This is a genomic window from Thauera butanivorans, from assembly GCF_048398245.1.
GTDB lineage: Bacteria > Pseudomonadota > Gammaproteobacteria > Burkholderiales > Rhodocyclaceae > Thauera > Thauera butanivorans.
On the sequence record NZ_CP183038.1, the window covers coordinates 3854406 to 4079460 of the forward strand.

At 66.4% G+C, this 225055-nt stretch carries 224 protein-coding genes, 1 tRNA gene, 1 other RNA gene and 1 pseudogene (2 of these 227 only partly in view); 111 read left to right on the top strand and 116 right to left on the bottom strand.

Annotated elements, in window-relative coordinates:
- Both ACNQFN_RS18630 and ACNQFN_RS18635 read left to right on the top strand, forming a co-directional pair.
- Positions 1-1140, top strand: the 3' portion of a protein-coding gene (locus ACNQFN_RS18630; protein ID WP_068639368.1) for an ATP-binding protein. 810 nt of this gene lie to the left of the window's left edge; only the last 1140 of its 1950 coding nucleotides appear in the window; its start codon lies beyond the left edge, outside the window; its stop codon occupies positions 1138-1140.
- Positions 1141-1221: 81 nt separating this feature from the next.
- A complete protein-coding gene (locus tag ACNQFN_RS18635) occupies positions 1222-1647 on the top strand; it encodes a PhaM family polyhydroxyalkanoate granule multifunctional regulatory protein (RefSeq protein ID WP_068639367.1) in 426 nt (141 codons plus the stop codon).
- An 89-nt stretch (positions 1648-1736) separates the two neighbouring features.
- Here ACNQFN_RS18635 and ACNQFN_RS18640 read toward each other — a convergent pair whose 3' ends face one another.
- The 39 genes from ACNQFN_RS18640 to ACNQFN_RS18830 all read right to left on the bottom strand — a co-directional run bounded on the left by ACNQFN_RS18640 (position 1737) and on the right by ACNQFN_RS18830 (position 31520).
- The gene (locus ACNQFN_RS18640; protein WP_088178907.1) at positions 1737-2927 is read right to left on the bottom strand and encodes a CaiB/BaiF CoA transferase family protein; all 1191 of its coding nucleotides are present in this window, start codon (positions 2925-2927) and stop codon (positions 1737-1739) included.
- A 62-nt stretch (positions 2928-2989) separates the two neighbouring features.
- On the bottom strand, positions 2990-4225 hold the full coding sequence (locus ACNQFN_RS18645; RefSeq protein ID WP_418647217.1) for a phenylacetate--CoA ligase family protein: 1236 nt from the start codon (positions 4223-4225) through the stop codon (positions 2990-2992).
- Positions 4226-4274: 49 nt separating this feature from the next.
- Complete coding sequence (locus ACNQFN_RS18650; protein WP_418648933.1) at positions 4275-5081, bottom strand: ABC transporter ATP-binding protein; 807 nt, start codon at positions 5079-5081, stop codon at positions 4275-4277.
- A 51-nt stretch (positions 5082-5132) separates the two neighbouring features.
- Positions 5133-5903, bottom strand: a complete 771-nt coding sequence (locus tag ACNQFN_RS18655; RefSeq protein WP_418647218.1) for a DNA adenine methylase — start codon at positions 5901-5903, stop codon at positions 5133-5135.
- Positions 5863-6066: a Com family DNA-binding transcriptional regulator gene (locus ACNQFN_RS18660; RefSeq protein ID WP_418648934.1), complete on the bottom strand. Its 204-nt coding sequence runs from the start codon at positions 6064-6066 to the stop codon at positions 5863-5865. Before ACNQFN_RS18660 ends, ACNQFN_RS18655 begins: the two co-directional genes overlap by 41 nt.
- A gap of 152 nt (positions 6067-6218) precedes the next feature.
- Positions 6219-8378, bottom strand: coding sequence for a phage tail protein (locus ACNQFN_RS18665; RefSeq protein ID WP_418647219.1), 2160 nt, complete (start codon positions 8376-8378; stop codon positions 6219-6221).
- Entirely contained in the window at positions 8371-8613 is a 243-nt protein-coding gene (locus tag ACNQFN_RS18670) for a hypothetical protein (protein ID WP_418647220.1), read from the bottom strand. The genes ACNQFN_RS18665 and ACNQFN_RS18670 overlap by 8 nt, the downstream gene beginning before the upstream one ends.
- Positions 8613-8840 carry a hypothetical protein gene (locus ACNQFN_RS18675; protein ID WP_418647221.1) on the bottom strand — a complete coding sequence of 76 codons (228 nt, stop codon included), beginning with the start codon at positions 8838-8840 and terminating at the stop codon, positions 8613-8615. Before ACNQFN_RS18675 ends, ACNQFN_RS18670 begins: the two co-directional genes overlap by 1 nt.
- Positions 8841-8851: 11 nt before the next feature.
- A complete protein-coding gene (locus ACNQFN_RS18680; RefSeq protein WP_418647222.1) occupies positions 8852-9670 on the bottom strand; it encodes a phage BR0599 family protein in 819 nt (272 codons plus the stop codon).
- A complete protein-coding gene (locus ACNQFN_RS18685; RefSeq protein WP_418647223.1) occupies positions 9660-11375 on the bottom strand; it encodes a hypothetical protein in 1716 nt (571 codons plus the stop codon). Before ACNQFN_RS18685 ends, ACNQFN_RS18680 begins: the two co-directional genes overlap by 11 nt.
- Complete coding sequence (locus tag ACNQFN_RS18690; RefSeq protein WP_418647224.1) at positions 11375-12253, bottom strand: hypothetical protein; 879 nt, start codon at positions 12251-12253, stop codon at positions 11375-11377. Before ACNQFN_RS18690 ends, ACNQFN_RS18685 begins: the two co-directional genes overlap by 1 nt.
- A complete protein-coding gene (locus ACNQFN_RS18695; protein ID WP_418647225.1) occupies positions 12253-13101 on the bottom strand; it encodes a hypothetical protein in 849 nt (282 codons plus the stop codon). Before ACNQFN_RS18695 ends, ACNQFN_RS18690 begins: the two co-directional genes overlap by 1 nt.
- A gap of 1 nt (position 13102) precedes the next feature.
- A complete protein-coding gene (locus ACNQFN_RS18700) occupies positions 13103-16228 on the bottom strand; it encodes a phage tail tape measure protein (RefSeq protein WP_418647226.1) in 3126 nt (1041 codons plus the stop codon).
- A 139-nt stretch (positions 16229-16367) separates the two neighbouring features.
- Positions 16368-16892 carry a DUF6631 family protein gene (locus ACNQFN_RS18705; RefSeq protein ID WP_418647227.1) on the bottom strand — a complete coding sequence of 175 codons (525 nt, stop codon included), beginning with the start codon at positions 16890-16892 and terminating at the stop codon, positions 16368-16370.
- A gap of 129 nt (positions 16893-17021) precedes the next feature.
- On the bottom strand, positions 17022-17789 hold the full coding sequence (locus ACNQFN_RS18710; protein WP_418647228.1) for a hypothetical protein: 768 nt from the start codon (positions 17787-17789) through the stop codon (positions 17022-17024).
- Positions 17790-17801: 12 nt separating this feature from the next.
- Positions 17802-18314: a phage tail terminator protein gene (locus ACNQFN_RS18715; RefSeq protein ID WP_418647229.1), complete on the bottom strand. Its 513-nt coding sequence runs from the start codon at positions 18312-18314 to the stop codon at positions 17802-17804.
- On the bottom strand, positions 18311-18805 hold the full coding sequence (locus ACNQFN_RS18720) for a gp436 family protein (RefSeq protein WP_418647230.1): 495 nt from the start codon (positions 18803-18805) through the stop codon (positions 18311-18313). The genes ACNQFN_RS18715 and ACNQFN_RS18720 overlap by 4 nt, the downstream gene beginning before the upstream one ends.
- Entirely contained in the window at positions 18802-19170 is a 369-nt protein-coding gene (locus ACNQFN_RS18725; RefSeq protein ID WP_418647231.1) for a DUF2190 domain-containing protein, read from the bottom strand. Before ACNQFN_RS18725 ends, ACNQFN_RS18720 begins: the two co-directional genes overlap by 4 nt.
- A gap of 17 nt (positions 19171-19187) precedes the next feature.
- Positions 19188-19589 (bottom strand): hypothetical protein, encoded by a 402-nt coding sequence (locus ACNQFN_RS18730; protein ID WP_418647232.1) that lies wholly within the window; start codon positions 19587-19589, stop codon positions 19188-19190.
- Between the two features lie 18 nt (positions 19590-19607).
- Entirely contained in the window at positions 19608-20570 is a 963-nt protein-coding gene (locus ACNQFN_RS18735) for a hypothetical protein (protein WP_418647233.1), read from the bottom strand.
- A gap of 16 nt (positions 20571-20586) precedes the next feature.
- A complete protein-coding gene (locus tag ACNQFN_RS18740) occupies positions 20587-21597 on the bottom strand; it encodes a hypothetical protein (protein ID WP_418647234.1) in 1011 nt (336 codons plus the stop codon).
- Between the two features lie 47 nt (positions 21598-21644).
- On the bottom strand, positions 21645-22025 hold the full coding sequence (locus ACNQFN_RS18745) for a hypothetical protein (RefSeq protein WP_418647235.1): 381 nt from the start codon (positions 22023-22025) through the stop codon (positions 21645-21647).
- The gene (locus ACNQFN_RS18750) at positions 22022-22453 is read right to left on the bottom strand and encodes a Mor transcription activator family protein (protein WP_418647236.1); all 432 of its coding nucleotides are present in this window, start codon (positions 22451-22453) and stop codon (positions 22022-22024) included. Before ACNQFN_RS18750 ends, ACNQFN_RS18745 begins: the two co-directional genes overlap by 4 nt.
- Entirely contained in the window at positions 22450-22884 is a 435-nt protein-coding gene (locus ACNQFN_RS18755) for a phage protein GemA/Gp16 family protein (RefSeq protein WP_418647237.1), read from the bottom strand. Before ACNQFN_RS18755 ends, ACNQFN_RS18750 begins: the two co-directional genes overlap by 4 nt.
- Before the next feature lie 2 nt (positions 22885-22886).
- Positions 22887-23138 (bottom strand): hypothetical protein, encoded by a 252-nt coding sequence (locus ACNQFN_RS18760; RefSeq protein ID WP_418647238.1) that lies wholly within the window; start codon positions 23136-23138, stop codon positions 22887-22889.
- Between the two features lie 272 nt (positions 23139-23410).
- Entirely contained in the window at positions 23411-24109 is a 699-nt protein-coding gene (locus ACNQFN_RS18765; RefSeq protein WP_418647239.1) for a DUF2786 domain-containing protein, read from the bottom strand.
- Positions 24109-24309: a hypothetical protein gene (locus ACNQFN_RS18770; protein WP_418647240.1), complete on the bottom strand. Its 201-nt coding sequence runs from the start codon at positions 24307-24309 to the stop codon at positions 24109-24111. Before ACNQFN_RS18770 ends, ACNQFN_RS18765 begins: the two co-directional genes overlap by 1 nt.
- Positions 24306-24683 carry a hypothetical protein gene (locus tag ACNQFN_RS18775; RefSeq protein WP_418647241.1) on the bottom strand — a complete coding sequence of 126 codons (378 nt, stop codon included), beginning with the start codon at positions 24681-24683 and terminating at the stop codon, positions 24306-24308. Before ACNQFN_RS18775 ends, ACNQFN_RS18770 begins: the two co-directional genes overlap by 4 nt.
- Positions 24683-25180 carry a host-nuclease inhibitor Gam family protein gene (locus ACNQFN_RS18780; protein WP_418647242.1) on the bottom strand — a complete coding sequence of 166 codons (498 nt, stop codon included), beginning with the start codon at positions 25178-25180 and terminating at the stop codon, positions 24683-24685. The genes ACNQFN_RS18775 and ACNQFN_RS18780 overlap by 1 nt, the downstream gene beginning before the upstream one ends.
- Before the next feature lies 1 nt (position 25181).
- Positions 25182-25424, bottom strand: coding sequence for a hypothetical protein (locus tag ACNQFN_RS18785; RefSeq protein ID WP_418647243.1), 243 nt, complete (start codon positions 25422-25424; stop codon positions 25182-25184).
- 2 nt (positions 25425-25426) lie between these two features.
- Complete coding sequence (locus ACNQFN_RS18790) at positions 25427-25780, bottom strand: hypothetical protein (protein WP_418647244.1); 354 nt, start codon at positions 25778-25780, stop codon at positions 25427-25429.
- Positions 25777-26136, bottom strand: coding sequence for a hypothetical protein (locus ACNQFN_RS18795; protein WP_418647245.1), 360 nt, complete (start codon positions 26134-26136; stop codon positions 25777-25779). Before ACNQFN_RS18795 ends, ACNQFN_RS18790 begins: the two co-directional genes overlap by 4 nt.
- On the bottom strand, positions 26133-26495 hold the full coding sequence (locus tag ACNQFN_RS18800) for a hypothetical protein (protein ID WP_418647246.1): 363 nt from the start codon (positions 26493-26495) through the stop codon (positions 26133-26135). The genes ACNQFN_RS18795 and ACNQFN_RS18800 overlap by 4 nt, the downstream gene beginning before the upstream one ends.
- Positions 26496-26497: 2 nt before the next feature.
- Positions 26498-27679: an AAA family ATPase gene (locus tag ACNQFN_RS18805; protein ID WP_418647247.1), complete on the bottom strand. Its 1182-nt coding sequence runs from the start codon at positions 27677-27679 to the stop codon at positions 26498-26500.
- Positions 27680-27694: 15 nt separating this feature from the next.
- Positions 27695-29437 (bottom strand): transposase, encoded by a 1743-nt coding sequence (locus tag ACNQFN_RS18810; RefSeq protein WP_418647248.1) that lies wholly within the window; start codon positions 29435-29437, stop codon positions 27695-27697.
- Position 29438: 1 nt separating this feature from the next.
- Positions 29439-30401: a hypothetical protein gene (locus tag ACNQFN_RS18815; protein ID WP_418647249.1), complete on the bottom strand. Its 963-nt coding sequence runs from the start codon at positions 30399-30401 to the stop codon at positions 29439-29441.
- A gap of 8 nt (positions 30402-30409) precedes the next feature.
- On the bottom strand, positions 30410-30727 hold the full coding sequence (locus ACNQFN_RS18820) for an IclR family transcriptional regulator (protein ID WP_418647250.1): 318 nt from the start codon (positions 30725-30727) through the stop codon (positions 30410-30412).
- Complete coding sequence (locus ACNQFN_RS18825; protein ID WP_418647251.1) at positions 30724-31056, bottom strand: hypothetical protein; 333 nt, start codon at positions 31054-31056, stop codon at positions 30724-30726. The genes ACNQFN_RS18820 and ACNQFN_RS18825 overlap by 4 nt, the downstream gene beginning before the upstream one ends.
- A gap of 2 nt (positions 31057-31058) precedes the next feature.
- A complete protein-coding gene (locus tag ACNQFN_RS18830) occupies positions 31059-31520 on the bottom strand; it encodes a hypothetical protein (protein WP_418647252.1) in 462 nt (153 codons plus the stop codon).
- A gap of 99 nt (positions 31521-31619) precedes the next feature.
- On the opposite strand from ACNQFN_RS18830, the gene ACNQFN_RS18835 reads away from it, so the two are divergent.
- Entirely contained in the window at positions 31620-32033 is a 414-nt protein-coding gene (locus ACNQFN_RS18835) for a hypothetical protein (protein ID WP_418647253.1), read from the top strand.
- 188 nt (positions 32034-32221) lie between these two features.
- Here the strand turns inward: ACNQFN_RS18835 and ACNQFN_RS18840 are convergent, their stop codons facing one another.
- Positions 32222-32416 carry a DNA-binding protein gene (locus ACNQFN_RS18840; RefSeq protein ID WP_418647254.1) on the bottom strand — a complete coding sequence of 65 codons (195 nt, stop codon included), beginning with the start codon at positions 32414-32416 and terminating at the stop codon, positions 32222-32224.
- Positions 32417-32518: 102 nt separating this feature from the next.
- Here ACNQFN_RS18840 and ACNQFN_RS18845 point away from each other — a divergent pair, with 102 nt between their 5' ends.
- The 20 genes from ACNQFN_RS18845 to ACNQFN_RS18940 all read left to right on the top strand — a co-directional run bounded on the left by ACNQFN_RS18845 (position 32519) and on the right by ACNQFN_RS18940 (position 44661).
- Entirely contained in the window at positions 32519-32890 is a 372-nt protein-coding gene (locus ACNQFN_RS18845; protein ID WP_418647255.1) for a hypothetical protein, read from the top strand.
- Positions 32866-33438: a hypothetical protein gene (locus ACNQFN_RS18850; RefSeq protein WP_418647256.1), complete on the top strand. Its 573-nt coding sequence runs from the start codon at positions 32866-32868 to the stop codon at positions 33436-33438. Before ACNQFN_RS18845 ends, ACNQFN_RS18850 begins: the two co-directional genes overlap by 25 nt.
- Positions 33435-33803, top strand: a complete 369-nt coding sequence (locus ACNQFN_RS18855) for a hypothetical protein (protein WP_418647257.1) — start codon at positions 33435-33437, stop codon at positions 33801-33803. The genes ACNQFN_RS18850 and ACNQFN_RS18855 overlap by 4 nt, the downstream gene beginning before the upstream one ends.
- An 86-nt stretch (positions 33804-33889) precedes the next feature.
- Positions 33890-34207, top strand: coding sequence for a hypothetical protein (locus ACNQFN_RS18860; RefSeq protein ID WP_418647258.1), 318 nt, complete (start codon positions 33890-33892; stop codon positions 34205-34207).
- On the top strand, positions 34204-34464 hold the full coding sequence (locus ACNQFN_RS18865; protein WP_418647259.1) for a hypothetical protein: 261 nt from the start codon (positions 34204-34206) through the stop codon (positions 34462-34464). The genes ACNQFN_RS18860 and ACNQFN_RS18865 overlap by 4 nt, the downstream gene beginning before the upstream one ends.
- A gap of 25 nt (positions 34465-34489) precedes the next feature.
- The gene (locus tag ACNQFN_RS18870) at positions 34490-34942 is read left to right on the top strand and encodes a hypothetical protein (RefSeq protein WP_418647260.1); all 453 of its coding nucleotides are present in this window, start codon (positions 34490-34492) and stop codon (positions 34940-34942) included.
- A 1-nt stretch (position 34943) separates the two neighbouring features.
- The gene (locus tag ACNQFN_RS18875; protein ID WP_418647261.1) at positions 34944-35417 is read left to right on the top strand and encodes a hypothetical protein; all 474 of its coding nucleotides are present in this window, start codon (positions 34944-34946) and stop codon (positions 35415-35417) included.
- Positions 35414-36025, top strand: a complete 612-nt coding sequence (locus ACNQFN_RS18880; protein WP_418647262.1) for a hypothetical protein — start codon at positions 35414-35416, stop codon at positions 36023-36025. Before ACNQFN_RS18875 ends, ACNQFN_RS18880 begins: the two co-directional genes overlap by 4 nt.
- Entirely contained in the window at positions 36018-36665 is a 648-nt protein-coding gene (locus tag ACNQFN_RS18885; protein WP_418647263.1) for a hypothetical protein, read from the top strand. The genes ACNQFN_RS18880 and ACNQFN_RS18885 overlap by 8 nt, the downstream gene beginning before the upstream one ends.
- A gap of 75 nt (positions 36666-36740) precedes the next feature.
- Positions 36741-37505, top strand: a complete 765-nt coding sequence (locus ACNQFN_RS18890) for a lysozyme (protein WP_418647264.1) — start codon at positions 36741-36743, stop codon at positions 37503-37505.
- Entirely contained in the window at positions 37502-37999 is a 498-nt protein-coding gene (locus ACNQFN_RS18895) for a hypothetical protein (protein ID WP_418647265.1), read from the top strand. Before ACNQFN_RS18890 ends, ACNQFN_RS18895 begins: the two co-directional genes overlap by 4 nt.
- Complete coding sequence (locus ACNQFN_RS18900) at positions 37996-38301, top strand: hypothetical protein (protein ID WP_418647266.1); 306 nt, start codon at positions 37996-37998, stop codon at positions 38299-38301. Before ACNQFN_RS18895 ends, ACNQFN_RS18900 begins: the two co-directional genes overlap by 4 nt.
- Positions 38298-38600 carry a DUF2730 family protein gene (locus ACNQFN_RS18905; protein ID WP_418647267.1) on the top strand — a complete coding sequence of 101 codons (303 nt, stop codon included), beginning with the start codon at positions 38298-38300 and terminating at the stop codon, positions 38598-38600. Before ACNQFN_RS18900 ends, ACNQFN_RS18905 begins: the two co-directional genes overlap by 4 nt.
- 7 nt (positions 38601-38607) lie before the next feature.
- Positions 38608-38898 (top strand): ArsR family transcriptional regulator, encoded by a 291-nt coding sequence (locus tag ACNQFN_RS18910; RefSeq protein WP_418647268.1) that lies wholly within the window; start codon positions 38608-38610, stop codon positions 38896-38898.
- A gap of 1 nt (position 38899) precedes the next feature.
- Positions 38900-39460, top strand: a complete 561-nt coding sequence (locus ACNQFN_RS18915) for a phage protein Gp27 family protein (protein WP_418647269.1) — start codon at positions 38900-38902, stop codon at positions 39458-39460.
- Entirely contained in the window at positions 39460-40881 is a 1422-nt protein-coding gene (locus tag ACNQFN_RS18920; RefSeq protein WP_418647270.1) for a terminase large subunit domain-containing protein, read from the top strand. Before ACNQFN_RS18915 ends, ACNQFN_RS18920 begins: the two co-directional genes overlap by 1 nt.
- The gene (locus tag ACNQFN_RS18925) at positions 40874-42394 is read left to right on the top strand and encodes a DUF935 domain-containing protein (protein WP_418647271.1); all 1521 of its coding nucleotides are present in this window, start codon (positions 40874-40876) and stop codon (positions 42392-42394) included. The genes ACNQFN_RS18920 and ACNQFN_RS18925 overlap by 8 nt, the downstream gene beginning before the upstream one ends.
- Positions 42391-42579: a hypothetical protein gene (locus ACNQFN_RS18930; RefSeq protein WP_418647272.1), complete on the top strand. Its 189-nt coding sequence runs from the start codon at positions 42391-42393 to the stop codon at positions 42577-42579. Before ACNQFN_RS18925 ends, ACNQFN_RS18930 begins: the two co-directional genes overlap by 4 nt.
- Positions 42570-43919 (top strand): phage minor head protein, encoded by a 1350-nt coding sequence (locus ACNQFN_RS18935; protein WP_418647273.1) that lies wholly within the window; start codon positions 42570-42572, stop codon positions 43917-43919. Before ACNQFN_RS18930 ends, ACNQFN_RS18935 begins: the two co-directional genes overlap by 10 nt.
- A gap of 109 nt (positions 43920-44028) precedes the next feature.
- Positions 44029-44661, top strand: a complete 633-nt coding sequence (locus ACNQFN_RS18940) for a phage virion morphogenesis protein (protein WP_418647274.1) — start codon at positions 44029-44031, stop codon at positions 44659-44661.
- Between the two features lie 301 nt (positions 44662-44962).
- On the opposite strand, the gene ACNQFN_RS18945 is transcribed toward ACNQFN_RS18940, so the two are convergent.
- The 5 genes from ACNQFN_RS18945 to ACNQFN_RS18965 all read right to left on the bottom strand — a co-directional run bounded on the left by ACNQFN_RS18945 (position 44963) and on the right by ACNQFN_RS18965 (position 51228).
- Positions 44963-46279: an ABC transporter substrate-binding protein gene (locus ACNQFN_RS18945; protein ID WP_068639363.1), complete on the bottom strand. Its 1317-nt coding sequence runs from the start codon at positions 46277-46279 to the stop codon at positions 44963-44965.
- Between the two features lie 100 nt (positions 46280-46379).
- Positions 46380-47444, bottom strand: coding sequence for a branched-chain amino acid ABC transporter permease (locus ACNQFN_RS18950; protein ID WP_068639362.1), 1065 nt, complete (start codon positions 47442-47444; stop codon positions 46380-46382).
- 30 nt (positions 47445-47474) lie between these two features.
- Positions 47475-48404 (bottom strand): branched-chain amino acid ABC transporter permease, encoded by a 930-nt coding sequence (locus ACNQFN_RS18955; RefSeq protein ID WP_068639361.1) that lies wholly within the window; start codon positions 48402-48404, stop codon positions 47475-47477.
- A gap of 14 nt (positions 48405-48418) precedes the next feature.
- A complete protein-coding gene (locus ACNQFN_RS18960; protein WP_418647275.1) occupies positions 48419-49249 on the bottom strand; it encodes an ABC transporter ATP-binding protein in 831 nt (276 codons plus the stop codon).
- An 11-nt stretch (positions 49250-49260) separates the two neighbouring features.
- Positions 49261-51228, bottom strand: coding sequence for an AMP-dependent synthetase/ligase (locus tag ACNQFN_RS18965; RefSeq protein WP_068639360.1), 1968 nt, complete (start codon positions 51226-51228; stop codon positions 49261-49263).
- A 353-nt stretch (positions 51229-51581) separates the two neighbouring features.
- Between ACNQFN_RS18965 and ACNQFN_RS18970 the strand changes: the two genes are divergently transcribed.
- On the top strand, positions 51582-52655 hold the full coding sequence (locus tag ACNQFN_RS18970; protein WP_068639359.1) for a MotA/TolQ/ExbB proton channel family protein: 1074 nt from the start codon (positions 51582-51584) through the stop codon (positions 52653-52655).
- A 3-nt stretch (positions 52656-52658) separates the two neighbouring features.
- Entirely contained in the window at positions 52659-53783 is a 1125-nt protein-coding gene (locus ACNQFN_RS18975) for a peptidoglycan -binding protein (protein WP_068639358.1), read from the top strand.
- A gap of 17 nt (positions 53784-53800) precedes the next feature.
- Here the strand turns inward: ACNQFN_RS18975 and ACNQFN_RS18980 are convergent, their stop codons facing one another.
- Entirely contained in the window at positions 53801-54217 is a 417-nt protein-coding gene (locus tag ACNQFN_RS18980) for a DUF2721 domain-containing protein (RefSeq protein ID WP_068639373.1), read from the bottom strand.
- A gap of 80 nt (positions 54218-54297) precedes the next feature.
- A complete protein-coding gene (locus ACNQFN_RS18985; RefSeq protein WP_068639357.1) occupies positions 54298-55932 on the bottom strand; it encodes a PAS domain-containing methyl-accepting chemotaxis protein in 1635 nt (544 codons plus the stop codon).
- A gap of 71 nt (positions 55933-56003) precedes the next feature.
- On the opposite strand from ACNQFN_RS18985, the gene ACNQFN_RS18990 reads away from it, so the two are divergent.
- A complete protein-coding gene (locus ACNQFN_RS18990; protein WP_418647276.1) occupies positions 56004-57173 on the top strand; it encodes a YcjF family protein in 1170 nt (389 codons plus the stop codon).
- A 176-nt stretch (positions 57174-57349) separates the two neighbouring features.
- Here the strand turns inward: ACNQFN_RS18990 and ltrA are convergent, their stop codons facing one another.
- Together ltrA and ACNQFN_RS19000 are read right to left on the bottom strand one after the other, a co-directional pair.
- Positions 57350-58720, bottom strand: coding sequence for a group II intron reverse transcriptase/maturase (gene ltrA / locus ACNQFN_RS18995; RefSeq protein ID WP_418646661.1), 1371 nt, complete (start codon positions 58718-58720; stop codon positions 57350-57352).
- A gap of 50 nt (positions 58721-58770) precedes the next feature.
- Positions 58771-59490 (bottom strand): group II intron maturase-specific domain-containing protein, encoded by a 720-nt coding sequence (locus ACNQFN_RS19000; RefSeq protein ID WP_418648935.1) that lies wholly within the window; start codon positions 59488-59490, stop codon positions 58771-58773.
- 124 nt (positions 59491-59614) lie between these two features.
- Here ACNQFN_RS19000 and ACNQFN_RS19005 point away from each other — a divergent pair, with 124 nt between their 5' ends.
- Positions 59615-60739 (top strand): hypothetical protein, encoded by a 1125-nt coding sequence (locus ACNQFN_RS19005; protein ID WP_418647277.1) that lies wholly within the window; start codon positions 59615-59617, stop codon positions 60737-60739.
- A 559-nt stretch (positions 60740-61298) separates the two neighbouring features.
- Here ACNQFN_RS19005 and ACNQFN_RS19010 read toward each other — a convergent pair.
- The 3 genes and pseudogenes from ACNQFN_RS19010 to ACNQFN_RS19020 all read right to left on the bottom strand — a co-directional run.
- Positions 61299-61463: pseudogene (locus ACNQFN_RS19010) on the bottom strand (LysR family transcriptional regulator); the annotation flags it as partial.
- Complete coding sequence (locus ACNQFN_RS19015) at positions 61464-61793, bottom strand: DUF3325 domain-containing protein (RefSeq protein WP_068639699.1); 330 nt, start codon at positions 61791-61793, stop codon at positions 61464-61466.
- Positions 61790-63394, bottom strand: coding sequence for a PepSY-associated TM helix domain-containing protein (locus tag ACNQFN_RS19020; protein WP_083953807.1), 1605 nt, complete (start codon positions 63392-63394; stop codon positions 61790-61792). The genes ACNQFN_RS19015 and ACNQFN_RS19020 overlap by 4 nt, the downstream gene beginning before the upstream one ends.
- Before the next feature lie 77 nt (positions 63395-63471).
- Between ACNQFN_RS19020 and ACNQFN_RS19025 the strand changes: the two genes are divergently transcribed.
- Both ACNQFN_RS19025 and ACNQFN_RS19030 read left to right on the top strand, forming a co-directional pair.
- Positions 63472-63723 (top strand): type II toxin-antitoxin system Phd/YefM family antitoxin, encoded by a 252-nt coding sequence (locus tag ACNQFN_RS19025; protein WP_068639700.1) that lies wholly within the window; start codon positions 63472-63474, stop codon positions 63721-63723.
- Positions 63713-64150: a putative toxin-antitoxin system toxin component, PIN family gene (locus ACNQFN_RS19030; RefSeq protein WP_068639701.1), complete on the top strand. Its 438-nt coding sequence runs from the start codon at positions 63713-63715 to the stop codon at positions 64148-64150. Before ACNQFN_RS19025 ends, ACNQFN_RS19030 begins: the two co-directional genes overlap by 11 nt.
- A 31-nt stretch (positions 64151-64181) precedes the next feature.
- Here ACNQFN_RS19030 and ACNQFN_RS19035 read toward each other — a convergent pair whose 3' ends face one another.
- The 6 genes from ACNQFN_RS19035 to ACNQFN_RS19060 all read right to left on the bottom strand — a co-directional run bounded on the left by ACNQFN_RS19035 (position 64182) and on the right by ACNQFN_RS19060 (position 69477).
- Positions 64182-64460 carry a DUF3649 domain-containing protein gene (locus ACNQFN_RS19035; protein WP_068639702.1) on the bottom strand — a complete coding sequence of 93 codons (279 nt, stop codon included), beginning with the start codon at positions 64458-64460 and terminating at the stop codon, positions 64182-64184.
- A gap of 2 nt (positions 64461-64462) precedes the next feature.
- On the bottom strand, positions 64463-67120 hold the full coding sequence (locus tag ACNQFN_RS19040) for a TonB-dependent siderophore receptor (RefSeq protein ID WP_418647278.1): 2658 nt from the start codon (positions 67118-67120) through the stop codon (positions 64463-64465).
- Between the two features lie 64 nt (positions 67121-67184).
- Positions 67185-67598, bottom strand: a complete 414-nt coding sequence (locus ACNQFN_RS19045; protein WP_068639450.1) for a type II toxin-antitoxin system VapC family toxin — start codon at positions 67596-67598, stop codon at positions 67185-67187.
- The gene (locus ACNQFN_RS19050; protein WP_068639449.1) at positions 67595-67846 is read right to left on the bottom strand and encodes a type II toxin-antitoxin system Phd/YefM family antitoxin; all 252 of its coding nucleotides are present in this window, start codon (positions 67844-67846) and stop codon (positions 67595-67597) included. Before ACNQFN_RS19050 ends, ACNQFN_RS19045 begins: the two co-directional genes overlap by 4 nt.
- Positions 67847-67978: 132 nt before the next feature.
- Positions 67979-68944, bottom strand: a complete 966-nt coding sequence (locus tag ACNQFN_RS19055) for a FecR domain-containing protein (protein WP_068639448.1) — start codon at positions 68942-68944, stop codon at positions 67979-67981.
- Between the two features lie 23 nt (positions 68945-68967).
- Positions 68968-69477 carry a sigma-70 family RNA polymerase sigma factor gene (locus ACNQFN_RS19060; protein WP_068639447.1) on the bottom strand — a complete coding sequence of 170 codons (510 nt, stop codon included), beginning with the start codon at positions 69475-69477 and terminating at the stop codon, positions 68968-68970.
- A 223-nt stretch (positions 69478-69700) separates the two neighbouring features.
- On the opposite strand from ACNQFN_RS19060, the gene ACNQFN_RS19065 reads away from it, so the two are divergent.
- Positions 69701-69859, top strand: coding sequence for a hypothetical protein (locus ACNQFN_RS19065; protein WP_418647279.1), 159 nt, complete (start codon positions 69701-69703; stop codon positions 69857-69859).
- A 15-nt stretch (positions 69860-69874) separates the two neighbouring features.
- Here ACNQFN_RS19065 and icmF read toward each other — a convergent pair whose 3' ends face one another.
- Positions 69875-73153: a fused isobutyryl-CoA mutase/GTPase IcmF gene (gene icmF, locus ACNQFN_RS19070; RefSeq protein ID WP_418648936.1), complete on the bottom strand. Its 3279-nt coding sequence runs from the start codon at positions 73151-73153 to the stop codon at positions 69875-69877.
- Positions 73154-73394: 241 nt separating this feature from the next.
- On the opposite strand from icmF, the gene ACNQFN_RS19075 reads away from it, so the two are divergent.
- The 4 genes from ACNQFN_RS19075 to ACNQFN_RS19090 all read left to right on the top strand — a co-directional run bounded on the left by ACNQFN_RS19075 (position 73395) and on the right by ACNQFN_RS19090 (position 77987).
- Positions 73395-74462: an AraC family transcriptional regulator gene (locus ACNQFN_RS19075; protein ID WP_088178911.1), complete on the top strand. Its 1068-nt coding sequence runs from the start codon at positions 73395-73397 to the stop codon at positions 74460-74462.
- Between the two features lie 130 nt (positions 74463-74592).
- Entirely contained in the window at positions 74593-76686 is a 2094-nt protein-coding gene (locus ACNQFN_RS19080; RefSeq protein WP_068639444.1) for a PAS-domain containing protein, read from the top strand.
- Positions 76683-77411 carry a response regulator transcription factor gene (locus ACNQFN_RS19085; RefSeq protein ID WP_068639443.1) on the top strand — a complete coding sequence of 243 codons (729 nt, stop codon included), beginning with the start codon at positions 76683-76685 and terminating at the stop codon, positions 77409-77411. The genes ACNQFN_RS19080 and ACNQFN_RS19085 overlap by 4 nt, the downstream gene beginning before the upstream one ends.
- A gap of 96 nt (positions 77412-77507) precedes the next feature.
- Entirely contained in the window at positions 77508-77987 is a 480-nt protein-coding gene (locus ACNQFN_RS19090) for a VOC family protein (RefSeq protein ID WP_068639442.1), read from the top strand.
- Between the two features lie 91 nt (positions 77988-78078).
- On the opposite strand, the gene ACNQFN_RS19095 is transcribed toward ACNQFN_RS19090, so the two are convergent.
- Complete coding sequence (locus ACNQFN_RS19095) at positions 78079-78939, bottom strand: neutral zinc metallopeptidase (RefSeq protein WP_068639441.1); 861 nt, start codon at positions 78937-78939, stop codon at positions 78079-78081.
- An 86-nt stretch (positions 78940-79025) separates the two neighbouring features.
- On the bottom strand, positions 79026-80432 hold the full coding sequence (locus tag ACNQFN_RS19100; protein ID WP_068639440.1) for a KamA family radical SAM protein: 1407 nt from the start codon (positions 80430-80432) through the stop codon (positions 79026-79028).
- Positions 80433-80864: 432 nt separating this feature from the next.
- On the opposite strand from ACNQFN_RS19100, the gene ACNQFN_RS19105 reads away from it, so the two are divergent.
- A complete protein-coding gene (locus ACNQFN_RS19105) occupies positions 80865-82745 on the top strand; it encodes a methyl-accepting chemotaxis protein (protein WP_418647280.1) in 1881 nt (626 codons plus the stop codon).
- A 122-nt stretch (positions 82746-82867) separates the two neighbouring features.
- On the opposite strand, the gene accC is transcribed toward ACNQFN_RS19105, so the two are convergent.
- The 4 genes from accC to scpA all read right to left on the bottom strand — a co-directional run bounded on the left by accC (position 82868) and on the right by scpA (position 89738).
- Complete coding sequence (accC, locus tag ACNQFN_RS19110; RefSeq protein WP_068635867.1) at positions 82868-84859, bottom strand: acetyl-CoA carboxylase biotin carboxylase subunit; 1992 nt, start codon at positions 84857-84859, stop codon at positions 82868-82870.
- 23 nt (positions 84860-84882) lie between these two features.
- Positions 84883-86415 carry an acyl-CoA carboxylase subunit beta gene (locus tag ACNQFN_RS19115; RefSeq protein WP_068635868.1) on the bottom strand — a complete coding sequence of 511 codons (1533 nt, stop codon included), beginning with the start codon at positions 86413-86415 and terminating at the stop codon, positions 84883-84885.
- Between the two features lie 58 nt (positions 86416-86473).
- On the bottom strand, positions 86474-87496 hold the full coding sequence (gene meaB / locus ACNQFN_RS19120; protein ID WP_418647281.1) for a methylmalonyl Co-A mutase-associated GTPase MeaB: 1023 nt from the start codon (positions 87494-87496) through the stop codon (positions 86474-86476).
- 76 nt (positions 87497-87572) lie between these two features.
- Positions 87573-89738 (bottom strand): methylmalonyl-CoA mutase, encoded by a 2166-nt coding sequence (scpA, locus tag ACNQFN_RS19125; protein ID WP_068635869.1) that lies wholly within the window; start codon positions 89736-89738, stop codon positions 87573-87575.
- A 331-nt stretch (positions 89739-90069) separates the two neighbouring features.
- Between scpA and ACNQFN_RS19130 the strand changes: the two genes are divergently transcribed.
- A complete protein-coding gene (locus ACNQFN_RS19130) occupies positions 90070-90765 on the top strand; it encodes a GntR family transcriptional regulator (protein WP_068635870.1) in 696 nt (231 codons plus the stop codon).
- A gap of 272 nt (positions 90766-91037) precedes the next feature.
- Positions 91038-91709, top strand: coding sequence for a choice-of-anchor E domain-containing protein (locus ACNQFN_RS19135; RefSeq protein ID WP_068635871.1), 672 nt, complete (start codon positions 91038-91040; stop codon positions 91707-91709).
- Positions 91710-91781: 72 nt separating this feature from the next.
- On the opposite strand, the gene ACNQFN_RS19140 is transcribed toward ACNQFN_RS19135, so the two are convergent.
- The 3 genes from ACNQFN_RS19140 to ACNQFN_RS19150 form a co-directional block, all read right to left on the bottom strand.
- Positions 91782-93074 carry a hemolysin family protein gene (locus tag ACNQFN_RS19140; RefSeq protein ID WP_418648937.1) on the bottom strand — a complete coding sequence of 431 codons (1293 nt, stop codon included), beginning with the start codon at positions 93072-93074 and terminating at the stop codon, positions 91782-91784.
- Between the two features lie 202 nt (positions 93075-93276).
- Entirely contained in the window at positions 93277-94953 is a 1677-nt protein-coding gene (locus tag ACNQFN_RS19145) for a cation acetate symporter (RefSeq protein ID WP_418648938.1), read from the bottom strand.
- On the bottom strand, positions 94953-95273 hold the full coding sequence (locus tag ACNQFN_RS19150) for a DUF485 domain-containing protein (RefSeq protein ID WP_068635873.1): 321 nt from the start codon (positions 95271-95273) through the stop codon (positions 94953-94955). Before ACNQFN_RS19150 ends, ACNQFN_RS19145 begins: the two co-directional genes overlap by 1 nt.
- 168 nt (positions 95274-95441) lie before the next feature.
- Here ACNQFN_RS19150 and ACNQFN_RS19155 point away from each other — a divergent pair, with 168 nt between their 5' ends.
- Entirely contained in the window at positions 95442-96224 is a 783-nt protein-coding gene (locus ACNQFN_RS19155) for an enoyl-CoA hydratase/isomerase family protein (RefSeq protein WP_418647282.1), read from the top strand.
- 34 nt (positions 96225-96258) lie between these two features.
- Here ACNQFN_RS19155 and ACNQFN_RS19160 read toward each other — a convergent pair whose 3' ends face one another.
- A complete protein-coding gene (locus tag ACNQFN_RS19160; RefSeq protein WP_068635875.1) occupies positions 96259-97698 on the bottom strand; it encodes a TolC family outer membrane protein in 1440 nt (479 codons plus the stop codon).
- Between the two features lie 278 nt (positions 97699-97976).
- Here ACNQFN_RS19160 and ACNQFN_RS19165 point away from each other — a divergent pair, with 278 nt between their 5' ends.
- The 8 genes from ACNQFN_RS19165 (at position 97977) to ACNQFN_RS19200 (ending at position 109877) form a co-directional block, all read left to right on the top strand.
- Positions 97977-98636, top strand: coding sequence for a transglutaminase-like cysteine peptidase (locus ACNQFN_RS19165; RefSeq protein ID WP_169802956.1), 660 nt, complete (start codon positions 97977-97979; stop codon positions 98634-98636).
- 28 nt (positions 98637-98664) lie between these two features.
- The gene (locus ACNQFN_RS19170; protein WP_068635876.1) at positions 98665-100599 is read left to right on the top strand and encodes a LapD/MoxY N-terminal periplasmic domain-containing protein; all 1935 of its coding nucleotides are present in this window, start codon (positions 98665-98667) and stop codon (positions 100597-100599) included.
- 218 nt (positions 100600-100817) lie between these two features.
- Positions 100818-102980, top strand: a complete 2163-nt coding sequence (locus ACNQFN_RS19175) for a type I secretion system permease/ATPase (protein ID WP_418647283.1) — start codon at positions 100818-100820, stop codon at positions 102978-102980.
- A complete protein-coding gene (locus ACNQFN_RS19180; RefSeq protein ID WP_418647284.1) occupies positions 102980-104395 on the top strand; it encodes an HlyD family type I secretion periplasmic adaptor subunit in 1416 nt (471 codons plus the stop codon). Before ACNQFN_RS19175 ends, ACNQFN_RS19180 begins: the two co-directional genes overlap by 1 nt.
- A complete protein-coding gene (locus ACNQFN_RS19185; protein WP_418647285.1) occupies positions 104392-105027 on the top strand; it encodes a LuxR C-terminal-related transcriptional regulator in 636 nt (211 codons plus the stop codon). The genes ACNQFN_RS19180 and ACNQFN_RS19185 overlap by 4 nt, the downstream gene beginning before the upstream one ends.
- 128 nt (positions 105028-105155) lie before the next feature.
- Positions 105156-108203: a retention module-containing protein gene (locus ACNQFN_RS19190; protein WP_418647286.1), complete on the top strand. Its 3048-nt coding sequence runs from the start codon at positions 105156-105158 to the stop codon at positions 108201-108203.
- A 75-nt stretch (positions 108204-108278) separates the two neighbouring features.
- Positions 108279-109505, top strand: a complete 1227-nt coding sequence (locus ACNQFN_RS19195; protein WP_418647287.1) for a glycosyltransferase — start codon at positions 108279-108281, stop codon at positions 109503-109505.
- 27 nt (positions 109506-109532) lie between these two features.
- Positions 109533-109877: a hypothetical protein gene (locus tag ACNQFN_RS19200; RefSeq protein WP_418647288.1), complete on the top strand. Its 345-nt coding sequence runs from the start codon at positions 109533-109535 to the stop codon at positions 109875-109877.
- A gap of 28 nt (positions 109878-109905) precedes the next feature.
- Here ACNQFN_RS19200 and ACNQFN_RS19205 read toward each other — a convergent pair whose 3' ends face one another.
- The 5 genes from ACNQFN_RS19205 to ACNQFN_RS19225 form a co-directional block, all read right to left on the bottom strand.
- Positions 109906-110718 carry an NF038132 family protein gene (locus ACNQFN_RS19205; protein WP_418647289.1) on the bottom strand — a complete coding sequence of 271 codons (813 nt, stop codon included), beginning with the start codon at positions 110716-110718 and terminating at the stop codon, positions 109906-109908.
- Between the two features lie 474 nt (positions 110719-111192).
- Positions 111193-111849, bottom strand: coding sequence for a DUF3299 domain-containing protein (locus tag ACNQFN_RS19210; protein WP_418647290.1), 657 nt, complete (start codon positions 111847-111849; stop codon positions 111193-111195).
- Between the two features lie 2 nt (positions 111850-111851).
- Positions 111852-113138: an ABC transporter permease gene (locus tag ACNQFN_RS19215; RefSeq protein WP_418647291.1), complete on the bottom strand. Its 1287-nt coding sequence runs from the start codon at positions 113136-113138 to the stop codon at positions 111852-111854.
- A complete protein-coding gene (locus tag ACNQFN_RS19220; protein ID WP_418647292.1) occupies positions 113135-113872 on the bottom strand; it encodes an ABC transporter ATP-binding protein in 738 nt (245 codons plus the stop codon). Before ACNQFN_RS19220 ends, ACNQFN_RS19215 begins: the two co-directional genes overlap by 4 nt.
- Complete coding sequence (locus ACNQFN_RS19225) at positions 113869-114441, bottom strand: DUF2796 domain-containing protein (RefSeq protein ID WP_418647293.1); 573 nt, start codon at positions 114439-114441, stop codon at positions 113869-113871. The genes ACNQFN_RS19220 and ACNQFN_RS19225 overlap by 4 nt, the downstream gene beginning before the upstream one ends.
- A gap of 175 nt (positions 114442-114616) precedes the next feature.
- On the opposite strand from ACNQFN_RS19225, the gene ACNQFN_RS19230 reads away from it, so the two are divergent.
- From ACNQFN_RS19230 to ACNQFN_RS19250, 5 genes are all read left to right on the top strand, one after another.
- A complete protein-coding gene (locus tag ACNQFN_RS19230; protein ID WP_068635888.1) occupies positions 114617-115075 on the top strand; it encodes a Fur family transcriptional regulator in 459 nt (152 codons plus the stop codon).
- Positions 115072-115269, top strand: coding sequence for a hypothetical protein (locus tag ACNQFN_RS19235; protein WP_068635889.1), 198 nt, complete (start codon positions 115072-115074; stop codon positions 115267-115269). Before ACNQFN_RS19230 ends, ACNQFN_RS19235 begins: the two co-directional genes overlap by 4 nt.
- A 4-nt stretch (positions 115270-115273) precedes the next feature.
- A complete protein-coding gene (locus ACNQFN_RS19240; protein WP_418647294.1) occupies positions 115274-116107 on the top strand; it encodes a metal ABC transporter ATP-binding protein in 834 nt (277 codons plus the stop codon).
- Positions 116108-116187: 80 nt separating this feature from the next.
- Entirely contained in the window at positions 116188-117012 is an 825-nt protein-coding gene (locus ACNQFN_RS19245; protein ID WP_418648939.1) for a metal ABC transporter permease, read from the top strand.
- A gap of 33 nt (positions 117013-117045) precedes the next feature.
- The gene (locus ACNQFN_RS19250; protein WP_418647295.1) at positions 117046-117990 is read left to right on the top strand and encodes a metal ABC transporter solute-binding protein, Zn/Mn family; all 945 of its coding nucleotides are present in this window, start codon (positions 117046-117048) and stop codon (positions 117988-117990) included.
- A 280-nt stretch (positions 117991-118270) separates the two neighbouring features.
- On the opposite strand, the gene ACNQFN_RS19255 is transcribed toward ACNQFN_RS19250, so the two are convergent.
- From ACNQFN_RS19255 to ilvD, 5 genes are all read right to left on the bottom strand, one after another.
- Entirely contained in the window at positions 118271-119077 is an 807-nt protein-coding gene (locus tag ACNQFN_RS19255) for a sulfite exporter TauE/SafE family protein (protein ID WP_418647296.1), read from the bottom strand.
- Between the two features lie 135 nt (positions 119078-119212).
- Positions 119213-119395, bottom strand: a non-coding RNA gene (ssrS, locus tag ACNQFN_RS19260) — 6S RNA.
- Positions 119396-119420: 25 nt separating this feature from the next.
- Positions 119421-119717 carry a cell division protein ZapA gene (locus ACNQFN_RS19265; RefSeq protein WP_068635893.1) on the bottom strand — a complete coding sequence of 99 codons (297 nt, stop codon included), beginning with the start codon at positions 119715-119717 and terminating at the stop codon, positions 119421-119423.
- 10 nt (positions 119718-119727) lie between these two features.
- Positions 119728-119922 (bottom strand): hypothetical protein, encoded by a 195-nt coding sequence (locus ACNQFN_RS19270; protein WP_068635894.1) that lies wholly within the window; start codon positions 119920-119922, stop codon positions 119728-119730.
- A 36-nt stretch (positions 119923-119958) separates the two neighbouring features.
- The gene (gene ilvD / locus ACNQFN_RS19275) at positions 119959-121809 is read right to left on the bottom strand and encodes a dihydroxy-acid dehydratase (protein ID WP_068635895.1); all 1851 of its coding nucleotides are present in this window, start codon (positions 121807-121809) and stop codon (positions 119959-119961) included.
- Positions 121810-121907: 98 nt separating this feature from the next.
- On the opposite strand from ilvD, the gene ACNQFN_RS19280 reads away from it, so the two are divergent.
- From ACNQFN_RS19280 to ACNQFN_RS19370, 19 genes are all read left to right on the top strand, one after another.
- Positions 121908-122609, top strand: a complete 702-nt coding sequence (locus ACNQFN_RS19280; protein WP_418647297.1) for a YceH family protein — start codon at positions 121908-121910, stop codon at positions 122607-122609.
- A gap of 48 nt (positions 122610-122657) precedes the next feature.
- Positions 122658-123446, top strand: coding sequence for a prolipoprotein diacylglyceryl transferase (gene lgt, locus ACNQFN_RS19285; protein ID WP_418647298.1), 789 nt, complete (start codon positions 122658-122660; stop codon positions 123444-123446).
- A 144-nt stretch (positions 123447-123590) separates the two neighbouring features.
- Complete coding sequence (locus ACNQFN_RS19290) at positions 123591-124973, top strand: malonyl-CoA decarboxylase (protein WP_068635898.1); 1383 nt, start codon at positions 123591-123593, stop codon at positions 124971-124973.
- 62 nt (positions 124974-125035) lie between these two features.
- Positions 125036-127480: an EAL domain-containing protein gene (locus ACNQFN_RS19295; RefSeq protein WP_418647299.1), complete on the top strand. Its 2445-nt coding sequence runs from the start codon at positions 125036-125038 to the stop codon at positions 127478-127480.
- The gene (locus ACNQFN_RS19300) at positions 127480-128688 is read left to right on the top strand and encodes a porin (protein ID WP_068635900.1); all 1209 of its coding nucleotides are present in this window, start codon (positions 127480-127482) and stop codon (positions 128686-128688) included. The genes ACNQFN_RS19295 and ACNQFN_RS19300 overlap by 1 nt, the downstream gene beginning before the upstream one ends.
- Positions 128675-129124: a hypothetical protein gene (locus ACNQFN_RS19305; protein ID WP_418647300.1), complete on the top strand. Its 450-nt coding sequence runs from the start codon at positions 128675-128677 to the stop codon at positions 129122-129124. Before ACNQFN_RS19300 ends, ACNQFN_RS19305 begins: the two co-directional genes overlap by 14 nt.
- 118 nt (positions 129125-129242) lie before the next feature.
- The gene (locus ACNQFN_RS19310) at positions 129243-130268 is read left to right on the top strand and encodes a methionine ABC transporter ATP-binding protein (RefSeq protein WP_418647301.1); all 1026 of its coding nucleotides are present in this window, start codon (positions 129243-129245) and stop codon (positions 130266-130268) included.
- Positions 130265-130942 carry a methionine ABC transporter permease gene (locus tag ACNQFN_RS19315; RefSeq protein ID WP_068635903.1) on the top strand — a complete coding sequence of 226 codons (678 nt, stop codon included), beginning with the start codon at positions 130265-130267 and terminating at the stop codon, positions 130940-130942. The genes ACNQFN_RS19310 and ACNQFN_RS19315 overlap by 4 nt, the downstream gene beginning before the upstream one ends.
- A 31-nt stretch (positions 130943-130973) precedes the next feature.
- The gene (locus ACNQFN_RS19320; protein ID WP_068635904.1) at positions 130974-131762 is read left to right on the top strand and encodes a MetQ/NlpA family ABC transporter substrate-binding protein; all 789 of its coding nucleotides are present in this window, start codon (positions 130974-130976) and stop codon (positions 131760-131762) included.
- 318 nt (positions 131763-132080) lie between these two features.
- On the top strand, positions 132081-132917 hold the full coding sequence (cysT, locus tag ACNQFN_RS19325; protein WP_068635905.1) for a sulfate ABC transporter permease subunit CysT: 837 nt from the start codon (positions 132081-132083) through the stop codon (positions 132915-132917).
- A complete protein-coding gene (gene cysW / locus ACNQFN_RS19330; RefSeq protein ID WP_068635906.1) occupies positions 132917-133816 on the top strand; it encodes a sulfate ABC transporter permease subunit CysW in 900 nt (299 codons plus the stop codon). The genes cysT and cysW overlap by 1 nt, the downstream gene beginning before the upstream one ends.
- A complete protein-coding gene (locus ACNQFN_RS19335; protein ID WP_068635907.1) occupies positions 133813-134916 on the top strand; it encodes a sulfate/molybdate ABC transporter ATP-binding protein in 1104 nt (367 codons plus the stop codon). The genes cysW and ACNQFN_RS19335 overlap by 4 nt, the downstream gene beginning before the upstream one ends.
- Entirely contained in the window at positions 134913-135842 is a 930-nt protein-coding gene (locus ACNQFN_RS19340) for a CysB family HTH-type transcriptional regulator (protein ID WP_068635908.1), read from the top strand. The genes ACNQFN_RS19335 and ACNQFN_RS19340 overlap by 4 nt, the downstream gene beginning before the upstream one ends.
- Positions 135843-136153: 311 nt before the next feature.
- Entirely contained in the window at positions 136154-136297 is a 144-nt protein-coding gene (locus ACNQFN_RS19345; RefSeq protein ID WP_245650865.1) for a hemin uptake protein HemP, read from the top strand.
- Positions 136298-136338: 41 nt separating this feature from the next.
- Positions 136339-136578, top strand: a complete 240-nt coding sequence (locus ACNQFN_RS19350; protein ID WP_068635909.1) for a (2Fe-2S)-binding protein — start codon at positions 136339-136341, stop codon at positions 136576-136578.
- A complete protein-coding gene (gene bfr, locus ACNQFN_RS19355; protein ID WP_068635910.1) occupies positions 136575-137054 on the top strand; it encodes a bacterioferritin in 480 nt (159 codons plus the stop codon). The genes ACNQFN_RS19350 and bfr overlap by 4 nt, the downstream gene beginning before the upstream one ends.
- A gap of 158 nt (positions 137055-137212) precedes the next feature.
- Positions 137213-137968, top strand: a complete 756-nt coding sequence (locus ACNQFN_RS19360) for an energy transducer TonB (RefSeq protein ID WP_418647302.1) — start codon at positions 137213-137215, stop codon at positions 137966-137968.
- Positions 137969-137972: 4 nt separating this feature from the next.
- Positions 137973-138740, top strand: a complete 768-nt coding sequence (locus tag ACNQFN_RS19365) for a MotA/TolQ/ExbB proton channel family protein (RefSeq protein ID WP_418647303.1) — start codon at positions 137973-137975, stop codon at positions 138738-138740.
- Complete coding sequence (locus ACNQFN_RS19370; RefSeq protein ID WP_068635913.1) at positions 138741-139169, top strand: ExbD/TolR family protein; 429 nt, start codon at positions 138741-138743, stop codon at positions 139167-139169.
- Positions 139170-139248: 79 nt separating this feature from the next.
- Here ACNQFN_RS19370 and ACNQFN_RS19375 read toward each other — a convergent pair whose 3' ends face one another.
- Both ACNQFN_RS19375 and ACNQFN_RS19380 read right to left on the bottom strand, forming a co-directional pair.
- Entirely contained in the window at positions 139249-139665 is a 417-nt protein-coding gene (locus tag ACNQFN_RS19375; protein WP_068635914.1) for a Fur family transcriptional regulator, read from the bottom strand.
- Between the two features lie 125 nt (positions 139666-139790).
- Positions 139791-140786 (bottom strand): cytochrome-c peroxidase, encoded by a 996-nt coding sequence (locus ACNQFN_RS19380; RefSeq protein ID WP_068635915.1) that lies wholly within the window; start codon positions 140784-140786, stop codon positions 139791-139793.
- Between the two features lie 287 nt (positions 140787-141073).
- On the opposite strand from ACNQFN_RS19380, the gene ACNQFN_RS19385 reads away from it, so the two are divergent.
- The 14 genes from ACNQFN_RS19385 to ACNQFN_RS19450 all read left to right on the top strand — a co-directional run bounded on the left by ACNQFN_RS19385 (position 141074) and on the right by ACNQFN_RS19450 (position 160369).
- On the top strand, positions 141074-142501 hold the full coding sequence (locus ACNQFN_RS19385; protein WP_418647304.1) for an efflux RND transporter periplasmic adaptor subunit: 1428 nt from the start codon (positions 141074-141076) through the stop codon (positions 142499-142501).
- Entirely contained in the window at positions 142498-144471 is a 1974-nt protein-coding gene (locus tag ACNQFN_RS19390) for a MacB family efflux pump subunit (protein ID WP_418647305.1), read from the top strand. The genes ACNQFN_RS19385 and ACNQFN_RS19390 overlap by 4 nt, the downstream gene beginning before the upstream one ends.
- A 37-nt stretch (positions 144472-144508) precedes the next feature.
- Positions 144509-145936: an efflux transporter outer membrane subunit gene (locus ACNQFN_RS19395; RefSeq protein ID WP_418647306.1), complete on the top strand. Its 1428-nt coding sequence runs from the start codon at positions 144509-144511 to the stop codon at positions 145934-145936.
- An 8-nt stretch (positions 145937-145944) separates the two neighbouring features.
- Entirely contained in the window at positions 145945-147039 is a 1095-nt protein-coding gene (locus tag ACNQFN_RS19400; protein ID WP_418647307.1) for an alpha-hydroxy acid oxidase, read from the top strand.
- 365 nt (positions 147040-147404) lie between these two features.
- Positions 147405-149801: a TonB-dependent receptor domain-containing protein gene (locus ACNQFN_RS19405; RefSeq protein ID WP_418647308.1), complete on the top strand. Its 2397-nt coding sequence runs from the start codon at positions 147405-147407 to the stop codon at positions 149799-149801.
- A 272-nt stretch (positions 149802-150073) separates the two neighbouring features.
- On the top strand, positions 150074-152236 hold the full coding sequence (locus ACNQFN_RS19410) for a TonB-dependent receptor domain-containing protein (RefSeq protein ID WP_068635921.1): 2163 nt from the start codon (positions 150074-150076) through the stop codon (positions 152234-152236).
- A gap of 310 nt (positions 152237-152546) precedes the next feature.
- Positions 152547-153254: a PepSY-associated TM helix domain-containing protein gene (locus ACNQFN_RS19415; RefSeq protein WP_418647309.1), complete on the top strand. Its 708-nt coding sequence runs from the start codon at positions 152547-152549 to the stop codon at positions 153252-153254.
- Between the two features lie 19 nt (positions 153255-153273).
- On the top strand, positions 153274-153786 hold the full coding sequence (locus ACNQFN_RS19420; protein ID WP_418647310.1) for a DUF2271 domain-containing protein: 513 nt from the start codon (positions 153274-153276) through the stop codon (positions 153784-153786).
- A gap of 34 nt (positions 153787-153820) precedes the next feature.
- Positions 153821-154624: a DUF4198 domain-containing protein gene (locus tag ACNQFN_RS19425; RefSeq protein ID WP_418647311.1), complete on the top strand. Its 804-nt coding sequence runs from the start codon at positions 153821-153823 to the stop codon at positions 154622-154624.
- 37 nt (positions 154625-154661) lie between these two features.
- The gene (locus ACNQFN_RS19430; protein ID WP_418647312.1) at positions 154662-156038 is read left to right on the top strand and encodes a flavodoxin domain-containing protein; all 1377 of its coding nucleotides are present in this window, start codon (positions 154662-154664) and stop codon (positions 156036-156038) included.
- A 65-nt stretch (positions 156039-156103) separates the two neighbouring features.
- Entirely contained in the window at positions 156104-156490 is a 387-nt protein-coding gene (locus tag ACNQFN_RS19435; RefSeq protein ID WP_068635980.1) for a DUF6746 family protein, read from the top strand.
- Between the two features lie 251 nt (positions 156491-156741).
- Positions 156742-159033, top strand: a complete 2292-nt coding sequence (locus tag ACNQFN_RS19440) for a catecholate siderophore receptor Fiu (protein ID WP_418647313.1) — start codon at positions 156742-156744, stop codon at positions 159031-159033.
- 70 nt (positions 159034-159103) lie between these two features.
- Positions 159104-159784 (top strand): Fe2+-dependent dioxygenase, encoded by a 681-nt coding sequence (locus ACNQFN_RS19445; protein ID WP_418647314.1) that lies wholly within the window; start codon positions 159104-159106, stop codon positions 159782-159784.
- Between the two features lie 153 nt (positions 159785-159937).
- Positions 159938-160369 carry an HMA2 domain-containing protein gene (locus tag ACNQFN_RS19450; RefSeq protein WP_068635926.1) on the top strand — a complete coding sequence of 144 codons (432 nt, stop codon included), beginning with the start codon at positions 159938-159940 and terminating at the stop codon, positions 160367-160369.
- A gap of 17 nt (positions 160370-160386) precedes the next feature.
- Here ACNQFN_RS19450 and ACNQFN_RS19455 read toward each other — a convergent pair whose 3' ends face one another.
- The 19 genes from ACNQFN_RS19455 to ACNQFN_RS19545 all read right to left on the bottom strand — a co-directional run bounded on the left by ACNQFN_RS19455 (position 160387) and on the right by ACNQFN_RS19545 (position 176597).
- On the bottom strand, positions 160387-161010 hold the full coding sequence (locus ACNQFN_RS19455) for a hypothetical protein (RefSeq protein ID WP_418647315.1): 624 nt from the start codon (positions 161008-161010) through the stop codon (positions 160387-160389).
- Positions 161011-161020: 10 nt separating this feature from the next.
- A complete protein-coding gene (locus ACNQFN_RS19460) occupies positions 161021-161302 on the bottom strand; it encodes a FeoC-like transcriptional regulator (protein ID WP_068635927.1) in 282 nt (93 codons plus the stop codon).
- Positions 161303-161312: 10 nt separating this feature from the next.
- Complete coding sequence (gene feoB, locus ACNQFN_RS19465) at positions 161313-163643, bottom strand: Fe(2+) transporter permease subunit FeoB (RefSeq protein ID WP_418647316.1); 2331 nt, start codon at positions 163641-163643, stop codon at positions 161313-161315.
- Positions 163643-163870 carry a FeoA family protein gene (locus tag ACNQFN_RS19470; protein WP_068635929.1) on the bottom strand — a complete coding sequence of 76 codons (228 nt, stop codon included), beginning with the start codon at positions 163868-163870 and terminating at the stop codon, positions 163643-163645. The genes feoB and ACNQFN_RS19470 overlap by 1 nt, the downstream gene beginning before the upstream one ends.
- A gap of 133 nt (positions 163871-164003) precedes the next feature.
- Positions 164004-164258 (bottom strand): FeoA family protein, encoded by a 255-nt coding sequence (locus tag ACNQFN_RS19475; RefSeq protein WP_068635930.1) that lies wholly within the window; start codon positions 164256-164258, stop codon positions 164004-164006.
- Positions 164255-166384 carry a heavy metal translocating P-type ATPase gene (locus tag ACNQFN_RS19480; protein WP_418647317.1) on the bottom strand — a complete coding sequence of 710 codons (2130 nt, stop codon included), beginning with the start codon at positions 166382-166384 and terminating at the stop codon, positions 164255-164257. The genes ACNQFN_RS19475 and ACNQFN_RS19480 overlap by 4 nt, the downstream gene beginning before the upstream one ends.
- Positions 166381-166884 (bottom strand): hypothetical protein, encoded by a 504-nt coding sequence (locus ACNQFN_RS19485; RefSeq protein ID WP_418647318.1) that lies wholly within the window; start codon positions 166882-166884, stop codon positions 166381-166383. The genes ACNQFN_RS19480 and ACNQFN_RS19485 overlap by 4 nt, the downstream gene beginning before the upstream one ends.
- On the bottom strand, positions 166877-167224 hold the full coding sequence (locus ACNQFN_RS19490; protein WP_174524514.1) for a hypothetical protein: 348 nt from the start codon (positions 167222-167224) through the stop codon (positions 166877-166879). The genes ACNQFN_RS19485 and ACNQFN_RS19490 overlap by 8 nt, the downstream gene beginning before the upstream one ends.
- Positions 167221-167655 (bottom strand): hypothetical protein, encoded by a 435-nt coding sequence (locus ACNQFN_RS19495; RefSeq protein WP_068635933.1) that lies wholly within the window; start codon positions 167653-167655, stop codon positions 167221-167223. The genes ACNQFN_RS19490 and ACNQFN_RS19495 overlap by 4 nt, the downstream gene beginning before the upstream one ends.
- A 1-nt stretch (position 167656) precedes the next feature.
- Entirely contained in the window at positions 167657-168352 is a 696-nt protein-coding gene (locus ACNQFN_RS19500) for a ferritin-like domain-containing protein (protein ID WP_418647319.1), read from the bottom strand.
- The gene (locus ACNQFN_RS19505) at positions 168339-168677 is read right to left on the bottom strand and encodes an HMA2 domain-containing protein (RefSeq protein ID WP_418647320.1); all 339 of its coding nucleotides are present in this window, start codon (positions 168675-168677) and stop codon (positions 168339-168341) included. Before ACNQFN_RS19505 ends, ACNQFN_RS19500 begins: the two co-directional genes overlap by 14 nt.
- A 293-nt stretch (positions 168678-168970) precedes the next feature.
- On the bottom strand, positions 168971-170266 hold the full coding sequence (locus ACNQFN_RS19510) for an NnrS family protein (protein WP_418647321.1): 1296 nt from the start codon (positions 170264-170266) through the stop codon (positions 168971-168973).
- 8 nt (positions 170267-170274) lie between these two features.
- Complete coding sequence (locus ACNQFN_RS19515; RefSeq protein WP_418647322.1) at positions 170275-171216, bottom strand: ABC transporter ATP-binding protein; 942 nt, start codon at positions 171214-171216, stop codon at positions 170275-170277.
- The gene (locus ACNQFN_RS19520) at positions 171213-172004 is read right to left on the bottom strand and encodes an ABC transporter permease (protein WP_418647323.1); all 792 of its coding nucleotides are present in this window, start codon (positions 172002-172004) and stop codon (positions 171213-171215) included. The genes ACNQFN_RS19515 and ACNQFN_RS19520 overlap by 4 nt, the downstream gene beginning before the upstream one ends.
- The gene (locus ACNQFN_RS19525; protein WP_418647324.1) at positions 172001-173035 is read right to left on the bottom strand and encodes an ABC transporter substrate-binding protein; all 1035 of its coding nucleotides are present in this window, start codon (positions 173033-173035) and stop codon (positions 172001-172003) included. The genes ACNQFN_RS19520 and ACNQFN_RS19525 overlap by 4 nt, the downstream gene beginning before the upstream one ends.
- 1 nt (position 173036) lies before the next feature.
- Positions 173037-175115 carry a TonB-dependent receptor gene (locus ACNQFN_RS19530; protein WP_418647325.1) on the bottom strand — a complete coding sequence of 693 codons (2079 nt, stop codon included), beginning with the start codon at positions 175113-175115 and terminating at the stop codon, positions 173037-173039.
- A 259-nt stretch (positions 175116-175374) separates the two neighbouring features.
- Complete coding sequence (locus ACNQFN_RS19535) at positions 175375-175680, bottom strand: hypothetical protein (RefSeq protein WP_418647326.1); 306 nt, start codon at positions 175678-175680, stop codon at positions 175375-175377.
- Complete coding sequence (gene rpsD, locus ACNQFN_RS19540; protein ID WP_418647327.1) at positions 175677-176288, bottom strand: 30S ribosomal protein S4; 612 nt, start codon at positions 176286-176288, stop codon at positions 175677-175679. Before rpsD ends, ACNQFN_RS19535 begins: the two co-directional genes overlap by 4 nt.
- Before the next feature lie 15 nt (positions 176289-176303).
- Complete coding sequence (locus tag ACNQFN_RS19545; protein ID WP_418647328.1) at positions 176304-176597, bottom strand: hypothetical protein; 294 nt, start codon at positions 176595-176597, stop codon at positions 176304-176306.
- Positions 176598-176781: 184 nt separating this feature from the next.
- Here ACNQFN_RS19545 and ACNQFN_RS19550 point away from each other — a divergent pair, with 184 nt between their 5' ends.
- The 5 genes from ACNQFN_RS19550 (at position 176782) to ACNQFN_RS19570 (ending at position 183551) form a co-directional block, all read left to right on the top strand.
- Complete coding sequence (locus tag ACNQFN_RS19550) at positions 176782-177930, top strand: imelysin family protein (protein ID WP_418647329.1); 1149 nt, start codon at positions 176782-176784, stop codon at positions 177928-177930.
- A 110-nt stretch (positions 177931-178040) separates the two neighbouring features.
- Positions 178041-179504 (top strand): di-heme oxidoredictase family protein, encoded by a 1464-nt coding sequence (locus tag ACNQFN_RS19555; protein ID WP_418647330.1) that lies wholly within the window; start codon positions 178041-178043, stop codon positions 179502-179504.
- Positions 179501-180538, top strand: a complete 1038-nt coding sequence (locus ACNQFN_RS19560; protein ID WP_418647331.1) for an imelysin family protein — start codon at positions 179501-179503, stop codon at positions 180536-180538. The genes ACNQFN_RS19555 and ACNQFN_RS19560 overlap by 4 nt, the downstream gene beginning before the upstream one ends.
- Entirely contained in the window at positions 180528-181643 is a 1116-nt protein-coding gene (locus ACNQFN_RS19565; protein ID WP_418647332.1) for a DUF1513 domain-containing protein, read from the top strand. Before ACNQFN_RS19560 ends, ACNQFN_RS19565 begins: the two co-directional genes overlap by 11 nt.
- A 270-nt stretch (positions 181644-181913) precedes the next feature.
- Entirely contained in the window at positions 181914-183551 is a 1638-nt protein-coding gene (locus ACNQFN_RS19570) for an acyl-CoA synthetase (RefSeq protein ID WP_068635946.1), read from the top strand.
- Positions 183552-183719: 168 nt separating this feature from the next.
- Here ACNQFN_RS19570 and ACNQFN_RS19575 read toward each other — a convergent pair whose 3' ends face one another.
- The 6 genes from ACNQFN_RS19575 to ACNQFN_RS19600 all read right to left on the bottom strand — a co-directional run bounded on the left by ACNQFN_RS19575 (position 183720) and on the right by ACNQFN_RS19600 (position 190839).
- Positions 183720-184046, bottom strand: a complete 327-nt coding sequence (locus ACNQFN_RS19575) for an AzlD domain-containing protein (protein WP_418647333.1) — start codon at positions 184044-184046, stop codon at positions 183720-183722.
- The gene (locus ACNQFN_RS19580; protein WP_418647334.1) at positions 184043-184747 is read right to left on the bottom strand and encodes an AzlC family ABC transporter permease; all 705 of its coding nucleotides are present in this window, start codon (positions 184745-184747) and stop codon (positions 184043-184045) included. Before ACNQFN_RS19580 ends, ACNQFN_RS19575 begins: the two co-directional genes overlap by 4 nt.
- A gap of 35 nt (positions 184748-184782) precedes the next feature.
- Entirely contained in the window at positions 184783-187104 is a 2322-nt protein-coding gene (locus tag ACNQFN_RS19585) for a putative bifunctional diguanylate cyclase/phosphodiesterase (protein ID WP_418647335.1), read from the bottom strand.
- A 221-nt stretch (positions 187105-187325) separates the two neighbouring features.
- Positions 187326-188240: an adenylate/guanylate cyclase domain-containing protein gene (locus ACNQFN_RS19590; RefSeq protein WP_418647336.1), complete on the bottom strand. Its 915-nt coding sequence runs from the start codon at positions 188238-188240 to the stop codon at positions 187326-187328.
- A 227-nt stretch (positions 188241-188467) separates the two neighbouring features.
- Positions 188468-189826 carry an IS1182 family transposase gene (locus ACNQFN_RS19595; protein ID WP_418647337.1) on the bottom strand — a complete coding sequence of 453 codons (1359 nt, stop codon included), beginning with the start codon at positions 189824-189826 and terminating at the stop codon, positions 188468-188470.
- A gap of 122 nt (positions 189827-189948) precedes the next feature.
- On the bottom strand, positions 189949-190839 hold the full coding sequence (locus ACNQFN_RS19600) for a ribose-phosphate diphosphokinase (protein WP_418647338.1): 891 nt from the start codon (positions 190837-190839) through the stop codon (positions 189949-189951).
- Between the two features lie 259 nt (positions 190840-191098).
- Between ACNQFN_RS19600 and ACNQFN_RS19605 the strand changes: the two genes are divergently transcribed.
- On the top strand, positions 191099-192187 hold the full coding sequence (locus ACNQFN_RS19605; protein ID WP_418647339.1) for a methyl-accepting chemotaxis protein: 1089 nt from the start codon (positions 191099-191101) through the stop codon (positions 192185-192187).
- Between the two features lie 32 nt (positions 192188-192219).
- The gene (locus tag ACNQFN_RS19610) at positions 192220-192876 is read left to right on the top strand and encodes an HAD family hydrolase (RefSeq protein WP_418647340.1); all 657 of its coding nucleotides are present in this window, start codon (positions 192220-192222) and stop codon (positions 192874-192876) included.
- 125 nt (positions 192877-193001) lie between these two features.
- On the opposite strand, the gene ACNQFN_RS19615 is transcribed toward ACNQFN_RS19610, so the two are convergent.
- From ACNQFN_RS19615 to ftsY, 7 genes are all read right to left on the bottom strand, one after another.
- A complete protein-coding gene (locus ACNQFN_RS19615) occupies positions 193002-194777 on the bottom strand; it encodes a diguanylate cyclase domain-containing protein (protein ID WP_418647341.1) in 1776 nt (591 codons plus the stop codon).
- A gap of 84 nt (positions 194778-194861) precedes the next feature.
- Complete coding sequence (locus ACNQFN_RS19620) at positions 194862-196745, bottom strand: ABC transporter ATP-binding protein (RefSeq protein WP_418647342.1); 1884 nt, start codon at positions 196743-196745, stop codon at positions 194862-194864.
- Positions 196746-196831: 86 nt separating this feature from the next.
- Positions 196832-198400: an alkyl hydroperoxide reductase subunit F gene (ahpF, locus tag ACNQFN_RS19625; RefSeq protein ID WP_068635985.1), complete on the bottom strand. Its 1569-nt coding sequence runs from the start codon at positions 198398-198400 to the stop codon at positions 196832-196834.
- Between the two features lie 128 nt (positions 198401-198528).
- Entirely contained in the window at positions 198529-199092 is a 564-nt protein-coding gene (gene ahpC / locus ACNQFN_RS19630; RefSeq protein WP_418647343.1) for an alkyl hydroperoxide reductase subunit C, read from the bottom strand.
- 227 nt (positions 199093-199319) lie between these two features.
- Complete coding sequence (gene ftsX, locus ACNQFN_RS19635; protein WP_418647344.1) at positions 199320-200216, bottom strand: permease-like cell division protein FtsX; 897 nt, start codon at positions 200214-200216, stop codon at positions 199320-199322.
- Positions 200217-200295: 79 nt separating this feature from the next.
- The gene (locus tag ACNQFN_RS19640) at positions 200296-201006 is read right to left on the bottom strand and encodes a cell division ATP-binding protein FtsE (RefSeq protein WP_418647345.1); all 711 of its coding nucleotides are present in this window, start codon (positions 201004-201006) and stop codon (positions 200296-200298) included.
- Positions 201003-202403 carry a signal recognition particle-docking protein FtsY gene (gene ftsY / locus ACNQFN_RS19645; protein WP_068635959.1) on the bottom strand — a complete coding sequence of 467 codons (1401 nt, stop codon included), beginning with the start codon at positions 202401-202403 and terminating at the stop codon, positions 201003-201005. Before ftsY ends, ACNQFN_RS19640 begins: the two co-directional genes overlap by 4 nt.
- A gap of 164 nt (positions 202404-202567) precedes the next feature.
- Here ftsY and ACNQFN_RS19650 point away from each other — a divergent pair, with 164 nt between their 5' ends.
- From ACNQFN_RS19650 to ACNQFN_RS19670, 5 genes are read left to right on the top strand one after another with little or no spacing between them, the layout of a single operon-like run.
- Positions 202568-203950, top strand: a complete 1383-nt coding sequence (locus tag ACNQFN_RS19650) for a M16 family metallopeptidase (protein WP_418647346.1) — start codon at positions 202568-202570, stop codon at positions 203948-203950.
- A 43-nt stretch (positions 203951-203993) separates the two neighbouring features.
- Positions 203994-205352 carry a M16 family metallopeptidase gene (locus ACNQFN_RS19655; protein ID WP_418647347.1) on the top strand — a complete coding sequence of 453 codons (1359 nt, stop codon included), beginning with the start codon at positions 203994-203996 and terminating at the stop codon, positions 205350-205352.
- A complete protein-coding gene (gene rsmD / locus ACNQFN_RS19660) occupies positions 205349-205888 on the top strand; it encodes a 16S rRNA (guanine(966)-N(2))-methyltransferase RsmD (RefSeq protein WP_068635961.1) in 540 nt (179 codons plus the stop codon). Before ACNQFN_RS19655 ends, rsmD begins: the two co-directional genes overlap by 4 nt.
- Entirely contained in the window at positions 205885-206376 is a 492-nt protein-coding gene (coaD, locus tag ACNQFN_RS19665; RefSeq protein WP_068635962.1) for a pantetheine-phosphate adenylyltransferase, read from the top strand. Before rsmD ends, coaD begins: the two co-directional genes overlap by 4 nt.
- Before the next feature lie 16 nt (positions 206377-206392).
- On the top strand, positions 206393-206641 hold the full coding sequence (locus tag ACNQFN_RS19670; RefSeq protein WP_068635963.1) for a YfhL family 4Fe-4S dicluster ferredoxin: 249 nt from the start codon (positions 206393-206395) through the stop codon (positions 206639-206641).
- A 79-nt stretch (positions 206642-206720) separates the two neighbouring features.
- On the opposite strand, the gene ACNQFN_RS19675 is transcribed toward ACNQFN_RS19670, so the two are convergent.
- Together ACNQFN_RS19675 and mutM are read right to left on the bottom strand one after the other, a co-directional pair.
- Positions 206721-208685, bottom strand: coding sequence for a dynamin family protein (locus tag ACNQFN_RS19675; protein WP_418647348.1), 1965 nt, complete (start codon positions 208683-208685; stop codon positions 206721-206723).
- Between the two features lie 133 nt (positions 208686-208818).
- Positions 208819-209637, bottom strand: a complete 819-nt coding sequence (gene mutM / locus ACNQFN_RS19680; protein ID WP_418647349.1) for a bifunctional DNA-formamidopyrimidine glycosylase/DNA-(apurinic or apyrimidinic site) lyase — start codon at positions 209635-209637, stop codon at positions 208819-208821.
- 242 nt (positions 209638-209879) lie between these two features.
- Between mutM and ACNQFN_RS19685 the strand changes: the two genes are divergently transcribed.
- The 7 genes from ACNQFN_RS19685 (at position 209880) to pth (ending at position 215582) form a co-directional block, all read left to right on the top strand.
- Positions 209880-211601 (top strand): tetratricopeptide repeat protein, encoded by a 1722-nt coding sequence (locus tag ACNQFN_RS19685; protein ID WP_068635987.1) that lies wholly within the window; start codon positions 209880-209882, stop codon positions 211599-211601.
- Positions 211598-212185 (top strand): lipoprotein insertase outer membrane protein LolB, encoded by a 588-nt coding sequence (lolB, locus tag ACNQFN_RS19690; RefSeq protein WP_068635966.1) that lies wholly within the window; start codon positions 211598-211600, stop codon positions 212183-212185. Before ACNQFN_RS19685 ends, lolB begins: the two co-directional genes overlap by 4 nt.
- Entirely contained in the window at positions 212167-213045 is an 879-nt protein-coding gene (gene ispE, locus ACNQFN_RS19695) for a 4-(cytidine 5'-diphospho)-2-C-methyl-D-erythritol kinase (protein WP_068635967.1), read from the top strand. Before lolB ends, ispE begins: the two co-directional genes overlap by 19 nt.
- A gap of 48 nt (positions 213046-213093) precedes the next feature.
- Positions 213094-213170 (top strand) — tRNA-Gln (locus ACNQFN_RS19700).
- Between the two features lie 90 nt (positions 213171-213260).
- On the top strand, positions 213261-214211 hold the full coding sequence (locus ACNQFN_RS19705) for a ribose-phosphate pyrophosphokinase (RefSeq protein ID WP_068635968.1): 951 nt from the start codon (positions 213261-213263) through the stop codon (positions 214209-214211).
- 86 nt (positions 214212-214297) lie between these two features.
- Complete coding sequence (locus ACNQFN_RS19710; protein WP_068635969.1) at positions 214298-214897, top strand: 50S ribosomal protein L25/general stress protein Ctc; 600 nt, start codon at positions 214298-214300, stop codon at positions 214895-214897.
- Between the two features lie 49 nt (positions 214898-214946).
- Positions 214947-215582, top strand: coding sequence for an aminoacyl-tRNA hydrolase (gene pth, locus ACNQFN_RS19715; protein WP_418647350.1), 636 nt, complete (start codon positions 214947-214949; stop codon positions 215580-215582).
- Positions 215583-215725: 143 nt separating this feature from the next.
- Here pth and ACNQFN_RS19720 read toward each other — a convergent pair whose 3' ends face one another.
- Positions 215726-216604, bottom strand: a complete 879-nt coding sequence (locus ACNQFN_RS19720) for an ATP adenylyltransferase family protein (protein ID WP_068635971.1) — start codon at positions 216602-216604, stop codon at positions 215726-215728.
- 189 nt (positions 216605-216793) lie between these two features.
- Here ACNQFN_RS19720 and ychF point away from each other — a divergent pair, with 189 nt between their 5' ends.
- From ychF to ACNQFN_RS19760, 8 genes are all read left to right on the top strand, one after another.
- Positions 216794-217885: a redox-regulated ATPase YchF gene (ychF, locus tag ACNQFN_RS19725; protein ID WP_418647351.1), complete on the top strand. Its 1092-nt coding sequence runs from the start codon at positions 216794-216796 to the stop codon at positions 217883-217885.
- 218 nt (positions 217886-218103) lie between these two features.
- The gene (locus ACNQFN_RS19730; RefSeq protein WP_418647352.1) at positions 218104-219276 is read left to right on the top strand and encodes a tyrosine-type recombinase/integrase; all 1173 of its coding nucleotides are present in this window, start codon (positions 218104-218106) and stop codon (positions 219274-219276) included.
- A complete protein-coding gene (locus tag ACNQFN_RS19735) occupies positions 219273-220061 on the top strand; it encodes a hypothetical protein (protein ID WP_009523632.1) in 789 nt (262 codons plus the stop codon). Before ACNQFN_RS19730 ends, ACNQFN_RS19735 begins: the two co-directional genes overlap by 4 nt.
- Before the next feature lie 136 nt (positions 220062-220197).
- Positions 220198-220419 carry a helix-turn-helix transcriptional regulator gene (locus ACNQFN_RS19740; RefSeq protein WP_272721508.1) on the top strand — a complete coding sequence of 74 codons (222 nt, stop codon included), beginning with the start codon at positions 220198-220200 and terminating at the stop codon, positions 220417-220419.
- On the top strand, positions 220416-221318 hold the full coding sequence (locus ACNQFN_RS19745) for a hypothetical protein (RefSeq protein ID WP_418647353.1): 903 nt from the start codon (positions 220416-220418) through the stop codon (positions 221316-221318). The genes ACNQFN_RS19740 and ACNQFN_RS19745 overlap by 4 nt, the downstream gene beginning before the upstream one ends.
- Entirely contained in the window at positions 221315-222376 is a 1062-nt protein-coding gene (locus tag ACNQFN_RS19750; RefSeq protein ID WP_418647354.1) for a hypothetical protein, read from the top strand. The genes ACNQFN_RS19745 and ACNQFN_RS19750 overlap by 4 nt, the downstream gene beginning before the upstream one ends.
- A gap of 66 nt (positions 222377-222442) precedes the next feature.
- Complete coding sequence (locus ACNQFN_RS19755; RefSeq protein ID WP_418647355.1) at positions 222443-222631, top strand: hypothetical protein; 189 nt, start codon at positions 222443-222445, stop codon at positions 222629-222631.
- 2 nt (positions 222632-222633) lie between these two features.
- Positions 222634-225055, top strand: the 5' portion of a protein-coding gene (locus tag ACNQFN_RS19760) for a DEAD/DEAH box helicase family protein (protein ID WP_418647356.1). It continues 134 nt past the right edge of the window; 2422 of the gene's 2556 nt are visible here — the first part of the coding sequence; it begins with the start codon at positions 222634-222636; its stop codon lies beyond the right edge, outside the window.

A 225055-nucleotide genomic window follows, 5' to 3' on the forward strand; every position in this document is an offset into this window, starting at 1 on the left:
GAACTGCGTGCCCGCACGGCCGAAGCCGAACATGCCAACGCGTCGAAATCGCATTTCCTCGCCGCCGCCAGCCACGATCTGCGCCAGCCGATGCATGCGCTCGGCCTGTTCATCTCGGAGCTGTCGCAGCAGGCGCTCGATGCACGCAGCCGGCAGATCGTCGATCGCATCGCCGCCTCGGCCAGCGCGATGGAGCAACTGCTCGACAGCCTGCTCGACATCTCGCGCCTGGATGCCGGCGTGCTGGTGCCGGTCGTCCGCAGCTTCGATCCCGCCCCCATTCTCGAGCGCATCCGCGACGAGCAGCGGCCCGCCGCCCGGGCACGCGGCATCCGGCTGTACCTGCGGCAGCCGGCGACGCAGCGGTACGTGCGCAGCGACCCGATGCTGTTCGAGCGGATCGTCGGCAACCTCGTCAGCAACGCCGTCCGCCATACGCGGGACGGCAGCATCCTGATCGCATGCCGCGGCCGCGGCGACGCCCTGCGCGTGGAAGTGCGCGACGACGGCCCCGGCATCCCGGCCGAATTCCAGCAGGCGATCTTTCAGGAGTTCGTGCAGCTCGGCAACCCCGAGCGCGCACGCGACAAAGGGCTCGGCCTCGGCCTGGCGATCGTGCGCCGCCTGGTCGACCTGCTCGGCCACCGCCTGGAGCTGCGCTCGGCCCCCGGACGGGGATCGGTGTTCGCCCTCGAGCTGCCCTTCGGCCCCCTCGAAGCCGAGACTGCCGCAAACGAGGAAGTCCGTGCTCTCGGCAGCCTCAGCGGTGTCCGCGTCGCCGTGGTGGAAGACGATCCGCTGGTGCGGGACGCCATGCTCGGTCTGCTCGCTTCCTGGGGCTGCGAACTGATCGTCGCCAACGACGCCGAGCACCTGCTCGAACAGCTCGAGGACGAAGCCGAGCCGATCGAAATCCTCATCTCCGACCTGCGCCTGGGCGGTGCGCTCGACGGCATCGAACTCGCACAGAAGCTGCGCCGGGAGCGCCAGGCGCCGCCATTGCACGCAGTGCTGATCAGTGGCGACACCGCGCCCGAGGCGCTCGCCCGCGCCCGCGCAGCCGGCCTGCCGCTGCTGCACAAGCCGCTGCGCCCGGCCAAACTGCGCGCACTGATGCACCGCATGCTCGGCGGCCATTGAGCTGCGCGAATGCGGATGCAGCAGCGAGACGATCCATCGGTTACTATTCGGTCATCACCACCACTTATCGGGAGCGTGTCAATGTCTCAAGATCACAACGCGCAGGATCCGCTCGAATTCGTTCGCGGCATGTGGAGCAGCATGGGCTTTTCGCTTCCCGGCATGGTCACGCCCACCCTCGACGTCGACGAGCTCGACAAGCGCATCACCGACATGAAGGCGGTCGAAGGCTGGCTGAAGATGAACCTGAACATGCTGCAGATGAGCATCCAGGGTCTGGAACTGCAGCGCGCCGCGCTCTCCGCGGTCAAGGCGATGAGCACGCGCTCCGACTCGGACGAGGCGGGGCCCGATATCAGCACCAATCCCTTTGCCGCAGCGGCGGCGATGTGGCCCTGGAACCTGATGAATCCGGCCGAACAACCGCAGGCCGACACCGCCGCGCCCGCGGCCGAAGCCAAGGCGAGCCCCCGCAGCACTCGGCGCAAGCCTGCCGGCGACAAGTAAGGCCAGGCGCAAGACCTGCACCCGGCGGGCACCGCCCGGCTCCGGCCTGAGGTGCCCGTTGTTTCGCTCTGCCCGCAGCCGGCCCCGCGTCAGATGACGCCCGCCTCGCGCAGGCGCGCGATGTCGGCCACGCTCAAGCCAGCCTCGCCCAGCACCGCGTCGCTGTCGGCGCCCGCCACTGCCGGCGCCGGCCGGAAGACCTGTTCCGGCATGCCCGACAGCTTCACCGGCGGGCCGAACTGGCGCACGCCATCCACCTCGACCACCATGCCGCGCGCTTGCAGTTGAGGGTTCTCCAGGCTTTCGTCCAGGCTCAGCACCGGCGTCACGCAGCAATCCACGCCATCGAACAGCGCCACCCACTCGGCCTGGCTGCGGCGGGCGAAAATGGCCGCGACCTCGGCCCTGGCCCGTTCTCCGGCTTCGCCGCTCGCCAGGTGGAAAGGCTTCAGGTCCGGCCGTTCGAGCGCATCGCAGACCATGTTCCAGAACTTCTCTTCCAACGCGCCGACCGCCATGTAGCGGCCGTCGGCGGTGCGATACACGCCGTAGCACGGCACCTGGCCGGTCAGCAGATCCTCGCCGCGCGGCCTCACTCGCCCGTTCGCCAGCACTTCGGCCAGCGGGAAGATGGCATGGGCCATCACGCCATCGGTCATCGACACATCGACCATCCTCCCCTTGCCGCTCGCGCGGGCATCGACCAGTGCCGCCAGGATGCCGAACAGGGCGGTCATGGTGCCGCCGAGCAAATCACCCAACTGCAGGTTGGAAAGCGCCGGCGCGCCGCCCGCGGCACCGATCTGGTCGAGCACGCCGGCATAGCCGATGTAGTTGATGTCGTGCCCGGCGCGCTGCGCATAGGGGCCGGTCTGGCCGTAGCCGGAGATGCTGCAGAACACCAGGCGCGGATTGATCCGCGCCAGCGCGGCGTAGCCGATGCCGAGCTTGTCCATCACCCCCGGCCGGAAGCCTTCGACCAGGATGTCGGCGTCCGCCACCAGCTTCTCGAACACCGCCCTGCCTTCCGGATGCTTGAGATCCAGGCGCAGGCTGCGCTTGTTGCGATTGACCACCTGGTAGAACCAGCTGGTGTCGCCGCCCATCGCACCCATGCCGCGCGCGTAGTCGCCGGCGCCGGTGTCCTCGATCTTGATGACGTCGGCACCGTAGTCGGCCAGATGCTGCGTCGCCAGCGGGCCGGGCAGCAAGCGTGTCAGATCGAGCACGCGCACGCCGGCCAGCGGCGCGCGTGCGGAATCACAGGGGGTTTCGGCCATGGGCATCCTCACACGAGAACGGCGCCCGCAGGCGCCGCACGGTAAAACGGAACGGACGCAGCTTACGCGTAGGTCCGCATGTCGTCGATCACCTTGCCGTCATTGGCGAGCGCCCCGCCCGGCAGGAAAGCGACCTCGCCACGCAGCTTGGTCAGCTCGCGCAGGCTGGCGGCGATCGCCGCCGCCAGCGTCTCGCCGCCGCCGCCGGCGACTTCGCACATCAGCGTCATGCGGTCGTTGAGGTCGGGGTTGTCCACCACCAGCCGCGCACGGGTGATCTCGGGATGGCGCTTGACGACCTGGGCGATCTGCCCCGGATGCACGAACATGCCCTTGACCTTGGTCGTCTGGTCGGCCCGGCCCATCCAGCCCTTGATGCGCAGATTGGTCCGCCCGCAGGGCGAGGCGCCGGGCAGCAGCGCCGACAGGTCGCCGGTGCCGAAGCGGATCAGCGGGTAGTCGGGATTGAACGTGGTCACGACCACTTCGCCCACTTCGCCGGGCGCGACCGGATCGCCGGTGCCCGGACGGACGATCTCGACCACGACGTCCTCGTCCACCACCAGCCCTTCGCGCGCCTCGGTCTCGTAGGCGATCAGGCCGATGTCGGCGGTGGCATAGGCCTGGAAGGCCTGGATGCCGCGCGCGGCGAAGGCGTCGCGCAGGCTGGGGGGAAAGGCTTCGCCGGAGACGAAGGCCTTGGTGAAGGACGGCCTGAGGCCGAACTCCTCCGCCTTGTCCAGCAGGATGCGCAGGAAGGACGGCGTGCCGACATAGGCATCGGGCCGCAGGTCGGCGATCGCCGCCAGCTGCTGCTCGGTCTGGCCGGTGCCGGCCGGAAAGACCGTGCAGCCCAGCGCATGGGCCGCCGTTTCCATCATCGAGCCGGCTGGCGTGAAATGGTAGGAGAAGGTGTTGTGCACCAGATCGCCGGCGCGGAAGCCGGCCGCAAACAGGGCGCGGGCGAGGCGATAGTAGTCGGCACGCGCGCCCTCGGGTTCGTACAGCGGCCCGGGCGAAGCGAACACCCGCCGGCAGGCCGCGCCCCAGCCGACGGCGGCAAAGCCGCCGAAGGGCCTCGCAGCCTTCTGCAGCTCCAGCAGTTCCGACTTGCGCGTGACCGGCAGCGCGGCAAGCGCGGCGCGGCTCGACACCGCAGCGGGGTCGACGTCCGCGAGCAGTCTGGCGAAGGCCGGCGCGTTCGCGCGCGCATGGGCGATCTGCGCCGGCAGGCGCGCCATCAGCTCGCGCTCGCGTTGATCTGGATCGCGGGTTTCCCGCTCATCGTAGAAATTCATGTCGGCATCCCTGTTCGCTGCGTTGTGGAATTCGCTGCGGCGCCCGTGCTCAGCTCAGCCAGCGCTTGCGGCGGCGGTAATGCTTGACCTCGCGGAAGCTCTTGCGCCCTTCGCCCGACAGGCCGAGGTAGAACTCCTTGACGTCCTCGTTGCTCGCCAGCTCCTGCGCCGCGCCTTCCATGACGATGCGGCCGTTCTCGACGATGTAGCCGAAATCCGCATAGCGCAGCGCCACCATGGTGTTCTGTTCGGCGAGCAGGAAGCTCACCTTTTCCTTGGCGTTGAGATCCTTGACGATCTCGAACACCTCTTCGACGATCTGCGGCGCCAGGCCCATCGAAGGCTCGTCCAGCAGCACCATGTTGGGGTTCGACATCAGCGCCCGGCCGATCGCGCACATCTGCTGCTCGCCGCCCGAGGTATAGGCCGCCTGGCTGGTGCGGCGCGTCTTCAGGCGCGGGAAATAGGTATAGACCTTGTCGAGATTGGCGGCGATCTCGCCCTTGTCGCTGCGGGTGTAGGCGCCGGCGAGCAGGTTTTCCTCGATCGTCAGGTGGGCGAAGCAGTGGCGCCCCTCCATCACCTGCACGACGCCGCGGCGCACCAGGTCGGACGGCGACAGCGCTTCGACGCGCTCGCCACGGTACTCGATCATGCCCTTGGTGACTTCGCCGCGCTCGCCCTTGAGCAGGTTCGAGATCGCCCGCAGCGTGGTGGTCTTGCCCGCGCCGTTGCCGCCCAGGATGGCGACGATGCGGCCTTCCGGCACCTGCAGCGATACCCCTTTCAGCACCAGCACCACGTGGTTGTAGATAAAGCCGCGCGCGATAAATGCCGCCCGTCCGGCGCGATAAATGGGGGGCGCACCGCTTTTGTGTGGGAAAACAAATTTAAGCGGTGCGAAACATCACCAGTTGCGGATCAGTAGCTCCTGTGTCGGTTTTGAGTCGGGGCGGTTGCCGCCTACGGTGTAGCGCAGAGCGACGGTTTGCATGGCGAGGCCGGTGAAGGCAGCACGCATCTCGGGGATGTCGTTCACGGAGATCAGCATCTTGCCTCTGATCGACCTGGCCAGGTCGGCCAGCCGGGTGTATTGCTCGAGGCCGAACGCCACGCCGTAGCCTTCGGTGCCCCAGTACGGCGGGTCGCAGTAGAAGAGCGTGTGGGGGCGGTCGTAGCGCTGGATACACTTGTGCCATTCGAGATGCTCGATGGTTGCCCTGGCCAGGCGCACGTGGGCGGCGGCGAGGTCTGCCTGTAGCCGCGCCAGCGTGAGGCGCGGGCCTGCGGTTGTCGCCGTGCCGAATGTCCTGCCCTCGACCTTGCCTCCGAAGCCCAGGCGCTGCAGGTAGTAGAAGCGCGCGGCGCGCTGGATGTCGGTGAGCGCGCCTGGCGCCTGGTCTCGTGCCCATTCGAACATCTGCCGGCTGGTCAGCGACCAACTGAACTGGCGGATGAACTCGTCCAGGTGATGCTGGACGACGCGGTACAGATTGACCAGGTCGCTGTTGATGTCGTTGAGCACCTCGGCCTTGACCGGCGCCTTCATGAAAAAGAGCGCGGCGGCGCCGGCAAAGGGTTCCACGTAGCAGGTGTGCTCGGGGAACAGGGGCAGGATGTGGCGGGCCAGGCGGCGCTTACCGCCGATCCAGGGGATGATGGGGCCGTGGGTGGGCATGGTCGAAGTCTCCGGAGTTCGGCGATCGTGTCGCACTAGAGGGAGGCTCGACGGCCTTCTGATTGTGAAAGAACAGGTTGATCGCACCGCAGCGCGGGCATTTGATCTCGACCTTCTGGTACTGCCCACGCCCCAGCAGGCGGCGGCAGCTGCTACATCTCATCTCGTTCAATTTGCAAGCCCTGTGCGTATTACGTAGGCTTGGCGCCGCTCTCGCGAGAGTGGCGGGCCTTGCCGGACTTGCTGGTTGCGTCAGCGGGAACGGGGTTCGTGGGGGCGCTGCAACGTCGCCACGGGTCGCCCGTCTTTTTCTCCCTAGCTCCTCCCCACCGTGATGTCGTGCGCCTGGCTGGAATACAGGCCATCACGCACTGAATCGAGCACGATGCGCAGCGGGTTGAAGGGGCCGCCGTCGGCGGTTTCGTGCTCGGTTGTGTAGGTCTGGCTGGTGCCGGTGATGCCGGCGTAGGTGCGCTTGAGCGTGGCGCCGCTGTAGAGGCGCAGGCGGTAGGTGGTGCCGGGCTCGGGGCCGATGCTGGTCTGTTCGGTGTCGATGACCTGGTCGGCCTGGAGCTTGCGGTCGCGGTGTGCCCAACTGACGGTAACGGCGCCGGTGACGGTTGCCGGGTAGGCGGCGCCGTTGATGCGCAGCCGGCCGGGCGGATAGGGACGATCGGCACGGCGGGCCATTGTGAGACTGTCTGTGCCGGCCAGGGCAGCAGCCAGGGTACCGGAGGAGGTTTGCGTAAGCAGGCGGGCCTGGACGGTGACGCTGGGGGCGTAGTCGGTGCCGTCGATGGCGATGCCGTCGGGCACGAGCCACATTCGCGCGCCGGCGGCATGCTCGGCGGGCACGGTGTCGACACAGCCGCGCGCGAGCGTGCCGGACTGCGTAGAGGCGTTCCAGGTGGCGACGCGCACCAGCTCTGTGCCGATTTGCGCTAGGGCGCCGACGCTCACGGCGTCGAGGTCGGCGCCGGCGGTGAGCGCGAAGGCGGTGGTGGTCCTGCCCAGGGCGCCGACGAGCAGGCCGCTGGCTACCCAGTCGCCCGTATCCTGCTCGGCCCAGGCGCCAGAGCCAACGCGGGTCTCGAGCACGTAGCCGAGCGACATGCTGGTGGGCCGCACGGCCAGCGCCGCGAGCCGGCAGGCCGTTGGGTCGATGATTTCCAGGTTGGCGGGATCGGTGGTCGCGGCCAGGTCGCGCCACGACAGTTCGACCAGGCGGCGATGCACGACGGCAGCCGGGGTCGAGTCGGGCGCTACCCAGTTCGGCGGCTGGGGCGCGGACATGGCCAGCGCAGGCAAGCCGAAAATGTCTTGCACGACCGAAATGGTGATGTTTGCGGACGTGAGCGTGCCATCCTCGATCCGGCCAGCGCGCACGACCATGTCGGCGATGCCGCGTTTCAGGCTGCGGATACGGAAGGCGTCACCCGGATTGATACGGTAGCCGCGGCGATCGAGCCGAACCTTGAAGCGCTTGACGCGACCGCCGCGTGTGCGCAGCTCGCGCATCGCCACGCGCCCGGCCAGCTCGGCGGTGGGGATGCCGGGGTAGCGCAGGGTCTGCGACAGGATCTGTCCGTCGGCATGCACGGCAGCCAGATTGCGCTCGCGCCACATACGATCCTGGTCGCTGACCGGGTCGTGGTACTGGACGATGATTTCGTTGGTGGCGCCGGAGGCTGCGGCGTTGTCGTCATCGTCGATGCTCAACAGGCCGGAATCTTCGTCGAACAGCGGCAGCGCCGACACGGTGTAGTCGTCGCGGACCAGGGTGAGGTGGAACAGACCGTCGAAGCGGCTTTGATACAGCGTGCCGCCGATGTGGTCGAGCACGGTCTGGATGAAGTTTGAGACCGACTCTTGCCGTGTCCAGCGCAGGCACAGGCCAAAGCCTTCGGTGTAGAGCCTGTCGGCCGCAGCGCGGAAGCTTGCATCGTTGATGCGATCGCGCGGCATGCCCCGCGACCACTGCCGGTTGGTGAGGCATTCGTAGACGATATGCGCGGGATTCATCGAATGGATCGACCCGGCAACCAGTTGGATCACGGCGCGTTCGGGATACCAGGCCGGGCCGTCCCAGCCCGCAGTACTGCGGCGGATGCGCATCTTCCACGGCTTGACGTACGGTGTCATGGCCGACACCAAGCCATCGAAGAAGAGCGTGCACATGCCACGGAAGCCGGGCACATCACCGCCGAGCATGGTAGCCAGCGGCGCCGGGGCGGTTTGCGCAGGCTCGCCCATCATGACGTGCAAGGTGCCGTCGACGCCGCCCTCTTTCTTGTCGCCGCCGAAGAGGCCGGGCTTGTTGATGCTGACGGTGCCGCTGGCGGTGACGCTGCCTTCCCAGGCGCGCTTGCCGCCGGCGTCGATGGCGACCAGGGCGTTGATCGGGCCGCGGCACAGGCCCATGTGGATACCCATGTAGTACTTGTAGCCGATGGTGACTTTCTTGCCGCTACCCATTGCCGCACTCCTGAGACCGGGCGTAGTCGACCAGCGCCGCGGCCATGGCATCGCCGGTGGCAATCAGCATCGACGCAGGAATGCCACCGGCCCGCACGATGGACTCCCAATCCAGCCCGTACTGGGCGCACCAGGTGCGCGCGCCGCGGTGGCAGAAGCCCGGCCGCGCGCCCCAGCCGGGAATGTTGTGCATGTGCTCGAAGGTGACGAACACATCGTCGGTTTCCGCGATCATCACTTGCCGCTCTTGGTCCTGACGGATTGCGTGCGCAGGTTGCCGTAGCTGAGCACCTGCCAATCACTTGTCCAGCAATCGCCGAAGATGACGCATTGCGGGGTGCCTTCGTCCGGCTGCGGCAGCTCGAATTCGTCCAGGGCGGCAGGTTTGGGCACCGCGGGCTTGGGCCGGGTGAGATAGCTGATCACGAGCGACGCGACCAGCATGATGACTTGAGTCCACATGGCGAACCCTCCTAGAAATGGTTGTTGCCGTCGAAGGGGCTGACGCCGGCCAGGTGCGGGATGCCGCCGAAGTTGGCCAGGTTGCCGAATGCCTTGCAGGCGGTCGTGGTCTGTGCGCAGCCGGGATAGACGCGCAGCGCGGCGCCGGGCGCAATGCCGGCAGTGCCGCCCAGTAGGTGGAGCGTGCCGTCGGCGTGGCGCTCGATGCCACGGCGTTCGGGCTCGCCGCCCGGCAGCGACCACTCGACATAGCCGCCCGTGAAATAGCCCGCCGGATATGCGGCCAGGCCGCCGTTGGTAACGCTTGCGCCGTCCATGGACTGCACGCTCGATGTCACCCGCCATGCGGCGGCGTCGACACCGCAGGCAACGGTGTAGAGCGCATGCGGGCAGGCGCGATCCCACGACAGGCGCAAGCCGGTCGATTCGAGACTGGCGGCCAGCGTGGCGCATGAGATGACGCAACGATCGATACGGGGCCACTTGACGCTGCGCACGCTGCCTGACCACAGCACGACATAGTCGGCCAGGCTCTCATGCAAGCCGAACACCGTCACCGACACGTCTGCGCTGGGCGGCAGGCTGCGGTAGAGCTGCGCGACATCGAGGTCGGCCGCGGCGGTGATCTGCAGCATATCGGCCTGGGCCTGGCCGGTCTGGCGGATACCATCGTCGGAGATGCCGCCGGCGATGGCCTTGTAGGTGCGCGCCAGGTGCGTGACGTCGCGGTCGCCGCTGGTGTAGCACCATGCTTGAACGCCACGCTGGAACAGGTACAGCCGGCGCGGGGCGCCGTCGGCGATCGAGCGCTCGAGGGTGTCAAAACTCATCGTCACGCACTCCGCGCAGAAGGATTTCGGATTGGGCAACGCCCTCGCTGTCGGTCAGGTGGTGGATCTCGACGCTGTCGCTGTCGAGCCGGCACAGCGACATGAAACTGATGCGCGCGACAGTGGCGGGCGACAGCACGACGCCATGAGCCGCATCGAGCACCATGCGCTCGACGGTGCCGGAGACCTCGGTGCTGCCGGTGATGCGACGGTGCAGCGCAGTACCATCGGCAAGCTCGATGCGGATGTCCCTGCGGCCGCTGTGCGCCTGGCCGAATCGGGTGTAACCCAGATAGGCCACATCGATCGTCGACGAGGTTTCTGGCGCGATGCCGATGAGGGTGAGATCGTCCGCATGGGTTGGTACCCAGAGCGCGCGCTGCCGGCCACGCAGCCAGTACAGCAGGCTGCGCCAGGCGGCGCGATCAGCCCGGCCACTGGCAACCCAACGGTGCAGCAGCACGGGCATGGTGCGGCCGGCAACATCGGTGACCAGGGGCGCAGCGGCGGTGCCATTGTCCAGTTCGGCAAGTAACCGGACGAATTCGTGCGTCAGTTCCTGGCTTTCGTCCGGGCGTGCAGCCAGCACCGGGCGGCCACGGTAGAGCAATGCCGGCGCCGCGGCCGGGAAGTCGCTCGGTTCGACGATGCGAAAGCCGACCTCGAAGCTGGACAACTTATCGGTGATGCGCGATAGCACCGGCGCCTCGCGCAACTGTGCACTACGGACCGGATACAGCCGCGTGCCAGCAGGCCAGGCGCGCTGTGTTGCGCGCTTGAGCATGAGCGATGTGCTGCCGATGGTATCGATCTCAACGACCTCCGCGTCGAACACATCACCAGCATCGTGGCTGCGCAGCATCGCCAATCCGCCAGCACGGAAATCGAGGTGCTCTGTGGTGCAGGGGATGACCAGCGCGCCGGCCGGCACGCCGATGGCGATCTGCTGGATGTCCGGGAATATCGGCAAGGCCCACATGCGTGCAGACCAACCGAACAGCAGCATGTCCAGGTACTGGCGTTCCCGGCCATCGGCATACACGGTGGCCTCGAATTCGCGTCGCGGCGCGGAGCGCAAGGCGCGGCGCTGCTCGACCATTGATTCGCTGCTCAGGATGTCGGTCGCCCAGGCCAGGCGCTCATTCACGCCCTCGGCCCAGTCTGGCACGAAGACCCAGCCGATGATGCGATTTGCGGTAACGCGCACCTGGGGCGCCGCGCCATGCGCGAACACCCATGTGATGTACGTATCAAGTACCGGCGTGCCATCAGGCGTGACCGACAGATCGTAGCTGCGCTCCTGCAGTGCGGCGAACAGCAATGGCGGCGCGGGCTGGCCGGATACAGTGATGCCTTCGTCCAGGCCATCGATGGCAGTGAGCGTGCGCGGCTCGAACCAGGCATTCCAAACCTGGACGGGTGTGGTCTGGATGCTAACGACGTTACCAAGATCGATACCCTCGAGCGACAGGTGTATGCGGTAATAGTAGTCATCGAGCCAAGCGGAACAGCGGGCGCCGGCAAGAGGCCGGCCATTGGCTTCGACCGGCCAATGCGCGATCAATACGCTGCCGCCAGGGCGCCTCATCCCGTCCGATTCGTACGGGATCTGCGTTGCTGTGTAGGCATGATGCGCCACGGTCAAGAGCGGGTTGACGATGCCCGCAAGCGTCTCGTGCGTCACTGCGCCAGCCAACGCAGCCATCACGGCCCCTCGTAGCGGATGGCCCAGCCCAGCGTGCCGCTGTGATATGGAGAACCGGTAATTCCGTTTCGGTTATCGGCGTCTTTCAGGTGCCACGGGAACACCTTCCAGCGAGTGCCGCCGATGTTCAGTATCTGCCCGGGTTCGTAGTTGTCTATCCGGGTAACCCGGGCATGCTCCAGATCCACTGCGAGGGAAACAAAACCTTCCGTGCGCCACAGATAGCAACGCAGAGGCAGGAGTACTGCCTCGCTATTCCACGCCGACGGAAGCCACCCGAGGAGGCCCATTGTGTCTTGGGAACCATACATCTTCCCCTCAACGACACTATTACCGGAATACTCCCACCCCGACGCCCCACCCATGCCTGAGTGGATATGATTATTTCTTGTTGCAGTACCCGAGAAGTTCGAAGTCCAGAATAAAGCTCCAGAGGCATTGCTCGTAGATGAGCTGGTCAAGTGACACGCGAGGCCAGCCGAAACGGATGAGCCTTGAGAGGCGCAGTACCACACCCCTGACCCGCCTATACCCGCGACAGTCGATTTACCCCATGCCATCCACTGGAACCGACCGGCTGCGTACTCCACGACCACATAGACTTCTTGCGGGAATGTGAAAACGTGCCACGTCAGCGGAAACACCAGTCCGGAGCCAGCGATCTGTGAGTAATTCGGGCCAGGATTGACGAGGGCTCCACTACTGAACCCTTCGCCGCCGAGAATCTGAAGCGTCTCGCCGACCGCCTGGATTCTCACTGGAATCCCGGCCTTGGTCAGGAAGTCCCCTGAGGCAGACCAGCCGTCATTGACGCATGAATCAAAGATCGCGGTTTGCAGCGCCGCCATGGAAACGGCCGAACCAGTTGTATAAGCCATTAGCTGTCCAGCCTCATTGCGTAGTAATCGCTGAAACCAACACGGAACGAATCCTGGATCACGACATACTGGTGTCCATCGATCGACAGCGTGTTTTCGGCCGCGTTGTTGAAGCCGCTAATGTAGTAAATACCGTCGAGCGCCCCCCAGAGGTTCGCGGTGTTGTCATGCAGTTCGATAGACAGGAGGTGATAAACACCACCGGAATCTCGGAGGCGCCACGAACCGCTACCGATGTTTGTTTCGCTCCACGGATAGCTGTACGCGTTCAGCCAACCGTCGTTGCTGCGCAACCCCAGCCGCACGCTGTTGCCCTTGTAGCCCATGCTGTGGCTGCTCGATGTATCACTGAAACGGGTCGCGGGAATGCCATTGAGCATGCCGCTGCACACAACCGGATACGGGTATTGGCTGGGCCGGCCGTAGGGCAGGCACTTGCCGATGTAGGCCGACTCATAAACGGGCGTGCCGACCTTGAGAGCAAAGGCAATGCGTTGAGGATTGAGGGTGAGCCAGTAGTCGATGCGGTTGTTGTGCGCGGGCAGCCCGACCAGTTTCGCGCCGGGCTGGGCATCGAAACCGTTGCCGGGCACGTAGCCGGTAAACACCGCGGCGGCGAGGTTGTAGTAGTCAGCGGCGGCGTTTTGATAGGTGCGCACGCCGACGAAGATCTCTTCCGTGCCGGTGTAGCCAGGGCCCCGGAGGATGAGTTCACGATTTTCGATTGAGTCGTCGTAGCGCAGCACCGTCCAGCCGTTTGCGGAGGCGAAGTCGCGCAGCTGGGTCAGGAACTTGTAATGGGCCAGCGTGCCGCCGCTGTTGTCGACGTAGCCGATCTGATGAGGCATATCAGGAGATCCCGAGAATTGAGCGGAAGCGTGCCGGGTCGCGCGAGAGCATCACGGTGATGGCCTCGGCGCCGGCCGGGCTGCTGAGCACGGACGCGATGCGCTCCGGGCTGTCGATGAGGTTGAACACTTGCTTGTTGTGCAGCGTGGCCGACAGCGCCTTGGCGGGTTCGGCCATGGATGCCGGCGTGGCGATGGTCGGCGCGCTGATGCCGGGACCGGTGACCAGGCCGCCATCGGCGTAACCGCGCCAGCCATACAGCGCGGCCATGCCGCGGCGGTTGAACGCTTCAAGGAAATCCAGCGCGCCCGGCTGGTGGGTGACCTCTTGCCGGGTCACGAACTCACCGGCGTGCACGATGCCGGCCGGCTGGTACTTGCCGCCAGGGCCGGTGTAGCCGCCGCCGGAAAAGCCGAACCAGCTCCTCGCCGCGCCCCAGATGCTGGACATCCAGCCGCTGCTGCCTGCGGCACCGGCCGCGCCTGCGGCGGCGTTGGCCGCCCCGGCGGTGCCGCTGGCTGCTGCGAGCGATGCAGCGGCGGCCTGGATGGCGGCGGCGCCGGTGACCAGCGTGCCGCCCGCGGCCGACAGCGCGGCGGCGCTGCCCGAGACGGCGGCAGCGCCTGCGGTGACATCCGCAGCACCGTCGCCGCCCATGCCGGGCAGCATGCTCATGATCGACTTGGCCGCGCCCTGGGCGAGCTGGTCGGCGGACATCTTGATCAGCGAATCCGCCACCGTGCTGGCCAGGGTGTGGATGGCCTCGCGCAGCGTGAGCGTGCCGTCTGCCAGGCCGGTGAGCGCTTCGCGCAGACCGTCGGTGAGGCCGGATTTCAGCGTGCTGGCAAATAGACTGGTGGTCGATTGCAGGCGCAGCACATGGGTTTCGAGCTGCTGCAGCGCGGCCGCGGCGGCCTCGCCCACCACGCCGGGCTGGCTGGCCAGGTCTTCGAGCAGCGGGCGCAGTTGATGGAGCTGATCGGCCGTTGCACGGTGGATGTCGAGCAGGCGTTCGCGGGCGGCGACTTCGGTGAGCAGGCCGGCTTCGCGCTGGGCGCCGAGCGACTGTTCGTCGCGCCCCTGGGCGGACAGCACCTTGTCGATCTGCTGCTGCACGTCGGCGAGCTTGGCCGAGGCGGCCTCGAGGCCGAGCAGTTGGTCCAGTCGCACGATGGCTGCGCCATCGTTGGCAGCAACCAGGTCTGCGCGCAGCTTTTTCCACTGCGTCTGCGCGCGGGCGATGGCGGCGCCGGCGGCATCGCCCTGGAGCTGTTGCAAGCGGTTGTCGACAGCAGACATGCCGTCGGCGATGCGGGCGTCGCGCTGCTGGGTTTCGGCCAGCGCGGCGGCGGCCTTGTTGGCAGCATCGGTTTGTTCGGCCAGCGCGCGCAGCGTGCCGATGCGTTGTTCATCGAGCTTGAGGGCGTTGCGGTTGACGGTGAGCCAGGCGTCGAGCCGGGTGATGGCGCGCTCTTCATTTGCCGCAACGCCATCCTGGGCGTTCTGCAGCCGCTGCTCGGCCTCGACGCGGGCGAGCGTGAGCGTTTGCAGCTGCGACAGGTAGGCGGTGTCGACCGGGTTGGTTTTTGCCGCCTGGGGCTTCTTGGTGTACTGCTCGCGCAGGGCCTGCTCGGCCTTGGCGATCTGTGCAGGGTCGAGCAACGCGCTGGCGGGGTTGGCCGCACGAATCTTCTCGATGTTGGCGCGGTATTCCTTGAGCTTTTGATCGAGCTTCTCCGCGCCGGTCAGCGCGGCTTCGTTGGCCTTGGCCACGGCAGCGGCAGCGGCGATGCCGGCCTGCTGGGTGCGGACACGTTCGCCCTCGGCCGCGGCGCGCTTGCGCTCGGCCTCGACGGCGGCTTCGAGCACCTTGACCTCGAGGTCGAGATCTTCCTGGCTGCGGAACCAGGTGGGCCGTGCCCCGGCAGCGCGTTCGCGCGCGACCTGGAGCTGCTGGCCGAGCGAATCCTCGCGGCCGATGTTGCGCATGGCGTCCCATGCGCTGGCGGCGCTTTGTTTGATCGCGGCCCAGGCACCTTCGATGGGGCCGAGGTTGCTGACGATTTCGGCTGCGCGCTGCGATGTGGCCTGCGCGTAGGCAGACATGGCCAGCTCTGCGGCTTCGGTCTGCCGGCCCTGCTCCTCGAGCGCGCGGATCTGTTCCCAGGTGGCGGCAGTGAGGTAGCGGTACTGCTCGTTGAGCTTGGCGCTGGCGGCGGCGGGCTCGGTGGCCAGGCGGGCGAACTCGGCGACGATGTCGGCCACGGCGCGGCCGGTGGCGTTGCTCATGGACACCGCCGCGGCGCCGACGTCGCGCATGCTGCTGGCGGCAATGTTGCCGTTAGCCGCGATCAGCGCCAGGGCCTCCGCGGCCTGGCCACGCGTGCCATCGATCTCGGCGATCGCGCGGGCCATGTCACTCATCTGGCCTGCGCTGGTGCCAGCCGCGTTGCCGGTATTGATCAGTTCAGTGGTGAAGCGGGAGCTTTCGTCGCTGCCTTGCTTGTAGGCCAGCGCCAATGCGCCAACGACGGCCGCGGCTCCGCCGATCGCGACCTTGGCGACGCTGACCATGCTGGCCATGGCACGCAGCGCCGGGCCGACGCCGCCGAAGCTGTCGCGGATCTGGCCACCTTGCTGCACCGCCACCAGCCAGATGGGCATGCCGCTGGCCAGACTGGTGGTGATGTCGGTGATCTGCATCGGCAACTGGCGCATGGCCATGGCCGTTTGCTTGGCCGACATGCCCACTTCGTTGAGCCGGCGCGCCGCGGCAGGGGCTACGGTGCCGGCCTGGCGCGTGGCGTTGGCCAGTTGCTGCTGTGACGCTGCGGCGGACTTGGCTGCTTCGGCGGCGGCACGGTCCGCCTGGGCCAGGGTATCGATGCGGGCGGCTTGCACACGCTGAACTGCGGCATCGAGCTGGTTGTGCGCGCCTGCGGCAACCTGGGCGGCATCAGCGGCACGGCGCGAGGACTGCGCCAGCGCATCGACACCGCCGGCGCCAACATTGGCGCCTGATTTTTCCAGCCGGCCCAGCGCGTTATCGATGCCATCCAGGCGCTTTTGCGCCTCGGCCACATCGGCCTGAATCTTGAGTGCGACGGTGAGATCGTTGCGGCTCATGATGCGTCATCTTCCATGGCGCGTAGTACCGCCAGGCGCTGGTCGGCAGGGTCGCCGCCGGCGAAGGCGGCGTTGACGTCGAGCAGGCGGGCAGCGCTCATTCTGGCCTCGCGGCGGATGGCTTCTCGGTAGAACAGGGTCAGTTGCCGGCTGGTGTAGCAGCGGACGTCGGCGAGGCGGTGACCGTGGAAAACGAGGGTGGCGTAGAGCTCGCCCCAGCCGACTGGGCGATCTGCGCTGCCACTTGCATCACCGCGACCGCGTTTGCGGCGCGGTGGAGAAAAAAACGGCCGTTGGCGCCCCACCAGTACAGCAACAGGTCGTCGAGCTCGTCTGGCGCCAGACCCTGGATGGTTTCGACGCTTTCATCGGTGGCGGCAGCGACCAGCGTCAGCACGGCATCCATGTTGTCGGCGAGCACGTCCAGGGCGGCTTCGTACACCACAGGCACGCCGGCGGCGAGCAGTGCGGCCAGGCTGTCGATGATCGGGCGGGCGACGGCGCGCAGGCGCATCCACTCGACGCCGCCGTATTCACGCACAACGATCTTTCCCCACGCGAAAGTCAGCGTGCGTTCGGGGTGCAGGATGTCGAGTTCGTCCGCCGCGCGCTGGGCTTCGGCTGTGGGCTGGGGGTGGCGGGTGTTGCCGATCTTGCGGGCCATGTCTGCATGCTCCATGTGGTTGTATCAAGCATGCCAAACCGACCCCTCAAAACATAAATGAAGGCGTTCAATCAATAAAAAGCCCGGCGCGTGGCCGGGCAAAGGGGAGGAAACAACGCAGGAAGACGGTCAGGCAGACAGCTCGCGGAAGCGCCCGAACTGCCCCAGCGGGCCAGCGGCGGGCTTGCTGGTGTCGAGCAGCACGCCCACGGCTTTGTTGATGCCGGTGACGGTGTTGGCGTTCTGGATCAGCGCCAGCTCCTGCAGCATGGCGCTCTCGCACTTGTACAGCTCGACGATGATCGGCGCGCCGTTCTCGGCGAGGTTGATGCCCTCGTAGCGCAGCTCGATGAACGGCGGCGTGGCATTCAGGAACGCGACCTGCGACTGCGTCGCATAGGTATAGCCGGCGGTGAGCGGCATGACAGGTGCCGGGCTGGTCGGCAGCGACAGGAATTCGATGCTGCCGAAGCGGGCATCGAGCACGTAGTGGCTGGCACCGATGGTGGCCGGCGTGCCGGTGCTGTCCTTGATCTCCAGCGCGCTGACGCCCATGTAGTCAAGCGCCAGGATGTCGCCTGCGGCGACTGAGCCGAGCGGCTCGGCGACGACCGAACCGCCGACGATTTCGGTGATGGTGCCGTGCAGATCCTGTGCGATCGATTCCTTGTCGAACTGATGCACGGTAACGTTGCCGGTCAGGCCCTTGGAGCGGTTGAAGCTGCGCGCCAGCGCATTGTTGCCGGAGAAGCTTTCGCGGTGCTCGACCTTTTCCTGCGCACCTTGCAGCGTGAACGCGGACACGTCGCCCCACCAGCGCCATTTTGCGCCGGGCGTGTTCCAGGGCCGGCTGAAGAACTTGCCCTGGCCGAATAGATACTTGTCGATGTTTGCCATGGTGGCCTCCGGTTATGGGTAGGGATACGGCACGGCCTGCACACGGCTGGCACGGGCCGTGGCTACGCCGCTGCGGGTGTTGTGGTGGGCGATGGTGGTGAAGGCCACCGGGAAGTATGCGAACCTGGCCGGGCTGTAGAACGGCCTGGGCGGTGTCGTGGGGATCATGGCTTCGATGCTGCCCACCGGCATGAAGCCGTGCAGCGCGCGGAACACGTCGCCGACGAAGGGGCCGGCCTCTTGCGTGCGGGGGGCTGAGTCGCGCCCCTGCACCGCGTTGGCCACCGCCACGACAACGAGCCAGCGGTGCATGATCGCTGCGCGCTGCGCGTCGGCATCCGCGACCACATAGCCGTCGTACACGACGTAGATGGCCGGGCAGTGCTGCATTTCTTCCGCAGTATCTGCCAGCGCGGCGCGGGTGCCGATGTCGCGCGCCCAGGCGCCGGGGCCGGCCTGGCAGTGCTGGCGCAACTGCTCGACGATGCTGGCCTCGGCAGCGTGGAAGTTCCAGTCGCAGCTCACGCGAAGCCTCGCAGAGTGTCGTCGGTGATGACGCGCGGGCTGAACGCGTGGTGCGTTTCGCCACCGCCGGACTGCGCGTCACCCGCCAATGGCACGCCGGGCGAACCGCCCCAGGGGCAGGCCAGCATGGCCTCGCCGCCGGCGATGGCTTCGAGCTCGCGCACCGCGGCCTTGTAGCGGCGGTAGACCTCGTTTTCCGGGGCCAGATCGTCATGCAGGTAGTAGCGCGCCAGGTCGCAGGTGATGCGTTCGAGCACCGGCGGCGGCACGTAGTCCACGCCACCGGCGCCGTCCGGCTTGGCGCAGCCGGCCAGCGGCAGTTGATACACCTGGCCGACGTAGCCGTCGACGAAAGCGCTGGCGTCCGCGATTTTGGTATCTACCAAATCGGCGTCGATGACGATGGGCGGGATGTTGTCCCGGTCGGTCAGTTGCACCAGCTCGCGCTCGCCGAAGCGGGCGACCAGGGCGGCGACGGTGGCGTAGATCACGGGTGCACGTGCTCGAGGATTTCGACTTCGATCAGCTGGCCGGCCGCGGTGGCTGCAGCCAGGGCGCGGCCGCAGTGGTCGGCCATGCTACCGGCCACGGCACGGCCGGAGCCGTCGGCCGCGGGCTTGACGAGAGCGTGCTTGGTGATGGGCGCCGAAGCTTCGACCAGGTAGGAGTAGCCGGTGACCACCGGAATGACGTCGCCGATGGCGGCCGCCATTTCCGAAACGCCCTGGGCGTCGGCCGCACCGCCGGCCGTGGCCGAGGCATGGGCGCCGCCGTAGCCGACGAAGCGGTTTGCAGCGATGACGGCAGTGGCCACGACCGTGGTGGCGTGGGTCCGTTCGAACTGGAGTCTGGACATGATTTGCTCCTACAGGATTACTTGCCAGCCACCTTGCTGCCGCGGCCCCCAGCTGGGGGGGCTTCCCCTTCGTCAGAGTGCGCGGGCGCTTCGGCTGACGTGATCGAGGACTCGGGGGCGGCCGTGGCCGCCCCGTCGCCCGACACGTCCGCATCAGTGCCCTCTTCGGCTGCGGATGTATTGGTGCCGGGGATATCCCCCCCGGCCGGGAGGGTCGCGGCGGGTGCCGCGACCAGTTGTTCCTTGAATGCGCCCAGGCGTCCCAGCTCGTCGCGCTCGGCGCGGGTGAGATCGTCCGGCAGCGGCTGGCCGGACTCGATGTTGATTCGCGTGCCCTTGGCCGCGTCGAACGGGTACTCGGGGTGCGGCCGGTACAGCGCGATGTTGACGGCGGCGATCAGGATCAGCTTCTTGCTCATGGATTCGTCCTCGGGTGCTTACAGCGGGTTCTGGAACAGGAAGCCGGCGGTGTCGTAGGCGACGTTGGGCTTGCGCTCGTAGGTGGCGCCGTAGACGTAGCTCTTGGACTGGGTCTCGTAGTACGGCTGCTCGGCGAAGGGGTGGCCTTCCAGCACGTTGGTGAAGCCGAAGGCGGGCTCGGCCAGGCTGATGTCGCCACCGCCGCCGCCGATCTTGGGCACGTAGGACAAAACGGCGTTGTTGCCCCAGACGTCCGCGCTGGCGTCGGCGTCGTCGATCCAGATGGCGTCGCCGACGTTGATCTGCTCGAGGTTCAGGATGTTCTTGAGCTGCTCGACGGTGGCCGGCCCTTGCTGGGTGCTGGGCAAGTAGGCCTTGACCTGCCCGTTGTGCCGCAGCGCGCGCCAGGCGTCGGCCGACAGCGTGAGGGTGTTGGGGCGCTTGCCGATCTTCTTGCGGATGGTCTCCGACGCGGTTTCGATGTCGGTGACCGGGACGCCGGTGGCAGCGCTCCACTTGGTGCCCGCGGCCAGCGCCAGTACATGACCGGCGGCGTATGTGGCAGGCGTGGTGGCCAGCGCGGCGGCTTCCAGCTCGTAGTCGAGCCCGAGGATGTCGTTGGCGGTGACCATGGCGATGCGGCTGACGTCCAGGTTGCTGCCCACGTTCATGATGCGGCGCGCGGCGTCGGATTCGCGGATCAGCTCGCGCGGCATGGGCACTTCGACGCTGTATTGCTCAACGGTGTAGACCTTGCCCTCGTACTTGATATTGACGCGCTTGGTTGCGCTGCCCGGCGCGCGGCGTAGGTTGTAGCGGCGGAAGCGCTCGTCGCCGAGCTTGGCGAGCGTGACGCCGGTGAGCGCCTGCGGCAGCCGCGGGAAGAGCTTTTCGGCAACATAGCTGCCCTGGCCCAGACCCAGCAGCAGGCTGCTGAGGATGGGGTTCTGGTTCAGCCGGATTTGTTCGGCATTCATCATGGTGAGTGGGCTCCGGTCAGGCGGTGAAGGTGGCGACCTTGCCGAGGGCCTCGGCATAGCTCACGTTGTGCTGGGCGGCGAAGGCGCGAGCGCGCTTGTCGATGTCGGCATCGGACATGCCGGGGGCAGCCCGCTCGACGGCCAGGGCGCCGCCGGCGAATTCGCCGAACTGGACAGCGGGCTGGGCGCTGCTGATCAGGCCCTTGAGCCATTCGACCGGCGCGAGCTTCTTGGTGGCGCCGGCTTCGGCGAATTCCACCGGGTGAGCATCGGCCAGCAGATCGAGCACGGCGATGGCCGGTTCTTTGTGCTGTGGCAGCAGCCGGCCGGCCTTCAGCTCGGCCTCGGCGAAAGCGACGTGACTGGCGTGCGTGGCAGCGCGCTGTTGTTCGGCGAATTGCGCGAGCTGCGCCGTGGCGGCCTGGGCGGCGGCCTCGGCCGTGGCGCGGGCCTCGGCAGCGGCCTTGGCTTCGGCTTCGGCTTTTTCGGCACGCGCGAGGGCGGCCTTTTCCTGTTCGGTCATGGCGGGGGGCTCCTGAGTGGATGGGCCGGGATCGGGATCGACGGTGCCGGCTTCGGAAAAGCAAACGAGGCCGGCGGCATCGTCCGCAAACTGGATGTCTTTCAGCCCGGCGATGGCCGGCGGCTGGGCGCCCAGAAAGGCGACGTGGCGCAGGTACCAGCGGCCGGGCGTGGGGTTGCTGGGATGGCCCGGCGGGTAGAAGGCGGCGCTGCGCTTGGGGAAGCGGCGGGCGGCGACCATCTCGGCGAACTGGGGCTCGGCGTCACGCGGCGAAATGGCGAGACGGCCCTCGGGCGTCACATGCACGCCATCCACCCAGCCGTAGGCCGGGCGGTCGTGCGCGGGGTGGCCGATGGTCAGCGGGGCTTCGCGCAGCGTGCGGTCGTAGCCTGCGGCGATGGCAGCCAGGTCGGCGGGCGTGAACTCACGCACCACGCCCTGGTCGTCGGTGTGCCGACCAGGGCGGAAGATTTCAATCGACGCGGGGAGTTGTGCGGTAGCCATGGCCCGCACTTTGCGTGCGGGGCGGGGGCGAGGCTAAATGAAGGGGTTCAATGATTGCATGGACGCGGGAAGTGCATCCGCACATACAGCGCGCAGACCAGAGTGCCCAGTGCGACCACAGATTCGGTGTAGGCATTCTGCTTTGTAATGCCCAGCTCGGCGCCCAGCTCTTCGAGCGTGCAGCAGGTATCGAGATGCCGGGACAGGATGGCGCCGACACGGTAGCGCGTGGTCCAGTTTGGCGCAACGCCCGGTCGCAGACGAAGGAAAAGCGGGCGCAGCGTGTCCAGATCGGGCAGCGGGCGCTTCGGTTCAGGGCGGGATGTGCGCCCTGCGCTTTTATAAAAGCCCTCGACGCCATTTTCTGCCCCATCGGCAGGCATCCGGGCCGCCTCGCTCGCCCGATCGGCACAGCGGGCCGATTTCATGATTCATCCTCAGAGTCATCGTCATCCGCCCCCAGCCCCGGCAGCTTGCCCTGTCGGCGCTCGAATTCTTCCCTGCCGCGGCGGGCGACGATGTCGTAGATGTGGCGATCGGTGACACCGAACTCGTGGGCCAGTGCGCGGTGGTTGCGGCCGTTGAATTTGGCCAGGATCTGCCGGTCGCGCAGGGTCATCTCGAATTCCTTCCCCTTTGCCAAATAGAGCTGGCTGCCGCCCAGCTCGGCGCGGACCAGCTCTGCCTGGTCGAGCGCCAGGCGGGCGTGGTCGGCCGGTTCGCCCGGCAGGCGGTCGCGCAGCACCAGGAACAAACACTCGGCGATGCGCGCGAGGGTTTCCGGATAAACGGGGTCGAGGATGGCGAGCAGCGGCGCCAGATCTTCGACCGTGGTGCGCGTGAGCCGGGTGCTCATCTTTCAGCCCAAGCCTTGAGGCTTTCGATGAGCGTGTGCTCCTGCGCCGGGGTGAGCCATTCCAGGCGTTGCACCTGGTTATCGGTCTGGCCGGCGATCCAGGCGAGCAGGCCGACCATGCGACGGTTGCGCACTTTGCCCTGGTCGGCCAGCGTCTGCCACAACGCCCACATCTTCTTTTGCCGTGGCGAAAGAGGCTTGCGGGCCTGGCCGCCGGGGCGCGGCCAGCCGGACTCGTGGAAGTGCTCGATGACGGCCTGCAGCTCGGCGATGCTGCATTCCTTGCTGCTGGTCTTGCCGGCAGCAAAGCGGGCGAGCGTGAGCCGGTAGGTATCGTCGTCCAGGCCCAGATCTCGTTTTGCGGTGTGGATCTGGCGAATGAGCTGGGTGTGCTGCGCGGCGCGGGCGGCGATGAGGGATGCGGAGACCATGGTCAGCCCTCCATTTCGTCGAACAGGTCGCTGATGGCCTGGCTCACCACGGCGGGCGTGGCCGGCGCGTATATGGGGATGGTGAGGCTCGACATGCAGCCGGAGGGCCATTGGATATCCATGTATGCATCCTTCTGTCCGGGGCGCCGGAGAATGCTGATCTGCGTTCCGGCCGGAATGAGGGTCGCGATGCATTTGATCGAGACCTGGATCATCAGGGCGAGGTCGGCGGATTTGAGGTTGGAGGCGTTCATTGATCGGTCTCCCCTGGAGGGTTTGCCGGTGATATCTCAAACATCCAGCGCTCGTGCCCGGGGGGCAGGCGGTCGTCGGGGATGCGGACGGGGTCGAGGGACACGCGTGACGATGACGCCCCAGCCATGCAACGGGCTACGCAGCGCTCGACCGCGGTCAGAGCGTCCATAGTCGAGCTGCCACGAGAGCGGCCGATGGAGGCGTTGTAGCTGCCGGCGCTGTAGCGGACCTTGACTTCGATGGTGACGCGGCTGAATACGAGTGGCATGGCTTAGCTCCCCAACATCCGCGGTTTGTTGGCACCCACGCCTTGGTGCAACTGCGCACCACGCCCGGCGCTGCGGCCCGCGTGGTATGCATCCTGGTCCCGCTCGGACCAGTTGCGCCCAGCGTTGCGATCGGTTGTCGCGAGCTGCCCCAGGCTCGGGTGCTTGAGCTGCATGTGTGCCTGGATGGCCTCGGCCGCGCCCTCCGGCGGCGTGAGCGCGCCGACCTGGGCGCATGCGGTGTGCACCCAGCCTGCGCTGAACAGATCCGCACGGCGCGTCTTGTTGGCCTTCTTCTTGGTGCGCTTGAGGGCGCTGTCGATGAACTCGCGGCGGGCCTTGAGCGCCTGCCTGAGCAGGACCTCGAGGGAGTACGCGGCGATCTCGTTCGCAGGCGGCAGGCCGACGAACACCCACCAGGCCTCGCCCCAGCCCCAACTAGGGGTGAAGATCAGTTTGCAGCCGAAGGCGGCGGCGATATGCGCGGCGAGGTCGCTTTCCCACGATGCCGGCCGTGCGACGGCGCCAGCCTTGGTTTTGGATTCGCGCACGCCCGCCGCGAGCATCTCGGCCTGGCTGATCTGGTACATCTCCATCAGCTTCTGCGCCTGCCTCAGCGCGGCGGCGGCTTCGTGCTCGCTGCCCGACTGCGCCATCGCCATGCACTTGCGGATCTTGTCGAGGATGTCGTCACGATTGTCCATTACTTCACCTCCGAACCAGGCAGCATCTTCCGCAGGCGGGCATGTATTGCGTTCTCGACGGTCTTTTGCAAATCGCGCACGCCAAGCGCTGCGTAGCACTGGTCCACGCTGAAGCTTCTGACCTTCCTGATGCGATCATCGGCGCCCGTCGTTTCGACCTCGATGCCGTCATACAGGCGGTAACGGAACGGGTTGTTCATCGCACGCCCTCCACGGTTTCCGGCTGGACGGCTGAGGTCCAAATGTCACGGCGCAGGCCGTCCAGCAGGATCGTCAGGCGCCCGAGCTGCGTGTCGTAGCCCCAGTCTCCGGGGGCGCCGAGGAAGCGCAGCAGCGACTTCAGGTTTTCGTCCAACCGGGCACGCTCCTCAGTGCTCAGTGCAGAACCGCACAGCGGCAGGTCTTTGAAAGCCTTGTTCTGCCTTTCGGCGACGCGGGCTGCTGCCGCCAATTGGTCGCGCTCTTCGAGCAGCGCGATGATCAACTGAGCGCGCGGGTTGATTCCCCCCTCACGCGCCGCCTCGGAAACAAGCTCGGGCAGGCTCTGGCGGAGAAACTGGTATTTGTCTTCCATCACACCACCTCCTGCAGCTGCTCGCGCTTGATCTCGTAGCCGAAGGCGTCTTCCTGCTTGAGGTTGGCGCCGACGGCATGCAGGGTTTCGAGCGGCAGGTTCTTCATGGCCTCCTTGTCGCACTCCTCCTTGATGCGGATGCAACTGGTGAGGCCGAAGTCCTTCAGGGCCTGCAGCGTGTTGCCGAGGTTCTTGATGACCACCTTCGACGACAGGCGAAAGCCCACGCTGCCGAAGGTCAGTTCCTTGGTCTTCGTCTTCACGAACTCGCCGCGGTTGGCTTCGGCGTACTGCTGGATGGCGAGCTCGAGGCCGGCCTTCTTGTTCTGCAGCGGTTCGGCGGCGGCTTTGGTGCTGGCCTTGATGGCGTCGATCTGTTCTTGCTGGGCGGCTTCGAGCAGGCCCAGTTCGCGGTCGACTTCGCCGATGGCCTTCAGGCAGGCGTCGACGTCGTTCCAGGAATCGAGCGTGGTGGCGGAAAGGCGTTTGCGGGCCATGTCAGTGAGCTCCTGTGTTTTTGCGGGCTGCGGTGTCGGTGATGCGCCAGCGGCTGACGTGCGGCTGGGCGGGATTCGGGGCGCCGATGCGGCGGGCGGTGTCGAGGTCGGTGGCGCCCCATAGTTGTTCGGCCAGGCGTTCGGCCGCGCGGGCGGGCGAATGGGTGGCTGCGCCGCGAATACCGAGCACGCGCTCGGTGCGGTACTGGCCATCGACGAAGACGACGGTGATGTCGAGGTGCATGCTCAGGCCTCCTTTGCCACGCTTTTGCGCGGCCTGCTGCGCGGTGCGCGCGCCTTTTTGAGTGCGATCGGGTCATGACGGACAAAGAGGAAGGACAGGCGCGGCCCGGTCCATGCGCCGGCCGACTGGGGCACGCCGGTGGGCCAAATGCCCAGCCAGGGCTCAGCGTCGAGCTTCGGGCGGAAGATCTTCGCGCCAGTGATCAGGGTGTCGCGCCACAGCTGCTCGACGACGGGCCAGAAGTCGGCATCGGCACCGCCGACGATCGCCAGCACGTCATCGGCGTTGGCCGGGCGCTTGCTGGTTGCGCTGGCGACGGCGGCCAGGATGCGGTCTGCGAGCGGGGTCGGTTTCATTGGGGTTCCTCCCAGATGATCCACACGCCCTCGAGCCGGCATGCGGCGGACTTGGTTGAGATGCCGTCGTGTGCGACGGTCACCCACTCGCGCGGGCCAGCCGCATTCAGGAACGCGGCGAAGCTGCGGTGGATGTCGCGCTCGATGCGGATGGACGGCTCGGCGACCGCGGGCCATTCACCGTCGAGGCGGCATTCCAGGACGCGCACGCCCAGGGTGCGCAGCGTGCGCGCGGCAGCGTTCATGCGCGCGAGGTTGCGGCGGGCGCGGTCGGTGAGCACATGTGCCGGGCGCTGCGCGGGGTTGTGCCCCCCGCGCGGGCCGTGCATGGGGTAGATAGTGGCGTTGGTGATCACAGCTCGTCCTCCAGTTGATCCAGACCGGGCATATCAACAGGCAGGCGGCAGTGGGCGGCGTAGCTCAGCGTGGCGATTGCGTTGCTGGCGGCCTCCAAAATGGCCTCTTCGGCAGCGGCGCGGTCGGTATCCGGGGCATGCTTGTTGCGGTAATCGGGGTCGTGCAGCATCAGGGCATGCAACAGCCCGGCTAGGTCGGCGAGCAGTTCAGGCGCCAGTGCGATGAGCGCGCCGAGCTCGGGGTGATCACCGACGACGATGGCCAGGCAGCAGCCATCCGAATCGGAGATGATGGGTTCCTGCGCATCCGCTGCGCTGCGCAGCCAGGGGGTGGGCGGGAGTGGGATTGCGTCAGCCATGGTCAGCACCCCGCAATCACGTCGGCGGTGACGCGCGGCATGGCGACCGCGGCGGCGGCGTTGATCGCGCGCACGACCAGGTTGTTCACAACCAGCGGATGGCACACGCTGAACTTGTCCGCTGCGCTGCCGCCGCGCGGAATGGCGACCAGGCGGGCGCGGATGGCGTCATACACGCCGTCGGCGAAGACCTGGTCGGCCTGCACGCCGATGCGGTTGAACTTGTGCTGCAGGTAGGCGGGCAGGTCATCGTCGAGCGGCGGCATGACGCGGCGTTCGCAGCGCTGGACGATCTCACGCACGTCCGGCGCAGTGGCCGAGAGCAGCCGGTCCAGCTCGGTTTGGCCGATCAGCACGACGCCCAGCAGCCGCCGCAGGCCATCCTTGAGTTCCATGTAGGACTTGAGCGCGCGCAGGGTGACCTTGGGCAGTTTGTGCGCCTCTTCGATGACCAGCAGGTTGTTGAGTCCGGCCTGCCGGCTGGCGCGCAATGCTTCATGCACCTGCCGGCTTCGGGCCTGGGCACCCTGCTTGATGGAATCGCCCGGCGCCAGCGTGTTGAGGATGGCCTCCGCGATCTGGCGCGGCTTGTAGATGCCGGCGCGGTCGCCCTTCTCGGCCTCGGCGACGTAGGGCGTGATGATGATGACGGGGCGGTTTTCCTTGCGGATACGCTCTTCCAGCTCTTCGCGCAGGGTGGATTTGCCCGAGCCGCTCTCGCCGACCAGAGCCATGAAGCCCTGGTTGAGGGCGCAGTCCATCAGCGCCGCGCGCTGCCGGCGGGTGGCCGAGGAGACGAACACGTCTTCCAGGCAGTTGATGTCGTCGACGAAGGGACTGCGCGGCAGGCCGAAGTGCTCGCGCGCCTCGGGTGTAAGGGATTCGTTCTGTAGTAGCATTTGTTCGTCCTCTTTCTGTGCTTCGGTGAGCGGGCAGGCTCGGGCCGCGTTGCCGCGCGGCTCGGGCCACTCTTCAAAAATCGTGTCCAGCACCGCCTCATCGGCGGCCCATGCGCGCAAGGCGCGGCGGATGCGGTCCTTCATTTCGTTTTGCGGCAGGCTCTTCGGCCAGAAGCCGTGATTGACGAGCTGTGCGACGGTGGCCGGCGAGTAGCCGATTTCCCGCGCCAGGTCGCTTTGCGATTTGCCGAGGCCGGCCAAGACGGCCTTGAGTCGTAGGCGCACGTTTCCTCCCCTGGGTTATTCGCCGCCGACCACGCGCAGGCCGGCGCGGACGGTGAGGCGATGCTTGAGTTGATCGATGTCGGCCTCCGGCACGCCGTCCGGGTACCACTCGGCGATGCGGGCGTGGGTTTTGGCGGTGAGCGTCAGACCGGCGCGCAGCAGTGCCTGGGCGGCCTGGAAGTGGGTGAACACTGTCGCGGGCACGGCGCTGGCCGTGGCGGTGTCGGGCGTCAGGGTGGTGGCGCGGCGCGGCAGCGGGACCACGTCCGGAACGTCGTCCAGGTGCTTGTAGGGGTCGATCTGGCCACCGAAGGGCAGCTTCTTCGCCTTGCGCGCGGCCTTGGCGGCATCATCCGTTTCGGCGCCGGTGGCGATGCGTTCGACCAGCTTGCGGTTGGTGTCCGCAATGGTGTCGGCCTGACTCTTGAACTCGCGGCCGATCAGTGCGGCGGCTTCCGAGAAGCCATGCTCGGCTTCGACGACTTCCGGGATCTCGGTGAGGCGCTCCCGACCGTCCTCATCGCGGTCGACCACAAAGGCCACGTCGCGGCGGAACGGGTTATAGGTGACGTCCAGCCACGCGCCGATCATGACGTTGGGCACAGCGCTGACGTCCCATTCGCGGCTGTCGAAATCCACGCGCAGGAATGGGCCGCTGACCTTGCGGCGCTCCGGCTCGTGTGTGAGCAGCTTGCGGGCGAGGTCGGCATCGACCACGCGCAGTTGCTCGGCGGTGATCTCCATCCACTTGGCGTAGCGCGTCATGCCATGGCGCGAGTGCACACGGGTGGAGTTGTACCAGCGCATCCACCGCGCGGCCTGGGCGTTGATCCAGGCGATGTTGGGCACGCGGGTGATCTTGAAGCCGCTCTCGAAATTGGTCTCGACGATGTTGTGGGCGTTCTCCACCTGGCCCTTCGCGCGCGGGTTGCCCACGGCGTTGACGATCAAGGTCACCAGCAGACGGCGCAGCAGGTTGCGGAAGGCGCCGGTATCGGCCGAGCCAGGGTCGACCACCAGGTGGAAGGGCACGCCGTACATCTGCTGGTGCGGGCGCTGGGCCACGCAGGCCAGGAAGGACTCGGCCAGGTTGGCGATGCTTTCGCCGCCGGCCACGTAGTGGACGAAGATGGCGCCGCTGGTGTGGTCGGTGACCACGTAGCGGGTGAGACGCTGGCGCTTGATCTTCTCGAAGTTGCCGGGCTTGTTCTTGTAGAACTCAGCCGGGCTCATGTCCGCCACGCCGCCCTCGGGCACATAAAACAATGTGCTGATCGAGGCGTCGATCATCCACACGTCGTTCGGATGCAGGCTGCGCAGCTCCTGTGCCGGCGCCGGTCGGCGCAGTTGAGCCGGGTGCAATGCGTAGCGGCGCAGTGCGCGGGTGATGGCGGACACCGACAGCGGGCGAATGACGCCATCCGCACCCACCGCCTCGGCCCGGATGCTGCCGTCCTTGCGCAGCACCGTGACAGCGTTTTCCACGCTCGCCAGCTTCTTGTTGTTGGCGCGGTACTGTTCCATCAGATAGGCGCTAACGATGCGCGCCTCGGCCAGCGTCAGCGTGACTGCGCCGGCATCCGCGCGGCGCTTGCGATCGGGCTTCATGACAACTTCCTTGAGTTTGCGATGCAGGGTGCCGACCGACATGCCCAGCCGCTGGGCGGCCTGTTGGTACACCGCGCACTTGCCGCCATGGCCGGCGGCGCTGGCGCGCTGGTGTATGTCGAGCAGCATTTCGATCAGCGCGGGGGACATGTCATGCCTCCGCTGCCGCGAGGTCGGCATCGTCAGCGGTGGCGCGCATCCATTCGGGGGTGCCGTCGCCGACGATGTCCGGCAGGTCGAACATCTCGCGCAGTTGGAGGATTGCCTGCTGCAGTTGGGCCACGTAGCCGCCCATGATCTGCAGTGAGTCCTGGCCGGCGATCGCATCGTGGTCGGCCAGCACGGCGAAGCTCTGCGTGACGGCGCCATTGAGCATGCCCAGCGCCGTGTTCACGTGCGTGGAGACTTCCTGGAGCAGCTCGGCGCGCCGTTCGTCCGGCGGCGGTGGGTTGATGAGCTTGCTCTTCGCCCGCATTTCGTCGAGGTCGGCGTTTTTCTCGGCGAGCAGCTCGGCCTGGGCCTTGTTCTCGGCCCGGGCGTCGCGCAGCTTGGCGCGCAGTTCCTTCACCGACATCGTGGCGACGTCGTCGAGGGAGAGTTCGCCGGTCTGGCCGGTCAGGGCCAAATCTTCGATTTGTTCGTCATCAAGAACGAGCATTTCCAACAACTTGGATTGCGTCCCGATGGCCTGAGTCAAATGTGCCGACATCGGCACATTTGAGAACTTCGTGGCAGCCTGAATAAACCGCGCCGCAACGTAACGGTCGAGTCCAAGGACTTCGAGCCGCGCAATGAACTGACCGTGCTGACATGCTTGCTTCAGCACCGTCAGCCCACGCCCCACTTCCAAACACGCTTCGACGCTGCGCCGCATGTTTGCGCTGATATCGCGCTGGATCAAATCCGGGTCCGTGCAGTCCGCCGGCAACTGGTAGCCGACCTGCGCGGCCACGGCCCGGACGGCGGCATCGTGCTGGCTGACGGCCAGCGCCTGGGCAGTGGCGTCCTGGCGCACGGCGGCCAGTGCCTGCGCGGTGTGCTGTTCGGCCGCGGCGTCGAGCACTTCGGGCTCGGCTGCGGGTGCGATGGTGGGTTTGCGTCCTCGTGTGGCCATGACGATCCTCAGTAGTCGTTATTGCGATGGATGGCGGCCTTGGTTTCGGCCAGGCGGGTTTCGGCGCGGCCCAGGGCCGCATAGACCTTGACGGCCTGCTGCGGCAGGCGCGGGGTCAGGCGCCAGCGGCCGTCGGTTTCGTCGAACTCGGCAATGCCGGCGGTACGCAGGTTGTCGAGGTCGCGCGTCATGACGGTGGCGCTGCAGCCGATGTCGCGGGCGAGCGCGCCGGGGGTGTAGCCGTTGACGATGTCGCCGAACATGAGCAGCACCAGGCGGATGAGGCGCTGCTGGGCGGCGTTGGTGTAGTCGGTTTGGCGGGTCATGCGGGCACCCGACTCGGTCCATTCAGCAGGCAAGTGATGCGCAGCTCTTCGCTCAGCGTATCGAGTTGCTCAATGGCCGCGTCGAAACGGGTTGCCAGCTCGGCGCGCAGTGCAGCGTGATCTTCCGTAGCCGCAATGAGCACGCTATCGAACACCCACTTGAGCGTGTGGAGCTCCGAGCTCCGCACAAAGATCCAGTCGTTTGCGGTTACCCAGTCAATGGTATTGGCGCGCAGGTGCTGCGCAGCTTGATTGGCAGCGCGCACAGCGTCATCGATCCGCACACTGGCGACGACCTTCAGGGATGCTGCATGGATGACGATATTCATGATCAGAACTCCAGTTCGGGCTGCTCGGTTTTTTCGATGTTGGCGCGATGCCAGGCGAGGCTTTCCAGACCGACGCCGACCTTGCCCAGCGTGGTGTCGCGGTCGAGCTGGCCGCGGCCGTGGTCGAGCAGCGCGCCGACGGCGCCGTTGAGGGTGGCCTGCAGCGCATGGATGTCGTCGGCGTCGATGACACGGCCGGCGGGGATGTCGATGACGACGGCGCTTTCGCGGCTGGCCAGGTAGCGCACGACGTGGGTGGCACCGGTCAGGTGCTGCCAGGCCACCAGCACGCGCACGGGCATGCTGTCGGTTTCCAGCCACTTGTAGAGGGTGGCGGGCGTGGTGCCGAGCAGTTCGGCCAGGCGCTCGATGCTGAGGCGGCGGCGCTTGAGCGCGTGCGCTTTGTCGGCCTCGAAAGCGGCGCGCAGGCTGGTCGGCACGGGGTTCGAATTACGTCTAGACATTGGAAATGACCCTGCGAACGTCGCTCGAAACAAAAAGGTTTCTGGAATGGCTGCAAGGGATTTGCAGCCGCCTAGAATTCGGCCCATCAACAACCGCTGATGGAGAACACCGTGGAAGTGCTATTCACCCTCAAACGCCAGATCGATCTTCAGAACGACGTTGATCTGCGCCGTGGTAACCGGCTGGCTGTCGACGGGCCGGATCGGGCTTACCTCCACTACCTGTACCGCGACCCGCAGGGGCGGGAGCGCGAAGAGGTGGCCGCGCTGTGGGTGCTGGACATCACCACCGCCGGGGTGCTTGCTGCCGGCCTCGGCGTGCCCGACCCCCAGGGCTGCGACATCAAGCCCTTCCGTGTGCTTTGGATCCGGGACGGCATCATTGCTACCCATAGCGCGCCGCTCGGCATCGACCGCGCCATGTGGCTGGCGGCCGCGCTGGCAGACCATGACGTGCTCGACCGCGACGCGCAGTTGTTCGGGGGTGAGGCGGTCGATTTCGGGGATGCGTAGCTGACGCAAGCCGGGGCGCGGGGCGCCAGGCTTGAGGTGCTCGCTAAGCAACGCTACTGCCTCGGCGTGAGAGAGCAACTGCTTGCCGTTCGAGCGAGTGCCTTCAGCCACCAGGCGCCCGACGATGGACGCATCAGTGCGAATGCCCTGTTCGTCGCGGGGTAGAATCGGGTCATTCATGACCGGCCTCACGCAGCGAGGCGCTGATCCGCGCCCTTGATGCCGGCGCGCGACAGGATTTCGTGGGCGCGGCCGTAGTGGCCCTTCTCCACGCCGTTCAGGGTGCGGTAGACGGCCTCTGGCCGGAAGTCGTTTTCTTCCGCCCACTGGCGGATGGTTTTGCCCTGGCGGCGTAGCAGGGCTTTGAATTGTGCGGCGGTCATTGGGTGTGGCCTCGCGTGTTGTTCATGGGGAACAGCAGCCGGGATACTTGGCGGTTGATTGGCGGCTGTTTGTGGGGTGAATGATGGTAGAAGATTTCTACGATGTCAACTGATTCGGTAGATTCAATCCACCTTCGCCTGCGCGAAGAAATTGACCGTGTCGGGCTGTCGCTGGCAGCCGCAGCAAGAGCTGCTGGGGAGTCCAGCCCTCAACGGATCAAGGACGTGGTTTCAGGGAAGCAGCGCTGCCCTAGCGATTTGCTGGCACGTTTGAACGGGACGGGCGTAGATATTTTCTACGTCCTCACCGGCCAGCGGTCAGATGAGGCGCCAGCCGCGCCTGCCAACCCACGGGAAAAGGCGCTGCTGGACAACTACCGGCACAGCCCCGATGCGGGCAAGGACGCCATCGAGCGCACAGCCTCTGCGCTGGCGCAATCGGCGGCGGGATGCGTGAAGAAGAAGGCGGGGTGAGGATGAAGGGCTTGACGGAAGAGCAGGAACGCCTATTCGAGACAGTCTTCCACTCGATACTCAAGGAGGACTTCCCGCACCACCGATGGGATGTGTCGCGTTTCTTGTATGCCGGCAAACAGGTCATCAGCGGGCGAGATGACCGGGAGTTCAAGCGGCAGGCTCGCTTGTTTTTCTCTGAAAACAGAATCCGATGGGTGCGTTACGAAGCGCACCTCGCATACTGGGGCGGGCCGGAGCCCGACCCATATGGTGACGACGAGGAAGAAAACCCTGAGCCGGATTACTGGGAGATGGCGGATTTGCTGACTCACCGTATCGTCATGGCCTACATGAACGCGGGGAAACGGCAGAAGTACGAACAGGAGGCCGATACTTTTCCTTTCTGGTGTCTCCGGGTCATCAACGACGGCCGCGCCTATCCGGACTGCATCGAAGAGTCCCAAACGGCCCGGCATTACACTGACCCTTATTGGCAGAGCAAGAAACTGCCTTGTGCACGCCTGTTCTGCCGCTGCTTCATAACCCGCCGGGAGAGACAAGAATGAAACCCTGGCGCAAGGCATGGTGCTGGCTGCTGGCGGTCGTTCTGCTACTCTGCACGCTTGCAGTGGCTGGCATCGTGAGCGGGCGCTTGGCCAGCACCCGGATACTGGAGGCCGCACAAGAGGCAGTCGGCCATGCTGGGGATGCGCGCTATGCCGCCTATATCAGCAGATGGGGCACTCGCAACCCGGAAGGCTACGCCTTGGCCTGCGTATTCGTGACCGACGCGGCACATGGGGGCGACTTCGGCGAATTCGTTGTCGTCGAAACAAAGGGGCCGTTCGACGAGATCACGGCAGTTCTCACCAGGCATGGCGACGAGGCCGGATACAACCATTTTTACAGCCTAGTCTGCCCGAGCCACTGACCGCCGCCTCTTTATTGATCCCCTTCATTTAGCCCCGCACCCCAGCGCCCTCCACCATGAGGGCGTTTTCATTTCTGGGGCGCGCAGTGAGCGGATACGAGCACAAGATCGGCGCCACGCTGGACCTGGTCGGCCGGCTTACGCTCGCGGGCCAGGCGCAGGACATGAGCGGTTGGACGGCGCGTTGCCAGATGCGCGGGCCGGCCGTGATCGAGCTCGACTGCATCTGGCTCGATGCCGCTGATGGCCTGCTTGCAGTGCGCGCCGTACCTGCGGCGCAGACGGACTGGCGACCGGGACGCTATGGCATCGACGTTGAGTTGACCTCGCCCAGCGGTGAGGTGCTGATATCGAGCAGCGAGCAGCTTGTGCTGCTGACGCCGATCACGAGGGGGCTGCCGTGATCGGCCCTGCGCTGACCCTGACGCTCGATGCCGCTGGTGGCTGCCTGCGGCTGGACTTTGCGCCGGTGCTGCGCGGCGACCCTGGGCCGCCTGGGCCGCCTGGGCCGCCTGGTGATGGCTCGGGCGGCACGCTGACGCCGGAGAGCATCGGCGCCCTTGCTGTTGCGCTGCGTTTGGCGGAATTCGACACAGAACCGGCGCGGGCGCAGGCGCGCGCAAATCTCGGCCTGCAAACCATCGACGGCGGCACGTTCTGACCGCGACTTTCAAGGAGCAAGAGCAATGGCAAGAATCCAGATGCGGCGCGGGGTTTATTCAAATCTGCCGGCCGCAGGCATGCTGGCGGGCGAGCCGCTGGTAACGACCGACCGCGGCACGCTGCACGTTGCCACGGCCGCAGACGAAAAGCTGCCGGTCGTGCCGGCGATCGATGCGTTGGGCGCAGCGGGGGCGATCAACGGCGAAACCGACCTGCTGATCGTCCACGACGCGGATGCGACCGGGCAGAAGGAGCGCAAAATCACGTTCAACGCGTTACGCGCGGCGCTGAACATCCCGTCCGGCAGCACCGATGAACTGGTGGCTGTCATTGCAGGGGGGACATCGGGCTATATCTGGGGTACGGACGGCACGGATGGCGTGCTGCGCATGGGGCCGAGCATGAGCTGGACCAAAGATGCCGGCAACGGCTTTGTGACGCTGGCCGTGGGCACCGTCGACGGCGGCACCTTCTGACATGGCGAAGATCCTGTGCAAACGGGGGACGCGCGCCCAGCTCGACAGTGCGGCCGCTGGAAACGGGCTGCAGGCCGGCGAGCCGTACTACATCACGGACGAGCAGCGCATAGCCGCAGGCACTGCGGCCGACAGCTACCGGGGCATGCTGCGCGAGGGCGAGCCGACGATTGCCCAACCCGAGACCAATCTGGGCAGTCTGGGCGCGGCAGCCACGCTGGATGCTGCAAATGGCAACAAGCAGCGGGCCACGCTCAACGCCAATTGCACCATCACGCTGGCCACGCCGGCCACGGCAGTCCACATCCGTCTGCGCCTGGTGAATAGCGGCGCCGGCCATGCGGTGACCTGGCCGGCCGGATTGCGTTGGATTGGTGGGTCTGCGCCCGATTTCAACGACGCTGCCGACGCCGAGAACGTGGTTGTGCTCGACTACGGTGCGTCTGGCTGGATTGGCGACGGAGGTGCGCTGTGAGTTGGTATTTGCGCCTGGCCGACCGGACGCTGACGCCGCAGCTGAAAGCCTTGCTGCCGCACATCAGCAATCCGGGCAATCTGACCGACGCCGAACTTGAAGCTGCGGGCGTCGTGCGCGCCGTGGTCGAGCAGCCCACGGTGAAGTGGTGGCAGCGCCGCGGCGAGCGTGTCGACGACATTGACCAACGGCCTGCGCATGTGACATGGCAGGTTGATGAGCTCGATCTCGAAGAAGCGCGAGCAGTGGCATGGGAGCGGGTGAAAGCCGAGCGTGAGACTCGGCAGATCGGCCCGATGCCCTACGTGTACCCGAGCGGGCAGACCCATCACAACACGATGACGGAGCGCGTCGTCCGCGATCTGACTGCATCCACAACGACGGCGGTGGCGTTACATGCGGCGGGCGGCGCTGAGCCGGTGATGGCGTGGACTGTCGATGAAAACGTCACGCACATGCTGACGCCGGCGGAAATGATCGCGTTCGGGTTGACAGCTACGCAGTGGCACAGCGCAATACATCTGCAGAGCCAGACGTTGCGCGCGGCAATTTACGCGGCCGAAACCGTCGAGGCGGTTGTCAGCGCCGCGCAGTGGTCGGATGGATGACATGGCAGTTATTGCGTCAGACGACTTTTCGGGTGAGTCAAACGAACTTCTGACCGACTACAACCCCGCTTGGTGGGAAGTTACCACTACTGCAGCCAGGAATTGGGCGCGTATCTCGGATGTCGGGCGCGCCCGTGGTGGGACTACGGTTGCCTGCTGGGCACATTCCGGAACTGCCGGCATCAAGCGGGCACTCTGCGACCTGTATCGAGTATCGGATACGCAGTATGCAGCCGCAGGATTGATGTTCACATATGCCTCCGGCTATCGCGCCGCATATACGGTGCGCGTGCGCTGGCGACCAATGGCCGCACAAAGTTTTGTCGAACTGTTCAAACCTACAACCGCTTCGGTCGTCAGTAATCCGCTTGCTCAAGTGCAATATCAACTTCCGCTAGAGACTGTGGTGCGCCTACGCCTGGAGCAGGATGGTGCTGACATCCGCGTCTATATTGATGATGAGCTGTTCATTGACTACACCGACAGCGATCCGAGGGCTATCACTGGCGGCGGTATCCTGCTGCACGGATACGTGTCGAACTCTGACACAGTGGGCGTTCATGTTGATAATTTTCAGGCCGAAGACTCTTTAGATGAGCCGACGGACAGAAGAACGCCGCTTCTGCTGGCACCCTGGTGATTAATGAACCTCTTCATTTAGCCCCTCGCCCCAGCGCCCTCGATCATGAGGGCGTTTTCATTTCCGGGGCGCTCCGTGAAAATTCTGCCGAACAAAAACCTGCCGTGGCCCATCGTCTGGTCCGGGGTGGTGGAGATCGCCAATAGCGAAGGCTGCCGCCTTCGCGCCTACCGCGACATCGCAGGGGTATGGACGATCGGCTGGGGCGAAACCGAGAACATCACACCCGGAGAGGTCTGGACCCAGCAATGGGCGGATGACATGCTGTGCGCACGGCTGACCGAGCTTGCAGCGGGCGTCTCGGGGCTGCTGACGCGCCCGGCGACGGCGCACCAGCTCGCCGCAATGGTCAGCCTGGCCTACAACATCGGCCTGGCCGGGTTTGCGCGCAGCAGCGTGCTGCGTGCTCACAACGCTGGCAATACACTTGCCGCCGCTCGGGCATTTGCACTGTGGAACAAGGCGCGCGTCGACGGCGTGCTGCGCGAGGTCAAGGGGCTGACTCGGCGCCGCGCGCGAGAATCGGCCCTGTATCTGACTGCCGCGCCCGAGGCTCGCCCGCCGCTGGATGCGGTACCGGCAGAGCACGCGGCCGGCATTGTCGAGATGCCCGACGCGGCACCTGAGTCCCGGTTGCACAGCAGCCCCATTGCCCAGTCGGGCGCGGTGTCCATCGCTACCGGCGGGCTGGCCGCAGCCAGCGCGGTATCGGACGACATCCAGTCCGTCGCCTGGGGTATGGGCATCGATCCGCTGCTGGTGCTGGCTGCTGTGGCCGTTACGGTGGGCGCGGTGATCCTCTGGCAGCGTCACAAGCAGCGCAAAGAGGGCTGGGCGTGATCTCGCCGACAACCTTGGTGATCGTCGGCGCCCTGGCTGGCGCCTTCGGCCTGGGTCATCTGCTGGCCAGCACTGCGGGCGATGCCCGCCTGGCCGAACTGCGCGGGCAAATGAGCCGCAGCCAGGCCGCCCAGGCCGAGCACGCAAGCCGCCGGTTGCTCGATGCCCAGACACACGGCGACACCTTGACCCGCCAACTTGCCGCCGCGACGCGCGCGGCGTCCCGACTACGAAAGGAGCGCGACGATGCGCTGCAGACTGCCACCACGGGCCGTGTGTGCCTGGACACTGCTGCTTTGCGGGTGCTCGACGGCGCCCCCGGCCTTGCCGTTGCACTGCCCACCGCCACCAGCGGCACTGCTGCAGCGGATGGAGCCGTTGCCACCGATACCGACGTCGCACGTTGGGCGCTCGGCGCCGGAGATCAGTACGAAGAGTGCCGGCGGCGCCTCGACGCCCTGATCGATTTCCATCCGTCCGAGGCGCAGCAATGATCCACATCGAGCACCTGACCAGCGTCGTGCGCGTGTATGCGTCCGGCTGTTCGTACGCAGGGGGCGACGAGCCGAAAGCCGTGGCAACCCTTTCTCGCACCGATGCGGGCGAGGTTGAAGTGATGGCCGCCATGGGGCGGCTGGGCCGTGCCGACATGCGGGAGCTTGCGCGCGCGCTGGCAGTAGAAGGCGTGCATACCCTGGTGGTCAAGAGGCGTACCGGCCACGGCGTTCCATTGGGCCGGCTGCGCAAGACGCACGGCCCGTTTTCCTACTACGAAGTGTCCCTTCACGCCCTATGAACATCGAACACCTCAATTTCGGCTTCGGGACGATGCAGTGGGTGGTGATCACCGTCATCGGCATCTATTCCTGGCTGATCGGCCGGCAATCGGCCAGCGCCAAGGAAATGCTGGAGCTGCGCACGCGCATCACGACCCTCGAAGCCGAGATGCGTCAGGTGCCGAGCCACCACCAGTTGAATGAGCTGATGGGCCGGCTGGAGCGGCTGGACGCCAAGCTGGAAGGCGTCACAGACAGCATGCAGCCGCTGACCCGCAGCCTGGACCGTATCAACGATTACCTGTTGGCGCACAAGTGAGCCGCTCATGAGCTATTCCGATTTTCTCCGCCGTGACATGCGCCTGGTGATCTTGCGCATCTTGTCCGAGCTGCCCAGTTACCGGGGCAACAGTTCGGTGATTGCAAACCTGCTGCACCAGCTCGGCCACACCTGGACACGCGACCAGGTGAAGGCCGAGCTGAGATGGCTGGCCGAGGTGGGCACGCTGACCGTGGACGAGGCCGGTTCGGTGCTCGTTGCGACGCTGGCCGAGCGCGGCCAGGACGCGGCCGAGGGGCGGGTGACGATCGACGGCATTGCGCGGCCGAGGGCGTGACGTGGGCCGCAAATCATCCGTCGACAGGCAGGCGCCCGGTGTGCGGGCGCACATCCTGAAGCGCCTGCGCGAGAACCGCCTGACGCTCGATGAGCTGATCGCGGATCTGCGCACGACCTTCCCGGATGCCGCTGCAAGCGGCGAACTGCCCAGCCGTAGCGCGCTGCACCGCTTCGGCCAGGGCGTGCGCGAGATCGTGGCGCACGAGCGCGAGATGGCCGCCGCGGCCGAGGCGCTGGTGGCCGAGCTGGGCGAGGAGTTCGACGCCAAGAGCGGCGCGCTGCTGGCACAGGCGGTGACGACGCTGGCGAGCAAGACGGCGATGAGCGCCATCCAGGCCGACGAGCCGCTGGAGATTGGCGACGTGCTCGACCTGGCGCGCGCGGCGAAGGCGGCGCAGGAGGTGCGATCGCTCAACCTGCGCGAGCGCCAGGCGGTGGCGAAGGCTGCACGCGAGAAGCTGCTGGAAGAGCAGAAGGCCAAGCTGGATGCAATGGACAGCAAGGGCGGCGTGACAGAAGACACCAAGCGGGAAATCCGCAAAGTGTTGGGGATCGAGTGATGGACGCCAATCGCAAAGGCCGTGCACGCATCATCCCGACCAACCCGGATGCGATCTTCCTGCCGTTCCAGTCCGCGTGGATCAAGGATACGTCGCGCCTGAAGCTGATGGAGAAGTCGCGCCAGATCGGCATCAGTTGGTCGACGGCCTACGCCTCGGGCGAGCGTACTGCCGCCCAGGGTGCCCGCTACGATGAGTGGGTGAGCAGCCGCGACGACATCCAGGCGCGGCTGTTCATCGAAGATTGCAAGCTGTGGGCCGGCATCATGAACATGGCGGCCAAGGATCTCGGCGAGCAGGTTGTCGACCCCGACAAGGGGCTGAGCGCCTACGTGCTGCAGTTCGCCAGCGGCCGGCGCATCCACAGCATGAGCAGCAACCCGGACGCCCAGGCCGGCAAGCGCGGCAGCCGCATCCTGGACGAATTCGCGCTGCACCGCGACCAGCGCAAGATGTGGGCGATCGCCTACCCCGGCATCACCTGGGGCGGCTGCATGGAACTGGTGAGCACGCACCGGGGCAGCAATTCCTTCTTCAACGGTCTGGTGCGCGAGGCCCGCGAAAAGGGCAACCCCAAGAAGATCAGCCTGCACCGCGTCACCCTGCAGGATGCGCTCGACCAGGGCTTTCTCTACAAGCTGCAGCAGGCGCTGCCGGCCGATGCCGAGCAGCAGGACATGACGGAGGCGGAATACTTCGACTTCGTGAAGTCCGGCGCGGCCGATGATGAGTCCTTCGACCAGGAATACATGTGCATCCCGGCCGACGACGACAGCAAGTTCATCGAATACGAGCTGATCACCGGCTGTGAATACATGGCCGGCATGCCGTGGGAGCGTGACTCGACCGACCGTTTCGCCGGGCAGGTGTTCTGCGGTGTGGATATCGGCCGCAAGAAGGATTTGACCGTGTTGTGGGTGCTGGAGCTGCTCGGCGACGTGCTTTACACGCGTGCGGTGATCCCGATGGAGCGCATGAGGAAGAGCGCGCAGGAGGCGATTCTGTACCCGTGGTTCGAGATCGCCGACCGCATCTGCATCGACGCCACCGGGCTGGGCATCGGCTGGGTCGACGACGCGCAGGACAAGTTCGGCGATGAGCGCGTGGAGGGCGTCACCTTCACTGGCCAGGTGAAGGAGGCGCTGGCGTATCCGCTGAAGGGCAAGATGGAAGACCGGGCGTTGCGCATTCCGGACGATCCGCAGATCCGCGCCGACCTGCGCAAGGTGCAGAAAGTAACCACCGCGGCCGGCAACATCCGCTTCGTCGCCGAAAGCACCCCGGACGGCCACGCCGACCGCTTCTGGGCATTGGCGCTGGCCATCCACGCCGCCAGCAATCCGGCCGCCCCCATCGAATTCATGAGCGACGGCGCCGGCGAGCGCTATCGCAACGACACCGCGGGATTCCTCTATGGCTAAGCCACGCAAGGGCGCGAAGCCCGCAACTCCACCACTGGACAGCGAGGTCGCCACGCGTGCGCGCGACCCGTTCGAGACGCTGTACATGGGCGTCATCCAGACCAACGATCCGCTGCTGCTCGAACGCGGCCAGGGGAGCGCCGAGCTGTACCGCGACCTGAAGCGCGACGGCAAGGTGTTCAGCTCGATGCAGAAGCTGGGGCTGGCGCTGATCGCCAAGCCGTGGCAGGTCGATCCGGTGGATGACACGCCGCAGGGTGCGGCGGATGCCGAGGTGGTGTCGGACATGCTGTCGGCGATCAACTTCGACCAGATCACGCTGCAGCTGCTCGACGCCATCATCGCCAGCCCAGGGATCGCCGAGGTGGTATGGACGGTGCGCGACAACCGGATTGCGCCCAAGGCGGTCAAGAAGCGCGCGACGCGGCGGTTCAAGTATGTGCAGGAGGATGATCAGCAGCCGCCCGAGCTGCGCATGCTGACGCGCGAGGCGATGCTGACCGGCGTGGAGCTGCCGCCGCGCAAGTTCATCGTGCATCGGGTGAATCCGGAAGACGATAACCCCTACGGCACGGGCCTCGGCCTGCAGCTCTACTGGGCGGTGTTCTTCAAGCGCGCGGGCATCGTGGCGTGGAACAAGCTGAATGACCGCTTCGGCACGCCGACGCCCTGGGGCAAATACCCGCGCAACGCTACACCGCGCGAGAAGGGGACGCTGTTCGATGCGCTGCGGGCGTTCAGCAACGACGGCGTGGTGATGACGCCGGAAGGCACGATGATCGAGCTGCTCGAAAGCAAGCTGAGCGGCAGCATCACGACACAGCAGGCGCTGGTGGAGTACATGGATGACTGGATCGCAGAAGTCATCCTCGGCACCGAACCGCGCACCAAGGGCGGCGGCGCCCTGGCCGCCGCCAGCAAAGAGCGGCAGGAGGTGCGCGAGGATCTGGTCAAGGCCCATGCAGATCTGCTGTCAGACACGCTCAACGCCACGTTGATCCGCTGGATCTGCGAGCTCAACGGCTTGGCGCCGTGCCTGGTCTATCGCGTGTTCCCGAAGAAGGAAGGCAGCAAGGAAGACAGCGAGCGCGACCGCAACGTGGCCGACCTGGGCTTCGAACTGAGCGAAGACGCCGTGAAGGCGCGATACGGCGACGGCTGGACGAAGAAGGAAGCACCGCCGACGCCACCGCCCGGCGCAGCGCCTGTTCCTGTTGTCGACAACAAGAATCCGGCCGACGGCACGCCGGCCAACTTCGCCGAGCCCGCCGCCGCCAACGGCCAGCAGGCCATCGACCAGGCCATCGCCGCGATTCCTGAATCCGCCCTGCAGGAGGCCATGTCCGACTTGCTGGAGCCACTGCTGGCCGCGATCGACGCGGCCGATACCTATGAGGACGCCCTAGCCGAGGCCGAGGCGGCATATCCGTCCATGGACAAGGCCCGGCTGCAGCACCTGCTGGCGCGGGCGATGTTCGGGGGCGAGGCGTATGGAAGGCAGGTGGAGCAGTGAGCAGCAAGCGCCGCATCCGCCGCAAGTCCTGCACCGGCAAGATTCGCCACACTACCGAGGCCGAAGCCCGCCAGCACATCGGCGCCCTGGTACATCGTAAGGGCTGGACCGGCCGCATGAATGCCTACCGCTGCCCCTTCTGCAACGGCTGGCACGTGGGCCATGGGGGCCGCAGATGGCAGTGATCGGCGCGCGCCTCGACCTGGAGCCGGCCGACGCCGTCCGCTACTTCGAGAGCAAGGGTGAGCAGCTCGCGTGGGACTACACCGACGTGTGGCGCGAGGCCAATGTGCACGCCTTCACGGTCGCCAAGGCCACGACCACCGACGTGCTGCGCACCATCCGCACCGAAGTGGCCAAGGCCATCGGCAAGGGGCAGACATTCGAGGAGTTCAAGCGCACGCTGCGCCCGCGCCTGCAGGATCTAGGCTGGTGGGGTACGCAGGAGGTGCTCGACGCCGACACCGGCGAGCTCACCCGCGCGCAGCTCGGCAGCAACCGGCGTCTGCGCACCATCTTCCAGACCAACGTCCAGACCTCGTACATGGCCGGGCGCTACAAGCGCTACCTGGCCAACGTCGCCGACCGGCCTTACTGGCGCTACGTGGCGATCATGGACAGCCGCACCCGGCCGGAGCATGCCGCCCTCAACGGCAAGGTGTTCCGCTGGGACGATCCGATCTGGGAAATCATCTGGCCGCCGAACGGCTGGGGATGCAGGTGCCGCGTGGTTGCGCTGACCGAAGCCGAATTCCGCGCGCTGGGCGTGCCGCTCGACAACGGCCGCGACCACATGGTGGAGCGCACCGTGGTGCTCAACAAGGCGGGCGACACCGCCACGGTGCAGGGCTTCCGCTACAAGGGCGCGGACGGCAAGGATGCGGTGTTCCTGCCCGACCCCGGCTGGGACTACAACCCCGGCGCCGAGTGGAGCCGCTTCGACCCGGCTGGCTTCAAGGGCGATGCGGTCGAGGCCACGCCCATCACGGCCAGGCCGGCCGGTGTGGTCAAGGCGGTGGATGGCCAGCCGACATGGCGGGATCTCGGCCGGCCGGATCTGCGCTCGCCGGACGTGCCGCGCCTGCCGGACCCCGGCGTGCTGCCCACGGCCGAGGGCGTGGATGCCGCAGTGGGCATGATGCGCAGCGTCTTGGTGCCCGACGGCACGGTCAATATCGTCCGCACGCCGATCGAGGACGTGGCCATCCGGCCCGAGCTGCTGCCGCACACGGTCGAAAAGCGCGCCGATGCCCGCGAGCGCTACGCCAACTACGCACTGGCCACGCTGCGCGACCCGTTCGAGGTGTGGCTGACCGCATACGACGACGGCAGCTACCGCAAGCGTTACATCGGCGTGTTCAAGGCCGACAGGGATCTGCTGGTGGTGCTGCGGGAGAACCGCGACGGCTCGCTGGTCTGGGATCTGTACAACCTGATGCAGCGCGACGCCAAAGGCCTCAACAGGCTGCGCGAGGGGCGTTTGCTGTACTGGTTGGGCCAGACGGCCGAGGAGAAAGGGGAATGAGCGCGGCTTTTCAACACTCTGGCTTGATCGGCTGCCTCGGCGTAGCTACCGTCGGTCACAGGGGCACGTCCCTACCGGTTTCGCGCCGCGCTCACCCGGAGCATAGGCCATGATCACCGTCGACATCAACGATGACGGCGCACGGAGGAAGATCGGCGACATCCTGGAGCGCCTGACCGACGGCCGCCCGATGTTCCAGCGCATCGCCGCAGCCCTCGAGGCCGAAACCGAGGCCAACTTCGCAGCACAGGGCCGTCCGCACTGGGTACCGCTTGCTGCCGCGACCATCGCAGCACGGCAGAAGCGTAACAACGGCGGTACCGTGCTCAAGATGTTGCAGGACCACGGCATCCTGGCCAGCAGCATCAGCTCCGACTACGGCGCGGACTTCGCCCTGATCGGTGCCGGCGGCGCCGCACGCGCCTACGCCGCCATCCACCAATTCGGCGGCACCATCGACCGCGCGCCATACTCCACCAGGGTCCGCCTGCGCACCGACGCCAAGGGCAACCTGATCCGCCAGGGCGACGAAGGCAGTGCGAGGGGCCGTGCCGTCTTCGCCAAGGACAAGCACAAGCGTGCCCGCGAGACCTGGGCGCAGGTCGATGCCTACCAGGTCACCATCCCTGCACGCCCGTACCTGCCTTTCACCGGATCATCGGTCAGCGCTACGCTGCAGCCCGAGGCCTCCCGTGCCGTTATGGACGTCCTGATCCGCTTCCTCAGCGAGCCCCTTTCCTGACCCGCCCGCCGGCTTTTCCCACAGGAAAGGTATTTACAGCCGGCCCTCCGATAAATCCCGTTTCCTTCCACTACATCCCGGATTTATCTCGCCGGAGCCTGGGGATTTATCTCACTCGTTCTTATGTAGATGACCTCGATGCCGTTCACGTTCAGGAGGATGTTGGACTCGGGAGCCGGAGGCGCATTCGTCGTGGAGGTGTTCATCGTCTCATCCGCTGTTGATGCGGGCGCCGCGTTCGGGCGGCGGCCCGTCCTGATTCATGGCAACCCCGGCCCCTTGCGGGACCGGGGCGCAAGGCTCAAGCCTTGCAGTCGTCGGCGCTGCGGCGCTGGATGCGCTTCTCGGCGGCGTAACGGTCGGCCGCTTCCTTGACCAGGGGATCGATCACGCTCTTGTCGCCCTCGTACCAGGTCTCGCCCATCACCCACTTGCCGCCGTCCCACTGATGGACGCGCGCCCACGACGATCCCATGTGGTCGTCGCACGAGGTCTTGATCGGACGCACCACGCCGGCCAGGCCCAGCTCTTCCAGGCGCTTGTCGTCGATGTCGAGGTTCTCGAAGCCCCAGCGCACCTGCTCGGGCGTCACCACCTTGCCCTGGCCGTACTGTTCCTGGGCGCGGCGGATGGCTTCCACCGTGAGCATGGAGATGAGCATGCCGCGGGTGTAGAGCACCGAGCCGACCTCGTCGCGCGGACCGGAGCCCTGGCCGGCGTCATGCACCTTCTTCAGGATGTCCTGGATCAGCGGGTAGCCGGTGCCGTTGGGGTTCAGCGCCAGCGCGTTGTAGCCCTTGGCGTTGGCGCCGACGTCCTTGACGTCCGGCTCGGCGCCGGCCCACCACACGCCGTACATCTTCTCGCGCGGGAAGCCGGTGGCCACCGCTTCCTTCAGCGCGGTGGAGTTCATCACCCCCCAGCCCCACAGCAGCACGTAGTCGGGACGGTCGCGGCGCACCTGCAGCCAGGTGGCCTTCTGTTCCACGCCCGGCGCCGTCACCGGCAGCAGGTTGAGCTGGAAGCCGTGCATCTCGGCGCGCTTCTGCAGCAGCGGGATCGGCTCCTTGCCGAACGGCGAGTCGTGATAGACCAGCGCGATCTTCTTGCCCTTGAGCTTGTCCAGCCCGCCTTCCTTCTCGCCCAGGTGCTGGATCAGGATGTCGGCCGCGGTCCAGTAGCTGCCCATCAGCGGGAAGTTCCACTTGAACACGCCGCCGTCCTGCGACGCCGCCAGGCCGTAGCCCAGCGTGATCAGCGGAATCTTGTCGATCGGCGCCTTGTCGGTCAACGCGAAGGTGATGCCGGTGGATTGCGGATCGAACGACGAGGCGCCGCGACCCTTCAGGCGCTCGTAGCACTCCACGCCCTTGTCGGTGGCATAGCCGGTTTCGCATTCCTCATAGGCGATCCTGACGCCGTTCACGCCGCCATTGGCGTTCACGTACTTCAGATAATCCTGCTTGCCATTGGCCCAGGGGATGCCGTTGGGCGCGTAGGCACCGGTGCGGTAGGACAGCAGCGGGATGTACTGCTCCTGCGCCACGGCGGGGGTGGCGAAGGATGCCGCACCCAGGGTGGCGAGCGTCGCTGCGAGAGCCAGAGGTTTGAATTTCATGGGTGTCTCCTCGTGTTTTTGGTGAGTGGTACGTACCGCGTACCCGGAAGCTGCAACGAAAGCCCGAACTCCGCATCGATTCGGGCACCGCACCGGAAAATCAGTGCGGGAAGGGCCATAGCCGCATCTTCTGCTTGCCCACGCTCCACAGCTTGGCCAGGCCGTGCGGCTCGACGATCAGGAAGAACACGATCAGCGCACCGAAGATCATGTGCACCAGATGGGAGACGGTGGCCGTGGAGATGGGAATGCCCAGCCAGTGCGGCAACTGGTCGAGCACCACCGGCAGCAGCACCATGAAGGCCGCGCCGAGGAAAGCACCGGAAATCGAGCCCAGCCCGCCGATGATGACCATGAACAGCAGCTGGAAGGAGCGGTCGATGGAGAAGGCCGCCGGCTCCCAGGCGCCCAGATACACGAAGGCCCACAGCACGCCGGCCACGCCGACGATGAAGGAGCTCACCGCGAAGGCCGTCAGCTTGGCGTACACCGGGCGGATGCCGATCACCGCCGCCGCCACGTCCATGTCGCGGATCGCCATCCACTGGCGGCCGATGGCGCTGCGCGTCAGGTTCTTGGCCATCAGCGCGAACACGCACACCACCACCAGGCAGAACAGGTACTTGCTGACCGGCGACTCGATCGGAATGCCGAACACGTTCAGGTTGGCCACGCTCACCGAACCCGAGGTCGAATGGTTGGTGAACCAGCCGATGCGCAGGAAGGCCCAGTCGGTGAAGAACTGCGCCGCCAGCGTCGCCACCGCCAGGTACAGGCCCTTGATGCGCAGCGACGGAATGCCGAACAGCACGCCGATCACGGTCGCCGCCAGCCCGCCGAGCAGCATCGCCACGATCAGCGGCATGCCGTCGATGCGGACCATGAAGTTGTAGGCGGCATAGGCGCCCACCGCCATGAAGGCACCGGTGCCGAGCGAGATCTGGCCGCAGTAGCCGACCAGGATGTTGAGCCCCAGCGCCGCCAGCGCCAGGATCAGGAAGGGAATCAGGATGGCGCGGAAGAAGTATTCCGAGCCCAGCAGCGGCATCGCCACGAAGGCGACCAGCAGCAGCAGGCCGATCGCCCAGCGGTCCTGCAGGATGGGAAAGATCTGTTGGTCGGCCGCGTAGCTCGTCTTGAACTGGCCGTTTTCTCTGTACAGCATGCGGATGTTCTCCCGGAGTGCGTGACGCGGTCAGACGCGGTCGATGATCTTTTCGCCGAACAGCCCTTGCGGCCGCACCAGCAGGAAACCCAGCGCCAGCACGTAGGCGAACCAGATTTCGATGCCGCCGCCGAGCATCGGCCCGATGTAGATTTCCGACAGCTTCTCGCCCACGCCGATGATCAGCCCGCCGATGATCGCCCCCGGCACCGAGGTCAGCCCGCCCAGGATCACCACCGGCAGGGCCTTCAGCGCCACCAGCGACAGCGTGAATTGCACGCCCAGCTTGGAGCCCCAGATGATGCCGGCGATCAGCGCGGCGAAGCCCGCCACCGACCAGACGATGACCCAGATCGTGTTCAGCGGGATGCCGATCGACTGGGCGGCCTGGTGGTCGTCCGCCACCGCACGCAGCGCGCGGCCGGTCTTGGTCTTCTGGAAGAACAGCGCCAGCACGATCACCAGCAGCGCGGCGATCACCGCGGCGACGAGGTCTTCCTTGCTGACCATCACGCCGCCCTCGAACATGCCTTCGAGGATGAAGGCCGGGTCCTTCGGCATGCCGACGTTGATGCTGTAGATGTCGCTGCCGAACAGGGTCTGGCCGAAGCCGTCGAGGAAGTAGGCGATGCCCAGCGTCGCCATCAGCAGCGTGATGCCTTCCTGGTTGACCAGCTTGGACAGGCACAGGCGCTCGATCGCCCAGGCCAGCACCACCATCATCGCCATCGCCGCGATGAAGGCCAGCAGGTTGGCCAGCAGCAGGCTCTCGAAGCCAAACCACTTCGGGAACCATTCGGCGAAGCGCGCCATCGCCAGCGCGGCGAACAGCACCATCGCCCCCTGGGCGAAATTGAACACGCCCGAGGCCTTGTAGATCAGCACGAAGCCGAGCGCGACCAGCGAATACAACATGCCGGCCATCAAGCCGCCGAACAAGGTTTCAAGAAAGAATCCCATGACTGTGTCCCCGCTCAGTGCGACGTGCCAAGGTAGGCACGGATGACGTCTTCGTTGCTGCGCACCTCGTCCGGCGCGCCGTCGCCGATCTTCTTGCCGTAGTCGAGCACCACGACACGATCGGAAATGTCCATCACCACCCCCATGTCGTGCTCGATCAGCACGATGGTGGTGCCGAACTGGTCATTGACGTCGAGGATGAAGCGGCACATGTCCTGCTTCTCCTCCACGTTCATGCCGGCCATCGGCTCGTCGAGCAGCAGCATCGACGGCTCCGCCGCCAGCGCGCGGCCCAGCTCGACGCGCTTCTGCAGGCCGTAGGGGAGCTGCCCCACCGGCGTCTTGCGCACGTCCTGGATCTCGAGAAAATCGATGATCTCCTCCACCTTCTCGCGGTGGGCGATCTCCTCCTTCTGCGCCCGGCCCCAGTACAGCGCCATCTGCAGGATGTTGCTCTTCATCATCAGGTTGCGGCCGGTCATGATGTTGTCCAGCACGCTCATGCCCTTGAACAGCGCGATGTTCTGGAAGGTGCGGGCGATGCCCTGGCGCGCCGCCATGTAGGGCTCGAGCCGCTTGCGCTCCTGGCCGCGGTAGAGGATCCGGCCTTCCTGCGGGTGATAGACGCCGTTGATGACGTTGAGCATCGAGCTCTTGCCGGCACCGTTGGGGCCGATGATCGAGCGGATCTCGTGCTCGCGCACGTCGAAGCTGATGTCGGTCAGCGCCTTCACGCCGCCGAAGCGCAGCGAGATGTTCTGCAGGTCCAGGATCACGTCGCCGAAGCGGCGGCCCGAATCCGCGGCGGCAGCCGAGGCGGCGGGGTTGATGTCGGTCATGTCCATTCCTCGTCTCCTCAGGCGGCGCGCTGGCCGGCCTGCGGCGCAAAAGTCTTCGCTTCCTCGATGCGCAGGTCGGCCGAGACCTTGCCGACGCGGCCGTCCTCGTAGGTAACCTGGGTCTCGATGAACTGGCGCGCGCGGCCCTCGAACAGCGCATCGACCAGCACCGCGTACTTGTCGGCGATGAAGTTGCGGCGCACCTTGCGCGTGCGGGTCAGTTCGCCGTCGTCGGCGTCCAGCTCCTTGTGCAGGATCAGGAAGCGCTTGATCTGCGCGCCGCTCATGTTCGGATCGGCGGCGAGGTCGGCATTAACCTTCTCGACGCAGTCGCGGATCAGCGCATACACGGCATCCTGCGAGGCGAGGTCGGTGTAGCCGGAATAGGCCATGCCTTTCTTCTCGGCCCAGTTGCCCACCGCCTCGAGATCGATGTTGATGAAGGCAGTGGCGAAATCCTTGCCGCTGCCGAAGGTCACCGCCTCCTTGACGTGCTGGAAGAACTTGAGCTTGTTCTCGATGTAGTTGGGCGCGAACATCGAGCCGTCGGCCATCTTGCCGACGTCCTTGGCCCGATCGATGATCTTCAGGTGCCCATCCTCGTCGAAATAGCCGGCATCACCGGTCATGAAGTAGCCGTCGGCATTGATCGCCTCGGCGGTGGCGTCCGGCCGCTTGTAGTAGGCCTTCAGCAGCATCGGCCCCTTGACCAGGATCTCGCCGTTGTCGGCGAGCTTGACCTCGACGTAGGGCGCCGGCTTGCCCACCGAGTCGAGCTTGATCTCGCCGTCGGGCTGCAGGCAGACGTAGGCGCAGGTCTCGGTCTGGCCGTACAGCTGCTTCAGGTTGATGCCGATCGAGCGGTAGAAGCGGAACAGGTCGGGGCCGATCGCCGCGCCGGCGGTGTAGGCGACGCGGATGCGGCTCATGCCGAGCACGTTCTTCAGTGGCCCGTACACCAGCAGATTGCCCAGCCAGTACTGGAAGCGGTCGCCGCCGGAGACCGGCTTGCCGTCCAGGATGTCGGAGCCGCAGCGGCGGGCGACCTCCATGAAATGGTGGAACATGCCGCGCTTCAGCGCGCTGGCGTCCTCCATGCGGATCATGACCTGGGTCAGCAGGTTCTCGAACACGCGCGGCGGCGCGAAGTAGTAGGTGGGGCCGATCTCGCGCAGGTCGGTCATCACCGTCTCGCCGGACTCCGGGCAGTTGATCGTGAAGCCGGCCACCGTCGCCTGGGCGAAGGAGAACAGGTGATCGCCCACCCAGGCCATCGGCAGGTAGGACAGGATGTCCTCGCGCTCGGTCAGCGCATCGAACTGGATTGCGCCGCGCGCCGCCGAGATGAAAGCCTCGTGGGTCTGGCACACGCCCTTCGGCTTGCCGGTGGTCCCCGAGGTGTAGAGCATCACCGAGATGTCGTCCGGCGCGCCCTTGGCGATCTCGCCATCGAGGAAATCCGGTCTTTCCTGCGCCCAGGCACGGCCGGCCTCCTGCAGCGCGTCCAGCGCCATCAGCAGGGGCTGGTCGTACTTGCGCAGGCCGCGCGGATCGTCGTAGATCACGTGCTGGAGCAGCGGCGTCTCGGCGGCGATCTCCAGCATCTTGTCGACCTGCTCCTGGTCCTCGACGATGGCGAACTTGACCTCGGCGTCCTGCAGCACATAGACCATCTCCTGCGCCACGGCGTCCTGGTACATCATCACCGGAATGCCGCCGAGGCACTGGCAGGCCATCACCGACCAGTACAGCCGCGGCCGGTTGTCGCCGACGATGGCCAGGCGGTCGCCGCGCTTGAAGCCGAGCTTCGCCAGGCCGCAGGCGATCGCCCGCACGTTGTCGGCCACCTGGCCCCAATCGTAGGTCTGCCAGATGCCGTATTCCTTCTCGCGCATGGCGGGCTGCTGCGGCCGCTGCCTGGCATGGTGCATCAGGTAGCGCGGAAAGGTATCCAGCCCCGCATCCCGCCGGTCGTTGTCGGACATGCCCCTCTCTCCTCCAGTGTCGTACTGCCTGTCTCCTCGGCCGCTGCTCTGGTTTCGTCCTGCGGTCCGGGTGCGACACGGCATGCCGCCCGTGTCGATTCAGGCTGCAGTCTCGCAAGCCATGTTTGCGCAACTGTTTGCAGAATGTAGTGAATTGTTGCAATCGCCGAATCCGCGCCCCGCCGTGGCCGGCTGCCGCCGGCGCCCGGGCTCCGGACGCCGTTCGGGCAACGCCCGGGAGCCGAATTCGCGCTAGACTTCGACGGCACGGAGAGTTTGCCCACGAGCGCTGGCCGGCAGGGGGTTTGCCCGCCTCGGGCGCCACCGCGTCCAGCAATGAGGATGTCGTCCCCATGGAACACAAGGTCTTCACCAAGCCGGTCCACGTCACGACCTGGATGGGCGTTTTCCTGGCGCTGGTGGCGCTGCTCGCGGCGGTGCTGGTGCCGCAGCTCAAGCACGCCTTTCTCGCCAACCCCGGCTTCAACGGCGTGATCCTGTTCGTGCTGGCGATCGGCATCGCCGTCAATCTGCGCCAGGTGTGGCGGCTGCAGCGCGAAGTCCTGTGGATCGAAGCTTTCCAGCGCCATCCGGAAGCCGCACCGGACCTGCGCCCCGTGCTGCTGGCGCCGATGGCGCGGCTGCTGTCGAACCGGCGGCGCGGCGAGTCGCACCTGTCGCCGGCCTCGATGCGCACCCTGCTCGACAGCGTGCAGATCCGCCTCGAAGAACAGCGCGACCTGTCGCGCTACATCGTCGGCCTGCTGATCTTCATCGGCCTGCTCGGCACCTTCTGGGGCCTGCTCATCACCATCCGCTCGATCAGCGAGATCATCGGCAACATGAGTGTCGGCACCGATCCGGTGGCGATGTTCGAGAGCCTCAAATCCCATCTCGACGAACCGCTCGGCGGCATGGCGACCAGCTTCTCGACCTCGCTGTTCGGCCTCGCCGGTTCACTCATCGTCGGTTTTCTCGATCTGCAGGCCGGGCATGCGCAGAACCGCTTCTACAACGAGCTGGAAGAATGGCTGTCGCACATCACGCGGCTGCCCTCCGCCACCGGCCTCGAAGGCGAGGCGAGCGTGCCGGCCTACGTGCAGGCCCTGCTGGAACAGACCGCCGAAGGCATGGAGCGCATGCAGCGCACCGCGGTCGAGTCCGAACGCGAACGCCGCGTCACCGCCGAGCACCTCGCCGAACTCAACACCCAGATCGGCCGCCTGACCGAGCTCATCGGCCGAGAATCGCGCGACCTGTCGGCGCTGTCCTCGTCGCAGGAAGACCTGCGCGGCCTGATCCGCCAGCTCGCCCAGCAGCCGGCGCAAGGCACGCAGACCGCCCAGTTCTCGGAAGAACTGCGCGCCGAACTGCGCCTGCTGTCGCGCACCATCGCCGCGGCGCTCGGCGGGCAGAAGGCAAGCTGAGCGATGGCCCGCCTGAACCAACGCCGCGCGCTGGACTTCTGGCCCGGCTTCGTCGACGCCCTGGCCTCGCTGCTGATAGCGCTGGTATTCGTGATCCTGATCTTCGTCATCGGCCAGTTCGTGCTCAGCGACGCGGTCAGCGGGCGCGACCGCGCGCTGGCGCGCCTCAATGCCGAACTGGCGGCACTGGCACAGACGCTGAGCCTGGAACAGTCGGCGCGCGAGCGGGCCGACGCGCAGGTCGGCGAACTGAGCGCTTCGCTGGCCGCCACCGAGCGCGAACGCGAAGCCCTGTCCACCGAACTGTTCAGCGCCCGCGACGAACTCCACGCCGCACAGGACGAAGCCCGCGCGCAGCGCGAGGAAGCCGCCCGGCTGGGCGCCGGCATCGCCGCACTCGAACGCCTGAAGGCCGAACTCGAAGCCGAAGTCGCGCGCCTGGCCAGCGCCCTCGACACCAGCGAACGCGGCCTCAAGGAACAGACCGAGATGTCCGCACAGGCCATCGCCCAGGTCGAACTGCTCAATCGCCAGCTCGCCGCCGTGCGCACCCAGCTCGAACAGCTCAACACCGCGCTGGCCGCCGCCGAAGCGGCCGCGCGCGACAAGGATCTCAGGATCGAGGAACTGGGGCGCGAACTGAACCTGGCGCTGGCCGCCCGCGTGCAGGAGCTGGCCCGCTACCGCTCGGAATTCTTCGGTCGCCTGCAGGCCGTGCTCGGCGACCGCAAGGACATCCAGATCGTCGGCGACCGCTTCGTGTTCTCGAGCGAAGTGCTGTTCCCGACCGCCTCGGACGAAGTCAGCGCGGACGGCATGGTCCAGCTCACCCGCCTGGCCGAAACGCTGAAGACGCTGGCCGCCGAGATCCCGGCCGACCTGCCCTGGGTGCTGCAGGTCGATGGCCACACCGACCGCCGGCCGATCTCCACGCCGCGCTTCCCGTCCAACTGGGAACTCTCCACCGCGCGCGCGCTGGCCATCGTCAAGATCCTGCGCGGCCAGGGCATTCCGCCGCAACGCCTGGCGGCAACCGGCTACGGCGAATTCCATCCGCTCGACGCGCGCACCAGCGACGAAGCCTACGCCCGCAACCGCCGCATCGAACTCAAGCTCACCAGCCGCTGACGCCAGCTGCCATCCTGTCAGCCCCCTTTTGCCGAGCCTTGCGCTGCCCCCTTCGCCGACTCCAGGTCCTCGACCACCAGCGACAGGGCATCGGTCGACAGCAGCACCTCGATCAGCGACAGCACCAGCGACAGGGCGAGCGTCAGGATGCTGGCGCCGAACAGCAGCTTGCCCGGCAGGTCGGCGTCCATGAACAGCGCGAACATCGACAGCGCGCACAGCAGGAAGCTGAACACGCCGAAACCCTGCATGTACTTGGTCAGCAGGATGCGGCGCTTGAGCCCGGGCAGCTGGCGCTGCACCAGTTCGCCGCTGCGGTCGACGGATGAATTCAGTTGGCGGATGACTTGCGCCAGCGTCAGGAAACGGTTGGTGTAGGCGAGCAGCAACAGCGAGATCGCCGGAAACAGCAGCGCCGGTGTGGTCAGGTTCATCATGGCCGGCAGTGTAACTCCGGCCGGCTTGCGCAGTCTCGGCCCTCCGGTTCCCTGGCCCCCCGCTCGTCCCCCTCGTGTCAGACCTTTATCCGTGCCAGGGCGGCATCGAGCCCGCAGGACACCTCGGCCAGGCTGCGCGACGCGTCGGCGATGCCGCTCACCGCGGCCGAGGACTCCCCGGCGCGGCGAGCGATGCCCTCGGCGCTGCCGGCGATCGAGGTCACGGCGGCCGATTGCTCGCGGGTGGCCAGCTCGATGCCGTCGATCAGGCCCAGGCTGTTCTCGGCCGAGGCGCGGATCGCCGCCAGGGCCGCCTGGGTCTCTTCGATCAGGCCGACGCTGAGGCGCACCTGCGTAGTGCCGGATTCGGCATTGCCGGCCGCGGTCCGGGTTTCGTCGTGCAACGAACCGATGATGGCGCCGATCTCGCCCGTCGCCGCCGTCGTCCGCTCGGCCAGCTTGCGCACCTCGTCCGCCACCACCGCGAAGCCGCGTCCCCATTCGCCCGCCCGTGCCGCTTCGATCGCAGCATTGAGCGCCAGCAGATTGGTCTGATCGGCGATCTCCTTGATGACGATGGCGATGTTGCCGATCTCGCCCGAGGCCGCTCTGAGCCTGTCCATGCTGGCAGCGGTTTCGCCCACCGTCCGCGCCAGTTGCCCGATCTCGCTCACGGCCCGTTCCGCCTGCGCCATGCCGTCGGCAGCGGCGCGCTGCGTCTCGCGTGCGGCCTCGGCGGAGGCAAGCGCATGCTCGGCCACTTCGCCCACCGCCACGGTCACCTGCTCGACCGCCGCCGCGGTGGAGGACGCCTCCTCGCTCATGCCCGCCGCACCGCTCGACACCAGGCCACTCGACTGCTTCAGCGTATCCGACTGCACCACGATCCGCTCTGCCGCCTCGCGGACATTGATCAGGATCGCCTGCAGGTTGGCCATCATCGCGTTGAAGGCGTCTCCGATCGCACGCACTTCGCCACCGCCTTCGATATGGACGACACGGCGCAGATCACCATCCCGCTGCGTTGCCGACATGGTTTCGCGCAGGCGGGACAAATCCGCCCGCACGCCTCGCATCACGCCGAACTGCAGCCAGCCGCCAGCCGCGAGGACCGCTGCCAGCGCCGCCCAAAGCCAGGCATCGGACAAGGCCCGGCCACCGAGTGCGGCCAAGGCCAGCATCGCCACACCGGCTGCCGCGACGCCCAGCCCGAAGCCGAAGCGTCCTGCCAGCGACCAGTCCGACAAGCGCCCCGCCAGCCCGGTCCGGACCACGCGTCCCTCACGCACCTCGAAGCGGCCGGGACGGCTGCGCATCCGGCGATAGGCGGCATCGACCTCGGCAATCGTCGCCCGATCGACATGGCGCCGCACGGATTCGTAGCCGATCACCTTGCCGTTCTCGCGCACCGGCGAGGCGAACGCCTGCACCCAGTAGAAACCGCCGTCCTTGCGGCGGTTCTTGACGTAGCCGCTCCAGGGTTCGCCCGCCTTCAGCGCCCGCCACAGATCCCCAAAGGCCTCCGGCGGCATGTCGGGATGGCGGACGACGTTGTGCGGCCGGCCGATCAGTTCCTCGCGGCTGAAGCCCGACAGGGCGACGAAGAGATCGTTTGCCGCGACGATCTTGCCCAGGCAGTCTGTCCGGCTGTAGATGAACTCGCCTTCCGGCACCAATGTCTCGACCGATGTCACGGGCTGGTTGTTTTTCATTTTTTGTTTCCGCCAGGGGATGTTTTCAGGGGGCACTTTCATCAACGGATACCAAAACCATTTCTTTAGCAATGGCACTACCCATATTAGATGCCCATTCCTGGCAATTCCATCCCCGGCCGTTGCCGGCTGGCGAAAACCTTGTACGACAGGACGGAAGAAGTGGAGAATCCATCATCTCCTTGCCGGCTGCGCGAAATGGCCGGCATGAACGGCAATCCGATGCGACGAGGACTCCGATGACCCCCGAAGAAACACGCGCCATTCTCACCGTCTGCCTGCTGGCCGCCTATGCCGACGGCGACAAGCACGATCGCGAGCGCGAGCAGATCCGCCAGGTGGCACAAGGGCTGGCCGAGGACCAGCAGATCAACCTGCCCGGCCTGTACCAGGAAGTGTTGATGCGCCGCGTGCAACTGGCCGACGTGGTGCCGAAACTGGCCAGCAAGGAAGCACGTCAATTGGCCTACGAGATGGCCGTGTGCGTATGCGAGGCCGACGGCCGGACCAGCACGCAGGAACAGGCCTTCCTCGAGCGGCTGGGCGAAGCGCTGGGCCAGGCTCCGGCCGAGTTCGCCACCCAGGCCGACACGCTGGCAAACGCGCCGCTGGCTACGGCTGCCGCAGAGCTACCGGAGATCATCGCGACGGGCGAAACCGCACCACACCCGGCCGCAGTCGATGCGCTGCCGGATACCACCGCACAGCGCCGCCCGGGAACGCTGTCCACGACCGACATGGACCGCAAGATCCTCAACGCAGCGATCCTCAACGGCGCCATCGAGCTACTGCCCGAAAACCTGTCCACGCTGGCAATCATTCCGCTGCAGATGCGGCTGGTCTACCAGATCGGCCAGAGCTACGGTTACGAACTGGACGGCGGCCACGTCAAGGATCTGCTGGCCACCCTGGGTGTGGGGCTGACGTCCCAGTACTTGGAGCAGGCCGGCCGCAAGCTGCTCGGCGGCCTGCTGGGCAAGGCGGGCAAGGGCATCCTCGGCGGGCTGGGCCGCCAAGCCGTGAGCAGCGGCATGAGCTTCGCCGCCACCTACGCGCTGGGCCACGTCGCCAACCAGTACTATGCCGGCGGCCGCAACCTGAACACGCAGATGCTGCGCGACGCCTACCAGCACGTGATGGCCGACGGCCGCCAGTTGCAGGCGCAGTACCTGCCGCAGATCCAGGAAACGGCCCGCGGATTGAATACCGCCCGGATCCTGCAGATGGTGCGCGGCGGCTGAAGCACACGTCCCGGCCCGCACGCCCGGACAAACTGGGAGCAGCCGTGGCCAAGCTGTCGGGTGCCCTCGGGGCCTGATCCGCGATGAATCGGGATAGGGGCGGCCAGCTTACCCGGCCGACCCCTCCCACACCACCCGGCATGCGGGTCCGCACCGGGCGGTTCGAGTCGTTGAGGTTATGAGAGCCGAGGGACGCCGAGTCGGTCGAAGTAAGCGACAGGCATCGCGCGGTTCAATCGCATGCGGCTGTTACGCCACCAGCACCGACTGTTCGCCGCCACCTTGCGGGCATCCTCTTCCGAGGCGCCCATCGCTTTCAACTCCCGGTACATCGTCGTACCCCGACGCCAGTGCTTGAGCTGCACCGCACGCAGCCGGTGTCTTATCCACTTGTCGAGTTTGCGGAACACCTTGGGTGTCTGCGCAAGCTGGAAGTACGTCTTCCAGCCCGGCATGTAGGCCCGCAGCCGTTCGGCAATCTCGGTCAGGTTGCGCCCACCCGAGCGACGCGTGAATTGCCGGATGCGTTGCTTGAAGGTCTTGAGCGCCTTGTCGGCCACCCTGCACTTGACCTGTCCGCCCGGGCCGTACCAGAAGGCGTAGCCCAGAAACTTGCGGCCCGAGGCCGGCGCAACGGCCGTCTTGGCGTCATTGACCTTCAGGTGAAGTCGTTCGTAGAGCTTGGTCAGGCCCGCCAGCACCCGTTCGCCTGCGCGACCACTGCGTACATATACATTGCAGTCGTCGGCATAGCGAACGAAACGGTGGCCCCGTCGCTCCAGTTCCCGATCCACCTCGTCAAGCAGCACATTGGCCAGCAGCGGCGACAGTGGGCCGCCTTGCGGCGTCCCCTCGTAGCGCGCCATGGCCACGCCGCCATCCATGATCCCGGCCACGAGGTAACGACGGATCAGCCGCAGCACGGCCTTGTCCTCGATTCGCCTCGACAACCGTTCCATCAGGATGTCGTGATTGACTCGATCGAAGAATTTCTCCAGATCCACATCGACCACCACCCGGTAACCGTCCTGCACGTAGCGCTGTGCATCGAGCACCGCGTCGTGGGCACGGCGTCCCGGCCGGAAGCCGTAGCTGTGTTCAGAGAACGTTGGATCAATCCTGGGCTGCAAGACTTGCAGCAGGGCTTGCTGGATCAGCCGATCCGTCACCGTCGGAATCCCCAATTCGCGCACCCCACCATCGGGCTTCGGGATCTGGACACGGCGCACCGGCAGGGGCCGGTAGCTGCCATCCAGCAAGGATTCCCGAATCCGGGGCCAGTGCGCTCTCAGTTGCTCCGCCGTCTCGGTGATCGACAACCCATCCACCCCAGCACTGCCGCGATTGGATTTGACGCGTTTCCACGCCGCCTCCATGTTCGCGCTCGCGAGCACCTGCGCAAGCAGGTCATCTCGCCCCGGGCTTCCAGTTCCATGCCGCGCCGTCCGTGCTTCATCACGCACTGCTTCGGACGCGGCTTCACCGAGCCCTCCCGCATTGCGCCCCGGCTCCCCGAGCTTCTGATGCACTTCACGTCCGAGCAACACGGCCTTCGGCCCTCCTACTCGTTCGGCCCTTCGCCCCAAACCAGCGGCTACTACGGCCTCTGCTGACTTCTCGCTCCGGTTAAGCGCCGTCGCCCTTTCAGGCACAAGGCGAGACCTCCCCAGGTAAGAACGCACTCCTTCGCTGCACAACCGCCGGATCTACGCCACTTCGCCTTGATCACGAGAGCTTCGCGATTACGTGCTCGCTCGCCCTGCTCCGCAGCGCCTTCTATCCGATTCTTGTCCATCGGCTCGCAGCTTATGCTCCACGCTTCCTCCCCACGCTCGGTCACCCTCACGCAGTTGCGCTTCACTTCGTTCGCTGTGATCAACTTACGGCGGGACTTGCACCCGCAGGAGGGCGCCCATGCTGGGCGCACACATTGAGTAGGGGACGGGGTCACCCCCGTCGCCCTCTCACACCGCGTCGTATCGAGTAGCAACACCAGCCCCAGACGATCAAAGAAGGACTTCCGGAAGGCCGCGTTCATGTGGCTGGCGCCACTGTTCCACCATGGCCCGCGTTGATTGAAGGCCGAGCGGAATGCCCGCTCCTGCGTCAGTCCCGCCTTCATCAGATTCTTGGCGCGCGTGTCCGGGCGCTTCCACTGCCGCCACAGGATGCAGCGCAGTTTGCGCCTGAGCCAGCCGTCGAGTTCTTCCAGTGCCCGTTTGGTTTCGGTCAGCTTGAAATACGCAGCCCAACCCCGCAGCACCGGATTCAAGTCGGCGATGGTCCCACTCAGACTGCGTCCCCTCGCGCCCCGCAGTCATGGGGTGTCTCCATCATTGGCATAAATCTATTGGAGGGCTTCGTTGCCCCGGCTGGCACAAAGGAACGCGGCGAGCCCGATTGGGACCATAGCGCATAGAATTATTGTGCTTGAGGGCAAATTGAATATCGTTGAGGATGCGACAAACGATGCCGCACTGGCTCTAAGGTCGGGGATGATGAAGTTCTATTTTGACGCCGAGTTGAGAAGTGCCGACGGGGCTGCGCTTCCAGTCTATTGCGAGGTCCAGCCACCATATGTGGGCGGCCAAAGATCGCAGATCCGAGTAGCGGTGCCTGCCCAACACATCACTGAAGACCCGCCAGGTAATCCGTGTGCGTTATCGGGAAAAAGTGGTGCCTTCACCATCATCATGCAGGGAGTTCATTGGCGCAGGTTTCCAACTTCGTCGAGAGGCACCCTCGGACTGGAAGCCATTGAGCTATTCCACATCGAAAGGCTAACGGTCCAGCATCCTTCGATGAATGTAGGAAGGGAGATCCGCTTTCATCTAGCCCCCATTTCCTACCTGCGATCGGAATCAAGTGGTGTCTCCTTCGGCGAGAAATCCCACTCAGAGGGTCTGTTCGTGCTGGACCTCCCGAACCTTGGCGCGACGAGGTTTGTGGTGGAATGGGTAACGATTTACCACCGAGACGCGGAGATTCCAGGTGCGACAGTGATTGCCGGTTTTAGCGCGGTAGTGGGTTTGCCGCCGGACGGTCCAATCGACGCCGACCGGATAGTTGCGAAGTTCAGGAGCTCACTCGAGGTTCTATCGGTTCTGTTTCGGCAAGCTGTTTCCCTGCATGGCTGGACGTACTCCGACGATGAGACCGCCTCTACCTGGATCGAGCCCCTTGAGGCGAATGTAACGCCGTCTGCGCGCGAGGGCCGTGGTGACTTTGTCGCCCACCCTCAAGTCTTCGCGGAATGTGCTACGAACTTGGCTCACGCATATGAAAAGGCCGGCAAGGAAATCCGATCATTGATTCGTCACCTTTCAGTGGCGCTTAATCCTCATACCAACTCGAGGAGCGCGGATCGCTTCCTGTTCATGTTCTCCGTACTGGAAAGGGTGGTCGAATTCGCGTGGAAGCGGGACCAAACACCACAGAGCCCTACTGTCACAACCCACGCGGTGATTAAGCACCTCGAACAACTGAAAGAAGCTGTAGTCGCCGAGGATGGCGAGAACGCTCCAGAGATTTCAGCGCGACTGGGGGGGGCTCATCAATGTTGTTAATCGACCCAGTGTGCGAGATAAGTTCGAAGCATTCTTTCGCGTGTATCCAACGATGCCCGTCCATTGCGCGGACCTCTGGCCTATTCTGGGATCGGATAAAGAGCGCGGGCTGAGAGATATCCGCAATGCACTGGCACATGGACGCAGCTCTTTTATATCGCTCGATGTCGTGGGGGTTGCCGAGTGGCACTTAGCGATTTTGCTTGAGCGAGTGATTTTCGTGCTTCTCGGCATGACCTTGCCGGATGGAATATCCCCAGGGTCGAATCTGTTACGAAAGGGTGGAAAGGGATGGTACGAGAGGGATTGGTGGGAGCCCTTGCGCTCCAAACAGGACCATGCGATATGATTGGCATTGACTACGACCGAATGATCAATGTCTGGTCATTGCTTCTAGGCGGACCCTACAAGTTATCTACCTGACGACCTCTCCGGCCGACAAGTAGTTTAGTTGTCAGGATGAGCGGTGACTCCGACCATATAGCTGCCATTGAGCCTTCATGTCCGCGAAGAGGGCTCAGGGTCGGTAGCGGAAATCCGCGAGGCGGCCGCTTGGTTCGGTGCGCCGCGTGGTGCGCTCCAGCAGGCGCACGCCCAGGTTTTCCTCCAGCTCCTTGATGGCGCGCGACAACGGCGATTGCTCCATGTGCAGCTTCTCCGCCGCACGCGCAAAGTGCAGTTCCTCGGCCACGGCGATGAAGCAGCGCAGGTGTCGCAATTCCATTCACGAGCGCTCCCTGTGCGTGGGTTCAGGGGGGCCGCTGCCGGTCGCCACCAAGGCGAAAAGCTGCGGTCGATAGGTGAGCACGAGTGCCACCGCCGGCACAGTGGCGCTCAACAGCCCCAGCCACAACACGGCGCCAACGGCCCAGCCCGAATGCACGATGCAGGCTGCGAGCGACGCACCAAGCGCCGCCGCTCCGGCCACGCGCAGCAGCACGCCACGGCGGCCAGGGGCCGGGCGCTGCCATACCTGCCGGTGATGGCGATCCATCGCCAGTGCCAGCGCGGCAAAGCCGGCGCAGGCCAGTGCGAAGGCCAGCAGCGCCATCATTCGCCGGCCCTCGCGTGGCGGATCGTGGCCGAGGCACGCACGGGCAAGGGGCTGCCCACGCCCTGACTCTGGAGCTGGGGCTGTGCCCTGCGGGTCAGCCGCCAGGCCAGCGCCGCGAAGGCCAGGCCGAAGACGAGCATGGTCAGATCGAAGCCGGCCATCACCCAGTCGCCTTGCGGCAGCGATGCGCCCAGGTGGCGTTCGGTGGTCAGTGCATTCAGCACAGGCAGCAAGGCAAAAGCCGCAGCGGCCAGCCAGCCCTGCTCGATCCAGGCGCGTGCCGTCGGCCGCAGCGTCGCGTGCAGCAGCAGGAGCCCCCAGGCGATGAACATGGCATGGGCTTCCCATGCCGCGCGCGCCTCGAACGCGACCGGGATCAGCCGGTTGGCCCAGAAGTAAGCCGCAATGGCGATGGGCAGCCCGACGACGGTGCCGACGTTCAAGCGCTCCACCAGCACCAGCCCGCGATGATCCGCGTCGGCCTGCTTCTGCGCCCGCTGGCGGCGCTTGACCGTCCACAGCACCAGCCCGGTGGCGATCATCGCCGTGCCCAGCAGCCCGGAGAGGAAGTACAGCCAGCGCAATACCGGGCCGGCGAACAGCCCTTCGTGCAGGCCCAGCAGCACATCGTTGATCGCCTTGGGTGTGGAGCGAATGGCCGGCAGCACTTCGAGCAGTTCGCCACTCACTCCGTCGAACACCAGAGTCTCGGCACTGCGCAGCGGGCCAGACGTGGCCTGGCGGGCCGTCACTCGCGCCTGCGTGTCGCCGGGGTGGCGAATATCCAGGCTCTGCACCTGGCCCTCGCCCCAGCGTGCTTCGGCCTGGGCCAGCAGGGGCGACAGTGGGGTCAGGGTAGCCGCTACACCCGCAGGCTCGGCCAGTAGTGCTGCGCGACCATTCAGTTCATCGAAGTACAGCCGCCGGTTCTCCTCGCCTGTACCGTAATGCGCGGCGATCACCAGCGGCATATAGAGGGTGGCGAAGAACAGCAGCCCCGAATAGGTAATCATCAGGTGGAACGGCAGCGCCACCACGCTCAGTACATTGTGCGCATCCAGCCAGGAACGCTGGCCCTTAGCCGGGCGGAAGGTGAAGAAGTCGGCGAAGATCTTCTTGTGCACGATGATGCCGGTGACGATGGCCAGCAGCATGAACATGGTGGCCAGGCCCACCAGCCAGTCGGCCATGGCCGACGGCAGGTAGTACAGACGCCAGTGCATGCGGTACAGCAACTGCCCACCGCCGCTGGCCCGTGCCTCCAAAGGCTGGCCAGTTGCCTGGTTCAGCTGCTCACTGCCGTTTGGCCCATTGCCCCGCCAACTCACACGCAACCAGGGATTGTTCCGATCCACCGGCAAGTTGACGCTCCAACGCTCGGCCTGCGGTGCCCGTGCCAGCAAGCGCTGCTCCGCCATTGCCAGCACCTGGGCCGCAGGCACCTGTGGCGCGGCTGGCAACTCGGGCTGCATCCAGCGGTCGATCTCGGTGTCGAAATAGCCCGCCGTGCCGGTGAGGAACATGAAGAACAGCACCCAGCCCAGCAGCAGCCCGGCCCAGGTATGCAGGCCGGACATGGATTGGCGAAAGCCCTGTTTCATGCTGATGATGATCCTGTTTGAACGAATCGAACGATTCGCCTAAAATGATCGAAGTCTTTACCGCAGAGGACCGACCCATGCAGACCATGAGCGCCAACGAAGCCAAGACCCGCTTCGGCGAACTGCTCGACCGGGCGCAGCGCGAGCCCGTGCAGGTGGCCCGCCACAACCGCGTAGTGGGCGTGATGGTGTCCGCCGAAGACTATGCCGCCATGCGCGCCTTCTACGCCGACCGCCTGCGCCACACCCTGGAGCGCACCGCCCACGCAGCCGCCGAGCGGGGGCTGACCGAGGGCGAACTTGCCCGACTGCTGGCCGATGAAAGCTAAACGGGTCGTACTCGATACCAACGTATTGATCAGCGCGGCCCTGTCCGCCCGCTCCACGCCCGCCCGCATCACCTTCTGGGTGCTGGAGCATGGCCGCCTGCTGTTGTCGCCGGAGACCTTCGCCGAGTTGGAAACCCGTCTGTGGCGCCCCAAATTCGACCGGTATCTGAACCCGGAAACCCGGCGCCAACTGCTGCACGATTTCAATGCGGTGGCCGAGTGGGTGAAACTGCCCACACAGCCGGGTACGGCATACAGCCGCGACCCGGATGACGACAAGTTCGTCCACACCGCCCTGACCGGCGCCGCCGACTGGCTGATCAGCGGCGACAGCGACCTGCTGGAACTGCCCGCGATGGACGGGCTGAGCATCCTTTCCCCGGCACAGGCCCTGGCCCTGATCGACAACGACCTGCCAGCCGGATAGTGGCAGGCTGGCGGATCGTGAAAGCCCTGCTTCATGACCAGGCCCTCTGTACAGCCAGCAGCACGCCAGCCAGCACAGCCGGCACCAGTACTCCCGCCCAGGCCCACCCGGCGCTGCGCGCCGCGAAGGCCCAGAGAATGGCTGCGGTATAGACGGCAAAGCTGAGCAGCAGCGCAGCCATCACCGATTCGGCACGGCCAATAGGCAGTAATCCGGCCAAGGCGAGCGGCAGCAGATTGGCCAGTGCATAGCCGCCGAATACGGCTGCGACTACGCGTTGGCACACACTCAATGCAATTGACACGGCCATCGTCAGAAGTTGAACGTGGCCGACAGTTTGAACGTCCTGGGTTCCGGAAAATAGACGTTCGACCCTTGCCCTATCCAGTTGTCGGAATCGAGGACATTCGTCACAGTGGCACGGACAACTATTGGCGCGGCTTCACCGCGCTCAATTGTGTATCGGACACCGAGATCAAACTGATACCAATCCGATACTTTCAGGGTGTTTTGCAGATTAATGTATTGCGACGAAGCGTAACGGACCTGTCCATTGAGAGCCAATCCATTCACATATGGAACATCCCAATCAATGCCGAGACGCGCCTGAAAGGGTGCGATTGCTGCTTTATTGCCATTATTCGAAGCGGTGGATGTATTGACGAGCACGGCATCGACATAGGCAAGGCCACCGTGCAAGCGAAGGCTTTGAAAGGGCGCACCGAAGAAGCCGAACTCCAACCCCCGATTACGCACCTCTCCATCCTGTACGAACACGTTTGTGTCGGGGTTTGTATAAGAGCTCGGCCTCGAAATCTGGAACGCGGCCAATGTTGTCGTTATCTTCCCCCAATCAACCTTGGCGCCCACCTCAATGCCCTTGGACGCGTATGGCGAAAATACTTCGCCCGCATTGACAGTACCGTCTGGTGCCGTACCACCTCTTTCCAAGGCCTCAATGTAATTGCCATAGAGCGAAACGTTCTGCCGCGGCTTGACCACAACGCCGACCAGAGGGGTATAGGCGTATTCTTTGTATGCAGAAGTCTGTATACCAGTCCTGCGATCGTAGGATGTCGTATCGATCTGCTGACGGCGAACACCGAGCGTCAACTGTATGCGTTCTTCCAGAATCGACAACGTATCGGCCAGCACAATTCCGTACAGTTGTGTATCGTCACTCAATACGTAGCTGCCTAGGGAATCGCTATTCGGCGGCGAGCTGTAAACCGGGTTGTACAAATTCTGTGTCGGCTGAGTGGATGACGTATCGCCAAACGCTCTCCGGTCTTTTGTTTGTTGCCAGGAGTATCCGATCGTGGCTTGATGGCTGACAGGCCCCGTCTCGAAATTGCCCCGCAAGCCTGATTGTAGCGTGTAAGTAGAGTATTTATGGCCCCACACCCCCGGCGTTCCGTTTACAGTCAACGTCCCCTGATTGTCGGCGAAGATACGATTGACGAAAAACGACTTGCGTTCTGCTTCCCCAGTGCCGACCTTTGCAAACGCAGTCAGATCATCTGAAATATCCAATTCTCCCTGGAGAGTTCCGAAATAGAACTCCGAGTTCGAGAACTCGTAGGGAGCATTGGGATTTGTCGCATTGTCGGGCGCCGAAGGCAAAGCGGTAACGCTGCTGCCCACGCTCATTTGGCGACGGCCCGCCTGAAGGTCGAGATCCTGGTAGCCAAGGTCGATGGACGAGCGGAAACGCTCACTTCGGTAGTCGCCAGCGAGAGATAGGAACTTGACCTCGCGGGAATGGTTGTCGATTGGCGTGTCACCTGACTCGGCCAACCCATTTAAGCGAAGCCCAAATTTATTGTCCTCACCGAAGCGCCGGCCGATATCGGCATGCCCGCCAACTTGCGAATTCGAGACATAATTCGTTGTGAGTTGCGTCAAAGAAATATCGTCGGCACGTTTTGGCACAAGATTGACAGAACCACCTACTGTTCCGGTTGCTGCGGCCGCTCCGTTCAAAAGGGCACTCGGTCCACGAAGTATCTCGACACGCTCTACTGCGGCAGATGAATAGACACCCAGGTTACTTACCTGGCTTAAGCCAGGCAGCCCATCGAATAGAAAGGTATCCGCACCGACTCCAAAGCCGCGAATCGCGAACTGTGTGTGACCCGCGCTGGCGGGAAGACTCTGTACCGAAGGGTCGTTCCCAAGCGCGTCTACAATATTATTTACTTGCTGGTCCTTGATCAGCTTCGACGTGTAGCTGGTCTGGCTGAACGGCGTATCCATCATGTCGCGGTTGCCGAGAATGCCTAGCCGCCCACCGCGCGCTACCTGGCCGCCGGCATAGGCTGGTGGTAGTTCTTCTCTGGAGGACGATATGGCAGAACCAGTGACCGTCACCGGCGCCAGCGTCATGGCCCCGCTCTCGGTCATCACCTGATGCAGCGAGTAACCCCCACTGCCGGCGCTCACCAGTTGATAGCCGCTGCTGGCCAGCAGGTGGTCGAACCCCTCGCGCACGCTGTAGCGGCCTTGCAGGCCGTTGCTGCGCAGCCCGGCCAGCATCTGCGGGTCGAAGGACAGCGCCACGCCGGACGTGGCAGCAAATTGCGCCAGCACGTCGCTCAGGCGGCCGGCGGGAATGGCGTATTCCTGGCTGGCGGTGCTGCTGGCGGGCTCGGCGGCCAGCGCAGGGCTGGGCGCCAGCACGGCCACACTCACCAGGCCGGCCAGGGCGCAGCCGATGGCGAGGTTCAGCACCTTGACTTTGAAGGTTGGCGCGGCGGCGTCGCGGACAACGGTGGAAGATGCGCGGCCCGATATGCGGGTAGGTCGCTGTGAATGCGGACGCCTGAAGACCATGCTGATACCTTTCGTCGATGCGTTGGTGGGCAGTTTTGGCGCGTTGAAAAACGCGCTTTCACCAGACACACCGGACGAGCGCAAAAAAGGTATCACCCCAATCGCAAATTTTTTTGCGATCTGCCATCTGACCGCCATGAATGGCGGAAATGCCGGTCTTGCATGGAGCGAGAACCGGCCCCGCCAGCCGGCCTGCTGGCGATCACGCCTCCCAGGGATTGACCAATTGCAGGTTCAGCCCCTCGAAGTCCCTAGTGTTGCGTGTGACCAGCGTCAGGTCGTGTTGCAGGGCGGTGGCCGCCAGCAGGCCGTCGATGGCGGGCAGCGTGCGGCCCGCGCTGGCCTGCACCCGGCCCCAGCGGTCGGCAACCTGGGTGTCGATGTCCAGCAGCCTGCCGACGAACCAGTTGGGCAGTTCCACTTCCAGCCAGTCGGTCAGGGTCTGGCGGAACGCGGCGTCGGCCACGCCTTCGATGCCTTGGCGGATTTCACCCAGGCTAAGCACCGAGAGGTACAGCGACTGGCGCGGACGGGCCTGCACCCACGCCACCACCCGCGCGTCGGCCTGTTTGCGGCGCAGTTCCGAGAGGACGTTGGTGTCGATCAGGTAGCTCAAAGCTCGACCTCGCGCGGCAGGCTGCGGTCGCGCTCGAATTCGATGTCGTCCCGCCCTTGCAGGGGCGAGGCGCGCATGAAGTCCACCAGCGATTGTTCGTTGCCGCTCAGGCGGTCGAACAGTTCGCGCGACACCACCACCGCCTTGGCCCGCCCGTGCAGGGTGATCTCCTGCGGCCCGTTCTCGACCGCGTGTTTGACCAGTTCCGAGAACCGCGCCTTGGCGGTTTGCATTTGCCAGCTTTGCATGACGCAACCTCCGACTATAGTAGTCTGACCATATGGATCAGAATTCTATCCGAACCCCTGCCTGGGTTCAAATCAGCTCAGAAATGAGCTGATTTTGAGCTGATACGCCTTCCAGACGACAGGAAAGCCGCCTTAATGGGCTTGCACCGTGATCCAGTAGGACGTGGCGCGGCCGATGCGCACCGGCAGGGATTTTTCCAGCAGGGCCAGGCTGGCGTGGGTATCGGCCACCGGGAAGGAGCCGGAGACCGTGAGGCCGGCGACGGCCGGGTCGCAGCGCAGCACGCCACGGTGGTAGCGGGAAAGTTCAGTCACCAGATCGCCCAGGCTCATGTCCTGGGCCAGCAGCATGCCGCGCTCCCACAGCGCGGCGCTGGCGTCCGCCGGCTGCGCGGCTTGCAGGGCACTGGCCGTGAACGCCATCTGCTCGCCCACCCGCACGATGGCTGCCTGGCTGGCGTCGATCGGGCGGACTTCCACCGCCCCCTCGAACACGGCCACGCGGGTGCTGTCGTCCAGACGGCGCACGTTGAAACGGGTGCCCAGCGGCCGCAGGTTGCCGTGATCGGTGCGCACGATGAAGGGGCGCGGCGTGGGCGACGGATCTTGCGCGGTGGTGATGAAGATTTCGCCGGCCACCAGCGCGATGCGCCGTTCGCTGGCGGTGAAGGCCACGTCCACCGCCGTGGCGATATTGAGCACCAGGCGCGTGCCGTCGGCCAGGGTGATGGTCTTCTGCTCGCCGGTGGCGGTGCGCAGGTCGGCCGTCCATTCCTGCCAGGGCGTGTGGCGCCAGGCGAGCCACGCGCTGGGTACGGCGAGCGCCATCAGCGCCAGCAGTTCCCGGCGGCCGGGGCTGGGCAGGCGCGCGAGGGTGTCGCGGCCGAGCTTGGGTGGCACCTGCTGAAAGGTTTCCAGCACACCTTCGGCACGCTGCCAGGCCGCTTCGTGGGCTGGGCTGCGCTCGCGCCAGTGCGCCAGCCTGGCCCGGTCGTGGTCGGAGGCCTCGCCGGATTGGAGCAGCACCAGCCAGTCGGCGGCGTCGTCCAGGATGGACTGCTCGATGTCGGGCGTGGGGATTCGGATTGCCGCCGTCATGCCGCAGGCCCTCGGTGCGTCAGTCAACCCAGCGCCAGGCAGGCGCCGAAGGCGCTGCGTATATGCCGCTTGACGGTGATGAGCGAGGTGCCGAGTTCGTCGGCGATCTGCTGGTAGGTCAGGCCATCGAGCTGGGCCAGCAGGAATATCTCGCGCGTGCGCGCCGGCAGGCTGCGCAGCATGGCTTCGACGCGGTACAGGGCTTCCAGGACCAGCAGACGGGTTTCCGGGGACGGCACTTCTGGCTCCGGCAGGTGGGCCAGCGCTTCGAGGTAGGCGCGCTCCAGATCCTGCCGCCGCCAGTGGTCGATGACCAGGCCCTTGGCGATGTGCGTCAGCAGTGCGCGGGGCTCGTCGCCGAGTTGTGCCGGCAGGCACCGGGAGACCATGACCCGCAGGAAGGTATCGTGCGCCAGGTCGGCGGCGTCGCAGGTGTTGCCGAGTTTGCGGCGCAGCCAACCATACAGCCAACCGTGATGGTCGGTGTACAGTAGGTGAACTTGTTGCGCTGCAAGGGTATCGGCCGCCGACATGGCGCCCTCCTGTTCATCGGTCGAGCACCTGAGCGGACTCGATATCAAATAAGAATTGTTCTCATCCTAACGAATTCCCGACAAGTCTTGCAAGCTCGGCCTTGACGAGGCGGTGGTGGCCGACTTCGCGCCGACGGGCGTGGCCCTGCTCAATCCCTGGGAGCCGGCGACCTGACGCTCAAGCCATCTTGGCGAACAACGCCACGTCCGGCAGCCCTTTGAAGTGCGCATCGCAAGTAAGCAGTTCCGCACCCTGATGCCGGCCGAACTCAAGGAACTGCGCAAGCTCAAGAAGGACCATGAGCGCTTGAAGCAGGAGCACGACCTCCAAAAAAAAACGGCGCCGAAGCGCCGCATCCCAAATGGGAGAGGGGAAGTCTGAAACTGCCGCTGCCGATTACATGCTGCGGCGGTACTGGCCGCCGACCTTGTACAGCGCCTCGGTGATCTGGCCGAGCGAGCAATGGCGCACCGCTTCGACCAGCACCTCGAAGACGTTGGCGTTGTCGATCACCGCCTGCTGCAGCCTGGCCTGCCACTTGGGCGATTCGGCCTTGTTGCGGGCATGGAAGTCGGCCAGGCGCTGGAGCTGGCTCTGCTTTTCTTCCTCGGTCGAGCGCGCCAGCTCGATTTCCTGCTGGGCCTGGCCCTTGGGATTGAGGAAGGTGTTGACGCCGATGATGGGGTAGGAGCCGTCGTGCTTCTTGTGCTCGTAGTACAGCGACTCTTCCTGGATCTTGCCGCGCTGGTAGCCGGTTTCCATCGCGCCGAGCACGCCGCCGCGGCTGGCGATGCCCTCGAACTCCTTCAGCACGGCCTCTTCGACCAGGTCGGTGAGCTCGTCGATGATGAAGGCGCCCTGGTTCGGGTTCTCGTTCTTCGCCAGACCCCACTCGCGGTTGATGATGAGCTGGATCGCCATCGCGCGGCGCACGCTCTCCTCGGTCGGCGTGGTGATCGCCTCGTCGTAGGCGTTGGTGTGCAACGAATTGCAGTTGTCGTAGATCGCGATCAGCGCCTGCAGCGTGGTGCGGATGTCGTTGAAGTCCATCTCCTGCGCGTGCAGCGAGCGGCCCGAAGTCTGGACGTGGTACTTGAGCTTCTGGCTGCGCTCGTTGGCGCCGTACTTGTTCTTCATCGCCACCGCCCAGATGCGGCGGGCGACGCGGCCGATCACGGTGTATTCCGGGTCCATGCCGTTGCTGAAGAAGAAGCTCAGGTTGGGCGCGAAGTCGTCGATGTGCATGCCGCGCGCCAGGTAGCTCTCGACGTAGGTGAAGCCGTTGGCGAGCGTGAAGGCGAGCTGGCTGATCGGGTTGGCGCCGGCCTCGGCGATGTGATAGCCGGAGATCGACACCGAGTAGAAGTTCTGCACCTTGTGATGGACGAAGTACTCCTGGATGTCGCCCATCATCTTCAGCGCGAACTCGGTGCTGAAGATGCAGGTGTTCTGGCCCTGGTCTTCCTTCAGGATGTCGGCCTGCACCGTGCCGCGCACGGTCGACAGCGTCCAGGCGCGGATCTTGGCGTATTCGTCCGCGGTCGGATCGCGGCCGTTGTCGGCCTTGAACTTGGCGATCTGCTGGTCGATCGCGGTGTTGAAGAAGAAGGCCAGGATGATCGGCGCCGGGCCGTTGATCGTCATCGACACCGAGGTCGTCGGCGCGCACAGGTCGAAGCCGTCGTACAGCACCTTCATGTCGTCCAGCGTGGCGATGCTGACGCCGGAGTTGCCGATCTTGCCGTAGATGTCCGGGCGCGGGTCGGGGTCGCAGCCGTACAGCGTCACCGAGTCGAAGGCGGTACTGAGGCGGTGCGCCGGCATGCCTTCGGACACCTTCTTGAAGCGGCGGTTGGTGCGGAAGGCGTCGCCTTCGCCGGCGAACATGCGGGTGGGGTCCTCGCCCTCGCGCTTGAAGGCGAACACGCCGGCCGTGTAGGGGAAGGAGCCGGGCACGTTTTCCTTCATCAGGAATTTCAGCGTCTCGCCTTCGTCCTCGAAGTTCGGCAGCGCCACCTTGCGGATCTTGCTGCCTGCCAGCGAAGTGTGGGTCAGCTTGGTGCGGATTTCCTTGTCGCGGATCTTCACCACGTACTCGTCGGCGGCGTACAAGGCCTTCTCGGTCGGCCACTGCTCCAGCAGCTTCTTCGCCGCCGGCGTGAGTTCGCCGTCCTTCCAGTCGATCAGTTCATCGAATGTTGCCAACTGAGAGCCGTCATCCTTGCCACGCTGCTCGAACAGCGCCTTCGCCGTCTTCAGCGACTGGCGCTCGCGGGCGACGCGGGCCTGCTGCTCGACGTGCTTGTGGTAGTCGCGCACGCTGTCGGCGATCTCGGCCAGGTAGCGGATGCGATCGGCCGGCACGATGGCCCGGCCGGCGGAGGATGCCTTCACGCCGACCGCCGGCAGCTTGCCCTTGGCCACTTTCAGGCCCTTGCCGACCAGCGCCGGCAGCATGCACTGGTACAGCGCGGTGACGCCGTCGTCGTTGAAGCGTGCCGCCATGGTGCCGAACACCGGCATCTCGTCCGGGCTCTGGCCGAACAGTTCGCGGTTGCGCTGGTACTGCTTGCGCACGTCGCGCAGCGCATCCTCGGCGCCCTTGCGGTCGAACTTGTTGATGGCGACGAAGTCGGCGAAGTCGAGCATGTCGATCTTTTCCAGCTGCGACGCGGCGCCGAATTCGGGCGTCATCACGTACAGCGACAGATCGACGAAAGGCACGATCGCGGCATTGCCCTGGCCGATGCCCGAAGTCTCGACGATGACGAGGTCGAAGCCGGCCAGCTTGCAGGCGGCGATGACTTCCGGCAGCGCGGCCGAGACTTCGGAGCCGGTGTCGCGGGTGGCGAGCGAGCGCATGTAGATGTTGTCGTGCTCGATCGCGTTCATGCGGATGCGGTCGCCCAGCAGCGCGCCGCCGGTGCGCTTGCGCGAGGGGTCGATGGAGACGATCGCGAGCTTGAGCCTGTCGTCCTGGTCGAGGCGGAAGCGGCGCACCAGTTCGTCGGTCAGCGAGGACTTGCCGGCGCCGCCGGTACCGGTGATGCCCAGCGTCGGCACCTTGGTCTTGGCCGCGGCCTCGATCAGCGCCTTCCTGACATCGTCGCCGTAGCCGCCGTTCTCCAGCGCGGTGATGATCCGCGCCAGCGCCCGGCGGTCGCCGGCAGCCAGCGCCTTCAGCACCGCGTCGGCCTTCTGCGGCGCGGCCGGGGCGAGATCGACGTCGCAGCGTTCGACGACGCTGTTGATCATGCCCTGCAGGCCCATCGTGGCGCCATCCTCGGGCGAGAAGATGTGGGTCACGCCGTAGTCGTGCAGTTCCCTGATCTCGGCCGGCACGATCACGCCGCCGCCGCCGCCGAACACCTTGATGTTCTCGCCGCCGTTGGCCTTCAGCAGGTCCATCATGTACTTGAAGAACTCGACGTGGCCACCCTGGTAACTGGTGATGGCGATGCCCTGCACGTCTTCCTGCAGCGCGGCCTTGACGATCTCGCCCACCGAGCGGTTGTGGCCGAGGTGGATCACCTCGGAGCCGGTCGCCTGCAGGATGCGGCGCATGATGTTGATCGAGGCATCGTGGCCGTCGAACAGCGCCGCAGCGGTGACGAAACGCACCTTGTTCTTGGGCTTGTAGGCTTGCAACTTGTGGGCAACGCTCAGGTCGGTCATGTCGGTCTTCCCCCGGAAGGTGAATGGTGATGCGGCTTCGATGGCGCCGCTGCTCTTATGAACGGAATGGTAGAAGGCGAACGGCGGCTTTGCCATTGCGCTTGCCGACGGCAATCATGCAAAATCCGCCAATCTTCGCAAGCATGCGAATCCGCCCGGAGCACGCGCCGCCATGCCCCAGCCGCCCCTCCCCCGCCCACCTGCCCCGCCGCAGGCAAAAAGGCGCCAGGCCACGGTCGCGATGGGCTTCGTCGATGGCATGCTGTCCGGCATGCGCCGCCGCGGCCGCGATCCGGCAGCGCTGCTCGCCGCCACCGGCATCAGTCTTGCAGATACTGCCAGGCGCATCCCGGTCGACCGTTACGCCGCACTGTACAACCTGATCATCGCCGAGCTGGACGACGAGGCGCTCGGCCTGTTTCCGCGGCCGATGCCGCCGGGCAGCTTCGAGTTCCTGTGCCGCGGCATGCTGGGCACGGCGACACTGGAAGAGGCGCTGTCGCGCGCCTGCCGCTTCCTGCGCCTGGTGCTGGCGGACTTGCGGGTGGAAGTCAGGCGGCAGGGCAGACATGCCGAAATCGAGATCGTCGAGCTTTCCGCCCCCGGCACGCCTCCGCCTTTCGGCGGCCGTGACGACCCTGCCCGCGTGTTCGCCTTCGAATGGCTGCTGCGCCTGGTCCACAGCGTCGCCTGCTGGTTCGTCAATCGCGGCATCGCGCTGGACGAAGTGCGCTTCCCCTACGCCCGCCCCGCCCATGCCGACGACTATGCGCTGGTCTATACCGAGCGTTCGAGCTTCGAGTGTTCGAGCCCCGATGGCGGCACCCTGCTCGCGCGCTTCCACGACAACCTGCTCGACCTGCCGGTGCGGCGCGACGACACGGCGCTGGCGCACTTCCTCGAAGGCGCACCCGGCCGGATCTCGATGCTGTACCGGCGCGACCGCGAAATGGTGGTGCGTGTCCGCGATCTGCTGCGTGGTGCGCTGCCGGTCAACCTGTCGATCGAGGACGTCGCCCGCCAGCTCCACCTGTCGACCCGAACGCTGCACCGCCGGCTCGAAGACGAAGGCTCGAGCTTTCGCCTGATCAAGGAGGCCACCCGGCGCGACATCGCCTGGTCGCGCCTGGCCAAGACCCGCCAGCCGATCGCGCAGTTGGCGGCCGATCTCGGCTACGCGGACACATCGGCCTTCTACCGCGCCTTCGTGTCCTGGTCGGGGCAATCGCCCGAGCAGTTCCGCGCCCAGTTGGCCGCGCGCCAGGACGGCCATGCCGGGCCCCCGCCTTCACGCCGCGACGGAACGTGAGCCCGCGATGAGCGTCACAAGCCGGCAGCAGGTGCGCCGTCGGCGTGACACCTGCCTTTGCCCGGCAGCGGCGAACTGTGCCAGCATTGGGCCATAACAATACCGAACAGTACGGAGACAGATCACGACCATGGCGCAGCCGCCCGCCGAAAACGACCCTCAACTGCCCGGCCCCTCGCCGGAACAGCGCCGCCGGCACGACCTGCTGATGGCCGGCCTCGACCTGCTCGACCAGGCCATCGCAGTGTTCGACGCCACGCCCAAGCTGGTGACGTGGAACAAGGCCATGCAGCGGCTGCTCGACTTTCCCGAATCGCTGTTCAGGGTCGGCACGCCCTTCGAAGCGTTCGTGCGCTTCAATGCCGAGCGCGGCGAATACGGCGAGGGCGACACCGAAAAGCTGGTTGCGGCGCGAATGGCCGCGGCGCGCTCGTTCGAGCCGCACTACGTCGAGCGGGTGCGCCCCAACGGCCGGGTGCTGGCAGTGCGCGGCGTGCCGATCCCCAATCTCGGCTTCGTTTCGCTGTGGACCGACATCACCGAGCAGCGCCGCGCCGAAGCGCTGATCCAGGAACAGAACGCCCGCCTCGAAGCGCGGGTCCAGGAACGCACTGCCGAACTGGAGCAGGCCAACCGCGAGATCGACCAGATCGCCGGCGCGCTGCGCCTGTCCGAAGGCCGCATGCGGCTGATCCTGGACGCCATTCCGGCGATGATCGCCCACGTCGATGCCGGCCGCCGCTACCGCTTCGCCAACCGCGCCTACGCCGAATGGTTCGGCCTGACGAAGGAGGGCATCGTCGGCCGTTCGGTCGAGGAGGCCTTCGGCCCGGAGCTCTACCCCGTCATCGACGGCTATCTACGCGAAGCCGAAACCGGCGAGCGCGTCAGCTACGAGTACGCGCGCAAGAACGCCAGCGGCCAGACGGTGCATGCCCGCAGCGTGGTCGTTCCCGACGTCTCGCTCGAAGGCGGCTTCCGCGGCTACTTCGTGATGTCCACCGACATCACCGAGCAGAAGGCCAGCCAGGCTGCGCTGGTGCAGGCCCAGAAGATGGAAGCGGTCGGCCAGTTGACCGGCGGTCTGGCGCACGACTTCAACAACCTGCTGACGATCATCATCGGCAACCTGTCTGCGCTGCAGGGCAAGCTGGCGGGCGGCAGCGGCGCCGAATACGTCGATCCCTCGCTGCAGGCGGCGCGGCGCGGCGCCGAACTGATCCGGCGCCTGCTCAGCTTCTCGCGCCGCCAGACGCTGGAGCCGGCCGCCATCGAAGTCGGCGAGCTGGTGCGCAACATGACGCAACTGCTGATGCGCACGCTGGGCGAGACGATCACCGTCGGCCTGAACCTGCCGGACACGCCGATCCACGCCCTCGCCGACCCTCACCAGTTGGAAAACGCCATCCTCAACCTGGCGATCAACGCGCGCGATGCGATGGCCGGCAGCGGCACGCTGTCGATCGCCGTCCAGTCCCGCCATATCGACGTCGCCCTTGCCCGGCTCGTCGAAGTACCGCCCGGCGACTACGTGCAGATCGACGTCAGCGACACCGGCAAGGGCATCGAGCCCGCCGTGCTGGCGCGCGTCTTCGAGCCCTTCTTCACCACCAAGCCCTTCGGCAGCGGCAGCGGCCTCGGGCTGTCGATGGTGTATGGCTTCGTGCGCCAGTCCGGCGGCAACATCCGCATCCTGAGCACACCGGGCAAAGGCACCAACGTCCGCTTCGTGCTGCCGATGACGCAGCCGGCCGCCTCCCTCCCTTCGCCGCAGGCCGTCGTGCAGCCTCTCCCCGCCTACGAAGGCGGCCCGGTGCTGCTGGTGGAGGACGAGCCCGAGGTGCGCAAGGTCATCCGCATGCAGCTCACCGAGCTGGGCTATCCGGTGATCGAAGCCGGCGACGGCGTCGAAGCCCTGGCGCTGCTCGAGGTCATCGACGACATCGCGCTACTGGTCAGCGACACCGTGATGCCGGGCGGCCTGAATGGCCACGAACTCGCCCGCCGGGCACGCCTGCTGCGCCCGGCGTTGCCCATCCTGCTCGTCACCGGCTATACCGGTGAAAAGCCGGACGGCGACACCGCCGCGCAACTGCCGGTGCTGCGCAAGCCCTTCGACCCGCCGGCGCTGGCAGCCGCGCTGGCTGCGCTTGCCATGCAGGCCGCCGGCAGCGACACATCCATCCATCCCACGAACCCGGCCACGAAGGAAAGCCCGACATGACCACGAGCCTCCCGGACTCCCCCTCGCCGCTGATCTTCGTCCTGGAGGACGAACCGGACATCGCCCGCCTGATCTGCGCCAGCCTGGCGGAATACGGCTTCCGCCACGAACACCTGAGCACCGGGCGCGAGCTGCTGGCACGCGCCCGCATCCAGTCGCCCGACCTGTGCATCGTCGATCTCGGCCTGCCCGACATGGACGGCATGCAGGTGGTGCGCCAGCTGCAGGACGGCACGCCCTGCGCGGTGCTGATCCTGACCGGCCGCAACGACGTCACCGACCGCGTGCTCGGCCTCGAGCTCGGCGCCGACGACTACATCGTCAAGCCCTTCGAGCCGCGCGAGCTGGTCGCCCGCGTACGCTCGATCCTGCGCCGCTACCAGCGCTCGGCCGCGCCGGAAGGGTCCGGCGACGCGCGCATCGCCCGTTTCACCGGCTGGGAATTCGACGGCAACCGCCATACCCTGACCGCCCCCGACGGGCGCGAGATCAGCCTGTCGGCCGCCGAGGCCGGCCTGCTCGCCACCTTGCTGCGCCGCCCCAACAAGATCCTGTCGCGCGAGCAATTGCTGGGCGAACGCGACGTCGATCCGTTCGACCGCAGCATCGACGTGCGTATTTCGCGCCTGCGGCGCAAGCTCGACGACGACCCGCACAATCCGAAGCTGATCAAGACCGTCTACGGTGCAGGCTACCTGTTCGCCGCACAGGTCGCCTGGCGTTGAGGATCATGTCCCGGGGCTTTCAGGCGCTGCAGTTTTCAAGCACGGACTTCAAGTTCATAATTATGAGTTATTGATTAACGAACTTCGGAGTCCTGCATGTCTTCCCCGCGCCCATTCAAGATCCTCGGCATCCAGCAGATCGCCATCGGCGGCCCCAGCAAGGAAAAGCTCAAGACCCTGTGGGTCGACATGCTCGGCCTGGAAATGACCGGCAATTTCGTCTCGGAGCGCGAGAACGTCGACGAGGACATCTGCGCGATGGGCAGCGGCCCGTTCAAGGTCGAAGTCGACCTGATGCAGCCGCTCGATCCGGAAAAGAAGCCGGCCGTGCATGCCACGCCGCTGAACCACGTCGGCCTGTGGGTGGATGACCTGCCCAAGGCAGTGGAATGGCTCGGCGCCAACGGCGTGCGCTTCGCCCCCGGCGGCATCCGCCGCGGCGCCGCCGGCTACGACATCACCTTCCTGCACCCCAAGGGCAACGACGAGTTCCCGATCGGCGGCGAAGGCGTGCTGGTCGAACTGGTGCAGGCACCGGCGGAAGTGGTGGAAGCCTTCGCCAGGATGGCAGGCTGAACGCCGCGGCAGAACGCGCCGCGGATAATCGGAAGAAGGGCTCCCACCGCCACCGGGGGAGCCCTTCTTCTTGCCCTGCCCGGAACCCGCTTTACAGCGCAGCCGCCGAGAAGGTATCGCACTCGCGCAGATCGCCCCGCTCCAGCCCGGTGCGGAACCAGCGCATCCGCTGCGCGGCGCTGCCGTGGGTGAAGCTGTCAGGCACGGCGTAGCCCTGGGCCTGCTTCTGGATGTGGTCGTCGCCGATGGCGCTCGCTGCGCGCAGCGCCTCCTCGACGTCGCCCTCCCTCAGGATGATCTGCTGCTCGCGCACGGCATGATGGGCCCAGACGCCGGCCAGGCAGTCGGCCTGCAGTTCGAGCCGCACCGACAACTGGTTGGCCTCGCGCTCCGACACCCGCTGGCGCGCCTGCTGCACCTTGCCCGAGATGCCGAGCAGGTTCTGCACGTGGTGGCCGATCTCGTGCGCGATCACGTAGGCCTGGGCGAAGTCGCCGGGCGCGCCGAAGCGCCGGCTCAGTTCGTCGAAGAAGGACAGGTCCAGATAGAGCTTGCCGTCGGCCGGGCAGTAGAACGGCCCCATCTGGGCCTGGCCCACGCCACAGGCGCTGCGCGTCGCCCCGGTAAACAGGACCAGCGTCGGCTCCTGATAGTGCTGCCCGGAAGCGCGGAAGATCGCCCCCCAGGTCTGCTCGGTCTCGGCCAGCACCTTGGCGGAGAAGCTGGCGAGCTCGTTCTCGGCTGCCGGCCGCCTGGCATCGGGCTGAATTCCCGAAGGCGACTGCACCACCGCAGCGTTGTCGAGCACCACGCTCGGGTCGATGCCGAAATACATCGCCACCAGCGCCAGCACGATGGTGCCGATGCCGATCTTGCCGCGTCCGCCCAGGCCGGCGCGCTGGCCGCGCCTGTCCTCGACGTTGCGGCTTTCCCTGCCCTTACGAAAATCCATCGCTCGCTCCCGCATGCACGTGGGCGGATGCTACTCCGCCACCGCGCGATGCGGGAGAGGGCGTGGGCCGGCAGCGCCCGGGCTCCTTATGCAGCAAGCCCCGCCGCAGCGAGCTTGTCGCTGCGGATCGCCTCGTACTCGTCCTCCCAGAACCACTTCTCCTCGCCGAAGGCGGGCTTCAGGTGGTGCAGCCAGGTCGCCTCCTCGTCGTAGCGGGCGAAGAAGGGGCGCTGCACCCAGTCCGGATTTCGTCCCTGGATGAAGCGCAGCACGAAGACTTTCTCGCCGGCGATCTCGGCCACGCCCTGGATCTCGACCTTGCCGGGGCTGGCGCTCATGCTCGGGCCGCGTGCGGTGCGGCCGAGGCCCGACACCTGCTGCATGGCCTCGCGGTAGATTTCCCACGCGCGCGCCAGCGGTACTTCGAAATAGGCCCGCGCGCCGGTGTCGCGCTCGGCGAACATGTAGTAGGGCACGATGCCGAGCCTGACCTGAAGCTTCCACATCTTCGCCCACACCGCCGGATCGTCGTTGATGTGCGCCAGCAGCGGCCCCTGCGCGCGGATCACCGCACCAGTGCTGCGGATGCGCTGGATCGCCGCCTGCGCGGCCTCGGTGTCGAGTTCCTTCCAGTGGTTGTAGTGCGCCATCAGTGCGACGTGCTTGCCCGCCTCGGCCAGTTGCGTCAGCAGCCGGATCAGGTCGTCGGCGTCGTCCGCGCCCAGGAAGCGGTGCGGCCAGAAGGTCAGCGCCTTGGTGCCGATGCGGATGGTCTGGATGTGGTCGAACTCGGGTTTGAGCAGGGGTTCGAGATAGTCGCGCAGATGGCGCGTCTTCATCACCATCGGGTCGCCGCCGGTGAACAGCAGGTCGGTGACCTCGCCGTTGCGGCGCAGATAGTCGTGCAGGGTCTTGGCCTCGGACGCGGCGATGCGCAGTTCCTTGTCGCCGACGAACTGCGCCCAGCGGAAGCAGAAGGTGCAGTAGCTGTGGCAGGTCTGGCCCTGGCTGGGGAAGAACAGCACGGTTTCGCGGTACTTGTGCTGGATGCCGTCGAGACGGTTGCCGTGCTCGTCGCGCGGCATGTTCATCTCCATCTGGTCGGCCGGATGGGGATTGAGCTCGTGGCGGACTTCGGCGATGGCCTGATCCAGCTCGGCCTTGTCGGCGCCCTTGCGCAGCAGCGCCGCGATACGGTCGAAATGCTCGGGCGCGAGCATGCCGCGCTGCGGGAAGGTGAGCTGGAAGATCGGATCGGCCGGGATGTTGCTCCAGTCGATCAGTTCGTCGATGACGTACTGGTTGACGCGGAACGGCAGCACCGACGACACCACCTTCATTTCGAAGCGCCGTTCGGCAGAGAGCCTGCCGAGCTGCACGATGCGATCGAGATCGCGCTGAGTATATACCTTGAACGGCACCGGCTCGAAAGCCGCATGAGTGGCTTGTTCAATGCGCCAAACCGGTTTCAGAACCTGCGCTTGAGCACCCATCTGTCGTCTCCTTCTGGTCTGGCCCGACGATGCGCCGGCGCCGTGCATACACGGCGCCCACTGCTCCGCGACCAGGGCTTGAGGCTCGGGTGCGCGGTCGTCGGGGAGTGGAAAACAATCCGGGAAGCAACCCGGAGAGCAGTCCGGCGGCCCAAACATGGGAGGGCGCCAGGAAGCCGGACTGGCATGCACCCGCTTCACGGGTTCGATGGAAGAGGGTGCATGGTATTTCACAAAGTATATTTGTGTAAATGCGACTCTTCGTCCGGTCGTTGGTTCCCTTCTCGCCCTTTCCGCGAATTTCTTCCTCAAGGCCGGGCCGCGTGCGCCGATATGCTTTCACTCCGGACGGCCAGCCGAGCCTGCAGCCCAAGGCCTGCGCAGCAGAGTCTCCTGGCCAGACATCCCCGCCCGCCCCCGACAGGAAGCACCATGAAAATCGCCCATAAAGTCGGCATCGCAGCCGCTACCGTACTGTTCTTCACCACTGGCCTGCTGTCGCTGACCCAGGTCGGCCAGGTGCGCGACACGCTGCGCAGCCAGACGGAATCCAGCATCGCCGAAACCAGCGCCACCCTCGCCCGCCAGATCGAGGGCTGGCTCAACGCCAAGCTCCGCCTGATCGATCTGGCGGCACAGACCATCGACAGCAACTACAGCCCCGAGGAAAACCGGCGAGTCTTCGGCGCCCCCCTGCTGAAGGACGAGTTCATCCTGGTGTTCGGCACGCTGGAAGCCGACGGCAGGCCCATCGGCAACCTCGACAGCTGGAAACCCTCGGCCACCTGGGACGGGCGCCAGCGCCCCTGGTACGCCACCGGCAAGAACAGCAGCCAGGCGGTGCTGACCGAGCCCTACGTCGACAGCACCACCGGCGAACTGCTGATCTCGGCGGTGGCCAGAATCAGCGACGCCGGCCGCTTCCTCGGCGTGTTCGGCGGCGACATCCGCCTGCAACGGGTCGCCGATGCGATCAACACGCTCGACTTCAACGGCGCCGGCCATGCCTTCCTGCTCAACCGCACGGGCAAGATCATTTCCCACCCCAGGGCGGAAATGAACGGCAAACCCTACGCAGAACTGTTCGACGGCGCCTCGCCGGCGCTGGACAAGGCGCTGCGCGAAGTATCGGGCGGCGGCAAGGATCTGTTCGTCTCCTTCACCCCGCTGAGCAACCTGCAGGGCATGGACTGGTACATCGGCGTCGTGCTGGACAAAGGCATCGTCATGGCCGAGGCCGACCGCCTGACCTGGATGGCGGCCATCGGCACGGCCGTCGGCGTCGTCGTCAGCCTGGTACTGCTGATCGTGCTCGTGACCCGCCTGCTGCGGCCGCTCGGCTGCGAGCCGGACGAAGCCGCGGCGATCATGGAGAAAGTGGCGAACGGCGACCTCACCACCCACATCGCCCAGTCACGGCCCGGCAGCCTGCTGCACACCCTCGGCAACATGGTCGTCTCGCTGCGCGGCATGATCAGCGAGATCCACCGCGACGCGACCCAACTGGCCTCGGACGCACAACGGATCGCCAACGCCTCCGACGACGTCGCCAGCGCAGCCGAACAGCAGTCCGACGCCACCGCCTCGATGGCCGCCGCCATCGAGGAGCTGACGGTCAGCTCCAGCAACATCTCCGACAGCGCCCGCGAAACCGCGCAGGACTCCGTCACCGCGGTCGAGCTTTCCGGCCAGGGGGCGGAGCGCGTCGGCAAGGCCAGCCAGTCGATCCAGCAGATCGCCAGCACCGTCGCCGATGCCTCGACCCGCATCCGCGCACTGGAAGAACGTGCCCGCCAGATTTCCGACATCGCCAACGTCATCAAGGAAATCGCCGGGCAGACCAACCTGCTGGCGCTCAATGCCGCGATCGAGGCCGCCCGCGCCGGCGAGCAAGGCCGCGGCTTCGCCGTCGTCGCCGACGAAGTGCGCAAGCTGGCCGAGCGCACCTCGACCGCAACCACCGAAATCGAGCAGATGATCGTCGGCATCCAGAGCGACACCGTGGGCGCCGTCGACGCCATGGATGCCGCCTTGCCGGAAGTACGGCAGGGCGTCGAACTGGCCGGTTCGGCAACCGAGGCCCTGCACGCCATCGAACAGGGCGCGCGGCGCACCCTCGAACGCATCGGCGATGTCGCCAATGCCACCACCGAGCAAAGCGCGGCCAGCACCGCCATCGCCCAGCGCGTCGAGCAGATCGCCAAGATGGTCGAGGAAACCGCCGGCACCATCCAGAACACGGCCACGACCGCGCACGACCTGCAGGCCATTGCCACCAGCCTGCAGGCGCTGATCAGCCGGTTCAGAATCTAGCCCCGCCAGGTGGCACCTGGCAAAAAAAGGGCCTGCTTGCGCAGGCCCGCTGATCCGACAGGCACCCGGGCTTGGCGCCCGGGTTTCCCTCCCCATCGATCAAAAACGTCGATCGCGTCCGCTCATTCGAACTCGACGATGACTTCGTCCACCGACAGGCTGGCGCCCGGTCGGGCGACGATCTTCTTCACCTTGCCGTCCTGCTCGGCCTTGAGGACGTTCTCCATCTTCATCGCCTCGATCACGGCCAGCTTCTCGCCCGCCTTCACTTCCTGGCCTTCGGCGACCGAGACTTCGCGCAGCAGGCCGGGCATGGGCGACAGCAGGAACTTCGACAGGTCGGGCGGCAGCTTTTCCGGCATCAGCGAAAGCAGGTGGGCGGCGCGCACCGTCATCACCATCGGCTCAACCTGCAGGCCGAAGTGCGAGATGCGGTAGCGCAGGCCGCGGCGCTCGATCTGCAGGCCGATCGGCTCGCCGTTCACGGTGCCGGCGAACAGCAGGCTGCCGAAGGTCCAGTCCGACACGATGTCGTAGGTCTTGCCTTCGTGGGTGATGGCGAAGCCGCCCTCGATCGGCTGCGAGCTGACCGGGTACTGCCTGCCGCCCATCACCACCACCCAGTTGCTGGCGACCTTGCGGCCGTGGCCGGCGAGCTGGCCTTCGATCTGCACCGCGCGCTCGATGTAGCGCAGGCGGGCGAAGGTGGCGACCGCCGCGAGCAGCACCGGATCGTCGTGCGGCACCATCGAGGCATCGAAGCCCTGCGGGTATTCCTCGGCGATGAAGCCGGTGTTGAAGTTGCCCGAGCAGAAGCGCGGGTGCTGCAGCAGCGCGGCCTGGAAGGGGATGTTGGAGCTGATGCCGCGGATCACGAAGCCGTTGAGGGCGTCGCGCATGCGCTCGATCGCCTGCTGGCGGTCCTTGCCGTGCACGATGAGCTTGGCGATCATCGAGTCGTAGTACATCGAGATCTCGCCGCCTTCATACACGCCGGTGTCGACGCGCACCTGGCCGGGCACCTCCTGCGGCGCCTGGAACCTCACCAGGCGACCGGTGGACGGCAGGAAGCCGCGGAACGGGTCTTCGGCGTTGATGCGGCATTCCATCGACCAGCCGTCGATCTTCACGTCGGCCTGGGTGAGCGGCAGCTTCTCGCCGTAGGCCACGCGGATCATCTGCTCGACCAGGTCCAGCCCGGTGATCAGCTCGGTGACCGGGTGCTCCACCTGCAGCCGGGTGTTCATCTCCAGGAAGTAGAACTCCTTGGTCGCACCGCTCACGACGAACTCGACCGTACCGGCCGACTCGTAGTTCACCGCACGCGCCAGCGCCACCGCCTGCTCGCCCATCGCACGGCGCATCTCGGCGTCGACGAAGGGGCTCGGCGCTTCCTCGATGACCTTCTGGTGACGGCGCTGGATCGAGCAATCGCGCTCGTTCAGATAGACGTAGTTGCCGTGCGCATCGCCCAGCACCTGGATCTCGATGTGGCGCGGTTCGAGCACGTACTTCTCGATGAAGACGCGGTCGTCGCCGAAGGCGTTGCGTGCTTCGTTGACGCAGGAGGCGAAGCCTTCATGCGCTTCCTTGTCGTTGAAGGCCACGCGCAGGCCTTTGCCGCCACCGCCGGCGGAGGCCTTGATCATCACCGGATAGCCGATCTTCTTCGCGATCTCGACGGCCTCGTCGGGGCCCGCGATCGCATCGTTGTAGCCTGGAATGGTGTTCACGCCCGCTTCGATCGCCAGCTTCTTGGACTCGATCTTGTCGCCCATCTTGGCGACCGAGTAATGCTTCGGGCCGATGAACTTGATGCCCTCCTCTTCCAGGCGGCGCGAGAATTCGGCGTTCTCCGACAGGAAGCCGTAGCCGGGGTGCACCGCTTCGGCACCGGTCTGCTTGCACGCGGCGATGATCTTGTCCATCACCAGGTAGGACTCTTTGGACGGTGCCGGGCCGATGCACACGGCCTCGTCCGCCAGTTCGACGAACAGCGCGTCCTTGTCCGCTTCCGAATGCACGGCGACGGTGGCGATGCCCATCTTGCGGGCGGTCTTGATGACGCGGCAGGCGATTTCACCGCGGTTGGCGATCAGTATCTTCTTGAACATTTAACGTTTTCCTCGTGCGCGGATCAGAGCGGGATGTTGCCGTGCTTGCGCCACGGGTTTTCCAGTTCCTTGTCCTTGAGCATCGCCAGCGAGCGGCACACGCGCTTGCGCGTCTCGTGCGGCATGATGACGTCGTCGATGAAGCCGCGCGCGCCGGCCACGAAGGGGTTGGCGAAGCGGGTCTTGTACTCGGCCTCGCGCTCGGCGATCTTGGCCGGGTCGTTCTTTTCCTCGCGGAAGATGATCTCCACCGCGCCCTTGGGCCCCATCACCGCGATCTCGGCCGAGGGCCAGGCGAAGTTCACGTCGCCGCGCAGGTGCTTGGAGCTCATCACGTCGTAGGCGCCGCCGTAGGCCTTGCGGGTGATGATGGTGACCTTGGGCACCGTGCATTCGGCGTAGGCATACAGCAGCTTGGCGCCGTGCTTGATGATGCCGCCGTATTCCTGCGCGGTGCCGGGCATGAAGCCGGGCACGTCGACCAGCGTCACCACCGGAATGTTGAAGGCGTCGCAGAAGCGCACGAAGCGCGCGGCCTTGATCGAGCTCTTGATGTCCAGGCAGCCGGCCAGCACCAGCGGCTGGTTGGCGACGATGCCCACCGGCGAGCCTTCCATGCGGGCGAAGCCGATGATGATGTTCTTGGCGTAGTCGGGCTGCAGCTCGAAGAAGTCGCCGTCGTCGACCATCTTGACGATCAGTTCCTTCATGTCGTACGGCTGGTTGGGGTTGGCCGGCACCAGCGTGTCGAGCGAATGGTCCAGGCGGTCGGCCGGGTCGATGGCGGGCACCGCGGGCGGCTTCTCGCGATTGCTGGCGGGGATGAAGCCGACCAGGCGGCGGGTCATCATCAGCGCTTCGACGTCGTTCTCGAAGGCGAGGTCGGCCACGCCCGACTTGGTGGTGTGGGTCACGGCACCGCCCAGTTCCTCGGCGGTCACTTCCTCGTGCGTCACCGTCTTCACCACTTCGGGGCCGGTCACGAACATGTAACTCGAATCCTTCACCATGAAGATGAAGTCGGTCATCGACGGGCTGTACACCGCGCCGCCGGCGCACGGCCCCATGATCAGCGAGATCTGCGGCACCACGCCGGACGCGAGCACGTTGCGCTGGAACACGTCGGCATAGCCGCCGAGCGAATCGACGCCTTCCTGGATGCGCGCGCCGCCCGAGTCGTTGAGGCCGATCACCGGCGCGCCGACCTTCATCGCGTGGTCCATGACCTTGCAGATCTTCTCGGCGTGGGTTTCGGACAGCGAGCCGCCGAACACGGTGAAGTCCTGCGAGAACACGAACACCAGGCGGCCGTTGACCGTGCCGTAGCCGGTCACGACACCATCGCCCGGCGTGTGGTCTGCGCTCATGCCGAAATCGTTGCAGCGGTGCTCCTTGAACATGTCCCATTCTTCGAAACTGTCGTCGTCGAGCAGCAGCTGGATACGTTCGCGGGCGGTCAGCTTGCCCTTGGCGTGCTGGGCGTCGATGCGCTTCTGGCCGCCACCGAGGCGGGCCTTCTCGCGCTTCTCCTCCAACTGGCGAATGATGTCTTGCATTGATGATCTCCTGTCAGATCGTATGGATCGGGTACCCACGGCCCCCGTTTGCTTCGATTCAAAGATGGCCGAGCAGGCGCTGCGCGGCGATCGAGGGCGTGGTGCCGCCCTCCTGCACCGCGCGCGCAAGTTCGGGCAACTCCTGCTTCACCAGCGGGTGGTTGCGGAAGCGGCTGCGCAAGCCTGCGTCGATCAGTTCCCACATCCACGCCATGGCCTGCTGCTGGCGCTTGGCGGCGAACTCGCCCGAGGCCGTCAGCGCCTTGCGGTAATCCGTCACCGCGGTCCAGAAATCGGCAATGCCCTGCTTGTGCAGCGCCGACAGCGTCAGCACCGGCACCGCCCAGTTGGAACTGGCCGGGCGCAGCATGTGCAGCGCGGTCTTGATCTGCGAGCGGGCGCGCATCGCCGCGGCAGGGTCGATGTCGGCCTTGTTGATGACGATCAGGTCGGCGATCTCCATGATCCCCTTCTTGATCGCCTGCAGGTCGTCGCCGGCATTGGGCAGCTGCAGCAGGCAGAAGATGTCGGTCATGCCGGCCACCGCGGTTTCGCTCTGGCCGACACCGACGGTCTCGACGATGATCACGTCGAAGCCGGCCGCCTCGCACACCAGCATCGATTCACGCGTCTTCTCGGCCACGCCGCCCAGGCTGCAGGCCGACGGGCTGGGGCGGATGAAGGCGGCGGGGTTCTGGCTGAGCAGTTCCATCCGCGTCTTGTCGCCGAGGATCGAGCCGCCGGTGACCGAGGACGAAGGGTCCACCGCCAGCACGGCGACGCGCAGCCCCTGTTCGATCAGATACAGCCCCAGCGCTTCGATGAAGGTCGACTTGCCCACTCCCGGCACGCCGGAGATGCCGACCCGCATCGCCCTGCCGGTATGCGGCAGCAGGGCTTCGAGCACGCGCTGGGCACGCAGCTTGTGGTCTTCGCGCTGCGATTCGATCAGCGTGATGGTCTTGGCCAGCGGACGCAGCTGGCCCGCGGTCACGCCATCGACGAGGCTGCGATCGGCGGCATCGAGACCGGTGTTCGCGGCATTCGTCGGGAGCGGCAATTCAGGCATGTTCATCGGCATCGGGACTGCGGGTGCATCGGTCGGCGCGTGCCGCGTGCGGCGGTTGAACCGCACGCGGCCATCGGCATGCGCCGGCTCAGGCGCTCTTGCGGGCGGCGCGGATCTGCTTCAGCACCTCGCGGGCGGCGGTCGGAATCGGCGTGCCCGGGCCGAAGATGCCCTTGGCGCCGGCAGCATACAGCGCATCGTAGTCCTGCGCCGGAATCACGCCGCCGACGAAGGTGATGATGTCCTCGGCGCCCAGCTTCTTCAGTTCGTTGACGATCTGCGGCACCAGGGTCTTGTGGCCGGCGGCCAGGCTGGAGCAACCCACCGCATGCACGTCGTTCTCGACCGCGTGGCGGGCCGCTTCTTCCGGAGTCTGGAAGAGCGGGCCGATGTCGATGTCGAAGCCGAGGTCGGCGAAGGCCGAGGCCACCACCTTGGCGCCGCGGTCGTGGCCGTCCTGGCCGAGCTTGGCGATCATCACGCGCGGACGGCGGCCCTCTTCGGCGATGAAGGCGTCGATGTCGGCCTTCAGCGCCTTCCAGTCTTCCTGTTCTTCCACGACGGCTCCATAGACACCGGACACGGCCTGGGGGTTGGCGCGGAAACGGCCGAAGACCTTTTCCAGCGCATCCGAGACTTCGCCCACCGAGGCGCGCAGGCGGATCGCCTTCACCGTCAGGTCGAGCAGGTTGCCCTCGCCGCCCTCGGCGCACCGGGTCAGCGCATCCAGCGCGGCCTGCACCGCGGCGGCGTCGCGCGTCACGCGCATCCTGTTGAGGCGGGCGATCTGCGCTTCGCGCACCGCATGGTTGTCGATGTCGAGGATCTCGATCGGGTCTTCCTTGGCCAGCTTGTACTTGTTGACGCCGACGATGACATCCTTGCCCGAATCGATGCGCGCCTGCTTGTCGGCGGCGCACTCCTCGACCTTCATCTTGGCCCAGCCGGACTCGACGGCCTTGGTCATGCCGCCCATGGCCTCGATTTCCTCGATCAGCGCCCAGGCCTTGTCGGCCATGTCCTGGGTGAGCTTTTCCATCATGTAGGAGCCGGCCCAGGGATCGACGACGTTACAGATGTGGGTTTCTTCCTGGATGATGATCTGGGTGTTGCGCGCGATGCGGGCCGAGAACTCGGTCGGCAGCGCGATCGCTTCGTCGAGCGCGTTGGTGTGCAGCGACTGGGTGCCGCCGAACACCGCGGCCATCGCCTCGATGGTGGTGCGCACCACGTTGTTGTACGGGTCCTGCTCGGTGAGCGACCAGCCGGAAGTCTGCGAGTGGGTGCGCAGCATCATCGACTTGGCGCTCTTCGGCTCGAACTGCTTCATGATCCGCCACCACAGCAGGCGCGCGGCGCGCATCTTGGCGATCTCGAGGTAGAAGTTCATGCCCACCGCCCAGAAGAAGGACAAGCGGCCGGCGAAGGTGTCGACGTCCATGCCCGACTTGATGCCGGTGCGCACGTATTCCAGGCCGTCGGCCAGCGTGAAGGCCAGCTCGATGGCCTGGTTCGCGCCCGCTTCCTGGATGTGGTAGCCCGAGATCGAGATGCTGTTGAACTTGGGCATGTTGGCCGACGTGTACTTGAAGATGTCGGCGATGATCCGCATCGACGGCTCGGGCGGATAGATGTAGGTGTTGCGGACCATAAACTCCTTGAGGATGTCGTTCTGGATGGTCCCCGACAGCTTCTCCTGCGGCACGCCCTGCTCTTCGGCTGCGACGATGTAGCCGGCCAGGATCGGCAGCACCGCGCCGTTCATCGTCATCGATACCGAGATCTTGTCGAGTGGAATGCCGTCGAACAGGATCTTCATGTCCTCGACCGAATCGATCGCCACGCCGGCCTTGCCGACGTCGCCGGTCACGCGCGGATGGTCGGAGTCGTAGCCGCGATGGGTGGCGAGGTCGAAAGCCACCGACACGCCCTGGCCGCCGGCGGCGAGCGCCTTGCGGTAGAAGGCGTTGGACGCCTCGGCGGTGGAAAAGCCGGCGTACTGGCGGATCGTCCACGGCTTGACCGCGTACATGGTCGGCTGCGGGCCGCGCAGGAAAGGTTCGAAGCCGGGCAGCGTGTCGGCGTGCGGCAGGTTCTCGGTGTCGGCCTTCGTATACAGCGGCTTGACCGTCAGGCCTTCGGGCGTGATCCAGTTGAGCTTTTCGATGTCGCCGCCGGGGGCATGCTTGGCGGCGGCCTTTTTCCAGGCCTCCGGATCGGGCTGGGGGTAGATAGGCTCATTGGCGTTCGACATGGAAACCTCTTGGACTCAGGCGCCGCAATTGCGGCAGTTCAATATCAGGGTGGCGGCGCAGCCCGGTCGGCGCTTGCGGCGACGGAGCCGCTCGCGGCGCGATGCCACGAGCGGCCGTCGACGCCCCGTCGCACTGCACGGCCCCTCTCCTGTCGCCAGCTCATGGTCCGGCGCCTCCCATGCCGTGCAGCGTGAGGGAGTGACTGGTTGCAAACCTTGAATAATACTTTATCCATAATTATGAACGCAAACACGATGCAACAGGGCGATAATGGCCATCTCCAAAACCGGCCAAGACACGGTAAAAACACACTCCGTCCACATTCCACCCATGAAAGCATCCCGTATCGCTCCACTCGCCCTCTACCAGGAAGTCGCCGAACGCCTGCGCGAACGGATCTTCTCGCATGAACTCCCTCCCGGCACCTGGGTGGATGAACAGGCGCTGGCCGAGCATTACGGCATCTCGCGCACGCCGTTGCGCGAGGCGCTGAAAGTGCTCGCGTCCGAGGGGCTGGTGACCCTCAAGCCGCGCCGCGGCTGCTACGTGACCGAGATCTCCGAACGCGACCTGGACGAAGTGTTCTCCGTCATGGCCCTGCTCGAAGGGGAATGCGCGCGCACGGTCGTAGCCCGCGCGAGCGACAAGCAGCTGGAAGAGCTCGAGACGATACATGCGGAACTCGAGCGCGCCGCCGCAGCCCAGGACATCGAAGGCTTCTTCGAAGCCAACCAGTGCTTTCACCGCGCCATCCAGGAGTTCGCCGACAATCACTGGCTGCTGCACGTGATCGAGGACCTGCGCAAGGTCATCAAGCTCTCGCGCCATCACTCGCTGTTTTCGGAAGGGCGGCTCGAGCAATCGCTGGCCGAGCACCGCGCCATCCTCGGTGCACTGATGGCCCGCGACGCCGACGCGGCCGAGTCCCTGATGCGCGCCCACATCCGCAACGGCCGCGAGGCCGTGGCACGCATCGCGGCCGCGAGGACGAAGCAGCCCGAGCGCATCGCAACGCTGGGCGGTTAGGCGGGGCACCGCCAGCCCTCATCATTGGCATGGCCGAAATACCGCCTTCAACCGGATTGCATCAGGCGGCAAGACAGCGTCACCCGTGACGGGCGCATCCGGCATGGTCGGAAATCGATGTCGGCTTTCTTTACACCGAGAGCATCCGAATCTCATGCCAAAAAATAAATCATTTATTTCCAATGCTTTGGAAAGCATGGCACGGTACATGCTTGAATGAGCTGGCATTTCCATCAACGCTCCTGAGCCACTTGAACAGGTACCAAAAAGTCATGAAAAAAACCGCTTTTGCCATCGCTCTCGCCACCCTGGCTGCCGGCGCCAACGCTGCCGTGATCTCGTACGACGTTCCGCTGTCGCTGCAGACCACTGAAATCAATCAGAATCTCGGCCTTAGCCAGTTCGACTCCAGCCTTGGCACACTCAACTCGGTTTCGATTGAACTGTTCGGCCAAGCCATTTCGTCGGCTTCGATTCTCAACAGCGCAGCCCAGGCCCAGAACTTCGGCTTCACCAGCACACTGTTCCTGACTTTCTCGGGCAGCTCCATCGGCGACATCATTTCGCTCGAGTTGTTCAACACCGGCACCATCCCGGGCTCGAACGCGCTCGGCCAGATCAGCATCGCTGCCGGTCAAACCTACGACTTGGGTACAACCGATGTCAGCGACTCGGTCATCCTGAACGTTGACGCCGCAAACTTTGCTGCATTCATTGGCAGCGGCGCCCTTGATCTGCGGTGCGAAAGCCTGGTGAGCAACACCCAAGTCGGCGGCGGCGGCAACATTACCGTGACGCAAGAAACCGTTGCCGGTTGCGGCGCCAAGGTGACCTACACTTACGACGATACCCCGCCGACCAATAACGTTCCGGAACCCGGTTCGCTGGCTCTGCTGGGCCTCGGTCTGATCGGCCTCGGCGCCCTGCGTCGCAAGAAGGCCTGACAAGCCGGCCGCGACAGCGCAGCAAAAGCCGCCCTCTCGGGGCGGTTTTTTCGTCTACGGCTCACGCCGGCATCATTCGACCGGCCCCGCCTCCCGCGTCACCAGCACCTGGTCGATGCGGTAGTTATCGATATCGACGACTTCGAATTTGTAGCCCGCATAGAGTACCGAATCGGTCCGGCGCGGTACCTTGCGCAGGCGGTACATCAGGAAGCCGGCCACCGTCTCGTAGTTCTCGAAACCCTCGAAGACCTCGATATCGAGCGCCTGCATGACGTCCTCGATCGGCGTGACGCCGTCGATCAGCCAGGAGTGATCGTCGCGGCGCACGATCAGCTCTTCCTGGAAGGGGCTGACCAGATCGCCCATCACGGTGTTCATGACGTCCTGCAGCGACAGCAGGCCGACCACCAGCGCATATTCGTTGATGACCAGGGCGAAATCCTCCTTGGCGTCGCGGAAGCGCTCCAGGGCCTCGAACAGGCTCAGGGTGTCCGGCAGCATCAGGATCTTGCGCACGATCGGCTGGGTGCGCAGCGACAGATCCTGGCCCTGGACGATGCGCGGCAGGATGTCCTTGGAGTCGACGTAGCCGATCACGCTGTCGATGCCGGCCTCGCACACCGGGAACTTGCCGTGCGGGTGCTCGGCGATCTTGCGCCGGATACTCTCCTCCGATTCGGACAGGGTCAGGAAGACGATGCTCTCGCGCGCAGTCATGGCCGAGGGCACGATGCGCGAATCGAGCTCGAACACGTTGCTGATCAGGTGCTGCTCCTGGCGCAGCAGCGCGCCGGTCTGCGCACCGGCGTCGGCCATCGCGACGATGTCGTCGGCAGTGATGTCCTCGGCGCGCGCACCCGGCACCTTCAGCCAGCGGAACAAGATGTCCGCCAGGCCGTTGAACACCCACACCAGCGGCGCGAACAGCCACACGCACAGCAGCATCGGCCGCACCACGATCATGGCGATGCGCTCGGGCCTGACCATCGCCAGCCGCTTGGGCATCAGGTCGGCGAACAGCACGAACAGGGAAGTCACGAACACGAAGGACACGGCGAAGCTCAGCGTCCCCAGCATCGGGCCGTCGTACAGCGGCCGCAGCAGCGCCTCCACATGCGGCGACAGCGCCTGTTCGCCGACGATGCCGCCGAGAATGCTGACCGCGTTGAGCCCGATCTGCACCACGGTGAAGAAATTGCCCGGACTGTCCTGCAGCGCAAGCACCTGCCGGGCCTTGGCGTCGCCCCCTTCGGCCAGGAGGCGCAGCTTGACCTTGCGCGAGGCCGCCAGCGATATCTCGGACATGGACAGGAAGGCACTGACTGCGATGAGCAGCAGGATGAGCAGCAACTGATCGAGCAGCACGATGGCTCCTTCGGGATGGGGTCCCGCCGGAAGGCAAAACCAGGATGGATCGCCCGGGAGTTTATCACTCCGCCATCCTGCCCCTGCCGGAAGCCCGGCCGCACGGCGCCATGATGGCAAAAACCCGCCGCACATCGCTGTGCGGCGGGTTTTCCGATCGGCGGCGCGGAGCGGCGAAGCGCCCGCGCCGAATGCTGCATCAGTGCGCCGAAGCCGTGGCCGCGCCGACGCCCGTCTGGGCGCGCACATACTGGTCTTCGAAAGCTTCGATCTCGGCCCTGGCCTCCGTGCTGCCGTCCATCTTCGACACCAGGATGGCAGCGAGGAAGGCAAGCGGCATCGAGAACAGCGCCGGCTGGGTGTAGGGGAAGATCGGCGAGGCGAAGCCCAGCACGTCGACCCACACCGACTTCGACAGCACGACGAAGGTCACCGCGCTGAACAGGCCCAGATAGCCGCCGGCCAGCGCACCCTTGGTCGTCAGCCCCTTCCAGTACATCGACAGGATCAGCACCGGGAAGTTGGCCGACGCGGCGACGCCGAAGGCCAGCGCGACCATGAAGGCGATGTTCATCTTCTCGAAGGCCATGCCCAGCAGCACCGCGACGATGCCCAGGCCGATGGTGGCGAACTTGGAGACCTTGATCTCGGTCGCTTCGTTGGCCTTGCCCTTCATGATGACGCGAGCGTAGATGTCGTGCGAGATCGCCGACGCCCCGGCCAGCGCCAGGCCGGCCACCACCGCCAGGATGGTGGCGAAGGCCACGGCCGACAGGAAGCCCAGCAGCAGGTTGCCGCCGACGGCCTGCGCCAGGTGCATGGCGATCATGTTGCCGCCGCCGATGACCTTGCCGCCGATCTCGCCGCCTTCGAAGAACTGCGGATTCTGGCCGACGATGATGATCGCGCACACGCCCATGATGGCGATGACGTTGAAGAAGTAGGCGACGATGCCCGATGCGTACAGCACCGACTTGCGCGCCTCCTTGGCGTCGGTCACGGTGAAGAAGCGCATCAGGATGTGCGGCAGGCCGGCGGTACCGAACATCAGGCCCAGGCCGAGCGAGATCGAGGTGACCGGATCGGCCAGCAGGCTGCCGGGGTTGAGCAGCTTCTGGCCCAGCTTATGCACTTCCATCGCGCGGGTGGTCAGTTCGTCGAACGAGAAGCCGAACTGGCTGAAGGCCAGCACACCCACCGCAGTACCGCCGATCAGCAGCATGCAGGCCTTGATGATCTGCACCCAGGTCGTCGCCACCATGCCGCCGAAGGTGACGTACACCATCATCAGGATACCGACCACGAACAGCGCGATGTTGTAGTCCAGGCCGAACAGCAGCTTGATGAGCTGGCCGGCACCGACCATCTGCGCCACCAGGTAGAAGCACACCACGGTCAGCGAGCTGATCGCCGCCATCGTCCGCACCTTGCCCTGGTTGAGGCGGTAGGCGGTGATGTCGGCGAAGGTGAACTTGCCCAGGTTGCGCAGGCGCTCGGCCATCAGGAACAGGATGATGGGCCAGCCGACGAAGAAGGCCAGCATGTAGATGTAGGCGTCGACGCCCTGCATGTACATCATCGCCATCAGGCCGAGCAGCGTGGCGGCGGACATGTAGTCACCGGCGATCGCGAGGCCGTTCTGGAAGCCGGTGATGCCGCCGCCCGCGGTATAGAAGTCGGACGCCGACTTGGTGCGGCTGGCCGCCCAGTAGGTGATGCCGAGCGTCAGCAGCACGAACACGAAGAACATCACGATGGCGTGCAGGTTCAGCGGCTGCTTCTCCACTTCGCCGATGGCCGGCTTGGCCAGCGCGAGCGCCGGCACGGACAGCGCGAGCAGGGCCGCGCCGATACGGGATACGAATCGCTTGTTCATCATTTTTCCGCCTTCCATGCAGCCTGGACGATTTCCTTGTTGATGTCGTCGAATTCGCCGTTGGCGCGACGGACATAAACCAGGGTCAGGGCCCAGAAAACGATGAACTGCACCAGACCGGCGACGATGCCGAAAGTCCAGTTGCTGCCTTCGAACAGACGCTTGCCGATCAGCTCGGGCGCGAACGCCACCAGCAGGATGAAACCGTAAAACACCACCAGAACGATGGCCGCAAGAACCGCCGCGAAGCGGGTCCGCTTGGTCACCAGTTCCGTAAACCGCGGATTGCGCCGGATGTGCGCATAGACTGAGCTAGACACTTTCTCCCTCCTCAAGGAAAAGCAACGTTGTGAAACGCCGCCTCCTCCACCCCTCCTTTCAGCGAGCGGCCGTCTGACGCGGCGTCCCGATCCGGCGGATGATATATCATTCATAAGATTCCATACACGTCCGTATGGAAAATTTTTATTTGCTTGCACGCACATACCATGGACTCGAAGATCTCGCTCGATTGCGCGGACGGCATCGCCACCATCGCGCTGAACAACCCGGCCAAGCTCAACGCGGTGAATGCGGCGATGTGGCGCGGCCTGTCCGCGGCCATGCAACGTGTGGCGAACGACCCGTCGATACGCTGCGTCATCCTGCGCGGTGCCGGCGACGAGGCTTTCGCCGCCGGCGGCGACATCGAGGAATTCCTGACCGTGCGCGCCACGGTGGACGACGCCCTGCACTATCACGAGGAACTGGTCGCTGGCGCGCTGGAGGCCGTCCGCAATTGCGCGGTGCCGACGGTGGCTGCGATCCGCGGCGCCTGCATCGGCGGAGGGCTGGAGATCGCCGGCTGCTGCGACATCCGCATCGCCGGCGAGTCGTCGCGCTTCGGCGCGCCGATCAACAGGCTGGGATTCTCGATGTATCCGGGCGAGATGGCCGGCCTGCTGGCGCTGGTCGGCCCGGCGGTGGTGCTGGAGATCCTGCTCGAGGGCCGCATCCTGGACGCGCGCGAGGCGCTGCAGAAAGGCCTGCTGTCACGCGTCGTCGATGACGGGAAGGTGTTCGGCGAAGCGGCAGCCTGCGCCGCGCGCATCCGCGCCGGCGCCCCGCTGGTCGCGCGCTGGCACAAGCAGTGGGTGAAACGGCTGATGGGCGGCACGCCGCTGTCCGAGGCGGAGAAACGCCAGGCGTTCGACTTCCTGGCGACGGACGATTACCGCGAAGGGCTGGACGCCTTCCTGAACAAGAGAACGCCCCGGTTCACGGGGCGTTGAATCCGGCTGCGAGACCAGGGGAAACGGCAGGCCTTCAACGCTCGCCGGCTTCCCTCAGCGCTGCCTGGAACAAGGCTTCCTTGTCGATCTCGAGCGGCAGCGGCGCATCCGGCGGGCAGATCGAAGCCGGGTCGATCGTCTCGTCCTCGGCGCCCAGTTCGGCCGGTGTCGGCATGTCGTCGCGCGCGATGTCGAGCGTGCTCATCAGGCTACCCATGCCGTTGAGCGTGCGCGCCTGGGCCACGGACAGGTCGTAGCGGGCATTCACGTAGGCCCGCCGGGCCTGGAAGTATTCGTTCTCGCTGTCGAGCAGGTCGAGCAGCGTGCGCTGGCCGATGTCGAACTGGGCCCGATAGGCTTCACGCGCCTTCTCGATCGACAGCTGATGCTGGTCCAGATACGTCAATTGCTCCTGCAGGCGCTGGCTGTCGTTGTAGGCGATGGACAGCGTCTGGCGCAGATCGCGGCAGGCCTTTTCGCGCAGATCCTTGCTGATGTTCAGCTCTTCGGCCGCCTGGCGGATTCGTGCCTGATCGGCGCCGCCCCGGTACAGGTTGTAGGTGAACACGAGTTCCACCACGCCTTCGCGGGTGTTGCCCGACACGCCGTCGAGATTCCGGTCCAGCGCCTGGTGGGCCCGCAGGTCCAGACGCGGATGGTTGGCGGCGCGGCGCGCATCGACCATCGCCTGGCCGGCACGCACGTTCTCCACCGCGGCGTAGAGCGCCGGGTTGATGGTGAACGCGGTACGCAGCGCCTCATGCACCGAAGCCGGCAGCTTGTCGCGCCCGAGCACCTCGGGCAGCGCGGCCAGGGTCTCGTCGGGCACCGCGCCGACGATGCGCAGGTAGCGGGTGCCGACATCGTGCAGGTTGGACACTTCGGTCAACAGGTTCGACTCGGCCAGCGCCAGGCGCCCGCTTGCCTGCTCCAGGTCGACCCGCCGCCCCACGCCCGCATTGGCGCGTTCGGCAATCTGCTCGTGCACCCGCTTGTGCTCGACATAGTTCTGCTTGGCCAGCGCCACCAGTTCGCGGTAACGGAGCACGTCGGCATAGGCACGCACGGATTCCAGTGCGGCGCTTTCGGACGCATCGACCAGTTCGTGGTAGCGCACCAGCCGGGCGTGGCCGAAGTGCCTGACCTGATTGCGGGTGAAGAAGCCGTCATAGACCATCTGCCTGAGCGACAGCACCGCACCGCGACGGCTGTAGGTTTCGGCATCCTCGCCCGGCCGCTTCAGCCTTTCGCGCCCGATGCCGGCGGCCAGATCGACTTCCGGCAGATAAGCGCCACGGACGGCGTCCTGCTCGGCCTCCGAGGCCTTGAAGGCGTTCCAGCGCGCCTGCACTTCGGGGTTCGACACCACCGCCTGGCGCGCCGCATCGCGCAACTGCTCCGGCACCTGAGCCACGGACAACGAAGGCAGCGCCGCCAGCACCGCGGCAGAAATCAACGTATATAGTCTTTGCATTCTTTTTGTTTCCCCATGTACTCGTCCGGCGCACATCGCGCATACGCCACACGCATGAACCCGCAGCAAGCATCGGCAACGATGGTAATGGCCCGATCCCGAAGCATCTGCCAATTAATTAACGTCGCCGGTCAACTAAGGGCATCGCCACGGCTCCGCTGCCGCGGCGATCCACCATAATCGCCCCCCACAGTCCTCCTCCCCCGTCCATGCCCGCCACAGCCACCGCCCGCCGCCGCTCAGGACTCGCTCCGCCAGCGTTCGCGGCGTGGCTGTGCATGCTGTGCTTCAGCGCCCTTGTCGGCGCAGTCCCCGCCTTTCCGGGCTTCGACCGCATGCAGCAGATCGCGGCGCAGCGCTACGGCCAGTCGGCGGTGAAAGCTGTCCTCGCCTGGCGGCAACTGCTCGACGATCTGCAGCAGGAAGGGCATTCCGTCGAAGACAAGCTCAGCCGGGTGAATGCCTTCTTCAATGCGCGCCTCCGCTTCGACGACGACATCGCGGTATGGCGCGTGGCCGACTACTGGGCGACACCGCTCGAAGCGCTGGCCCGCGCCGCCGGCGACTGCGAGGACTTCGCCATCGCCAAGTACATGACGCTGCGCCTGCTCGGCATCGACGACAGCCGCCTCCGCCTGATCTACGTGCGCGCCCGCATCGGCGGACCGGACAGCCAGGTATCGCAGGCCCACATGGTTCTGGGCTACTACCCCGAACCAAGCGCGGAACCGCTGATCCTCGACAACCTGATCCGCGACATCCGGCCGGCCGCACGGCGCCCCGATCTCTTCCCGGTATTCAGCTTCAATGCCGATGGCCTGTGGGTCGCCGGCGCCCTGCAGCCGTCGGCCGCCCCTGGCGCCCGGCTGTCGCGCTGGCGCGACGTGCTCGACCGCGCCCGCGCCGAAGGCCTCGTCCTTCCCGGCAAACAGCCATGAACGCCCTTTCTTCCGGAGCCACCGCACCATGTCCCTGATCAAGCAACTCTGGCTCGCGATCGCCCTGGTCACCGCGCTATCGCTCGGTGGCAGTTTCATCGTCAGCACCTTGTCGGCCCGCCACTACCTGCAACAGGAACTGGCGCTCAAGAACATGGACAACGCCACCTCGCTGGCCCTGTCCCTGTCGCAGATGCCCAAGGATGGCGTCACCGTCGAACTGCAGATCGCCGCCCAGTTCGACACCGGGCACTATCGCCTGATCCGTCTGACGGGCCCGGGCGGCGACGTGCTCGTCGAACGCGAATACGGCGGCGAGGCGGCAAAAGCGCCACACTGGTTCATGGCTCTGGTACCGATCGAAACCCGTGCCGGCATCGCCCAGGTACAGGACGGCTGGCACCAGTTCGGTACGCTTCAGGTCGAGACGCACGACCGCTACGCCTACGATTCGCTGTGGACGTCCACCCAGCAGTTGCTGTGGTGGTTCCTGGGCAGCGGACTGCTGGCCGGACTGATCGGCACCTTCGCGCTGAAACGGCTCACCCGTCCGCTCGAAAGCATGGTCGAGCAGGCGGAAGCCATCGGCAACCGCCGCTTCATCACCATTCCCGAGCCGCGCACGCTGGAGTTCCGCAGCGTCGTGCGCGCCCTGAACGCCTTGTCCGAACGCATCCGCACGATGCTGACCCAGGAATCGCAAAGACTGGAGCAGTTGCGCCGCCAGACCCAGCACGACGAGCTGACCGGCCTGTTCAACCGCTCGCAGTTCCTGAATCAGCTCGATGCCGCCCTGTCGCGCCACGACGCCGATGCCAGCGGCTTCATCTACGCGCTGCGGATCACCAGCCTGGCCGAACTGAACCGGCACGCCGGGCGCGCCAGGGTGGACGAAACGCTCGTTCGGCTCGCTGCCGCGCTGCGCGCCTTCCCTCTCCCCGCCGCCCGGCTCGACCATGGCCGCCTGAACGCATCCGAGTTCGCGCTCCTGGCCCAGGGCGAAGGCGAAGACAGCCTCGGCATGCTCGACACACTGACCGCGCAATTGCATGCGCTCGTGCGCGAGCAATTGCCGGAAGCGGAGCTCTTCGCCGCGAGCGCCCACTACACCGCTGGCGAAGCGCGCGGCCCCTTGCTGGCATCTCTCGATGGCGCCCTCGCCAGGGCTGAACAGAGCGGCGCCCGCCACACCGTGATCGCCGACGCACGGCCGCCGCTATACACCAGCGCCGATGCCTGGCGGACGGCCATCGTGAAAGCGCTGGAGCACGGCGGCCTGGCCCTGCATCGCTTTCCGGTGCTCGACATGGCGGGGCAGGTGATCCATTACGAATCTCCGGTCCGGCTCTGCCTGGCAGGCGACTGGCTCAATGCCGGACAATTTCTGCCCTGGGCCGCCCGCTGCGGCCAGGCCGAGCGGATCGATGCGCAGGTGCTCGCCACGGCCTGCGAAACACTCGCCAGGGATCCTGCCTGCCCGGGGCTGTCAATCAATCTGTCCACCGAGGCGCTCGGCCACACCAGCATGCGCGAGAGCTTCATCGCCACGCTGCAGGCCCATCGCCAGATCGCGCGCCGGCTGTGGGTGGACGTGCAGGAAAGCTCCGCGCTGCGCCACCCGACCGAGTTCCGCATGCTCTGCACCGCATTGAGCGCGCTCGGCTGCAAAGTCGGGCTGAAGCATGCCGGACAGGATTTTGCCCACATCCCCGGGCTGCACGAACTGGGGCTCGATTACATCAAGATCAGCGCAGCCTTCATCCGCGACATCGACCACACACCGGGCAATCAGACCCTGGTACACAGCTTATGCACGCTCGCCCACTCCATCGGGCTGACGGTGATTGCCGAAGGCGTCGGCAATCCCGGCGAAGCCTCGACCCTGGCCGGGCTCGGACTGGACGGCATGACCGGACCCGGCCTGCCGGCCGCGCCCGATCGAACCATGCCCGGCTCGCGGTGACGGCAGCGCCTTTCTTTGCGTGATCGAGGAACACGGTCACGCTTCACGACGGCAGCTGCATGCCAGAATTCCGGGTGTGGCCGGCACTTCCCGGCGACACCCGGCCGATGCCACTGACATCACATCGAGCCGTACCCGGACGTGCCTGATTCACCATTTCTTTCTGAAAGGTTGCCTGACTCGTGGCTGAAGGATCTGTAGCGGACTTCCCACTCGAGATGACGCCGCCGGAACCCATCGAAGCGGCTGCAAATACGCCATCCGGCACCGCCGACGACCTGCTCGACTGCCTGCTGCTGGTGGCACGCGCCCACGGCCGCACGACGACGCGCGACGCGATCCTCGCCGGCCTCCCCGTCGGCGCCGAAGGCCTGAAGCCCTCGCAGTTCGAGCGTGCAGCCAAGCGGGCCGGCTTCACCAGCCGCATCGTGTGCAAGCCGCTCGCGGGGCTCAACGACGCACTGCTGCCGACCATCCTGCTGCTGCACGGCAACACCGCCTGCGTGCTGACGGGCTGGAGCGAGGATCGCAGCCATGCCCGCGTGATCTTTCCCGAACTCGGCGAAGCGGTGGTCGACCTCCCCTTGCCGGAATTGCAGGCGCGCTGGAGCGGCCGCGCGATCCACATGCGGCCGAAAGCGCATTTCGATGCGCGAACCCCGGCCGTGCGCACCCACCGCGGCGAACACTGGTTCTGGGGTGCGATCATCGAGAACCGCTCGCTGTACCGGGACGTGCTGCTGGCCGCCTTCATGATCAACGTCTTCGCACTCGGCGTGCCGCTGTTCACCATGAACGTGTACGACCGCGTGGTACCCAACAACGCGGTCGAAACCCTGTGGGTGCTTGCCGCGGGCGTCATCGTCGTACTGGTCGGCGACCTCGTGCTGCGCACGCTGCGCGGCTATTTCGTCGACCTGGCCGGCAACCGTGCCGACCTGAGGATCTCGGCGCTGATCATGGAGCGCGTGCTCGGCATGCGCATGGAAGCGCGCCCCGCCTCGGCCGGCTCCTTCGCCGCCAACCTGCGCGCATTCGAATCGGTGCGCGACTTCATCGGCTCGGCAACGGTGGTGGCCTTCATCGACGTGCCCTTCGCCGTGGTCTTCCTGGCGGTGATCGGCTGGATCGCGTGGCCGATGCTGCTGCCCTTCGCCGCCGGCGTCGCCATCGTGCTGCTCTACGCCCTGAGCGTGCAGCGCCGCATGCACGAGCTGTCCGAGCTGACCTACCGCGCCGGCGCCCAGCGCAACGCCACGCTCATCGAAGGCCTGGTCGGACTCGAAACCGTCAAGTCGCTCGGCGCCGAGGCGCCGCTGCAACTCAAGTGGGAAAAGAGCGCCGCGCTTCTCGCCCGGGTTGCGGCGCAGCTGCGGCTGCTGTCGGCCACCGTCAGCAACGGCACCTCGACCGTGCAGCAACTGGTCAGCGTGTCGATGATCGTGCTCGGCGTGTATCTGATCGGCCGCGGCGAGCTGTCGATGGGCGGCCTGATCGCCTGCTATCTGCTGTCATCCCGTGCGATGGCACCGATCGGCCAGGTCGCCGGCCTGCTGGTCCAGTACCACAATGCCTCCACCGCGCTCGAATCGCTCGACCAGATGATGAAGCGTGAAGTCGAACGCCCCGAAGGCAGCAGCTTCATCAGCCGCGGCAGCTTCCGCGGCGAAATCGAATTCCGCGACGTCAGCTTCACCTACCCCGGCCAGGAAACCGAGTCCTTGCGCACGGTGTCGCTGCGCATCCGCCCGGGCGAACGGGTCGGCATCCTCGGTCGCATCGGCTCGGGCAAGACGACGCTGGAAAAGCTGATCCTCGGCCTGTACCGGCCCAGCGCCGGCGCAGTGCTGATCGACGGCATCGACCAGCGCCAGCTCGACCCCGCCGAGCTCCGCCGCCACATCGGCTACATGCAGCAGGACAGCACGCTGTTCTACGGCACCCTGCGCGAGAACATCACCATCGCCGCGCCGCAGGCCGACGATGCGGCAGTCATCCGCGCCGCCGAGACGGCCGGCATCCTCGATTTCGTCAATTCGCATCCGCGCGGCTTCGACATGCTGATCGGCGAGCGCGGCGAATCCCTCTCCGGCGGCCAGCGCCAGGGCGTCGCCATCGCCCGCGCAGTCATCAACGACCCGCCCATGCTGCTGCTCGACGAACCGACCGCGTCGATGGACCACTCGAGCGAGGAAACGATCAAGCGCCGCCTGGCCGAATTCGCCCACGACAAGACGCTGCTGATCGTCACGCACCGCACTTCGCTGCTCGATCTGGTCGACCGCATCATCGTCCTCGACGGCGGCCGCATCGTCGCCGACGGACCCAAGGCGCAGGTGGTCGAAGCCTTGCGCCAGGGCCGTATCGGAAGGGGTGCGTGATGGGCGCCATCGAAGAACGCGCCTTCAAGAGCATCGGCGAGCTCTCCGGCCGCCCTGCGAATGCCGGCAGCCGGATGTTCGGCGGAATGCTGTCGCGGCTGAGCTCGATCGAGCGCGACGACAGCCTCGACTGGTCGAGCGATGCCGACTGGGCCCGCCTGCAGCAGGAACCGCTGCGCGCCCGCGCCCTGCTGCGCGTCGCCGCAGTGGCGGTGGTACTGTTGCTGGTCTGGGCAGCCTTCGCCAAGGTGGATGAAGTCACCCGTGGCGAGGCCAGGGTGATTCCGTCGCGCCAACTGCAGATCGTGCAATCGGTCGACGGCGGCGTGGTCGACAGCATCGAAGTGCGCGAAGGCCAGGTCGTCGAAGCCGGCGAACTGCTGCTGAAGGTCGACCCCACCCGCTTCATGTCCTCGCTGCTCGAAAACCGTGCCGAATACCTGTCGCTCGAAGCCAAGCGCGCGCGGCTCGAGGCGCTGACCCAGGGCACGCCGTTCTCCCCGCCGGCGGAAGTCGAGCAGGAAGCGGCAGACATCGTCGCCCACGAACGCCGGCTCTACGAGTCGTCGCAGGCCGAGATGGAGGCACAGCTTTCGATCGCCCGCGACCAGCGGCGCCAGCGCGAACAGGAACTGAACGAAGTCCGGGCGCGCCATTCGCAAGCCGGCAGCGCCCTCGGCCTCGCCCAGCAGGAACTGAAGGTGACCAAGCCGCTGGCCTCGTCGGGCGCGGTTTCCGAAGTCGAACTGCTGCGCCTGGAACGCGACGTCGCCCGCCTGCGCGGCGAGCGCGACCAGGCCGCGGCACAGATATCGCGGGTGCAGTCGGCAATCACGGAATCGACGCGCAAGATCCAGGAGATCGAGCTGAACGTCCGCAACCAGTTGCGCGGCGAGCTCTCCGAGACCATGTCGCGGCTGAGCAGCCTGTCGCAAGGCAGCCGTATGCTGGCCGACCGCGTCAAGCATGCCGACATCCGCTCGCCGGTGCGCGGCACCGTGCAGCGCCTGCGGGTGAACACCGTCGGCGGCGTGGTCCAGCCGGGCAAGGAAGTGGTGGAGATCGTGCCGCTCGACGATGCGCTGATCCTCGAAGCCAGGATCAAGCCGAGCGACATCGCCTTCCTTCGCCCCGGCCAGCAGGCGCTGGTCAAGTTCTCCGCCTACGACTTCGCCATCTACGGCGGACTCCAGGCCGAGGTCGAGCATATTTCGGCGGACACCGTGGTCGATGAAAAAGGCAACGCCGCCTATGTCGTCCGCGTGCGGACCCACGAATCGACGCTGGGCGAGGGCCTTCCCATCATCCCGGGCATGATGGCCGACGTGGATATCCTCACCGGCAAGAAAACCATCCTTTCCTATCTGCTCAAGCCCGTGCTGCGGGCAAAAGCCAACGCACTGACAGAACGATGAACCAACACATTTTCATTAGCGGCGACCGGATGGTGACCGCCCGCTGGCGAGAAGCCATCCCTCGGGCACTGATCGCCGAGTCCGGCAGCGGACTTGCCATCGGCCCCGGCGACCTCGTTTGGCTGAGCGCCGAGCTGCCGGACTGGCGAAACCGCATCGTCGATCTGACCGGACAGAATGGATGCAGCGTCGTGCTGCTGTCGCTGCAACCCGATCAACAGGAAGCAATCTCCGCTCTGGAACTGGGCGCCCGCGGCTATGCCCACGCGCTCGCAAGCCCGGCGCTACTGCGCGAGATCGCCACGGTTATCGAACACGGCGGCCTGTGGGTCGGCGAAGATCTCATCTCCCGCCTGCTGGGCGCTTTGCAGCCACGCCTGCCCCCCGCTGGCGACAGCGCCCTCGACTTGCTGTCGCAGCGCGAACTCGAAGTGGCACGCGCGGTGGCCTGCGGAATGAGCAACAAGGAAATCGCACGCGCACTCGGCATCACCGAGCGCACGATCAAGGCCCATCTCGGCGCGGCATTCGAAAAACTCGGCGTCCGCGACCGACTGCAGCTCGCCCTGCGCATCGGCGCCGGCGCCAGGGAAGCCGCCAGTCTTTCCGGCACGAGTGCCGAGGTTTCGTGAAATTTTGCCTCGCCTGTCCTTTCGTCCAATCGCCATGGCGGCTGGCGGGCAATAGCATGAAGCCGTTGCAGAATCCCGCCCGACCGCACTGACGGCCGGCATGTTCCCAGATCGAGAAGAGGTTTCCAATGGCCAGCGCCCTTCCCCCTGTCGCAACCGTCATCGCCATCCAGGGCACCGCCTTCGCGCGCGACACCGATGGCAACATGCGCCCGCTCCAACCCGGCAACGCGCTGCATGAAGGCGAAACCGTCATCACCTCCGCCGGCAGCCGTATCGAACTGATAACGAACGATGGCTCCCTCTTCGGCATCGGTGAAAACCAGACCGTCACCATCAGCGCCGAAATGGACGAAACCACCCGCCCGCAGGCACAGGATGCCCAACTGGCCGGCGCCGATATCGAACGCGTGATCCAGATGCTGGAGCAGGGCGGCGATCTGGATGCCGGACTCGAAGCTCCGGCAGCCGGCTTGGCTGGCGGCAGCAGCGGCGACGGCAACAGCTTCGTGCGCCTGCTGCGCATTGCCGAAGGCATCACCCCGGTCGAGTTCGAGTTCGGCTTCCTGCCCCAGGACGAGACCCCGCTCTTCCTGGGCGCCACGATCGACGAGATCCTCGAATCTCCCAGCGCCATCGTGCCGCCGCCGACGGAAAACGTCACCGAAACGATCACCATTACGCTAACCGATACCGTTACGCTAACCGATACCGTCACTCAGCCGATCACCGATACCATCACCGGCATCATCACCGACACGGTCACCGGCATCGTCACGCAGACCGTGACGGGCACAGCCGTCACCGAGACCGTCACCAACGGCACCGAAACCGTCTCCGGCACCACACTGACCGAAACCACCACCAGCGGCACGCAGACGGTCTCCGGTACCGCCGTCACCGAAACCATCACCAACGGTACCGAAACCGTCTCCGGCACCACACTGACCGACACCGTCACCAGCAACACGCAGACCGTCTCCGGCACCGCCGTCACTGAGACCATCACCAACGGTACCGAAACCGTCTCCGGTACCGCACTGACTGAAACCGTCACCAGCGGCACGCAGACCGTCTCCGGCACCGCCGTCACCGAGACCATCACCAACGGTACCGAAACCGTCTCCGGCACCGCACTGACCGAAACCGTCACCAGCGGCACGCAGACCGTCTCCGGCACCGCCGTCACCGAGACTGTCACCAGCGGTACCGAAACCGTCTCCGGCACCACGCTGACCGAAACCGTCACCAGCGGCACGCAGACCATCACCGGTACTGCCATGACCGACACGGTGACCAGCGGCACTGAAACCGTCAGCGGCACCGCCATCACCGAAACCGTCACCAACGGCACCGAAACCGTCTCAGGCACAGCGCTGACCGAAACCGTCACCAGCGGCACGCAGACCGTCACCGGCACCGCCGTCACCGAGACCGTCACCAACGGCACCGAAACCACCTCCGGCACAGCGCAGACCGACACAGTGACCAACGGCACGCAGACCGTCACCGGCACCGCACTGACCGAAACCGTCACCAGCAACACCGCAACCGTCTCCGGCACCGTCATGACCGAAACCATGACTTCGGCCACGGATACCGTCGTCACCACCACTACCACGCCGTTCGCCAGCCAGAATCACGACATCCAGGCAGGCGGGCCATCAGGCGGGTACATCGCTACGGCCGACGGACTGCAAATCGAGTACTGGGCCGATGACGGTCACAAAGTCAACACCAACAATGGCTGGCTGGGTATCGACAATACACATATGAACGACGACGAAGCGGTGAGCATCGTCGTTGTCGTGAATGACGAACCTGCTGCCATTTATTCCCTGGTGATGAAGATCGAGGGAACAGGCTCGAGTAGCACGATGGACATAACGGTCAATGGTGTCACCACGCGCTACACCGTAGGCAAGGGTGAGCACGACATCACGATTACTTCCGAAACCCCTTTCAGTAACTTCCGTATCGAACATGTTGAGGGCCGATTCAGGATCGGCGGAATCCAGGCAGGCGGCGAGCAGGAGATCGCAGTCACCCAGACGATCACCGAAACGGGCACGGCAATGACCGAGACCGTCACCAGCGGCACGGAAACCATCACTGGCACGATGCTGACTGAAACCATCACAACCGACACCGAGACCGTCTCCGGCACCGCGCTGACCGAAACCGTCACCAGCGGCACGCAGACCATCACCGGTACTGCCATGACCGACACGGTGACCAGCGGCACTGAAACCGTCAGCGGCACCGCCATCACCGAAACCGTCACCAACGGCACCGAAACCGTCTCAGGCACCACACTGACCGAAACCGTGACTAACGGCACGCAGACCGTCACCGGCACCGCCATCACCGAGACCGTCACCAACGGCACCGAAACCGTCTCAGGCACCACACTGACCGAAACCGTGACTAACGGCACGCAGACCGTCACCGGCACCACCGTCACCGAGACCGTCACCAACGGCACCGAAACCACCTCCGGCACCACCGTCACCGAGACCATCACCAACGGCACCGAAACCGTCTCAGGCACCACCATCACCGAGACCGTCACCAGCGGCACCGAAACCATCTCCGGCACCGCGCTGACCGAAACCGTCACCAGCGGCACGCAGACCGTCACCGGCACCACACTGACCGAAACCGTCACCAACGACACCGAAACCGTCTCCGGCACCACACTGACCGAAACCGTCACCAGCGGTACGCAGACCGTCTCCGGCACCGCCGTCACCGAGACTATCACCAGCGGTACCGAGACCGTCTCAGGCACAACCCTGACCGACACCGTCACCAACGGCACCGAAACCGTCAGCGGCACCGCGATGACCGAAACCGCCACCGGTGGCACCGAAACCATCACCGAGTACACCGAGACCGTCACGCTCAGCCAATGGACCGAGACCGTGACGCTTTCGACGGCCACGGAAACGATCACCGATACCGCAACCGTGACCGGTACGGCGACCGATACCGTACAAAGCCAGGCTGCCACCGGCCAGCCCCTGTCGGCAAGCGACGTGCTGCCCCAGGACGACAGCCTGACCGGCGGAGGCAGCTCTGCCAGCGGAAGCGGGGACACGGGCTCCGACGTGTTCGCACCCTTCCAGCCGGACCCGGCCAGCCAGTTGCTGCTAAACACGCCGACTGTCGAATGACGCACTGTCGTTCGTGGAAGATGGCGGCAGGCTCCGGCCTGCCGCCGCGCCCTTTTCCAGAGAGATGAGAAATCGATGAGGATACTGTTCATCCACGAAGGCCTGGGCCAGTTCCAGACCCTGCATGAATACCTGAACAGCGAAGGGCTGGCACACTCCTGGTTCCTGTGTACAACCGGTGTCTACAATGCCAACAAGGACAGGATCCCCAATCTGGTGCCATTCGCCATGGCTGGCGAGAACTCGAACAGCTACTTCTACACCAGAAATCTCGAAGCCCGGGTCCAGCGTTCCTTCCTCATCAAACAGGCAATCGGCGAACTGCTGAAGAAGACCGGCATCGACCTCATCGTCGCCCACGGCTCGGGCGGTTTTCCGCTGCAGCTCTTCGACGAGTTCGATATTCCCATCGTCACCTACATCGAATTCCCGTCCTTCGGCCATCACGGCCACGACCCGAAGTACCCGCAGCCGGACTACGCCACTTTCCGCGACAAGGTGTTCGAAATGACGAGCTATCACCAGGCGCTTAAGAGCGACATGGTGATCGTGCCCAGCGTCTACGCCCGCGAGATGTTCCCGCGCTGCCTGCACGATCGCATCGTGCCGCAGATGGAGGGCTTCGACATTGCCCGCAAACCGTCGACCTTCGCCAGGGAGGAGGACGTCTTCCACATCGGATTCAGCGCACGTGATCTATCCTCGGCCAAGGGGTTCGAGCAGTTCATCCTGATCGCCAAGGAAATCCTCAAGGTCCGACCACAAGTGCGCTTCGTCTTCTGTGGGGCACCGAAGGTGCTCTACAGCTACGAGGAGGCCTTTCTGCAGAGCGCTTTCCCGGCCGAATCGCGGCCGGAATCCTTCATGCAGTATGTGCTGCAGCGCGAAGGCATCACGCTGGGCGAGGGCGCGAGCTTCCAGCATGTCAGCTTCGCCGGCTACGATGACTTCGCAAGCTACGTCGAAGCGATGGACATGTTCCTCTACCCGCTGCAGTTCGGCTCGGCCAACTGGGGGCTGTTCGAACTGCTGTTCCGCGGCAAGAAGATCATCGCCAGCGACCGCTGCTTCGTACCCGAAGTTATCCGCCACGGCCACAACGGCCTACTGTGCAAATACGACGACATGGCAAGCTGGGTGCGCTACGCCACCGAAATCATCGACGCGCCGCACAGCTTCGAGCATCTGGGGGAAAATGCGCTAGCCGACGCCCACCAGCGCTTCCACATCAGCAAGGTCGCGCCGCGCTACCTGTCGATCTTCGACACCGTGATCCAGCGCCGCAAGCTCGGCGTCTTCTGAACCAGAAATAGCCACGGAGGCCGCAGCATGCCATTCGTCGAGCGGGATTCCAGCGGAAAAATCATTGCAGCACGACTGGCGGCCTCGGCAACAGCCGGAGAGTGGGTCGAACCCGGCAGCCCCGAACTCGGCGCGCTGACCGCCAGCATCACCGACAAGCCTGCTCCGGAGCAGGTTCGCGTATCCCTCGAACACTCCGACCAGGGCCTCATCCGCGTACTGGAAGACCTGATCGACACCTTGCTCGCCAAGGATGTGATCCGCTTCACCGACCTTCCCCTCCCCGCACAGAACCGCCTGCTGCAACGCCGCAATCTGCGCGCCTCACTGAGCGCCCCCAGCTTGCTCGACGACGACGGTGGGCTGTTGTAGGCAGGCAAAGCACAGAACGACCACGCGATCAAGCTGCCCGACGGCGCCCCCTCCAGGCAAGCCCGGCAAGGCCGAGGCCGAGCAGGGCGAGCGAAGCGGGTTCCGGCACGGGGTTCGGATCGATGGCTTGGCCACCAACGGTGATGCCATCAAAGGCAAGGCCGGACTGATAAAACTCGTCATCCCAGTTCGCAACACCGAACTCCAGAATGTAATCACCGGCATTGGCAATGCTGTACGTCGACTTGACCCAGCCTGTATATCCGCATCCATCGTCAAAGCATGTGCCAGAGCTACTGCCGAGCGGCAACCAAGCGGGGGCGCCGGGAGTCGTGGTCACGAACTGCGGATCGATGTCCGCCTTGATGTCCGGCATACCAAAACCGGGGACACTGTTTCCGTCCAGAGCCGTGCGGGCAGTGAATAGCACGGCAACCTCCGTCAGATCGGCGAACAGCAGACGCGCCCAAGCATAATCGGTGTACGCACCGCCGTCGGAAGTAATGTAGTTGAAGTAGAACTCAAGGCTGTCGCCCGCGTTGGCAGAAAATGCGCTGCTCCGCAGCAGCGACCCGTTGGCGCCACCGATTCCGGGCAGGGAGGCGCCGGAAACGCCACCGTTCGTCGACACCCAGCCATAGGCGCCACCTTCGGGCGAAGCGGTCACCACCCCATCCGCACCCGAAGTGCCGTAGCCTCCCAGGCCCGTCCAGCCGCCCGGCAGCCCTCCGTCGAACGCAGAGGGAGCGGCAGAAGCCGCTGCCGAAAAACACAGCGCCGTGGCCGCGGCCAGGCTCGAAAGCATCGCTTGTTTGGACACAAACCAGTTCTTGCACGACATGGAAAACCTCTCGTTCATCGTTCGTTCAAATCGGTGCTACTTTCAGCTGAGCTTTAGCAATAAACGTGCCATTTTTTTGCACTCCGATCAGAACAATCTGCCAAATATCTTTAAACTCCCTCATTCCGCATCATTTTCCATCAAACAGCCGCCCTAAACTCTTGATTTGCTTATTCCGCTCAGGACATCGTGATTTTTTTCACGGCGGCAGCGAGAATTTTTTCGAGCTGATCTGCCATGAGTTTTTTTGATCATTTCAGACAGGAACTGTAAAATTTTCCGACAATTAAATTGCTTGTGTCATTTTCTGTAAATCTGGCTTTTCTGGGCGCAAAAGCGTTGAAACAGGACATCAATGCGTAGGCCGGGCTGACGAAGGCAGGCATCGCTTCCCGGCTGATCATCAGACCGGAAACGGATGGGCTTTCATGATGAAAGCATCAAAAAATGTTGCCTGGCTGTCAGGCAATGACCTCAGCGCGGCAGCGGTTCCTTGTACTCCTCGACCCTGATGCCACGCATCTGGTAGCCGGCGCTACCCATTTCGGAATCGATCCGGCCCACGTTCAGCACGCCATCCACCCACACCGGCGACATGTTCATGCCGGCCGGCACCGGCTTGTCGGGAATCACGTGGATGAGCTGGTTGGCCGGCGGCGGCGGCACATGGACGCAGGCGCCGAAGTAGGGTACGAGCAGGAATTCGCGGATCGTGGCGCCGTCGCCTTCGAGCGGCACGACGAAGCCGGGAATGCGCACCGACTGGCCCGACAGGCGCTCGACCACCGGCGCGCGGCCCCACTCCTCGCGCATCCGCGTCATGATCTCCATCGCGCGCGGATCGTTGTCCTGCAGATCGTCGATCTGCAGGTCGGCGAAGAACTTCTGCGGATCCCAGTCGGCAGGGATGAGATCGTCCCAGTTGATCTCGCGGAAACGCGCGGCCGCGCCCTTCCCGGCATTCTTTCCCGCCTTTTCCTTCGCCGGCTCGAGCCGGTCGCCGATCTGGTAGTCGCCGCCGGGCTGCGCGAACGCGGCCAGGGCGAAGCCGAAACCACCCGCCAGCACGAGCGCGCCAGCCAGTGCGCCGACGCGGAGGAAACGCAAGGGAAACGGGCGCAACACAGACATCTTCATATCCTGATCGTCAGGCCATCGGCCAGTGAGTAACGGTAGGCGCGCCATGCCGGCACCAGACTCGCCGCCAGGCTGGCGCCGAGCACCGCACCCAGCAGACGCCATTCGCCCGCCGACGGCCAGCCCGGCACGAGATTCAGGCCGTACTGGGCGGCCAGCCACGGCGCCGCCACGGCGACCGCACCATACAGCAGACCGAGCCCGAGCACGATGCCCGCCAGCGACAGCAGCAGGCTTTCGAAGGCGAGCAAGGCGAAAATCTGCAGCGGACTGGCGCCGAGCGCACGCAGGATCGCCAGTTCGCGGCGGCGCTCGCCCAGGCTGGCGACGACCACCGCCACCAGGCCGGCCAGGCCCACGGCCACGACCAGCGCCGACACCGCCAGCAGCGCACGCTCGGCCATGCCCACCAGCGACCACAGCTCCTGCAGCGTGGCGCCGGGCAGGATCGCCGTCAGCGGCTCGCCGGCCATGGTGTTGATCTGGCGCTGGACGCGGAACACCGCGATGCGGCTGTCGAGGCCGACCAGCGCGGCGGTGACCGACTTCGGGCTGAGGTCGAACTTGCGCACCTGCTCGGGCGCGATCGACAGCCCCGGGATCGGCGCGCCGCCGTGCCAGTCGATATGGATCGCCTCGATGCCCTCCAAGCCCACCAGCACGCTGCGGTCGACCGGCGTGCCGGTGCGCGCCAGCGCGCCGACGATGGTGAAAGGCTTGTCGGCATGGTCGGCGAAGCGCGGCCCGCCCTCCCCGCCCAGGCTGCCATGGCTGAGCACGATCCGCTGGCCGGGGCGATAGCCGAAGCGCGCCGCCACTTCGGCGCCGACGACGGCCTCGAAGATGCCGTCCGGCACCGCAGCGAAGGCGCGCCCCTGCGCGAAGGCCAATGCGCGGCCGGCACCGTGGCGATAGTGGGCGAAGAAATCCGCCGTGGTGCCGACCACCCGCATGCCGCGATGCGAATCGCCCAGCGAGATCGGCACCAGCCACTTCACCTGCGGCAGCGCGGCGATGCGCTGCATGCTCTGCCACGACACGTTGTTGCTGGCATTGCCGATGTGGAACACCGAGTACAGCAGCAACTGCACCGCACCGCCGCGCGCGCCGACCACCAGATCGGTACCCGAGATCGTCTGCGCAAAGCCCTCGCGCGCATCGTTGCGCAAGCGCTCCACGCCCAGCAGCAAGGCCACCGACAGCGCGACCGCGATCACCGTCAGCGCCACCGACAGGCGGCGGTTGCCGATGCTGCGCAGGCTGAGCGCCAGCATCGGCGTCATGCTCCGGCCTCCACCGCCGTGGCATGGTTGATCTGCGCCAGATCGAGCACGCGGTCGAAATGCGCCGCGAGCCGCAAGTCGTGGCTGACGAACAGCAGTGCCGCGCCCGAGGCCGCACACTCGCCCAGCAGCAGGTCGACGAAGGCCTGCTGGCGGTCGGCATCGAGCGCCGAAGTCGGCTCGTCGGCGATGATCAGGCCGGGCCGGCCGATCAGCGCCCGCGCCGCCGCGACGCGCTGCTGCTGGCCGACCGACAGTTCGGCCGCGGGACGTTCGATCGCCCCGGCGTCGAGATCGAGGCGGGCGGCGAGGCGCCCGGCCTCGGCCTGGGCCGTGACGCCCGCGGCGCGCAGCCGCGCCCGCCGCGCCGCGGAAAAGCGGCAGGCGAGCAGGATGTTGTCGCGCGCGGACAGGTAGGGCAGCAGGTTGAAAAGCTGAAAGACGAAACCGATGTTGTCGGCGCGAAAACGGTCGCGCGCGCCCGCCGACAGGCGCGAGAGCGGCTGGCCGGCGACGCAGACCCCGCCCGCCTGCGGCTGGATCACGCCGCCGACCAGCGACAGCAGCGTGGTCTTGCCGCTGCCGCTGGGGCCGCGCAGAAATACGCGCTCGCCGGCCGCCAGCGTCAGATCGTCGATCGCCAGGCAGTCGACGCGCGCCTTCGGCCAGCGATAGCGCAGGCCGCCGACCGCGACCGCAGCGCAGCCGGCGCCAGATGCCGCATCCGACGTCACAGCGGCAGTTCGGCCTTGGCGGGAGTCAGCACCGCAGCGCCCTGACCGGATGCCGTCGCCCGCTCGACGCGCACTTCACGCAGTCGCGGGAAGCTGTCGAACAAGCGGACATGCAGGCTGTCGAGCCTGTCGGGCGCGGTGCATTCGAAGCGATAGCTCGCCGCCAGATCGGCGTGGCCCTCATGCTCCGTCGCGCCATGTGCGTCGCTGTGTCCATGGCCGTGGTCATGGTCGGGCTGTTCGCTCTGCAGCCACGGCGAATCGAGCTTCGCCCCCAGCAGCTGGCAGCCAGCCGCGGCCGGCAGGCTGAACAGCGCGGCACCATCGCGCAGCAGCACTTCGGCATCGGCCATGGCCTTGCGCTGCTCGTCGCTGCGCGGTTCGTGCTCGAAGCCCACCAGGTTGTCGAGCGGGCTGAGGAATTCGATCACCAGCGCCTTGTCGGCGCTCGCCACCCGCAGCGTGGCCACGCCATGTTCGTGTGCAGCATGGGTCTGGTGATCATGCCCTTCATGGGCGTGCAAGGCGTGGAAGGGCATCGCGCCGAACAGCGCGCAAAGGGTGGTCATGACAAGGCGTGCAGGTTTCATCATTCCTCCGGGAACGGATCAGGCTCGATCGAGGCGCTTTTAATGCTACAATGTTGCATCAAACACGGACAAGTTCCTTTCCATTTCCGCCCCCAGATTTCATCCATTCGATTTCGCCACTCTTGCCCGCCTCGCTGGCCCACCCGTGACCGCAATGCCAGACCATCCGCCTCCCGCCTTCGTTCCCGCCCGTGAGCTGATCGCCGCTCATGGCGGCCGGGTCACGCGCACACGCGTGGCCGTCATCGAAGCACTGCAGGCCAGCCCGCATCCGCTGTCGCACGACGAGATCGGCGCCACGCTGGCGGCGGCCGGCATCGCGCACGACCGCGTCACGCTTTACCGCGCGCTCGACTGGCTGGTCGAACAAGGCATCGCGCAGCGCATCGCCGGCGGCGAACGGGCCTGGCGCTTCGAGATCCGCAGCGACGGCGAACACCGCCACGCGCACTTCCATTGCGACCGCTGCGGCCAGATCCTGTGCCTGGAAGACGTGCCCGCCGGCCCCGACCCGGCCTTGCCGGCCGGCTTCGAGCTCGCCCGCAGCGAACTGGTGTTCCACGGCGCCTGTGCCGACTGCGGGCGCGAAGGTGCCAAGGCGGCCAAGCGATGAGCGCCCACGACCAAGGCAGTCCAGCCGCTGCCACGCCCGCACGCTCCGCCCAGGCGCGCGCCTCGCAGGATTCACACGCCTACCCCCCGTACCCGCCTCGCAGCCTGCTCGGCGTCGGTGTCGTCGCCCGCCTGGGCGCCGCTGCGCTCGCCACCGGCCTGCTGTGGCTGGCCGTGCTGTGGGCGCTGGACTGAGGACATGCACCCCGCCCCGCCCCCGCTGATCCGCATCGAGAACCTGACGCTCGGCTACGACCGCCATCCGGCGGTGCACCACCTGAGCGGCGACATCCCCGCCGGCGCCCTGGTCGCCGTCATCGGCCCCAATGGCGCAGGCAAATCGACCCTGCTGAAAGGCATCGCCGGCGAGCTGCGCCCGATCGGCGGCCGCATCCTGATGCCCGGCCTGCCGCCGGGCGCGCTGGCCTACCTGCCGCAGCGCGGCGAGATCGACCACAGCTTTCCGGTTTCGGTGTTCGACGTCGTCGCGATGGGCCTGTGGCGCGAGATCGGCGCTTTCGGCGGACTGTCGCGACAGCAGCGCCAGCGGGTGCGCGAGGCGCTGGCCGCGGTCGGCATGTCCGGCTTCGAGGCGCGTCCGATCGGCTCGCTGTCGGGCGGCCAGTTGCAGCGCGCGCGCTTCGCCCGGCTGATGCTGCAGGATGCGCCGCTGATCCTGCTCGACGAGCCTTTCGCCGCCATCGACAGCCGCACCGTGGACGACCTGGTCCAGCTCATCCTCGGCTGGCACCGCGAAGGCCGCACGGTACTGACCGTGGTGCACGACTTCGAACAGGTCCGCCGCCACTTCCCCACCTGCCTGCTGCTGTCGCGCGAACCCGTCGCCTTCGGCCCCACCGCCCAGGTGCTGACGCCGGAGATGCTGGCGCGCGCGCGCCGCCTGTCCGAGGCCTTCGACGAGGATGCGCCGGAGTGCCAGATCGAACAGCCGGCCCAGGCCCTGCCTCCGGATGCCGGCCCACATGCCCACGGGCATGCCCATCACCACGAACACGGCTCGCACCGGCACTGATCCGCAGCCGCTGCGCTGCCAACGCTCCTCCTCTCATCGTGACCGAATTCCTGCTCGCCCCCTTCACCGACTTCGCCTTCATGCGCCGCGCGCTTGCCGGCTGCCTGGCGCTGGCGCTCGGCGCCACGCCGGTCGGCGTGTTCCTGCTGCTGCGCCGCATGAGCCTGATGGGCGACGCGATGAGCCACGCCATCCTGCCCGGCGCGGCGCTCGGCTACCTGGCCTTCGGCCTGTCGCTCGGCGCGATGACGATCGGCGGCATCGTCGCCGGCATCGTCGTGGTGCTGGCCGCCGGCCTGGTGACGCGCGCCTCGGTGCTGAAGGAGGATGCCAGCCTCGCCGCCTTCTACCTGCTGTCGCTGGCGGCCGGGGTCATGATCGTGTCGCTGCGCGGCCGCAACCTCGACCTGCTGCACGTGCTGTTCGGCTCGGTGCTGGCGCTCGACGACGGCTCGCTGCTGCTGATCGCCTCGATCGCCAGCGTCACGCTGTTCTGCCTCGCCGTGCTGTTCCGGCCGCTGGTGATGGAGTGCTTCGATCCCGCCTTCCTGCGCGGCGTCAGCCGCTGGTCGCCGGTGGCGCACTACGGCTTCCTGATGCTGGTGGTGCTGAACCTGGTCAGCGGCTTCCATGCCCTCGGCACGCTGATGGCGGTCGGCATCATGATCCTGCCTTCGGCCGCTGCACGCTTGTGGGCGCGCGGACTGCCGGCGCTGCTGCTGCTGGCGGTGCTGTTCGCCTTCGGCAGCGGCGTGGCCGGCCTGCTGCTGTCCTTCCATGCCGACGTGCCGGCCGGACCGGCGATCGTGCTGGTGTGCGGCCTGGTCTATTTCGTTTCGCTGCTCGCCGCGCCCGGCGGCCTGCTGGTCGCCCGCCTGCCGGTGCGCCACCACCTCGAATCCTGATTTTCTCCAACGCCCCGTACGAAAGGCACCGCCATGAACGCTTTCCGCCCCTCATTGCGCCGGCTCGCCGGCATGCTCGCGCTCTGCATGCTGCCCATGTCCAGCGCCTTGGCACAGGCCGAGCCGCTCGAAGTCACTGCCAGCTTCAGCATCCTGGGCGACATGGTGCGCGAGGTCGGCGGCGACAGGGTCCGTGTGCGCACGCTGGTCGGCGCCAACGAGGACGCTCACGCCTTCCAGCCGCGGCCGTCGGACGCACGCCAGATCGGCAGTTCGGCGCTGGTGGTGGTCAACGGCCTGGGCTTCGACGACTGGATGGCACGGCTGGCGCGTTCAGGGGGCTACAAGGGCACCATCGTCGTTGCCAGCGAAGGCGTGAGCACGATCGAGATGGCGGACGACGGTCACGACCATGATCATGATCACCACGGCCACGACCATGGCCACGGCGCCGACCCGCACGCCTGGCAGGATCTCGGCAACGCCCAGCGCTACGTGGCGAACATCGCCGCGGCGCTGGCTGCTGCCGACCCGGCCCATGCCGACAGCTACCGCGCCAATGCGGAACGCTACCAGGGCGAACTGAAAGTGCTGGACGCCGAGATCCGCGCTGCCTTCGCCACACTGCCGGCCGAACGCCGCAAGGTCGTCACTTCGCACGATGCCTTCGCCTATTTCGGCAAGGCCTACGGCATCCGCTTCCTGGCGCCGGTGGGCGTGTCGAACAATGCCGAACCCACGGCCAGGGGCGTCGCCCGCCTGATTACTCAATTGAAGGCCGAGAAGATTCCCGCGGTATTCATCGAGAATATCGCCGATGCGCGCCTGATCGAGCGCATCCGCGCCGAAAGCGGCACGCGCATCGGCGGCACGCTGTACTCGGACGCACTGTCGGCCGCCGACGGCCCGGCGCCGGACTACCTGTCGATGATGCGCAGCAACTTCAAGGTGCTGCACGAGGCACTGTCGGCGCCGTAAATCGAAGATGCTTGCAGGCCCGCCGTAGGAGCAGCCGCGAAAGCAGGCCGCAGACCTGCTCCGTTGGGGCGTCATCACACCCCATCACGGCTGACGCAGCACGAGTAGCACGAGTAGGATGGGTAGAGCGTAGCGAAACCCATCACCCCTGCTTCCCGCAAACGATGGGTTTCGCCTGCGGCTCTACCCATCCTACCCTCGCTACACCAGACCCTGGCCGCGGCCGACGCAGCTTCCACGAAAAGCGGATTGCCCGTTTGATCAAGCTGCAGACGCAGCCTCAACCGAAGATGCTGTGCAGCATCTTGGCGCACAGCGCCATCAGCACGCCGGCGAAGATTTTCTTCAGCGTCGCCACCGGCAGCCGGTGCGCCAGGCGGGCGCCGACCGGCGCCACCCACATGCTGACCAGCGACACCATGACGAATGCCGGCAGATAGACGTAGCCGAAGCTCAGCGGCGGCGTGCCGGGCACGTTCCAGCCGTTGACGAGATAACCGATCGTGCCGGCCAGCGCGATCGGCAGGCCGATCGCAGCCGAAGTGCCGATCGCGTTCTGCACCTTGACGTTGCACCAGGTCATGAAGGGCACCGACAGCGAACCGCCACCGATCGCGACCAATGCCGACACACCGCCGATCCCCAGCCCGACGCCCGTCATGCCGAGCGGACCGGGCAGGTCGCGGCTGGGCTTGGGCTTGATGTTGAGCAGCATCTGGATCGACACGTAGGCCATGAACACGGCGAAGAAGATCGCCAGCGCCGCCGTATTCACCCGCGAAGCGATGAAGGTGGCGCAGAAGGTGCCGACCAGGATGCCGGGCGTGATCGTGCGCACCACGTCCCAGCGCACCGCGCCGTGCGCCTGGTGGGCGCGCAGGCTGGACACCGAAGTCAGCACGATGCTGGCCATCGAGGTGCCCAGCGCCATATGCACCACCTGCTCGTGCGGAAAACCCTGGGCGAGGAACAGCGTGGTCAGCATCGGCACCATGATGCCGCCGCCGCCGACGCCGAGCAGGCCGGCGAAGAAGCCGACAACGGCGCCGAGCACGGGATAAGTGAGCCACCAGATATCGAAAGTCATGCTGAACGATCCATCATGTGTTGTGCGTCGCCACCGCCGGTGGCCGCCCCGCATGGACGAAAATGGACAAAGAGCGCAAAGACAAAGAGCGCAAAAGCGAAAAAGGCGCAACCTCGATGGCTGCGCCTTTTTGTCTGGCCCCCCGCCTGTGCCGTCTCCGCCGGGCATCCTGAACCATGGGTTCAGGGAGGTCGCATCCCTTCCGCTTCAGGATCACCCGCAAGGGGCGTTCACACCAGCGGCCTTGATGGTCAGCAACCGAGTCTCTCGACTATTGGTTCAAGGAATCTACGACTTCGACGAACACTGCAGGGGATTGATCGGTATTGCGCCAAGCATGTCCTCAGAACAGTTTTTCCTGCTGGGCCAGCACCCCGTCGAGGCGTGCTTTCATGAGTCCGATTCTACGCTTCGCACCCGGCATGTCAAACCCGTTTCCACGCTGGTGCTGCAGGAATTCATGGGCGATGTTGAGCGCGGTCATGACTGCCAGCTTCTCGCCCGACGCATTGGTCCTGCCGCCCAGCTCGCGCAGCTTGTCGTCCAGGTAGGCGACGGTGGCGAGCAGGTCGTCCCGCGTCTCGGGCGTGCAGGAAACCCGGTACTCCTTTCCGAGCAGCATCACGTCCAGATGGTCCATCGACACGTTTTCAGGCCTCCGGAAGTTTGTCGAGCAGCGCTTCGAGACGATCGACCGCCAGCCTGAGCTTGGCTTCGAGCTGGCGGTTCTCGGCGTCGAGCTGGGCGACGCGGCCATGCAGACCGACGTTGTCGGCCTTGAGCCGGTTGTGCAGACCGATCAGTTCCTCGATCTGCGCTTCGAGTTGAGCAAGTTCGCTATCCATGGTGCCGATCGTAGACAGTGGCCTCAAAGCGGTCAATCAGCGCTGGACCTGGCTGACGTCGCGCACAGCGCCGGTGTCGGCCGAAGTCGTCAGCGCGGCGTAGGCCTGCAGTGCCGCCGACACCACGCGCTGACGGTTTGCCGGCTTCCAGGCCGCGGCGCCCTTCGCCTCCATCGCCGCGCGGCGGGCCGCCAGTTCGGCATCGCTGATCGCCAGGTGGATGCGGCGGTTCGGGATGTCGATCTCGATCGTGTCGCCGTCCTCGACCAGCGCGATCGCGCCGCCGCAGGCGGCTTCGGGCGAGGCATGGCCGATCGACAGCCCGGAGGTGCCGCCGGAGAAGCGGCCGTCGGTGAGCAGCGCGCACTCCTTGCCGAGGCCGCGGCTCTTCAGGTAGGAGGTCGGGTACAGCATCTCCTGCATGCCGGGGCCGCCCTTGGGGCCTTCGTAGCGGATGATGACGACGTCGCCGGCCTGCACCTGCTCGCCGAGGATGCCTTCGACCGCGTCGTCCTGACTCTCATACACCCGCGCCTTGCCGGTGAACTTCCAGATCGACTCGTCCACGCCCGCGGTCTTGACGATGCAGCCCTTCTCGGCGATGTTGCCGTACAGCACCGCGAGGCCGCCGTCGGCGGTGAAGGCGTGCTCCTTGCTGCGGATCACACCGTGTTCGCGGTCGCTGTCGAGCTCGTTCCAGCGCCGGTTCTGGCTGAAGGCGACCTGGGTCGGCACGCCGCCCGGCGCGGCGCGGAAGAAGGTATGCACGGCTTCGTCGGTGGTGCGCGTGATGTCCCACTTGTCCAGCGCTTCGGCCATCGTCGCGCTGTGCACCGTCGGCACCTTCGTGTGCAGCAGGCCGGCGCGGTCGAGCTGGCCGAGGATGGACATGATGCCGCCGGCGCGGTGCACGTCCTCGATATGCACGTCGGCCACGGCCGGCGCGACCTTGGACAGGCAGGGCACGCGGCGGCTGACGCGGTCGATGTCCTTCATCGTGAAGTCGACCCCGGCCTCGCGCGCGGCCGCCAGCAGGTGCAGCACGGTATTGGTCGAGCCGCCCATCGCCACGTCCAGGCTCATCGCGTTCTCGAAAGCCTCGAAGCTGGCGATCGAGCGCGGCAGCACCGAAGCGTCGTCCCGCTCATAGTAGCGGCGCGCGAGCTCGACGATGCGTCGGCCGGCCTCCTTGAACAGGCGTTCGCGGTCGGCGTGGGTGGCCAGCGTGGTGCCGTTGCCCGGCAGCGACAGGCCGAGCGCCTCGGTCAGGCAGTTCATCGAGTTGGCGGTGAACATACCCGAGCACGAGCCGCAGGTCGGACAGGCCGAACGCTCGATCGCATCCACTTCCTCGTCCGAACAGCTCTTGTCCGCGGCCTTGACCATCGCATCGACCAGGTCGAGCGAGATGACCTTGGCTTCCCACTTGACCTTGCCTGCCTCCATCGGCCCGCCGGAGACGAAGATCGCCGGGATGTTCAGCCGCAGCGCGGCCATCAGCATGCCCGGGGTGATCTTGTCGCAGTTCGAGATGCACACCAGCGCGTCGGCGGTGTGGGCGTTGCACATGTATTCGACGCTGTCGGCGATCAGCTCGCGCGACGGCAGCGAATACAGCATGCCGCCGTGGCCCATGGCGATGCCGTCATCGACCGCGATGGTGTTGAATTCCTTGGCGACGCCGCCGGCGGCCTCGATCTCGCGCGCGACCAGTTGGCCCAGGTCCTTCAGGTGCACGTGGCCGGGCACGAACTGGGTGAAGCTGTTGGCGATGGCGATGATCGGCTTGTCGAAATCGCCATCCTTCATGCCGGTCGCGCGCCACAGGGCGCGGGCTCCCGCCATGTTGCGGCCGGCGGTGGATGTGCGGGAACGGTATTGGGGCATGGGGGCGCTCCGGAAATTCTGCAGTAGAGCATGTGATTCTAACGCGCGCAGCGAAGCATGCGTATCATCCCCGCTCTCGCCTTTTGCCAGGAGTCGTCATGACGGAGCCCTCCAACGCCGCCAACGCCCCCCGAACCGATGCCGACGCCGATGCCGGCTTCGACCTCGACGCCGCTGAAATCCGCGTCCTCGGCGTGCTGATCGAGAAGGCCTTCGTCACGCCCAACGCCTATCCGATGTCGATCAACGCCATCGTCACCGGCTGCAACCAATTGACCGCTCGCGAGCCGGTGATGAGCCTGTCCGAAGCGGAAGCCCAGGCCGCCATCGACAGCCTGATCGGCCGCCGCCTGGTCGCCCGCCGCGACCAGCCCAGCGCCCGCGTCGCCAAATACGAACACCTGGTCCGCCTGCGCCATTCGCTGCCGCCGGCCGAACAGGCGGTACTGGCGACGCTGATGCTGCGCGGCGCCCAGACCGCGGGCGAACTGCGCCAGCGCTGCGAACGCCTGCATCGCTTCGACGACATCGCGGCAGTGGACGCGGTGCTGGAACACCTGGCGGAAAAATATCCGCCGCTGGTGACTTCGCTGCCGCGCGCGCCCGGCACCAAGGAAGTCCGCCATGCCCATCTGCTCGGCGGCCAGGCGGCCGTTGCCGAAATGGCCGAAAGCCAGCACGGCGGCAGTACAGGCGGACGCGGGCGCATCGCGGAACTCGAAGACGAGATCCGCCGTCTGCGAGAGGACTTCGACCAGTTGCGGCGCGAGTTCGACATCTTCCGCCAGCAGTTCGACTGATTCCGGCAACCGGCACCGTCCCCGCCAGCCCCAACCTCGATCACGCCCATGCTGACCCACCCGCAGTTCGATCCGATCGCCTTTTCCCTCGGCCCGCTCTCGGTGCGCTGGTACGGGCTGATGTACCTGATCGCGTTCACGCTCTTCATCGTGCTCGGCCGCCTGCATGCGCGCCGCCGCCCGGAACTGGGCTGGAACGCGCAGATGCTGGACGACCTGCTGATGTACGGCGTGCTCGGCGTCATCCTCGGCGGCCGCCTCGGCGAAGTGCTGTTCTTCCAGCCCGGTTACTACCTGCAGCACCCGGCCGAAATCCTCGCGATCTGGAAAGGCGGCATGAGCTTCCACGGCGGCTTCCTCGGCGTGCTGGCGGCAATGTGGCTCTATGCCCGCCGCCACGGCAAGTCCTTCTGGCAGGTGACCGACTTCATCGCCCCGCTGGTGCCGGCCGGCCTCGCCGCCGGGCGCATCGGCAACTTCATCAATGGCGAACTGTGGGGCCGCCCGGTGGACGGCGAACTGCCGTGGGCAATGGTCTTTCCCTGGGTCGATGCGCTGCCGCGCCATCCTTCCCAGCTCTACCAGGCGCTCGGCGAAGGCATGCTGCTGTTCGCCGTCCTGTGGTGGTATTCGGCCAGCCCGCGCCCGCTACGCGCGGTATCGGCCGTCTTCCTGATCGGCTACGGCAGCCTGCGTTTCGCTGCGGAATTCTTCCGCACGCCGGACCCGGGCATCTTCGGCACGCTGCCGCTCGGGCTATCGACCGCACAATGGCTCTGCCTGCCCATGATCGTATTCGGCATCGTGCTGGCAGCACGGAGTCGCCGCCCCACCTGAACCTCGGTCACATCGTCCACGAGACCGATAACAGGAACTCCCCAACACCGTGACATAATTCCTTACCAACAGGACCGACTGCCCTGCTCGCATGACGTCAGACGGCTATGATTGTCGGTTCGTGCATAACGATTCGGGGACAGCATGGCGGGGAACGGACTCGTGTCACGCAGCTTGTCGCGCATGCGGCAACTGATGAGCGGCCGCAGCACACGGCAGGTGGAACCCACCGAGCGCGATCTCGAAAGGATTCGCAGCCAGCTCCATGAATGTGCGGAAGGCCGCGGCGGTGAAATCTCGACGCGCCAGCGCGCCGCGCGCCTGGCCGAAGCCTATCTTCGCCTGGACGACGGCGGACGCCGGGCGATCCTGCGCATGATCGCGCTGGAGTTCGGGCCGGACCCGGCGCGCATCGAAGCCGCCCACCGCGCCTACCAGGCCGCGGTCGGCACGCCCGCGCAATGGGATGCCGAGGCCCAGCTGCGCGCCGCGATGCGCTCGAGCCGGCTGCGCATCCTGACCCAGTTCAACGCCATTCCGCAGGGCGTCAAGTTCCTCGTCGACCTGCGCGCCGACCTGCTTCGCTTCGTCGCCGACGATCCGCTGCTCAAGCCGCTCGACCGCGAACTCGAAGCCCGGCTGTCGGCCTGGTTCGACGTCGGCTTCCTCGAACTGCAGCGCATCACCTGGACCTCGCCCGCCGCACTGCTCGAAAAGCTGGTGCAGTACGAAGCGGTGCACGAGATCCGCTCGTGGCAAGACCTCAAGAACCGCCTGGACTCCGACCGCCGCTGCTATGCCTTCTTCCATCCGCGGATGCCGCTCGAGCCGCTGATCTTCGTCCAGGTCGCGCTGCTGGAAGAACTCGCCGACGACGTCCAGCGCCTGCTCGACATCGAGGCACCATTGGCCGACGCCAGCAAGGCCACCACCGCGATCTTCTATTCGATCAGCGCCACCCAGACCGGCCTGCGCGGCGTGTCCTTCGGCAACTTCCTGCTCAAGCGCGTGGTCGAGGATCTGCAGCGTGACTTTCCGCGCCTGGATACCTTCGCCACGCTGTCGCCCATCCCCGGCCTGTTGCGCTGGATCCAGCGCAATCCACAGGAACTGGCGGAAGCCTTCACTGCGGCAGACTGGAAACGCCTCGCCGCCGTCGGCGTCGAAAGCCCGGATTCGCCGCTGTTCGCCGAACTGCTCGAAGGCCGCAGCGACTGGTCGTCCGAACCCCGGCTCGCCCAGGCGCTGCGCGAGCCGCTGCTGCGCATCGCCGCCCGCTACCTGCTGAACGCCAAGCGCGACGGCAAGCCGGTCGATGCCGTGGCACGCTTCCACCTCGGCAACGGTGCCCGCGTCGAACGCCTGAACTGGCTGGCCGACACCTCGCCGAAGGGGCTCGCGCAATCCTGGGGCCTGATGGTCAACTATCTGTACGATCCCGACCGCATCGAAACCAACCTCGAAGCCTTCGCCAGCGAAGGCCGTGTCGACGCTTCGGCCACGGTCAAGCGCCAGGCGAAGCGCTGAACCATGGTCGCGGCACGCCACCTCGTGACTCCTGCATCACACGGCAGCACTGGACGATCCTGATGTTCCTTCGTTTCCGACACGCTTCGATCCGTTTCCGCCTGCTGCTGGCAAGCACCACGGTACAGATGGTGCTGCTGAGCCTGCTGCTGGCCAACAGCGTGCGCCTGATGAACAACGCAGCGTCGGCCAGCCTGGACACCACCATCAGCCAGAACTCCAGCATGCTGCACGCGATGGCCACGACCTACGGCGAACAGCAGCGCTACGGCGAGTTGCAGGACATCCTGGGCGAACTGCTGCTCGGCGCGAACGAGGGCCTGGTCTATGTCCGCATCGTCGCCCCCGACCAGACACCGCTGGTCAGCGCAGGCCGCCCCGACATCGACGCCCTGCCCGAGCCCACGGTGATCCGCACCGGTTTCTTCGAAGGCGTGCTCGGCAACGAGATCGTGCATGTGCGCCACCCCCTGCTGCTGCCGCGCAACGAAGTCGGCCTGCTGCAGTTCGGCGTATCGGTGTCCGGCCTGGCGGCGGCCCGCCGCGCGATCACCGAGCAAGGCCTGGCGATCGCCTTGTCCGAGATCGTGCTGACCTTCCTGCTGCTGTCGACCATCGGCTACCTGCTCACCCGCAACCTCGGGCAGCTGCTCGCCGGCAGCAAGGCGATCGCCGACGGCCATCTCGAGCACCGGGTGCCGTCCAAAGGCCATGACGAACTGTCCGTCATCTCGCGCCACTTCAACATCATGGCGGCCACGCTGCAGCGCCGCGTGGCCGAACTGCAGGACACCGCGACCCGGCTCAGGATCAGCGAGGAACGCCATGCCCTGGCGATGCGCGGCGCCAACGACGGCCTGTGGGACTGGGACATTCCCGCCGGCACGGCCTACTACTCCGACCGTTTCTGCGAAATCCTCGGCCTGCCGTCCGGCGGCCTCGCCAGTTCCCCGGAAGCCTTTCTCGACTACATCCACCCCGACGAACTGACTGAATACCGCGAGCGCATGATCGAGCATCTGAAAGGCGACAGCGCGCAGTTCATGATGGAACACCGCGTCCGCCTGCCCGACGGCAACTACCGCTGGGTGCTGACCCGCGGCGTCGCCCGCCGCAGCAACACGCCCCGCATCTCGCGCATGGCCGGCTCGATCAGCGACATCGACATGCGCAAGCGGGCGGAAGAGCAGCTCATCCACGACGCCCTGCACGACGGCCTGACGGGGCTGCCGAACCGGGCACTGTTCATCGAGCACGTCAACCACGCGCTCGCCCAGCGCCGGCGCGACAGCGACGACATGATCGCGGTCGTCGCCATCAACCTCGAACGCTTCAGCCTGGTGAACGACAGCTACGGCCATGCCGTCGGCGACGAACTGCTGCGCCGCGCCGCCGCCCACATCAAGGCTTCGCTGCGGGAAGGGGATGTGGCGGCGCGCGTCGGCGGCGACCAGTTCGCCGTGCTGCTGAACGACCTGGCGAGCTCGGCCGACGCGTTGCGCATCAGCGAGACGCTCATTGCGCTGCCGTCGTTCGCGGTACCGACGGCCGACCGCATCCTGCACCCCCGCTGCCGGATCGGCATCGCCCTGAGCGAAGCCGAGGGCGAGGATGCCCAGGCCTTGCTGCGCGACGCCGACAACGCCCTGCACAAGGCACGCCAGAGCGATACCTCGCCGATCGAGTTCTTCCACGCCTCGATGCACACCCAGGCCGTCCGCGCCCTGCAGCTCGAATCCGATCTGCGCTGGGCGCTCGCCCATGGCGGCCTGGCCGTTCATTACCAGCCGATCGTCGCCCTTTCCGACCGCCGGACCGCGAGCTTCGAAGCGCTGGTGCGCTGGCCCCATGCGACGCATGGCCTGCTGGCACCATCCGAATTCATCCCGCTCGCCGAAACCCTGGACCTGATCCACGATCTGGGCATGGAAGTCCTGCGCATCGCCTGCGCGGACATGCGCAACTGGAAGAACCGCCCCGAAAGCCTTCGCGCACGCGTCAGCGTCAACCTTTCCGCCCGCCAGCTGGCCCGCCCGGCGCTCGCCACCGAACTGCTGGCGATCGTCGACCGCAACGGCCTGCCGCACGACCAGGTCCGCTTCGAAGTCACCGAAAGCCTGCTCGCCCGCCCCGACAGTCCCGCCACCCGCAGCCTGCGGGAATTGCGCAACGCCGGCATCGAGATCCTGATCGACGACTTCGGTACCGGTTATTCCGCCCTGAGCTATCTGCACACGATGCCCTGCAACCAGGTCAAGCTCGACGGTTCCTTCGTCAGTTCGATCACCGAGGATCATCGCCTGCAGGCCATCGTCCGGCGCAGCATCGAACTCGCCCACGACCTCGGCATGACCGTCGTCGCCGAATGCATCGAGGACGCGCGCCAGTTCGAAGTCCTGCGGGAACTGGGTTGCGACTACGGGCAAGGTTATTACTTCTCCCATCCGCTGAACCGGGACCAGACCCTGCAATGGCTGGAACAGGAATCAGCGAAGGCCAGCACCTGATGAAGAACAGACTCGCAGCCGGGCTCACGGCCTTCGCCGCCGCCCTCGTCCTGCATGCCGGCCCGGCCGCCGCGGACATCGAGAGCGTCACCTTCTCGGGCTTCGGCACCCTGGGCGTCGTCAGATCGGATGCCGCCGACCTCCAGTTCGTCCGCGTGGGCACCGAAGCACCGGGCTCCGGCAGGCTCAACTTCGGCTCCGACTCGGTTCTCGGCGTGCAGGGCAACTTCGGCTTCGGCAACGGCACCGAAGCCGTCGTCCAGGTGCTGGCCCGGCACACGCCGAAGCACGACTATATCCCCCGCGCCGCGCTGGCTTTCATCAGCTTCGCGCCCTCGCCGGAGTTCACCCTGCGTGCCGGGCGGCTGCGTGTGCCGGCCTTCATGCTGTCGGATTCGCTCGACGTCAATTACGCGCATTCCTGGGTACGCCCGCCGGTGGAGGTGTACGCGCTCAATCCCTTTGCCGACCTAGACGGCATCGACCTCCTTTACCGCACCCGGATCGCGGATGTGGACCTCGAGCTGCACCCCTACTTCGGGCGCAGCCGCGTCGACATCGCCCACTACGGCCATGCCTCGCTGTCGCGGCTGCGGGGCCTGAACATCGGGCTCTCCAAAGGGCCGCTCACGCTCCATCTCGGCTATTCGCGCGCACGCCTGGACCTGCGCTGGGGCGACCCCGAATTCGATCGCCTGCAGCACGCCCTGGGCGCTTTCCCGCAGGGCAGGCTGATGCTGGCCGAAATGCAGGGCAACGGCGCCTCCGCCTCCTTCACCTCCGCCGGCTTCCACTGGGACGACAACCGCTGGCAGCTGATCGGCGAATACGCGGTGCGCCGCACTTCGGCCTTCGTGAACAGCGCTTCCGGCTGGCATCTGACGATCGGCCGGCACGTCGGCGCCACCACGCCCTATCTCAGGTTCGCCCGCAACCGGCAGAGCAGCCCGATCGTCAGCCGGAACCTGAGCATGGGCCTGCCGGAGATCGATGCCTTCAACGCGTCGCGCAACAACGGCCAGCGCAGCATCGGCGCCGGCCTGCGCTGGGATCTGCATCCGAACGCCGCCATGAAGGTCGAGCTGGCACGCAGCCGCATCGAGAACGACGGATGGGGAGCGTTCTACCCACGGGGAGACATCCTTTCCACCCGCGTCAGCGGCCGCACGGTCAACACCTTGAGTCTGTCGATCGATGTGGTCTTCTGATCGCTTCGGCTCCCCATCGTGCTGGATCGCCCTGCTGGTGGTCCTGCTCGCCCTGGGCGCGCACCCGGCACACGCGGAGGAAGTGCTGATCGTCACCGCACGCACGGGCACGGTCGAGACCCTGAGCCGCGACGAAGCCGAACAGCTCTACCTGGGGCGCCGCGCCACCCTGGCCACCCGCATCTCCATGCTGCTGGACCTGCCGCCCGGCAGGACGCGAGACCATTTCTACCGCACGCTCACGGACAAGAATCCCAGCCAGATCCGCGCCTACTGGTCGCGCATGGTGTTCACCGGACGCGCGCTGCCGCCAAAGGAAGCCGCCGACGCCGGCGATGCGCGCCGCCTCCTGCTCGAGAACCCCGGCGCCATCGGCTATCTGCCCGGGCGCTACGCCGACGACCCGGAGCTCCGCATCCTGCTTCGCCTGGAATAGGCCTGAGCCGCCATGCACCCGGGGAACGCGGTCAGCCGCCACGGCACAATGGTGCCACCGCGGCGAGGTTGATACACTCCGCGTTTTTGCGCCCGGCTCCGCCGCGGCAGCCATTTCCGTGATCAGAATCGAAGGACTCGGCAAGACCTATCGCGTCGAAGGGCGGGAGGTCAGCGCGCTGGACGGCATCGACCTCGAAATAGCCAAGGGCGAAATCTTCGGCATCATCGGCCGCTCAGGCGCCGGCAAGAGCACGCTGCTGCGCAGCCTGAACCTGCTCGAACGGCCGAGTTCCGGCCGCGTGCTGATCGACGGCAAGGACATCACCGGCTTCGACCGCCAGCGCCTGCATGCGCTGCGCCAGCGCATCGGCATGATCTTCCAGCATTTCAACCTGCTCAACGCCAAGACCGTGGCGGCCAACATCGACTGGCCGCTGCGCTGCACCAGCAGCCTGACCGCCGCCCAGCGCGCCGAACGCGTGGCCGAACTGCTGGCCCTGGTCGGGCTCAGCGAGCACGCCGGCAAGTACCCCGCGCAGCTGTCCGGCGGCCAGAAGCAACGCGTCGGCATCGCGCGGGCGCTGGCCAGCCGGCCGCAACTGCTGCTGTGCGACGAAGCGACCTCGGCGCTCGACCCCGAAACCACCCAGTCCATCCTGCGCCTGCTGCTCGACATCAATCGCCGGCTCGGCCTCACGATCGTGCTGATCACCCACGAGATGCAGGTCATCCGCACATTGTGCGACCGCGTCGCGGTCATCGACGGCGGCCGCATCGTCGAAAGCGGCAAGGTCGCGGACGTCTTCCTGCACCCGCGGCATCCGGTCACCCGCAGCATGGTGGCACAGGACGATCCGCTGACCGCGGCGATGCTCGACCCCGCCCACGCCTTCGCCCAGGACAAGCTGCGCGGCACCCTGGTGCGCCTGACCTACGTCGGCGACATCACCTACCAGCCTGTCCTGAGCGACATCATGGCCGCCAGCACAGTGCGCTTCACGATCCTGCAGGGCGAAGTGTCGAGCATCAAGGAGCTGCCTTTCGGCCAGTTGCTGCTCGAACTCGAAGGCAGCGACGAGGACGTCCGCCGGGTGTTCGCCGAACTGGACCGGCACCACATCCATCACGAGGTACTGCAATGATCGACCTGTCGATGATCGAGTGGGGCAGCATCGAATGGGGCGACATCGCGTTCGCCACCTGGGAAACCCTGGTGATGACCGGCGTGTCGCTGTTCTTCACCGTGCTGATCGGCCTGCCGCTCGGCATCCTGCTGTTCGTCACCTCGCAGGGGCAGTTGCTGGAACAGCGCGCGCTGTACCGGGTGCTGTCCTTCATCGCCAACGTGCTGCGCTCGGTACCCTTCCTGATCCTGCTGATCGTGATGATCCCGGTGACGGTGATCCTGATCGGCACTTCGCTCGGCGTCGAAGGCGCGATCCCGCCGCTGGTGGTGGCCACCGCCCCCTTCTTCGCCCGCCTGGTGGAAAACGTGCTGCGCGAAATCGACCGCGGCGTCATCGAGGCCTGTCAGGCGATGGGCATCCGCACCCACCGCATCATCTTCGGCGCCTTGCTGCCCGAAGCCCTGCCCGGCCTCCTCGCCGCGACCACGGTGACCGCCATCACCCTGATATCCTACGCGGCGATGTCCGGCGTGATCGGCGGCGGCGGCCTCGGCGACCTCGCCATCCGTTTCGGCTACCAGCGCTTCCAGACCGAAGTGATGGTGATCACCGTCGCCCTGCTGGTGGTGCTGGTACAGCTCATCCAGTACGCCGGCGACCGCCTCGTGCTGCATTTCAGCCGCAAATAACAGACTGGACCTTTCAACCCCGGAGCCCCACATGTCCTTCACCCTTCGCAAACTGCTGTGCGCCGCCGCCCTCGCCTTCACCGCCTCCGCGCAGGCCGCGGACAAGCTGGTCATCGCCGCCACGCCGGTGCCGCACGCCGAACTGCTCGAGTTCGTCAAGCCGATGCTGGCCAGGGAAGGCGTGGACCTCGAAGTGAAAGTCTTCACCGACTACGTGCAGCCGTCGATGCAAACCAACGAGAAGCGGGTGGACGGCAACTTCTTCCTGCACGGCCCCTACCTCGACGAGTTCAAGAAGAAGCAGAAGAACGACATCCAGGTCGTCGTCACGAAGGTGCACGTCGAACCCTTCGCCGGCTACTCGTCCAAGCACAAGACCATCGCCGACCTGCCCGAAGGCGGCACCGTCGCGCTGCCGAACGACCCTTCCAACTCCGGCCGTGCCCTGCTGCTGCTGGCCAGGCAGGGCCTGATCACGCTGAAGGACCCGAGCAACGTCGTCGCCACCACCCGCGACATCACCAGCAATCCGAAGAAGCTCAAGTTCCGCGAACTGGAAGCCGCCACGCTGCCGCGCATCCTCAATCAGGTCGACCTGGCGCTGATCAACACCAACTACGCGATGCAGGCCAAGCTGAACCCGATCACCGATTCGCTGTTCATCGAGGACGCCAGCTCGCCCTACGCCAACCTGCTGGTGGGCCGCGAGGACAATGCCGGCAGCCCGGCGATGAAGAAGCTGGCGGCGGCGCTGACCTCGCCCGAAGTCAGGCAGTTCATCGCCGACAAGTACCAGGGCGCGGTCGTGCCGGCCTTCTGATCCTTGCGATGGCACGGCCCTCGGCCAAGGGGGCCGTGCTTTCGTAAAGCACAAATCTTCATATCGAATTCGGTTTTTATTATTTTTTGCCCGATTACGGCACTTGTAGACTCCCCAGCCATTACTTGCTGGAGTCATCATCATGCCGTTCCCGGCTTTTTCCCGGCCCCTGCCGAGCCTTTCCGGCAGGGCCGCCACGGGCCTTCCCCCTTCTTCCCCGCCCACCGTCGGCCCGGCTACCGGATTGCCCGGTGAATCCGCCGGCCGCTCCGCCTCCAGCGCCGGCCGAAGTCCCCACACGCTCGTGGCGGCACGCTGATGTCCGCCGCCAAGACCTTTCGCGTGCTGCCGGGCTTCAACCTGACGCTCGGCTACACCCTCGGCTACCTGTCGCTGATCGTGCTGATCCCGCTCGCCGCGGTGTTCCTGAAGACCGCCGAGCTGAGCTTCGGCGAATTCTGGAACGTCGTCACCGCGCCGCGCGTCGTCGCTTCGTACAAGCTGTCCTTCGGCATGTCGCTGCTCGCCGCCGCGATCAACGCGGTGTTCGGGCTGATGCTGGCCTGGGCGCTGGTGCGCTACACCTTCCCCGGCAAGAAGCTGATCGACGCCCTGGTGGACCTGCCTTTCGCCCTGCCCACCGCGGTGGCCGGCATCTCACTGACCGCGCTGTACGCCAAGAACGGCTGGCTCGGCCAGTACCTCGACGTGCTCGGCATCCAGGTGGCCTTCAAACCGCTGGGCGTACTGGTGGCGCTGGTGTTCATCGGCCTGCCCTTCGTCGTGCGCACCGTGCAGCCGATCCTCGAAGACCTCGACACCGAACTGGAAGAAGCCGCCACCAGCCTCGGCGCCCGGCGCTGGCAGACCTTCCGCCACGTCATCCTGCCGATCCTGCTGCCGGCGCTGATGACCGGCTTCGCCCTCGCCTTCGCCCGCGCGGTGGGTGAATACGGCTCGGTGATCTTCATCGCCGGCAACATCCCGATGGTGTCCGAGATCACTCCGCTGATGATCATCACCAAGCTGGAGCAATACGACTACACCGGCGCCACGGCCATCGCCACCGTGATGCTGATCCTGTCCTTCATCCTGCTGCTCGTCATCAACGGCCTGCAGGCATGGACGGCGAAACGAACCGGGAGGGACCGCTGATGGCCGCCGCCACCACGATGCACCTGGGCGGCGACCAGGCCGCCCGCTTCGAGAGCCGCGCCGCCACGCGCGAGACGCCGCTGGTGAAATGGCTGATCCTGGGCACCGCGCTGAGCTTCTTCGCCGTGTTCCTGCTGATGCCGCTGATCGCGGTGTTCGTCGAGGCGCTGCGCAAGGGCTGGGAAACCTACGCCACCGCGCTGGTCGATCCGGACGCGCTGTCGGCCCTGCGCCTGACCCTGCTCGCGGCCGCCATCGCGCTGCCGCTGAACCTGGTGTTCGGCGTCAGCGCGGCCTGGGCGATCGCCAAGTTCGAGTTCCGCGGCAAGCACTTCCTGATCACGCTGATCGACCTGCCGTTCTCGGTGTCGCCGGTCATCGCCGGCCTGATCTACGTGCTGGTGTTCGGCGCTCAGGGCTGGTTCGGGCCGTGGCTGTCGGAGCACGACATCAAGATCATCTTCGCCGTGCCGGGCATCGTGCTCGCCACCGTGTTCGTCACCTTCCCCTTCATCGCCCGCGAGCTGATTCCGCTGATGCAGGCGCAGGGCAAGGAAGAGGAGGAAGCGGCGATCGTGCTCGGCGCCAACGGCCTGCAGACCTTCTGGCACGTGACCCTGCCCAACATCAAGTGGGGCTTGCTGTACGGCGTGATCCTGACCAACGCGCGGGCGATGGGCGAGTTCGGCGCGGTGTCGGTGGTGTCCGGCCACATCCGCGGCGAGACCAACACCCTGCCGCTGCACGTCGAGATTCTCTACAACGAATACCAGTTCGCCGCCGCCTTCGCGGTGGCCTCGCTGCTGGCCCTGCTGGCGCTGGTGACCCTGGGCATCAAGACCTGGGTCGAACACCGCGCCGCCGCAGCCTGGCGCAATTCACAGGACGACGCATCATGAGCATCCAGGTACGCAACATCCGCAAGCAGTTCGGCGCCTTCACCGCGCTGGACGACATCTCGCTCGACTTCCCGACCGGCGAACTGGTCGCCCTGCTCGGCCCCTCGGGCTGCGGCAAGACCACGCTGCTGCGCATCATCGCCGGCCTCGAACAGGCCGACGGCGGCCAAGTGCTGCTCGATGGCGAGGACGCCTCGGACACCCACGTGCGCGACCGCCAGGTCGGCTTCGTGTTCCAGCACTACGCGCTGTTCCGCCACATGACGGTGTTCGACAACGTCGCCTTCGGCATCCGCATGAAGCCGCGCCGCGAGCGGCCGTCCGAGAAGCAGATCGCCGACAAGGTGCACGAGTTGCTGAACCTGGTGCAGCTCGACTGGCTGGCCGACCGCTTCCCGTCGCAGCTGTCCGGCGGCCAGCGCCAGCGCATCGCGCTGGCCCGCGCGCTGGCGGTCGAGCCGCGGGTGCTGCTGCTCGACGAGCCTTTCGGCGCGCTCGACGCCAAGGTGCGCAAGGAACTGCGGCGCTGGCTGCGCAAGCTGCACGACGACCTGCACATCACCTCGATCTTCGTCACCCACGACCAGGAAGAGGCGCTGGAAGTCGCCGACCGCGTGGTGCTGATGAACCACGGCCACGTCGAACAGATCGGCACCCCGGAGGAGGTCTACCGCCACCCGGCCACGCCCTTCGTCTATGGCTTCCTCGGTGCGGTCAACTTCTTCCACGGCCGCGTTGAAGGCGAGGGCCTGCGCGTCGGCGACGATCACCTGCTCCATGCCGCGGACGATTTCGGCCAGGGCGCGGAAGTGATCGCCTTCGCCCGACCACACGAGCTGGACATCGCCGTCGGCGCCGACGCGAACCAGGGCATCCCCGCCCGGGTCAGCCGCGTGCTGTCCTTCGGCGTCACCGCGCGCGTCGAGCTCGACGGCCTGAACGGCGCCACCGGCCAGCATTTCGAGGTCGAGCTCACCCGCGAGCGCGCCGCCGAGCTCGCGCTGGAAGAAGGACAGGCCGTCCGCCTGCTACCCTCCCGCCTCAGCATCTTCGAACAAGGGCATGCGGCGAATGCCGCGGCGGCGGGAGCCCGGAAATGAACTTCCAGCAGTTGCGCATCATCCGCGAGACGGTGAGGCGCGGTTTCAACCTGACCGAGGTGGCGAACGCGCTGTTCACCTCGCAGTCGGGCGTGTCGAAACACATCAAGGACCTGGAGGACGAGCTCGGTGTCGAGCTGTTCACCCGCAAGGGCAAGCGCCTGCTCGGCCTCACTGCGCCGGGCAAGGAGCTGGTGGTGGTGGTCGAGCGGATGCTGCTCGACGCCGCCAACATCAAGCGCCTGGCCGAGCAGTACAGCAACGTCGATGAAGGCCAGTTGACGGTCGCCACCACCCACACCCAGGCACGCTATGCGCTGCCGAAGATCGTCGCCGCCTTCAAGCAGGCCTTTCCCAAGGTCCATCTGCGGCTGCACCAGGGCAGTCCGGACGAGATCGTACAGATGCTGCTCGACGGCGAAGCCGACGTCGGCGTCGCCACCGAAGCACTCGCCGAGGTGCCGGAACTCGCCACCTTCCCGTATTACGGCTGGCAGCACGCGGTGGTGGTGCCGGCGGGCCATCCCCTCGAAGCCGTCCGGCCGCTGACGCTGGAGGCGATCGCCGGATACCCGGTCATCACCTACCACGAAGGCTTCACCGGCCGCACCCGCATCGACAAGACTTTCACCGGTGCCGGGCTGAAACCCGAAGTGGTGATGTCCGCGCTCGACGCCGACGTGATCAAGACCTACGTCGAACTCGGGCTGGGCGTGGGCATCCTGGCCTCGATGGCCTTCAGCCCGGAACGCGACCCCGGCCTGCGCAAGCTCGACAGCGACGGGCTGTTCGCCGAGAACATCACCCGCATCGCGGTCCGCCGCGGCCACTACCTGCGCGGCTTCGCCTATCGCTTCATCGAGCTGTGCTCGCCTGAACTGACCGAGGCCGTCGTCGCCAACACGGTCAGCAGCACCGGCGCATAGCCCCGCTGCGCGGCGATCGCCGCCGCGCAGAACGGCTTCCCTGCCTTCGCAGCCGGCCAGTTCCACCCCTCTGCGCGGCATCGATTCGCGCGATCTCCCACCTCTCGAAGCCCCTTTTCTGCAGCTTCGCGCAGCGCCGCAAACCGCTTTTCCGCTGCCCTTCGGCACCGCCTTCATCGACAGGATTGACTCTCCCCAGTAATGCGTGATGTAATGCGAATCGTTATTATTGATGCAAGCACAAAATGCATTCCCGACAGGATGAGGGTCCGGCGCCAGCCGATCGGTTCCAGCCCGGCGATCCAGCGCGCGTGTCAGCCTGGCCGCAATCCGCCGGCACGCCCCTGCCGTCCGATGTACTGCTTGCCGGACGGAACGCGGTGACCATCGTGCATCTGGGCGTGCATTACGTGCTGCGCGCAACACGTTCCGGGAAGCTGATCCTCACCAAATGAATCGCCGACCTTCAGGCGGAATCGAGCAGCGAGGCTAGAATATGTACGTCTGTGTGTGTAACGCCGTCACCGAACGCCACATCGTCGCCGCCGTGCGCGAGGGTGCAACGACCCTGCGCCATCTGCGCCGGGATCTGGGCGTGACGGCCGAATGCGGACGCTGTGCACGTTGCGCGCACGATTGTCTGCGTTCGGCGCTGGCGGAACACAACAGTACGTCCGAAGCGAGCACCCCCATGTTCGCCCGGCCCATGTTCCCGCTTGCCCTGGAGGCCGTATGAAAGGCGACAAGAAAGTCATTCAGTACCTCAACCGTCAACTCACCATCGAACTGACCGCGATCAACCAGTACTTCCTGCATGCCCGCATGTACAAGAATTGGGGCTTCGGCCGGCTCGGAAAGCACGAGTACGACGAATCCATCGAAGAAATGAAGCACGCCGACATGCTCATCGAGCGCGTGCTTTTCCTCGAAGGCCTGCCCAACCTGCAGAACCTCGACAAGTTGCTGATCGGCGAGAACGTGCCCGAATGCCTGCAGGGCGACCTCACGCTCGAGCTCGGCGGCCGTGCCAACCTCATCGAAGCCATCCAGTACTGCGAGTCCTGTAAGGACTACGTGTCGCGCGAGCTGTTCGAACACATCCTCGACGACACAGAAGAACACATCGACTACCTGGAAACCCAACTCGGCCTGGTCGACAGCGTGGGTCTGCAGAACTACCTGCAATCGCAGATGGAGCCGCAGGCATCCTGAGCCCCAAGACTGAATTCGCCTGACGTCATGCGCCCTGCGGGGCGCATTTTTTCCTACTGATGACTTCCGCTGCCCCAGCTCTCACGTTGCCACTCTACCCGCCTCCCGATCCGCTCACGCTTCGACAAGAAGCCGCTGATACGCCGGCGGGATCCTCATTGGCCACACCCCACGTCTCATACGGCAGCAGCGTCCAGCGCATCGGTCTGGCGAGCCTGGTCGTCATCGCCCACCTGGCCGGCATGGCGGGCATCGCGCACCTGGCGAACCGTCCCGTCGACGTACCCGAACTCACCAGCATCGCCGTCGCGCTGATCCCCGCCGAGCCGGCCATCGAACAGACCGCCCCGGCGCCGGTCGAGACGCCGCCTCCGCCCGAGCCGGTGAAACCGGAGGTCAAGCCGCCTCCGCCGCCGAAGGAAATTCCCAAACCCAAGCCGAAACCCAAGCCCAAGCCCAAACCGGTGCCCAAGGTGACGGAATCGCCCACTGCGGTGACCCAGGAAGAAGTACCGCCCGAACCCAGTCCGCCCGAAACCACCGCAGTCCCCGACGCTGCACCGAGCGCACCAGTCGCGGCCGTGCCGGTGAGTCCGGCGCCGCCTGGCCCTCCCACCGGCGGGCCGGTCACCGGCGCGCGTTTCGACGCCGACTACCTCAACAACCCGAAACCGTCTTACCCGCCGCTGTCGCGCCGGCTGCGCGAGGAAGGCCAGGTCATGCTGCGCGTGCTGGTCTCGGTCGACGGCATGCCGAGCCGCATCGAAGTGCGCACCAGCTCGGGCTCCGAACGCCTCGATCGCGCCGCCGAGCAGGCCGTGAGCCGCTGGCGCTTCGTGCCCGCCAAACGCGGCGACACACCGGTCGAGGCCTGGGTGCTGGTACCGATCGTCTTCAAACTTACTGGAAACTGAAACAATGGAAGCAACGCAAGCCTTCGGCATCGCTCATCTGTGGGAGCAGTCCGACCTCGTAATCCGTGGCATCGCTGTGATCCTGATGCTGATGTCGATCGCGAGCTGGTATCTGATTCTGGTGCGCGGCCTGCGCCAGTTGCGCGCCCGCCGCCAGGTGGGCGCAATCGAAGCCTTCTGGGCTGCCCCGAACCTCGACGCCGGCCTGAAGCGGCTCAGCGAGCTGGCCCCCGATTCGTCCTTCGAAGCCCTCGCCCAGCAGGGCGCGGCCGCAGCACAGCACATCCGCCGCCATGCCGGCAACGACACGCTGGGCAGCAAGCTCGATGCCGACGAAGTCCTGACCCGTTCCCTGCGCAAATCGATCGCATTGTCGACCGCCGGCCTGGAGTCGGGCATGACCGTGCTGGCCTCGATCGGCTCCACCGCGCCTTTCGTCGGCCTGTTCGGCACCGTGTGGGGCATCTACCATGCGCTGGTCAACATCAGCGCCTCGGGCATGGCGACGCTGGACAAGGTTGCCGGTCCGGTCGGCGAAGCGCTGATCATGACCGCCTTCGGCCTCTTCGTCGCAATCCCGGCAGTGCTGGCCTACAACGCCGTCACCCGCGCCAACCGCGTCGAACTGTCCGAACTCGATGCCTTCGCCCACGACCTGCAGGCCTGGTTCTCGACCGGCGCCCGCATCGCCCCGGTGAGCGTGGCCCATACCGCCAAGGATCGCTCGACGGCTCCGGCGGCGAGCGCCGCGCCGGCCAACGGAGCAGCGTAAATGGCATTCGGCGGCTTCAACAACGGGGACAGCCGTCCCCTGCAAAGCGAAATCAACATGGTCCCGCTGATCGACGTCATGCTGGTGCTGCTGATCGTGTTCATGATCACCGCACCGCTGCTGACGCACTCGGTCAAGATCGACCTGCCCCAGGCGTCGAGCCAACCCAACGAGGAAAAGCCCGAAACCGTGTCGCTGGCGATCAACGGCGAAGGCCAGCTGTTCTGGAACAACGAACCGCTCGACGACGTTGCGCTGCCGCTGCGCCTGCAGGCGGCAGCCGAGCAGAAACCCCAGCCCGAGCTGCACCTGCGGGCGGACCGCGAGACGCGCTACCAGAAGTTGGCGGAAGTCATGTCACAGGCGCGCGAGGCCGGCATCGAGAAGATGGGCTTCATCACCCTGCCGGAAAGCGAAGCCGCCGAATGAGCGGCCGAGCGGCACCCAAAGACAGCACGAAAACCCGGGCCGCGCGATGCGGCCCGACGCACGTCCGGCGCCGGCACACTCAGGTGCGCTTGCTGCGCACCCGGATGATCACGTCGAGGTGCTCCAGCTCGACGCCCTCGGGCAGGCGCGGCACGCCGACGACCTTCAGTTCATCGGCGGCGACGTCGCGCACTTCACCGGTATCGACGTCGTACAGGTGGTAATGCGGGTCGGTGTTCGAATCGAACACCACCCGGTCCGGATCGATGATCAGTTCGCGTACCAAGTTCTTCTCGCGGAACAGGCGCAGCGTATTGTAGACCGTGGCACGCGAAGTCTCGGGCGCATTGACGCGCACCCGCTCCAGCACCTGGTCGGCGGACAGATGGACCGGGCGCGCGAACAGCACGCGCGCAATCTCGATGCGCTGCTGGGTGATCGGAACGCCGACGCTGCGCAGGCAGGCGATCGCATCTTCGGTGGTGTGAACGTTCATGTCTCTCTCTGGGCCTCAGGCCTCGATCTTGTCATCGGGACGGCACCACGCACCGTGGTGCCGTCCCTGCAAAAACCCCGGCCGTTCCGCCGCAGCGGAACGGCCGGGCCATATCAAGCCGCCCCTTACTTCCAGGGATCCGGCTTCGGCGTGTCGTTGGACGACGGCGGCAGCAGCGGCATCACGAAGGTCGGCTGGTCGCCGGTCAGCGTCTTCAGGAAGGCGACGATGTCGGAGATCTCCTGCTCGCTGTACTTGCGGCCCAGTTGCAGGCGACCCATGATGTCGACCGCCTCTTCCAGCGTCGCGGCTTCGCCGTCGTGGAAGTAGGGATAGGTCAGTTCCACGTTGCGCAGCGTCGGCACCTTGAAGTTCATGCGGTCTTCGTCCTTGCCGGTGACCGCGGCGCGGCCTTCGGCCGGGTTGTTGGTCTTGTACGGCTCGAACAGGCCCATCTTCTGGAACGAGGTGCCGCCCACGGCCGGGCCGTTGTGGCAGGCCACGCAGCCGCTTTCCTTGAACAGGCCGTAGCCGGCCAGCTCGCGGTCGGTCAGCGCCTTGTCGTCACCCTTCAGCCACTGGTCGAACGGCGAATTCGGCGTCACCAGGGTTTCCTCGAAGGCCGCGATCGCCTGCGTGATCTTGTCGATGTTGATCGCCGCGGAGCCGAACACCGACTTGAACTCGGACACATAGCCCGGAATCGAGCGCAGCGTATCGACCGCCAGATCGTGGGTGAAGGCCATTTCGCCCGGGTTGGCGATCGGGCCGCCCGCCTGCTCCTTCAGGTCGGCCGCACGGCCGTCCCAGAACTGCGCCACGGCCAGGCTGGAATTCAGCACGGTGGGCGAGTTGATCGGGCCCTGCTGCCACTTGTCGCCGATCGAGGTCTTCAGATTGTCGCTGCCGCCCATCGACAGGTTGTGGCAGGAATTACAGGAAATGAAGCCCGAGCGCGACAGGCGCGGATCGAAATACAGCTTCTTGCCCAGTTCGACCATCGCCGGATTGACGACCTTGGCCGGCTCGATCGGCTGGATCGGTTCTTCGCGGACCGTCGCGGCCCATGCGGAACCGGCCACGGCGAGTGCGGAAGCGACCGCGATTGCCTTGATTCTCATGTTGATTCTCCTTGTGCGCTTGAAAGTGTCCTGCCGCCATTTTTAGACGGCGTCTAAATTTCAAAGCCATTAGACCCAGCTCTTCCGGACCGTTTATTGACCGGCGTCAAGAAACATTCACTTGCAACGGTCGCCTGTCACGCCGCGGCTGCAATTCGATACACGCCGACACAGGCCAGTCACTATGCTTGGCAGCGTCCAATCCTGGCCGCCGGTCGCAGTACCGCCATTCCGGGCCAAACCCACCCCATTCCCACCCCATTCCGAACCACTGAACGACGCAAACGATGACCGCCCCACCCTCCCGCCCGAAGAAGAACCGCGCCCTGCGCACCAGCCTCATCGTGCTGGCGCTCGCCCTTGCCGGCGCCGGCACCTGGCTGGCCTGGCCACACCTGTCCGGCAGCAACGGCGCCGCAGCCTACCAGTTCGCCAGCGTGCAGCGCGGCGACATCGAGGACGTCGTCACCGCCACCGGCACGCTGCAGCCACGCGACTACGTCGATGTCGGTGCCCAGGTCTCCGGCCAGTTGAAGAAGATCCACGTCGAAGTCGGCTCGGTGGTGAAGGCGGGCGACCTGCTCGGCGAGATCGACTCCACCGTGTACCTGTCGAAAGTCGACGCCTCGCGCGCCCAGTTGCGCAACCTGCGCGCCACGCTCAAGGACCGCGAGGCGAAGCTGGCGCTGGCCCGCATCCAGCTTCGCCGCCAGCAAGCGCTGATGGCCGAGGACGCCACCACCCGGGAAAGCCTGCAGACGGCCGAAGCCAACGCCAAGTCGGCCGAAGCCTCGCTCGAAGCGCTGCGCGCCCAGATCGAGCAGAACGAATCCAGCCTGCGCGCCGACGAAGCCAACCTGCAGTACTCCAGCATCCTGTCGCCGATGAACGGCACCGTGGTGTCCATCTCCGCCCGCCAAGGCCAGACCCTGAACACCAACCAGTCGGCGCCGACCATCCTGCAGGTGGCCGACCTCACCACGATGACGGTGCAGACCCAGGTGTCGGAGGCCGACATCAGCCGGCTGCGCACCGGCATGGAAGCCTACTTCACCACGCTGGGCGGCCAGGGCAAGCGCTGGTACGGCAAGCTGGCCAAGATCGAACCCACGCCCACCGTCACCAACAACGTCGTGCTGTACAACGCGCTGTTCGACGTGCCCAACGACAACGGCGAACTGATGACGCAGATGACCGCCCAGGTCTATTTCATCGTCGCCCAGGCGCGCGACGTGCTGCAGGTGCCGCTGGGCGCGCTGAGCCAGATCCGCCCGCTGCAGCCGCAAGGCGCCGGGGCCGGCACGGCCGCTGGCGAGCGCCCGGCACCACGCATGCGGACGGCCGCCGCCGACGGCGGGGACGGCAGCGACGCCGGCCGCCCCGGCAGGCCGGATGGCGAAGGCCGCGGGCCTCGCGCCCAGACGGGCGCCGAAGCCGGCGCCGCCGGCGAGGCCTTCCGGCGCACCGGCCGAGGCCCGCGCGAAGGCGGGCAGGTCGCCGCCGGTACGCCACGCCAGGCCACGGTACGGGTGCTCAGGCCCGACAACAGCATCGAGGAGCGCATCATCACCATCGGCGTCTCCAACCGGGTCGCCGCGCAGGTGCTGTCCGGCCTCGAAGAGGGCGACCGGGTCGTGGCCGGCGCCGCGGCAGCGGGCGGGAGCCAGCCGGGCGGCAACCGCCCGCCGATGATGGGCCCGGGGCCGCGGCTGTGAAGCGCGAGAGCTTCGCCCCCGCCGGCACCCGGGCGGCAGAAGCCGCCCAGCCGCTGATCGAGCTGTCCGGCATCACGCGGGCCTTCGTCAATGGCGAGGTCGAGACGCGCGTGCTGCACGGCATCGATCTCGTCATCCATCCGGGCGAGTTCGTCGCCATCATGGGCGCCTCCGGCTCGGGCAAATCGACGCTGATGAACATCCTCGGCTGCCTCGACCGCCCCACCAGCGGCACCTACCGCTTCATGGGCCAGGACGTCTCCGGCTTCGACCGCGACGAACTCGCCCGCCTGCGGCGCGAAGCCTTCGGTTTCGTGTTCCAGAGCTACAACCTGATCGGCGGCTCCACCGCGCGCGAGAACGTCGAAGTGCCGGCAATCTACTCCGGCATGCCGCCGGCCGAACGCCACGCCCGCGCCGACGCCCTGCTCGCCGCGCTCGGCCTCGCCGAACGCGGCCACCACCGCCCCAACCAGCTCTCCGGCGGCCAGCAGCAGCGCGTCTCGATCGCCCGCGCACTGATGAACGGCGGCCGCATCATCCTCGCCGACGAACCGACCGGCGCACTCGACAGCAAGAGCGGCGAAGACGTCATGAAGCTGCTGCGGCAGCTGTCCGCCGACGGCCACACCATCATCCTCATCACCCACGCCCGCGAAGTGGCGGAACAGGCCCAGCGCGTCATCGAGATCCGCGACGGCCACGTCGTCGCCGATCCCGGCCCGCGCCTGCCCGAAGGCCCGGAACCCGACTTCAGCCCGCAGGGCGACCGCAGTTCGTCGCTGGCCGACATCGTCGAAGCCACCCGCACCGCGCTGCGCGCGCTGCGCGCCAACCTGTTCCGCACCATCCTGACCCTGCTCGGCATCGTCATCGGCGTCGCCTCGGTGATCGCCATGCTCGCCATCGGCGACGGCGCCAAGCAGAAAGTGGTCGACCAGATCAGCGCCATGGGCACCGACCTGCTGACCATCCGCCCCGGCGCACCCAACCAGCGCGGCCGCGACACCACCGCCACGCTGGTGCCCGAGGACGTGGCGGCCATCCGCGACCTGTCCAACATCCGCGCCGCGGTGCCCGAGCAGTCGAGCAGCGTCACGCTGCGCTACGGCGGCAACGACCACCGCACCCAGATCAACGGCACGTCGGAAGACTACGTCATCGCGCGCAACTGGGCCGTCGCCACCGGCACCTTCTTCAGCGCCGACGACGTCTCCCGCTACGCCACCGTCACCGTGCTCGGCCAGACCGTCGCCAAGGCCTTGTTCGCCGATGTCGATCCCGTCGGCCAGTACGTCGTGGTCAACAACATCCCCTTCCAGGTCATCGGCACCATGACCGGCAAAGGCGCCACCGCCTTCGGCCAGGATCAGGACGACGTGATCTTCATGCCCTACACCACCTCCAGCCTGCGCATCACCGGCCAGCGCTTCCTGCGCAACGTCACCGTGGCGGTGGCCGACGTCGGCCGGATCGACGACACCCAGGACGAGGTCCACGCGCTGCTGCTCAATCGCCACGGCAGGGAGGATTTCCAGATCCGCAACATGGCCTCGATCATCGACACCGTGTCGGCGACGCAGAACACCCTCACCATCCTGCTCGGCACCGTGGCGGCGATTTCGCTGCTGGTGGGCGGCATCGGCGTCATGAACATCATGCTGGTGTCGGTCACCGAGCGCACCCGCGAAATCGGCATCCGCATGGCGACCGGCGCGCGCATGAAGAACATCCTGCAGCAGTTCCTGATCGAGGCGCTGGTGGTGTCGGCCATCGGCGGTGCCATCGGCGTCGCCGCCGGGCTCGGCACCGCGGCCATCATCGCCTTCTTCGGCACCCAGGTGAAATACACCCTGCTGCCGGTCGTGCTCGCCTTCGGCTGCGCCTTCGCCACCGGCCTGGTGTTCGGCTACCTGCCGGCACGCAAGGCCGCCCGCCTGGACCCGGTCGTCGCGCTGGCCTCCGAGTGAGGACAGCACCACTTCACGCCACATTCCATCCCCGCCCATGCCCGTTCTCCACTCGCCCCGCCCTTCCAGGCTCCGCCACCTGGCGGCAGCCGCCGCGCTGATCCTGCTTGCCGGCTGCGCCATCACCGAGCCGGTCGTCAGCCCCGAGCTCGAGCTGCCTGCCGCGTGGAGCGAAGCACCCGCGCTTCCCGCCAGCGCGCAGGCCGACATTTCCAGCACCTGGTGGCAGCGCTTCGGTTCGCCGCAGCTCGACGCGCTGGTCGCCGAGGCGATGCTCTCCGCCCCGGACCTGCTGATCCAGGCCGAGCGCGTGGTCCAGGCCGAACTGGCGCTGCGCCAGGCCGGCGCCTCGCTGCTGCCATCACTGTCGCTCAGCGGCGGCAGCGGCGTGCAGAACGCCGAAGGCAAGGAATCGCAGTCGACCAACGCCGGCCTCAGCGCCCGCTACGAGATCGACCTGTGGGGCCGGCTGGCCGCCACCCGCGATGCCAGCCACGCCAGCCTGGCCGCGACCCGCTTCGACCGCGACGCCGCACGGCTGTCGATGGCGGCCAACGTCGCCACCCTGTGGTTCCAGACCCTCGCCCTCGACGAGCGCATCGACATCGCCCGCCAGAACCTGGCGATCGCCGAACGCGTGCTGAAAGTCGTCCAGGCACGCTACGACAACGGCGCCGCCTCGGCGCTGGAGCTCAGCCAGCAGCGCAGCACCGTGCTGAACCAGCGTAAGGCCATCGAACCGCTGGAAGTCACCGCGCGCCAGACCCGCTCGGCACTCGCCATCCTGCTCGGCCGCAGCCCGCAGGCCGGCTTCATCCAGGGCGAGCGGCTGGCACAGCTGCAGGTTCCGGAAGTCGCCGCCGGGCTGCCTTCGGAGCTCCTGCTGCGCCGCCCCGACCTCGCCTCCAGCGAAGCCCGGCTCGCCGCCGCCGCCGCCAACCTGGCCGCCGCCCGCGCGGCGCTGCTGCCCAGCATCAGCCTGTCGGCCGGCGCCAGTGCCGCCAGCGCCGAGCTGCTGTCGCTGTCCGGCCACAACAGCGTGCTGTCGCTGTCCGGTTCGCTGCTGCAGACCATCTTCGACGGCGGCCGCCTCGCCGCCGACGTCGACATCCAGCGTTCGCGCCAGCGCGAACTGGTCGAAACCCACCGGCAGACGGTGCTGGCCGCGCTGAAGGAAGTCGAGGACGCGCTCGCCAACGCCGTCCGCGACGCCAACCAGGAAAGCGCCCAGCGCGAAATCCTCGCCGAAGCCCAGCGCAGCCTGCGCCTGGCCGAACTGCGCTACCGCGAAGGCGCCGACGGCCTGCTGACGGTGCTGGACGCACAGCGCGCGCTGTTCTCGGCGCAGGACCAGCTGGCGCAATTGCGGCTGACAAGGCTGACGGACGCGGTTAACCTCTATCGCGTCCTGGGCGGCGGCTGGAACATGCCGGAAACGCCCGCTGCCGCCCACACCGCAGGCTGAACCGACCGATGCCCACCCCGCTGCCCAAGCTGAGCGCCATTCCGCAGGAGATCGCCGCCGTCGGCGACTACGCAGCCCAGGCCCGCGCCCGGGTGGATGACAACGCCTGGGCCTACATCGGCAGCGGCGCCGCCGACGAGATCACGTTGCGCGACAACCGCGCCGCCTTCGACCGCATCCCGCTGCACGGGCGGGTGCTGGCCGACGTGCGCGGCGGCCACACCCGGCTCGAACTGCTCGGCCACAGCCTCGCCCACCCCATCCTGCTGGCGCCGGTGGCCTACCAGAAGCTCGCCCATCCTGCCGGCGAAACCGGCACCGTACAGGCCGCCGCGGCGCTGGACGCCTGCATGGTGGTCAGCACGCTGGCGAGCTGCACGCTCGAAGACATCGCCCGCCACGCCGCCGGCCCGCTGTGGTTCCAGCTCTACGTGCAGCCCGACGCCGGCTTCAACCGCCACCTGATCGAACGCGCCGAAGCCGCCGGCTATTCGGCCCTGCTCATCACCGTCGACGCCCCGGTCGCCGGCGCGCGCAACCGCGAGCACCGCGCCGGCTTCCATCTGCCGGCCGGCATCGACGCCGCCAACCTGCGCGGCATGCCGCAGCCCGCCACGCCGCCGCTGCCGGCCGGCGGCAGCCAGGTATTCGACCGCCTGATGGCGCACGCCCCCACCTGGAAGGATCTCGACGCCCTGCGCGCCGCCACCCGCCTGCCGGTGATCCTGAAAGGCATCATGCACCCCGACGACGCCGCACTGGCCGTCGCCGCCGGCATCGACGGCATCGTCGTCTCCAACCACGGCGGCCGCACGCTCGACACCCAGCCCGCCACCATCGACGCCCTGCCTGCCATCGCCGACCGCGTCGGCGGCGCCGTGCCGCTGCTGCTCGACGGCGGCATCCGCCGCGGCACCGACATCGTCAAGGCGATCGCCCGCGGCGCCGACGCCGTCATGATCGGCCGCGCCTGGCTGCACGCCCTCGCCGCCGCCGGCCCGCTCGGCGTCGCCCACGTGCTGCGCCTGCTGCGCGACGAGCTCGAGATCGCGATGGCGCTCACCGGCTGCGCCACGCTGGCGGACATCCGGCGCCAGGGCTGACACGCCCCGGGCTGACCGCCCGCGGGCTCAGCTTGATCCGGCGCCTTTGCGGCAACCCTGCACACACGTCCCGTACGTCCAGCAGTTCCCCTCCGGCGGCCGTGCTCCACCGCAGCCATGCCTTTCCGAGGCGATGAACGATCCGGCTCGAACAGCCACACATTCGTCATATATGTTTCATCGCCGCAACAAAACTGAAGACAAGCCCGTCACAAAAACGAACAAATCTTTGCAAAGCTTGTTACGAATCATTATTGTTCGCAGAAATTTGCCAAATCGTAGCCAGCCACCTGCAGCGTAAGTCCTCTTATGTGCGAGTCAGGAAGCCAGCCAACTTTCCCGACATCAACCAAGGACTTCGTTTCATGGCACATACTGGAACTCCGCGCCTGCGGCGCACTGCCCTGCTGATCGGCCTGGTCTTCCCTGCCGGCGCAGCCTTCGCCCAGGAGCAACAGCTCGGCTCGGTGGTGGTCAGCGCGACCGGCTTCGAACAGAAGATCACCGACGCGCCAGCCAGCATTTCGGTCGTCACCCAGGAAGAACTCGCCAGGAAGCCCTACATGAGCCTGATCGACGCGGTGCGCGATCTGGAAGGCGTGGACGTCGGCGAAACTTCGGACAAGACCGGCCAGAAGACCATCAGCATGCGCGGCATGGGTTCGGAGTACACGCTGGTCCTGGTCGACGGCAAGCGCCAGAACAACCACGGCGACATCTATCCCAACAACTTCGGCGGCAACCAGTTCAATCACATCCCGCCGCTGGACGCGATCGAGCGCATCGAAGTCATCCGCGGCCCGGCCTCCACACTGTATGGCGCCGACGCGATGGGCGGCGTCATCAACATCATCACGAAGAAAGACATCGCGAAGTGGACCGGCTCGGTCACGGTCGGCCGCAGCTTCCAGTCCGACAACGATTTCGGTGACGACACCACCACCGACTTCGCCATCCGCGGCCCGATCCTGCCCGGCAAGCTCGGCGTGGCCCTGCGCGGCAGCTACTACGACCGCGAATCCTCCACCCCTGAATATGCCTCGTCTGTCGCCCCCGATGGCACGGTTCACCCTCGTAGTCTGGGCTTCGGCGGTGGCGGCAAGACCGTCGACAACACCAACCAGGCCTATGGCATCAGCCTGTTCTTCACGCCGGACGAGCGCCAGCGCATCACTTTCGACTACGACATCTCCAGGCAAAAGTACGACAACAAGCCCGTCGTCGATCCCGTTACCGGAAGGACCAGCTTCCCGCTCGGCACGGTGGACAGCATCAATACCATCTGGCAGGCAGGGAACTACTGCCAGGGCGCCAGCGGCAACAATGCCGGTGCGTGCGCAAACAACGGCGGCACCTGGAGCCGCCGCGCCAACCCGCAGGTCGGATACGTCGACGAGCAGAAGTTCACCCGCGACGCCTGGTCCCTGACCCATGAAGGCAAGTGGGATTTCGGCAACAGCTTCATCTCGCTGTCCTACGTCGAAACCGACAACAAGGGCCGCACCCTGCCCTTCACCGTGGCCGAACGGCAACAACTGCTGGCGATGTTCGACGGCACCGGCGCCTGGGCCGGCATGAGCGAGGCAGAACGCAAGGCCGCCGCCGAAGCCGCCTTCCTGCCCCGCGGCAAGCGTACCCTGCAAAGCAACCAATACACGCTGGACGCCAGGCTGGACATTCCGCTGCAGAATCTCGCGGGCGAGCACCTGCTGGTCGTCGGCGGCCAGGTCATCGACGGCGAACTGAAGGACGGCGTGTTCGGCCTGGAGTCCGGCACCCCGGGCAAGGTTCAGGATCACAAGATGTGGTCGCTGTTCCTCGAGGACAACTGGATGGCGACCGATGCCTTCACGCTGACCGCCGGCATCCGCTACGACGACCACGACACCTTCGGCAACCAGGTTTCGCCGCGCGTCTACGGTATTTACAACCTGAACTCGCAATGGACCCTGAAGGGCGGCGTCTCCACCGGCTTCAAGACACCCAAGACCACCGACCTGTACGACGGCATCACCGGCTTCGGCAGCCAGGGCACCAGCCCCTTCTTCGGCAACCCGGACCTGGAGCCGGAAACCAGCCGCAACACCGAACTGGCGGTGTATTGGAACCATCCGAACGGCCACAGCTTCAACGCCACGATCTTCCGCAACGACTTCAAGGACAAGATTTCCTCTCAGCCTTGCGGCCCCGCGACCTCGCTGCCGTGCGCCAGCACCGGCGAATATGCCGATCTCGGCTACACCACGTCGAACAAGGCCACGAACATCGACAAGGTCGTGATCCAGGGCGTGGAACTGGCCGGTCGCTGGCAGATCTCGCCCGCCTGGGCGCTGCGCGGCAACTACACCTACACCGACAGCGAGCAGAAGAGCGGCGCCAACAAGGGGCGGCCGCTGAACCAGACGGCGAAGCACATGATGAACACCACGCTGGACTGGCAGGCGATGGACAAGCTCAACATCTTCCTGACCATGGAGGCACGTTCGAAGCGCTACCGCGGCGTGATCAACAACAAGGAAGCACACTACAAGGACTACGAAGTCTTCCACCTGGGCGCGAGCTACCACGTGACCAAGAACGTCACCATCAACGGCCGCATCAACAATCTGCTGGACGAGGACTTCACCACCTACAAGACCGATTTCATCGAGTGCACCAGCGGCAACTCGTGCATCAACGGCTGGCAGCCCAGCTACCTCGACGACTTCAACAACAAGGACAAGGCGCGCAACTTCTGGATCAGCCTCAACGCCCGCTTCTGATCACCCGCAACGGCGGGCTGCACCGGCTTTCGGTGCAGCCCGTTTTTTTCGTTTCGGCCGTCGGTGCGTCGCCCTTTCCGGCATCGGCAGACATGACGAACAGAGCCGGAATGGCTCCAGATTGCAAGAACCATTGCGATATTGAAACAACTGATACAAATCATTATCATTCGCCAGGTTTTCTCCAGAACAAGCCTGCCCCGCCTGACGGATGAGCACACCGTGCGCTGGCGGGAGGCCGGATCATTCCTTCCACATAAAGGACCCGCTTCATGCCACACACCGCGATACCACGCCTTCGGCGCACCGCCCTGCTACTGGCCCTCGGGCTTTCATCCAGCGCGACATTCGCCCAGGAACAGCAGCTCGGTTCGGTGGTCGTTTCCGCCTCGGGCTTCGAACAGGACCTGAAAGAGGCGCCGGCGTCGATCTCGGTCGTCACCCGGCAGGACCTGGAAACCAAGCAGTTCCGCGATCTGGCCGAAGCCCTGCAGGATGTCGAAGGCATCGACGTGCGCGGCAGCACCGGCAAGACCGGCGGCCTCAACATCAGCATCCGCGGCATGCCCAGCGACTACACGCTGATCCTGATCGACGGCCGCCGACAGAACGTGGCCGGCGATGTCACACCCAACGGCTTCGGCGACGCGCTGACCAGCTTCATCCCGCCGCTGTCGGCCATCGAGCGCATCGAGGTCATCCGCGGCCCGATGTCCACGCTGTACGGCTCCGACGCCATGGGCGGCGTGGTCAACATCATCACACGCAAGGTCGCGCAGGAATGGAGCGGTTCGCTGGGGCTCGAAGCCAGCTTCCCCGAGGACAATGACTGGGGCAAATCGCAGAAGCTCAACCTGTATGCGAACGGTCCGATCGTCCAGGACCTGCTGGGCATTGCAGTGCGCGGCAGCACCTTCCATCGCGGCGAAACCGAGCGCATTCGCGCGGCCAGCGGCAACGCGCGCGACCCGGCGCCGGCCAAGAGCCGCCAGCACAGCGTCGGCACCCGCCTGACGCTGACGCCGAACAAGAGCAACGACATCTGGCTCGACCTCGATCAATCCAGCACCTGGTACGACAATGAGGATTGCCGGCTCGGCGGGCGTGATTTCCTGCAGAGCAACTGCATCACGCCGAATACGACGGTGACCGGTTACAAGGACTACATGCGCATCGAGCGCGAACAAGTCGCGATCGGCCATAGCAGCCGCCTGTCCTTCGGCCTGCTCGAATCGAGCCTGATGCGCACCACCACCGAAACCAAGGGCCGTACCATTCCGACCGCCTCGCGCCCCAGCGGCGATCCCCAGATCGGCGCGGATCGCACCTTGGAAACCGTGAATACGGTTTTCGACACCAAGCTGGTCGCGCCGCTCGGCGAATCGCATGTGGCAACCGTCGGCGGCCAGTGGTGGAAAGCCGAGTTGACCGACCGCCTGCTGCCCGACGATCACGAACAGAAGATGTGGTCGTTGTTCGTCGAGGACGAATGGCGCCTCGCCGACAACCTCGCCGCCACCTTCGGCGCGCGCTACGACCACCATGACGCATTTGGCGGCGAAGTCAGCCCGCGCGCCTATCTGGTCTGGAACGCGACGTCGAACTGGACCGTGAAGGGCGGCGTCAGCCAGGGCTTCAAGGCGCCCCGCCTCAACCAGTTGATCGACGGCGTCAGCGGCATCAGCGGACAGGGCACCTCGATCAGCATCGGCAACCCGAACCTGAAGCCGGAAACCAGCACCAGTACCGAACTCGGCGTGCTGTTCGACAACCAGCAGAACCTGAGTGCGTCAGCAACGCTGTTCCACAACAAGATCGAGGACAAGATCAGCAGCGGCGGCGACTGCTCGGTCAACTTCATCTCGAGCTGCGTCGCCAATCCGGATGCAACCTATTCGATCAACAACGACGAGGCAAAGACCTGGGGGGTCGAGCTCACGTCCCGCATCGTGCTGGCACCGCGCTGGCTGCTGAGCCTGAACTACACCTGGACCGACAGCGAGATCAAGCAGAACGGGCGCAAGAACGGCAAGCTCAGCGACACCGCCAAGCACATCGCCAACGCACAGCTGCGCTGGGATACGACCGACAAGCTGAGCCTGTGGGCACGCGGGGAGTACCGCGGCAAGAGCCGCCGCTTCGATGGTGACCCCTCCGGCTTCTCGGGCAACACGCTGAGGGAGTATCAGGCGCTCGGCGACCTCAAGGGCTACTCGCTGTTCCATGTGGGCGGTTCGTACAAGCTCGCCAGCAACGTGACGGTCAACGCCAACATCTTCAACCTGCTCGACAAGGACTTCACCAAGTACAAGACCTGGACGAACGTGAATGGCATCGAACAGCTTGGCAGCGACTACTACACGACTGCGGCATCGACGAGGGGAACCGTGACTGCCGGCCGCACCCTCTGGATTTCCGCGAACATCGATTTCTGACCTGGCACAGGCGCACCCCTCCTTGGTGTGCGCCTCGCCGGCCGCATCATGTTCAGTGAGCCGTACTGGCCATGCGCCAGTGCGGCTTTCTTTCCTTACGAGGCAGAACGCAGCTTGTTTGCCGCGCTGACTTCGTCCGGCACACAGCGCTCCGATTTTTCACTCCGACGTACAAAAAACTACAACAAATTCAGAAAACCTTATTGTTGCGAATGATTATCAACATTAGAATCGCCGGTTCATGGTCCCGACATCCAGCGGCTACGTACACCGCATCGGGCATTCGAACCGACGGAACCGCGCTTTACCGATGCCGACCTCTCCCGACTCCTTGAGCCGCCGCACGCCCAGCGCAAGCTCCACTCCGGCGTCCGGCCACCAGGCCGTCGCCCGCCAGCAGGCCCGCCGCGGCAACTGGCTCAAGACGCTGCACCAATGGCACTGGATCAGCTCCGCGGTGTCGCTATTCGGCATGCTGATGTTCGCCATCACCGGCATCACGCTCAACCACTCCGGCGCCATCGAATCCAGGCCCGTCATCGAGACCCGCACGGCCGCCGTGCCCGACGCCGTGGCCGAAGCGCTGCGCCGGCTGGCGGCCGACGAGGATGCCCCGGCGGAGCGGCCGCTGCCCGCCGATGCCGCCGGCTGGGTGGCCGAAGCGCTGGGCATCCCGGTATCCGGCAAGGATGCGGAATGGTCGGAAGACGAGATCTACCTCGCCCTGCCACGCCCCGGCGGCGACGCCTGGCTGCGCCTCGACCTGCAGGGCGCCGAAGCGGAATACGAGCGCACCGACCGCGGCTGGATCGCCTGGCTCAACGACCTGCACAAGGGGCGCAATTCCGGCGAGGCCTGGAGCTGGTTCATCGACATCTTCGCCGTGGCCTGTGTGGTGTTCTCGGTCACCGGCCTGCTGATCCTGCAGGTCCATGCCGCCAACCGTGCCTCGGTATGGCCCGTCGTCGGGCTCGGCATCGTGCTGCCCACCGTGCTCATCCTGCTTTTCGTCCATTAACCCCGCCCTGGAGTCACCCATGCACAAACCCCTGTTCCTCGCCGTCGGCCTGCTCGCGGCGAGCTCCGCGTTCGCCGCCGGCATCGAGGTCGAGATCGAGTTGCCGCGCATCGACGTGTCGGACTACCGCCGCCCCTACGTCGCCGCCTGGCTGGAGCGCCCGGACAACTCGGTCGCCGCCAACCTGGCCGTGTGGTACGACGTCAAGATGCGCAACGCCGAAGGTGCCAAGTGGCTGAAGGACATGCGCCTGTGGTGGCGCCGCACCGGCCGCGACCTGGAGCAGCCGGTCGACGGCGTGACCGCCGCCACCCGCAACCCCGGCGTGCACAAGCTCAGCTTCACCGAAGGCCAGGTGCCGCTCGGCAAGCTGGCGGCCGGCGAGTACCGCCTCGTCGTCGAAGCCTCGCGCGAGCACGGCGGCCGCGAAGTCGTGACCGTGCCGCTGCAATGGCCGCCCGCTTCGGCCACCCGCAGCGAAGTGCGCGGCGAGCACGAACTCGGCACCATCGCCGTCCAGCTCAAGCCCTGATCCATCCGCCATCCGACCCGAGGAGAGAAATCCCATGAAACTGAACAAGCACTTCGCTGTTGCCGCCCTCGCCCTTGCCGCCGCCGTGCCGGCCGCGCAGGCGCACGAATTCTGGCTGCTGCCGTCCTCCACCGTGCTGTCGAGCCCCGGCTACATCACCGTCGACGCGGCCGTGTCCAACGACATTTTCTATTTCAACTACCGTCCGCTGGGCATCCGCGACAACCTCTCCATCACCGCCGCCGACGGCAGCAAGGTCGAGCCCGAAAGCATGGTGCAGGGCAAGCTGCGCACGGTGTTCGACGCCAACCTGCAGGCAGCCGGCACCTACCGCCTGGCGATCGCCAATGCCAGCATGATGGCGAGCTGGAAGGAAGGCGGCGAAACCAAGCGCTGGCGCGGTCCCCAGGCCGAAATGGCGGACAAAGTGCCGGCCAAGGCCGATGAACTGACGATCCGCGAAAGCGTGTCGCGCCTCGAGACCTTCGTCACCGTCGGCCGCCCGACCGACGTCAAGCCGACCGGCCAGGGCCTCGAGCTGGTGCCGGTCACCCATCCGAACGATCTGTACGAGGACTCGCCGGCGGTGTTCACCTTCGTCGTCGACGGCAAGCCCGCCGCCGGCATCGAAGTGGAGATGATCCGTGCCGGCACCCGCTACCGCGACCAGCTGGAAAAGATCACCCTCACCACCAATGCCGACGGCCAGATCAGCCACACCTGGCAGCACCCCGGCATGTACTACCTGAAGGCCGGCGTCACCGGCAAGAGCGAGACGATGGAAAACGTCGAGCGCCGCCTGTCCTACGTCACCACGCTGGAAGTGCTGGCGCAATGATCGGGGCCGGCCCGCCGCTCGCCGGCGGGCCGCCTGAATGCCGATGATAAGCAGTCTCGAAATCAGCCGCATCGGCCCGGCCGCGGGCGTGATCGCTGCCTACGCGGCCTTCTGCCTGCGGATCTGGCACGGCCATCGCAAGCGCGCCGCCGCGCACAATGCAAGCGGCGCCGACGCGGTACTGGTGGCTTTCGCCAGCCAGAGCGGCTTCGGCCGCGAACTGGCCGAGGAAGCGGCCACGGCGCTGGAATCGACCGGCGTCGGCGTGCGCCTGTGCGCGCTCGACGCGCTCGACGCCGCCGGCCTGAAAGCCTGCCGCCAGGCCCTGTTCATCGCCAGCACCTGCGGCGAAGGCGACGCGCCGGACAATGCGGCACGTTTCGTCAAGCGCACGATGGAGCTGGAGCCGTCGCTGGCCGAGCTTCGCTACGGCCTCCTCGCCCTCGGCGACGCCACTTATACGAACTACTGCGGCTTCGGCCGCCGCCTGGACGCCTGGCTGGAAGCCTGCGGCGCCACGCCGATGTTCCCGCGCATCGACATCGATCGTGCCGACGGCGATGCGCTCGCCACCTGGCGCCACCGCCTGGCCGCCTTCGCCGGCCTCGCCGAACTGCCCGAAAGCGCCCTGCCGGCGCTCGGCTTCTGGCGCCTGCGCAACCAGCGCCACCTCAACCCCGGCAGCGCCGGCGAACCTGCCTGGCACGTCGAGCTGGAAGCGGTCGACAGCGACGGGCCGGACGCCCGCCCCGTTCCGCTGCCCGACTGGCAGGCGGGCGACCTGCTGCAACTGCACCCGTCGGGCGAGGGCAGCCCGCCACGCGACTACTCGATCGCCTCGCTGCCCGAGGACGGTGCCGTCCATCTGCTGGTGCGCCGGGTACGCGGACCGGACGGCAATCCAGGCCTGATGTCCGCACAGCTGACCGACACTTCGGGTACGGTGCCGGTGCTGCGCGGACGCATCCGTCCCCATCCCAACTTCCGCATCGGCGACAATGCCGGGCGGCCGCTGATCCTGATCGGCAACGGCACCGGCCTTGCCGGCCTGCTCGCCCATCTGCGCCTGCGCGCCCGCCGCAATGACGGCCGCAACTGGCTGATCTTCGGCGAGCGCAACAAGGCTTTCGACGACTTCCACGGCGCGGAAATCGAGGCGCTCGAACGGCAGGACCTGCTGGCCCGCTGCGATCGCGTATATTCGCGCGACGAACCGGCGGAATACGTGCAGGACCGCCTCGCCGGCGCCGCCGACACCGTGCGCGCATGGGTCGATGGCGGCGCGGCGATCTACGTCTGCGGCAACGCCGTGGGCATGGGTCCGGCGGTACATGAAACCCTCCTGGCCATCCTCGGCTCCGAGCGCCTGGAACGGCTGGCGCACGAAGGCCGCTACCGCCGCGACATCTATTGAACATGACGGACCGCTGCAGCCGTCATGCCGGGGATTCCATTCAACTCGACGACAAGGAAGAAAGCATGATCAAGCAAAGCTTCGCCATTCTCGCCCTCGCCGCTTTCGGCACGCTGGGCAGCCTGCCCGTGCACGCCGAGGACGCCGCACCGCGCGTCAACCACTACGAAGCCAAGAAGGGCGAATCGAAGGACGAGACGATCGCCATCCTGCGCGAGACCAACGCCAAGCTGAAGGAACTGCTGGACGGTGAAATGGGCGAATACGACATCCATGACGTCCACAGTCTGAGCTACACGCTCGAAGACGCGCTGCTGGCGCTCGGCGACGAGGCCAAGGGCCTGCACAAGATCGTCACCGACATGCACTTCGCCAGCGAAGGCCTGGACCGCGAAGCCGTCATCGACTACGGCAGGGCTTATCTGAGCGGAATCGAGAAGCTGCTTCCCTGAACCTGATCCGGTCTCTCCGACCGGGTCTGCCCCGAGCGGCCGCGGGGGCCGCCTCGTTTCCTGCATCAACGCCGACAGCGGGGCATTGTTGTATCCCGACAACATCTCAAAAAGTTCAATAAATTTTATTTTGTTTCAAAACAGGAATCGTTATTATTCGCTTCCACAAATAGCCAGCCACCCAACCGGATATCTCCCGGCCAGGAAGCCAGCCAGCGTTTACTTCCTGCCCCCACTGACGGAGATACTCCATGGCCCACATCGAGAGCCAGAAACACACCTTGCCGCAGCAGCCGCGCCTGCACCAGACCACCGCCCTCACCCTTCTCGCCCTGGCCCTGCCCGGCACCGCCGCGGCCCAGCAGGCCGCCCCGGTGCCGACGCTGCCGAAAGTCGAAGTCACCGCCACCGGCGAGCAGGCCTACAAGGCCGATACGGTGTCCTCGCCCAAGTTCACCCAGCCGCTGGTCGACACGCCGCAGACCATCACCGTGATCAAGAAGGAAATCCTCCGCGAACAGCAGGCCACTTCGCTGACCGAAGCACTGCGCAACACCCCGGGCATCACCATGCTGCTCGGCGAAGGCGGCAACAGTAACCAGAAGGACAACATCTTCATGCGCGGCTTCGATACTTCGGGCAGCGTGTTCATCGACAACGTGCGCGACCTCGGCAACTTCGGCCGCGACACCTTCAACGTCGAGCAGATCGAGATATCCAAGGGCGCGGTCGGCGCCGACAACGGCCGCGGCGCGCCGTCCGGCTACGTCAACCTGTCGTCCAAGTCGCCCTTCGCCGACAACGCGCTGAGCGGCAGCATCAGCTACGGCAGCGCCGAGAACCTGCGCATGACCGCCGACATGAACCGGCAACTGGGCGAAACCTCGGCCTTCCGCCTCAACGTCATGAAGCAGGACGGCGGCGTCGCCGGCCGCGACCATGTGGAAAGCAAGCGCTGGGGCATCGCACCCTCGATCGCTTTCGGCCTCGACACGCCGACCCGCACCACGCTGTCCTACCTGCATGTCGAGCAGGACAACGTACCCGACGGCGGCATCCCGACGGTCGGCCTGAAGGGCTATTACAACGCCGCGCTGGCCGCCGCCGGCATCGGTGCGCGCAAGGTCGACACCGAGAACTTCTACGGCTCGAAGCACGATTTCGAGGACGTCAGCCTGGACATGTTCACCGTCAAGGTCGAGCACGACATCGCGCCCGGCACCACGGTGCGCAACACCTCGCGCTGGGGCAAGGTGCGGCATGAACTGCTGCTGACCGCGCCCGGCAGCGCGAATTCCAGCGCCACCAATCCGAACGGCATCAACGCGGGCAACGTCAACAACCCCGAAACATGGACGGTGACCCGCAGCCGCCAGACCAAGTGGCAGGAAAACGAACTGCTGACCAACCAGACCAACCTGACGACCGAATTCAGCACCGGCCCACTGGCGCACTCGCTGAGCGCCGGCCTGGAGTTCATCCACGAGCGCCAGCTGACCAAGACCCTGGTCGGCGCCGGCAGCATGGTGCCGGGCAATCTGTACGATCCCAGCCGCCACGATCCGGTCAGCAACTACGACCTGGGCACGGACGGACGCAAGGCCGACGGCGAGACGACCACCATCGGCGCCTACCTGTTCGACACCGCCAAGCTCGGCGAGCGCTGGCAATTCACCGCCGGCGTGCGCCTCGACCGCTACCGCACCGAAGCCCGCAACGTCGTCGCCTCGACCGCGACCAGCCATCCCGCGCTGCCGGTCGGCACCCTGGTGCCGCTGAACATCGACGCCAAGGACACGCTGACGAGCTGGAAAGTCGGCGCGCTGTACAAGCCGGCGGCCAACGGCAGCATCTATGCCGCCTACGCCACGTCGAAGCAGCCGCCGGGCGGCTCGAACTTCACTCTCAGCGCCACCGGCATCAACAACCCCAACATGGACCCGCAGGAAGCGCGCACCATCGAACTCGGCACCAAGTGGGACCTGCTCGACGAACGCCTCGCCTTCACTGCCGCCATCTACCGCACCGAGAACAAGAACGACCTCACCCAGACCGACCCGGTCACCGGCGACGTCACCCAATGGGGCAAGAAGACGGTGAAGGGCATCGAGCTGGGCCTGGTCGGCGCGATCACGCCGGCATGGCAGGTGTCGGCCGGACTGGCCAGGATGAAGACCGAAGTCGAGGAAGGCAGCACCAGCCAGCAGGGCAACGCGGTGCAGTGGTCGCCGGAGCTGAGCTTCACCGCATGGACCACCTACCGCCTGCCCTTCGGCCTGACCGTCGGCGGCGGCGCGCGCTACGTCGATTCGATGCTGCGCTCGTCCAACGATGCCACCGCCACCACCAACATGCCGGAGGTCGACGACTACTGGGTGTATGACGCGATGGCATCCTACGAGATCAGCAAGAACGTCTCGCTGCAGCTGAACGTATACAACCTCACCGACAAGAAGTACGTGGCGTCGATGAACAACAACGGCGCCCGCTACACGCCGGGCACGCCGCGTTCGGCCCTGCTGTCGGCGAACTTCCAGTTCTGAAGCGGCTCTCCTTGCCGCCCGCCCGGCTTCACTGGCGGGCGGTTTTTTCATTTTCCGAGGAATTCCCGCGATGATGCTGCATGTTCCCGAAGTCCTGACGCCCGGCGAACTCGACGAGTGCCGGCAACTGCTGGCGACGGCGGATTGGGCTGACGGCCTGGCCACCGCCGGCGCACAGGCGGCCCAGGTCAAGCGCAACCGGCAGCTGCCCGAGCATGCGCCGGCGCTCGGCCGCCTGCGCAGCATCGTCACCGCCGCGCTGATGCGCAACCCGTTGTTCGTCTCCGCCGCGCTGCCGCGCCAGCTGCTGCCGCCCTTCTTCAACCGCTACGAAGGCGGCGAGCACTTCGGCAACCATGTCGACAACGCCATCCGCCAGGCGCCGGGCAGCGGCCAGATCGTGCGTACCGACGTGTCGGCGACGCTGTTCTTCGCCGCACCCGACGAATACACAGGCGGCGACCTGGTGGTCGAGGACACCTATGGCACCCACCGCGCCCGGCTGCCGGCCGGCGACATGGTCCTCTACCCCTCGACCAGCCTGCACCGGGTCGAGCCCGTCACCGCGGGCGTGCGCGTCTGCTCCTTCCTGTGGACGCAGAGCATGGTGCGCGACGACTGGAAGCGGAACCTGCTGTTCGACCTCGACATGAACATCCAGCGCCTGCGCGCGCAGCTCGGCGAGACGCCCGAGACCGTGGCGCTGACCAGCCATTACCACAACCTGCTGCGCCTCTGGGTGGAAACATAACAAGTCCGATTCTCATTATTGGGTTATAGTCGCCGACTTGCTGATTCCTGAACGGTTTTCCGAGCCGATGCCCATGCGCCCGCAATCCCGTAAGCCCTGCCCGCAGCCTGACCGCCGCCCAGGCGAAACACCAGACGATCGTGGAGACCACCGATGAGCCGCGTCGTCTCCTCGCTGCCGGGGCGCATCCGCATCCGTGACAAGGCGCTGCGCAATCGTGCCCGTCTGTCCCGGATCGAAACCGAGCTGAAGCGCGTGGACGGCGTGGTCGTCGTCGAACCGAATGCCGCGGCCGGCAGCATCGTGCTGCACTATTCACCGGACAGGACCGATCCGATCCGGCTCGAGAACGACATCGATGCGCTGATCGATGCAGCGCTCGCGGTACCGCAGCGCCCCGCCGGCACGCGCTCGCTGCGGATGCAGGTGAACCGCTGCGCCAAGATCGGCATGATGGGCAGCCTCGCCACCTCGCTGGCGCTGGCCGCCGCCGGCAACAAGCGCTGGCATGCCGTCACCGGCGGCATGTTCGTCGCCTGCCTGGGCGTGCATCTCGGCGTGCATCGCCGCCACCTGCTGCGCTGACGCGCAGGCGGCGGCATTCAACAGCTACAGTCCGGCGCGGCCACGGCGTCGCCACCGCAAACGACACACTGCGCGGCAAGGCCGATCAAGCGCCTTGCCAACGCCACCGCCTGCGGCCGCGCGCTACCATCGTCGGACAGGTAGATTTCCATGCAGAGGTAGAGAAAGGCCGGGTTATGCCAGATCCGTTCCGGGATCACGGTACGGGTAGGCACGGCGTCCGACGAGCCGAGCCGGATCACGCGCACGCCCGCCATCGGCACACCGGCGGCCACCGGAACACCTGCCGCCGGTGCGCCGGTCGATTCATGAAGCCGGGCTTGCAGCCGCTCGGCGAGCACCGCATCGCCGCACATGAGGTCGGCACAGGGGCCGTCGCGGTCGATGCCGGCATGCAGATCGACCAGCAGCCTGTGGCGGCCGAGCACATGGGGCAGCAGCTGCAGGTACAAGGCCTCGTGCGCCAGACCGTAGCGGAAGCACTGGTCCGGCCGCGGCCGGCGCCCCGACAACCCGTCGGGGATTTCCAGCACCTCGGCCTCGTCCGGCGCCAGCCCGGCCGCCACTTCGCGGCCGAAGACGAGTTCCTCGCGGTGGATGCCGATCACGACCAGCACCGGCGCCGCAGGCGCGACCACCACGATCCGCCCCTCAGCCGGGGCCGGGCTGACGCGCCCCGGACCGTCCGACGCCCGCCGCTTGCGTCGCCGCGGCGCCGGCCCACTCGTACAGCGCCACCGTCGCCGGGTCGCATTTGCAGCACGTCGAACCGCAGCCCGGTTCGCCATCGATCCTGCGCACGCGCCCCTTGCGCTCGAGCGTGTCCAGCATCGGCCCGAGCGCCTCGGGCGTGCTTTCCAGCGCGAGCGCCATGTCGGCCACGCTGGCCCGGCGCCGCTCGCGCAGATAGGTACTGAGTCGGGACAGCATCATCTCGGCCTCCTCAAACCTGTTGCGGCAGCGGTAGGCCGCCGTCCTCGCGCGCACCGTAGCGCCGCAGCGACCACAAGGCGAGCGCGAAGCAGGCGACGATGCCGCCGATCCACGCCAGCGAGGCGCCCGGGTGCTGCGCCCAGGTCGCCGCCTGGTAATAGATCGTTGCCAGGCCGTAGCCCAGGCCCGTCGTCCAGGCCGCGACGAACACCGTCCAGCGCGCGCCCGATTCCTGGTAGATCGCCGCGATCGCCGCCGTGCAGGGGAAGTACAGCAGGATGAACAGCAGGTAGGCGAAGGCCCCGGCGGCGCCGTCGAAGCGGGCCGCCATCGCGCCGAAGGTGCCGGCCGACACGTCCTGGTCCACCGCCTCGGCCACCGCAGCCTCGTCGCTGAGGTCGCCGACATCCAGCCCCATCGGGTCGGCCCAGGAACCCAGCGCATCGGCCAGGTTCTCGGGAATGGTGGCGAAAGCCGCGGCGATGCTGGCGCCCAGGTCGAAAGGCTCCTCCTCGTCCGCATCTTCGCCGGCATCCTTGGCGGCAAGCGCCGAGTAGGCCGCGTCCAGCGTGCCCACCACCGCTTCCTTGGCCAGCACGCCGGTGAAGATGCCGACCGCGGCCGGCCAGTTCTCCTCGGTCAGGCCCATCGGCGCGAACGCCGGCGTGATGTTGCGCCCGACCGCGGCCAGCACCGAGGCATCGCTGTCCTCGTTGCCGTAGCTGCCGTCGGTGCCGACCGCGTTGAGCACGTTCAGCACCAGCACCATCGGCACGATCACCCGCCCGGCGCGCACGACGAAGCCCATCAGCCGCTCCCAGGCATGGATCAGCACGCCGCGGACGGTCGGCAGGTGGTAGGGCGGCAGTTCCATGATGAAAGGCGTCGGTTCGCCCTTCAGCAGCGTGTGGCGCAGCACCAGCCCGGTCAGCACCGCCACCGCGATGCCGACGATGTACAGCCCGAACACCACGTTCTGCGCACCCTGAGGGAAGAAGGCGGCGGCGAACAGCACATACACCGGCAGGCGCGCGCCGCAGGACATGAAGGGCGCCATCGCGATCGTCATCAGCCGGTCGCGGCGGTGCTCCAGCGTGCGCGTCGCCATGATCGCCGGCACGTTGCAGCCGAAACCGACGATCAGCGGCACGAAGGATTTGCCCGGCAGCCCGACCCAGCGCATGAAGCGGTCCATGACGAAGGCCGCGCGCGCCATGTAGCCGGAATCCTCCAGCACCGACAGGAACAGGAACAGGAAGCCGATGATCGGGATGAAGGTGGCGACGACCTGGATGCCGCCGCCGATGCCCTGCGCCAGCAGCACGGTCAGCCACTGCGGCACGCCGAGGCCGTCCAGCAGCTCGGACAAGCCGTCGACCAGCAGCGCGCCGGTGAACTGGTCGAAGAAGTCGATGAAGGCACCGCCGATGTTGATCGTGAACAGGAACATCAGGTACATCATCAGCAGGAAGATCGGCACGCCGAGCGCGCGGTTCAGCACGATGCGGTCGATATGGTCGGTGAGGTCGCGACCGACCCGGCCGCTGACCGTCAGCGTTTCGCCGGCGATCCGGTTGGCGAGGCCGTAGCGCGCATCCGCCACCATGATGTCGAGGTCTTCGCCCAGGTCGCCGCCCAGCCGCCCGGCTTCGGCAGCCAGCTCCTTGCCCGCCGCCGTGCGCGCCAGATCGTCGCCTTCGAGCAGCCGTACCGCCAGCCAGCGCGGCGAGGTGCCCGCGGCCTGTGCCGCCGCTTCGAGTTTTGGCGCCAGCGCGGCGATGGCCTGCTCCAGTTCGGGTTGATAGTCCACTTTCGCGCTCGCCGGCCGGCGGGCCTTCACCGCATTGCGGATCGCCGTCTTCAGCGCAGCCACGCCCTCGCCTTCGGAAGCGACCACTGGCACCACCGGGCAGCCCAGGCGGCGCGACAGCGCTTCGGCATCGATGCGCAGCCCCTTGTCGCGAGCGACATCGACCATGTTGAGCACCACCAGCAACGGCACCCGCATTTCGGCGAGCTGGGTACTCAGGTAGAGGTTGCGCTCGAGGTTGGACGCATCGACGATGTTGATGACCAGTTCCGCCTCGCCGCCATGGACGTAGTCGCGCGCCACGCTCTCGTCGAGCGAGACTTCGCGGTCGACGACGTCCAGCGAATAGGTGCCGGGCAGATCGACGACCTCGAAGTGCAGGCCGTCGTGGCGGTATTCGCCGCTTTTCTTCTCGACCGTCACGCCGGGCCAGTTGCCGACACGCTGGCGCGAGCCGGTCAGCGCGTTGAACAGCGTGGTCTTGCCGCAGTTCGGATTGCCCACCAGGGCGATGACATGTTCGTTTTTCATCACAGCCTCTCCACCATCAACGCGTCCGCCTCGCCCTTGCGCAGGGTCAGGGCGAAGCCACGCACCCGGATCTCGACCGGATCGCCCATCGGCGCGACCCGCACCACCTGCAGCTCCGCCCCCGGCGTCAGGCCCATCGACAGCAGCTTGCGGCGATAGGGGCTGCCCGCCTCGGCAAAACCGGACACCTTGGCGCGGTCGCCCACCGCGAGTTGTTTGAGCATCATCTGATTCACTCCAATCGAATCTGCGCAGCGCGCTTCATACTGATTTGCATTCAAAACGACGAATACCTTGCCTGGCCTCACGGCGCCGGGCACTGCCCTCGACTTATTTCGTCATCACGTCGGCTCCGGACCGCTATCGGTCCTCGATCCGCGCCACCAGAATCTTGTGTGCCATGCCGCCGCCGAGCGCGAAGCGCGTCTCGCCGCGGCCGACGACCAGCCCGCTGCCCTGGCGCTGGCGCACGACCAGCTCGCTGCCGACGTTAAGGCCCAGCTCGGCCACGCGCAGCGCCATCGACGAACCGCCCAGGATGCCGACCACCCGGACGGGCTCGCCTTCGCTTGCCATCGCCAGCGGAAAGGCGCGGGAACGGTCGGGGCCATTCATGCCGGCACCTTTCTTTCGCGCGGCAGTGCCTTGCCCGTGCGGCGGCCGCGCGGCAGGCCGGCACCGGCCAATGCGCGCAGCAGGATGGCGATGGTGCTGCCGTTGTGCAGCGCCGAGGCCGCCACCGGCGTCAGCCAGCCGAAAGCGGCGGCCGACAGGATCGACGTGTTGAGGCCGACGGTGAGCTTGAAATTGCTGTCGATCAGCCTTTGGGTGGCGATCGACAGCGCCTTCGCGTCCGCCACCCGCGCGATGTCGTCCTCGAGCAGCGCGACGTCGGACGCCAGGCGGGCGACGTCGGCGCCGTTGTGCATCGAGATGCCGACGTGCGCACCGCTCAGCGCCGGCGCATCGTTGACGCCGTCGCCGACGAAGGCGATGCGCGCGCCCCGGGCTGCCAGCTCCTGCAGGATGCGGGCCTTGTCCTCGGGCATCAGCCCGGCGTGGAATTCGTCCAGCCCCAGTTCGCCGGCCATCGCCCGGGCGCGCTCGGGATGGTCGCCGGTGAGCATCAGCACCCGCTTCACGCCCAAGCGCCGCAGCCGCCGGACGGTGGCGGCGCTGTTGGCGCGCAGGCTGTCGCGCAAGGCGATGACGCCGAGCAGTTCGCCGCCGAAACCGATGTAGAGCAGGGTCTTGCCGTCCAAGTGCAGGCGCTCGATGGTGTCGCGATGCGCCTGCGTGCCGATGCCTTCGTCGTCCTCGACGAAATGGCGCGAGCCGACGACGATGCGCCGCCCGTCGATGATGCTGGCCACGCCGTGGGCGACGATGAACTCGACCTCCTTGTGATCGAAGTGCTGCGGATGATCCAGCCGGCGCGAAGCCTCGACCACCGCCAGCGCGAGCGGATGGAAGTAGTGCTCTTCCACCGACGCCGCCAGGTTGATGAGGTCTTCGGGCGAATAGCCCGGCTTGAAGGCGACCGAGTCGGTCACTTCGAGCTTGCCGGTGCTCAGCGTGCCGGTCTTGTCGAAGACGAAAGTGTCGGCCTCGGCCAAGCGTTCGAGCGCCTTCGCGCCCTTGACCAGCATGCCCGACTTGCCGGCCTCGTACATCGCGGCCTTGAAGGCGACCGGCGTCGACAGCTTCAGCGCGCAGGAATAGTCGGCCTGCAGCACCGCCGCCACCCGCTGCCAGTCGCCCGACACCAGCCAGGTAGCGCCGGCCAGGCCGAGCACCATCGGCACCAGGCGGTCGGCCATGCGCGAGGCTTCGAGCTGGGTGGCGCTCTTGGCCGCCAGCGAATGCTCGACGAAATCCGCGATCCGCGCCGCCGCGGCCTGGGCTCCGACCCGTTCGGCATAGATGCGCAGGCGGCCTTCCTCGACCAGCGTGCCCGACAGCACCGTGTCGCCGCGGCGGCGCGCGACCGGCACGCTTTCGCCGGTCATCGTCGCCTCGTTGACCATCGCCTCGCCGCCCAGCACCGTGCCATCGACCGGAATCACCCGCCCGGTGGCGGCGATGACGGTATCGCCCACCCGCACTTCGGCGGCGTCGAGCTGCTTCTCCACGCCGTCGCGCTCGACCCAGACCTCGCCCACGTCCGGCTTCAGCAGATGCTTGAGCAACTCGTCGGAGCGGCGCTCGATCGAGGCTTCCAGGTACTCGCCCAGCGCGAGCAGGAAGGAGGTCATGTTCGCCGCGAGATAGTCCTTGCGCCCGATCGAGATCGCCACCGCCATCGCTTCGAGCACGTGCGAAGTCACGCCCTTTTCGAGGAAGTCGTCGACCGCCTCGCCGAGCAGCGGGATCGCCGTGCCCACCGCCACCGGTGCCTGCAGCCCCGGCTGCAGCGAGCGGGTGGCGAGCAGCGTGGCCGCGCTCAGCGCCACCGGCGCGGCGCTGGGTTCGTCGCCCTGCGCATGGCGCCGCAGCGGCGCCATGCGCAGGATGTCGAGCGCGATGCGGTCGGCCGTAGTGGCGGCCGGATCGAACTCGACCACCAGCGAACGGGCGGCCGGATTGACCCGCGCCTTGCTGACGCCGGCGATGGCCTCCACCGCCCGCACGATCGCGCGCGCTTCCAGCGGCGCCCCTTTGCGGCAGGTGTAGCGCCAGCGCGCCCGGCCACGCGTGGCGTGGACCGGTTCGAGCGCGGACATCCAGCCTGCATCCATCATGCGTCTCCGTGGCGCTCCGCTTCGACTTCGGCGCGGATGTCGGCCATCTGCTCCTTCATCTCCTCGAAGCCGCCGGCCACGCCGGAATACAGCTTCATCGCCGACTTCACGATCTTGCCGCGCAGTTCCTCGTCGCTCAGCACCCAGGCCGCGGCCGCGCCGATCAGCGCGCCGAGCAGGAACTGCTCGGTATTGCCGGTACGCAGGAAGGCCGGCATGTTCTGCAGGAAACCGCCATCGGCAGCCGCCTGCTGGGGCAGCGGGCCCATGCCTTGGGCGAAACCCTGGGCGAAGCCGGCTTCCATGCCGCCCGGCAGGCCGCTCGCCATGCCGTACTGCCCCCAGGACGGTGCTCCGTACTGCTGGCCATATTGACCGTACTGAGGACCATGCTGGCCATTCGGGCCGTACTGCGCATTGGGCGGCTGGCCGTACTGGCCCGGCCAGGCGTCGTCCTGCATCGCCTTCCTGCCGCGGCAGTGCTTGTTCTTCTTAGCCATCTTGCTTCTCCTGTTCGGCCTGCGCGCCGTCGCGCAGCAATCGTTCGATGATCAGCACGCCAGCCGCACCGACCGCGGCGGCGGCCAGCGCGCCGGTGTAATTCCGTTGACGGACCGCGGCTGCGGCCCGGGTGCCGGCAGCCAGTGCAGTGCCGCCCTGCAGCGCATGGCGCAGCACCCGCTTCAGTTCGGCCGGCGAGGGCGACGAAAGCTGCGCAGGGCGGTCCTGGAAGGCCGACAGGCAACCCCCGGCAACGAAACCCTGCACGAAGGTCGCCCCGCTGGCGCGAAGCGGCACGCCAATCGGCACCACGCCATAGGGCATGATCGCGTTTCTCATGATCCGGCGTCCTCCCCGGCTGCGCCGGGCTCGGCTTCAGCGCGTGCTGCGGGAGTGGCCTTTGCCTTCTTCGGCTTGGCCGCAGCGCGCGGCACACGCTTCCTGCGCGCCGGGGCCGGCTTCCCGGCCTGCTCCGATGCAGCATCGGCTGCTGCCACCGCAGGGGCTGCCCCGGCATCGGCTGCCGCAACTTCTTCATCTGCTACCGCTTCTTCGGCGGTCAGGCGCTTGCGCGCACGCGCCGAGGCATTCTCGATCGCTTCCAGGCTGGACACTGCGGCGCCGCGCAGCGTGTCCTGTGCCTTTTCCATGCCGGCACGGGCCTTCTCCACGCCGGCCTCGACGCCCGCCTTGGTCTTGTCGGTCCTGATCAGGCGGAGGGCAACTGCACCGGTCAGCACGCCAGCGACGAAAGGTAATAGCGGGAACATGTCAGTCCTCCTTGCGATGACGGCCGGTCCTGGTCTTCCACAGATAGACTCCTGCGCCCCCCGTCACCATGCCGGCCAGCATGGCGGGATGCGCATTGCGCAGAAGCGGACTGAAGATGCCGAGCGGCCCGGCATAAGGCCCGAGCTGCGAGAAGGCACGTTCGAGAAAATCGGACAGCGGGCCGTGGCGCACATAGGCCTGCTGCGGCGAGATGCCGTGCGCGGCGTGGTAGCTTTCCTGCGCCTGCGCCGCGACCGCGGCCTGGCGGAAGGCGGGCAGATGATGCTGCAGCGCCGCTGCCTGCAGGTTCTGGAACACCCTGCGCACTTCCGGCTCGGCGACCTGGTTCAGCAGCCAGGCATACATCTGCACGTTGGCGATTTCGCCGGCGACGGCGCGCTGGCAGTTCGCCAGCCAGGTCGGCTCGACGGTGGATTCCTGCGGGAAGGGATCGAGCGGACGCGGAATGCCGAAGCGTTCGCACAAGCCCAGCAAGGCGGTCACATGCTGTTCTTCCGAGCGCAGCACGTTGGAGAACGGCGCCCGCTCGCCGAAGGATTCGACCACGCGCGCATAGAAACTGCGGGCGGCATATTCGTCGTAGAGCGCGATCCTGACCGCCTGGTGCGCCACGGGGAACGGCGCCGCCGGGTCGATGCGCTGCGTGCGCAGGATCAGTTCGTCATAGTTTTGCATTGCCGGCCTCCAGATAGGCGTCGTGCAATATGCGTTCGAGAATCGCCGCGGCTTCCGAGTCGACACCGCCCAGCAGATCGATCCAGGCCCGCTCGGGAATCACTGCGGGGTCGTAATGCACGGTGCAGGATCGCGCCAGCAGATTGACCTGCACCGAAGCGACGCCGGGAATGCGGTCGAGCAGGGACTGGAATTCGCGCGCCTGCGCACGCGGCACGTCGATGGACACCGAGCGGCTCTCCAGCTTCAGCCGGATGCGCCCGCGAATGTGATGGGCGATACGCACATCACACAGAAAGACGCGCAACTCTTCGAACTCCGGCATTTCAATCTCCAGCCCTTCCACGTACTGCAGGCATCGCCACGCCAATGGGCCAAGGCCCCGCTTTCGTAATGAATCCACATGGAGGGTGTTGGCTGGCGAACTCGGCTGGCTACATGAACCCGATCCATTTGCAGAATCACTTTACGCCCCTTGCAGCGGGCGGCAATGACACACGTCAACTCCGCTCGAAACGGCTGGCCCGCGTTCAGAATTCCCACGCCACGCCGACATTGGCGATGTTGTGGTCATTGCCGCGCCCCTCAGCCGCTGGCGTTCTGGCGCAGATCAAAGCCTCATGCGGCCTCATCCATCGGTTCCTCGCAGCCCGTGCCGGCGTCCGGCCGCGGCCGCAGGAACACCGCGCCGAGGAAGACGGCGGCGAGCCCATAACCCAGCGCCCAGGCGGCCACGCTCGCCGCCTGCAGCCCGGCCACCGGCATCCCGGGCAGGCCCGCCGCCGCACGCGCCAGCGCCGCCGCGCCGATCGCCAAGGCGGCGACCGGCACCCATGGCCGCATATCGAGCTCGTAGCCGGAGTGGGTGCGTCCGGCGATGCACAGCACGCCGAAGATCGACAGGCCCATCGCGCCGACCGTCAGCAGGTGCAGGCCGGCGCTGGGCGCCACCGCCACGCCGAGCAGGGACAGGCCGATCGACCCGTAGCCGAGCGCCATCATCCAGTACACCGCGTACAACATGAAGGCCCAGCGCGTCAGCAGCGCGCGGCCGACGTGCCAGTCGTTGAGCAGGTTCAGCACCGCCGCGGCCGCGGCCAGCGCGATCCAGCCGGCAATCGGCGAACCCGGCAATGCGAACTCGGCCAGCGTATGGGCGGCGATGCCGAACACGGCGAGATTGCGCCGCGGCGGACGGGCTCGGTAGGCGGGCAGTTCGTCGTCGTCCTCGCCGGGCAGGCGCGGCCGTTCGCCGGCCACGGCATCGCCCTGCTCCGCCGCACGGCGCAGGCGCTCGGCGTCCAGCGCATCGTTGACGATGCGCATCGACACCCGGCTCATGGCGACGACGATCAGCACCATCATCGCGCCGGCGCCGGCCAGCACCCAGCGCATCGGGTACAGCCCACGCAGCACGTCGGCATGGAAACCGCCGACCGCCAGCCACATCGCCGCCAGCCCCCACAGGAAGGACAGGTGGCGCCGTTCCGGGTCGCGCCACAGCCGCGGCGCCACCAGCACGACGATCGCCGCCATGAAGCCGCTGTTGAGCAGCGCAGCCAGCACGGCCCCCCCTGCGCCCAGCACGCCGGACAGCCAGAACGCGAGACGCGCCGCCGCCCAGCACAGCAGCAGCACGAGCGTCACCCGCCGCCCGAAAGCCGGCGTCGCGGTGAACTCGGGCACCGCCGTCAGCACGAAACCGGCGACGGCGGCGAGGCCGAAGCCGAACATCAGCTCGTGCGCATGCCAGACGATCGGGCCGCCCGGCACCTCGGGCAGGCCGATGCCGGTGGCGAGAAAACCCAGCCAGCCGAGCAGCAGCGCGACGCCGTACAGCGCGGTGGCGAGGAAGAAGGAACGGAAACTGCACAGGAACAGCGGTTTCGCCGCCAGCCGGTCGAAGCTCGTCATCGCGCCCTTCACCCTCCGCAGCGGCTGGCACTGCGCGCCGGCGCCGGCTCGTGCGTCGCCACCAGGCGCAGCGCCGAAGCGAGAGGGGCGCCGGCCGGCATCCCCGTGGCCGGCGTTTCTGCGGCCTGCTCACCCGCCGCCGGATGGCCGGTCCCCGGATCGCCGGCCGCTCCTGCCCCTGTCATCAGCGGCGGCATACCGAAAGCATCGCGCACCACTGCGTTCTGCAGCAGCTCCGCGGTGTGGCGATAAACCCATGCGTCGTCGCGCTGCGCCGCGGGCACGTCAAGTTCGAAGCGGCAGACGATGCGCCCGGGTGCCGGCGCCATCAGCAGGATCGCGTCCGACAGCCGCACCGCCTCCATCAGGTCGTGGGTGATCATCAGCACGCCCATCGCGCGCGCGGCCTGGTGGCCCAGCAGCAGGCGGTAGAGCTCTTCCTTCAGGCCCACGTCCAGTGCCGAGAACGGCTCGTCGAGCAGCAGCAGGTCGGGCGCCAGCACCAGCGCGCGCGCCAGCGCGACCCGGCTCTGCATGCCGCCGGAGAGCTGGTGCGGAAACTTGTCGAGGTCGCGCGGCGCGAGGCCGAGTTGCAAGCCGATGCCGCGCGCGCGGCGGTGGCGTTCGGCGCGCGCGAGGCCCGCCGCCTTGAGGCCGAGCGCGATGTTGTCGAGCGCGGTCTGCCACGGCAGCAGGCGCGGCTGCTGGAACATGAAGGCGGTGGTGTCGAAGCCGTTGCTGACCTGCCCTTCCTGCACCGTCAGCAGCCCGGCGGCCAGATGCAGCAAGGTGGTCTTGCCGCAGCCCGAGGGGCCGACCAGCGCCGCCACTTCGCCCGCGGGCAGGCGGAAGCCGATGCCGGCCAGCACCTCGTCGCGGCCGAACGCATGGTTCAGGCCATCGACGCGCAGTTCGCGCGGGCGGGTATCCGTTGGACGGGACGCGCTCATCTGCCCTGCTCCCGCCAGCGCTCCACTTCGCGCTTGATCGGCTCCAGCACCAGGTATTCGACCGCCAGCAGCAGGCCGACCACGGCGGCGATCCAGGCCATCGTCGCCGCGGTGTCCAGATGCGAGCGCGACACTGCCAGCGCCGCGCCGACGCCGTCCTGGGTCGCCAGCAGTTCGGCCATCACCACGACTTTCCACGAGGTGCCGAGCGCGGCGATCCAGGCCGGAAACAGGTAGGAAACGACGTGCGGCAGATAGACGTCGGTGAACATCATGCGGCGCGGCAGGCGGAAGGCCTCGGCCATGCCGCGCAACTGGTTGTCCAGCGTGCGCGTGCCCTGCAGCGCGCCGATGAAGATCACCGGAAAGGCGGCGACGAAGACGGTGAATACCGGCGTGCCGTCGCTGGCGCCGAACCACAGCATGGCCAGCACCAGCCAGGCGATCGGCGGCGTGCCCATCAGCACGGTGACGAGCGGGCGCGACATCATCGAGGCGGTCATCGACAGCCCCGCGAGCAGCCCGAGGAAGCTGCCCGCGACCAGCGACAAGGCATAGCCGCTCATTGCCCGGCGCGCGGTGGCGGCCAGTTCCGGCCAGGCCGCGCCGCTTTCGATCAGGCCCAGCAGCGTGGCGAAGGCCGAACGCGGGTCCGGCATCACCAGCGGGCCGTAGATCAGGCTGACCGCCTCCCAGGCCGCGAACAGCAGCAGCAGGCTGGCGATCGCGCCCCAGCCGCTCCACAGGTAGGCGGGCAGTCCGGCCGCCCAGGCACGCAGCAGCCTCATCGCGCGGCGCCGGCTCCGCCGTAGAAGCCGTCGTCGGGCAGCTTGCCGCCGATCAGTGCCGGATTCTTGCGCAGCAGATGGCCGAACATGAACTCGAGTTCGGCGCGCGCCTCGGCGACCGGCACCGCTTCCAGCTGGCTGACGGCGATCGAGTCGGCCACCGCTTCCGGGCTCAGCATGTCGATGCGGGCGGCCACCGCCCTGCCACAGGACTCGGCGTTGGCGCGGCACCAGGCGAGCGAGCGGGCGTATTCGGCTTCGATGCGGGCAATCACGTCCGGGCGCTCGCGCAGCGCGCCCATCACCGCGATGCCGGCCTGCGGGATGCGGGCCGGGCGTTCGAACACCCGCCCCCACTCCTGCTGCAGATCGACGCTGCGGTACAGCTCGGGCGCGATCACGCTGAGCGGGAAGGAGCCGGTCTTGCGCAAGGCCATCGACACCGCCGGCTCGGCCAGCAGCGCATGGTCGACGCGGCGCATCACCAGCAGTTGCATCGCATCGATCGGGCTGGCGACGTAGCGCAGGCTCAGATCCTTGCGCACATCCAGGCCCTGCTGCTCGGCCAGCAACTGGAAGACGATGTCCGGCATGTCGCCGCGGAAAGGCATCGCCAGCTCCTTGCCGCGCAGGTCGGCGAGCGATTTCAGCGCCGGATCGCGCGACACCAGCCACAGCACGCCCCAGGTCGACACGTTGAGCATGCGCAGCCTGGCGCCGCGGTTGTAGAGGTTGGCGGCAACGTTGCTCGGCATCGCCAGCACGTCGGCGCGGCCGTCGAGCGCCATCACGCGCAACTGGTCGGGGTCGCGCCAGGGCACGAACTCGACCACCTCGGCGAGGTCGGCCAGGGCGCCGGAGTCGACCATGTGGATCAGCGGGTTCGACACCGCCGCCGAGGGGCCGGCGAGCGTCAGCTTGGGCAGCTTCTGCGCGCTGGCGGTGCCGGTCACGGCCAGGAATGCGAGCACCACGCAGATGTGCAGCAGGATCCGGCTCCAGCCGGGCAGACGGGGGCGTGGTGCTTGCATGTCAGAAACTCCCGGAAAGACTCAATGTTAAACCCCGGCCAGGCGCAGCCAGTTCCTGGCCGGAAATGCCGTCGGTCAGGTGTTCGTGGTAGCGCTTGTCCGCCAGGTTGTGCAGGCCGACGGCGGCGGTGGCGCCATTGAAGAAGCCGACCGGGCCGAAGCGCCAGCCCAGCTCGGCGTCGGCGGTGACGAAGCCGGAGGTGGCATCCTCGGTGCCGTTGGAGAAGCGCGTCGCGATGCGGTCCTGCTCCGCCACCGCACGCAGCTGAGCATGCCAGTAGAAGCCGCGCTCGGCCGGCTGGCCGATGCCCAGCCGCAGTTCGGGCGCCGGCATCTGGTACAGCGGCTCGCCGTCCTGGTGGTTCTTGCCGCGCAGCCAGGTGAAGCCGGCATCGGCGGCGAAGGCGCCGACCGGTGCGCGGACACTGCCTTCGACACCGTAGATGGTGACCTTGTCGAGGTTCTCGGTGCGCTTGAGCGGCAGCCCGGAACCCGCATGCGTCGCCCCGGTGACGCGGCCGGCGATGTAGTCGTCGATGCGGGTGTAGAAGGCCGCCAGCTGGTATTCGATTCCGCCTCTGGCGGCGCTCTTCAGGCCGAGCTCGACGCTGGTCGACACTTCCGGGTCGAGCTGCGGGTTGCCGACGTGGTAGTAGCCGTCGCCGCGCGCCGAATCCTCGAAGCGTTCGCGCATGTCGGCGGCACGGTAGGCGCGGCCGAGATTGGCATAGACGTTGAGGGTTTCGCTCAGCGGATGGATCGCGCCGAGCGACCAGGACAGGTTGTTGTCGGTGCTGTCGAGGCCGCTGGTCTGCGCCGCCGGCCCCCAGCCCTTCTGTCTGGCGTCGCCCTTGACGCGGTCGTAGCGCGCGCCGGCGACGATGCGGCTGCGGCCCAGCTCGAATTCGTCCTGGACGAAGACGCCGATCGCCTCGATCTCGCCGTCGGCGAACGGATCGTTGCGCTGGTTGTTGTTGAAGAAAGGCGGGTTGTTGTCCATGTAGCGCTCGGGATCGCCCTTCATGCGCCAGGTTTCGGCGCCGACCGTCAGCAGATGGCTGCCGCCGACCGGGAACATGTACTTGGCCCGCAGCCCGTCGGTGGTGAAGGTGACGTCGTTGCGCACGTAGTCGCGTCCCAGCCGCTCGGCGCGGGCGCGGATCTGGCGGAACACTTCCTGGCGATAGACTTCTGCCGACAGCTGCCCCTCACCCAATCTGGCATCGACACCCAGTTCGTAGAGCTCGCGGCGCTGCTCGGGCGAGTGGATGGTGGCGACGCCGAGCGGCGGCGGAATGCCCGCTCCCGTGCGCGCCGAACCGGGATACCAGACGTCCTTGTCCTCGTGCCGCTGCAGGTTCAGCCGCAGGCTGATGTCGTCGCCGAGGCGGTGGCGATATTTGGCCAGCAGGGTGTTGGAGTCATAGCCGGTGCGGTCCTCTCGGCCGTCCGGGCTGCGGTAGTCGCCGATGTCCCGCCCGGCGGCACCCAGCACCAGGGCATGGTCCGCATTCGAGCGCTGCACCAGCAGCGCGCCGGCGACGCCCTTGTCGACGCTGCTGAAGCGCAGGCCGGCGCGGCCGCCCATGCGTTCGTCGGCGCTGAAGGCGGCGTCGGGCGTCAGCATGTTGACCACGCCGCCCATCGCCCCGCTGCCATGCAGCACCGAACCCGGCCCCTTCACCACTTCCACGCGGTCGAGCAGGCCGAGGTCCATGAAGGAGGCGATCGCGCCCTGAGGCTGGGCGGAATTGACCCGCAGGCCGTCGACCATGACGACCACGCTTTCCCGCTTCAGCCCGCGCAGCACCGGGTTCTGCCCCCAGGCGCCATCGGACTGTACCGCCAGGCCCGGTCCGCCACGCATCAGGTCGCCGAGCACCTTGGCGCCGCTCGCGGCGGGGCGCAGCACTTCGATCGCCTGCGGCGTCTCGAGCGCGTCGCCGGCATAGCCCTTGGCGGTGACGACCTGCTCGCCGAGCAGGGTTTCGGCATGCACGGCAAAGGACGGGATCAGGGACAAGGGGACAGCGAACAGGCCCAGCATGGCCAGGCACAGCTTGCGCGGACGCGACTTCATGGACGGCTCCATCGGGCAGTGAGCTGGCTGGCGGCGGCTGGCTTGCTCGGGATGACAGGAATCAGGCTGATGCAACGATAGCTGAATAGGAATCACTACCGTTTGATTCCGGTCAAATCCGCATCTTCAGCGCCCGGTCACACGCGCTCGATCTTACTTCTTCAGCTTCGGGCAACCCTTGCAGGGCTTGTCCTTCTTGCAGCACTTCTTCTTGCTCATGATCTTGCTCCCGGGCCATGGGCCCCATGACGGCGATCGATCAATGCAGTTGTGAGCCCGCTTCCGGAGTGGGCGAGGACTCGCTCAACATGGCGTACGCACGCCAGTCATCGACCAGCCTGGATGCGCACTCGCGCACGCAGCCGGCCATCCTGGCATCACTGCCGATCACCGCCAGATGATCGGCAATGGCTTTCGCCACCGCCGGCGACTGCCGCGCCGGAAAGCGCGACAACAGCTGCAGCACGGCGGCGAGCGCCAGCTCGGGCTGGTTCGGGTAGGCCAGCCCTTCGTCCGGCGCGGCCGAAGCCGCGCCGCGACGGTGACGGGATGCCAGGGTGCTCACATCCGCACCGCGTAGTATTCGACGACCTGCTGCACGTCGACCGGGAACGGCACTTCGTCCGGCGACGGCGTGCGCGTCACGCTGGCGGCGAAGGCGGCTTCGTCGAAAGCCAGCCATTCGGGGCGGGTCAGCGCCGGCTCGGCGAGCGCCTCGGCCACGATCGGGATGCGGCGGCCGCGCTCGGTGAGCTGGATACGGTCACCCGGCTTGACGCGGATCGACGGGATGTTGACCGAGCGGCCGTTCAGCAGCACGTGCTTGTGGCGCACCAGTTGGCGGGCAGCGACAGCGGTGGGCGCGAAGCCGGCGCGGAAGACGAAGTTGTCCAGGCGGCGCTCGAGCAGTTCGAGCAGCTTGTCGCCGGTCGGGCCGCGGTCGCGCTTGGCTTCGCGGAACAGGCGCTGGATCTGCTTCTCGGTCAGGCCGTAGTTGAAGCGCAGCTTCTGCTTCTCGATCAGTTGCACGCCGTAGCCCGACTTGCGCTTCGGGCGCTGGCCGTGCTGGCCGGGCGGATAGTTGCGCTCGCCGAGCGACTTGCGCGACAGGCCGGGCAGCTCTGTACCGAGCGCACGCATCACTTTCAATCGGGGGCCGGTGTAACGGGACAAGATGATCTCCTTCGATCAGTTCTGCAATGATGAAATGGTTGTGGCGGAAGTACGCGGGCGAGACTGAGCCGAAGTCCATGCATCGCTGCCGGCGCTCGCACCGCCCGGATGGCGGGGATGGGATATCGCCTGGTCGAGTTGTTCGCACGATGCCATCAGGTCCTCATCCATCGTGCTGGCATCGAGGCAGCGCAGCAGCAGCCCGGCCTGATGGGCGGCACGGGGACAGCCGGTCTCGAGATAGCGCGACACATGCGCGAGCACGCCGGCAAGCAGGCGCGTCTGCTCGAGGACTGGATCCCTTGCCATGAGGCACCTCCGAATTATGCGAATCGTTCTCAATATCATTCAATTCCGGAATCCTGTCAAGACTCCGGCATCTTTCCTCCATACGCTGCCCGGCGAAACGGGACGGCGAAATTTACATGGCCGGCCAAAGCGATGATAATGGAAGTCGTTCTCATTTTCTCGAACTCTGCCGGAATCACTACCCATGCGCCTGAAACTCCTCGTTGCCGGCCTGGCCGCGGCTGCCCTTTCCCTGCCCGCCGTCGCGCAGAAGACCGTCACCCCGCAGGAGGTGCTGAACCACTACGGCCAGCTCGTCCACGCCAGCTATGCGGACTCCGCCACCACCGCGCAGGCCATGAAGAAGGCCATCGATGCCTTCGTCGCCGCACCGTCCGAAGCCGGCCTGCTCGAAGCCCGCAAGCGCTGGCTGGAAGCGCGCGAGTGGTACGGCCAGACCGAGGCCTTCCGCTTCTACGGCGGCCCGATCGACGGCGAGGACGGCCCGGAAGGCCGCATCAACGCCTGGCCGATGGACGAGGCCTATGTCGACAGCGTGGAAGGCAACCCGGGTGCCGGCATCATCAACGACCGCAGCGTGAAGCTGGACGCCGACACGCTCGCCGGGCTCAACGAAAAGGACGGTGAAGAGAACATCTCCACCGGCTGGCATGCGATCGAGTTCCTGCTATGGGGCCAGGACCTGCGCGCCGACGGACCGGGCGACCGCGCCTGGACCGACTTCGTCGACGGCAAGGCGCCCAACGCCGACCGCCGCCGCACCTACCTGAAGATCGTCACCGACCTGCTGGTGCAGGACCTCGAAGACCTCACCCAGGCCTGGGCACCGGGCGCGCAGAACTACCGCGCCGAATTCGTCGCCGATCCGGCCAGCCTGACCAAGGTGATCTCGGCGCTCGGCATCCTCAGCCGCGCCGAACTGGCCGGCGAGCGCATCGAAGTCGCGCTCGATTCGCAGAGCCAGGAAGACGAGCATTCCTGCTTCTCCGACAACACCCACCGCGACGCCGTCACCAACGCGCTCGGCATCCGCAACGTCTGGCGCGGCGAATTCCGCCGTGCCGACGGCTCGCTGCTGCAGGGCCCCTCGCTCAATGCGCTGGTGGCGGAAAAGGACAAGGCGCTCGCCAGCGAAGTCGATGCGCGCATGAGCGCCAGCCTGGAAGCCGCCGAAGCCATTCCCGCGCCCTTCGACCAGGCCATCCTGGCCGGCAACCCGGGACGGGCGAAAGTGGAAGCCACCGTCGCCAGCCTGAAACGCCAGACCGAGAGCCTGGTGCAGGCGGCCGACGCGCTGGGCATCAAGCGCCTGAACACCGCGCTGCCCGAGTGAGCCGGCCTGCCAGCCCCGACGAAGGCGCCCGCTGCCGGCGCCGCCCGCATCAGCACTCACAGCCGCACCGCCGGGGCAGCAGCGCCGGCGATGCGGAAACGAATCGATCGATGTCACTCAAGCTCAGCCTGCGCCGCGCGGCGCTGGTGGTGATGGCCGCGAGCCTGCCCGCCTTCGCCGCAGTGGCCGATGCCGTGGCGGCCGATTTCGAACCCGGCGAGGACCTGCCGGGCGGCGACACCACGACCAGCGACCAGGGCCGCAATGCCTTTTCCTATCCAGCCGCCAACCTGTCGGTCGACCGCCAGACGCCGTTCTTCATCGGCAATTCCTTCTTCAGGAAGAACTGGGTCGAGGCGCCCGCCTCCACCACCGGACGCGACGGCCTCGGCCCCCATTTCATCGCCCGCGCCTGTGCGGGCTGTCACATCCTCGACGGCAGGGGCGCGCCGCCACCGGCGCCGGACGGCGTCAACACCGAACAGCCGGTCGGCCTGCTGTTCCGCCTGTCGATTCCGGCCACGCCGGCACAGCCCGCCGGCAAGGACGGCGTGGTGCCCGAGCCGAGCTACGGCACGCAGTTCAACAACGCCGCCGTGGCCGGCGTCAAGGCCGAAGGCGCGGTCGAGATCCGCTACGTCGAACAGCCAGGCCGCTTCGCCGACGGCACGCCCTACTCGCTGCGCAAGCCGGTCTACCGGCTGCACGAACTCGCCTACGGGCCGCTGCATCCGGACACCCGGGTGTCGCCGCGCATCGCCCCGGCGGTGATCGGCCTCGGCCTGCTGGAAGCGATCCCCGAGGCCGATCTGCGCGCGATCGCCGCGCGCCAGGCGGAAGAAGGCCGCGGCATCTCCGGCCGCCTCAACCGCGTCTGGGATGCCGGCAGGCAGGACTGGATGGTCGGCCGCTTCGGCTGGAAGGCCAACGTCTCCACCGTCCGGCACCAGACCGCGGGCGCCTTCCATGGCGACATGGGCATCACCAGCACGCTGTTCCCGCACGAGGAGTGCATGCCCGCCCAGACCGACTGCCTGGAACGCCAGCAGCGCGAAGCCGGCTGGCGGCGCGAGCGCAGCGAACCGGATGTGGACATCGACGACCGCGCGCTCGAACGCACGGTGTTCTACACCACCACGCTCGCCGTGCCCTCGCGCCCCGACGCCCGCGACCCGCAGGTGCTGGCCGGCAAGCGCCTGTTCCACGAAGCGCAATGCGCGAGCTGCCACGTGCCCCGGCATGTGACCGGCGAGTCGCCCGGCTTCCCGGAACTGTCGAAACAGACCATCTACCCCTACACCGACCTGTTGCTGCACGACATGGGCGAAGGGCTGGCCGACGGCCGCCCCGACTTCGACGCCGACGGACGCGAATGGCGCACGCCGCCGCTGTGGGGCATCGGCCGGGTCAGGACGGTCAACGGCCACACCTTCTTCCTCCACGACGGCCGCGCCCGCAACCTGATGGAAGCCGTGCTGTGGCACGGCGGCGAAGCCGAAGCCGCCAGGGCGCGGGTGCTCGGCTTCAGCCAGGCCGAGCGCGACGCCCTGATCCGTTTCCTGGAGTCGCTATGAAGCAGCGCCTTTCCCTTGCCCTCGCATCCCTGCTCGCCGCCGCGCTGCTGTCCGCGCCGGCCTCCGCAGCTGCACCGGCGCCCTTCGTCAGCCCGTCGGCCTGGATGTCGGCACTCGGCCAGCAGGTGCTGGCGCCCGGCTATGCGGAACTGGCCCGTTCCTCGGCCACGCTCGCGCAGCGCGTCGACGCCGTCTGCAGGCAGCCGGGCGACGGCACGCTCGACGCCGCACGCGACGCCTGGCGCCAGGCCGCGCTCGAACTGCGGCGCCTGAGCGCGCTGCCTTACGGCCCGGCGCTGGAAAGCCGCATCCTGCGCCGGCTCGACTTCTGGCCCACCCGCCCGCCGCAGATCGAATCCTCGCTGCGCGGCCGCACCGCGGGCACCTTGCCGGACGAACGCATCGGCGTCACCGCCAAGGGGCTGCCGGCGCTGGAATACCTGCTGTTCGACCCGGCCCGGGCGTCGCTCGCCACCGACGCCGCGGCCTGCGGCTACGCGAGCTGGCTGGCGGCCGACGCCGCCCGCGACCTCGACGCGATCCTGCCCGCCTGGCAGGACTGGATCGCGAGCCTGGAGGAAATCGACGAGGAAAGCGAAGCCTCGATGATGAGCGACAGCGTGAACATCCTGATCGGCGGCATCGACACGCTGCGGGTCAAGTACCTGGAAAAACCCGCACGCAAGCCGGCCGAGCGCAGCGGCTTCGATGCCTGGCGCAGCGGCGGGGAACGCAGCCACCTGCTGGCCCTGTTCGACGGCCTGCGGCTCGGCCTGCAAGGCCGCGAGGGCCTGCCGGGGCTCACCGCCATGCTGCGCGGCCGCGGCCTGCTGGTGCTCGCCGAGCGCTTCGACGCCCAGATCGCGCTTGCCGGGGATGCCCTGCAGGCGCTGCCGGCCAGCCCCGGCGAGGATGGCGGGGCCGCCATCGCCCGCGCCATCGAGGCGCTGGCCGTGCTGCAGGGGCTGCTCGCCCACGATGCCGCGGAACATCTCAAGGTCCGGGTCGGCTTCGGAGACAACGATGGCGACTGAGCGCTCGCGCCGCCGCCTGCTCGCCGGCCTCGCGGCGCTGTCCTGCGGCGGACTCGCCACCCGCCCGGCCCTGGCCCGGGCCGCCGCCTGCGCCCGCGCCGATACCGGCGCGCCGCCCGGCCTGCTGACCTGCTGGAGCGATTCGCCGGCGCGCCCGACCGAATTCCATGCCGGCCTGCTCGGCACCGCTTCGCCGGCGCTCGCGCTGCCCGCCCGCGGCCACGACATCGCCTGGCATCCGTCGGCGGACGGCAGCGCCGTGGTCGCCGCCCGCCGCCCCGGCGATTTCCTCGTGCGCTGGCATGTCGCCACCGGCACCGAACTGGCGCGCTTCGAAGCCGACGACGAGTCGCGCTTCGAAGGCCACCTCGCCTTCCGTCCGGACGGCCGCGTGCTCTACGCCACCGAGACCGACCTGATCACCGGCGACGGCCGCATCGGCGTGTTCGATGCGCTCAGCCTCGAACGCCTGGACGCCTGGCCCTGCGGCGGCATCGGCCCGCATGCCGTCGAATGGATGGCCGACGGCCGCCTGGCCGTCGCGGTCGGCGGCATCCTGACCCTGCCGGAAACCGGCCGCGTGAAGCGCAACCTCGCCAGCATGGACCCGTCGCTGGCCTTCATCGACCCGGCCGACGGGCGGCTGCTGTCCCGCCACCGTCCGCCGGACGCCTTCATGAGCGTGCGCCACATCGCCCAGGACGCGCACGGCAACATCGCGGTGTCGATGCAGAACGAAGGCAGGGCCGGCCGGCCGCTGTTCGCGCTGCTCGACGGCGAACGGCTGCGCTACGGCGAAGCCGACGCCGGCCTGATCGAGCGCTGCGGCGACTACGCCGGCGACATCGTCGCGCTCGACGGCGGTTTCGCGGTGAGCTGCACGCGTGCCGGTGTGACCGCGGCCTGGGATGCCAAGGGCCGGGCCGGCACGGTTTTCGATACGCGCCGGGTATGCGCGATGACCACGCACGGCGATCGCCTGCTCGTCACCGGCGACGCAGGCGACCTGTGGCAGTTCGACGCCGCCGGCGCACGCTGCGCCCGTCACTGGCAGTTGCCGGTGGCGCTGGACAACCACGCCAACCCGGCTCCTGCAAGAACCTGAAAGCCGGCCCCGCTGAAGGCCTGTGCCGCGCCAGGGCATCGCCCATACGCATCCGTACCTTTTGCCGCCATGCCCATTCCTGCGCCCACCGGAAAACCGTATCATTCACCTGCTCTCCCCAGCAGGGCCAGGGCGGACTCGGGCGGCGGCCTTGCGCCGGGGCAGCCAGAGCGTCCACCCCGCCGGTGCGCGGAGAGGGAATCGGAAACGGGAACCGCTGTACTCATTCCTAATCAATAGCCCGTTTCTCACGATGGGAGTGGAAAAAGAATGTCGAATGCCTACGCAGTCGGTCTGGACAAGAATCCGGCCAACTATGTCCCGCTGTCGCCGCTGAGCTTCCTGGAGCGCACGGCAATGGTCTACCCCACCCGCACCAGCGTTGTACACGGTTCGCGCAGCTACACCTGGAGCGAAACCTATGCCCGCTGCCGCCGGCTCGCCAGCGCGCTGGTCGCCCACGGCGTCAAACGCGGCGACACCGTGGCGGTGATGCTGCCCAACGTGCCGCCGATGTTCGAGGCCCACTTCGGCGTGCCGATGGCCGGCGCCGTGCTCAACACCCTGAACACCCGCCTGGACCCGGATGCCGTCGCCTTCATGCTCCAGCACGGCGAGGCCAAGGTGTTGATCACCGACCCCGAGTTCGCCGCCATCGTCCGCCCCGCGCTCGATCTGCTCGAAGGCGACAAGCCGCTGGTCATCGACGCGCTCGACGACGAATACCCGGGCACCGAGCGTGTCGGCACCCAGCTGTACGAAGACTTCCTCGCCGGCGGCAATCCCGAATACCGGTGGAGCCTGCCGCCCGACGAGTGGGATGCGATCGCGCTGAACTACACTTCCGGCACCACCGGCAACCCCAAGGGCGTGGTCTACCACCACCGTGGCGCCTATCTGAACGCTGCCTCCAACATCATCAGCTGGGGCATGCCGCAGCACTCGGTATATCTGTGGACGCTGCCGATGTTCCACTGCAACGGCTGGTGCTTCCCCTGGACCATGGCCGCCAATGCCGGCGTCAACGTCTGCCTGCGCAAGGTCGACCCGGCGCTGATCTACGAGCTGATCCGCAGCCAGAAGGTCACTCACATGTGCGGCGCGCCGATCGTCTACGGCATGCTGATCAACGCCCCCGATCAACTGCGCGCCGGTATCGAACACAGCGTCGCCGGCCTCATCGCCGGCGCCGCGCCCCCGGCGGCGATCATCGAAGGCGCCGAACGCGTCGGCTTCGACATCACCCACGTCTATGGCCTGACCGAAACCTACGGCCCGGCCTCGGTCTGCGCCAAGCATCCGGAATGGGACGATCTGCCGATCGACCGCCGCGCCGAGCGCAACGGCCGCCAGGGCGTGCGCTACCACATGCAGGAAGGGCTGACGGTGATGGACCCGCAGACCATGGAAGTCGTGCCCGCCGACGGCGAGACCATGGGCGAACTGATGTTCCGCGGCAACCTCGTCATGAAGGGCTACCTGAAGAACGAGAAAGCCACGCAGGAAGCCTTCGCCGGCGGCTGGTTCCACACCGGCGACCTGGGCGTGCTGCAGCCTGACGGCTACGTGAAGATCAAGGACCGTTCGAAGGACGTGATCATTTCCGGCGGCGAGAACATCTCCTCGCTGGAAGTCGAGGAAGTGCTGTACCGCCACCCCGCGGTGCTGACCGCCGCCGTGGTCGCCAGGCCCGACGAGAAGTGGGGTGAAGTGCCCGCCGCCTACATCGAGGTCAAGGACGGCGCCGGCATCACTGCCGACGACATCGTCGCCCACTGCCGCGAACACCTGGCACGCTTCAAGGTGCCCAAGTACATCGAGTTCTGCGTGCTGCCGAAGACATCCACCGGCAAGATCCAGAAGTTCGCGCTGCGCGAAATGGCGAAATCCAGCTCGGCGATCGAGTAAGTTCGCGATGCCCGTGCTGGCGGTTTACCCCGCCGGCACGGCTGAGTTCGCAGTTGTGATCGATGGGTTTCGCTTACGCTCTACCCATCCTACGGTGCTGCCTGCAATGGGAGCGTAGGATGGGTAGAGCGTAGCGAAACCCATCATGCATCCAACGCAAAACGGCACCTACCAGCCCAGCCCCTTCCTCATCCCCAGCAGCACCGCCATGCCGACGATGAAAGGCAGCCAGGGATTGCGCCAGCGCAGCGCCACACCGATCACCACCAGGCCGGCGGCGAGCTTCGGATTCAGCAGGGACAGCTCGTTGCCGTCGAGCAGCAGGTCGGGCATCACCAGCGCGGACAGCGCCGCCGCCGGGGCATAGCGGAGGGCGCGCTGCAGCACCGGCGGCAGCCGGCCCTTTTCGCCCAGCAGAATGAAACTGCCGCGGGTGCCGACCGTCGTCAGCGACATCAGCACGAAGGCCAGCCACAGCCACACGCCTTCGATCATGCCGCCCCCCTGCGCTGCTGCCAGCGTTCGGCGACGAAGCCGGCACCGATTCCGATCACGATGCCGGCCACCACGCCGAGGCGCAGCGGCAGGCCGCGCAGCAACACGGCGCCCAGCCCGCCGGCCAGCGCGGCAACCAGCATCGGCCGCGTGCGGACCATCGGCAGCACCATGACCATCAGCGCGATCGTCACCATGAATTCCAGCGACCAGTCGTGCGGCACGAATTCGGCGCCGAACACGCCGAAGGCGACGAAGAGCTGCCACATCACCCAGTTGAAGATGGACGGCGCGATGAAATAGCCCCAGCGCCATTGCGCATCGCCGGACTTCAGCGCCTTTTCGGCGCAGATCGCATACACGCCATCGACGAGCAGGTAGCTCGATGCCAGGCGCTCCGCCCCGCTGCGCCCCGCGAACAGGGGCGCGATGGACGCGCTGAAGATGATGAAACGCAGGTTGAGCGCCAGCGCCGTGAGCATGATCAGCCACAGCGGCGCGCCGGCGGCGATCAGCGGCAGCGTGCCGAGCTGGGCGGTGCCGGCATAGACCAGCAGGTTCATGCCCAGCGACTCGATCTCGGACAAGCCGATCGAGCGCATCGCGATGCCGGTGACCACCGCCCACGGCACCAGGCCGACCGACAAGGGCAGGAAATCGCGCACCCCTTCCCGGGCACCGTGACGAAAAGCGGATTCCATCGGAACCTTCTCAAAAGCAGTGAAGGATAGCAGCCCTATGCCGCATGCGGCGGGCAATCCTGGCCGGGCTGGCCCGGCAGCAGGGGCCCGGAGCCGAGCCAGGCAGCGAACGCCGCGGCCGGCATCGGCCGCGCGAACAGATAGCCCTGCCCGTCGTTGCAGCCACGCTCGCACAGGAAAGCCAGTTGCCCGTGATCCTCCACGCCTTCGGCGACGGTCTTCAGCTTCAGGATCCGGCCCAGGTCGACGATCAGGTTGACGATCGCGGCATCCTCGGGGTCGCTGGCCAGATCGCGGACGAAAGCACGGTCGATCTTCAGCTTGTCGATCGGGAAGCGGCGCAGATAGGCGAGGCTGGAATAGCCGGTGCCGAAATCGTCGATCGCGATGCGCAGGCCGAGCGCCTTGAGCCGGCGCAAGGTGTTCAGCGTCGTGCCCGAACCATCCTGCACCAGCAGGGATTCGGTCAGCTCCAGTTCCAGGCATTCGGCCGGCAGGCCGGTTTCGCGCAGGATGCGGCCGACCATTTCCACCGGATCGCCGCGGTGGAACTGCAGGGCCGACACATTGACCGCCATCACCGCCAGTTCCAGTCCCTGGTCGTACCATGCCCGGGCCTGGCGGCAGGCCTCGCGCAGCACCCATTCGCCGATCGGGATGATCAGGCCGGACTCTTCCGCCAGCGGGATGAAGCGCGCCGGCGGCACGCTGCCAAGCTCGGCGCACTGCCAGCGCAGCAGTGCCTCCGCGCCGACCACCCGACCGGTGGCAAGCTCGACCTGGGGCTGGTAATGCAGTTCCAGCTCGCCCCGCTGGACGGCCTGGCGCAGGTGGCTCAGCATCACCAGGCGCTCGTGCGCATCGGCATTCATCTGCGCGGTGAAGAAGCGGAAGGTGTTGCGGCCGCTCGCCTTGGCCTGGTACATCGCAGTGTCCGCGCGCAGCAGCAGGCTGTCGAAGTCCCCGCCGTCGTCCGGCTGCAGGGCGATGCCGATCGAGCAGGAGCAGGTCAGCGCGCGGCCGTCGATGTCGCAAGGTTCCTGCACCGTCTCGATGATCTTCTGCGCGATCGCCGCGACCGCGCCGCGATCGCGCAGGCCCGGCAGCACGACCAGGAACTCGTCGCCGCCTTGGCGGCTGATGGTGTCGCTTTCGCGCAGGCAGGACGGCAGCCGCCGGCCGATCTCCTGCAGGAAACGATCGCCCACGCCGTGACCCAAGGTGTCGTTGATGATCTTGAAATGGTCGAGATCGACGAACAGCAGCGCCAGCAGCGTCTGCTCCCGCACCGCCAGCGCCATCGCCTGGTCGAACCTGTCCCGTGCCAGCATGCGATTCGGCAGGCCGGTGAGCGGATCATGGGTCGCCGCGCGGCGCAATTGCGCCTGCGTCTCCCGCAACTCGCGCAGGTCGACGTCGACACAATACATCTCCGCCTCGCCGCGCTCGTTGCGCAACATGGTGTGGCAGCAGAACACCGGGATCAGTTCGCCGTCCCGGTGGAGCAGTTCGAGTTCGCCGGACGGAATCGGCTTGTCCTTGACGACCCAATCGTCGTGCATGCGGATCGCTTCGTCGCGGAAGGCCGGCGGAATGATCAGCTCTTCAAAGCGCCGGCCCAGCGCCTCTTCGCGCGAATAGCCGTACAGCGCCTCGCTGGCGGTATTCCAGAACACCACCCGTCGATCCGCATCGTATCCTTGCACGGCAACATTGTTCAGGTCCTCGAACAGGCGGCGGAAGCGCTGCTCGCTGCTCTTGAGTCCGGTGATGTCGCGTACCACCGCGATCACGCCGACGAACTTCCCATTCTCGTCGGTCATCGGCGACAGCTTGGCGCTGTACCAGAACCGCCCGCCTTTCATATCCAGGGCATAATCGATCGGCTGCGTCGAGCACTCGTCGCGCACGCGCTCCAGCGCCCGGCCGATTTCGGCCGGCATGCCCATCTCGTCGGCCGTCCTGCCCATGAAATGCTCGGGCGGCATCAGCTGCGCCGAGTGATCGGGATAATAAGCATCGGCGAAGCGCAGCCTGTCGTCGAACACGAAGATCAGGTCGTCGAGCGACTCCAGCATTCGCCGCAAGCGCGTGGCGAGGTTGCGTGCCTTGGCATGCGAACGCTCGATGCGCACGAATTGCTCGCGCATCAGGACATGGAGCAGAAGCCCGGTGGCAAGGACGAAGCCTGTGCCTTTCCAGGCCTGCAGCCTGGCGTAGACGCCGGCATCGGCCGCAAGCCACAGCGCGATGGCGTCGGACAGCCCGATCCACAAGCCTGCCGCCGCCATGTAGGGTACGACGATCCGCAACGCACGTCCGGTGGAAGGCGCGACACCCAGCCATTTACAGTTCATGTTCCGCAAACCATTGAATCCGCGTACAGCTTGACGGCTGATACCGGATCCGTCGCGGTAAAACTGCACGAGTCATGCAGCGCCGGCGCGGGCAGACCGCTGCCAGCCTGGCGCGTGGCGCAGTTCATGCCGATTTGCATTCAATGGCCAAACGATGTCCGGTCCGTGAGCGGGGCCGATCGGACAATTTCCATACTTTCGAACGCGGCTGCGGACTGGTATCAGTCCTCGCCGAGGATCCGGAAAGCGAGCGTGGGCGCGGTGAAGTCTTCCGGCTGGGCGCCGAGACCGATCTCCCCTGCCCCATACAGCACACAACTGTCGCGGCGCAGCATGACGGGAGTAGAGGAGCCGGCAAAGCGCACCCAGCTGCCATTGCTGCTGAAGTCGGTGAAGGTGCACTGCCCGCTCGCCCATTCGATGCGCGCATGCCGGCGCGACACGCGGGGGTCATCGACGGCAAAGCCCGCGCCTTCGCCACGCCCGACGATCAGCGGCCCTTCGCCCGAATACAGCACCGTCTGCTGGTCCAGCCGCTGGATGTCGATGCGCTGGATCGGCTGGCGGTCTTCCAGCAACAGGTTGAAGTCGAAGCTCGCGGCCAGCGTCGATTCGGCGGTACGCGCCCAGTCGACGCGCCACACCCGCATCGGCTCGGCCTTGCCCTTGATCGTGATGCGGTCCAGGCTCTGGCACGCCAGCCGCTGGGCCTCCGGCAGAGCGTCGAACGCCGCCTCGCCGATCAGCGTCTCGCCCGGCTGGGCGCGGTCGCTGAGCCGGGCGGCGACATTCACCGCATCGCCATAACAGTCGCCATCGTGCTCGACGACGGGCCCCCGCTCGACGCCGGTCTTGACGCCGAGCATGCCGCCCTGCGGCAGTCCGGGTACCTGCTCGCGCAGCACCTCCTGCATGCGCGAGGCAGCTTCGACGGCGGCGAGCGTGTTGTCGAACAGCACCAGCACGCCATCTCCCAAGTATTTCACGAGCTGACCGCCCGCGAGCGTGAGATGGCGACCGATGGTCTGCGTACAGCGCGTGACGAGCCGCGTGGCAATCATGTTGCCCGCCGATTCAAAAAGACCGGTACTCCCCGTCAGGTCGGCAAATACCACGGTCCTTACCGATTGCTTCACACCTCTCCCCGCAGTGGATCATCGAAGCCGCACGGGACAGGACACTCCTTGCCGGCGCGACGAGGGCTCCTGCCCATGCAGAAAGACAGGATGCTAGCAGCCTGTCGGACTTGAAGCCGGCGAACGGCGTACCGGCAGGCGGGTTTTCATGATGTGAAAAATAATCGGCATTTCAGAGCCGAAAGCGCCTTTTTCGCGTGAAATCGCCATGCTCCTGTCGTTTTTTCTCACTGCAGACGCAATGCGGCCATGCGCTTGAAGTTCCACGCGAGGCAGACCAGCGTCCATTCGTTGCGCACGTTGCCAACACCGCGCAGCAGGAACTGACGGAAACCCATCACGGACTTGATGATGCCGAACACCGGCTCGACGGTCTGTTTTCGCAGCGCGTAGGCGGCGCGACCGGCCTGGGTCTTGAGGGCGTGCTTCATCTGCTCGACGTGGGAGGTGGGCGTCGCGAGCGGTGCGGGCTCCTCGAAGCGGCTGCGCCAATCCGGATGATGCGCATCGCGCCCCACGGCGATCAGCGGCTCGACCCCGGCGTCGTGGCAGTGCTGGACGTTGCGTTCGCTGTAAAAGCCGGTGTCGGCCAGCAGCCGCGTGGGTTGATTGAGCCCATCGGGCAGTGCCTGGATGCACTCGAGCATCGGCGCGACCTGCTCCTTGTCGTTACCGGCGGTGGTGATGTGGGGCGCCACCACCAGCATCGATTCGGTATCGACCACGGCTTGCGCGTTGTAGCACTGCTCGAAACCACCGCCCGCCACCTTCATGATGCGCGAGTCTTCATCGGTCAGATTGATCTGATCCTCGGCCTGTGGCCCCGTCTGCGGGGGCTTGGGGGGCTTGCCACCGGGCTTCTTGCCCGTGCTCGCCTGCTTGGCCTTGCGCTTGGCCATCTTCGCCTCGTACTCGGCTTGCTCGCGCTCGAAACGTTCCTTCGCGCGGGCCTCGATCTTGGCTTTGGCCGTCGCGATGGCCGCCAGACGGTCTTCGCGCCGCTTGATCTCCGCCGGCAAATCCACCCCCTCAGGCACATTGCCTTGATCGGCGGCCTCGGCCAGCTTGAGCATCTCCTGCACCTCGGCTTTGAGCTGCGCTTCGATCTTCTGCGCGTGCCCGTAAGACAGCGCACTGTGCCGGGAGGCGTTGGCGTGCAGCTTGGTGCCGTCCAGGCTGACCGTGCCAAAGCGTGAGAGCTGGTTCTCGCGTGCGACCTGCAGCACTTGCACGAAGAGCTCGGCGAACTGTTCGCCGAAGCGGCGCCGGAAACTCGCCAGGGTGTCGTGGTCCGGGTGCTGGTTGCAGGCGATGAACCTAAACGCCAGCGAATCGTAAGTCGCCCGCTCGATCCGGCGGCTCGAATGCGTCCCCGTCGCGTAGCCGTAGATCAGCAGCGACAGCAGCATCGCCGGGTGGTAGGCATCGCTCCCACGCCCCGCATACGCCCGCTCCAGCGCCGACAGGTCCAGCGCCTCGACCACGTCGACCACATAGCGCGCCAGGTGCGTTTCGGGCAGCCACTCCTGTACCGAGGGCGGCAGCAGGTAGTCCGTTTGGCGGTCGATCGGGCGGAAGCGGCTCATGCTCTCAGGATCCGGGGGCGATGCGGCATTTTACAGGGGGTAGTCCGACAGGCTGCTAGCACCAAGCCCTCTGAACGTCATCGTCCGCACAGCCGAAAGGGGCTGCACGACGGGCGGCAAACTCAATCCGCGTGGATCGCCCGCAAGGCTTCCGCCAGTTGCGGAGCAACGCATACCGCGTTGCTCGGATGGGTGATGCAGTCGGTACTCCAGATTTCTCCCACCCCGGCCTCGCGCAGCAAGGCCAGCGCACCGGCAGCGAAGATGGCATGGGTGACGGCCACATCGACGCTGGCCGCGCCCGCGTCGAGCAGGCTCCGTGCCGCCCGGGCCAGCGTATGCCCCGAACTGGCGACGTCATCGAGCAGCACCACTGGCCTTCCGGCCACGTCCAGCCCTGCGGGCAGCGCGACATCGACGCCGAAATCGCCATGCCTCACCTTGCTGCACACTGCGTGGTCGAAGCCGTGGCGCGCGGCGGCGGCCTGCACCCACTGCGCCGACTCCGCGTCCAGCCCCATCAGCAGCGCGCCCGGCCGCCGTTCGGCGACGAGGTCGGCAAGCAGCGGCGCGCCGGACAGGGCGAGGGCATGCGGCACGGGCACGACCTCGGCCAGCGACGAAACGCGGTGCAGATGCGGATCCACCGTCAGCACCGCATCGAACAGGCCTGCGAGAAAACCGCCGACGATCCCCTGGCTGACGGCCTCGCCGGGGGTGAACTCGTCGTCCTGCCGCATATAGGCGAGATAGGGTGCGACCAGCGTGACGTGCTCGGCGCCCAGCCGGCCGGCAGTACGGACCACCAGCAGCAGCTCCAGCAGCTTTTCGTTGGGGCGATGCAGGCTGCGATAGACGACCACCCTGCGCGGCAGGGCCTGGGGCAGCCGCAGATGCAGCTCGTCATCGGGGAAGCGGTGCCGCTCGATGACCGCACATTCGACACCCGCCGCCCGCGCCAGGCGTTCGGCCTCCGGGGTTTCATCGTCGAAGTGCAACAGCAAGGTATCCATCAAGACTCCACGAACAAATGCCGCAGCGACACCGCAAAACGCAGTCAGGCGCCGATACAGGCAGGCGAGTGGAGGCTACACTCAGGCTCCCGCGGTTTGAAGGATCAAATGTCCTCGGGCGAGAAGCACGCCACGCTGGGCATTCCCTTCAGCGGCTAAAGTCCATGACGGCAGTACCGTTATTGATCACATCGAAGCTGTCCTCCAATGAAGGGCGCGCGCCCGACGCCCGGCACTCTCACAATGTGGAGCAAGACTCATGGCATGGTGGAACAACAAGGAAACCGACGAACTGCGTCGGAAGCTGGCGGACAACGAACGCGAACTGGCCGAAGCCCGCGCACAGCTCGCCCGGACGGAAGCCGAGTTGGCCCGGCAGCAAGCCGAATGCGCCGAAGTGCGCAAGCGCGATGCGCTGAACGGCGCGCTCTTCGACAACCTTCGCACCTACGCCCAGACCATGGGTTCGGTACAGCACTCGTTCTCGCATCTGGCCGGCCAGCTCGCCGTCCAGGAATCCTCCGCCACCGACTCCACGCGCGCCGCCGACGACAGCAGCAAGGCCATTGCCCGCGTGTCGGGCCACCTCGGCACGCTCGCCGCCGAAACCAGCAAGACGACGGACTCTGTCCGGCAACTGACGACGCGCGCCGCGCAGATCGACGGCATCGTCCAGCTCATCCGGGAAATCGCCGATCAGACCAACCTGCTCGCACTCAATGCGGCCATCGAGGCAGCGCGAGCGGGCGAGCAGGGGCGCGGCTTTGCCGTGGTGGCGGACGAAGTCCGCAAGCTGGCCGAACGCACCGCCGGTGCCACCAACGAAATTTCCGAACTCGTCAGCGCCATTCAGAACGAAACGGGGCTGGTCGAGCGCGTCATCCGCGACCTCTCCGACAAGGCCAGCAGCGCGGCCGGCGAGGGAGGCAGCGCACGTTCGAGCATGGATGAACTGTGCGAACTGGCGCGAAGCATGGCCGACACCATGAAGCATGCTTCGCTGCGCAGCTTCGCCGAACTGGCCAAGCTGGACCATCTGGTCTTCAAGCTCGACGTATACCAGGCGCTGACGGGGCACTCGAACGCCTCGGCCGAAACGCTCTCCACCCACACGAGCTGCCGGCTCGGCCGCTGGTATCAGGAAGAAGGGCGTCAGTTCGCCCATCTATCGGGCTACCGCCAGCTCGAAGCACCGCATGCGCGCGTCCACCAGAGCGGCAAGACGGCGCTGCAGCGCCTCGCGCTCGGCGATCTGGAAGGCGTCATCAGCGCCGTGCTGGACATGGAGACGGCCAGCATCCAGGTGCTGGAAAACCTGCAGCAGATTGCCGACACGCTCGGCGACTGAGCCCGGCCGGCCCGCTCCCCCAGGACACCAACATGCCCGTCTACCGGCACATCCTGTTCGATCTGGACGGCACCCTGATCGACTCCGCCCCTGCCATTCTCGCCAGCTACCGCGACGCTTTCGCCGCTACCGGCCGCACGCCCGCACGTGCGATCGACGCCTCCATCGTCGGCCCGCCGCTGACCGAAACCCTGCAGATGCTGGCGGGCAGCACCGACCCCGGACTCATCGCCACGCTGGCCGAAGGCTTCAAGGCCAGCTACGACAGTACCGGCTACCTGCAGACGGCGGCCTATGCCGGCGTCGGCGACATGCTGGCCCGGCTGGCGGCAGGCGGCAGCCGCCTCGCGATCGCCACCAACAAACGCCTCCACCCCACGCAGTTGATCCTCCGGCACCTCGGCTGGGCGCATCATTTCGACGCCGTCTACGCGCTGGACATGTTCGAGCCGCGCCTGCCCGACAAGGCCGCGATGATCGCGCGCCTGCTCGCCGACCGCGGCATTCCGCGCGAGGAGGCCGTCTATGTCGGCGACCGCAGCGAAGACGGCGAATCCGCCGACGCCAACCGCCTGCCCTTCATCGCCGCGACCTGGGGATACGGCAGCCTCCAGTCCGGCGACATGGCTGCGCACTGGCAGGCAGCAGCCAGCCCCGCAGCGCTTGCGGACAGGCTCCTCGGCGCCTGACGCTCACGCCTGCGAATTTGCATCCGAAGCGGGAACGAGGCCCGAAAACGGCACCGCAGCCGCAGACGCTGCCGTAGCACGACAAAGCGGGCCGGCGCCGTCATCGCCTTGAAGGCATGCCGGCATCAGGCCTTTTCACCGGCTGGCCAGCCATCGGGCGGGTACACGCACCAGCCCCCTCCGCCCTTCCGCTTCACCGCGTAGAGCGCCTGGTCGGCACAGCTCTCGAGGCTGGCACGATCCTCGCCGTGAAGCGGCGACAGCGCGATCCCGACCGAGCCGGACACCCGTGCCTCGCCCCGCTCCAGCATGAAGGGCATGGCCAGCGCGGCGCAGATGCGCTGCGCCGCTTCCCTGGCGTCCTCGGCGCCGCCCACTTCGAGCAGGATGGCGGCGAACTCGTCGCCGCCGAAGCGGGCCACGGTATCCGATTCACGCACGCATGCGGCGATCCGTCCGCCGGCCTCGATCAGCAGGGCGTCGCCCGCCGGATGGCCCAGGCTGTCATTGACCGCCTTGAAGCGGTCGAGGTCGATGAACAGCACCGCGAACAGGCCGCCGCTGCGGTGGATCTTCGCCAGCGCGGCATCGAGCCGGTCCTGGAACAATGCACGGTTCGGCAGGCCGGTCAGGGCGTCGTGGTCGGCGCGGTACTGCATGCGCTGTTCGGCCTCCTTGCGCAGCGTGATGTCGGTCAGCGTCGCCACGAAGGCTTCGGCTTCACCCGCCAGGCTGGCCCGCGTGATCGACATCCATTGCACATAGGCGTCGCCGCTCTTGCGCCGGTTCCAGATTTCTCCCTGCCAGCAGCCGGTATCGGCCAGCGCGCTGCGGATGCCGTCGAAGAAGTCCTGCCCATGGCGCCCCGCCCCGAGCAGTTCCAGTCCGCGGCCGCGCACCTCTTCCTCGCCATAGCCGGTGATGGCGGTGAAGGCCGGATTGACCTGCACGATCCGCATCTCGCCGTCGATCAGCATGATCCCTTCGGCCGTGCTGTCGAAGATCGCCCGGTAGCGCGCCTCGCTGGCAGCGAGGCGGCGCTGGTCGCGCTGGCGCCGATCGATTTCGCGCGCCAGCCCGAGGTTGCTCGCCTCCAGTTCGCCGGTGCGCTGCGCGATGAGCCGCTCCTGCTCGGCATTGACGCGGGCGATCGCGCGCACATGGCGCCGCGCGGCGGCGAAGACGTAGTGGATCGATCCCGCGACGAGCACGAAGGCCGCCAGAAACACTCCCGCGACGTGCTGGCGCTGGGTGTCGCGCAGCTCCAGCAGCGTGGCCGCAGGCATGGTCACCGACACGCCGCCGCGGATGTCGCCGAGGCGATAGCCATCGGCGGCATGGCATTGCAGACAGGACGCGGTCATGTACAGGGGCGCCATGTAGCGATGGACCGGGCCGCCCCCGGTGTCGACCAGGGACAAACGCTCCGGCACGCCCCGCTCGAACGCGGCAAGCGCCTCCGCCTCCCAGGGGTCGGGCCTGTTGTCGGGCCGCAGCGGCCGCAGGCTGGTGAGGCGCAGCCGGATTCCGTCGGTCCGCTCCGCGAGTTCGGCAAGCTGCCGTGTCATGAAGGCCGGATTGACCATCGTCATGCGCTGTCCATCCAGCGTGACGACGTCGCGCCGGGGATGCACCAGATAGGGATTCGGCCGCGTGTCGTTCGTCACCAGCACATACACGCCGCCATGGCGGGCGTTCCAGTCGCGCGTGGTCTCGACCAGGCGGAACAGGGTCTCGCCCCGTTCGCGTGCGACCGCCATCGACGCCCGGTCGACCCGCTGCAGCTCGGCCCACAGCAGGCCGCCGAACAGCAAGGCGACCAGCAGGTGGACGAACGCGAGACTGCGGCAGTACCTGGCATCGTTCCCGCGAGCGGTGGAGAGCGGAGACTTGGGCATCATGGTTTCCAGTACACAATGCCTTGCCGTCACCGAAGCGGCAAGCATGGCCGCGCCCGGGCGAACCGCGGCTGCGGACGGCGGCGTTCAGGCCGGCGCGGATGCGAGGCCGGCGAGTTCGTCGTCCTCGGTCGCCTCGCCGATGAAGCCGCCGCTCTGCCGTGCCCACAGTCGCGCATACAGGCCGCCGCGCGCGAGCAGGCTGCGGTGGTCACCCTCCTCGACGATGCGTCCCTTGTCCATCACCACCAGCCGGTCCATCGCTGCGATGGTCGACAGCCGGTGGGCGATCGCCACCACCGTCTTGCCTTCCATCAGACGGTACAGGCTGGCCTGGATCGCTGCCTCGACTTCCGAGTCGAGCGCGCTGGTGGCCTCATCGAGCAGCAGGATGGGCGCATCCTTGAGCATCACGCGGGCGATGGCGATGCGCTGGCGCTGGCCGCCGGAGAGCTTCACGCCGCGTTCGCCGACGTGGGCGTCGTAGCCCGTGCGGCCTTTCGGGTCGGTGAGGCCGAGGATGAAATCGTGCGCTTCGGCACGCTTCGCGGCCGACATCATCCCGGCCTCGCCCGCATCCGGGCGGCCGTACAGGATGTTGTCGCGCACCGAGCGGTGCAGCAGCGAAGTGTCCTGCGTCACCATGCCGATCTGCGCGCGCAGGCTGTCCTGCGTCACCGTGGCGATGTCCTGGCCGTCGATCAGGATGCGGCCCTGGTCGATGTCGTAGAAGCGCAGCAGCAGATTGACCAGCGTGGACTTGCCGGCACCGGAGCGCCCGACCAGGCCGATCTTCTCGCCCGGCCTGATGGTCAGCGACAGGTCGTCGATGATGCGCCGCGCCTCCGGCCCGGCCGCGCCATAGGAGAAACCCAGGTGCTCGAAACGGATCTCGCCCCTGTCCACCACCAGCGGCTTCGCATCCGCGCGATCGACCACCGCATGCGGACGCGACAAGGTGTTGATGCCGTCCTGCACGGTGCCGACGTTCTCGAACAGCGAAGCCATCTCCCACATCACCCAGTGCGACATGCCGTTCAGGCGCAAGGCCATCGCCGTCGCCGCCGCCACCGCGCCGACGCCGACCTCGCCCTGGCTCCACAGCCACAGCACCAGACCGCCGGTGCTCAGGATCAACAGCATCGACAGGCTGTGGTTGATGATCTCGATGCTGCTGACCAGCCGCATCTGCGCATGCACGGTGTGCATGAACTCCTGCATCGCGCTGCGCGCGTAGCCCGCCTCGCGGCCGGCGTGCGAGAACAGCTTCACCGTGGCGATGTTGGTGTAGGCATCGGTGATGCGGCCGGTCATCAGCGAGCGCGCGTCGGCCTGGGCCCGCGCCACTTTCGACAGCCGCGGCACGAACCAGCGCAGCGACACCGCATACAGCGCCAGCCAGCCAAGGAAGGGCAGCAGCATCCACAGGTCGAAGCTCGCCACCACCGCGGTGAGGGTGACGAAGTAGATGACGACGAAGACCAGGATGTCGGTCATGATCAGGCAGGTATCGCGCACCGCCAGCGCGGTCTGCATGACCTTGGCCGACACCCGGCCGGCGAACTCGTCCTGGTAGAAGCTCATGCTCTGGCCGAGCATCAGGCTGTGGAACTTCCAGCGCAGCCGCATCGGGAAATTGCCCGCCAGCGCCTGGTGCTTGAGCATGGTCTGCACCGCCACCAGCCCGATGCTGCCGAGCACGATCGCCGCCAGCCACAGCAGTTTGCCGCCCTCGTCGGCCCACAGCTGCGCCGGCTCCACCGCCGCCAGCCAATCCACCACCTTGCCCAGCATGGCGAACAGCAGCGCCTCGAATGCACCGATGGCCGCGGTCAACAGCATCATGCCGAGGATGAAAGGGCGCGTGCCTTCGGTCGCCGCCCACAGGAAGGCGAAGAAGCGCTTCGGCGCGGGTTGCGGCGCAGTGACGGGATAAGGATCGATGCGGCGCTCGAACCAGTTGAAAAGCAAGGGAACTCTCCGTCGGAAAGGGGCGAGGCCGGAAAGCGAAAATGCCCCGCACCAGGCGGGGCATTCTACGACAGTGCAGCGGCAGCTCAGGCCGGCGCGCTGCTGCGGATCAGGTGATCGAAGGCCGACAGCGCCGCCTTGGAGCCTTCGCCCATGGCGATGACGATCTGCTTGTACGGCACCGTGGTGCAGTCGCCGGCAGCGAACACGCCCGGCACCGAGGTCTGGCACTTGGGATCGACGACGATCTCGCCGAAGCGGCTCAGCTCGACCGCCCCCTTCAGGAAGTCGGTGTTGGGCAGCAAGCCGATCTGGACGAAGACGCCTTCCAGCTCGATGCGCTGCGACTCGCCCGTCCTGCGGTCGGTATACACCAGGCCATTCACCTTTTCGGTGCCGGTGACTTCAGTGGTCTGCGCGCTCTTGATCACGGTGACGTTGGCCAGGCTGTGGAGCTTCTTCTGCAGCACCGCGTCGGCACGCAGCTCATCGGCGAACTCCAGCAGCGTGACGTGGCCGACGATGCCGGCGAGGTCGATCGCCGCCTCGACGCCCGAGTTGCCGCCGCCGATCACCGCCACGCGCTTGCCCTTGAACAGCGGGCCGTCGCAGTGCGGGCAGTAGGCCACGCCCTTGCCGCGGAACGCCTGCTCGCCGGGCACGTTCATCTCGCGCCAGCGTGCGCCGGTGGCAAGGATCACGGTCCTGGCCTTCAGTGCCGCGCCGTTCTCCAGGTGCACTTCGGCCAGCGTGGCGCCGTCCGCGCTGCCCGGCACCAGCTTTGCCGCGCGCTGCAGGTTCATGATGTCCACTTCGTACTGCTTGACGTGCTCTTCGAGCGCCATCACCAGCTTCGGCCCTTCGGTTTCCTTCACCGAGATGAAGTTCTCGATCGCCAGCGTGTCCATCACCTGGCCGCCGAAGCGCTCGGCGACGATGCCGGTGCGGATGCCCTTGCGTGCGGCATAGATCGCCGCCGCGGCACCGGCCGGGCCGCCGCCGACGATCAGCACGTCGAAGGCATCCTTGGCCGACAGCTTGTTCGCATCGCGCGCCGCGGCGCCGGTGTCGACCTTGGCCAGGATCTCGCCCAGTTCCATGCGGCCGGCGCCGAATTCCTCGCCGTTCAGGTAGACCGTCGGCACCGCCATGATCTGGCGCTCTTCGACTTCCTGCTGGAACACGCCGCCATCGACCATGGTGTGGCGGACGTTGGGGTTGAGGACCGCCATCAGGTTCAGCGCCTGCACCACGTCGGGGCAATTGTGGCAGGACAGCGAGATGTAGGTGACGAACTCGAAGTCGCCTTCGAGCGCCTTGATCTGCTCGATCACCTCGGCTTCGACCTTGGGCGGATAGCCGCCGGCCTGCAGCAGGGCGAGGATCAGCGAGGTGAATTCATGGCCCATCGGCAGGCCGGCGAAGCGCACGCGCGCCTCTCCGCCCCTGGGGCCGACCGAGAAGGACGGCTTGCGCTCATTGCCGTCGCGCTGTTCGATCAGGGTGATCAGGTTGGACTGCTCGGCCACGTCCTTGAGCAGTTCGAGCATTTCGCGCGACTTGCCGCCATCGTCCAGCGACGCCACGATCTCGATCGGCTGCGTCACCCGTTCCAGATAGGCTTTCAATTGAGTCTTGATATTGGCGTCCAGCATGATGGCTTCTTCCTTCAAAAATTCGGCCGCCGCTGTTTACGGCGATCCTGATACGACACAGCCGGCACTCGGCCGGCTGTGGAGCGGGCAGCCCGGGCCGGATGGGCCCGGACGGTGCGACGAAGGACTCAGATCTTGCCGACCAGGTCGATCGACGGCGCCAGCGTCTTTTCGCCTTCCTTCCACTTCGCCGGGCACACTTCGTTCGGGTGGGCGGCGACGTACTGGGCGGCCTTCAGCTTGCGCACGGTTTCGGTGACGTCACGGGCGATGGCGTTGTCGTGCACTTCCATCGTCTTGATGATGCCTTCCGGGTTGACGATGAAGGTACCGCGCAGAGCCAGGCCTTCTTCCTCGATATGCACGTCGAAGGCCTTGGTCAGCTGGTGGGTCGGGTCACCGACCAGGGCGAACTGGGCCTTGCCGACGGCCTGCGAGGTTTCGTGCCACACCTTGTGCGAGAAGTGGGTGTCGGTGGTGACGATGTAGACTTCGGCGCCGGCCTTCTGGAACTCGCCGTAGTGCTCGGCGGCATCTTCGATTTCGGTCGGGCAGTTGAAGGTGAAGGCGGCCGGCATGAAGATCAGCACGGACCACTTGCCCTTCAGGTTGGCGTCGGAGATTTCGATGAACTTGCCGTTCTGATAGGCCTGGGCTTTGAAAGGCTTGACTTCGGTGTTGATCAGCGACATCTGGCATCCTCCAGCGGGGGGTTGATGAAACGGGGGTGTTGAATCGATGGGGCGGAGTTTAGACCGGTTCCATGAATTGCTCTAATTGATAATCGAGATACTGTCGATTTAATTTCGCTATCAGCAAGCCATCCAGAAATGGTCATCTCCAATCGCCCGCCAGCCTGCGGCGACAGGCTCGCAGCAAGGCCGGCGATCTTCCATAGCTGGGAGCGAGATCCGGAAAATCAAGTGCTGGCGAGATGCCGGCGCACTGAAATGACCGCACCCAGCCAGCCGAGGAAGGCCGCGAAGGCGACGATCGCCAGCGACGCGCGCCAATCCGGGCCGCCGAGCTGGAACACCGCGCCATAGGTCTGCGCCAGCCGCGCCACCGGCTGTCCCAGCGCCTCCACGCCAGCCCACACCGTACCGAGCGCGACCAGGCCGCCGAGCGCACCCTGCAGCCCGCCGAACCAGTAGAAGGGCCGGCGGATGAAGGGGTCCGTCGCACCGAGCAGGCGGCTCACCTGGATTTCCTGGCGCTGGGTCAGGATCTGCAGGCGAATCGTGTTGAAGGTGACGATGATAAGGGCGAAGCCGAGCAGCCCGGCCAGCATCAGCACCGCGGAGCGCCCCAGCTCCAGCAGGGCATGCAGGCGCGCGACCCAGGCCGAATCGAGCTGCACATGCGCAACCGTGGGCCAGGTGCCGATGTCCGCCGCCATCTGCTCGAACAGTTCGGGGTCTTCGCCCCGCGGTGTCAGCACGAAGGCATCGGGCAGCGGATTGTCGCCCAGCCCGGCCAGCACGTCGCCCAGGCCGCTGGCGGCGAGCTGGCCGAGCGCTTCGTCACGGGCGACGAAGCGGTAGCTGGCCAGCGCGGGCATGGCCTTGAGCCTGGCCTCGATCGCCTCGGCGTCGGCCTTTTGCGCCTGCGTGTCGAGGAAGATGCTGATTTCCGGCGTTCCCGACACACCGCGCGCCAGCGAGGCGGCATTGTCCAGCAGCAGGTAGCCGCCGCCCGGCAGCGACAGCGCGATCCCCACCACCAGCGCCGACAGCAGGGTGCCGACCGGCTGGCCGAACAGGCGGCGCAGCGCCTGGGCGATGGCCCGCACATGCAGATACAGCCAGTTGCTCATTGGACTCCCCTCCGGTCGCTGGCGCGACCATCTCCCCGCCGAAGGGGAACGCCGCCTTCGGGCAGCCGGGCGACGGCGCTCATGCGAACACCCTCATCTCGCCACCCTTGTCTGCCGTGCTGCCGGCGGGGCGGCTGTCCCCGGTCAGTTCGCCCTTCTCCAGCACCAGCCGGCGCGGCTGGCTGGCGGCGAACAGGGAAACGTCGTGGGTGCTGACGAGCACGGTGACGCCCGCCTCGTTGAAGGACAGGAACAGCTCGGCGATGTCCGCCGCGTAGGCCGGGTCGAGGTGGGCGGTGGGCTCGTCGGCGATCAGGATGGATGGCCTGTTGACGATCGCGCGCGCGATCGCCACCCGCTGCTGCTCGCCGCCCGACAGCCCCGCCGGCATTTCCTTGCCGCGCCCGTTGAGGCCGACCCGGTCGAGCGCGGCCGCCACCCGCCTGGCGGCGTCGCGCGGCGGATGGCCGGTGATCACCAGCGGCAGCATCACGTTGTCGAACACGTTGCGGTCGAACAGCAGCCGGCTTTCCTGCAGCACCAGGCCGAGATTGCGGCGCAGATAGGGAATCGCCGCCTTCGGCAGATGCGACACGTCCTGGCCGTTGATCAGCACGCGGCCGGCGCTCGGCCGCTCGATGACCGGGATCAGCTTCAGCAGCGTGCTCTTGCCGGCGCCGGAATGGCCCGACAGCACCACCAGCTCGCCATGGCGAATCGCAAAGTCGACGCCGGCCAGCGCCGTGTAGCCGCCCGCATAGCGTTTGGCCACATCCTCGAAGACGATCATGCGCGTTCGCCTTCTCCGTTCCTGGCCGCGCCCGCGGCGGGCTCGAACAGCGCATCGACGAACTCCCGCGCCTTGAACGGCTGCAGGTCGTCGATGCCTTCGCCGACGCCGATGAAGCGCAAAGGCTTCGGGCACTGGCGGGCGATCGCCGCCAACACGCCGCCCTTGGCGGTGCCGTCGAGCTTGGTCACGACCAGGCCGGTGACGCCGACCGCCTTGTCGAAGGCCTTGACCTGGGCCAGCGCGTTCTGGCCGATGTTGGCGTCGAGCACCAGCAGCACCTCGTGCGGGCCGCTCGGGTCGGCCTTGGCGATGACGCGCCTGACCTTGGCGATCTCTTCCATCAGGTGGAGCTGGGTCGGCAGCCGGCCGGCGGTATCGGCCAGCACGATGTCGATGTTGCGCGCGCGCGCGGCGTTGATCGCATCGAAGATCACCGCCGCGGCATCGCCGCCGTCCTGCGCCACCACGGTGACATTGTTGCGCTCGCCCCAGGTCATCAGCTGCTCGCGCGCCGCGGCGCGGAAGGTGTCGCCGGCAGCCAGCAGCACGCTCTTGCCCTGGGCCTGGAAATGCTTGGCCAGCTTGCCGATCGAAGTCGTCTTGCCGGCGCCGTTGACACCCGCGATCATGATCACGAAGGGCTTGTGGGTGCCGGCGTCGAGCGGCTCTTCGAGCGGCGCGACGATGGCCTGCAGGCCGTCGGCCAGCGCCTTCTGCAACTGGTCGGCGGTTTCCAGCCGGTCGCGCTTCCAGCGCAGGCGCAGGTCGTCGATCAGGTGCTGGGTGGCCTCGACACCGCAATCGGCCATCAGCAGCGTCGATTCGAGTTCCTCCAGCAGATCTTCGTCGATCTTGCGGCGACCGAACAGGCTCGCCAGGCCGCCGCCCAGCTGCTGCCGGGTGCGGGCCAGGCCGGCCTTGAGGCGGTCGGTCCAGGAGCGCTTGGCCGGCGCTTCGGCGGCTGCCGGGACGGCAGGCTCATCGGCGGGCACCACGGGCTCGGCGGCTTCGGCAACAGCCGGCGTTTCCAGCGGCCCGGGCTCGACGGCGCTTGCAGAATCGCCAGCGGTCGCAGGCCCGGCGGTCTCGGCGGCCGGCGGCAGGACCGCGGTTTCGGCTACGGGTCCAGCCGCGGCTTCGGGCCCGGTTTCGACGGCGGGCCCGACATCGGCAGACGGCACGGCTGCGGCCGGCTCTGCCTCATCCGCCTGCATCCCCGCAGGCGCTTCGGTGGCTTCCGCCGGCACCTCCAGGGCGACGACTTCTTGCTCTGCTTCGGGGGCGACATCGGCGACGGCATCGGCCGATACCTGCTCGGCAACATCCTCGGCCGGCGGCTGGCCGGCTTCGGTTTGCCCGGTCTTGCCGAACTTCTTCTTCAGGAAACCAAACATTGCACGCTCGGGTCAGAGGGAACGTTTCGCGTCGGCGGCGCCCCACGCCAGCCGTGGGCACCCGCAACCGATCACGTTAAGATGCGGCTCCCCGTCCGGCCGGCGCGCACTGCGCGCCAGGCCCGGCGGAGCGCCGCGAATTCTAACAGATGCAGGACATCCCCATGTTTCTCCACACGTTTGCCCGCGCCCTCGTCATCGGCGGCATTGCCGCCGCACCGCTGCTCACGCCTTCGGCCGTGCTTGCCAATCCCTTCGAGACCACGCTCACCAACGGCATGAAGGTCATCGTCAAGGAAGACCGCCGCGCGCCATCGGCGGTGCATATGGTGTGGTACCGCAGCGGCTCGATGGACGAACCCGAAGGCGTGTCCGGCGTCGCCCACGTGCTCGAGCACATGATGTTCAAGGGTACGAAGAACGTCGGCCCCGGCGAGTTCAACAAGCGGGTGGCCGCGGTCGGCGGACGCGACAACGCCTTCACCGGCAAGGACTACACCGCCTATTTCCAGCAGGTGCCGCCGGACCGGCTGAGCGAGATGATGGCGCTCGAAGCCGACCGCATGCAGCACCTGGTGCTGGACGACGAAGCCTTCCGCCGCGAACTCGAAGTCGTCAAGGAAGAGCGCCGCCTGCGCACCGACGACCAGCCGCGCGCGCTGGTCTACGAACAGTTGATGGCCACCGCCTTCAAGGCCCATCCCTACCGCCGCCCGGTGATCGGCTGGATGCCCGACCTGGAGGCGATGCAGCCCGAGGACGCCCGCGAGTGGTATCGCCGCTGGTATACGCCGGCCAACGCCTACTTGGTGGTGGTGGGCGACGTCGATCACCGCCGCGTGTTCCGCGACGCCGAACGCTACTACGGCCCGATCGCCGCTCGCCCGCTGCCCGCCCGCCGCATCTCCGCCGAACCCGTCCAGCAGGGGCCGCGCCAGGCGGTGGTGAAGGCGCCGGCCGAACTGCCCTACCTGAGCATGGCCTGGCACGTGCCCGCCATGCGCGACCCGGCACGGGATCGCGACGCCTACGCGCTGCAGGTGCTGTCGGCCGTGCTCGACGGCTACGACGGCGCCCGCCTGACCCGCAGGCTGGTGCGCGACAGCGCCCTGGCGCTGTCCGCCGGCGCCGGCTACGACGGCAGCGGCCGCGGCCCGGCACTGTTCTACCTCGACGGCGTACCGGCCCCCGGCCACTCGGTCGACGAACTCGAAGCCGCCCTGCGCGCCGAACTGCAGCACATCCGCGACGAAGGCGTCAGCGAGGCCGAGCTTGCCCGGGTCAAGACCCAGGCCGTGGCCAGCCGGGTCTACAAGCGCGACTCGCTGATGGGGCAGGCGATGGAAATCGGCTACATGGAATCGGCCGGCCTGTCGTGGCGCGACGAAGAGCTGCTGCTCGAAGGCCTGCGCAGCGTCACCGCCGAGGAAGTCCGCAGCGTGGCACAGCGCTACTTCAGCGACGACAGCCTGAACGCCGCCCGCCTCGAGCCGCAGCCGCCGGCGCCCCCTCGCCCGCGCTCGCCGCTCGCGCCGGCGCATCACTGATCGCTTCCGCCAACCGACTGATTCTCCGGACGGAACCTCCGACATGACCAAGACTTCCCGCCTGTTCACACCTTTCCTCGCCAGCCTGGTGCTGCTCGCCCAGTTCGTCGCCGGCCCCGCACTGGCCGGCCCGAAGATCGAACAATGGACCGCCCCGACCGGCGCCCGCGTGCTCTACGTCGAAAGCCGCGCCCTGCCGCTGGTCGACATCCAGGTCGATTTCGCCGCCGGCTCGGCCTACGAACCCGCCGACAAGGCCGGCCTCGCCAGCCTGACGCAGAACCTGCTCGACGCCGGCACCGCCACGCTCGACGAACAGCAGATCGCCGAGCGGATCGCCGACATCGGCGCGCAGATCGGTGGCAGCACCGACAGCGACCGCGCCAGCCTGTCGATTCGCAGCCTGTCGTCCGCAACCGAGCGCGACGCCGCGGTCGAGCTCGGCGCCAGCCTGCTCGCCCAGCCCACCTTCCCTGAAGAGATCCTCGAGCGCGAGCGCAAGCGCGCCCTCGCCGGCCTGCGCGAAGCCTTGACCAAACCCGCCACGCTGGCCGCCCGCCGCTTCAACGAAGCGCTGTATGCCGGCCACCCCTACGGCGGCAGCGTCACGCCGGAATCGCTGGAGGCGATCACGCGCGACGATCTGGTCGATTTCCATAGCCGTCATTTCGGCGCCCGGCGCGCCTCGGTCGCCATCGTCGGCGACGTCGATCGCGCCACCGCCGAGCGCATCGCCATCCGCTTGACCGAGCAGTTGCCGCCGGTCGCGGCCGCTGCACCGCTGCCCGCCCCGGCGCCGACCCAGGCCGCCGTGCTGCGCATCGCCAACCCTTCGGCGCAGGCCCACATCCTCGTCGGCCAGCCCGGCCTGGCACGCGAGGATGCCGACTACTTCCCGCTGCTGGTGGGCAACTACGTGCTCGGCGGCGGCGGCTTCGTGTCGCGGCTGACCAAGGAGGTGCGCGAAAAGCGCGGCTTCGCCTACAGCGTGTATAGCTTCTTCTCGCCGCAGCAGGTCGCCGGCCCCTTCCAGATCGGCCTGCAGACCCGCGGCAGCCAGACCGACGAAGCCCTCGCGGTGGTGCGCGACACCCTGGCCGGCTTCATCGCCGAAGGTCCGAGCGCAGAAGAGCTTCAGGCCGCCAAGGACAACCTGATCAACGGCTTCGGCCTGCGCCTGGACTCGAACGCCAAGATCCTCGGCTACGTGGCGATGATCGGCTTCTACCGCCTGCCGCTCGACTGGCTCGACACCTATCCGCAGCAGGTCGCCGCGGTCGACGCCGAGCAGATCCGCGACGCTTTCGCCCGCCGCATCCACGCCGACCGGCTCGTCACCGTGATCGCCGGCGGCGACGGCGACACCGCCGCGCCGGCCGAAGCCGCAGAAGCCGCCCGATGAGCCGTGTGCGCATCGTCGGCGGCCAGTGGCGCTCGCGCCTGCTCGAGGTCACCGACGCCCAGGGCCTGCGTCCGACGCCGGACCGCGTGCGCGAAACCCTGTTCAACTGGCTCGGCCAGACGCTCGATGGCGAGCACTGCCTCGATCTCTTCGCCGGCAGCGGCATCCTCGGCTTCGAAGCCGCCTCGCGCGGCGCCGAATCGGTCGTGCTGGTCGAGCGCAACCCCCGCGCGGTCGCCGCGCTGCACAAATCGGCAAAGACCTTACAAGCGTCACAAGTAGAGATCGTGTGCGGCGATGCGGTAAGATTCGCCCAAAACGCGCAACGGAAGTTCGACGGCGTGTTTCTCGACCCACCCTACGAGCAGGGCTGGATCGAGCGGATACAACCCTGGCTGGACGCGCTGCTGAAGCCCGACGGATGGATCTACGTCGAGTCCGAAGCCACGGTGGCAACGCTGGGGAACTGGCAGGCAGTGAAGCAGGGCCGCGCCGGAACGGTCAATTTCCATCTGATGCGCAGGAGCCAGGAATGAAGGAAGCGGTGGCAGTCTATCCGGGGACGTTCGACCCGTTCACCCGGGGACATGCCGATCTCGTCCGCCGGGCGTCGGTGCTGTTCGACAGCGTCATCGTCGCGGTTGCGCGCAGCAACAGCAAGGGGCCGATCTTCACGCTCGACGAGCGGGTGGACATTGCCCGCGAGGCGGTTTCCGGCTACCCCAACGTCAGGGTCGCCGGCTTCGACTGCCTGCTGATGGATTTTCTCAGGCAGCAGAACGCGCGCGTGATCCTGCGCGGCCTGCGCGCGGTGTCGGACTTCGAGTACGAGTTCCAGATGGCCGGGATGAACCGCAAGCTTCACCCGGACGTCGAAACGGTATTCCTGACGCCAGCGGAGGAGTACATGTTCATCTCGGCCACGATGGTCCGGGAAATCGCCCGTCTGGGCGGCGATGTAAGCAAGTTCGTGCAGCCTTCGGTGCTGGTACGGCTGCAGGAAAAATTGAAATCAAGGCAATAGCAAGGAAGCGAACACCATGGCTCTGAAGATTACCGACGAGTGCATCAACTGCGACGTCTGCGAACCGGAATGCCCCAACGGCGCCATCTCCCAGGGTGACGAAATCTACGTCATCGATCCGAACAAGTGCACCGAGTGCGTCGGCCACTTCGACGAACCGCAATGCCAGCAGGTCTGCCCGGTCGACTGTATTCCGCTCGACCCGGACCGGCCGGAAACACATGAAGAGCTGATGGAGAAGTACAACAAGCTGACCGCAGGCTGAACGGCCGCTTGCGCTGAAGACGACGAGGCCGCCCGCGATGCAGCGGGCGGCCTCGTGCATTCCGGCGCAACAGCGGCGTTCAGGCCGCTGCGCGCATTTCGCCGCTTTCCCGTTCGCCCTGCGCCAGCGGACCGAGGGTTTTGGCGATTTCCTGCTGCAAGGCATCGAGCTGCGCCAGCATCGCCAGCACGTTGTCCTCGCCCTGCTTCAGTTCCTCGACCCGATCTTCCAGCGTGTCCGTGGCCTGGTGGATGCGCTTGACGCTTTCGAGCCGGCGCTTGAGCTGGATCTGGTACTCGCGCACCTGGGTCTCCAGCGGCGACATCACCGCCCGCAGCCACTGTTCGACGTCGCGGTTGGCGACTTCGAAAGTGCGCCTGGCCTGCACCGCGACGGTCTCGAAGAACTTCTGCGTCAGCGCATGCTTTTCGGTCGTCACCAGCGTCAGCGTGGTGTTGAGCTGGCGGTTGAAAGCCGTTTCCAGGCGGTCGAGCTCTTTCTCGTAGCGCAGCGTGGAGAAGGTTTCGGGCGGCGTCAGCCTGAGTCCGTGCTCGACGCTGAAGCGCTTGTACATGGCGTCGAGCATCTTCGAGATTTCGCCGATTTCTCCCGTCGAACGCAGCAGGTTCTCGCGCAGATGCCGGAAGAAGCCTTCCATCGCGTCGCGCAGGCCCTTGGTGAAGGTCGATTCCAGCATCGCCTCGCGCGTACGGCGGGTCTGGTCGCGCAGCGCATCCATGCCGATGCTGGCGAGCAGGCTGTTGGTGAGATCGGAGAACACCGAACGCACGGCGTAGTACTTCTGCAGCCCCTGCTCGAAGTCGTCCTTCTCGCTGCGGATCTTGCGCATCATGTACTCGATGACGCTCTGGTTCTTGCCCCGCAGGTCGGTCAGTTCCTGCAGTTGCTCGCGCAGGCCGGCCAGGCGGGCTTCGAGCAGCGCGCGCGTCTGCACCATCACCTCGCCGGTTTCGGCCAGCGTGTCTTCGCGCACGATGTCCTGCTTGGCGGACAGCAGGTCGCCGGTCAGCGCCTGTTCCAGCGCCGGCATGCGGCTGCGCGCGAGCAGCGGCGCATCACCGGTGACGCGCGCCACCAGCCCTTTCTGCGCCGACACCGGAAACACCGCCTCGGCGTCGATCTCCAGCGTCTCCGCGACCGAGTCCACCTGGCGGGCGATCTCGGCATCGATCCGCGCCTCGTCCCGCAGGCCGTCCCACAGGCCGTCGATCTTGTTCAGCACCACCAGGCGGCCGCGCTGGCTGCCGCCCTGCACATAGCTGCGCCACACGGTCAGGTCGCTCTGCGTGACGCCGGTGTCGGCAGCGAGGATGAACAGCACCGCATGCGCGCTCGGCAGCATCGACAAGGTCAGCTCGGGTTCGGCGCCGATCGCGTTCAGGCCCGGCGTGTCGAGCACCACCAGGCCTTGCTCGAGCAGGGGATGCGGAAACTGGATCACCGCATGGCGCCAGCTCGGAATCTCGACCAGGCCGTCCGCGCCCGGCTTCAGCCCTTCGTCGCCGTCGGCATCGACGGCGAAACCGAGGCGGACGGCCTCGTCCTGCGTCACGCGTTCGGTTTCGCCGACGCGGGCGAGCGCAGCCTGCAGGCTGCCGGCATCCAGGCTCTGCAGCGACACGCTCTGCCACTCCTCGGCATAGCGCTTCAGCTCGCTGACCGGCGTCTGGCAGGCGCGCGTGCGGATCGGCAGCAGGCGCAGCTCCGGCTGCGCCCCCTTGCGCCATTGCAGCTCCGTCGGGCACATCGTCGTGCGCCCTGCGCTGGAAGGCAGGATGCGATCGCCGTAGTCGGCGAAGAAGATCGCATTGATCAACTCCGACTTGCCGCGCGAGAACTCGGCGACGAAAGCCACCGTCAGCTTGTCGTCACGCAGACGCTCCAGCAGGTATTGCAGGCGAAGATCGCTCTGGACATCGCCGACTTCATTGCGTGCCAGCCATGCGCGCAGGCGCGCGACGGAATCGGCGGCGGCGGTGCGCCAACCGGCGTAGGCTGAAAACTGGTCGATCAATTCGGTCATCGGGCCGCTCACAGGACTCAGGACACCAAGCGAAATATCCACAGCATAGCGGCGAACACGAAACGCGACCATGCAGAAATACGCACTCCGGCCGAATGTGCGGGGATATGCCGGCTTCGACGGCAGGCGGGGATCAGCGGCGGCGCTGGCAACGCGGGCAGAAGCAGGTCGCCCGCTGGCCGCTGACGATGCCGAGCACCGTGCTGCCGCACTGCCGGCAGGCTTCGCCGGCGCGGCCATAGACGAAGTACTGCTGCTGGAAATAGCCGGGCCGGCCATCGCCGCCGACGAAGTCGCGCAAGGTGCTGCCCCCTGCGGCGATGGCGTCGGCCAGCGTTTCGCGCACCGTCTGCACCAGCCGCGCACAGCGCCGCAGGCCGAGCGCGCCGGCCGGCTCCAGCGGATGGATGCGGGCACGGAACAGGCTTTCCGACGCATAGATGTTGCCGACGCCGACCAGCTTGCGGTTGTCCATCAGCACGTGCTTGATCGGCGCCCGCAGGCCGCGCGTGACGCGGAACAGCCAGGCCGCATCGAAAACCTCGCTCAGCGGCTCCGGCCCCAGATGCGCCAGCAGCGGATGCCGTTCGGGCGCCCCCTCCTGCCACACCACCATGCCGAAGCGGCGCGGATCGCGCAGGCGCAGGGCCTGCGCACCGAAGACGAAATCGACATGGTCGTGCGCGCCGGGCACTTCGTCGGCACCGACCAGGCGCAGGCTGCCCGACATGCCCAGATGCACGATCACCGTGCCGGGGCCGAAATCCAGCAGCAGGTACTTCGCCCGCCGCGACACGCCCTGCAGCACCCGGCCGACGATCCGGTCGGCGAGTTCGGGCGGCACCGGCAGGCGCAGCCGTGGATTGCGCACGCGCAGCCCGCTCAGCTGCCGGCCTTCGACATGGGGGCGGATACCGCGGCAGGTGGTTTCGACTTCGGGCAGTTCGGGCATCGGCGCTATCGGGGGATCGGGTCACGGGGGCGGGTACGAGCCTGGGCAAACCTCACGGCGCCCGCACGGCCCGTCTTGCGGGCCGGACGCCGATCTGCATACCATGTTCGATACGAACCGAATTCTAGAGCAGCACTCCAAAACCTGCCGACACCCACGGTACACATCCTTGCATGTGCGCCCCCGCCTTCCGTGGCACCATCTTCACTGCGCAAACCGCTGCAGCCCGCCGGACCATCGACATGAACACTCGCGCCTCCCGCTCTCTCCGCATCCTGTGCCTGGTCATGGGCCTGAGCACCACCGCCTGCCTCGCCGGCGCGGCGGACAAGGGCGAGGCAGGCGGGGCGCTACCGGCCCAGGAGCTGACGCCGCGCACGATCTACCAGTTCCTGCTCGCCGAAATCGCCGGCGCGCGCGGCCAGATCGGCCTGTCGGCCCAGCTCTACGTCGACCTCGCGCGGGCCACGCGCGATCCGCGCATCGCCCGCCGCGCCACCGAGATCGCGATGTATTCGCGCAACCCCCAACTGGCTGGCGAAGCCGCCCGGCTGTGGACCGAAACCGCGCCCGACTCCGAAGAGGCCCGCCGCGTCTTTGCCGGCGTCAGCGGCCAGATGGGCAGCGGCGCCCGGGTCAACCTCGAACAGATCCAGATCCAGCTGGCCCGCACCCTGGCCCAGTCCAGCGCCCGTCTCGCCCAGAACCTGCTGAGCCTGAACCGGGCGCTCGCGGGCGTTCCCGACAAGGAAGCGGCGCACGGCATCGTCCGGCGCCTGACCGATCCCTACCTCGACCTCCCCGAAGCCCACATCGCCCGCGCCCAGGCGGCGATGATCGCCGAAGAACCGATGCAGGCGCTGGGCGCGGTCGACACCGCACTGCAGTTGAGGCCGGGCTGGGAACCCGCCGTCCAGTTGAAGGCGCAGATCCTGCAGCATACCGGCGCCAGCGCCGAAGCGGTACGCCAGCTGGAAACCGAACTCGCCCGCAACCCCGACAGCGCCTCGCTGCGCCTGACCTACGCCCGCGCGCTGGTCAGCGCGCAGCGCTTCGAGGCGGCGCGCGACGAATTCCGCCGCCTGCTCGCCGCCAACCCCGGCGACGCCGAACTGCTCTACGCCATCGGCCTGCTGTCGATGCAGCTCGACGATACCGCCGACGCCGAGGCCCGCTACCTGGAAGCCCTCGAAGCCGGCCATCCACAACCCGACCTGATCCGCCTGCAGCTCGGCCAGATCGCCGAACAGCGCGGCGAAGGCGTGCTGGCACGCAAGTGGTTCGGCGAAGTCACCGATGAACGCCACCATTCCGAGGCGATGATCCGCAGCGCACGGAGCCTGGCGCGCGAAGGCAGCATCGACGAAGCCCGCGCGCTGCTGAAGGCGCAGCAGGGCAGCGACGAGGACATGCGCCGCTACCTGCTGGCCGAAGCCCAGCTGCTGCGCGAAGCCGGACGCGCCGACGAGGCCCTCGCCGCACTGGACAAGGCACTGGCGGCCACGCCGGACGATGTCGACCTGCTGTACGAAACGGCGATGCTGGCCGAGCGCCTGAACCACATCGACGTCATGGAAGCCCGTCTGCGGCGCGTGATCGAACTCGAACCCGAGCACGCCCATGCCCACAACGCACTGGGCTATTCGCTCGCCGACCGCGGCCTGCGCCTGGACGAAGCCGAGGCGCTGATCGCCCGCGCACACGAACTGCTGCCCGACGACGCCTTCATTCTCGACAGCCTGGGCTGGGTACGTTTCCGTCTCGGCGATGCAGCCGGCGCGCTGGCACACCTCGAGCGCGCCTACACGATCCGCCAGGACGCCGAGATCGCCGCCCACCTCGGCGAAGTGCTGTGGGCGCTGGACCGCCGCGAGGACGCCAACCGCATCTTCGACGAAGCCCGCCAGGCCCACCCCGACAACAGCCTGCTGGCCGACACCGTCCGCCGCCTGCGCGGCCGATGACGACGCACCGCCTTCCCCTGCCGGCTGCGGCCATCGCCGCAGCCGCACTGGCACTCTCCGCCTGCGCACCGCTCCCGGCCGGCGCGCCGGCGGACGTCGCCGCACGCAGCTTCTCGTCCGCCTTCGAGCTGCAGGGCCGCATCTCCGCCAACGACGGCAGCCGGGCCGCCAGCGGCCGCATCGAATGGCGGCACGAACACGACACCGACAGCTTCGCCCTGCTGACGCCGATGGGGCAGGTCGTCGCCACGCTCGACGCCGATGCCGCCGGCGCCCGCCTGCGCACCGCCGACGGCCAGTCGCTGCACGCCGCCAGCGCGGAAGCCCTGCTGCCGCGCGTGCTCGGCATCGAGGTGCCGGCCGGCCGCCTGAGCCGCTGGGTGCAGGCCGCGCCCGACGCCGATGCCGAAGTCCGCACGCTCGACAGCGCCGGCCGGCCGGCCATCCTCATCGACCAGGGCTGGCGCATCGAATACCTCGAATACGCCGGCACCGCCGGCGACGCGCCGCCGGCCCGCCTCGACGTCTCCCGCGGCGACGCCCGCATCCGCCTCGTCATCGACTCATGGACCGCCCTGCCCTGACCCTGCCGGACACTTCCGACCCGCGACGCCTGCCGGGCTGCCCCGCGCCGGCCAAGCTCAATCTGTTCCTGCACGTCACCGGCCGCCGGGCCGACGGCTACCACCTGCTGCAGACCGCCTTCCGGCTGCTCGACTGGGGCGACACGCTCGACTTCGGCCTGCGCGAGGACGGCGAGATCCGGCGCACCACCGAGATTGCCGGCGTGCCGCCCGAGCAAGACCTGGTCGTGCGCGCGGCTCGCCTGCTGCAGGCGCATACCGGCTGCCGCCTCGGCGCCGACATCGCGCTGCACAAGGTATTGCCGATGGGCGGCGGCATCGGCGGCGGCAGTTCGGATGCGGCGACGGCACTGATCGCGCTCAACCGCCTGTGGGGCACCGGGCTCGGTCGCGCCGAGCTGCAGGCGCTGGGCCTGCAGCTCGGCGCCGACGTGCCCGTCTTCATCTTCGGCCGCGACGCCTTCGCCGAAGGCGTGGGCGAAACCCTGCAGCCGCTGGACCTGTCACCCGCCTGGTACGTGATCGTGTCGCCGGGCGTATCGGTGCCCACCGGCGAAATTTTTTCGGCAGAGGGCTTGACGAGAAACACGCCTCTCATCAGAATGGCGGACTTCGCAGCAAGCACCACACGGAACGATCTGCAGGCCATGGCATGCAGCCGCTACCCGGAAGTGCAACGTGCGATCGACTGGCTGATGCAATACGCACCAGCCCGGATGACAGGCTCGGGCGCCTGCGTCTTCGCCGAAGTGCCTTCGGCCCGGGACGCGGAACGCATCGCCGCAAGCTGTCCGCAACGCTGGACGGCCTGGAACGTGCGAACGGCCTCTCGCCATCCGCTGTACGAATGGCTAGAATAGCGGCCGCTTCGTTACAGTCGATTTCACGAGCTGGCGAAAAAGGTTTATTGGGGAGTCGCCAAGTCGGTTAAGGCACCGGATTTTGATTCCGGCATTCGAGGGTTCGAATCCTTCCTCCCCAGCCATACAACGACGGGCAGGCCCAGGGGTTATCCGGGAGCCTGCCCGATTCGTTTTTAAGGGTCGACAATTCAAACGGCATCGGAGCAGCGATCATGCCCCACGGCAGCCTGATGGTCTTCACCGGCAACGCCAACCCCAAGCTCGGCGCGGACGTGACGCGGCGCCTGGGCATCTCCCTCGGCTCGGCCACCGTCGGCCGCTTCTCGGACGGTGAAGTCAACATCGAGCTGCTCGAGAACGTCCGCGGCAAGGACGTCTTCGTGCTGCAGCCGACCTGTTCGCCCACCAACGAAAACCTGATGGAACTGCTGGTGCTGGTCGATGCGCTCAAGCGCGCCTCGGCCGGACGCATCACCGCCGCCATCCCCTACTTCGGCTATGCCCGCCAGGACCGCCGCCCGCGCTCGGCGCGCGTGCCGATCACGGCCAAGGTCGTCGCCAACATGCTGCAGGCCGCCGGCGTCCAGCGCCTGCTGACGATGGACCTGCACGCCGACCAGATCCAGGGCTTCTTCGACATCCCGGTCGACAACGTCTATGCCGCGCCGGTGCTGCTGAACGACCTCGACAAGCAGAAGTACGACGACCTGCTGGTGGTGTCGCCCGACGTCGGCGGCGTGGTGCGCGCCCGCGCCTTCGCCAAGCGCATGGAATGCGACCTGGCAATCATCGACAAGCGCCGTCCGAAGGCCAACGTCTCCGAGGTCATGAACATCATCGGCGAGGTCGAAGGCCGCACCTGCGTGATCATGGACGACATCGTCGATACCGCCGGCACGCTGTGCAAGGCTGCCTCCGCGCTCAAGGAACACGGCGCCAAGCGGGTGCTGTCCTACTGCACGCACGCCGTGCTGTCGGGCGCTGCGGTGTCGCGCATCAACGACTCCGAACTCGACGAACTGGTCGTCACCGACACCATCCCGCTGCGCGACGACGCCAAGGCCAGCCCGCGCATCCGCCAGGTCTCGGTCGCCTCGCTGCTGGCCGACACCATCCTGCGCATCAGCAACGAAGAATCCGTCTCGTCGCTGTTCATGGAATGATTTTCGCCCGCGCCTTCGGCTGAAGGGGCGGGTTTCTTGCGTTTTCGCCTGGTCGCGGGCGGAGACATCAACTTCAGGAGCAACACATGCAAATCCAATTCAAGGCCACCAAGCGTGACGCTCAAGGTACGGGTGCGAGCCGCCGCCTGCGTCGTGCCGGCCAGCTGCCGGGCATCATCTACGGCGGCAGCGAAGCCCTGCCGATCACGCTCGACCACAACGAGCTGTTCCACCTGCTGCGCAAGGAAGTGTTCCACTCGTCCGTGCTGAACATCGACGTCGACGGCAAGAAGGAAACCGTCGTGCTGCGCGACACCCAGTGGCACGCCTTCAAGCCGCAAGTCCTGCACATCGACTTCCAGCGCGTCGACGCCAACCAGAAGATGCACCTGAAGGTGCCGCTGCACTTCATCGGCGACGACGTCTGCCCGGCGGTGAAGCTGGGCGGCTGCATCGTCTCGCACGTCCTCAACGAAATCGACGTCCAGTGCCTGCCGAAGGACCTGCCCGAGTTCGTCGAGGTCGACCTGTCGGCGCTGGAAGCCGGCCAGTCGGTGCACGTCTCGCAGATCAAGCTGCCGGCCGGCGTCGAACTGGTCCAGCACGGCGACGCCGACCCGGTGGTCGCCAGCTCGCTGAAGGTCAAGGGCGCTGCCGACGCCGAGAGCGAAGGCGAGGCTGCCTGAGCCCCACCGCCCGAGTCCCACTCCACGGAAAGCCGGAGACCATAGATCGATGAGCACAGCGCCTTCGCGCCCCCTGCGCCTCATCGTCGGTCTCGGCAATCCGGGCGGTGAATACGCTGAAACCCGGCACAATGCCGGGTTTTGGTTTTGTGAGCGGCTCGCCGACGAGCTCGGCCTGCGCTTCTCGCACGAATCACGTTTCCACGGCCTGGTCGCCAATGCGCGCGAAGCCGGCGCATGGCTGCTGATGCCGCAGACCTTCATGAACCGCTCGGGCCAGGCCATCGGCGCCCTCGCGCGTTTCTATCGCATCGAACCTGCGGAAATCCTCGTCGTACACGACGAGCTGGACATCCCCCCCGGCCAGCTGCGCCTGAAGTTCGGCGGCGGCCTCGGCGGCCACAACGGCCTCAAGGACACCTCCGCCCACCTCGGCACCAATGATTACTGGCGCCTGCGCATCGGCATCGGCCACCCCGGCGACCGCAGCGAAGTGGTGAATTTCGTCCTCAAGCCGGCACGGCGCAAGGAACAGCAGCAGATCGACGAAGCCATCGACAAGGCCCTCGCCACCTGGCCGCTGCTCGCCCGCGGCGAACTCAACACCGCCGCCACCCGGCTGAACGCCCGGCCGGCCCCGCCCAAGCCACCGAAGCCCAAGGTGCCGGACGACGCTGGCGCCTGATCCATGAGAGGTAGGATGGGTAGAGCGAAGCGAAACCCATCACAGCGAAACCCATCACAGCGAAACCCATCACGTCAGAGGAGCTAGGCTCCATCGCAAATGATGGGTTTCGCCTACGGCTCTACCCATCCTACCCCGCAATATCAATACCCCACCGCCGCCAGCGCCCGCAACGGCCCCACGCGGCGAATCGACTCGATCTGCTCGGGCTGGCGGGTGTACAGCGTGCCGCCGAAGCACACCGCGCTCATCGAGATCCCCTCGAAGCACTCCGCGCTGCGCGGCAGCACCAGCAGCCAGCCGTCGCTCGCCAGCAAGTTGTACGGCGGCAGCAGGCCATCTTCGCCCGGCTGCAGCGCCAGCGTCTCGCAGGCCAGACGGTAGGCCGCGTACAGGCTGTCCGCCGCCACCTCCACCGGCACGCCCTCGCCGCAGCACACGCGCACGAAGCAATGCTTCATCGGCAGCGCCGGATGCTGGGCCACGCCCTGCTCGGGCAGCCCTGCCGGCAGGCCGGGCGCAAAGATGCGCAGGCTGGCATTGCCCGCGGTCGAGGGAATCCACTGCACATGCTTGTGGCGCTGGCTCGCGCCTGCAGCGGTGCCGCCGTTGTACAGCCCGATGCCGCCGGCCTCGGCCATGATCTCCGCCAGCGCGGCGAAGTCGCTGCGCGCCAGCGGCAGCAGCTGCTCCTCGAACGCGCGCCGCGCCAGCACCAGGTGGCGCTCGCTGAGCGGGAACTTGTTCAGGATCACGACATGCTCGTCGCCCAGCGGGCCGACGGTCAGCTCCGGATCGGGATTCAGGAAGGGGTTGAAGTTCGGGTCGCGCGGACCGCCCGGAATCGCCACCTGGGCCGTCTTGGCCGCATCCTTCACCGCCAGCGACGACACCCAGCGCACGATGAAGCGCATGCCGCCGTCTTCCATCTCGGTCTGCTCCGCCTGCACCGGCTGCAAGGCCCCCGACGCCAGCGCGCTCGCGCTGCGCGCATCGATCGCCTCGATCCAATTGCTCGCCATATCTCCTCTCCTCCTTGATTCGTCTTGTGGCAATACAGACCGGACATTGTAGGCGCAGCCCCATCGTTTTGAAGCCCTCGCCCGGTTTTGGCGCTGCAGCCCATCGCGGTACAATTCGCGGTTTTCCACACCGGATCAAGGCAATAGCCCGCCTGCGCGGCGCTCCGCCCCGGAACGACAAGGATTCACATGAGCCTGAAATGCGGAATCGTCGGACTGCCCAACGTCGGCAAGTCGACCCTCTTCAACGCCCTGACCAAGGCCGGCATCCAGGCCGAGAACTACCCGTTCTGCACCATCGAGCCCAACGTCGGCATCGTCGAGGTGCCCGACCCGCGCCTCGACCAGCTCTCCGAGATCGTCAAGCCGCAGCGCGTGCAGCCCGCCATCGTCGAATTCGTCGACATCGCCGGCCTGGTCGCGGGCGCTTCCAAGGGTGAAGGCCTGGGCAACCAGTTCCTCGCCAACATCCGCGAAACCGACGCCATCGTGCACGTCGTGCGCTGCTTCGCCGACGACAACGTCATCCACGTCTCCGGCAGCGTCGACCCGATCCGCGACATCGAAGTCATCGACACCGAACTCGCGCTGGCCGACCTCGCCACCGTCGAAAAAGCCATCAACCGCTACAAGCGCCCCGCCGCCTCCGGCGACAAGGAAGCCAAGATCCTGGTCGCGGTGCTGGAAAAATGCTTCGCCCAGCTCGACGCCGGCAAGCCGGTGCGCGCGCTCGACCTCGCCAAGGAAGAGTGGGCCAGCCTCAAGCCCTTCTGCCTGATCACCGCCAAGCCGGTGCTCTACGCCGCCAACGTCGCCGAGGACGGCTTCGAGAACAACCCGCAGCTGGACGCCGTGCGCGCCCACGCCGCCGCCGAAGGCGCCCAGGTGGTGGCCTTGTGCGCCTCCATCGAAGCCGAGATCGCCGACCTCGACGACGCCGACAAGAAGGAATTCCTCGAGACCATGGGCCTCGACGAACCCGGCCTCGACCGCCTGATCCGCGCCGGCTACACGCTGCTCGGCCTGCAGACCTACTTCACCGCCGGCGTCAAGGAAGTCCGCGCCTGGACCATCCACGCCGGCGACACCGCCCCCCAGGCCGCCGGCGTCATCCACACCGACTTCGAACGCGGCTTCATCCGCGCCCAGACCATCGCCTTCGACGACTTCATCCAGTACAAGGGCGAAGCCGGCGCCAAGGAAGCCGGCAAGATGCGCGCGGAAGGGAAGGAGTACGTGGTGAAGGATGGGGATGTGCTGAATTTCCTGTTCAACGTCTGAGTCGCCATGCCGTTTTCCTGATGTTTCATGAAACACCAGGAAAGCATGAAAACCCCCAATAAAACCGCGCAGTTGCGCGGTTTTATTGTTTCATAGCGCTGCTTCAAGTTTCCCGAGCAGTCAATGCATGCCTGAGTACGCTAGCGAGTACAGCTCTTGGAGTATGTGCGAATAAGTGAGTATAGTAACGCTGTCGCCATGACAAGGAGTCAGCCACCATGCTTACCGACACGCACTGCCGCAACGCCAAGCCCAGGGAAAAGCTCTACCGCTTGAATGACCAGCGCGGGCTCTACCTCGAAGTCAAGCCCAACGGAGTCAAGGCTTGGCGATACCGCTTCACACTGAATGGCAAGGCCAGCATGTTTGCGCTTGGCGAATACCCTGCCGTTACGCTCTCTGAAGCCAGGGAACGCAGCGAGGCCGCACGCAAACTGGTCAAGCAAGGCATCAATCCCGCCCAGCAAAGGCAGCTCGACCGCATCCGGCAAGCCAGCGAAGCTAAGAACACCTTCGAGATCGTCGCCAAGGAGTGGCTGCAGACAAAGGACTGGGAAGATGTCACCAAGAACCGGCGTCTGGATATGCTGGAGCGCGTGGTGTTCCCCAGTATCGGCAATATGCCGGTTCGCGAAATAACGCCAGCCCATGTCCTGGACATCCTGCAGAAAACAGTAAAGCGTGGCGCGCCCACGGTCGCCGCCGAGGCGCGGCGCACCATGTCCGCCGTGTTCGAGTTCGCCGTCGCCACCTTGCGAGCCGACAGCGACCCGGTTTGGCCGGTGCGCAAGGCGCTACCAGCAAACAAGACCCAGCACAAGCCGGCGCTGAGTAAAGAGCAGATCGGCAAACTGCTGAGCGACTTCGCAAACCACCGCTGCAGCTTTCAGGTAAGTCATTGCATGCAACTGATGTGGTGGACCCTGGCGCGACCGACCGAAGTGGCCGAGGCGGCCTGGGATGAGTTTGACCTTGAGAAGGCTGTTTGGCGTATCCCGGCGCAGCGCATGAAAGCACGCAAGGAGCACGTCGTACCTCTGCCACGACAGGCAGTGGAGATGCTCAAAGGACTGCATGCCATTACCGGCAACCGCAAGCACTTGTTTCCAGGCCGAGATGATCGCAACGCCCCAATGTCCGCCGCATCACTTCGCCAGGCGATCAAGGCTTTGGGGTGGAGCGGCACCTATAGCCCACACGCCACGCGGACCAGCGGCAGTACCCGTCTTAATGAGATGGGCTACCGCCCAGATGCCATCGAAGCCCAGCTTGCCCATGCTGACCAGAACAATGTGCGTCGTACCTACAACCACGCCACCTATTTCGATGAGCGTCGCGCCATGATGCAGGAATGGGCGGACAAGTTGGATGAATGGAAGGGGCAAGTATGAAGCCGAGTACAACATCAAGCGATGGGCAGGCTTTTCTCCCTCTCGGTCAAATTGAATATGAAATTTTTGCTCGCAGAACCCGTTGTGGCCTTCCCGTTTTCAGAGACCCCGCTGCTTTTTCCGAGCAGCTTAAAACGTTGGCGAAGTGGCATGCGGGCCAAGCCAAACCCCTCAAAGACGAAGAGAGAAAAAAACGCTACCAGGCCGTCGCCAAAGCTGTTCACCTACTGCAGGAAGCATTGATGGGTTTAAAGCCTGATGAGATCGAGTGGCTTCTAAGTGAGGAAAATCGGTATTTGTCGTCGGGCACACCTGATGCGGCAGCTAATGAGCCGGATGTCGAGCAGTTGTGGGCGGAGCTAAATATCGAATCAACACGTAGTCATGAGCGCGTCCTGATCCAACACAACCTGCACACACTTCAAATGGTTGCAGACGGACTCGCGTCTAATAAAAGAGGCAGACCATCACTTGCCGTCGAGCTTGATACCGCGATGGAGTTCGTTTGGATCTGCCACATCGCTGGTTGGACGCTTGGCGTTGCAAATAGCGGGAGAGAGAGAAAACGGGGGGACCAAGTCCTGGAGTCCGACGCGGTACGTTGCTTGGCCGCAGTCTTTCACGAAGCGGGAGAAAACCCAGTAACCAGTATTCAGCGCGCTAAAACCATGCTTCGCAAGATGCGTAAGGGGGAAAGATGCTACCTCCATGGTGACAAACACGTATCCGGTGAAATCAGCTACCGGATCAGTTTTCAAGGCGTTTCTATAAACTCTCCGGATTGATCTAACAGCTCGCATCCGCTGGAGGGGATTTACGACGGACAGAAAGTGACGCTGTTTTTCGCATATTTAATGTCCGTGCGCACGGCTTCAGTCAGTCGCAGCATAGCCTCGTGTTCAAGATCATTCGAGGTGTTTCATGCGCGTCATCAAGGTTCAGGATGTCTGCGACAAAATTGCGATCAGCAGGACAACCCTCTGGCGACTTTGCCAGACTGAAGACTTTCCAAAGCCAGTCCGGCTAGGCCCAAGCGGCCGTTCGATTGGCTTTTTTGCCCACGAGATCGACGCCTGGCTTGAGACCCAGGCGGCGGAGCGTGAGCACGCCGTTTGTCTGGCTCGCCAGAGGGCGAAGTCATGAGCCGCATCCGCATTGACGACTCCGCCGAATACTGGTGGTCTCTGCCTTGCAGCCTGTTACGCGACTCCCGGTTGAGCTATGAAGCGCGAGGCGTGGCTTGCCACTTGCTCTCGCTGGGCCGCAACTGGCAGTTGCGCGCTGTCGCACTGCCGCGCGTGTTGCACGATCAGTCACGAGCGAAAGGCCATCTTGGCCGAGACCTTTGCCGCCGCATCCTGCGCGAGCTTGAAGATGCCGGCTACCTGGCACGGAGGAAATTCCAGGACGAGGAAGGGCTTTGGCGATGGGAGTCCGTGTTGACTCCCGTTTCACAAAAAGTGTCACAGACATCCATGGCCGGCTTGGCCGGCGACGGAGAAACCGTGGACGGCACATCCGTCGCCGGTCAGGGCGGTGATATATGTGTAGGTGAATACAAGGAAGAAGTAGTAGTAAAAAATATAAAACCACTACTACAGACAGGGGCTGTGGATAACTCTCCGAAAACGGGAGAGGCTTCCGCGCCCTTAGACTTGTCGCACCCTTCTCTTCTGCCCTACCTGCGCGTCATCGCCGACGTAACCCGCCGTTTCGGGCCCTCGCTCACAACACAACAGATACAGCTTGTCGCTGACGAACTGGCTGGCGTTCTGTCGGCAGCCGGTAGTGGCAAGCACGCGGGCATCCGCTCCGTGCGCTCATGGCTATTGGCCGTGATGAACCGCGCCGCCACGGGGGAATTCATCCCTGAGTTCGCACCGAGCATCGCCCGCTGGCGCAAGAATCGGCAGGAGGCGATGGAAGCAGCGCAGTTGCGCGCCCCTGTGCAACAGTCAGAAGCCGAGCGTCAAAAAGCAAAGGCGGAACGCGCAAAAGCCATTGCCGATTTGAAAGCGATGTTTCAGGGCCGGAAGCAATGATCGACGCGGATGAGATGGTTGCGCTCATCGAGAGTTGCCGGCGCGAGATGCAAGCCATGCTCCCGGCCGATGAGTTTGCCACCTTGAGCAGCAAGACCAGGCAGGACTATCGCCAGCTTGGCCGCACGCTACTACAGCGCGCTCGCTACGCCGAAGGTGGGGTGGCGGAAGTCTTGACTGCCACCCAGCGTCCGACAACCTTCTACAAACGCGTCGCAGCGCTTCGCTACTGCCTGTACGCCGATCTTGTCGAGCAGCTGAAAAGCCTGCGTTCCGCGCTCTCTACTCGACCTATGGACAGGTTGCAAGTAATGGCCATCCAAGCCCAATTGCAACAACAGCGTACATTTCTGCGCGAGTTCGATATAGCCCGGCAAAGCGGCCATCCCGGAGAGCGCCGCAAGCGTGCCAGCAAGCGGCAAGCCTTGCGCGGCCTCCCCGGCGACTGGCGCGAGCGACTGTCTCAGCGCGCTGCGAAAGGCAAGTATGCCGATGCGATTCTGGTCGCCGCGCTGACCGGCTGCCGCCCGGAAGAACTGCGGCGCGGCGTGCTCATTCGCCGGGTGGACAATCCGCGCAGCGGCATGGGCGAGATCAGATTCGAGATCGATGGCGCCAAGGTCAAGGCGCATCAAGGTCAGCCGCACCGCTTGATCGCCTATGCCGTACACGATCCCCATCCATTGCTGGAGGCTCTGCGCATCCGGCTAGCGAGGCGGCGGGAATTGCTCGTTTACATTGACAGCCCGGTCAACTTCACCGTCGAAATCCGTCGGCTGGCACGTAGCCTCTGGCCGAAGCACAAGCACGCTATCACGGCTTACTGCCTGCGCCACCAATGGGCTGCCGACCTGAAACGGCACGCGGCTGCGGACTCAGTCAGCCAGGGGCTGGGACATGCCAGCGCCAAGACACGGCGACACTACGGGCAAGCCAATCAGGCCAGCAGCCGGCATGCCCTGCATCCCATCGGCATCGAGGCTGAGCGCTCCGTGAGGCCGGCTACCGCTAAGGCGCCGCGTCATCGAGCAGCCTCAAGCACGGAATCCACGCCCTGAAGAGAATCATGGCGGGGTGAGGCAAAATGCAGTACATTTGCGTGACATCAATGACGAGACGCCGCCATGTCACGCCTGAAGGACGAAACCCTTTCCATCCGCACCTCCGCCGAGATCAAGCAGCTTTTGCGCTTGGCGGCTGATCGTGAGCGTCGCTCGGTGGCCTCAATGATCGAAATTCTGGTGTTGGAGTACGCTCGTGCGCATAGCCTGAAACCAGATCCTCAAGGTGAGCCAGTAAAGAGAGGTGTCTGAGGATGGCGAATGCCAAGGAAGCGCAAGCGCGCATCAAGATCAACAAACTGCTGGAATCTGCTGGCTGGCGGTTCTTTGACGATGCCAAGGGCAAGGCCAACGTAGCGCTGGAGCCCAACGTCAAGCTCAGTCAGGCCCAGATCAATGACCTGGGCGAGAACTTCGAAGCGACCAAGAATGGCTTCGTCGATTTTCTGCTGCTGGACGAAAAGAGCTTCCCGCTGGTGGTACTGGAAGCCAAATCCGAAGACAAGAACCCGCTGGTCGGCAAGGAGCAGGCGCGTAAATACGCAAAGTCACTCGACTGCCGCTTCGTGATCCTCTCGAACGGCAATCTGCACTACTTCTGGGATTTACAACAGGGCAACCCGCACATCATCACCGCTTTCCCGACTCCGGACTCACTCAAGAGCTACCGGAAGTTCGAACCTGACCAGAGGCGCCTGATTACCGAAGCCGTCGGACGCGACTACATCGTCCAGACTCAGCTGCCGGGCTACGAGAGGGAAGCGGGTTGGCTCAATGCGGACGAGCGCCCAGCTTTCATCGCCAAGAACAAGCTGCGCTTCCTGCGGGACTACCAGAAGAAGGCGCTCAATGCCATCCAGGACGCAGTGGCTGAAGGCTCGACACGCTTCCTGTTCGAAATGGCGACCGGCACCGGCAAGACCCTGACCGCTGCTGCCGTCATCAAGCTGTTTCTTCGCACGGGCAACGCCCGCCGCGTACTGTTCCTGGTGGATCGACTAGAGCTGGAGGATCAAGCAGCAAAGGCGTTCAAGGACTATCTGAAGAACGACTACGCTACAGTCATCTACAAAGAACGCCGTGACGATTGGCGCAAAGCCGAGATCGTGGTCACCACGGTGCAGTCGCTGCTGTTCAACAACAAGTACAAGCGCCTGTTCTCGCCCACCGACTTCGACTTGGTCATCTCGGACGAAGCCCACCGCTCTATTGGCGGCAATGCCCGCGCCGTCTTCGAGTATTTTGTCGGCTACAAGCTAGGCTTAACCGCAACGCCGCGCGACTATCTCAAGAGCTTTGACGCGAGCAAGCCCACCACCCGCGACCCGCGCGAGCAGGAGCGCCGCCTGCTGCTGGACACCTACCGCACCTTCGGTTGCGAATCCGGGCAACCGACCTTCCGCTACTCGCTGCTGGATGGCGTCAAGGATGGTTTCCTGATCAACCCTGTAGTGGTCGATGCCCGGACCGACATCACCACCAAACTGCTATCCGAGCAGGGCTATGCCGTGATGGCTCCCGTCGGCGAGGACGGGCAGCAGGAACAGAGCTTCGTTTCCAAGGACTTCGAGAAGAAGTTTTTCTCCAAGGCGACCAATGAGCTGTTTTGCCAGACCTTCATCAAGAACGGTCTGCGTGATCCAGTGACCGGCGAGTTCGGCAAGGGGCTGGTGTTTGCTGTCAGCCAAAACCATGCCGCCAAGCTCACCCAAATCCTGAACGAGCTGGCCGATGTACTGTGGCCTGGCAAGTACCAGTCCGACTTCGCGGTACAAGTCACCTCCAGCGTGCCGGACGCCCAGCAATACACCATCAACTTCACCAACAACAACCTGCTGGGCTCGGCCAATTTCAATGCTCTATACAAGACCAGCAAGGCGCGCGTATGCGTGACCGTGGGCATGATGACTACCGGGTACGACTGCCCGGACATCTTGAACCTGGCACTGATGCGGCCGGTGTACTCGCCGTCCGATTTCGTGCAGATCAAAGGGCGTGGCACCCGCAAGCACAACTTCCTTGAACAACTGTTCGATGACGATCTGAAGCTGCTGATCGATGAGCCGGAGAAGACCCGCTTCAAGTTTTTCGACTTCTTCGCCAATTGCGAGTACTTCGAAGAAAAGTTCGACTACGACGAGGTTCTTAAGCTTCCAGCCCGAAGTGCTGAGGGGGATGGACAGGGCGGCGAACCGCCGCCCCCACCACCGCCAAGCGGTCTGTACGAACACACTGGCACCGATGCCATCTCCCACGTAGCCGAGCAGCAAATCGGCTACGAAGGCATGAAGATCGACCGGATGTTCTTCGAGAAATTCGAGGATCAGGTCAAAGCCGACCCGATGCTGCAGCAGCAGGTTGAAAACGAGCAGTGGGAGCAGGCCATCGACTACGTGACCAGCCAGCTGTTCGACAAGCCCAACGAGTACTTCAACCTGGAGAAGCTGCGTCGTGCGGCTGGTGTGGATCGGCGCCTGAGCCTGAAGGAAATCCTGCAGAAGATTTTCGGCCAGATCCCCTACTTCAAGAGCAAGGATGAGCTGCTGGAGGATGAATTCCAGGAATTCCTGCTCGCCAACCAAAGCAAGTTGACCGAGGACCAAGGTGCCTCCGTGCTGGCGATGAAGTACTTCTTCAAGGCGTATGCCACTGACGCAGCCCTGCGCGCCATCATCG

Bases quoted from the DNA above. Each gene is read 5' to 3' on its own strand.
- ACNQFN_RS18785 (WP_418647243.1), bottom strand. From the start codon at position 25,424: ATGCACCTCGACATCACCGTCGTCTTCGTCGATGGCCAGTACCGCACC.
- ACNQFN_RS18735 (WP_418647233.1), bottom strand. From the start codon at position 20,570: ATGATGAATGCCGAACAAATCCGGCTGAACCAGAACCCCATCCTCAGC.
- ACNQFN_RS19755 (WP_418647355.1), top strand. From the start codon at position 222,443: ATGTCACGCCTGAAGGACGAAACCCTTTCCATCCGCACCTCCGCCGAG.
- ACNQFN_RS19130 (WP_068635870.1), top strand. From the start codon at position 90,070: ATGAAAGCATCCCGTATCGCTCCACTCGCCCTCTACCAGGAAGTCGCC.
- ACNQFN_RS19375 (WP_068635914.1), bottom strand. From the start codon at position 139,665: ATGAACGTTCACACCACCGAAGATGCGATCGCCTGCCTGCGCAGCGTC.
- ACNQFN_RS19475 (WP_068635930.1), bottom strand. From the start codon at position 164,258: ATGAATGGCCCCGACCGTTCCCGCGCCTTTCCGCTGGCGATGGCAAGC.
- ACNQFN_RS18850 (WP_418647256.1), top strand. From the start codon at position 32,866: ATGCGTGAAGAAGAAGGCGGGGTGAGGATGAAGGGCTTGACGGAAGAG.
- ACNQFN_RS19105 (WP_418647280.1), top strand. From the start codon at position 80,865: ATGAAAATCGCCCATAAAGTCGGCATCGCAGCCGCTACCGTACTGTTC.
- ACNQFN_RS19750 (WP_418647354.1), top strand. From the start codon at position 221,315: ATGATCGACGCGGATGAGATGGTTGCGCTCATCGAGAGTTGCCGGCGC.
- ACNQFN_RS19575 (WP_418647333.1), bottom strand. From the start codon at position 184,046: ATGATCGAAGGCGTGTGGCTGTGGCTGGCCTTCGTGCTGATGTCGCTG.
- ACNQFN_RS19520 (WP_418647323.1), bottom strand. From the start codon at position 172,004: ATGAGGCTGCTGCGTGCCTGGGCGGCCGGACTGCCCGCCTACCTGTGG.
- lolB (WP_068635966.1), top strand. From the start codon at position 211,598: ATGACGACGCACCGCCTTCCCCTGCCGGCTGCGGCCATCGCCGCAGCC.
- ACNQFN_RS18645 (WP_418647217.1), bottom strand. From the start codon at position 4,225: ATGAATTTCTACGATGAGCGGGAAACCCGCGATCCAGATCAACGCGAG.
- ACNQFN_RS19720 (WP_068635971.1), bottom strand. From the start codon at position 216,604: ATGGCGAGCAATTGGATCGAGGCGATCGATGCGCGCAGCGCGAGCGCG.
- ACNQFN_RS19370 (WP_068635913.1), top strand. From the start codon at position 138,741: ATGGCATTCGGCGGCTTCAACAACGGGGACAGCCGTCCCCTGCAAAGC.
- ACNQFN_RS18960 (WP_418647275.1), bottom strand. From the start codon at position 49,249: ATGGACATGACCGACATCAACCCCGCCGCCTCGGCTGCCGCCGCGGAT.
- ACNQFN_RS19030 (WP_068639701.1), top strand. From the start codon at position 63,713: ATGAAAGCTAAACGGGTCGTACTCGATACCAACGTATTGATCAGCGCG.
- ispE (WP_068635967.1), top strand. From the start codon at position 212,167: ATGGACCGCCCTGCCCTGACCCTGCCGGACACTTCCGACCCGCGACGC.
- ACNQFN_RS19205 (WP_418647289.1), bottom strand. From the start codon at position 110,718: ATGTCGTGCAAGAACTGGTTTGTGTCCAAACAAGCGATGCTTTCGAGC.
- ACNQFN_RS18665 (WP_418647219.1), bottom strand. From the start codon at position 8,378: ATGGGTAGCGGCAAGAAAGTCACCATCGGCTACAAGTACTACATGGGT.
- lgt (WP_418647298.1), top strand. From the start codon at position 122,658: ATGCTGACCCACCCGCAGTTCGATCCGATCGCCTTTTCCCTCGGCCCG.
- ACNQFN_RS18770 (WP_418647240.1), bottom strand. From the start codon at position 24,309: ATGAACAACCCGTTCCGTTACCGCCTGTATGACGGCATCGAGGTCGAA.
- ACNQFN_RS19510 (WP_418647321.1), bottom strand. From the start codon at position 170,266: ATGACGAGCTTCGACCGGCTGGCGGCGAAACCGCTGTTCCTGTGCAGT.
- ACNQFN_RS19090 (WP_068639442.1), top strand. From the start codon at position 77,508: ATGTCTTCCCCGCGCCCATTCAAGATCCTCGGCATCCAGCAGATCGCC.
- ACNQFN_RS19350 (WP_068635909.1), top strand. From the start codon at position 136,339: ATGTACGTCTGTGTGTGTAACGCCGTCACCGAACGCCACATCGTCGCC.
- ACNQFN_RS19470 (WP_068635929.1), bottom strand. From the start codon at position 163,870: ATGATGCTCAAACAACTCGCGGTGGGCGACCGCGCCAAGGTGTCCGGT.
- ACNQFN_RS19670 (WP_068635963.1), top strand. From the start codon at position 206,393: ATGGCTCTGAAGATTACCGACGAGTGCATCAACTGCGACGTCTGCGAA.
- ACNQFN_RS19095 (WP_068639441.1), bottom strand. From the start codon at position 78,939: ATGGATTTTCGTAAGGGCAGGGAAAGCCGCAACGTCGAGGACAGGCGC.
- ACNQFN_RS18940 (WP_418647274.1), top strand. From the start codon at position 44,029: ATGATCACCGTCGACATCAACGATGACGGCGCACGGAGGAAGATCGGC.
- ACNQFN_RS19450 (WP_068635926.1), top strand. From the start codon at position 159,938: ATGAGCCGCGTCGTCTCCTCGCTGCCGGGGCGCATCCGCATCCGTGAC.
- ACNQFN_RS19265 (WP_068635893.1), bottom strand. From the start codon at position 119,717: ATGGACCATCTGGACGTGATGCTGCTCGGAAAGGAGTACCGGGTTTCC.
- bfr (WP_068635910.1), top strand. From the start codon at position 136,575: ATGAAAGGCGACAAGAAAGTCATTCAGTACCTCAACCGTCAACTCACC.
- ACNQFN_RS19055 (WP_068639448.1), bottom strand. From the start codon at position 68,944: ATGACGGCGGCAATCCGAATCCCCACGCCCGACATCGAGCAGTCCATC.
- ACNQFN_RS19210 (WP_418647290.1), bottom strand. From the start codon at position 111,849: ATGTCTGTGTTGCGCCCGTTTCCCTTGCGTTTCCTCCGCGTCGGCGCA.
- ACNQFN_RS19380 (WP_068635915.1), bottom strand. From the start codon at position 140,786: ATGAGAATCAAGGCAATCGCGGTCGCTTCCGCACTCGCCGTGGCCGGT.
- ACNQFN_RS19240 (WP_418647294.1), top strand. From the start codon at position 115,274: ATGCACCCCGCCCCGCCCCCGCTGATCCGCATCGAGAACCTGACGCTC.
- ACNQFN_RS19280 (WP_418647297.1), top strand. From the start codon at position 121,908: ATGACGGAGCCCTCCAACGCCGCCAACGCCCCCCGAACCGATGCCGAC.
- ACNQFN_RS19615 (WP_418647341.1), bottom strand. From the start codon at position 194,777: ATGATGCCCAAGTCTCCGCTCTCCACCGCTCGCGGGAACGATGCCAGG.
- ACNQFN_RS19170 (WP_068635876.1), top strand. From the start codon at position 98,665: ATGTCCCTGATCAAGCAACTCTGGCTCGCGATCGCCCTGGTCACCGCG.
- ACNQFN_RS19035 (WP_068639702.1), bottom strand. From the start codon at position 64,460: ATGGCCGTGTCAATTGCATTGAGTGTGTGCCAACGCGTAGTCGCAGCC.
- ACNQFN_RS18905 (WP_418647267.1), top strand. From the start codon at position 38,298: ATGAACATCGAACACCTCAATTTCGGCTTCGGGACGATGCAGTGGGTG.
- coaD (WP_068635962.1), top strand. From the start codon at position 205,885: ATGAAGGAAGCGGTGGCAGTCTATCCGGGGACGTTCGACCCGTTCACC.
- cysT (WP_068635905.1), top strand. From the start codon at position 132,081: ATGTCCGCCGCCAAGACCTTTCGCGTGCTGCCGGGCTTCAACCTGACG.
- ACNQFN_RS19040 (WP_418647278.1), bottom strand. From the start codon at position 67,120: ATGGCGGTCAGATGGCAGATCGCAAAAAAATTTGCGATTGGGGTGATA.
- ACNQFN_RS19495 (WP_068635933.1), bottom strand. From the start codon at position 167,655: ATGTTCCCGCTATTACCTTTCGTCGCTGGCGTGCTGACCGGTGCAGTT.
- ACNQFN_RS19145 (WP_418648938.1), bottom strand. From the start codon at position 94,953: ATGAACAAGCGATTCGTATCCCGTATCGGCGCGGCCCTGCTCGCGCTG.
- ACNQFN_RS18725 (WP_418647231.1), bottom strand. From the start codon at position 19,170: ATGTCCAGACTCCAGTTCGAACGGACCCACGCCACCACGGTCGTGGCC.
- ACNQFN_RS19585 (WP_418647335.1), bottom strand. From the start codon at position 187,104: ATGAACTGTAAATGGCTGGGTGTCGCGCCTTCCACCGGACGTGCGTTG.
- ACNQFN_RS19225 (WP_418647293.1), bottom strand. From the start codon at position 114,441: ATGACCACCCTTTGCGCGCTGTTCGGCGCGATGCCCTTCCACGCCTTG.
- ACNQFN_RS19365 (WP_418647303.1), top strand. From the start codon at position 137,973: ATGGAAGCAACGCAAGCCTTCGGCATCGCTCATCTGTGGGAGCAGTCC.
- ACNQFN_RS19295 (WP_418647299.1), top strand. From the start codon at position 125,036: ATGTTCCTTCGTTTCCGACACGCTTCGATCCGTTTCCGCCTGCTGCTG.
- ACNQFN_RS19015 (WP_068639699.1), bottom strand. From the start codon at position 61,793: ATGATGGCGCTGCTGGCCTTCGCACTGGCCTGCGCCGGCTTTGCCGCG.
- ACNQFN_RS19730 (WP_418647352.1), top strand. From the start codon at position 218,104: ATGCTTACCGACACGCACTGCCGCAACGCCAAGCCCAGGGAAAAGCTC.
- ACNQFN_RS19500 (WP_418647319.1), bottom strand. From the start codon at position 168,352: ATGCAAAACTATGACGAACTGATCCTGCGCACGCAGCGCATCGACCCG.
- ACNQFN_RS18885 (WP_418647263.1), top strand. From the start codon at position 36,018: ATGGATGACATGGCAGTTATTGCGTCAGACGACTTTTCGGGTGAGTCA.
- rsmD (WP_068635961.1), top strand. From the start codon at position 205,349: ATGAGCCGTGTGCGCATCGTCGGCGGCCAGTGGCGCTCGCGCCTGCTC.
- ACNQFN_RS18670 (WP_418647220.1), bottom strand. From the start codon at position 8,613: ATGATCGCGGAAACCGACGATGTGTTCGTCACCTTCGAGCACATGCAC.
- ACNQFN_RS18910 (WP_418647268.1), top strand. From the start codon at position 38,608: ATGAGCTATTCCGATTTTCTCCGCCGTGACATGCGCCTGGTGATCTTG.
- ACNQFN_RS19050 (WP_068639449.1), bottom strand. From the start codon at position 67,846: ATGCAAAGCTGGCAAATGCAAACCGCCAAGGCGCGGTTCTCGGAACTG.
- ACNQFN_RS19605 (WP_418647339.1), top strand. From the start codon at position 191,099: ATGGCATGGTGGAACAACAAGGAAACCGACGAACTGCGTCGGAAGCTG.
- ACNQFN_RS18740 (WP_418647234.1), bottom strand. From the start codon at position 21,597: ATGGCTACCGCACAACTCCCCGCGTCGATTGAAATCTTCCGCCCTGGT.
- ACNQFN_RS19420 (WP_418647310.1), top strand. From the start codon at position 153,274: ATGCACAAACCCCTGTTCCTCGCCGTCGGCCTGCTCGCGGCGAGCTCC.
- ACNQFN_RS18925 (WP_418647271.1), top strand. From the start codon at position 40,874: ATGGCTAAGCCACGCAAGGGCGCGAAGCCCGCAACTCCACCACTGGAC.
- ACNQFN_RS19650 (WP_418647346.1), top strand. From the start codon at position 202,568: ATGTTTCTCCACACGTTTGCCCGCGCCCTCGTCATCGGCGGCATTGCC.
- ACNQFN_RS19135 (WP_068635871.1), top strand. From the start codon at position 91,038: ATGAAAAAAACCGCTTTTGCCATCGCTCTCGCCACCCTGGCTGCCGGC.
- ACNQFN_RS19440 (WP_418647313.1), top strand. From the start codon at position 156,742: ATGGCCCACATCGAGAGCCAGAAACACACCTTGCCGCAGCAGCCGCGC.
- ACNQFN_RS19255 (WP_418647296.1), bottom strand. From the start codon at position 119,077: ATGACTTTCGATATCTGGTGGCTCACTTATCCCGTGCTCGGCGCCGTT.
- ACNQFN_RS19430 (WP_418647312.1), top strand. From the start codon at position 154,662: ATGCCGATGATAAGCAGTCTCGAAATCAGCCGCATCGGCCCGGCCGCG.
- ACNQFN_RS19230 (WP_068635888.1), top strand. From the start codon at position 114,617: ATGCCAGACCATCCGCCTCCCGCCTTCGTTCCCGCCCGTGAGCTGATC.
- ACNQFN_RS19675 (WP_418647348.1), bottom strand. From the start codon at position 208,685: ATGACCGAATTGATCGACCAGTTTTCAGCCTACGCCGGTTGGCGCACC.
- ACNQFN_RS18840 (WP_418647254.1), bottom strand. From the start codon at position 32,416: ATGACCGCCGCACAATTCAAAGCCCTGCTACGCCGCCAGGGCAAAACC.
- ACNQFN_RS19250 (WP_418647295.1), top strand. From the start codon at position 117,046: ATGAACGCTTTCCGCCCCTCATTGCGCCGGCTCGCCGGCATGCTCGCG.
- ACNQFN_RS18660 (WP_418648934.1), bottom strand. From the start codon at position 6,066: ATGAGATGTAGCAGCTGCCGCCGCCTGCTGGGGCGTGGGCAGTACCAG.
- icmF (WP_418648936.1), bottom strand. From the start codon at position 73,153: ATGACCGACCTGAGCGTTGCCCACAAGTTGCAAGCCTACAAGCCCAAG.
- ACNQFN_RS19290 (WP_068635898.1), top strand. From the start codon at position 123,591: ATGGCGGGGAACGGACTCGTGTCACGCAGCTTGTCGCGCATGCGGCAA.
- ACNQFN_RS18810 (WP_418647248.1), bottom strand. From the start codon at position 29,437: ATGTCCCCCGCGCTGATCGAAATGCTGCTCGACATACACCAGCGCGCC.
- ACNQFN_RS19315 (WP_068635903.1), top strand. From the start codon at position 130,265: ATGATCGACCTGTCGATGATCGAGTGGGGCAGCATCGAATGGGGCGAC.
- ACNQFN_RS19405 (WP_418647308.1), top strand. From the start codon at position 147,405: ATGGCACATACTGGAACTCCGCGCCTGCGGCGCACTGCCCTGCTGATC.
- accC (WP_068635867.1), bottom strand. From the start codon at position 84,859: ATGTTCAAGAAGATACTGATCGCCAACCGCGGTGAAATCGCCTGCCGC.
- meaB (WP_418647281.1), bottom strand. From the start codon at position 87,496: ATGCCGATGAACATGCCTGAATTGCCGCTCCCGACGAATGCCGCGAAC.
- ACNQFN_RS18900 (WP_418647266.1), top strand. From the start codon at position 37,996: ATGATCCACATCGAGCACCTGACCAGCGTCGTGCGCGTGTATGCGTCC.
- ACNQFN_RS18835 (WP_418647253.1), top strand. From the start codon at position 31,620: ATGGAGAACACCGTGGAAGTGCTATTCACCCTCAAACGCCAGATCGAT.
- ACNQFN_RS19570 (WP_068635946.1), top strand. From the start codon at position 181,914: ATGTCGAATGCCTACGCAGTCGGTCTGGACAAGAATCCGGCCAACTAT.
- ACNQFN_RS19515 (WP_418647322.1), bottom strand. From the start codon at position 171,216: ATGAGCGCGTCCCGTCCAACGGATACCCGCCCGCGCGAACTGCGCGTC.
- ACNQFN_RS18980 (WP_068639373.1), bottom strand. From the start codon at position 54,217: ATGAACCTGACCACACCGGCGCTGCTGTTTCCGGCGATCTCGCTGTTG.
- ACNQFN_RS18820 (WP_418647250.1), bottom strand. From the start codon at position 30,727: ATGACCCGCCAAACCGACTACACCAACGCCGCCCAGCAGCGCCTCATC.
- ACNQFN_RS18765 (WP_418647239.1), bottom strand. From the start codon at position 24,109: ATGGACAATCGTGACGACATCCTCGACAAGATCCGCAAGTGCATGGCG.
- ACNQFN_RS19400 (WP_418647307.1), top strand. From the start codon at position 145,945: ATGCCCACCCCGCTGCCCAAGCTGAGCGCCATTCCGCAGGAGATCGCC.
- ACNQFN_RS19245 (WP_418648939.1), top strand. From the start codon at position 116,188: ATGCGCCGCGCGCTTGCCGGCTGCCTGGCGCTGGCGCTCGGCGCCACG.
- ychF (WP_418647351.1), top strand. From the start codon at position 216,794: ATGAGCCTGAAATGCGGAATCGTCGGACTGCCCAACGTCGGCAAGTCG.
- ACNQFN_RS19320 (WP_068635904.1), top strand. From the start codon at position 130,974: ATGTCCTTCACCCTTCGCAAACTGCTGTGCGCCGCCGCCCTCGCCTTC.
- ACNQFN_RS19100 (WP_068639440.1), bottom strand. From the start codon at position 80,432: ATGGGTGCTCAAGCGCAGGTTCTGAAACCGGTTTGGCGCATTGAACAA.
- ACNQFN_RS19300 (WP_068635900.1), top strand. From the start codon at position 127,480: ATGAAGAACAGACTCGCAGCCGGGCTCACGGCCTTCGCCGCCGCCCTC.
- ACNQFN_RS18825 (WP_418647251.1), bottom strand. From the start codon at position 31,056: ATGAATATCGTCATCCATGCAGCATCCCTGAAGGTCGTCGCCAGTGTG.
- ACNQFN_RS19185 (WP_418647285.1), top strand. From the start codon at position 104,392: ATGAACCAACACATTTTCATTAGCGGCGACCGGATGGTGACCGCCCGC.
- ACNQFN_RS19640 (WP_418647345.1), bottom strand. From the start codon at position 201,006: ATGATCGTCTTCGAGGATGTGGCCAAACGCTATGCGGGCGGCTACACG.
- ACNQFN_RS18730 (WP_418647232.1), bottom strand. From the start codon at position 19,589: ATGAGCAAGAAGCTGATCCTGATCGCCGCCGTCAACATCGCGCTGTAC.
- ACNQFN_RS18990 (WP_418647276.1), top strand. From the start codon at position 56,004: ATGGCACTACCCATATTAGATGCCCATTCCTGGCAATTCCATCCCCGG.
- ACNQFN_RS19115 (WP_068635868.1), bottom strand. From the start codon at position 86,415: ATGCAAGACATCATTCGCCAGTTGGAGGAGAAGCGCGAGAAGGCCCGC.
- ACNQFN_RS19735 (WP_009523632.1), top strand. From the start codon at position 219,273: ATGAAGCCGAGTACAACATCAAGCGATGGGCAGGCTTTTCTCCCTCTC.
- ACNQFN_RS18985 (WP_068639357.1), bottom strand. From the start codon at position 55,932: ATGAAAAACAACCAGCCCGTGACATCGGTCGAGACATTGGTGCCGGAA.
- ACNQFN_RS18640 (WP_088178907.1), bottom strand. From the start codon at position 2,927: ATGGCCGAAACCCCCTGTGATTCCGCACGCGCGCCGCTGGCCGGCGTG.
- scpA (WP_068635869.1), bottom strand. From the start codon at position 89,738: ATGTCGAACGCCAATGAGCCTATCTACCCCCAGCCCGATCCGGAGGCC.
- ACNQFN_RS19435 (WP_068635980.1), top strand. From the start codon at position 156,104: ATGATCAAGCAAAGCTTCGCCATTCTCGCCCTCGCCGCTTTCGGCACG.
- ACNQFN_RS19445 (WP_418647314.1), top strand. From the start codon at position 159,104: ATGATGCTGCATGTTCCCGAAGTCCTGACGCCCGGCGAACTCGACGAG.
- ACNQFN_RS18815 (WP_418647249.1), bottom strand. From the start codon at position 30,401: ATGGCCACACGAGGACGCAAACCCACCATCGCACCCGCAGCCGAGCCC.
- ACNQFN_RS19165 (WP_169802956.1), top strand. From the start codon at position 97,977: ATGCTGTGCTTCAGCGCCCTTGTCGGCGCAGTCCCCGCCTTTCCGGGC.
- ACNQFN_RS18750 (WP_418647236.1), bottom strand. From the start codon at position 22,453: ATGAGCACCCGGCTCACGCGCACCACGGTCGAAGATCTGGCGCCGCTG.
- ACNQFN_RS19175 (WP_418647283.1), top strand. From the start codon at position 100,818: ATGACGCCGCCGGAACCCATCGAAGCGGCTGCAAATACGCCATCCGGC.
- ACNQFN_RS19180 (WP_418647284.1), top strand. From the start codon at position 102,980: ATGGGCGCCATCGAAGAACGCGCCTTCAAGAGCATCGGCGAGCTCTCC.
- ACNQFN_RS19530 (WP_418647325.1), bottom strand. From the start codon at position 175,115: ATGAAGTCGCGTCCGCGCAAGCTGTGCCTGGCCATGCTGGGCCTGTTC.
- ACNQFN_RS18955 (WP_068639361.1), bottom strand. From the start codon at position 48,404: ATGGGATTCTTTCTTGAAACCTTGTTCGGCGGCTTGATGGCCGGCATG.
- ACNQFN_RS19395 (WP_418647306.1), top strand. From the start codon at position 144,509: ATGCCCGTTCTCCACTCGCCCCGCCCTTCCAGGCTCCGCCACCTGGCG.
- ACNQFN_RS18845 (WP_418647255.1), top strand. From the start codon at position 32,519: ATGTCAACTGATTCGGTAGATTCAATCCACCTTCGCCTGCGCGAAGAA.
- ACNQFN_RS19190 (WP_418647286.1), top strand. From the start codon at position 105,156: ATGGCCAGCGCCCTTCCCCCTGTCGCAACCGTCATCGCCATCCAGGGC.
- ACNQFN_RS18875 (WP_418647261.1), top strand. From the start codon at position 34,944: ATGGCGAAGATCCTGTGCAAACGGGGGACGCGCGCCCAGCTCGACAGT.
- ACNQFN_RS18790 (WP_418647244.1), bottom strand. From the start codon at position 25,780: ATGAAACCGACCCCGCTCGCAGACCGCATCCTGGCCGCCGTCGCCAGC.
- ACNQFN_RS19215 (WP_418647291.1), bottom strand. From the start codon at position 113,138: ATGACGCCGATGCTGGCGCTCAGCCTGCGCAGCATCGGCAACCGCCGC.
- ACNQFN_RS19565 (WP_418647332.1), top strand. From the start codon at position 180,528: ATGGCGACTGAGCGCTCGCGCCGCCGCCTGCTCGCCGGCCTCGCGGCG.
- ACNQFN_RS19740 (WP_272721508.1), top strand. From the start codon at position 220,198: ATGCGCGTCATCAAGGTTCAGGATGTCTGCGACAAAATTGCGATCAGC.
- ACNQFN_RS18920 (WP_418647270.1), top strand. From the start codon at position 39,460: ATGGACGCCAATCGCAAAGGCCGTGCACGCATCATCCCGACCAACCCG.
- ACNQFN_RS18705 (WP_418647227.1), bottom strand. From the start codon at position 16,892: ATGGCCCGCAAGATCGGCAACACCCGCCACCCCCAGCCCACAGCCGAA.
- ACNQFN_RS19270 (WP_068635894.1), bottom strand. From the start codon at position 119,922: ATGGATAGCGAACTTGCTCAACTCGAAGCGCAGATCGAGGAACTGATC.
- ACNQFN_RS19025 (WP_068639700.1), top strand. From the start codon at position 63,472: ATGCAGACCATGAGCGCCAACGAAGCCAAGACCCGCTTCGGCGAACTG.
- ACNQFN_RS18775 (WP_418647241.1), bottom strand. From the start codon at position 24,683: ATGGAAGACAAATACCAGTTTCTCCGCCAGAGCCTGCCCGAGCTTGTT.
- ACNQFN_RS19155 (WP_418647282.1), top strand. From the start codon at position 95,442: ATGGACTCGAAGATCTCGCTCGATTGCGCGGACGGCATCGCCACCATC.
- ACNQFN_RS19410 (WP_068635921.1), top strand. From the start codon at position 150,074: ATGCCACACACCGCGATACCACGCCTTCGGCGCACCGCCCTGCTACTG.
- ACNQFN_RS18635 (WP_068639367.1), top strand. From the start codon at position 1,222: ATGTCTCAAGATCACAACGCGCAGGATCCGCTCGAATTCGTTCGCGGC.
- ACNQFN_RS19195 (WP_418647287.1), top strand. From the start codon at position 108,279: ATGAGGATACTGTTCATCCACGAAGGCCTGGGCCAGTTCCAGACCCTG.
- ACNQFN_RS19545 (WP_418647328.1), bottom strand. From the start codon at position 176,597: ATGGCAAGGGATCCAGTCCTCGAGCAGACGCGCCTGCTTGCCGGCGTG.
- ilvD (WP_068635895.1), bottom strand. From the start codon at position 121,809: ATGCCCCAATACCGTTCCCGCACATCCACCGCCGGCCGCAACATGGCG.
- feoB (WP_418647316.1), bottom strand. From the start codon at position 163,643: ATGAAAAACGAACATGTCATCGCCCTGGTGGGCAATCCGAACTGCGGC.
- ACNQFN_RS19550 (WP_418647329.1), top strand. From the start codon at position 176,782: ATGCGCCTGAAACTCCTCGTTGCCGGCCTGGCCGCGGCTGCCCTTTCC.
- ACNQFN_RS19610 (WP_418647340.1), top strand. From the start codon at position 192,220: ATGCCCGTCTACCGGCACATCCTGTTCGATCTGGACGGCACCCTGATC.
- ACNQFN_RS19480 (WP_418647317.1), bottom strand. From the start codon at position 166,384: ATGATGGATGCAGGCTGGATGTCCGCGCTCGAACCGGTCCACGCCACG.
- ACNQFN_RS19080 (WP_068639444.1), top strand. From the start codon at position 74,593: ATGGCGCAGCCGCCCGCCGAAAACGACCCTCAACTGCCCGGCCCCTCG.
- ACNQFN_RS19685 (WP_068635987.1), top strand. From the start codon at position 209,880: ATGAACACTCGCGCCTCCCGCTCTCTCCGCATCCTGTGCCTGGTCATG.
- ACNQFN_RS19335 (WP_068635907.1), top strand. From the start codon at position 133,813: ATGAGCATCCAGGTACGCAACATCCGCAAGCAGTTCGGCGCCTTCACC.
- ACNQFN_RS19075 (WP_088178911.1), top strand. From the start codon at position 73,395: ATGGGCTTCGTCGATGGCATGCTGTCCGGCATGCGCCGCCGCGGCCGC.
- ACNQFN_RS19525 (WP_418647324.1), bottom strand. From the start codon at position 173,035: ATGCAAGCACCACGCCCCCGTCTGCCCGGCTGGAGCCGGATCCTGCTG.
- ACNQFN_RS19340 (WP_068635908.1), top strand. From the start codon at position 134,913: ATGAACTTCCAGCAGTTGCGCATCATCCGCGAGACGGTGAGGCGCGGT.
- ACNQFN_RS18755 (WP_418647237.1), bottom strand. From the start codon at position 22,884: ATGGTCTCCGCATCCCTCATCGCCGCCCGCGCCGCGCAGCACACCCAG.
- ACNQFN_RS18870 (WP_418647260.1), top strand. From the start codon at position 34,490: ATGGCAAGAATCCAGATGCGGCGCGGGGTTTATTCAAATCTGCCGGCC.
- ACNQFN_RS19555 (WP_418647330.1), top strand. From the start codon at position 178,041: ATGTCACTCAAGCTCAGCCTGCGCCGCGCGGCGCTGGTGGTGATGGCC.
- ACNQFN_RS19485 (WP_418647318.1), bottom strand. From the start codon at position 166,884: ATGGCTAAGAAGAACAAGCACTGCCGCGGCAGGAAGGCGATGCAGGAC.
- ACNQFN_RS19425 (WP_418647311.1), top strand. From the start codon at position 153,821: ATGAAACTGAACAAGCACTTCGCTGTTGCCGCCCTCGCCCTTGCCGCC.
- ACNQFN_RS18945 (WP_068639363.1), bottom strand. From the start codon at position 46,279: ATGAAATTCAAACCTCTGGCTCTCGCAGCGACGCTCGCCACCCTGGGT.
- ACNQFN_RS19505 (WP_418647320.1), bottom strand. From the start codon at position 168,677: ATGCCGGAGTTCGAAGAGTTGCGCGTCTTTCTGTGTGATGTGCGTATC.
- ACNQFN_RS18655 (WP_418647218.1), bottom strand. From the start codon at position 5,903: ATGCCCACCCACGGCCCCATCATCCCCTGGATCGGCGGTAAGCGCCGC.
- ACNQFN_RS19490 (WP_174524514.1), bottom strand. From the start codon at position 167,224: ATGAGAAACGCGATCATGCCCTATGGCGTGGTGCCGATTGGCGTGCCG.
- ACNQFN_RS19460 (WP_068635927.1), bottom strand. From the start codon at position 161,302: ATGATGCTGTCCCGACTCAGTACCTATCTGCGCGAGCGGCGCCGGGCC.
- ACNQFN_RS19710 (WP_068635969.1), top strand. From the start codon at position 214,298: ATGCAAATCCAATTCAAGGCCACCAAGCGTGACGCTCAAGGTACGGGT.
- cysW (WP_068635906.1), top strand. From the start codon at position 132,917: ATGGCCGCCGCCACCACGATGCACCTGGGCGGCGACCAGGCCGCCCGC.
- ACNQFN_RS19385 (WP_418647304.1), top strand. From the start codon at position 141,074: ATGACCGCCCCACCCTCCCGCCCGAAGAAGAACCGCGCCCTGCGCACC.
- ACNQFN_RS18855 (WP_418647257.1), top strand. From the start codon at position 33,435: ATGAAACCCTGGCGCAAGGCATGGTGCTGGCTGCTGGCGGTCGTTCTG.
- ACNQFN_RS18700 (WP_418647226.1), bottom strand. From the start codon at position 16,228: ATGAGCCGCAACGATCTCACCGTCGCACTCAAGATTCAGGCCGATGTG.
- ACNQFN_RS18830 (WP_418647252.1), bottom strand. From the start codon at position 31,520: ATGTCTAGACGTAATTCGAACCCCGTGCCGACCAGCCTGCGCGCCGCT.
- ACNQFN_RS19200 (WP_418647288.1), top strand. From the start codon at position 109,533: ATGCCATTCGTCGAGCGGGATTCCAGCGGAAAAATCATTGCAGCACGA.
- ACNQFN_RS19060 (WP_068639447.1), bottom strand. From the start codon at position 69,477: ATGTCGGCGGCCGATACCCTTGCAGCGCAACAAGTTCACCTACTGTAC.
- ACNQFN_RS18685 (WP_418647223.1), bottom strand. From the start codon at position 11,375: ATGGCTGCGTTGGCTGGCGCAGTGACGCACGAGACGCTTGCGGGCATC.
- ACNQFN_RS18800 (WP_418647246.1), bottom strand. From the start codon at position 26,495: ATGGCTGACGCAATCCCACTCCCGCCCACCCCCTGGCTGCGCAGCGCA.
- ahpF (WP_068635985.1), bottom strand. From the start codon at position 198,400: ATGCTGGACGCCAATATCAAGACTCAATTGAAAGCCTATCTGGAACGG.
- ACNQFN_RS19235 (WP_068635889.1), top strand. From the start codon at position 115,072: ATGAGCGCCCACGACCAAGGCAGTCCAGCCGCTGCCACGCCCGCACGC.
- ACNQFN_RS18965 (WP_068639360.1), bottom strand. From the start codon at position 51,228: ATGTCCGACAACGACCGGCGGGATGCGGGGCTGGATACCTTTCCGCGC.
- ACNQFN_RS18935 (WP_418647273.1), top strand. From the start codon at position 42,570: ATGGCAGTGATCGGCGCGCGCCTCGACCTGGAGCCGGCCGACGCCGTC.
- ACNQFN_RS18710 (WP_418647228.1), bottom strand. From the start codon at position 17,789: ATGGCAAACATCGACAAGTATCTATTCGGCCAGGGCAAGTTCTTCAGC.
- ACNQFN_RS19580 (WP_418647334.1), bottom strand. From the start codon at position 184,747: ATGGAATCCGCTTTTCGTCACGGTGCCCGGGAAGGGGTGCGCGATTTC.
- ACNQFN_RS18760 (WP_418647238.1), bottom strand. From the start codon at position 23,138: ATGAACGCCTCCAACCTCAAATCCGCCGACCTCGCCCTGATGATCCAG.
- ACNQFN_RS19560 (WP_418647331.1), top strand. From the start codon at position 179,501: ATGAAGCAGCGCCTTTCCCTTGCCCTCGCATCCCTGCTCGCCGCCGCG.
- ACNQFN_RS19305 (WP_418647300.1), top strand. From the start codon at position 128,675: ATGTGGTCTTCTGATCGCTTCGGCTCCCCATCGTGCTGGATCGCCCTG.
- ACNQFN_RS18780 (WP_418647242.1), bottom strand. From the start codon at position 25,180: ATGGCCCGCAAACGCCTTTCCGCCACCACGCTCGATTCCTGGAACGAC.
- ACNQFN_RS18950 (WP_068639362.1), bottom strand. From the start codon at position 47,444: ATGCTGTACAGAGAAAACGGCCAGTTCAAGACGAGCTACGCGGCCGAC.
- mutM (WP_418647349.1), bottom strand. From the start codon at position 209,637: ATGCCCGAACTGCCCGAAGTCGAAACCACCTGCCGCGGTATCCGCCCC.
- ACNQFN_RS18975 (WP_068639358.1), top strand. From the start codon at position 52,659: ATGGCCCGCCTGAACCAACGCCGCGCGCTGGACTTCTGGCCCGGCTTC.
- ACNQFN_RS19085 (WP_068639443.1), top strand. From the start codon at position 76,683: ATGACCACGAGCCTCCCGGACTCCCCCTCGCCGCTGATCTTCGTCCTG.
- ACNQFN_RS19020 (WP_083953807.1), bottom strand. From the start codon at position 63,394: ATGAAACAGGGCTTTCGCCAATCCATGTCCGGCCTGCATACCTGGGCC.
- ACNQFN_RS19415 (WP_418647309.1), top strand. From the start codon at position 152,547: ATGCCGACCTCTCCCGACTCCTTGAGCCGCCGCACGCCCAGCGCAAGC.
- ACNQFN_RS18675 (WP_418647221.1), bottom strand. From the start codon at position 8,840: ATGTGGACTCAAGTCATCATGCTGGTCGCGTCGCTCGTGATCAGCTAT.
- ftsX (WP_418647344.1), bottom strand. From the start codon at position 200,216: ATGAGCAACTGGCTGTATCTGCATGTGCGGGCCATCGCCCAGGCGCTG.
- ACNQFN_RS18970 (WP_068639359.1), top strand. From the start codon at position 51,582: ATGGAACACAAGGTCTTCACCAAGCCGGTCCACGTCACGACCTGGATG.
- ACNQFN_RS18690 (WP_418647224.1), bottom strand. From the start codon at position 12,253: ATGGCTTATACAACTGGTTCGGCCGTTTCCATGGCGGCGCTGCAAACC.
- ahpC (WP_418647343.1), bottom strand. From the start codon at position 199,092: ATGTCGCTGATCAACACCGAAGTCAAGCCTTTCAAAGCCCAGGCCTAT.
- ACNQFN_RS18680 (WP_418647222.1), bottom strand. From the start codon at position 9,670: ATGAGTTTTGACACCCTCGAGCGCTCGATCGCCGACGGCGCCCCGCGC.
- ACNQFN_RS19655 (WP_418647347.1), top strand. From the start codon at position 203,994: ATGACCAAGACTTCCCGCCTGTTCACACCTTTCCTCGCCAGCCTGGTG.
- ACNQFN_RS19600 (WP_418647338.1), bottom strand. From the start codon at position 190,839: ATGGATACCTTGCTGTTGCACTTCGACGATGAAACCCCGGAGGCCGAA.
- ftsY (WP_068635959.1), bottom strand. From the start codon at position 202,403: ATGTTTGGTTTCCTGAAGAAGAAGTTCGGCAAGACCGGGCAAACCGAA.
- ACNQFN_RS19745 (WP_418647353.1), top strand. From the start codon at position 220,416: ATGAGCCGCATCCGCATTGACGACTCCGCCGAATACTGGTGGTCTCTG.
- ACNQFN_RS18745 (WP_418647235.1), bottom strand. From the start codon at position 22,025: ATGAAATCGGCCCGCTGTGCCGATCGGGCGAGCGAGGCGGCCCGGATG.
- ACNQFN_RS18695 (WP_418647225.1), bottom strand. From the start codon at position 13,101: ATGCCTCATCAGATCGGCTACGTCGACAACAGCGGCGGCACGCTGGCC.
- ACNQFN_RS19705 (WP_068635968.1), top strand. From the start codon at position 213,261: ATGCCCCACGGCAGCCTGATGGTCTTCACCGGCAACGCCAACCCCAAG.
- ACNQFN_RS19160 (WP_068635875.1), bottom strand. From the start codon at position 97,698: ATGCAAAGACTATATACGTTGATTTCTGCCGCGGTGCTGGCGGCGCTG.
- pth (WP_418647350.1), top strand. From the start codon at position 214,947: ATGAGCACAGCGCCTTCGCGCCCCCTGCGCCTCATCGTCGGTCTCGGC.
- ACNQFN_RS19595 (WP_418647337.1), bottom strand. From the start codon at position 189,826: ATGAGCCGCTTCCGCCCGATCGACCGCCAAACGGACTACCTGCTGCCG.